This is a genomic window from Thalassospiraceae bacterium LMO-JJ14, from assembly GCA_021555105.2.
Classification (GTDB): Bacteria; Pseudomonadota; Alphaproteobacteria; order Rhodospirillales; family Casp-alpha2; genus UBA4479.
On sequence record CP134604.1, the window covers coordinates 1496039 to 1726724 of the forward strand.

General features: G+C 58.8%; 209 protein-coding genes and 2 riboswitches (2 of these 211 cut by a window edge). Of the genes, 85 read left to right on the forward strand and 124 right to left on the reverse strand.

What is annotated here, in order from left to right; genetic code table 11:
* Nucleotides 1–982, reverse strand: the 5' portion of a protein-coding gene (locus L2D14_07245; GenBank protein WNK01216.1) for a M48 family metalloprotease. It extends 278 nt beyond the left edge of the window; 982 of the gene's 1260 nt are visible here — the first part of the coding sequence; its start codon is at nt 980–982; the stop codon falls past the left edge of the window.
* A gap of 139 nt (nt 983–1121) precedes the next feature.
* On the opposite strand from L2D14_07245, the gene L2D14_07250 reads away from it, so the two are divergent.
* On the forward strand, nt 1122–2768 hold the full coding sequence (locus tag L2D14_07250) for a gamma-glutamyltransferase (GenBank protein ID WNK01217.1): 1647 nt from the start codon (nt 1122–1124) through the stop codon (nt 2766–2768).
* 4 nt (nt 2769–2772) lie between these two features.
* Nucleotides 2773–3924, forward strand: a complete 1152-nt coding sequence (locus L2D14_07255; protein ID WNK01218.1) for a pyridoxal phosphate-dependent aminotransferase — start codon at nt 2773–2775, stop codon at nt 3922–3924.
* Between the two features lie 190 nt (nt 3925–4114).
* Here L2D14_07255 and L2D14_07260 read toward each other — a convergent pair whose 3' ends face one another.
* The gene (locus tag L2D14_07260; protein WNK01219.1) at nt 4115–6679 is read right to left on the reverse strand and encodes an Rne/Rng family ribonuclease; all 2565 of its coding nucleotides are present in this window, start codon (nt 6677–6679) and stop codon (nt 4115–4117) included.
* A 70-nt stretch (nt 6680–6749) separates the two neighbouring features.
* On the opposite strand from L2D14_07260, the gene L2D14_07265 reads away from it, so the two are divergent.
* From L2D14_07265 to L2D14_07275, 3 genes are all read left to right on the forward strand, one after another.
* Entirely contained in the window at nt 6750–6908 is a 159-nt protein-coding gene (locus L2D14_07265) for a hypothetical protein (protein WNK01220.1), read from the forward strand.
* A 234-nt stretch (nt 6909–7142) separates the two neighbouring features.
* The gene (locus L2D14_07270; protein WNK01221.1) at nt 7143–8570 is read left to right on the forward strand and encodes an N-acetylmuramoyl-L-alanine amidase; all 1428 of its coding nucleotides are present in this window, start codon (nt 7143–7145) and stop codon (nt 8568–8570) included.
* A 166-nt stretch (nt 8571–8736) separates the two neighbouring features.
* On the forward strand, nt 8737–11208 hold the full coding sequence (locus tag L2D14_07275) for a penicillin-binding protein 1A (protein WNK01222.1): 2472 nt from the start codon (nt 8737–8739) through the stop codon (nt 11206–11208).
* A 29-nt stretch (nt 11209–11237) separates the two neighbouring features.
* On the opposite strand, the gene L2D14_07280 is transcribed toward L2D14_07275, so the two are convergent.
* Nucleotides 11238–11873: a LysE family translocator gene (locus tag L2D14_07280; protein ID WNK01223.1), complete on the reverse strand. Its 636-nt coding sequence runs from the start codon at nt 11871–11873 to the stop codon at nt 11238–11240.
* Nucleotides 11874–12110: 237 nt separating this feature from the next.
* Here L2D14_07280 and prfB point away from each other — a divergent pair.
* Nucleotides 12111–13230 (forward strand): peptide chain release factor 2 gene (prfB, locus tag L2D14_07285; GenBank protein WNK01224.1). Its coding sequence is split into 2 segments (ribosomal slippage): nt 12111–12179 and nt 12181–13230, totalling 1119 coding nucleotides; the frame shifts between segments, so codons are not numbered across the junction.
* A gap of 122 nt (nt 13231–13352) precedes the next feature.
* On the opposite strand, the gene L2D14_07290 is transcribed toward prfB, so the two are convergent.
* The 5 genes from L2D14_07290 to L2D14_07310 form a co-directional block, all read right to left on the reverse strand.
* Entirely contained in the window at nt 13353–13853 is a 501-nt protein-coding gene (locus L2D14_07290; protein ID WNK01225.1) for a flagellar basal body-associated FliL family protein, read from the reverse strand.
* Between the two features lie 97 nt (nt 13854–13950).
* Nucleotides 13951–14859: a diguanylate cyclase gene (locus L2D14_07295; protein ID WNK01226.1), complete on the reverse strand. Its 909-nt coding sequence runs from the start codon at nt 14857–14859 to the stop codon at nt 13951–13953.
* Nucleotides 14856–18554 carry a PAS-domain containing protein gene (locus tag L2D14_07300; protein WNK01227.1) on the reverse strand — a complete coding sequence of 1233 codons (3699 nt, stop codon included), beginning with the start codon at nt 18552–18554 and terminating at the stop codon, nt 14856–14858. Before L2D14_07300 ends, L2D14_07295 begins: the two co-directional genes overlap by 4 nt.
* A 224-nt stretch (nt 18555–18778) precedes the next feature.
* A complete protein-coding gene (gene bcp / locus L2D14_07305) occupies nt 18779–19240 on the reverse strand; it encodes a thioredoxin-dependent thiol peroxidase (GenBank protein ID WNK01228.1) in 462 nt (153 codons plus the stop codon).
* A gap of 66 nt (nt 19241–19306) precedes the next feature.
* On the reverse strand, nt 19307–22309 hold the full coding sequence (locus L2D14_07310) for a bifunctional [glutamine synthetase] adenylyltransferase/[glutamine synthetase]-adenylyl-L-tyrosine phosphorylase (protein ID WNK01229.1): 3003 nt from the start codon (nt 22307–22309) through the stop codon (nt 19307–19309).
* A gap of 190 nt (nt 22310–22499) precedes the next feature.
* Between L2D14_07310 and L2D14_07315 the strand changes: the two genes are divergently transcribed.
* Entirely contained in the window at nt 22500–25778 is a 3279-nt protein-coding gene (locus L2D14_07315) for an AsmA-like C-terminal domain-containing protein (GenBank protein ID WNK01230.1), read from the forward strand.
* A 98-nt stretch (nt 25779–25876) separates the two neighbouring features.
* Here the strand turns inward: L2D14_07315 and L2D14_07320 are convergent, their stop codons facing one another.
* From L2D14_07320 to tyrS, 4 genes are all read right to left on the reverse strand, one after another.
* Nucleotides 25877–26113 carry a thioredoxin family protein gene (locus tag L2D14_07320; protein ID WNK01231.1) on the reverse strand — a complete coding sequence of 79 codons (237 nt, stop codon included), beginning with the start codon at nt 26111–26113 and terminating at the stop codon, nt 25877–25879.
* Nucleotides 26114–26125: 12 nt separating this feature from the next.
* The gene (locus tag L2D14_07325; GenBank protein WNK01232.1) at nt 26126–27199 is read right to left on the reverse strand and encodes a permease; all 1074 of its coding nucleotides are present in this window, start codon (nt 27197–27199) and stop codon (nt 26126–26128) included.
* Nucleotides 27196–27495, reverse strand: coding sequence for a metalloregulator ArsR/SmtB family transcription factor (locus tag L2D14_07330; protein ID WNK01233.1), 300 nt, complete (start codon nt 27493–27495; stop codon nt 27196–27198). The genes L2D14_07325 and L2D14_07330 overlap by 4 nt, the downstream gene beginning before the upstream one ends.
* A gap of 138 nt (nt 27496–27633) precedes the next feature.
* Entirely contained in the window at nt 27634–28887 is a 1254-nt protein-coding gene (tyrS, locus tag L2D14_07335) for a tyrosine--tRNA ligase (protein WNK01234.1), read from the reverse strand.
* Between the two features lie 80 nt (nt 28888–28967).
* On the opposite strand from tyrS, the gene L2D14_07340 reads away from it, so the two are divergent.
* Together L2D14_07340 and L2D14_07345 are read left to right on the forward strand one after the other, a co-directional pair.
* Nucleotides 28968–30062 carry an anhydro-N-acetylmuramic acid kinase gene (locus L2D14_07340; protein ID WNK01658.1) on the forward strand — a complete coding sequence of 365 codons (1095 nt, stop codon included), beginning with the start codon at nt 28968–28970 and terminating at the stop codon, nt 30060–30062.
* A gap of 230 nt (nt 30063–30292) precedes the next feature.
* Nucleotides 30293–31513, forward strand: a complete 1221-nt coding sequence (locus L2D14_07345; protein WNK01235.1) for a crosslink repair DNA glycosylase YcaQ family protein — start codon at nt 30293–30295, stop codon at nt 31511–31513.
* Nucleotides 31514–31570: 57 nt separating this feature from the next.
* Here the strand turns inward: L2D14_07345 and L2D14_07350 are convergent, their stop codons facing one another.
* Nucleotides 31571–32218: an alpha/beta hydrolase gene (locus tag L2D14_07350; protein WNK01236.1), complete on the reverse strand. Its 648-nt coding sequence runs from the start codon at nt 32216–32218 to the stop codon at nt 31571–31573.
* Between the two features lie 244 nt (nt 32219–32462).
* Here L2D14_07350 and cysE point away from each other — a divergent pair, with 244 nt between their 5' ends.
* The 13 genes from cysE to L2D14_07415 all read left to right on the forward strand — a co-directional run bounded on the left by cysE (nt 32463) and on the right by L2D14_07415 (nt 43659).
* A complete protein-coding gene (gene cysE / locus L2D14_07355) occupies nt 32463–33233 on the forward strand; it encodes a serine O-acetyltransferase (protein ID WNK01237.1) in 771 nt (256 codons plus the stop codon).
* Nucleotides 33234–33286: 53 nt separating this feature from the next.
* Nucleotides 33287–33760, forward strand: coding sequence for an Rrf2 family transcriptional regulator (locus L2D14_07360; GenBank protein ID WNK01238.1), 474 nt, complete (start codon nt 33287–33289; stop codon nt 33758–33760).
* 17 nt (nt 33761–33777) lie between these two features.
* Complete coding sequence (locus L2D14_07365; GenBank protein ID WNK01239.1) at nt 33778–34896, forward strand: cysteine desulfurase family protein; 1119 nt, start codon at nt 33778–33780, stop codon at nt 34894–34896.
* 31 nt (nt 34897–34927) lie between these two features.
* Complete coding sequence (gene sufB, locus L2D14_07370; GenBank protein WNK01240.1) at nt 34928–36394, forward strand: Fe-S cluster assembly protein SufB; 1467 nt, start codon at nt 34928–34930, stop codon at nt 36392–36394.
* A gap of 115 nt (nt 36395–36509) precedes the next feature.
* A complete protein-coding gene (sufC, locus tag L2D14_07375; protein ID WNK01241.1) occupies nt 36510–37259 on the forward strand; it encodes a Fe-S cluster assembly ATPase SufC in 750 nt (249 codons plus the stop codon).
* The gene (sufD, locus tag L2D14_07380) at nt 37259–38590 is read left to right on the forward strand and encodes a Fe-S cluster assembly protein SufD (protein ID WNK01242.1); all 1332 of its coding nucleotides are present in this window, start codon (nt 37259–37261) and stop codon (nt 38588–38590) included. Before sufC ends, sufD begins: the two co-directional genes overlap by 1 nt.
* Complete coding sequence (locus L2D14_07385; protein ID WNK01243.1) at nt 38590–39861, forward strand: cysteine desulfurase; 1272 nt, start codon at nt 38590–38592, stop codon at nt 39859–39861. The genes sufD and L2D14_07385 overlap by 1 nt, the downstream gene beginning before the upstream one ends.
* Complete coding sequence (locus tag L2D14_07390) at nt 39861–40460, forward strand: SUF system Fe-S cluster assembly protein (GenBank protein ID WNK01659.1); 600 nt, start codon at nt 39861–39863, stop codon at nt 40458–40460. The genes L2D14_07385 and L2D14_07390 overlap by 1 nt, the downstream gene beginning before the upstream one ends.
* 175 nt (nt 40461–40635) lie before the next feature.
* Complete coding sequence (locus L2D14_07395) at nt 40636–40983, forward strand: iron-sulfur cluster assembly accessory protein (protein WNK01244.1); 348 nt, start codon at nt 40636–40638, stop codon at nt 40981–40983.
* Between the two features lie 9 nt (nt 40984–40992).
* Nucleotides 40993–41325 carry a ferredoxin family 2Fe-2S iron-sulfur cluster binding protein gene (locus L2D14_07400; GenBank protein WNK01245.1) on the forward strand — a complete coding sequence of 111 codons (333 nt, stop codon included), beginning with the start codon at nt 40993–40995 and terminating at the stop codon, nt 41323–41325.
* 77 nt (nt 41326–41402) lie between these two features.
* Nucleotides 41403–41837, forward strand: a complete 435-nt coding sequence (gene vsr, locus L2D14_07405) for a DNA mismatch endonuclease Vsr (protein ID WNK01246.1) — start codon at nt 41403–41405, stop codon at nt 41835–41837.
* A gap of 5 nt (nt 41838–41842) precedes the next feature.
* A complete protein-coding gene (locus L2D14_07410; protein ID WNK01660.1) occupies nt 41843–43048 on the forward strand; it encodes a DNA cytosine methyltransferase in 1206 nt (401 codons plus the stop codon).
* Nucleotides 43045–43659 carry an Eco29kI family restriction endonuclease gene (locus L2D14_07415; GenBank protein ID WNK01247.1) on the forward strand — a complete coding sequence of 205 codons (615 nt, stop codon included), beginning with the start codon at nt 43045–43047 and terminating at the stop codon, nt 43657–43659. Before L2D14_07410 ends, L2D14_07415 begins: the two co-directional genes overlap by 4 nt.
* 33 nt (nt 43660–43692) lie before the next feature.
* On the opposite strand, the gene L2D14_07420 is transcribed toward L2D14_07415, so the two are convergent.
* Entirely contained in the window at nt 43693–44289 is a 597-nt protein-coding gene (locus L2D14_07420; GenBank protein WNK01248.1) for a LysE family translocator, read from the reverse strand.
* Nucleotides 44290–44293: 4 nt separating this feature from the next.
* Nucleotides 44294–45301 carry an NADP-dependent oxidoreductase gene (locus L2D14_07425; protein ID WNK01249.1) on the reverse strand — a complete coding sequence of 336 codons (1008 nt, stop codon included), beginning with the start codon at nt 45299–45301 and terminating at the stop codon, nt 44294–44296.
* Nucleotides 45302–45397: 96 nt separating this feature from the next.
* Between L2D14_07425 and L2D14_07430 the strand changes: the two genes are divergently transcribed.
* From L2D14_07430 to L2D14_07440, 3 genes are read left to right on the forward strand one after another with little or no spacing between them, the layout of a single operon-like run.
* Nucleotides 45398–46099, forward strand: coding sequence for a ribonuclease activity regulator RraA (locus L2D14_07430; GenBank protein WNK01250.1), 702 nt, complete (start codon nt 45398–45400; stop codon nt 46097–46099).
* Between the two features lie 2 nt (nt 46100–46101).
* Nucleotides 46102–46629: a 2,4'-dihydroxyacetophenone dioxygenase family protein gene (locus tag L2D14_07435; GenBank protein WNK01251.1), complete on the forward strand. Its 528-nt coding sequence runs from the start codon at nt 46102–46104 to the stop codon at nt 46627–46629.
* Between the two features lie 15 nt (nt 46630–46644).
* A complete protein-coding gene (locus L2D14_07440; protein WNK01252.1) occupies nt 46645–47127 on the forward strand; it encodes a cytochrome c in 483 nt (160 codons plus the stop codon).
* Between the two features lie 129 nt (nt 47128–47256).
* Here the strand turns inward: L2D14_07440 and L2D14_07445 are convergent, their stop codons facing one another.
* Entirely contained in the window at nt 47257–48366 is a 1110-nt protein-coding gene (locus L2D14_07445) for a dimethylsulfoniopropionate demethylase (protein ID WNK01253.1), read from the reverse strand.
* A gap of 135 nt (nt 48367–48501) precedes the next feature.
* Between L2D14_07445 and L2D14_07450 the strand changes: the two genes are divergently transcribed.
* Entirely contained in the window at nt 48502–49710 is a 1209-nt protein-coding gene (locus L2D14_07450) for a pyridoxal phosphate-dependent aminotransferase (GenBank protein WNK01254.1), read from the forward strand.
* On the opposite strand, the gene L2D14_07455 is transcribed toward L2D14_07450, so the two are convergent.
* The 3 genes from L2D14_07455 to L2D14_07465 all read right to left on the reverse strand — a co-directional run bounded on the left by L2D14_07455 (nt 49711) and on the right by L2D14_07465 (nt 52459).
* Nucleotides 49711–50292 carry a glutathione S-transferase family protein gene (locus tag L2D14_07455; GenBank protein ID WNK01255.1) on the reverse strand — a complete coding sequence of 194 codons (582 nt, stop codon included), beginning with the start codon at nt 50290–50292 and terminating at the stop codon, nt 49711–49713. It abuts the gene before it with no gap.
* Nucleotides 50289–51500 carry a YbfB/YjiJ family MFS transporter gene (locus L2D14_07460; protein ID WNK01256.1) on the reverse strand — a complete coding sequence of 404 codons (1212 nt, stop codon included), beginning with the start codon at nt 51498–51500 and terminating at the stop codon, nt 50289–50291. Before L2D14_07460 ends, L2D14_07455 begins: the two co-directional genes overlap by 4 nt.
* A 74-nt stretch (nt 51501–51574) precedes the next feature.
* A complete protein-coding gene (locus L2D14_07465) occupies nt 51575–52459 on the reverse strand; it encodes a LysR family transcriptional regulator (protein ID WNK01257.1) in 885 nt (294 codons plus the stop codon).
* A 202-nt stretch (nt 52460–52661) separates the two neighbouring features.
* Here L2D14_07465 and L2D14_07470 point away from each other — a divergent pair, with 202 nt between their 5' ends.
* The 5 genes from L2D14_07470 to hemN all read left to right on the forward strand — a co-directional run bounded on the left by L2D14_07470 (nt 52662) and on the right by hemN (nt 57294).
* Nucleotides 52662–53174, forward strand: a complete 513-nt coding sequence (locus L2D14_07470) for a hypothetical protein (protein ID WNK01258.1) — start codon at nt 52662–52664, stop codon at nt 53172–53174.
* A gap of 3 nt (nt 53175–53177) precedes the next feature.
* Nucleotides 53178–53585: an HIT family protein gene (locus L2D14_07475; protein ID WNK01259.1), complete on the forward strand. Its 408-nt coding sequence runs from the start codon at nt 53178–53180 to the stop codon at nt 53583–53585.
* Between the two features lie 102 nt (nt 53586–53687).
* A complete protein-coding gene (locus L2D14_07480) occupies nt 53688–54383 on the forward strand; it encodes a CDP-alcohol phosphatidyltransferase family protein (GenBank protein WNK01260.1) in 696 nt (231 codons plus the stop codon).
* A 169-nt stretch (nt 54384–54552) separates the two neighbouring features.
* A complete protein-coding gene (locus L2D14_07485; GenBank protein ID WNK01261.1) occupies nt 54553–55797 on the forward strand; it encodes a cyclopropane-fatty-acyl-phospholipid synthase family protein in 1245 nt (414 codons plus the stop codon).
* Between the two features lie 114 nt (nt 55798–55911).
* The gene (hemN, locus tag L2D14_07490; protein ID WNK01262.1) at nt 55912–57294 is read left to right on the forward strand and encodes an oxygen-independent coproporphyrinogen III oxidase; all 1383 of its coding nucleotides are present in this window, start codon (nt 55912–55914) and stop codon (nt 57292–57294) included.
* 19 nt (nt 57295–57313) lie between these two features.
* Here the strand turns inward: hemN and L2D14_07495 are convergent, their stop codons facing one another.
* The 4 genes from L2D14_07495 to L2D14_07510 all read right to left on the reverse strand — a co-directional run bounded on the left by L2D14_07495 (nt 57314) and on the right by L2D14_07510 (nt 62462).
* Complete coding sequence (locus tag L2D14_07495) at nt 57314–59452, reverse strand: adenylate/guanylate cyclase domain-containing protein (protein WNK01263.1); 2139 nt, start codon at nt 59450–59452, stop codon at nt 57314–57316.
* Nucleotides 59453–59627: 175 nt separating this feature from the next.
* Nucleotides 59628–60221, reverse strand: coding sequence for a hypothetical protein (locus L2D14_07500; protein ID WNK01264.1), 594 nt, complete (start codon nt 60219–60221; stop codon nt 59628–59630).
* 64 nt (nt 60222–60285) lie between these two features.
* On the reverse strand, nt 60286–61746 hold the full coding sequence (locus L2D14_07505; GenBank protein ID WNK01265.1) for an ATP-binding protein: 1461 nt from the start codon (nt 61744–61746) through the stop codon (nt 60286–60288).
* A complete protein-coding gene (locus L2D14_07510) occupies nt 61743–62462 on the reverse strand; it encodes a response regulator (protein ID WNK01661.1) in 720 nt (239 codons plus the stop codon). The genes L2D14_07505 and L2D14_07510 overlap by 4 nt, the downstream gene beginning before the upstream one ends.
* A gap of 187 nt (nt 62463–62649) precedes the next feature.
* Between L2D14_07510 and L2D14_07515 the strand changes: the two genes are divergently transcribed.
* Complete coding sequence (locus L2D14_07515) at nt 62650–63165, forward strand: hypothetical protein (GenBank protein WNK01266.1); 516 nt, start codon at nt 62650–62652, stop codon at nt 63163–63165.
* Between the two features lie 72 nt (nt 63166–63237).
* Here the strand turns inward: L2D14_07515 and L2D14_07520 are convergent, their stop codons facing one another.
* Both L2D14_07520 and L2D14_07525 read right to left on the reverse strand, forming a co-directional pair.
* On the reverse strand, nt 63238–64422 hold the full coding sequence (locus tag L2D14_07520; GenBank protein ID WNK01267.1) for a HAMP domain-containing sensor histidine kinase: 1185 nt from the start codon (nt 64420–64422) through the stop codon (nt 63238–63240).
* Between the two features lie 94 nt (nt 64423–64516).
* Nucleotides 64517–64945, reverse strand: a complete 429-nt coding sequence (locus L2D14_07525) for a DUF983 domain-containing protein (protein ID WNK01268.1) — start codon at nt 64943–64945, stop codon at nt 64517–64519.
* A gap of 82 nt (nt 64946–65027) precedes the next feature.
* Between L2D14_07525 and L2D14_07530 the strand changes: the two genes are divergently transcribed.
* Nucleotides 65028–65834 carry a DUF599 domain-containing protein gene (locus tag L2D14_07530; protein WNK01269.1) on the forward strand — a complete coding sequence of 269 codons (807 nt, stop codon included), beginning with the start codon at nt 65028–65030 and terminating at the stop codon, nt 65832–65834.
* A gap of 95 nt (nt 65835–65929) precedes the next feature.
* On the forward strand, nt 65930–67048 hold the full coding sequence (mnmA, locus tag L2D14_07535; protein WNK01270.1) for a tRNA 2-thiouridine(34) synthase MnmA: 1119 nt from the start codon (nt 65930–65932) through the stop codon (nt 67046–67048).
* On the opposite strand, the gene L2D14_07540 is transcribed toward mnmA, so the two are convergent.
* Nucleotides 67045–67377, reverse strand: a complete 333-nt coding sequence (locus tag L2D14_07540; GenBank protein WNK01271.1) for a YnfA family protein — start codon at nt 67375–67377, stop codon at nt 67045–67047. The genes mnmA and L2D14_07540 overlap by 4 nt on opposite strands.
* A 305-nt stretch (nt 67378–67682) precedes the next feature.
* On the opposite strand from L2D14_07540, the gene L2D14_07545 reads away from it, so the two are divergent.
* A complete protein-coding gene (locus L2D14_07545; GenBank protein WNK01272.1) occupies nt 67683–68354 on the forward strand; it encodes a Crp/Fnr family transcriptional regulator in 672 nt (223 codons plus the stop codon).
* 81 nt (nt 68355–68435) lie between these two features.
* Here L2D14_07545 and L2D14_07550 read toward each other — a convergent pair whose 3' ends face one another.
* Nucleotides 68436–69332, reverse strand: a complete 897-nt coding sequence (locus L2D14_07550) for an OmpA family protein (GenBank protein ID WNK01273.1) — start codon at nt 69330–69332, stop codon at nt 68436–68438.
* A 494-nt stretch (nt 69333–69826) separates the two neighbouring features.
* Here L2D14_07550 and L2D14_07555 point away from each other — a divergent pair, with 494 nt between their 5' ends.
* From L2D14_07555 to L2D14_07565, 3 genes are all read left to right on the forward strand, one after another.
* A complete protein-coding gene (locus tag L2D14_07555) occupies nt 69827–70252 on the forward strand; it encodes a PA2779 family protein (protein WNK01274.1) in 426 nt (141 codons plus the stop codon).
* A 94-nt stretch (nt 70253–70346) separates the two neighbouring features.
* Nucleotides 70347–71222: a PA2778 family cysteine peptidase gene (locus tag L2D14_07560; GenBank protein WNK01275.1), complete on the forward strand. Its 876-nt coding sequence runs from the start codon at nt 70347–70349 to the stop codon at nt 71220–71222.
* 94 nt (nt 71223–71316) lie between these two features.
* Entirely contained in the window at nt 71317–71667 is a 351-nt protein-coding gene (locus tag L2D14_07565) for an endonuclease domain-containing protein (protein ID WNK01276.1), read from the forward strand.
* 100 nt (nt 71668–71767) lie between these two features.
* Here L2D14_07565 and L2D14_07570 read toward each other — a convergent pair whose 3' ends face one another.
* Nucleotides 71768–73579 (reverse strand): ABC transporter ATP-binding protein/permease, encoded by a 1812-nt coding sequence (locus tag L2D14_07570; protein ID WNK01277.1) that lies wholly within the window; start codon nt 73577–73579, stop codon nt 71768–71770.
* A gap of 177 nt (nt 73580–73756) precedes the next feature.
* Between L2D14_07570 and L2D14_07575 the strand changes: the two genes are divergently transcribed.
* Together L2D14_07575 and L2D14_07580 are read left to right on the forward strand one after the other, a co-directional pair.
* Nucleotides 73757–74254, forward strand: coding sequence for a response regulator (locus tag L2D14_07575; protein WNK01278.1), 498 nt, complete (start codon nt 73757–73759; stop codon nt 74252–74254).
* 23 nt (nt 74255–74277) lie between these two features.
* On the forward strand, nt 74278–74751 hold the full coding sequence (locus L2D14_07580; GenBank protein WNK01279.1) for a hypothetical protein: 474 nt from the start codon (nt 74278–74280) through the stop codon (nt 74749–74751).
* Between the two features lie 31 nt (nt 74752–74782).
* On the opposite strand, the gene dtd is transcribed toward L2D14_07580, so the two are convergent.
* Genes dtd through guaA form a run of 3 tightly spaced genes read right to left on the reverse strand, consistent with a single transcriptional unit; the run spans nt 74783 to nt 77393 of the window.
* Entirely contained in the window at nt 74783–75226 is a 444-nt protein-coding gene (gene dtd / locus L2D14_07585) for a D-aminoacyl-tRNA deacylase (GenBank protein ID WNK01280.1), read from the reverse strand.
* The gene (locus L2D14_07590; protein WNK01281.1) at nt 75223–75777 is read right to left on the reverse strand and encodes an NnrU family protein; all 555 of its coding nucleotides are present in this window, start codon (nt 75775–75777) and stop codon (nt 75223–75225) included. The genes dtd and L2D14_07590 overlap by 4 nt, the downstream gene beginning before the upstream one ends.
* A gap of 47 nt (nt 75778–75824) precedes the next feature.
* Nucleotides 75825–77393 carry a glutamine-hydrolyzing GMP synthase gene (guaA, locus tag L2D14_07595; GenBank protein ID WNK01282.1) on the reverse strand — a complete coding sequence of 523 codons (1569 nt, stop codon included), beginning with the start codon at nt 77391–77393 and terminating at the stop codon, nt 75825–75827.
* A 180-nt stretch (nt 77394–77573) separates the two neighbouring features.
* On the opposite strand from guaA, the gene L2D14_07600 reads away from it, so the two are divergent.
* Nucleotides 77574–78422: a hypothetical protein gene (locus tag L2D14_07600; protein ID WNK01283.1), complete on the forward strand. Its 849-nt coding sequence runs from the start codon at nt 77574–77576 to the stop codon at nt 78420–78422.
* 8 nt (nt 78423–78430) lie between these two features.
* On the opposite strand, the gene L2D14_07605 is transcribed toward L2D14_07600, so the two are convergent.
* Nucleotides 78431–78730 (reverse strand): hypothetical protein, encoded by a 300-nt coding sequence (locus L2D14_07605; GenBank protein ID WNK01284.1) that lies wholly within the window; start codon nt 78728–78730, stop codon nt 78431–78433.
* Between the two features lie 132 nt (nt 78731–78862).
* On the opposite strand from L2D14_07605, the gene L2D14_07610 reads away from it, so the two are divergent.
* The 3 genes from L2D14_07610 (at nt 78863) to L2D14_07620 (ending at nt 80641) form a co-directional block, all read left to right on the forward strand.
* Nucleotides 78863–79390, forward strand: coding sequence for a phosphonopyruvate decarboxylase (locus L2D14_07610; GenBank protein ID WNK01285.1), 528 nt, complete (start codon nt 78863–78865; stop codon nt 79388–79390).
* 14 nt (nt 79391–79404) lie between these two features.
* Entirely contained in the window at nt 79405–79986 is a 582-nt protein-coding gene (locus L2D14_07615) for a thiamine pyrophosphate-dependent enzyme (protein ID WNK01286.1), read from the forward strand.
* 202 nt (nt 79987–80188) lie between these two features.
* Nucleotides 80189–80641, forward strand: coding sequence for a hypothetical protein (locus L2D14_07620; protein WNK01287.1), 453 nt, complete (start codon nt 80189–80191; stop codon nt 80639–80641).
* Nucleotides 80642–80716: 75 nt separating this feature from the next.
* On the opposite strand, the gene thiC is transcribed toward L2D14_07620, so the two are convergent.
* The 3 genes from thiC to L2D14_07635 form a co-directional block, all read right to left on the reverse strand.
* Nucleotides 80717–82573: a phosphomethylpyrimidine synthase ThiC gene (thiC, locus tag L2D14_07625; protein ID WNK01288.1), complete on the reverse strand. Its 1857-nt coding sequence runs from the start codon at nt 82571–82573 to the stop codon at nt 80717–80719.
* 55 nt (nt 82574–82628) lie between these two features.
* Nucleotides 82629–82761, reverse strand: a riboswitch (TPP riboswitch).
* Nucleotides 82762–83014: 253 nt separating this feature from the next.
* Nucleotides 83015–83500: an acyl-CoA synthetase gene (locus tag L2D14_07630; GenBank protein WNK01289.1), complete on the reverse strand. Its 486-nt coding sequence runs from the start codon at nt 83498–83500 to the stop codon at nt 83015–83017.
* A gap of 17 nt (nt 83501–83517) precedes the next feature.
* Nucleotides 83518–85563 (reverse strand): hypothetical protein, encoded by a 2046-nt coding sequence (locus L2D14_07635; GenBank protein ID WNK01290.1) that lies wholly within the window; start codon nt 85561–85563, stop codon nt 83518–83520.
* A 216-nt stretch (nt 85564–85779) separates the two neighbouring features.
* On the opposite strand from L2D14_07635, the gene L2D14_07640 reads away from it, so the two are divergent.
* Nucleotides 85780–86859, forward strand: a complete 1080-nt coding sequence (locus L2D14_07640) for an enolase C-terminal domain-like protein (GenBank protein ID WNK01291.1) — start codon at nt 85780–85782, stop codon at nt 86857–86859.
* A 3-nt stretch (nt 86860–86862) separates the two neighbouring features.
* Here L2D14_07640 and L2D14_07645 read toward each other — a convergent pair whose 3' ends face one another.
* The 7 genes from L2D14_07645 to phnD form a co-directional block, all read right to left on the reverse strand.
* On the reverse strand, nt 86863–88155 hold the full coding sequence (locus tag L2D14_07645; GenBank protein WNK01292.1) for an adenylosuccinate synthase: 1293 nt from the start codon (nt 88153–88155) through the stop codon (nt 86863–86865).
* A gap of 20 nt (nt 88156–88175) precedes the next feature.
* Nucleotides 88176–89357, reverse strand: a complete 1182-nt coding sequence (locus L2D14_07650) for an ATP phosphoribosyltransferase regulatory subunit (GenBank protein ID WNK01293.1) — start codon at nt 89355–89357, stop codon at nt 88176–88178.
* A gap of 114 nt (nt 89358–89471) precedes the next feature.
* Nucleotides 89472–90065 (reverse strand): hypothetical protein, encoded by a 594-nt coding sequence (locus L2D14_07655; GenBank protein ID WNK01294.1) that lies wholly within the window; start codon nt 90063–90065, stop codon nt 89472–89474.
* 109 nt (nt 90066–90174) lie between these two features.
* On the reverse strand, nt 90175–90990 hold the full coding sequence (gene phnE / locus L2D14_07660) for a phosphonate ABC transporter, permease protein PhnE (protein ID WNK01295.1): 816 nt from the start codon (nt 90988–90990) through the stop codon (nt 90175–90177).
* 1 nt (nt 90991) lies between these two features.
* Nucleotides 90992–91798, reverse strand: a complete 807-nt coding sequence (gene phnE, locus L2D14_07665; GenBank protein ID WNK01296.1) for a phosphonate ABC transporter, permease protein PhnE — start codon at nt 91796–91798, stop codon at nt 90992–90994.
* On the reverse strand, nt 91795–92589 hold the full coding sequence (gene phnC / locus L2D14_07670; protein ID WNK01297.1) for a phosphonate ABC transporter ATP-binding protein: 795 nt from the start codon (nt 92587–92589) through the stop codon (nt 91795–91797). Before phnC ends, phnE (L2D14_07665) begins: the two co-directional genes overlap by 4 nt.
* 93 nt (nt 92590–92682) lie before the next feature.
* The gene (phnD, locus tag L2D14_07675) at nt 92683–93642 is read right to left on the reverse strand and encodes a phosphate/phosphite/phosphonate ABC transporter substrate-binding protein (GenBank protein WNK01298.1); all 960 of its coding nucleotides are present in this window, start codon (nt 93640–93642) and stop codon (nt 92683–92685) included.
* Nucleotides 93643–93842: 200 nt separating this feature from the next.
* Here phnD and L2D14_07680 point away from each other — a divergent pair, with 200 nt between their 5' ends.
* Complete coding sequence (locus L2D14_07680) at nt 93843–94745, forward strand: HAD hydrolase-like protein (GenBank protein WNK01299.1); 903 nt, start codon at nt 93843–93845, stop codon at nt 94743–94745.
* 39 nt (nt 94746–94784) lie between these two features.
* Nucleotides 94785–96293 carry a gamma-glutamyltransferase gene (locus L2D14_07685; protein ID WNK01300.1) on the forward strand — a complete coding sequence of 503 codons (1509 nt, stop codon included), beginning with the start codon at nt 94785–94787 and terminating at the stop codon, nt 96291–96293.
* On the opposite strand, the gene L2D14_07690 is transcribed toward L2D14_07685, so the two are convergent.
* Nucleotides 96290–97291, reverse strand: coding sequence for a glycosyltransferase family 2 protein (locus L2D14_07690; GenBank protein WNK01301.1), 1002 nt, complete (start codon nt 97289–97291; stop codon nt 96290–96292). The two genes, L2D14_07685 and L2D14_07690, sit on opposite strands and share 4 nt — an antisense overlap.
* A gap of 209 nt (nt 97292–97500) precedes the next feature.
* Between L2D14_07690 and L2D14_07695 the strand changes: the two genes are divergently transcribed.
* Both L2D14_07695 and L2D14_07700 read left to right on the forward strand, forming a co-directional pair.
* Complete coding sequence (locus L2D14_07695) at nt 97501–98199, forward strand: Crp/Fnr family transcriptional regulator (GenBank protein ID WNK01302.1); 699 nt, start codon at nt 97501–97503, stop codon at nt 98197–98199.
* A 407-nt stretch (nt 98200–98606) separates the two neighbouring features.
* Entirely contained in the window at nt 98607–98972 is a 366-nt protein-coding gene (locus tag L2D14_07700) for a response regulator (GenBank protein ID WNK01303.1), read from the forward strand.
* 124 nt (nt 98973–99096) lie between these two features.
* On the opposite strand, the gene rpmG is transcribed toward L2D14_07700, so the two are convergent.
* From rpmG to L2D14_07735, 7 genes are all read right to left on the reverse strand, one after another.
* Nucleotides 99097–99264: a 50S ribosomal protein L33 gene (rpmG, locus tag L2D14_07705; protein ID WNK01304.1), complete on the reverse strand. Its 168-nt coding sequence runs from the start codon at nt 99262–99264 to the stop codon at nt 99097–99099.
* A 124-nt stretch (nt 99265–99388) separates the two neighbouring features.
* Nucleotides 99389–100969 (reverse strand): S41 family peptidase, encoded by a 1581-nt coding sequence (locus L2D14_07710; GenBank protein ID WNK01305.1) that lies wholly within the window; start codon nt 100967–100969, stop codon nt 99389–99391.
* Between the two features lie 80 nt (nt 100970–101049).
* On the reverse strand, nt 101050–103380 hold the full coding sequence (gene rnr / locus L2D14_07715; GenBank protein WNK01306.1) for a ribonuclease R: 2331 nt from the start codon (nt 103378–103380) through the stop codon (nt 101050–101052).
* Nucleotides 103381–103433: 53 nt separating this feature from the next.
* Entirely contained in the window at nt 103434–106070 is a 2637-nt protein-coding gene (topA, locus tag L2D14_07720) for a type I DNA topoisomerase (GenBank protein WNK01307.1), read from the reverse strand.
* A gap of 214 nt (nt 106071–106284) precedes the next feature.
* On the reverse strand, nt 106285–107448 hold the full coding sequence (gene dprA, locus L2D14_07725) for a DNA-processing protein DprA (GenBank protein ID WNK01308.1): 1164 nt from the start codon (nt 107446–107448) through the stop codon (nt 106285–106287).
* Nucleotides 107449–107525: 77 nt separating this feature from the next.
* Nucleotides 107526–109088, reverse strand: coding sequence for a DHA2 family efflux MFS transporter permease subunit (locus tag L2D14_07730; protein WNK01309.1), 1563 nt, complete (start codon nt 109086–109088; stop codon nt 107526–107528).
* Nucleotides 109089–109096: 8 nt separating this feature from the next.
* Nucleotides 109097–110260, reverse strand: coding sequence for an HlyD family secretion protein (locus L2D14_07735; GenBank protein ID WNK01310.1), 1164 nt, complete (start codon nt 110258–110260; stop codon nt 109097–109099).
* Nucleotides 110261–110471: 211 nt separating this feature from the next.
* Here L2D14_07735 and L2D14_07740 point away from each other — a divergent pair, with 211 nt between their 5' ends.
* The 3 genes from L2D14_07740 (at nt 110472) to L2D14_07750 (ending at nt 114031) form a co-directional block, all read left to right on the forward strand.
* Nucleotides 110472–112940, forward strand: a complete 2469-nt coding sequence (locus L2D14_07740) for a heavy metal translocating P-type ATPase (GenBank protein WNK01311.1) — start codon at nt 110472–110474, stop codon at nt 112938–112940.
* Nucleotides 112927–113316, forward strand: coding sequence for a Cu(I)-responsive transcriptional regulator (gene cueR, locus L2D14_07745; GenBank protein ID WNK01312.1), 390 nt, complete (start codon nt 112927–112929; stop codon nt 113314–113316). The genes L2D14_07740 and cueR overlap by 14 nt, the downstream gene beginning before the upstream one ends.
* Before the next feature lie 130 nt (nt 113317–113446).
* Nucleotides 113447–114031 (forward strand): hypothetical protein, encoded by a 585-nt coding sequence (locus L2D14_07750; GenBank protein ID WNK01313.1) that lies wholly within the window; start codon nt 113447–113449, stop codon nt 114029–114031.
* Here the strand turns inward: L2D14_07750 and L2D14_07755 are convergent.
* The gene (locus tag L2D14_07755) at nt 114028–114468 is read right to left on the reverse strand and encodes an NUDIX hydrolase (GenBank protein ID WNK01314.1); all 441 of its coding nucleotides are present in this window, start codon (nt 114466–114468) and stop codon (nt 114028–114030) included. The genes L2D14_07750 and L2D14_07755 overlap by 4 nt on opposite strands.
* 208 nt (nt 114469–114676) lie before the next feature.
* Between L2D14_07755 and L2D14_07760 the strand changes: the two genes are divergently transcribed.
* From L2D14_07760 to L2D14_07790, 7 genes are all read left to right on the forward strand, one after another.
* Nucleotides 114677–116200, forward strand: a complete 1524-nt coding sequence (locus tag L2D14_07760; GenBank protein ID WNK01315.1) for an anion permease — start codon at nt 114677–114679, stop codon at nt 116198–116200.
* A gap of 66 nt (nt 116201–116266) precedes the next feature.
* Complete coding sequence (locus L2D14_07765) at nt 116267–117796, forward strand: MBOAT family protein (protein ID WNK01316.1); 1530 nt, start codon at nt 116267–116269, stop codon at nt 117794–117796.
* 3 nt (nt 117797–117799) lie between these two features.
* A complete protein-coding gene (locus L2D14_07770) occupies nt 117800–119029 on the forward strand; it encodes a hypothetical protein (protein WNK01317.1) in 1230 nt (409 codons plus the stop codon).
* 126 nt (nt 119030–119155) lie between these two features.
* Nucleotides 119156–120256, forward strand: coding sequence for a Ppx/GppA phosphatase family protein (locus L2D14_07775; protein WNK01318.1), 1101 nt, complete (start codon nt 119156–119158; stop codon nt 120254–120256).
* The gene (locus L2D14_07780) at nt 120246–120953 is read left to right on the forward strand and encodes an RlmE family RNA methyltransferase (GenBank protein WNK01319.1); all 708 of its coding nucleotides are present in this window, start codon (nt 120246–120248) and stop codon (nt 120951–120953) included. Before L2D14_07775 ends, L2D14_07780 begins: the two co-directional genes overlap by 11 nt.
* Before the next feature lie 141 nt (nt 120954–121094).
* Nucleotides 121095–122579, forward strand: a complete 1485-nt coding sequence (gene guaB, locus L2D14_07785) for an IMP dehydrogenase (GenBank protein WNK01320.1) — start codon at nt 121095–121097, stop codon at nt 122577–122579.
* A 21-nt stretch (nt 122580–122600) separates the two neighbouring features.
* On the forward strand, nt 122601–123923 hold the full coding sequence (locus tag L2D14_07790; GenBank protein WNK01321.1) for an RsmB/NOP family class I SAM-dependent RNA methyltransferase: 1323 nt from the start codon (nt 122601–122603) through the stop codon (nt 123921–123923).
* Nucleotides 123924–124094: 171 nt separating this feature from the next.
* Here L2D14_07790 and L2D14_07795 read toward each other — a convergent pair whose 3' ends face one another.
* Nucleotides 124095–125042, reverse strand: a complete 948-nt coding sequence (locus L2D14_07795) for a hypothetical protein (GenBank protein ID WNK01322.1) — start codon at nt 125040–125042, stop codon at nt 124095–124097.
* A 98-nt stretch (nt 125043–125140) separates the two neighbouring features.
* On the opposite strand from L2D14_07795, the gene L2D14_07800 reads away from it, so the two are divergent.
* Nucleotides 125141–125635 carry a TerB family tellurite resistance protein gene (locus tag L2D14_07800; protein ID WNK01323.1) on the forward strand — a complete coding sequence of 165 codons (495 nt, stop codon included), beginning with the start codon at nt 125141–125143 and terminating at the stop codon, nt 125633–125635.
* 4 nt (nt 125636–125639) lie between these two features.
* On the opposite strand, the gene L2D14_07805 is transcribed toward L2D14_07800, so the two are convergent.
* The gene (locus L2D14_07805) at nt 125640–126527 is read right to left on the reverse strand and encodes a mechanosensitive ion channel family protein (GenBank protein ID WNK01324.1); all 888 of its coding nucleotides are present in this window, start codon (nt 126525–126527) and stop codon (nt 125640–125642) included.
* Nucleotides 126528–126535: 8 nt separating this feature from the next.
* Nucleotides 126536–127009 carry a YbjQ family protein gene (locus tag L2D14_07810; GenBank protein WNK01325.1) on the reverse strand — a complete coding sequence of 158 codons (474 nt, stop codon included), beginning with the start codon at nt 127007–127009 and terminating at the stop codon, nt 126536–126538.
* A 104-nt stretch (nt 127010–127113) separates the two neighbouring features.
* Here L2D14_07810 and L2D14_07815 point away from each other — a divergent pair, with 104 nt between their 5' ends.
* Nucleotides 127114–127977 carry an alpha/beta hydrolase gene (locus L2D14_07815; GenBank protein WNK01326.1) on the forward strand — a complete coding sequence of 288 codons (864 nt, stop codon included), beginning with the start codon at nt 127114–127116 and terminating at the stop codon, nt 127975–127977.
* Here L2D14_07815 and cobD read toward each other — a convergent pair.
* The 11 genes from cobD to L2D14_07870 form a co-directional block, all read right to left on the reverse strand.
* Complete coding sequence (cobD, locus tag L2D14_07820; GenBank protein WNK01327.1) at nt 127957–128925, reverse strand: threonine-phosphate decarboxylase CobD; 969 nt, start codon at nt 128923–128925, stop codon at nt 127957–127959. The two genes, L2D14_07815 and cobD, sit on opposite strands and share 21 nt — an antisense overlap.
* Nucleotides 128926–128960: 35 nt before the next feature.
* A complete protein-coding gene (locus L2D14_07825) occupies nt 128961–129692 on the reverse strand; it encodes a sulfite exporter TauE/SafE family protein (protein WNK01328.1) in 732 nt (243 codons plus the stop codon).
* Between the two features lie 8 nt (nt 129693–129700).
* Complete coding sequence (locus tag L2D14_07830; GenBank protein ID WNK01329.1) at nt 129701–130594, reverse strand: DUF1932 domain-containing protein; 894 nt, start codon at nt 130592–130594, stop codon at nt 129701–129703.
* Between the two features lie 20 nt (nt 130595–130614).
* Complete coding sequence (locus L2D14_07835; GenBank protein ID WNK01330.1) at nt 130615–132297, reverse strand: amidohydrolase family protein; 1683 nt, start codon at nt 132295–132297, stop codon at nt 130615–130617.
* Between the two features lie 99 nt (nt 132298–132396).
* Nucleotides 132397–132699 (reverse strand): cupin domain-containing protein, encoded by a 303-nt coding sequence (locus tag L2D14_07840; protein ID WNK01331.1) that lies wholly within the window; start codon nt 132697–132699, stop codon nt 132397–132399.
* A gap of 11 nt (nt 132700–132710) precedes the next feature.
* Nucleotides 132711–132992, reverse strand: coding sequence for a SelT/SelW/SelH family protein (locus tag L2D14_07845; protein WNK01332.1), 282 nt, complete (start codon nt 132990–132992; stop codon nt 132711–132713).
* A gap of 33 nt (nt 132993–133025) precedes the next feature.
* A complete protein-coding gene (locus L2D14_07850; protein WNK01333.1) occupies nt 133026–133406 on the reverse strand; it encodes a cereblon family protein in 381 nt (126 codons plus the stop codon).
* A 94-nt stretch (nt 133407–133500) separates the two neighbouring features.
* On the reverse strand, nt 133501–134328 hold the full coding sequence (locus tag L2D14_07855; GenBank protein ID WNK01334.1) for a hypothetical protein: 828 nt from the start codon (nt 134326–134328) through the stop codon (nt 133501–133503).
* A 44-nt stretch (nt 134329–134372) separates the two neighbouring features.
* Nucleotides 134373–135011 (reverse strand): glycerol-3-phosphate 1-O-acyltransferase PlsY, encoded by a 639-nt coding sequence (gene plsY, locus L2D14_07860; protein ID WNK01335.1) that lies wholly within the window; start codon nt 135009–135011, stop codon nt 134373–134375.
* A 4-nt stretch (nt 135012–135015) separates the two neighbouring features.
* The gene (gene pyrC / locus L2D14_07865) at nt 135016–136329 is read right to left on the reverse strand and encodes a dihydroorotase (protein ID WNK01336.1); all 1314 of its coding nucleotides are present in this window, start codon (nt 136327–136329) and stop codon (nt 135016–135018) included.
* On the reverse strand, nt 136330–137298 hold the full coding sequence (locus L2D14_07870; protein WNK01337.1) for an aspartate carbamoyltransferase catalytic subunit: 969 nt from the start codon (nt 137296–137298) through the stop codon (nt 136330–136332).
* Between the two features lie 159 nt (nt 137299–137457).
* Between L2D14_07870 and L2D14_07875 the strand changes: the two genes are divergently transcribed.
* The gene (locus L2D14_07875) at nt 137458–138321 is read left to right on the forward strand and encodes a sulfotransferase (protein ID WNK01338.1); all 864 of its coding nucleotides are present in this window, start codon (nt 137458–137460) and stop codon (nt 138319–138321) included.
* A gap of 3 nt (nt 138322–138324) precedes the next feature.
* Here L2D14_07875 and L2D14_07880 read toward each other — a convergent pair whose 3' ends face one another.
* The 3 genes from L2D14_07880 to ruvX form a co-directional block, all read right to left on the reverse strand.
* Nucleotides 138325–139713, reverse strand: coding sequence for a hypothetical protein (locus tag L2D14_07880; protein WNK01339.1), 1389 nt, complete (start codon nt 139711–139713; stop codon nt 138325–138327).
* Nucleotides 139714–139841: 128 nt separating this feature from the next.
* Nucleotides 139842–140765, reverse strand: coding sequence for an AEC family transporter (locus L2D14_07885; GenBank protein ID WNK01340.1), 924 nt, complete (start codon nt 140763–140765; stop codon nt 139842–139844).
* Nucleotides 140765–141250, reverse strand: coding sequence for a Holliday junction resolvase RuvX (ruvX, locus tag L2D14_07890; GenBank protein WNK01341.1), 486 nt, complete (start codon nt 141248–141250; stop codon nt 140765–140767). The genes L2D14_07885 and ruvX overlap by 1 nt, the downstream gene beginning before the upstream one ends.
* Nucleotides 141251–141370: 120 nt before the next feature.
* Between ruvX and L2D14_07895 the strand changes: the two genes are divergently transcribed.
* The 4 genes from L2D14_07895 to gatB all read left to right on the forward strand — a co-directional run bounded on the left by L2D14_07895 (nt 141371) and on the right by gatB (nt 145513).
* Nucleotides 141371–142204: an SH3 domain-containing protein gene (locus L2D14_07895; protein ID WNK01342.1), complete on the forward strand. Its 834-nt coding sequence runs from the start codon at nt 141371–141373 to the stop codon at nt 142202–142204.
* Between the two features lie 95 nt (nt 142205–142299).
* A complete protein-coding gene (gene gatC, locus L2D14_07900) occupies nt 142300–142587 on the forward strand; it encodes an Asp-tRNA(Asn)/Glu-tRNA(Gln) amidotransferase subunit GatC (GenBank protein WNK01343.1) in 288 nt (95 codons plus the stop codon).
* Nucleotides 142584–144059, forward strand: a complete 1476-nt coding sequence (gene gatA / locus L2D14_07905; protein ID WNK01344.1) for an Asp-tRNA(Asn)/Glu-tRNA(Gln) amidotransferase subunit GatA — start codon at nt 142584–142586, stop codon at nt 144057–144059. The genes gatC and gatA overlap by 4 nt, the downstream gene beginning before the upstream one ends.
* Entirely contained in the window at nt 144056–145513 is a 1458-nt protein-coding gene (gatB, locus tag L2D14_07910) for an Asp-tRNA(Asn)/Glu-tRNA(Gln) amidotransferase subunit GatB (protein WNK01345.1), read from the forward strand. Before gatA ends, gatB begins: the two co-directional genes overlap by 4 nt.
* Before the next feature lie 58 nt (nt 145514–145571).
* Here gatB and L2D14_07915 read toward each other — a convergent pair whose 3' ends face one another.
* Complete coding sequence (locus L2D14_07915; protein ID WNK01346.1) at nt 145572–146507, reverse strand: GDP-L-fucose synthase; 936 nt, start codon at nt 146505–146507, stop codon at nt 145572–145574.
* 79 nt (nt 146508–146586) lie between these two features.
* Here L2D14_07915 and mnmC point away from each other — a divergent pair, with 79 nt between their 5' ends.
* The gene (mnmC, locus tag L2D14_07920) at nt 146587–148419 is read left to right on the forward strand and encodes an FAD-dependent 5-carboxymethylaminomethyl-2-thiouridine(34) oxidoreductase MnmC (protein WNK01347.1); all 1833 of its coding nucleotides are present in this window, start codon (nt 146587–146589) and stop codon (nt 148417–148419) included.
* Here mnmC and L2D14_07925 read toward each other — a convergent pair.
* Nucleotides 148412–148852, reverse strand: coding sequence for a SufE family protein (locus L2D14_07925; GenBank protein ID WNK01348.1), 441 nt, complete (start codon nt 148850–148852; stop codon nt 148412–148414). The two genes, mnmC and L2D14_07925, sit on opposite strands and share 8 nt — an antisense overlap.
* Nucleotides 148853–149028: 176 nt before the next feature.
* Between L2D14_07925 and hspQ the strand changes: the two genes are divergently transcribed.
* Nucleotides 149029–149364, forward strand: a complete 336-nt coding sequence (gene hspQ / locus L2D14_07930) for a heat shock protein HspQ (protein ID WNK01349.1) — start codon at nt 149029–149031, stop codon at nt 149362–149364.
* Nucleotides 149365–149388: 24 nt separating this feature from the next.
* Here hspQ and L2D14_07935 read toward each other — a convergent pair whose 3' ends face one another.
* Together L2D14_07935 and argE are read right to left on the reverse strand one after the other, a co-directional pair.
* Nucleotides 149389–149724 (reverse strand): PilZ domain-containing protein, encoded by a 336-nt coding sequence (locus tag L2D14_07935; protein WNK01350.1) that lies wholly within the window; start codon nt 149722–149724, stop codon nt 149389–149391.
* Between the two features lie 12 nt (nt 149725–149736).
* Nucleotides 149737–150900, reverse strand: a complete 1164-nt coding sequence (gene argE, locus L2D14_07940; protein ID WNK01351.1) for an acetylornithine deacetylase — start codon at nt 150898–150900, stop codon at nt 149737–149739.
* Between the two features lie 95 nt (nt 150901–150995).
* Between argE and L2D14_07945 the strand changes: the two genes are divergently transcribed.
* Nucleotides 150996–152231 carry a M20/M25/M40 family metallo-hydrolase gene (locus L2D14_07945; GenBank protein WNK01352.1) on the forward strand — a complete coding sequence of 412 codons (1236 nt, stop codon included), beginning with the start codon at nt 150996–150998 and terminating at the stop codon, nt 152229–152231.
* Nucleotides 152232–152291: 60 nt separating this feature from the next.
* Here the strand turns inward: L2D14_07945 and L2D14_07950 are convergent, their stop codons facing one another.
* The 7 genes from L2D14_07950 to L2D14_07980 all read right to left on the reverse strand — a co-directional run bounded on the left by L2D14_07950 (nt 152292) and on the right by L2D14_07980 (nt 161592).
* Nucleotides 152292–153599, reverse strand: coding sequence for a GDSL-type esterase/lipase family protein (locus tag L2D14_07950; protein WNK01353.1), 1308 nt, complete (start codon nt 153597–153599; stop codon nt 152292–152294).
* A gap of 17 nt (nt 153600–153616) precedes the next feature.
* Nucleotides 153617–155452: a carbamoyltransferase gene (locus L2D14_07955; GenBank protein ID WNK01354.1), complete on the reverse strand. Its 1836-nt coding sequence runs from the start codon at nt 155450–155452 to the stop codon at nt 153617–153619.
* 12 nt (nt 155453–155464) lie between these two features.
* Complete coding sequence (locus L2D14_07960) at nt 155465–155614, reverse strand: DUF5989 family protein (protein WNK01355.1); 150 nt, start codon at nt 155612–155614, stop codon at nt 155465–155467.
* A 9-nt stretch (nt 155615–155623) separates the two neighbouring features.
* Nucleotides 155624–156040 carry an SxtJ family membrane protein gene (locus L2D14_07965; protein ID WNK01356.1) on the reverse strand — a complete coding sequence of 139 codons (417 nt, stop codon included), beginning with the start codon at nt 156038–156040 and terminating at the stop codon, nt 155624–155626.
* Nucleotides 156041–156104: 64 nt separating this feature from the next.
* Nucleotides 156105–158141 (reverse strand): alginate lyase family protein, encoded by a 2037-nt coding sequence (locus L2D14_07970; GenBank protein WNK01357.1) that lies wholly within the window; start codon nt 158139–158141, stop codon nt 156105–156107.
* Between the two features lie 13 nt (nt 158142–158154).
* Entirely contained in the window at nt 158155–160176 is a 2022-nt protein-coding gene (gene asnB, locus L2D14_07975) for an asparagine synthase (glutamine-hydrolyzing) (GenBank protein ID WNK01358.1), read from the reverse strand.
* A gap of 297 nt (nt 160177–160473) precedes the next feature.
* On the reverse strand, nt 160474–161592 hold the full coding sequence (locus tag L2D14_07980; protein ID WNK01359.1) for a glycosyltransferase family 1 protein: 1119 nt from the start codon (nt 161590–161592) through the stop codon (nt 160474–160476).
* A gap of 568 nt (nt 161593–162160) precedes the next feature.
* Here L2D14_07980 and L2D14_07985 point away from each other — a divergent pair.
* On the forward strand, nt 162161–164563 hold the full coding sequence (locus tag L2D14_07985) for a glycosyltransferase (GenBank protein ID WNK01360.1): 2403 nt from the start codon (nt 162161–162163) through the stop codon (nt 164561–164563).
* 34 nt (nt 164564–164597) lie between these two features.
* Here L2D14_07985 and asnB (L2D14_07990) read toward each other — a convergent pair whose 3' ends face one another.
* The 7 genes from asnB (L2D14_07990) to L2D14_08020 all read right to left on the reverse strand — a co-directional run bounded on the left by asnB (L2D14_07990) (nt 164598) and on the right by L2D14_08020 (nt 173245).
* Nucleotides 164598–166547, reverse strand: coding sequence for an asparagine synthase (glutamine-hydrolyzing) (gene asnB, locus L2D14_07990; protein WNK01361.1), 1950 nt, complete (start codon nt 166545–166547; stop codon nt 164598–164600).
* 2 nt (nt 166548–166549) lie between these two features.
* The gene (locus tag L2D14_07995; protein ID WNK01362.1) at nt 166550–167707 is read right to left on the reverse strand and encodes a glycosyltransferase; all 1158 of its coding nucleotides are present in this window, start codon (nt 167705–167707) and stop codon (nt 166550–166552) included.
* 136 nt (nt 167708–167843) lie between these two features.
* On the reverse strand, nt 167844–168728 hold the full coding sequence (locus L2D14_08000; GenBank protein ID WNK01363.1) for a hypothetical protein: 885 nt from the start codon (nt 168726–168728) through the stop codon (nt 167844–167846).
* Nucleotides 168721–169773: an N-acetylneuraminate synthase family protein gene (locus L2D14_08005; GenBank protein ID WNK01364.1), complete on the reverse strand. Its 1053-nt coding sequence runs from the start codon at nt 169771–169773 to the stop codon at nt 168721–168723. Before L2D14_08005 ends, L2D14_08000 begins: the two co-directional genes overlap by 8 nt.
* A 20-nt stretch (nt 169774–169793) precedes the next feature.
* Nucleotides 169794–170453 carry a formyltransferase family protein gene (locus tag L2D14_08010; GenBank protein ID WNK01365.1) on the reverse strand — a complete coding sequence of 220 codons (660 nt, stop codon included), beginning with the start codon at nt 170451–170453 and terminating at the stop codon, nt 169794–169796.
* Complete coding sequence (locus L2D14_08015; GenBank protein ID WNK01366.1) at nt 170450–171790, reverse strand: hypothetical protein; 1341 nt, start codon at nt 171788–171790, stop codon at nt 170450–170452. Before L2D14_08015 ends, L2D14_08010 begins: the two co-directional genes overlap by 4 nt.
* Nucleotides 171791–171793: 3 nt before the next feature.
* Nucleotides 171794–173245 carry a hypothetical protein gene (locus tag L2D14_08020; protein WNK01367.1) on the reverse strand — a complete coding sequence of 484 codons (1452 nt, stop codon included), beginning with the start codon at nt 173243–173245 and terminating at the stop codon, nt 171794–171796.
* Nucleotides 173246–173376: 131 nt separating this feature from the next.
* Between L2D14_08020 and L2D14_08025 the strand changes: the two genes are divergently transcribed.
* Together L2D14_08025 and L2D14_08030 are read left to right on the forward strand one after the other, a co-directional pair.
* Nucleotides 173377–174507, forward strand: coding sequence for a glycosyltransferase family 4 protein (locus L2D14_08025; protein WNK01368.1), 1131 nt, complete (start codon nt 173377–173379; stop codon nt 174505–174507).
* A 278-nt stretch (nt 174508–174785) separates the two neighbouring features.
* Nucleotides 174786–176564, forward strand: a complete 1779-nt coding sequence (locus tag L2D14_08030; GenBank protein WNK01369.1) for a hypothetical protein — start codon at nt 174786–174788, stop codon at nt 176562–176564.
* 74 nt (nt 176565–176638) lie between these two features.
* On the opposite strand, the gene L2D14_08035 is transcribed toward L2D14_08030, so the two are convergent.
* The 21 genes from L2D14_08035 to pseB form a co-directional block, all read right to left on the reverse strand.
* On the reverse strand, nt 176639–177616 hold the full coding sequence (locus tag L2D14_08035) for a sulfotransferase (protein ID WNK01370.1): 978 nt from the start codon (nt 177614–177616) through the stop codon (nt 176639–176641).
* Nucleotides 177613–179484: an ABC transporter ATP-binding protein gene (locus L2D14_08040; protein WNK01371.1), complete on the reverse strand. Its 1872-nt coding sequence runs from the start codon at nt 179482–179484 to the stop codon at nt 177613–177615. The genes L2D14_08035 and L2D14_08040 overlap by 4 nt, the downstream gene beginning before the upstream one ends.
* Entirely contained in the window at nt 179481–180968 is a 1488-nt protein-coding gene (locus tag L2D14_08045; protein WNK01372.1) for a hypothetical protein, read from the reverse strand. The genes L2D14_08040 and L2D14_08045 overlap by 4 nt, the downstream gene beginning before the upstream one ends.
* Nucleotides 180965–182293: a DegT/DnrJ/EryC1/StrS family aminotransferase gene (locus L2D14_08050; protein WNK01373.1), complete on the reverse strand. Its 1329-nt coding sequence runs from the start codon at nt 182291–182293 to the stop codon at nt 180965–180967. The genes L2D14_08045 and L2D14_08050 overlap by 4 nt, the downstream gene beginning before the upstream one ends.
* The gene (locus L2D14_08055) at nt 182290–183609 is read right to left on the reverse strand and encodes a methyltransferase domain-containing protein (protein WNK01374.1); all 1320 of its coding nucleotides are present in this window, start codon (nt 183607–183609) and stop codon (nt 182290–182292) included. Before L2D14_08055 ends, L2D14_08050 begins: the two co-directional genes overlap by 4 nt.
* Before the next feature lie 95 nt (nt 183610–183704).
* A complete protein-coding gene (locus L2D14_08060) occupies nt 183705–184745 on the reverse strand; it encodes a hypothetical protein (protein WNK01375.1) in 1041 nt (346 codons plus the stop codon).
* On the reverse strand, nt 184742–185716 hold the full coding sequence (locus L2D14_08065; protein ID WNK01376.1) for a Gfo/Idh/MocA family oxidoreductase: 975 nt from the start codon (nt 185714–185716) through the stop codon (nt 184742–184744). Before L2D14_08065 ends, L2D14_08060 begins: the two co-directional genes overlap by 4 nt.
* Entirely contained in the window at nt 185713–186444 is a 732-nt protein-coding gene (locus tag L2D14_08070) for a hypothetical protein (protein WNK01377.1), read from the reverse strand. The genes L2D14_08065 and L2D14_08070 overlap by 4 nt, the downstream gene beginning before the upstream one ends.
* Nucleotides 186437–187075, reverse strand: a complete 639-nt coding sequence (locus tag L2D14_08075) for an HAD hydrolase-like protein (protein ID WNK01378.1) — start codon at nt 187073–187075, stop codon at nt 186437–186439. The genes L2D14_08070 and L2D14_08075 overlap by 8 nt, the downstream gene beginning before the upstream one ends.
* Nucleotides 187072–187692, reverse strand: a complete 621-nt coding sequence (locus L2D14_08080) for a formyltransferase family protein (protein WNK01379.1) — start codon at nt 187690–187692, stop codon at nt 187072–187074. The genes L2D14_08075 and L2D14_08080 overlap by 4 nt, the downstream gene beginning before the upstream one ends.
* Entirely contained in the window at nt 187685–188350 is a 666-nt protein-coding gene (locus L2D14_08085; GenBank protein ID WNK01380.1) for a formyltransferase family protein, read from the reverse strand. The genes L2D14_08080 and L2D14_08085 overlap by 8 nt, the downstream gene beginning before the upstream one ends.
* Nucleotides 188351–188353: 3 nt before the next feature.
* A complete protein-coding gene (locus L2D14_08090) occupies nt 188354–189070 on the reverse strand; it encodes a PIG-L deacetylase family protein (protein WNK01381.1) in 717 nt (238 codons plus the stop codon).
* Nucleotides 189071–189076: 6 nt separating this feature from the next.
* The gene (locus L2D14_08095) at nt 189077–189751 is read right to left on the reverse strand and encodes a PIG-L deacetylase family protein (GenBank protein WNK01382.1); all 675 of its coding nucleotides are present in this window, start codon (nt 189749–189751) and stop codon (nt 189077–189079) included.
* Nucleotides 189752–189763: 12 nt separating this feature from the next.
* Entirely contained in the window at nt 189764–190447 is a 684-nt protein-coding gene (locus L2D14_08100) for a WbqC family protein (protein WNK01383.1), read from the reverse strand.
* Between the two features lie 3 nt (nt 190448–190450).
* A complete protein-coding gene (locus tag L2D14_08105; GenBank protein WNK01384.1) occupies nt 190451–191833 on the reverse strand; it encodes a radical SAM protein in 1383 nt (460 codons plus the stop codon).
* Nucleotides 191834–191895: 62 nt separating this feature from the next.
* On the reverse strand, nt 191896–192960 hold the full coding sequence (locus tag L2D14_08110; protein WNK01385.1) for an N-acetylneuraminate synthase family protein: 1065 nt from the start codon (nt 192958–192960) through the stop codon (nt 191896–191898).
* A 16-nt stretch (nt 192961–192976) separates the two neighbouring features.
* Complete coding sequence (locus tag L2D14_08115; GenBank protein WNK01386.1) at nt 192977–193159, reverse strand: hypothetical protein; 183 nt, start codon at nt 193157–193159, stop codon at nt 192977–192979.
* Nucleotides 193152–194255: a UDP-2,4-diacetamido-2,4,6-trideoxy-beta-L-altropyranose hydrolase gene (pseG, locus tag L2D14_08120; GenBank protein ID WNK01387.1), complete on the reverse strand. Its 1104-nt coding sequence runs from the start codon at nt 194253–194255 to the stop codon at nt 193152–193154. Before pseG ends, L2D14_08115 begins: the two co-directional genes overlap by 8 nt.
* Nucleotides 194167–194976: a glycosyltransferase family protein gene (locus L2D14_08125; GenBank protein ID WNK01388.1), complete on the reverse strand. Its 810-nt coding sequence runs from the start codon at nt 194974–194976 to the stop codon at nt 194167–194169. Before L2D14_08125 ends, pseG begins: the two co-directional genes overlap by 89 nt.
* Nucleotides 194973–196175: a UDP-4-amino-4,6-dideoxy-N-acetyl-beta-L-altrosamine transaminase gene (gene pseC, locus L2D14_08130; protein WNK01389.1), complete on the reverse strand. Its 1203-nt coding sequence runs from the start codon at nt 196173–196175 to the stop codon at nt 194973–194975. The genes L2D14_08125 and pseC overlap by 4 nt, the downstream gene beginning before the upstream one ends.
* Nucleotides 196176–196194: 19 nt before the next feature.
* On the reverse strand, nt 196195–197193 hold the full coding sequence (gene pseB / locus L2D14_08135; protein WNK01390.1) for a UDP-N-acetylglucosamine 4,6-dehydratase (inverting): 999 nt from the start codon (nt 197191–197193) through the stop codon (nt 196195–196197).
* Nucleotides 197194–197971: 778 nt separating this feature from the next.
* Between pseB and L2D14_08140 the strand changes: the two genes are divergently transcribed.
* From L2D14_08140 to L2D14_08160, 5 genes are all read left to right on the forward strand, one after another.
* Nucleotides 197972–199066: an ABC transporter ATP-binding protein gene (locus L2D14_08140; protein WNK01391.1), complete on the forward strand. Its 1095-nt coding sequence runs from the start codon at nt 197972–197974 to the stop codon at nt 199064–199066.
* 116 nt (nt 199067–199182) lie between these two features.
* On the forward strand, nt 199183–200280 hold the full coding sequence (locus L2D14_08145; GenBank protein ID WNK01392.1) for an ABC transporter substrate-binding protein: 1098 nt from the start codon (nt 199183–199185) through the stop codon (nt 200278–200280).
* A 136-nt stretch (nt 200281–200416) separates the two neighbouring features.
* Nucleotides 200417–201658: an ABC transporter permease gene (locus L2D14_08150; protein WNK01393.1), complete on the forward strand. Its 1242-nt coding sequence runs from the start codon at nt 200417–200419 to the stop codon at nt 201656–201658.
* A 6-nt stretch (nt 201659–201664) separates the two neighbouring features.
* A complete protein-coding gene (locus L2D14_08155; protein ID WNK01394.1) occupies nt 201665–202537 on the forward strand; it encodes an ABC transporter permease in 873 nt (290 codons plus the stop codon).
* 71 nt (nt 202538–202608) lie between these two features.
* Entirely contained in the window at nt 202609–203196 is a 588-nt protein-coding gene (locus tag L2D14_08160; protein ID WNK01395.1) for a protein-tyrosine-phosphatase, read from the forward strand.
* A 19-nt stretch (nt 203197–203215) separates the two neighbouring features.
* Here L2D14_08160 and L2D14_08165 read toward each other — a convergent pair whose 3' ends face one another.
* Nucleotides 203216–204388, reverse strand: a complete 1173-nt coding sequence (locus L2D14_08165) for a M24 family metallopeptidase (GenBank protein WNK01396.1) — start codon at nt 204386–204388, stop codon at nt 203216–203218.
* A gap of 224 nt (nt 204389–204612) precedes the next feature.
* On the opposite strand from L2D14_08165, the gene L2D14_08170 reads away from it, so the two are divergent.
* Nucleotides 204613–205512, forward strand: coding sequence for a GlxA family transcriptional regulator (locus tag L2D14_08170; protein ID WNK01397.1), 900 nt, complete (start codon nt 204613–204615; stop codon nt 205510–205512).
* 9 nt (nt 205513–205521) lie between these two features.
* Here the strand turns inward: L2D14_08170 and L2D14_08175 are convergent, their stop codons facing one another.
* The 10 genes from L2D14_08175 to L2D14_08220 all read right to left on the reverse strand — a co-directional run bounded on the left by L2D14_08175 (nt 205522) and on the right by L2D14_08220 (nt 217815).
* A complete protein-coding gene (locus L2D14_08175; protein WNK01398.1) occupies nt 205522–206838 on the reverse strand; it encodes an MATE family efflux transporter in 1317 nt (438 codons plus the stop codon).
* Nucleotides 206839–206892: 54 nt separating this feature from the next.
* The gene (locus tag L2D14_08180; GenBank protein WNK01662.1) at nt 206893–208890 is read right to left on the reverse strand and encodes an ASKHA domain-containing protein; all 1998 of its coding nucleotides are present in this window, start codon (nt 208888–208890) and stop codon (nt 206893–206895) included.
* A gap of 58 nt (nt 208891–208948) precedes the next feature.
* Nucleotides 208949–209857: a methyltetrahydrofolate cobalamin methyltransferase gene (locus L2D14_08185; GenBank protein ID WNK01399.1), complete on the reverse strand. Its 909-nt coding sequence runs from the start codon at nt 209855–209857 to the stop codon at nt 208949–208951.
* Nucleotides 209858–209950: 93 nt separating this feature from the next.
* On the reverse strand, nt 209951–210997 hold the full coding sequence (locus L2D14_08190; protein WNK01400.1) for a methylenetetrahydrofolate reductase: 1047 nt from the start codon (nt 210995–210997) through the stop codon (nt 209951–209953).
* Nucleotides 210994–211542, reverse strand: a complete 549-nt coding sequence (locus L2D14_08195) for a methylenetetrahydrofolate reductase C-terminal domain-containing protein (protein WNK01401.1) — start codon at nt 211540–211542, stop codon at nt 210994–210996. The genes L2D14_08190 and L2D14_08195 overlap by 4 nt, the downstream gene beginning before the upstream one ends.
* Complete coding sequence (locus L2D14_08200) at nt 211539–211850, reverse strand: virulence factor (GenBank protein WNK01402.1); 312 nt, start codon at nt 211848–211850, stop codon at nt 211539–211541. The genes L2D14_08195 and L2D14_08200 overlap by 4 nt, the downstream gene beginning before the upstream one ends.
* On the reverse strand, nt 211819–212448 hold the full coding sequence (locus L2D14_08205; protein ID WNK01403.1) for a DUF1638 domain-containing protein: 630 nt from the start codon (nt 212446–212448) through the stop codon (nt 211819–211821). Before L2D14_08205 ends, L2D14_08200 begins: the two co-directional genes overlap by 32 nt.
* Nucleotides 212449–212470: 22 nt before the next feature.
* Complete coding sequence (locus L2D14_08210) at nt 212471–213178, reverse strand: B12-binding domain-containing protein (protein ID WNK01404.1); 708 nt, start codon at nt 213176–213178, stop codon at nt 212471–212473.
* Nucleotides 213179–213430: 252 nt separating this feature from the next.
* Entirely contained in the window at nt 213431–214975 is a 1545-nt protein-coding gene (locus L2D14_08215) for a BCCT family transporter (protein ID WNK01405.1), read from the reverse strand.
* A 272-nt stretch (nt 214976–215247) separates the two neighbouring features.
* Nucleotides 215248–217815 (reverse strand): FAD-dependent oxidoreductase, encoded by a 2568-nt coding sequence (locus tag L2D14_08220; GenBank protein WNK01406.1) that lies wholly within the window; start codon nt 217813–217815, stop codon nt 215248–215250.
* Between the two features lie 204 nt (nt 217816–218019).
* Here L2D14_08220 and L2D14_08225 point away from each other — a divergent pair, with 204 nt between their 5' ends.
* From L2D14_08225 to L2D14_08240, 4 genes are all read left to right on the forward strand, one after another.
* Nucleotides 218020–218412, forward strand: coding sequence for a hypothetical protein (locus tag L2D14_08225; GenBank protein ID WNK01407.1), 393 nt, complete (start codon nt 218020–218022; stop codon nt 218410–218412).
* Between the two features lie 79 nt (nt 218413–218491).
* A complete protein-coding gene (locus L2D14_08230; protein WNK01408.1) occupies nt 218492–218983 on the forward strand; it encodes a copper chaperone PCu(A)C in 492 nt (163 codons plus the stop codon).
* 147 nt (nt 218984–219130) lie between these two features.
* The gene (locus L2D14_08235) at nt 219131–220015 is read left to right on the forward strand and encodes a TauD/TfdA family dioxygenase (GenBank protein ID WNK01409.1); all 885 of its coding nucleotides are present in this window, start codon (nt 219131–219133) and stop codon (nt 220013–220015) included.
* On the forward strand, nt 220015–220965 hold the full coding sequence (locus tag L2D14_08240; protein WNK01410.1) for an agmatinase: 951 nt from the start codon (nt 220015–220017) through the stop codon (nt 220963–220965). Before L2D14_08235 ends, L2D14_08240 begins: the two co-directional genes overlap by 1 nt.
* A 14-nt stretch (nt 220966–220979) precedes the next feature.
* Here L2D14_08240 and L2D14_08245 read toward each other — a convergent pair whose 3' ends face one another.
* The 6 genes from L2D14_08245 to L2D14_08270 form a co-directional block, all read right to left on the reverse strand.
* A complete protein-coding gene (locus L2D14_08245) occupies nt 220980–221705 on the reverse strand; it encodes a hypothetical protein (GenBank protein WNK01411.1) in 726 nt (241 codons plus the stop codon).
* 31 nt (nt 221706–221736) lie between these two features.
* The gene (locus tag L2D14_08250; protein WNK01412.1) at nt 221737–222438 is read right to left on the reverse strand and encodes a CbtA family protein; all 702 of its coding nucleotides are present in this window, start codon (nt 222436–222438) and stop codon (nt 221737–221739) included.
* 21 nt (nt 222439–222459) lie between these two features.
* A complete protein-coding gene (locus L2D14_08255) occupies nt 222460–222642 on the reverse strand; it encodes a CbtB domain-containing protein (protein ID WNK01413.1) in 183 nt (60 codons plus the stop codon).
* 40 nt (nt 222643–222682) lie between these two features.
* A riboswitch (cobalamin riboswitch) is annotated at nt 222683–222904 on the reverse strand.
* A 222-nt stretch (nt 222905–223126) separates the two neighbouring features.
* Nucleotides 223127–224731: a Na/Pi symporter gene (locus L2D14_08260; protein ID WNK01414.1), complete on the reverse strand. Its 1605-nt coding sequence runs from the start codon at nt 224729–224731 to the stop codon at nt 223127–223129.
* A gap of 111 nt (nt 224732–224842) precedes the next feature.
* Complete coding sequence (locus tag L2D14_08265) at nt 224843–225295, reverse strand: YaiI/YqxD family protein (GenBank protein WNK01415.1); 453 nt, start codon at nt 225293–225295, stop codon at nt 224843–224845.
* Nucleotides 225296–225305: 10 nt separating this feature from the next.
* Complete coding sequence (locus L2D14_08270; protein ID WNK01416.1) at nt 225306–227120, reverse strand: HD domain-containing phosphohydrolase; 1815 nt, start codon at nt 227118–227120, stop codon at nt 225306–225308.
* Between the two features lie 182 nt (nt 227121–227302).
* Between L2D14_08270 and L2D14_08275 the strand changes: the two genes are divergently transcribed.
* The 3 genes from L2D14_08275 to L2D14_08285 form a co-directional block, all read left to right on the forward strand.
* Entirely contained in the window at nt 227303–228811 is a 1509-nt protein-coding gene (locus tag L2D14_08275; protein WNK01417.1) for a UbiD family decarboxylase, read from the forward strand.
* Nucleotides 228812–229012: 201 nt separating this feature from the next.
* A complete protein-coding gene (locus L2D14_08280; GenBank protein WNK01418.1) occupies nt 229013–229798 on the forward strand; it encodes a hypothetical protein in 786 nt (261 codons plus the stop codon).
* A 221-nt stretch (nt 229799–230019) separates the two neighbouring features.
* Nucleotides 230020–230686 carry the 5' portion of a trimethylamine methyltransferase family protein gene (locus L2D14_08285; protein ID WNK01419.1) on the forward strand. The gene runs 863 nt beyond the window's last position, so only the first 667 of its 1530 coding nucleotides appear in the window; it begins with the start codon at nt 230020–230022; its stop codon lies beyond the right edge, outside the window.

Below are 230686 nucleotides of genomic sequence, written 5' to 3' on the forward strand. Positions count from 1 at the left end.
GGCTTTCGATCAGGATCTGGGCAAATTCTGTGCGCAGCAAAGGTTCTTCGGGAAGAAGTTCCACAGCGCGGCGAAAGGGCGGCAGGGCTTCTTCGATCTTGCCGTCGCCAAATAGGATTTGCCCTTTGAATTCGAGGAAATACGGATCGTCGGGGATGGTCTGCAGAAGCGAATCCAGTTCGGCAACGGCTTTTGCCGTTTCCGCAGAGCGCGAATAGGCGAAGGCCCGCGCGTAGCGTGCCGGGACGGACGTGTCTTGCACCGGGTAGCGGCGAAGCGTCAGGGCCGGTTGCTCGAAATATCCGACCAGCTTCGCCTGGGTGCGGGCAAAGGCAGCATCCAGTGACGGTTCGGTGGCTTTGTCACTGTTGGACGAGCGGGCGACATGCGCACGCATGGCCTGGATACGGTCTTCGGAAAGCGGGTGGGTGCGCGCATACGGATCCTGGCTGGCGCTGGTCAGGAGTTCCTGACCCTCTAGTATTTCCATGAATTCAAGCAGGCCGCGTGCCGACTGGCCTGTATTGTCGAGGGCCGTCAGGGCCGCCTGGTCGGCGGAGTTTTCCTGCGTTCTCGAGAACGACAGAAAGCCCCGGGTCGCCGCTTGCTGGCCGCCGGCGACGATCGCCCCGCCGATATCGCCCCGGCCTGTGCCGATCCCGGCGGCAACGCCGATGATGGTCGCTATCAGGGCGGTTGCAGAGCCTTGCTGCTGTGCCTTGCCGAGGCGGCTCAGGTGCCCGCCCGCGATGTGGCCGGTTTCGTGTGCGATAACGCCGATCACCTGTGCGGCGTTATCGGCGCGCATCAGCAAGCCCGTATTCATGAACAAACGCTGGCCATCGGCAACAAAAGCGTTAAGTGTCTTGTCGTTAACGAGATGGATCGAAACAGATGCCGGTGTAAGTCCGGCTGCGCGGAAAAGTGGCGTTGCCATCTTGCGAATGGTATCTTCGATTTCGGCATCCCTGATGAGCGGCAAACCTTGAGCCCGCGCGGGCGGAGAAACCGACGCAGAAAGAATGACGACAATGAAAATACTAAAAAAGAAGCCTGATTTCAGCACGCGCTTCACCCTGGGAAACATAATAGAACGTAGTCACGCAACAGTTTGTCGTCAAATGACGGATATGTCATTTGCGCTGAACGCACGCAGGATCATCCCCTTATGCCTGTCAGCGGCGGTTCTCGCCGCGTGCGGGAGTTCGGACGAGGAAGTGGTGACCCGGGGGACACTCGGGTACGTATCCGGGTCCCTGGGCGTGGTCTCCGTCGAAGAACCGCAGGCGGCTTTGGTGGCGCGCGACATACTGTCGGCGGGGGGCACCGCGGCGGATGCGGCGGCGGCCATCGGCTTTACGCTGGCGGTGACCATGCCGTCTTCGGCCAGTCTTGGCGGTGGCGGGGTCTGCATTGCCCGCGATGACCGCGGCGAGAAACCCAAAGTCATCGATTTCCTGCCGCGTGGACCGAAGCTGGCGTCCAGAAATACCGAACGCCCGAGCGCCGTTCCCGGCATGCCGCGCGGACTTTTCCTGCTGCATTCCAGATACGGTGCCTTGAAATGGGGGCAGGTGATCGCGCCGGCGGAAAATCTGGCGCGCTTCGGCTATAATATGCCGCGCGCCTTCGCGGCCGAGTTTTCAAAGGTTTCCGATGTTCTTCTGCGCGACCCGGTAATGGCCCGTGTCTTCAGCAACTCGAAAGGCAAGGCGCTTGGCGAAGGGCAATTCATCAAGCAGTCGGAGCTTGCCGCCACGCTTGGGCGTATGCGCATCCGCGGCATCGGCGAGTTTTATCAGGGTGCCGACGCCAGAAAGTTCACCGAAGCTGTACTTCAGGCAGGCGGTTCACTCAGTTTCGAGGATATGCGCAATTTCCTGCCGGTCATTCGCGACCCGGTTTCATTCCCGGGTGTCAGAAATACGATGTGGCATTTTGCCGGCCCGCCGGCCGCCGGTGGCGCCGTTGCCGCCGAGATGATGGCAATTTTAATGACCGGCCAGCTTTTCAAGGGGGCCGACGATGACGAACGCGAGCATCTGCTGGTCGAGGCCGCGAAACGCGCCTTTGTCGAACGCATGAAAAACATGCAGGCCGACGGCACGTACCGCCAGGGACCCGAGGCACGTGTCGGCGAGGATTATGTCGATTCCGTCGACGATACGATCAGTTTCGATAAGGCGACGCCGCTGAATACCCTGATCCAGACTCCGACCGACTGGCCCGAGACACCGTCAGCGGTCAGTTTCTCGGTCATGGATACGCGCGGCGGGGCGGTCGCCTGTACGCTGACCATGAACAATCTGTTCGGCACCGGCCGCATGGCTGACGGCTTCGGCATTATCCTGGCGGCCGCCCCCGATACGCGCGGGCGGACCTATACACCGCTCGGCCCGGCCCTGTTGACCAGCGAATTGTTCAATGTCAGCTATATGGCCGCTGCCGCTTCCGGCGGCGTGACGGCACCGACGTCGCTCAGCAATGTTCTGGCACGAACCGTTTCGGGGCCGCAAACCCTGGGTGAGGCGGTGGCCGCGCCGCGCACCCATTACGCCGCCGCGCCGGATATCGTGTATGTCGAGCCGGGCATGCCGGCGGAAATCGTCGCGGCGCTTCGTAAGCGCGGCCATGAAGTCGTGGCGACAAAATCCATCGGCAGGGTAGCCGCCGTGCAATGCCCGCAAGGCATGCCGAACGAGGATACGCCGGTGTGTTTCGGCGCCGCCGACCCGCGTGGCTTCGGCTTGGCCATCGGCGGGAACTGAAGCCATGCCTTTGAAAGTCGCCAAGCGCGGACAGGTCGCGCCGTTCATCGTCATGGATGTCATGCGTGCCGCCAACGAGCGCGAGCAGCAAGGCGAAAATATCGTGCACATGGAAGTCGGTCAGCCCGGCACCGGCGCGCCGAAGGGCGTGATCGAGGCGGCGACGCGGGCTTTGCAGACGGAACGGCTCGGCTACACGGATGCATTCGGCATCCCGCAGTTGCGCGAGGCCATCCGGGGCCACTATGCGCGGGTGCACGGTCTCGATGTGCCGGTTGACAGAATTGCCGTCACCACGGGGTCCAGCGGCGCATTCATCCTGAGCTTTCTTTCCGCCTTCGACGAGGGCGACCGCGTCGCGCTGGCGGCGCCCGGATATCCGGCGTACCGCAACATCCTGATTTCACTCGGCATCGAGGTGGTGGAAATTCCGGTCGGCCCGGAAACCAATTTCCAGCCGACACCGGCGCTGCTGGACGCGTGCCAGGGCCGCCTGGATGGTCTGATTATCGCCTCTCCGTCCAATCCGACAGGCACCATGATCGACAAGGCGGGCCTCGACGCGCTGTATGCGTATTGCGCAAACGCGGGCATCCGGTTGATTTCCGACGAGATCTATCACGGCATTACCTATGACGCGCCGGCGGAAACCGTGCTGCGCTTCGGCGACGAGGCCATCGTCGTCAACAGTTTCTCGAAGTACTTCTCGATGACCGGGTGGCGGCTGGGCTGGATGATCGTCCCCCGGGATCTGCTTCGCGCCGTCGAATGCCTGGCGCAGAACCTGTTCATTTCGCCGCCAGCGATATCGCAATATGCGGCGGTCGCGGTCTTTGAGTGCGATGACGAGCTGCAGGAAAATCTCAAACGCTACGCGGAAAACCGGAAGCTGCTGCTCAGCGAACTTCCGAAGGCCGGGTTCGACAAGCTGGCGTCCGCCGACGGCGCTTTTTACATCTATGCCGACGTTTCGGACATGACCAACGACAGTGAAGCGTTCTGTCAGGCGATGCTGGCGGAAACCGGGGTCGCTGCAACGCCGGGCGCCGATTTCGATCCGGAACGCGGGCATCTGTATGTCCGGTTTTCGTTCGCCCGCGATCCGGAAGACATGGCGGAAGCCGCCGCACGCTTAATTCGGTGGCGTAAAAACTAGTCTGAAATCTCAATACTTCGAGACGGGTGCTTCGCACCCTCTTCAGCATGAGAAAACATCGCTACCTTCATTGAGTCATCCTCATCGTGAGGAGCGCAAAGCGCGTCTTGAAGGATGAGGCGGGACCTGTATTCAAAAGAAAGGGCGGCCCGAAGACCGCCCTTAATTTCAGGAATGCGTTGGCGAACGCTCAGTCGCCGCGACGCCACCAGCCGCGCTTGGCCGGTTTTTCTTCCGCATTGAGTTGCGCGACGTCGATGATGGTCGTCTTCGCCATCGGCGACGGCACCGGCTCGGCCTCGGCTACAGGCTCGGCCTCGGCTGCAGGCTCGGCGGCGATTTCGATCACCGGTGCCGCAGCCTCGCCGTCATCATGGCTGGCGCCATTGCCGGGCTTGGCGTCTGCGGCTTTCGCCGGTTTGTCATCGTCAGCGGTTTCCACGACTTCCGGGGCGACTTCGGCCTTGTCTTCGGATGCGGTGTCGTCGGCAGCCTTGGTGTCGGCCTTTTTACTGCGGCGTGCCCGTGGGCGGCGCTTCGGCTTCTCGTCAGCGGCTTTTTCCGCGTCTGCTTTTCCGTCGTCCGTTTGTTCCTGGGCGGCAACATCGTCAGAAGCCGCGGCAGTTTCATCCGCGTCCGGCTGGGCGGCGGCATCCTTGGCCTCGCTGTCCCCGGTTTCGGCGCTCGCCTCAGCTTCGCTGCTGTCGTCACCGGTGCCGGTCTGCCCGTCGTCTGCAGAGGCATCGGCGGCTTCGCCTTCAGGTGTTTCGTTTTCGTTGGCGCCGTCCTCGGCACTGCGATTGCGGCGGCGTCCGGCACGGCGGCCCCGGCGGCGGCGGCGCGGACGTTTCGGCTGTTCTTCGCCATCGTCGTCGCCTTCGGCGCGCTGCTGGTCCTGATCTGCTTCCTGTGCCTCGGTTTCCTCGGCACCGTCTGCATCTTCAGCGGACACGGCGGTCTGCTGTTCGTTCTGGTCCTCGTCCTTGCGGCCTTTGCGGCGGCCCCGGCGGCGGCGGCGTTTGCGTCCGCCTTCCTCGCTGTCGCCATCGTCGTCGCCCGAAGACGGCGACGCAGCCGGCGGTGCGCCCGGGCTTTCAGGGGCCTGCGCTTCGACGGTTTTGCCGTCGGTGCGGACACGGTCCATGCGATAGTCAGGCGGGATCAGGGTGTCGTCGTTTTCCAGGAAGACCCGGAGTTCGTACTCTTCCTCGATCCGGGCCAGCATCTCGCGCTTGTGGTTGAGGATGAAAAGCGCGACCTGGGTCGGGATCCACATGGTGATTTCGGTCGAGCGCTTACGCATCGCTTCTTCTTCGATGATGCGCAGGATCGCCAGCGCCGTGGTATCGGCGGAGCGGCGGATGCCGGTGCCGGCACAGTGCGGGCAGGGCTCGGAATGGATTTCCTGAATGCTCGGACGCAGCCGCTGGCGCGACATTTCCAAAAGGCCGAACGGCGATATGCGGCCGATCTGGATGCGCGCGCGGTCGGTGCGCATGGCATCTTTCAGGACGCGCTCGACCTTGCTCTGGTTGCGGTGGTTCTCCATGTCGATGAAATCGATGACGATCAGACCGGCAAGGTCGCGCAGGCGCAATTGGCGGGCGACTTCCTCGGCCGCTTCGAGGTTGGTCTTGAAGGCCGTTTCCTCGATGTTGCGTTCGCGCGTCGAACGGCCCGAGTTGACGTCGATGGCGACCAGCGCCTCGGTCGAATTGATGACGATGTAGCCGCCCGATTTCAGCTGCACTTCGGGCTGATGCATGCTTTCGATCTGCGCTTCGACACCATAGCGCTGCAGCATCGGCGTGTTGGTTTCCTTGTAGGGCTGCACACGCTTGGCGTGGCTCGGCATCATCAGCTTCATGAAGTCCTTGGCCGTGCGGTAGCCTTCTTCACCGGCGACCACCACGTCCTCGATATCCTTGGTATAGATATCGCGGATCGAACGCTTGATCAGGTTGCCTTCCTCGTGAATCAGCGAGGGCGCGATGGATTCCAGCGTCGTCTGGCGGATCTGCTCCCACAGGCGGATCAGATATTCGTAATCGCGTTTGATTTCCGCCTTGGTGCGCTTGTCGCCGGCGGTCCTGACGATGACGGCCATGCCATCGGGAATGCCGAGATCGGAAAGAATCGATTTCAGCCGCTTGCGGTCCTGCCCGGATGCGATCTTGCGCGAAATGCCGCCACCGCGCGCGGTGTTCGGCATCAGAACGCAATAGCGGCCGGCCAGCGACAGGTACGTGGTCAGCGCCGCGCCCTTGTTGCCGCGTTCTTCCTTGACCACCTGGATCAGCAGAATCTGGCGGCGCTTGATGACTTCCTGAATTTTGTAACGGCGCCGGTCGACAACCGGACGGCGGGCTTTTTCAGCCTCGTCGATTTCGTCCTCGCCGCCGCCGAGTTCTTCGACGCCAGCGTCCTGTTCTTCGTCCTCGAGCGCCTGTTCAGCCGCGCGCTGCGCGTCTTCTTCCTCGGCGATGAGGGCTTCGCGGTCGGCAACCGGAATCTGATAGTAATCGGGATGAATTTCGCTGAAAGCCAGGAACCCGTGACGGTTGCCGCCGTATTCGACGAATGCCGCCTGAAGCGACGGTTCAACCCTGGTTACTTTTGCGAGATAAACATTCCCTTTGAGTTGACGGCGGGATTCGACTTCGACATCAAAGTCTTCGACCCGGTTCCCCGACAGCACAACCACCCGTGTCTCTTCCGGGTGGGAGGCGTCGATTAGCATGCGTTTGGTAGCCATTGAAAAGGTAACTCCGGGGCACGCTGTCGCTTGGCGTCTTGCTAAACCTCTGAACGGTCAAGGGGTGTGCGTGCCGGTAAGTGTGATGAAAACCGGCGGCGCCTCGGGATTCGACAGCGACATGCCACCGGGCGCTTTCGGGCGTCCGGATGTCTCTCGTGTCGATCTTGCGGGCGGCTTGCACCGGCATGTGAAAAAAAACCTCAAATCGGGTGGTGCCGGGATCTAGGCCGACACACAAAAATCTTGGCCCATTGGGAACACGGCACATGGTGCAGTGCACAGGGCGGTCGATCAGAAACTGAATCGCGTATTGCGATACGCTGTTAACATAACCGTAGGATTTCAATTCCACAATGTCATAATGATATGGCCGGACACGCCGAGAATGCTTGAGATCAAGCCTTCCGGGCGTTTATAACGGCTATATATGGTGAATTTTTTGGATCGGCGGACGCAAAATATGGGCAGTAGCGGTCTGCGCCTGTTTTTATTCAGGGGATTCCTCGGCGTATTCCTCTGTGGAATCCTCTGGGGATTCGCGATCGCGCTTGCCCCGTCGGCGGCTTTTGCCGCGGATGCGGAGGTGACCGATATCCGCGTCGGCAAGCATGGGCTCTCGACACGGATCGTCGTAGACCTCGACCGCCCGGTCGAAGCCAAGGTCTTTACGCTGGCGGGTCCGGCCAGGCTGGTCATCGATCTGCCCGAAGTCGGCTGGCGCTTGCCCCCGCGGCCGCTGCCGTCCAACACCGGTTTGTTGTCGAAGCTCAGATACGGTCTGTTCCAGCCCGGCAATTCGCGCATCGTCGTCGACCTTAGCGAGCCGTCGCGCGTCCACGAAGCCATATCCCTGCCGGGGGCGGGCGGGCAGCCTGACCGCCTGGTCATCGATCTGGCCCGGGCAACGGGTAAGGTCTTCCTGCAGAGCGTCGCCGCCCCGCCGATGGTGGTGCGCGGCTCGGAAACCCGGATTGTCACGGCCCAGCCGCAGCTGACACCAAAAGCAAGCCCGATGGCCAAGTCCGTCAAAGTGCCGGTGAAGCCGCAGCCGCCCGCGATCGCACAACCCCAGGCACAACCACAGGCACAACCCCAGGCGCAACCAACGGTGACGGCCAGCGCCAATGTCGGCGTGGGCAATCCAAAACTGGCTTCGCTTCGCGTGCCGAAGAAGCCGCCGGTACCCGGCACATCGCATAAGCGCATTATCGTCATCGATCCCGGTCACGGCGGGGTCGACCCGGGCGCGATCAGCGTCAGCGGTATTTACGAAAAGCACATTACCCTTGCGGCGGCGCGCGCGCTCAAGGAACATCTGGAAGCCACCGGCCGTTTCAAGGTAAAGCTGACCCGCGACCGCGACATCTTCATCCGGCTGCGCGGCCGTATCGAGCGGGCGCGCGAGATGAAAGCGGATCTGTTTATCTCGCTGCATGCCGACACCATCCGCAACAGCGGAGTCCGGGGATTGTCGCTCTATACGTTGTCCGAACGGGCCTCGGATAAGGAAGCGGCGGCGCTGGCGGAACGTGAAAACAAGGCCGATCTGATCGCCGGGATCGACCTGACCCATGAAAGCGCCGAGGTTACCAATATCCTCATCGATCTGGCGCAACGCGAAACCATGAACCAGTCGGCGAAGCTGGCGGCGCTGTTGGTCGATGAATTGGAGAGCCGGGTCAAGATTTTGCAGAATCCGCACCGTTTCGCGGGTTTCGCCGTGCTCAAGGCGCCGGATATCCCGTCGGTGCTGATCGAGCTTGGCTTCCTGTCCAACAAGCACGACGAGCGCGCGCTCAGGTCCAAGTCGCACCGCCGCAAACTGGCACAGTCCATCGCCGGCGCCGTGGATCGCTATTTCACGAAAATCGAGTCCGCCAGCCGCTGATGCGGCGCGTTTTCAAGCGGCCAACAAATCTCTGGAAATATTCGATATTTGCCCTATTTGCCACGGATTGGTCACAATCTTGCGATACGGGATCGTACGGACTCTGCTAATGCCTTCGGTCATGCTAAATAATATCGGCACTGAATAACGGAACCCGCACCGGATTATGAAGTTTCTTCTGCGTTTTACACTGATCACCTTTTCGCTGCTGATTCTTGCCGTGGCCGGCGTCGGCGGCGGGACGCTGTGGGTCCTGCACAAATTCGGCCGCGACCTGCCCGATTACCGTCAGCTTGCGACCTACGATCCACAGGTGATGACCCGCGTGCATGCCGGCGACGGCCGCCTTTTAGCCGAATTCGCCATCGAAAAGCGGGCCTTCGTGCCGATCGAGGCCATGCCCAGGCGCATCATCGACGCGTTTCTGTCGGCCGAGGACAAGTCGTTCTATCTGCATTCCGGGATCGATTTCACCGGCGTGGCGCGCGCCGTCGTCACCAACCTGCAGCACATCGCCACCGGGCGGCGTCTGGTCGGTGCCTCGACCATCACCCAGCAGGTCGCCAAAAACTTCCTGCTGACCAACGAAGTGTCGTTCGACCGGAAGATCAAGGAAGCGATTCTGGCGGTCCGCATCGAGCGCGCCTTTACCAAGGACAAAATCCTCGAGCTGTATCTGAACGAGATTTACCTCGGCTACGGCTCTTACGGTGTCGCGGCGGCGGCGCTGAACTACTTCAACAAATCCCTGAACGAGCTGACGGTCGCCGAGGCGGCGTATCTGGCGGCACTGCCGAAAGCCCCCAACAACTATAACCCGCTCACCAAGCATGCCGCCGCCAAGGGCCGGCGCAACTGGGTCATCGGCCGGATGAAGGAAGACGGCCGCATCTCGGGCGACGAAGCGCGCCTGGCAACGCAGGAACCGCTTTTGGTCGCCAGCCGCGAGGAAACGGAATTCGTCCAGGCCGATTACTTCACCGAGGAAGTGCGCCGTGAACTGGTCGAGCGCTTCGGCGAAGACCAGCTCTATCAGGGCGGGCTTTCGGTGCGCACGACGCTGGACCCGAAACTGCAGACGATTGCCCGCAACGTGCTCAGGCGTGGTGTCGAAGCCTATGACCGGCGGCATGGCTACCGCGGCCCGGTGACAACGGCGCCGGCCGGCCAGCGGCTCGATACGCCGCTCGACTGGCGCACCTATCTCGGTTCCATCGCCAGGCCCAAGGGGACCGGCGAGAAACAGCTCGCGGTCGTCATCGGTGTCGACGATGCCAAGGGCTATGCCAGTATCGGTGTCGAGGACGGCCTGCTCGGCGAAATTCCCCTCGAAGAACTGAAATGGGCGCGCGAGGCGCTTGAGCATCAAAAGCGCGGCGGCGCGGTCAAGAAACCGTCCGACGTTTTGACCGCCGGCGACGTCGTCCTGGTCGAACCGGTGCCGCTCGGCGAAAAGGACAAGAAACCGCAACAGCCCGCCTATAGCCTGCAGCAGATTCCCGCCGTCAACGGCGGCATCATTGCCATCGATCCGCATACCGGCCGTGTGCTGGCGATGGTCGGCGGCTATTCGTTCGAGCGCAGCCAGTTCAACCGCGCCACACAGGCGGCGCGCCAGCCGGGGTCGGCGTTCAAGCCGTTCGTGTATCTGGCCGGGCTGGATATGGGCTTCACGCCGTCGACACGTATTCTCGATGCACCGTTCGTCATCGATCAGGGGCCGGGGCTGCCGAAATGGCGGCCGGCCAACTACGGCAAGAAGTTCTATGGCGCGTCGACGATGCGGCTCGGCATCGAAAAATCCAGAAACCTGATGACGGTCCGCCTCGCGCAGACCATCGGCATGGAACGTATCGCCGAATACGCCAAACGTTTCGGCGTCGTCGATGATCTGCCGCAGACCCTGGCGATGTCGCTGGGTGCGGGGGAGACGACGCTGATCCGCCTGACCACGGCCTATGCGATGCTGGTCAACGGCGGCAAGAAAATCACGCCGACGCTGATCGACCGGATACAGGACCGGCTCGGGCGTTCGGTCTACCGCCACGACGGCCGCGCCTGCCCGGACTGCCGTGCCGATGGCTGGAACAATCAGCGCGTACCGGAAATTCCCGACAACCGGCCGCAGATCACCGACCCGGCGAGCGCCTATCAGATGGTGAGCATGCTGCAGGGCGTTGTCCAGCGCGGCACCGGGCGGCGTATCTCCGAGATCGACAAGCCGCTCGCCGGCAAAACCGGTACCACCAACGAGGAACGCGATACCTGGTTCATCGGCTTTTCACCGGATCTGGCGGTCGGTGTGTTCATCGGCTTCGACGAACCGACGCCGCTCGGCCGCCATGAAACCGGCTCCTCCGTGTCCGCGCCGGTGTTCCGCGATTTCATGCAGGATGCATTGGCCGGACATCCGGCGATCCCGTTCCGCACGCCGCCCGGCATTCGTCTGGTGCGGGTCAACGCGCGCACCGGCCTGCCGATCAGGCCGGGCGAAACGAATGTCATCCTCGAAGCGTTCAAGGAAGGCACGACGCCCAGCGCCGACGCCGGGGTTATCGAGGGGCAGGGATGGTCGGATACCAATTCCGGCACCAGCCTGTCGGGGGCGCCGTCGACCGGAACCGGCGGTCTGTATTAGGGACTACGCGCCCTCGTCCAGGGCGTGACTTATGCGCCCTCGTCCAGGGCGACAAACAACGCCAGCCCCAGCATGGAAGAGCCGGTGATCCATTTCTGAAATTTCAGCGCGCCGGGATGGCGGGCGAACCAGTTGCCGGCCGAGCCGAAGGCGTAAGCGATGAAAAGAATCCAGACCAATCCGCCGGATGCGAACACGGCGCCGTAAAACAGCATCTGCAGGCTGACGTCGCCCAACGCGGCGTCGGTGAACTGCGGCAGGAAGGCGAGAAAGAAGATCGCGATCTTCGGATTCAGAATGTTACAGAAGAACCCCTGACGGTAGAGCCGCCAGTCGTTCCGCGCCGTGCGTGCCGGTTGCAGGTCGATGCTTTCGGCCTTGCTCAACAGGACGCGGAGCCCGAGATAGACCAGATACGCGATCCCCACCCATTTGATGAGAATGAATGCTGCCGGCCACACCTTGAGCAGCGCCGCGAGCCCGAAGGCGGCGGCGAACATGTGCACCAGGATGCCGCTCGAAACACCCAGCGCCGACAGCACGCCGGCGCGCTTTCCCTGGCCCATGGCGCGCGTCGCGACATAGATCATGTCCGGCCCCGGCGCGATATAGAGTGCGAACGAAGCGGCAATGAAGATGCCGAGGGTTGAGAAATCGATTTCCATGCCGGAAGTCTATGCCTGAGGTCGTGCTTATGAAACCCGATTTCTTTTATGACACCCCCCTCACCTAACCTCTCCCCCTTTTCAGGGGGAGAGGGATTAGCGGAACTGTGCCGATATACGTGAGTCCCTCTCCACCACAATTGTGGGGGAGAGGACAGGTGAGGGGGAATGGTAAGGCTTGAGCACAGACGTTCCTACAGGTAAAAACAGCACGAACGAATTAAAGGAACCGCCCGCATGCGCGCAGAATTTCAATCCATGGCCGACGAGATCGAGCAGTCCGCAGGACTGCTAAGGAGGCATCTTTGACTACGATCAGGCCGTCCTCCGTCTTGAAGAACTGAACGCGCTCGCCGAAAGCCCCGATCTCTGGAACGATCCCGACAAGGCCCAGGCCCTGATGCGCGAGCGCACCAAGGTCGAATCCGGGATCAAGGAAGTCGACAGCCTTTACGGCGATCTGCGCGATATCTCCGATCTTCTGGAACTCGCTGAAGCGGAAGCCGACGCCGATGTCATGAGCGAAGCCGAAGCGGCCATGAAGGAGCTGCTCGGGCGCGCCCAGAAAGCACAGCTCAAGACCCTGCTGTCGGGCGAAGCGGACGAGAACGACTGCTTCCTTCAGGTGCAGGCGGGTGCCGGCGGGACGGAAGCGCAGGACTGGGCGGAAATGCTGCTCCGCATGTACACCCGCTGGGCCGACAAACACGGCTACGGTGTCGAGTGGCTTGAAGAAAGCCCCGGCGAGGAAGCCGGCATCAAGTCGGCGACGCTGAAGATTTCCGGCGAAAATGCCTATGGCTGGCTGAAGACGGAAAGCGGCGTGCACCGCCTGGTGCGAATCTCGCCCTATGATTCGTCGGCCCGGCGTCATACCAGTTTCTCGTCGGCGTGGGTGTCGCCGGTTATCGACGACAACATCGATATCGAGGTCGACGACAAGGACCTGCGCATCGATACCTACCGCGCATCCGGCGCCGGCGGACAGCACGTCAACAAGACGGAAAGCGCGATTCGCATCACGCACCAGCCGTCGGGCATCGTCGTGCAGTGCCAGAACGACCGCTCGCAGCACAAGAACCGCGCCCAGGCGATGTCGATGCTGCGCGCGCGCCTGTACGAGATGGAACTGAAAAAACGCGAGGACGCGGCGCAGGCGACCGAGGATACGAAGACGGAAATCGGCTGGGGCCGGCAGATCCGTTCCTACGTCCTGCAGCCCTATCAGATGGTCAAGGACCTGCGCACCGAGGTCGAGACCTCGAACACCGGTGCGGTGCTCGACGGCGACATCGACATGTTTCTGGAAGCCGCGCTGGCGTCGAAGATCAAGGATTCCGAAGAAAACGTGGCCTGAGCGCGGGTCTCATACTTCGAGACGCCCCATAAGTTTCGGGGTTCCTCGGCATGAGGGAACTTTCCAATCCACCTCATCCTGAGGAGGGCCATAGGCCCGTCACGAAGGATAGGTATGTCGACTTACTGAACCACCAGTTCCTTGAACAGCACCGTATGCACCTTTGCCGGGCGGATGATGTTCTGAATGATCTGCACCAGTTCGAAGCGCAAGCGCTCGGACCCTTCCTTGCCGACCACATGCTGGCGTTCCTGGCCGCGGAGGTGCGTCAGGATCGCATCCATCACCTGCATTTCCGCATCCTGCAGACGGGCCACGTCCTCGGGCATCAACTGCACATGGATTACGGCGCGCATGAACGGCGCGCGGCATTCGCCGGTCTTCAGATCGGTTCTGATTTCCGGCAGCGGATGAAACACCGGTTTGCCGAGTTCGAGCTGGGCGTGAAGCTGCGGGCGTTCCCAGCCCATGACGGCATGAACCCAGCCCATGTAAAAGGACAGGCCACCACCGACGACGAGGAAAACGAACACCCCGCCGAGGATCGGAATCAGCAGCTTGGGTTTCGATTTCTTTTTCGAACCCTTGCCTTTTTTGCGTTTCGGATCGTCTTCGTCGGCCATGCCTCGGCCCTCCTGAAATGGCGGAATTTGAATGTGGAAAAGAGAGGTTAGCTCCTCTCCGGTGCTTGGGGAAGGCTGTCGGGATTAATGGCGTAAGTCAGGAAACGATGACCCGGTCACGGCCTTGCGATTTTGCCTTGTAGAGATTCGCATCCGCGTCGCTGATCAGATCGCCGATATCGTTCGATTGATCGGGCTTGATGGCGGCGCCGCCGACGCTGATCGTCACATGACCGCAGACACTGGATGATTTGTGCGGAATTTTCAGGAAGTTGACGGCATCGCGCAAGGTTGCCCCGATCATTTCCGCGCCTTCAATGTTGGTCGACGGCAACACGCAGACGAATTCCTCGCCGCCGTATCGCGCGACCTGGTCGCCCGGGCGATGCACGGACGACGACAGTGCCTTGGCGACCAGCGTCAGACAGGCATCGCCGGCCTGGTGGCCGTAAGTGTCGTTGTATTGCTTGAAATGATCGATATCGACCAGCAGCAGGGAAAGCTCCGAGCCGCTACGGATCGCACGCTGCCATTCGGACCGGATATGCTGGTCGAAGCTGCGCCGGTTGGGAATGCCCGTCAGGCCGTCGACAAAGGCAATGGTCTCGAGATAATCACGGTAGCGTTTGAGCTGCAGGTGGTTTTTGACACGCGCAACGACGACCGGGGCGACGATCGGCTTGGTGACGAAATCGACGGCGCCGATTTCGAATCCCTTGGCTTCATCGGTGTGATCGGAAAGGGCGGTTGCGAAAATGACGGGGATGTTTTCCGCCCCCGGCGTTTCCTTGAGCTTGCGGCAGACCTCGTACCCGTCCATCCCCGGCATCATGATGTCGAGGATGATGATGTCCGGGTTCTCGCGGGCGGCCAGTTCTATGGCTTCTTCTCCGCTGGATGCGAACAGGATATCGCCGAGCTCCTCGAGCGTGCCGCTCATCACCTCGATATTCAGAGGCTCGTCGTCGACAATCAGGATTTTTGCATTGGTAGCAGGTATGTTCACGCCGTACCGCCTTCGTGTCCGCTGAGTTCTTCACTCAGTTTATGCAGGATACTCCGGGCTTTATCAAAGTCGAGCCTTTCAGCGGCTTTTTTCAAATCCCGGAACGTCGGTGCCGAAGACCCGCCAAGCGCACTTTCCAGCTCGTCCAGCCGCTTGCGTGCCGACATCCGCTTCGATGCAAAGGCGGCATCAAGCTCGCCGATCAGCTGGCTGATATCGATGTTTTCGGTTTGCGGTTTTGCGGCGGGCGCAGCGCCTTGCCCGGAACCCGATTCCAGTTGGTCCAGTATTTCCCTGACCCGGATATGCGCCGCGATGACCTTACTGGTGTCGACGTCGGCATCCGGGTTTTCCTTGAAGCTGTCTTCGACAGCGCGGCATTCGCGCTGCAGCTCTTCCGCGCCGATGGTCGCGGCCAGGCCGCCGACCGTGTGGACCAGTCTTGTTGCAAGTTCTGTATCCCCGGCCTCGATGGCGTTGCCAAGCTGGGATTCGAAATCCTCGTACTTCTTGTTGAAGTCACCCAGCAGCCGGTTGAAGAAATCGTTGTCGAGGCCAAGCCGTTTTCGGGCATCCGCAAAGTTGAAGATACCGTCTGTATTGCGGGCGGCCTCGGCATCCGCAACCGGCGGCGCCTTGGGTGGAATTGGCGCTTCGGCTTGCGGCTTCGCTTGCGCTACATCCGATTGTTTGCTTTGCGGCGCCCAGCGGGCAAGGGTCGCGAAAAGGCTCGCCGCATCGATCGGTTTCGACACATGATCGTTCATGCCCGCCGCGAAACAGGCATCGCGTTCCTCGGCCATGGCATGCGCCGTCATGGCGATGATCGGTATTTCGCCCATGCCGGGCAGGGCGCGGATTTGCCGGGTTGCTTCATAGCCGTCCATGACCGGCATCTGCACGTCCATCAGGATAAGGTCGATCCCTTCGGGGTTGTTTTTCATGCGCTCGACGGCGGCCTGACCGTTGTTGACGATGCTGACGTGGACGTCGGCTTCGGCAAGGATTCCGCTAGCCACCTGCTGGTTGATCGCATTGTCCTCGACCAGCAGAATGCGCATGCCCTTGATGGCACGGATCGTTTTCCGGTCGCCCATGCGCTCATGCGTGCTTACGGATCTTGTTGACGCGCCGCCCGCGAAATGGTCGGCAAGGATGTCGATCAGAAGCGAGGTGTTCAGCGGTTTGCTCAGGAACCCTGCAAACCCATGCTGGTCGACCTGATGCATGACATCAATGCGGTTATGCGCCGATATCAAAAATATGGCGGGGATATCGTCCGACGGGCAGGTCGCCATGATTTCCTGTGCCGTATCGATGCCGTTCAGTTCCGGCATCCGCCAGTCGATGATGACGAGGTCATATGCCGCGTCGTTTTCCCTGCTTTCCGCGAACATACGGATGGCCTTGCGGGGGCTTCTTTCGCAATCGATATGGGTGAAATTCAGGCTCCGCAACGTATCGCTGAGGATATCCAGCGCCGTGGCATTGTCGTCGATTATAAGGACGCGCATCTTCGAGGGATCGATGGATGACGGAAGCCTGTCGCTGTCCTCGGTTTCCCGCAGTCCGAACGGCACTTCGACAATGAACGTGCTGCCTTTGCCCGGGGTGCTTTCCACATCGATATGGCCCCCCATGATTTCCGAGAGCTCCTTGCAGATGGTCAGGCCCAGACCCGTGCCGCCGAATTGCCGTGTGGTCGAGGCATCGGCCTGGGTAAAGGGCCGGAAGAGCTTCTCGATCTGTTCCGTCGTCATGCCGATCCCGGTATCGGAAACCGAGAAACGGAACAGGCCGCGGTTGTTGGTTTTCTCGACCAGTTCGGCACGGACAACGACTTCGCCGGATTGGGTGAACTTGACCGCATTGCTGGCCAGATTGGTCAGGATCTGCCCAAGCCGGAGCGGGTCGCCGACGAGCGCGCGGGGCATGTCGGCGTCAATACCGAACAGGAATTCGATGTCCTTGTCCTGGATCGACTCGCTGACAAGCGTCGAGACGTTCTGCATAACGTCGTCGATATGGAAAGGCACGTTTTCAAGTTCGATGCGCCCGGCTTCCAGTTTCGAGAAATCGAGGATGTCGTTGATGATGCCGAGCAGGGCGTGTGCCGAGCTGTGCACTTTTTCCAGATAGTCGCGGGTGCGGGCCGGGATCTCCGTTTTCAGCGCAAGCTGGCTGAGACCGATGATGGCGTTCATCGGCGTGCGGATTTCATGGCTCATGTTGGCCAGGAAGGAGGACTTGGCGACGTTGGCGGCTTCGGCTTTTTCCTGCGCTTCCTTGAGCGCCGTGATATCGACGCGGAATCCAACAATGCCGCCATCAGGCGTTCTGCGTTCGGCTATTTTTAGCCAACGCCCGGATTTAAGTTTTTGTTCTATTGTCATATCGGCCTTGCGGTGGGAAGCAAGCCGGTCAGCGACCCATTCTTCCGGATTCAAGTCCCCAAGATCGTATTCACCGCGCTTGATGCCTTCTCGAATGATATATTCGAAAGTGTTCCCGGGAATTTGTAAGTCGGCGGATTTTGGATAGTACTCGTGGTACTTTTCATTGCACAGGACAAGCTTGTCATCGGCATCGTAATAGACGAATCCTTCGTCCATAACCGAGATGGCATCGAGAAGTCGTGCCTGTGCCTCGTGGGCTTCCTTCTCGGCGCGGACCCGGCGGGTGATATCGGCATAGGTGGTCACGAACCCGCCGCCGGGAATGGGCGTGCCGCGGATTTCAAGGATCTTGCCGTTCGGCCGTTCGCGATTGAATTCGTGCGGCTCGAATTTGCGCGCCAGTTCCAGGCGTTCCTTGATCTGCGCCTCAATGTCGCCCGGCCCGTATTCGCCGCGTTCGGCATTGATGCGGAACGCGACCTCAAGCGGCGTGCCGGGGGGCATTTTTTCCTTGGGAAAATCCAGAAGCTCGTAAAAGCGGTCGTTCATGACGACAAGGTTCAGATTCTCGTCAACCATGGAAATCCCCTGATTGACGGTTTCCAGGGTCAGCGTCAGCAAGTCGCTCTGACGTTTGTTTTCTGTCTGCATCTCATCGATGCGGTACATGTAGCGAATGATGACAATCGCGCCGATGACGATGACCGGCAGCATCGCCAGGCCGGCAATCAGGAATTTCAGGGTGTCCTCGATGGCGCTGTTCGTCGCCCTGAGGGTTTCCTCACTTTGCCTGATGGCAATGTCCTGCAGTCTTTGCATGGCCGCGGATGCCAGCGTGTCGTCGACACGAACGATCTGGTCCACTTCCCTGACCGTCAAGCCGTTTTCGAATGCCAGAACGGCGTCGGCCAGGCGGTCGCGGTATTCCTCGACGACGGCGCGAACCTTGTTTAATTCCTCGATTTCGTTTTGTTCAGGGCCCAGGTCCAGAAGCTGCTGGATCGCGTCCATGGCAAGGGCGACATCGATTTCGGCTTTCGCGCGATAGGTATCGTTCTGGCGCAGCACGTAGTTCTTGAAGTTGTGAATCAGGCCGTCATAGCCCATGCGGTGGTTCAGATCCGTCAATGCCTCGGCTTTGATGGCCTGCTTCACTTGCTGCGTGTGCCAGGCATCGTTGATTTGGCGAACGCGTTCGTAACTGCCGTATATGAAGCCGGAAAACGCTATCGCCAGCATTACGGCGATCCCGATGACCAATCGCGATTCGGTCGACAGGGTTTTGCTGTTATCTCTCATCGATTGAGGGCTCCAGACGCCAAATGCCGGTCATCATAGTGTAACCCGGGGCCTTCCGGGGAAATATGACCGTAGACAAAAGGGCGGCCAAAGTAATTTGGATCGATGATTTACAACAGTCTGCATGCCGCGAGGCATAGCAAAAAGCGGCTATCGGGACTATCGTGGTAAGCCACATGAGGCCGGCCCGGCTAATAGGCGCGCAATCGGCGTCCGCGCGGCGTTTACAGCCCTTTGAGCGTCTCCAGGACGTCTGCGGCGTGGCCCTTGACCTTGACCTTCGGCCAGACATGACGGATCACGCCCTTGGCGTCGAGCACGAAGGTCGAGCGCTGGATGCCCATGTATTTACGCCCGTACATGTTTTTTTCCACCCAGACGCCGAAATCCTCGCACAAGGCGCCGTTTTCGTCGGAAATCAACTTGAACGGCAGAGATTGCTTTTCGACAAAGTTGTCGTGCCGTTTGACGCTGTCTTTGGAAACGCCGACGACAACGGCGCCTGCCTTGTCGAATTCCTTGATGTGATCGCGGAAATCCTGCGCTTCGGTCGTGCACCCCGGCGTCATGTCCTTGGGATAGAAATAGATCACGGCCTTCTTGCCCTTGAGGTCCTTCAGCGATAGAGAACCGCCGCCGTTGACGGGCAGGTTGAAATCTGGGGCCTTGTCGCCGGTATCGAGCATCTGTCGTTCTCCACTTCTGCAGTTATTCAGGTCTTGTCGTTATTACGCCTTAAATTCCGGACTGGTTCAAATATCCGGTGGCGCGGCTTCGCTGTCGGCATTCGGCTCGCCCAGAAGGCCCACGAAGATCGCCCGCACCGCGTCTTCGGTGTTTTTCAGTTTCTCCGACAATGCATCGAATGATGCACTGCCGGTAATTTCGCACAGGTCTTCACGAAGCGGTTCCGAGAAAGCGGCAACCTTGGCATCGGTCATGTCGCCTTCGATGGTCAGCGCCAGAAACGTTTGCAGATCGCGATACAACGATTTGGCCGCACGCAATGCCGTGGCGTCACCGGCATTGATCAGACCCAGATCGCCGGCCACGCGGAAGACTTCGGCCGCATCCGCGCTGATGATCTCGGGATGCGCCGCGGCATGGATCAGGACCAGATACTGGGCCAGAAAATCCACGTCGACCTGACCGCCGGCAACCTGCTTGATGGACCAGATGCACGGCGTTGCATACTGTTTTTCAATGCGCCCGCGCATGTTCGAAACCTCGGCCGCGGTTTTCGCCGCATCGCGGCTGCCGGTGAGGGTGCCTCTGATCATCCCCTGTACCTTGTCGCCGATGACGCCGGTATCGAAGATGATGCGGGCGCGGACCAGGGCCATGTGTTCCCACGTCCAGGCGGTTTCCGCATAGTACCGCTCGAAACCGTCCAGCACGGTCGCCACCGGTCCCTTGTTGCCGCTCGGTCTGAGCCGCATGTCGATCTCGTAAAGCGTGCCTTCCGCGGTCATCGACATGACGGCGTTGATAATGCGCTGGCCCAGGCGGCTGTAATATTGCGAGACGGCGAGCGGGCGCGCACCATCGGAATGGCTGTCCGCCTCATCGGCGCTGTAGATGAAAATCAGGTCGAGGTCGCTCGACGGCGTCAGTTCGCGCGAACCCAGCTTGCCGAGTGCCAGAACGCAGAACATGCCGCCGGCAATCTGGCCGTGCGCTTTTTCGAACTCGCGGATGACCTCGGGGATCAGGGTCTGCAGGACGGCATCGGCAATGTTGCTGAAACTCAGCGCCGCATCGCCCGCGCCGGTGACGCCGCGCAGCATTTGCACGCCGAGCTGAAAGCGCCGGTCGCTGTTCCAGCGCCGGGTGGCGTCGAGAATATCTTCGAAGAACATGGCGTCGGTCAGCGCTTCGGCGCAGTCCGTGCGGAGCTCCCCGAGATCCGGCAGGGGGTCGTAGAAATCGGCGCTCAGCACGCTGTCCAGCAGGTTCGGGCGGCGGCTCAGGTGGGCTGCCAGACGCGGCGCTTCGCCCATGATTTCCGACAGCAGCCGCAACAGATCGGGGTAGGCCTGAAACATGGTGAAAAGCTGCACGCCGGCGGGCAGGCTCGCCAGAAAGGCATCGAAGCGGAGGAACGTGGCGTCCGGATCGGGCTGTTTGCCGATGGCTTCGAGCAGAGCCGGCGTCAGTTCCGTCAGCAATTCGCGCGCCCGCGTCGAGCGGGTGGCGCGGATGCGGCCGTGATGCCAGGCGCGGATTGATTTGTCGACCAGGGCCGGATCGGTAAAGCCGAAACGGGCAAGGGTCTTCAGGGTCTCGGGATCGCTGTCGGCGCCGGTGAAGGCAAGATTGCCGGCATGGCCGTCTTCCGCGGTCAAAGCCGGGGAGTCTTCGAACAGGGCGCCGTATTGGGCTTCAACGGCTTCGAGGTGTCCCAGCAATGCGGCGCGAAACCCGGCGGCGTCGGCATAACCGCAGAAGGCGGCCAACTGTGCGATGCCGGCATCATCGTCGGGCAGCTTCTGGGTCTGCTCGTCCGACTGCATCTGCAGGCGGTGTTCGACGCGGCGCAGGAATTCGTAGGCGTCGTTCAGGATATCCGCGGCGTCGGCGTCGACCATGCCGAGATCGACCAGATGGCGGATCGCCGCGATGGTGCGGCTGATCCGCACCGACGGTTCGCGCCCGCCCCAGATCAACTGCTGGGTCTGGGCGAAAAATTCGATCTCGCGGATGCCGCCGCGCCCGGTCTTGATGTCGTGCCCGTTGATCGCGACCTTGCCGCCGCCCTTGTGCGCATGGATTTGCCGCTTGATCGAGTGGATGTCCTGGATGGCCGCGAAATCGAGGCTCTTGCGCCAGACGAACGGGCGCAGGTGATGCAGGAAGGTCTCGGCGGCGGCGATATCCCCGGCGATCGGTCGCGCTTTGATCATTGCCGCGCGTTCCCAGTTCTGCCCCAGGCTTTCATAATACGTTTCCGCCGCCAGCACCGAGATCGCCAGCGGCGTCGAGCCGGGGTCGGGCCGCAATCTGAGATCGACACGGAAGACGTAGCCGTCGCCCGTGCGTTCATCGAGGATCTTGGCAAGGGTCCGGGTCATGCGGATGACATGCTGCTGAAGCCCGTCGGGGTTGTCGGTGTCGATGACGTCATTGTCGTACAGGCAGATCAGGTCGATATCGCTGGAATAGTTCAGTTCCCGTGCGCCGAGCTTGCCCATGCCGATAACGATGAAGCCGGAATCGCGTTCGGGATCGTCGGGATTTTTCAGGCGGAATGCGCCGCGCTCCGCGGCCCTGCGGATGACGAACCCGCTTGCCGCGCTTGCCGCCGCGTCGGCGAAATCGGAAAGCGCTTCGGTGACCTGATAAAGTGTCCATTGCCCGGCGATGTCGGCCAGCGCCGCCGTCAGGGCGAGACGGCGTTTGGCGATCCTGAGCGCGCGCATGATCCGCGCCTCGTCGGTGAGCGCCGATGTTTGCGTTCTGGTTTCGGATAAAATGCTGCGGGCGAGTGCGTCAGCACCTTCCCGGGCGAGCTGGCCCAGCCATGCGGGTTCGCGCAGCAGCGATTGCGTTAGGTACGGACTGTTGGAAAAAACACCTTCCAGAAGGCGTTTGCCGTCTTCGCGGGCGGCCAGGGCGAGGGCGCTCTCGATATCTTCCGGGGCATCGTCGCGGGCCTCTTCGCAGGCAGCGTAAAAGTCTGCGAGCCCGCGCTGCGCCGCTTCGCTGTCGGCCGCAACCGCCAGCCCGGCCGTATCGATGACAAAATCGTTGCTCATGGTTATTGCAATATGTCATCCATGCGGATCACGCAAAAAGTCTTTGCTGAAGTGTTACCGAAAAACAGGCTTAGCCCTGTACTTATAGACGGTTTACTCTGCGTTAAGTGACGGTTATGCATACTAATGCCACCATTTCGCCCGGATCGCCCGGCGCGTTTGGTGTGCTGACGGAATTTTACATACGTTGTTGATCAAACGGACATTTATCGGTGTAGTGCAGTTGGTCGGCGGTCTCGGCGCCGGGCTGGCGATTATTACGCTTTTGATTGCCTGGCAGTTGCAGAAAGGACCGGTCTCGCTGTCATTTCTGACGCCGTATGTGGAACGCGCGCTGAACAGCGGCCACCGCAGCTTTCGCCTCGCCATTGACGACACCACGCTAACCTGGGCCGGCTGGGACCGGGCGATCGAGCTTCGCGTCAAGAACGTCCGCGCCATCGGCGAAACGGGCGCGGCGCAGGCGCGGATTCCCGAACTTTCCTTGTCGTTGAGCGGACGGGCGCTGGTCCGCGGCAAGCTGGCGCCGAAATTCATCGAATTGCTGGGGCCCGAAATTCGGGTGCGCCGTGATGCGGACGGCGGGCTGGGTATCGAGGTTGCCGCTGAAAGCGGACCTTCCGGCGAACGCTTTGCGACCGGCCTTCTGAGCTGGCTGATCAAGAAACCGGACCCGGGCTCGCCGATGAGCTATCTGGAAACGGTCCGCATCAGCGGCGCGAACATGACTTTCGACGACCGTATGACGGGCAAGGTCTGGCAGGTGCCGGTCGGTTATCTGAAGCTGGTGCGCGCACCGCACGGCCTGCTCGCCGAAGGAAGCCTGCAAATCGATATCGAGAACCGGATCGCCGACATTTCCTTGCACGGCTCGTTTCATGCAGAGGCGGGCCGTCTCGACCTGACGGCGTCGTTCGCCGACATATCGCCGGCGTCGTTCGCCTCGCTGGATCCGAAATTTACCGTGTTCGAAGCCGTCAACATGCCGCTCAGCGGCAAACTCGTCATCGGCACGTCGCTGCACGAGGGTATCAACAGCATCGGTTTTCACGTCACCGGCGATGACGGCACGCTGATGTTGCCGGCGCCGTTTGCACAGGAACTGAGCGTTGAGAACATTACGCTCAACGGAATTTATAACGGCCGCATCGGCTCGGTGACGCTGGACGGCGCCGAAGTAACGCTGATGGAAGGCTCGACCCTCGCCATCCCGTCGCCCATCGATCATGCCATGCCGCTGGTCAGCATGTCCGGTTCGGGGAAATTCGACATGAAATCGGGCATTGCCGATATTCAGCGTCTCAGCCTGAACCTGAACGGCCCGGTCTTCGATCTGAAAGCCCAGGCGAGCGGCATCGGCGGCCCGGAAGTCGTGATCAAGGCCGAAACGACACTGGCCGACGTGCCGGTGGAACAGCTCAAGACTTACTGGCCGGCGACAATGGGGCCGGACCCTTATGCCTGGGTGACATCGCATCTCAGCGGCGGGCGGATGACCCGCGCCGATGCCGTCTTTTCCGTCCGCGTGCAGCAGGACGGCAGTTTTGCCATCGATACCATCGACGGCACCATGAGCGCCGAAGGCGTCGATGTGACCTATCTAGAAGGCATGCCGGCGGTGAAGAACGTGAAGGCGTTGATGTCGTTCGATGCGGACAGCTTCGACGTTGCCGTCGAACAGGGCACCAGCGGGCGGATCAAGCTGGACGGCGCGACGATCCATATTACCGGTCTCAGGGAAATCGATCAGTACATCGATATCGACCTGAAGGCGAAATCGCCGGTGCGCGACGCGCTCGAGCTGATCGACCGCAAACCGTTCGAGTTCGCCAGCGCCATGAAGATCGATCCGAAAAGCACGCTGGGCGATGCGGATGTCGATCTCAATCTGTATTTCATGCTCGCCAAGGATCTGGCCGTCGAAGATGTCGATGTAAAGGCCGCAGCCAGACTGACGAATGTGCAGATGAAGGATGTCGTGCTGGGCCGGGGCATCCGCGACGGCACGCTCAAGCTCGCCGTCGATACGAAAAAAATGGAAGTCGACGGAAACGTGATGATGGGGCCGGTGCCGGTGGCCCTGGTATGGAACCAGAATTTCGGCACCAAGGTGCCTTACCGTTCGCAATATCTGCTGGCGGCCAGGATCGACGACCTGTCGAACGTCCGCGATCTCGGGGTCGATCCGGGTCCGGCGGGGGACTTCGTTTCCGGCGGTGTCGACGCCACGGTGCGCTATACGGTTTTCGATAACCGCAGCGGCCGCGTCGAGGTCAACGCCAACCTGGAACGTGCGGAACTCAGGGTGCCGGTGATGGAATGGCGCAAGGCGGCCGGCGACGCCGGCTGGGTCGATGTCACGATCCTGCTCGAGAACGGCCTCGTCAAAAGCGTACCGAGCTTCAATGTCATCGCCGGCGACCTGTCGGTGAAGGGCGATGTCAAATACGCACCGGCCGGTCTCGGCCTGGAGCGCGTCAATCTGAAGCAGGTCCTGTTCGGGCGCACCGATGTCTCGGGTGCCGTCATATCGCGTCCCGACGGCGGCTGGGAAATCGGCCTGCAGGGATCCGAGCTTGAATTCTCGCCGTTGTGGGAACGTCTGATCGGGGACCGTCCGGGCCAGGACGACCTGACCCTGCCGGACCTGACGATTGCCGTCGAGCTGGACAAGATGTGGGTCGAGCCGCAGAAGTTCCTGTCCGCCGTTTCCGGAACCTTCGTGCACAAGCGCGGCATCTGGCGCACGGCGCTGCTCGACAGCAAGCTCAACGGGGGGCCGCTGCTCAGTGTGAACATGGCGCCGGACTCCGACGGCAACCGGGTGCTGAGCGTCAAGGCCGAGAACGCCGGCGATACGCTGCGCTTTTTCGATCTGTTCGATAACATGCACGGCGGCCAGCTTGAAATGCGCGGCCGCTATGACGACGCGGCGGCGCTGCGGCCGTTGCGCGGCAAACTGCGTGTCGTCAATTACCGGGTTCGCAACGCACCGCTGATGACCCGTGTTCTCTCGATCATGGCGCTGACCGGCATTGTCGATGCGCTGACCGGCGAAGGCCTGAATTTCGCCGAGCTTGATGTGCCGTTTACATATACCGACGGTGAAGTGCAGATCGCCGACGCCAAGGCGACAGGGGCATCGATCGGCTTTACCGCGTCGGGCACCGTCTATACGCACGCCGATGTACTGAACATCGAGGGCACGGTGGTCCCGGCCTATGCCATCAACTCGCTGCTCGGCAAAATTCCGTTGCTCGGCAATATCCTGACGGGGAGCGAAGACGGCGGCGGCGTTTTTGCCGCCAACTTCTCGATCTCCGGTCCGATCGAGGATCCGAACACCACCGTCAATCCGCTGTCGGCGTTGACGCCGGGTATCCTCAGGAACCTGTTCGGCGCCTTCAAGCCCGACGATCAGCAAGTGCCGCTGCTCGGCACATCTTCGCTACCCGTCGAATCCCAATAACCTGGTCCAGTCATCGGCCCTGGACTTAACGCCAGTGCCCTGAGGCGCGCGCGTGCCGACGCGGCGGGCAGCCATGCGTTCGCCTTAACCCCGTCGGATCATGCGGAAAGCCAGTCTTCGAGTTTTGCCGCGCCGGGCAGGCCGCCGGCGTGAACAAGCTTGCCGTCGACCGCGATGCCCGGCGTTGACATCACACCCGCCATGGCGATGGATTTCGGATCCGTGACCTTTTCAACATCGACCTCGATCCCGAGTTTGGCCGCAGCCTCGTTGACCATCGTCTCGGTGGTTTCGCAGCGTTTGCACCCGGACCCGTAAATCTTGACGGTTTTCATGAATGGTTCCCTTCAAAGAATGATGTTGAACAGAAAGCCGGTGGCGAGAATGCCCATCGACACCACGGCGATGAAGATCGCAATCAGACGGAGGGTCAGCACCTGCTTGAGGATGATCATCTCGGGCAGGCTGAGCGCGATCACCGACATCATGAACGCGAGGGTCGTGCCGAGCGCCGCGCCCTTGCCCAGAAGCGCCTCGACGATGGGGACGACGCCGGCCGCGTTGGTGTACATCGGCACCCCCATGATGACGGCTGCCGGCACGGACCACCACGCCTCGCGACCCATGATCCGCAGCATCGTCTCTTCGGGGACATAGCCGTGGATCGCCGCGCCGATGGCAATGCCGATCAGCACCCAAATCCAGACCTTTCCGACGATCTCGCGAACCTGCTCAACACCGATTTTAAGCCGATCGACCAGCGTCAGCCGCTCATCCGCCAATTCGCCCACAGTGCCGGCATTCAATTCGCGAACCCAGTCCTGCAGATACCGTTCCAGCCCCATGCGGCCCATAACGAACCCCGCGATCGTGGCGATGGTGAAGCCGAAGACGAGGTAGATCGAGGCGATCTCCCAGCCGACCAGACCGTAAAGCAGTCCTAGCCCGACCGGTCCCACCATCGGACCGGCGATCAGGAAGGAAAAAGTCACGCCGAGCGGGATGCCCGCTGAAACGAACCCGATGAAAAGCGGCACCGACGAGCATGAACAGAACGGCGTCAGCACGCCCAAGAGCGCCGCCAGGGGATAGCCGAGGATCTCATTCTTGCCGGCAAGGATCGCCCGTGTCTTCTCGGGGCTGAACCAACTGCGCAGGACGCCGGTCACAAAGACAATGCCGCCGAGCAACAGCAACACCTTCGGTACGTCGTAGAAAAAGAAAGCAATGGCGGCGCCGGTGTGGCTGTCGCGCTGTACGGGAAACAGCGACGTCACCCACTCAGCAAACGGGACCAATTGCCCATAAACCAGCCACCACGCCAGCATGGCCAGCGGCAAGCCCACATACCAAGGCCATGTCGTTGTTTCAGGGGGCGCTGATTCAGGGTAAGGGCCGGTGTCATGTGTTTTGGCGGTCATGCGGCATTCCTTTTAGGCGGCCTTCCAGAGGCGCGCTCGGCGACCAGGACCGCATCGATCACAGCGGCCAATTCGGGCGCGAGGGTCATGTCGCGCCGATAACGGACCCATTGCGCATCGCGTCTGTCGAGCACGAGACCGGCGTCGCGCAGCACCTTCATGTGCCGGGACATCCGGCTTTGCGTTGCGTCAAGCCGCTGCATCAGTTCGCAGACACAATACTCTTTCCCGCTCCACAGCAGCGTAAGCGCGGCGCGGCGGGTCGGATCGGCAATGGCGTTCAATATTTCCTGCATGGTTCATGTATATGCGGGTGAGAGCATATGCGCATTGATCTATATCAGATGCTCATAAAGCGCCAACGCGGGGCACGCCTGGCTTGCAGGTGTCGAGGATTCCCGGCCGGACAAGGGGGGTGATTTAAGAAGCCGCGATCAGACAGGCTTGATCAGGGCGTGGCGCTTCTTGCCCGCCGACAGCTTGATCACGCCTTCGGCGTTGAGATCACCGAGCGAGGCGCTCGCGTTGACGTCGCTGATGGCTTCGTCGTTGATCTTGGCGCCGCCGCCCTTGATCAGGCGCCGTGCGTCACCGTTGGATGACGCCAGACCGGCCTGCGTGAACAGCGTCAGGATACCGACGCCGGCCTCGATCTCGGCGCGCGGCACGTCGACGCTGGGCAGCGTCTCGCCCATGCCGCCCTGCTCGAAGGTGGTCTCCGCCGTCTTGCGGGCTTCCGCCGCGGCGTCGGCGCCCCGGCATAGCTTGGTGGCTTCGTCGGCGAGTATTTTCTTGGCGTCGTTGATCTCCGCACCCTCAAGTGCTTCGAGGCGGGCGATCTCGTCCATCGGCAGTTCGGTGAACAGGCGCAGGAACTTGCCGACGTCGGCGTCCTCGGTGTTGCGCCAGTACTGCCAGTAATCGTAGTGGCTGAGCGCGTCTTCGTTGAGCCACACCGCGCCGTCGGCGGTCTTGCCCATCTTCGCGCCCGACGCGGTCGTCAAAAGCGGCGTGGTCAGGCCGAACAGGTGTTTATCGGCAACGCGGCGGCCCAACTCAACGCCGTTGACGATGTTGCCCCACTGATCCGAGCCGCCCATCTGCAACGCGCAACCGTTGCGCTTGGCAAGCTCGACGAAGTCGTAGGCCTGCAGGATCATGTAGTTGAACTCAAGGAACGTCAGCGGCTGCTCGCGCTCGAGGCGCAGCTTGACGCTGTCGAAGCTGAGCATGCGGTTGATGGTGAAGTGCGGGCCGATATCGCGCAGGAATTCGACATAATTGAGGCTGTCCAGCCAGTCGGCATTGTTGACCATGATGGCGTCGGTCGGGCCGTCGCCGAAGCTCAGGTATTTCTGAAACACCGATTTGATGCCGGCCATGTTGGCGGCAATGGCGGCGTCATCCAGCAGCTTGCGGCTTTCGTCCTTGCCGGACGGGTCGCCGACCCGTGTCGTGCCGCCGCCCATGAGGACGATCGGCTTGTGCCCGGTCTGCTGCAACAGCCTGAGCAGCATGATCGACACCAGCGAGCCCACGTGCAGGCTCGGCGCCGTGCAGTCGAAGCCGATATACGCCGTGACCGGGCCCGCGGCGCATTTTTCGTCCAGCGCATCCAGGTCCGTGCATTGATGCATGAACTGGCGTTCGGTCAGGCGAGTGATAAAATCGGACTTGTAGTGGGCCATGTTCGGGTCTTGCTGTTATTATGAAGAGCGCGGATGATTAACACATGCAAGCCGTACCGCACAACGATCTAGAGGAAAGCATGTTGCCCGAAAAAGGACAGGTCCTGACCGCCATTGGCCTGATGAGCGGTACGTCCATGGATGGGATCGACGTCGCCGTGATCGACAGCGACGGCGAGACGGTCAAGCGGCGGGGTGCCTTTGCATCCTATCCATATGAACAGGGGCTCAGAGAACGCGTGCAGGCGGTCGCCGGCCACAAGCCCGAACCCGGCGATGCGCTCGGTGCCGTGGTGCGCGATATCACCGATGCCCACGCCGAGGCGGTCGAGGATTTCATGGGCCGCGCGGGGCTTAGTGCACATGACGTCGACGTCGTCGGCTTTCACGGCCAGACGGTGTTTCACGACCCACAGAACGGCGTGACGGTGCAATTGGGCGACGGCGCCCGGCTGGCGTCGCGATTGAACATTGCCGTCGTCAACGATTTCCGCGCCGCCGACGTGGCCGCCGGGGGCGAGGGGGCGCCGTTCGCGCCGCTCTATCACGCCGCGCTGGCGAAGCCGCTGGCGCCGCCGATTAGTGTGCTCAATCTGGGCGGTGTCGGCAACCTGACGTGGATCAGCCCGGACGGCGGCATCGTCGCCTTCGACACCGGCCCGGCGAACGCACTGGTCGATGACTGGGTGTTGGCCCAGACCGGCAAGCCGATGGACGAGGACGGTCAAATCGCGCGGCAGGGCCGCATCGACGAGGATGTGTTGGCGGAACTGCTGGCCAACGATTATTTCGACCAGCCGTACCCGAAGTCGCTGGACCGCGATCACTTCGATCCGTCGCCGGTGATGGGGCTGTCGCTGGAAGACGGCGCGGCGACGCTGGTCGCGTTCTCGGCCTATGCCGTGGCGCGCGCACAGGACATGCTGCCCGCACTCCCCGAACGCTGGCTGGTGACCGGCGGCGGGCGGCACAATCCGGTGATGATGGCGGACCTCCGCCGCGCACTGGACCGCCCGGTGGAACCGGTCGAGGGCGTCGGCTGGTCCGGCGATGCCATGGAGGCGCAGGCGTTCGCCTACCTCGCCGTCAGATCGATGTACGGCCTGCCGCTCAGCCTGCCGTCGACGACCGGCGTCTCTGAGCCGATGCCGGGCGGTGTGCTGCACAGGCCTTAACATTAATCGTCATCCCGGGCGTTAGGCATCGCCTGAACGCGATCTGCGTTCAGATGCGATCCTTGCGACCCGGGACCCATCGATGGGCTTGGCGCGGTGTCGGGATGGGTCCCGGATCGCTGGCTTTCCCGACCTCGCCTGCGCTCGGGGGAAATCCGTGTCCGGGATGACGGTATTAATAACATCCCGCCGATTGACTCTCCCGCCCGGTGCGGGTTCGATCACGCCCCATGACGACGCCTCTCGACATCTCCGCTTCTGACGCGCGCCGGCTGGTCCTTGATCTGCAGGGGTTGGCGGAAAGCCCGCGCCGGCGCTTGGGCCGCGACGGCTTGCTGGAATTGATCCGCAGGCTCGGCTTCGTTCAGGTCGATTCCATACAGTGGGTCGAGCGCGCGCATCACATGATTCTGGCGAGCCGCTGGGACGGCTACCGGCAAAAGGATTTGCACCGGCTGATCGAAACCGACCGCATGCTGTTCGAGAACTGGACCCATGACGCAGCGATCCTGCCGGTCGAGTTTTTCCCGGTCTGGAAGGGCCGCTTTGAACGCGAACGCTCCCGTCTGGCCAGGCGCTGGGCCGGTCGGCAGGGTGCCGATCATCAAAGCGAACTGGACCATGTGCTGGCGCACGCGGCGGCGGGCGGGCCGATTACGTCGCGCGAAATGGCGGACAGCCGCGATCCTTCGGGTGCGGCGGAAGGCGGCGCATGGTGGAACTGGAAGCCGTCGAAGACGGCGCTGGAATATCATTGGCGCACGGGGAGCCTGTGCATCTGTCACCGGCGCGGGTTTCAGAAAGCCTATGACCTGACCGAACGTGTGATCCCCGACGCCTATCGCGGGCCCGAACCCTCGGCGGACGCCTTTATCGACTGGTCCTGCCGCGAGGCGCTGAGCCGCCTCGGCTTCGGCACGGCGGGCGAGATCGCCGGTTATTGGGGCAATATCACGGCCGCCGAAGCCAAGGCGTGGTGCGACGCGCGGCTTGGCGGGGACATCGTCGAGGTTCGTGTGCACGGTGCCGGTGACGGCGCGCCGCGCAAACTCTATGCATTCGCCGATATTGAAATGCACCTCGCCGACGCAGGGCAACCGGCCGAGCGCCTGCGGATTCTCAACCCGTTCGATCCCGTCATCCGCGACCGCAAACGCCTGAAGCACCTGTTCGATTTCGACTACCGGATCGAGATATTCGTCCCGGCGCCCGAGCGCACATATGGCTATTACGTTTTTCCGCTGCTGGACGGGGAACGGATGATCGGCCGTATGGAGATGAAGGCGGAACGCGCCGAAGATGCGCTTGTGGTCAGTTCCGTCTGGCCCGAGCCGGGCGTCCAATTCGGTAAAGGCCGCATGGCGCGCATGAACGGCGCGCTCGAGCGTATGCGCAAGCTGGTCGGGTTATCTGAAGTCCGGTTTCAAGGCGGCTGGCTGCGGCCGTCTTAACCGGCATCCCCTCACCCGGCACGCAAGCGCGCCACCCTCTCCCCAGGGAGCGGGGGCTTACTCGGCCGGAACCAGATTCGTGTCGAGATACTTTTCGACGTGCTTTTCCAGCGTATCCATGTGCTCGCGGAAGAAATGGTCGCAGCCCTTCACCACATTATAGTCGATGGTGATGTTCTTCTGCTTGCCGAGCTTGTCGGCGAGCTTGGCCACGGAATCTTCGGGAATGATGTCGTCGCTGTCGCCGTGCACCATCAGCCCGGATGCCGGGCAGGGGGCCAGGAACGAGAAATCGTGGATGCTGGCGGGCGGGGCAATGGCGATGAAGCCGTTGATTTCCGGGCGGCGCATCATCAACTGCATGGCGATCCAGGCGCCAAACGAGAATCCGGCGATCCAGCAGCCGGTGGCGTTCGGGTTGTGACCCTGCATCCAGTCGAGCGCGGCGGCGGCGTCGGAAAGCTCACCCAGACCGCTGTCGAATTCGCCCTGGCTGCGTCCGACACCGCGAAAATTGAAGCGCAGCGTCGAGAAACCGCGCCTCGAAAAGGCGTGATAAAGCGAATACACGACCTTGTTGTTCATGGTGCCGCCATGTTGCGGATGGGGGTGCAAAATCAGCGCGACCGGCGCATCATCGCGCTTCGCATGCTGGTAGCGGCCTTCCAGGCGGCCTTCCGGTCCGTTGAATATCACGTCGGGCATGGGTGGGAACCTCACTTAGAACGAATTAAAAAAGTCGACCGCAATTGTCGGTTAATTACAAAAGAAGCCTTGATTTGTGCCTGTTCGGCATCGGTAAAATTACGCGTAAATACTTGACCGCGTTACTCAGCTTTCTTATATAACCCCTAAGAAATTGCGCTTATCCACCATGACATCGTCGTGTCCGGGCGATAGCGCAACCCCATGTAATCGCCAAGGGCGAAGAGAAGATAAAGATCATGCCATGCTTTTCAAGAGATTAAAGGCCGACCTGGACGCCTTTCTTGAGCGCGACCCCGCTGCGCGTTCGAGACTGGAAGTGGTCATTTTGTATCAGGGCTTCCATGCCGTGGTGTTTTATCGCATCGCACATTGGCTGTGGGGCATGAACCTGCGCTTTCTCGGGCGCCTGGTTTCGCAGTTCGGGCGCCTGTTCACGGGCATCGAAATACACCCCGGTGCGACCATCGGCTGCTGCTTTGTGATCGACCATGGCGCCGGTGTCGTGGTCGGTGAAACCGCCGAGATCGGCGATAACGTAACGCTGTATCACGACGTCACGCTGGGCGGTGTAGCGCCGAGCGTCGACAGCCATACGCAGGTCGGCGTCAAACGCCATCCGACGCTTGGCAATAATGTCATCGTCGGTTCGGGCGCACAGATCCTGGGTCCCATCACGGTCGGCGACTGCGCGCGCGTCGGCGCCAACGCGGTGGTGACGTCGGATGTGCCGGCGAACGTCACGGCGGTCGGCATCCCGGCCCGGATCATCATGCCGAAGGACAAGTCGAAGGCCGCTGAGTTCCGCGCCTATGCGACGATGCCGGAAGGTGTCCCCGATCCGGTGCAACAGGTTCTCGACCAGATGCGCCAGAGCCTGAGCGAATTGAAAGGCCGGGTCGACGAACTGGAATCCGAACGCGACGCGCTGCGTAAGGAACTCGATGGCAAGGACGAAGACAAAGACAATGGCCAAGATGACGGTAAGGGCAGCCGTAAATCCTCTGTCGCCTGATCAAGTCTGTATCAGATCTGTATCAGGGGCATGAAACGCAAAGGAGCGAAACCGTGAAACTCTCAACCAAGGGACGTTATGCCGTGATGGCGATGGTCGATCTCGCGACCCATGCCGATGGCAAGCCGATTGCGCTGGCCGATGTGGCGGAGCGTCAGGAAATCTCGCTGTCATATCTCGAGCAACTGTTCGGACGGCTGCGCCGCGGCCACCTCGTCAAAAGCGTTCGTGGACCCGGTGGCGGTTATCTGCTGGCCCGTGCGCCGTCGGAAATCCGTGTCGCCGACGTCATCATGGCCGTCGACGAGCCGATCAAGGCGACGCGTTGTACACCGGGCAGCCCGTCGGGCTGTCAGGGGCGCCAGCAACGCTGTCTGACGCATGACCTGTGGGAAGAACTCGGCAACCAGATCTATCTGTTCCTGAGCACGGTCTCGCTTGAGGATGTTGCAACGCGCCGCGTGCTCGGTTCCAGCGGCGTTTTGTTTGCCGAAGGCCGCGAACAGCACATCGCCGCCGGCGAATAAGTTAAAGAGCTGCACCGATGACCGCCTGTTACCTCGATCATAACGCGACGACGCCGCTGGGCCATGCTGCCCGCGACGCCATGGCGCGTGCCATGGGGGTTGCTGGGGAGCTGACAGGCAATGCATCGTCGGTACACGGCTTCGGCCGCGAAGCCCGCAGGATCATCGAGGATGCGCGCGCCAGTGTCGGCGAACTGGCCGGGGTCGCGCCGCAGAACGTGATCTTCACGTCCGGCGGGTCCGAAGCGAACAACACGATTCTCAGGGGTATTCCGGCAGCATTTGTCGCGACCAGCGCGATCGAGCATGCCTCGGTTCTGGATGCCGCACCGGATGCGCGCCGCGTGCCGGTCGACGCCAGCGGCGTGCTCAGGCTGGATGCCTTGTCGGAGATGCTTGAAGGCGCAGAGGGCCGGGTGCTGGTTTCCGTTATGGCGGCGAACAACGAAACCGGCGTCGTACAGCCGATCGCCGAGATCGCCGCGATTACCAAGGCCCACGATGCCCTGTTGCATGTCGATGCCATTCAATGGGCAGCAAAGCGGCCGTTGTTCGAAATCACCGCCTATTGCGATGCGCTTTCGCTCAGCGCGCATAAGTTCGGCGGTCCGCAGGGCGTGGGCGCAATCGTCGTCAAGGACGGCGTCGCCTTCGAACCGCTGATCCGGGGCGGAGGGCAGGAACGCCGCCGCCGCGCCGGAACGGAAAACCTCATCGGGATTTCAGGGTTCGGCGCCGCCTGTGCCGCCGCCCTCGACAGCGTCGCCGGCTTTTCCAAACTGGCCGGGCTGAGGGACGGTATCGAAAGCGCGCTCGGCGGTGACGCCCGCGTTTACGGGGCCGGTGCCGAGCGGCTTGCCAATACGACCTGCATCGCCATGCCGGGTGTCAGCGCGGAAACCCAGGTCATGGCTTTCGATCTGGCGGGCATCGCCGTCAGCGCCGGATCGGCGTGCTCATCGGGCAAGGTCGAGCCGAGCCACGTCCTTCTGGCCATGGGGGCGACGAAGACGGAAGCCGCCGAGGCGGTGCGTGTCTCGCTGGGTCTGTCGAACACCGCCGACGATGTGCAGAAATTCATCAATGCGTGGCGCTCGCTACGCACCCGCGCTGCCTCGAAAGAGGCCGCGGCATGAGACGACAAAGACTTTAAAGGAAAAGACGAACATGTCAGCAACTGCCGAAACAGTCGACCAGGTCCATTCGATATCGGGCGAGAAGTACAAGTACGGCTTCGTCACCGACATCGCCGCCGACAAGGCGCCGATGGGGCTGAGCGAAGATATCGTGCGCTTCATCTCGGCCAAGAAGAACGAGCCGGCATGGCTGCTCGAATGGCGTCTGAAGGCCTATCGCCGCTGGCTGGAAATGCCCGAGCCGCAGTGGTCGAAGGTGCAGTTCCCGCCGATCGACTATCAGCAGTACCACTATTATTCGGCGCCCAAGAGCGACGACGACCGCCCGAAAAGCCTGGACGAAGTCGATCCGGAGCTGCTGGCGACCTACGAGAAGCTCGGCATCCCGATCAGGGAACAGGAAGTGCTGGCCGGTGTCTCCAACGTCGCCGTCGATTACGTGTTCGACAGCGTGTCCGTCGCCACCACGTTCAAGAAAAAGCTGGAAGAGGTCGGCGTCATTTTCTGCCCGATCTCCGAAGCGCTGGAACGCTGCCCCGATCTGGTGCGCAAGTATCTCGGCACCGTGGTGCCGATGGCCGACAACAAGCACGCGTGCCTGAACTCGGCGGTCTTCACCGATGGCTCGTTCGTCTACATTCCGCCCGGTGTCAAATGCCCGATGGAACTGTCGACGTACTTCCGTATCAACGAAATGAACACCGGCCAGTTCGAGCGCACGCTGATCGTCGCCGACAAGGAATCTTACGTCAGCTACCTCGAAGGCTGCACGGCACCGATGCGCGACGAAAACCAGCTGCATGCCGCGGTCGTCGAACTGGTGGCGCTGGACGATGCCGAAATCAAGTACTCGACGGTGCAGAACTGGTATCCGGGCGACGAGGACGGCAAGGGCGGCATCTACAACTTCGTCACCAAGCGCGGTGCCTGCCGGGGCAAAAACTCGAAGATTTCCTGGACCCAGGTTGAGACCGGTTCGGCGATTACATGGAAGTACCCGAGCTGCATCCTGCAGGGCGACAATTCGGTCGGCGAGTTCTATTCCATCGCCATCACCAACAACGCACAGCAGGCCGACACCGGCACCAAGATGATCCACCTCGGCAAGAACACCACATCCCGGATCATTTCCAAGGGCATTTCGGCGGGGAAATCGGACCAGACCTATCGCGGGCTGGTCAAAATCTCGCCGAAGGCCGAGGGCGCGCGTAACTACACGCAGTGCGACTCTTTGCTGATCGGCGACAAGTGCGGCGCGCACACGGTGCCGTATATCGAAAGCAGGAACAAAGCCGCCATTGTCGAGCACGAGGCGACGACCTCGACGATATCCGAGGATCAGCTTTTCTATCTGCGTCAGCGCGGCATTCCGGCCGAAGCAGCGGTGGCGCTGGTGGTCAACGGTTTCTGCCGCGAAGTGTTGCAGCAGTTGCCGATGGAATTCGCCGTCGAAGCGCAAAAGCTTGTCGGCATCTCGCTTGAAGGAAGTGTCGGCTGACGATGAATTACACCCCGTCGCCCTGAACTCGATTCAGGGCCCATGGGCGCAATGAAATATGGATCCTGAATCAAGTTCAGGATGACGAATAGAGAGCAAACAAGGACGAATACGCATGTTGGAAATCAAAGATCTGCACGCCACCGTCGGCGGCACCGAAATCCTCAAGGGGGTCAACCTGACCGTGATGCCGGGCGAAGTGCACGCCATCATGGGACCGAACGGCTCCGGCAAATCGACGCTGTCGTATGTGCTGGCCGGGCGCGAAGGTTATGAAGTGACCGGCGGGCGGATCATCTACGAAGGTGAGGACCTGACCGATCTCGAGCCCGAAGAGCGCGCCGCCAAGGGCATCTTCCTGGCGTTTCAGTATCCGGTGGAAATTCCCGGCGTGCCGAACTCGACATTCCTCAACGAAGCGATCAATGCGGTGCGCCGTTATCGTGGCGAGGACGAGCTGGACAAAATCCAGTTCATCAAGATGCTGCGCGCCAAGACCAAGGAACTGAACATGTCCGACGAGATGCTGAAACGCGCCGTCAATGTCGGTTTCTCGGGCGGCGAGAAAAAACGCAACGAAGTGCTGCAGATGGCGGTGCTGGAGCCGAAGCTGGCGATCCTCGACGAGACCGACTCGGGCCTCGATATCGACGCACTGAAAATCGTCGCCGACGGCGTCAATGCGCTGCGCTCGCCGGAACGCTCAAGCCTCGTCATCACGCACTATCAGCGGCTTTTGGATTACATCGTGCCCGACAAGGTGCACGTGCTGGCCAACGGGCAAATTCAGAAAACCGGCGGCAAGGAGCTGGCGCTGGAACTGGAAGAAAAAGGCTACGCCGACTTCGTCGGGGAGGCTGCCTGATGACGGCTGTTTCGTTCCTCGATGGCGGGTTGAGCGGCAACCGGGTGCTGCCCGGTGACGACCTCGCCTGGTTGAAGGCCCGGCGGCTGGCCGGGGCCGAGCGGTTCGCCGAACTCGGGTTGCCGACGCCGAAGCTGGAAAGCTGGAAGTATACGCGGCTCAGGCCGCTGGACGACACCTGCTATTCGCCGATTTCCGGCGCCGGCGATGAAACGAAGATCAGCGACCTGCCGAGCATCGGCGATGTTGCCGCGCGCCTCGTTTTCGTCGACGGCAAGCTGCGCGCCGATCTGAGCGACATTGCCGATCTGCCGGCGGGGGTTCGCTTCGGCGCGCTCGAGGATATCCTGTCCGCGGATCCCGATTGGGTGGAAGCGCATCTGGGCCGCGTTGCCGGCGATACCAACCAGGCGATGCTGGCGCTCAACGACGCGATGATGGACAGCGGTTTCGTTCTGCATGTCGCCAAGGGCGTCGTGCTCGGCAAACCGCTCGAAGTGGTTTACGTCGGCGGTCTGACGAGCGCGCCGATTGCCTATTTCCCGCGCAATCTGATCGTTCTCGAATCTGGCGCGCAGGCAACGCTGGTAAAGCATCACGTCGGGCGCGGGGTCGGCGCCTATTTCGCCAATTCGGCGACGGAAATCGATGTCGCCGACGGGGCGATCTTCAAGCATTACCGAGTGCAGGCGGAAAACATTCAAGCGACGCACGTCTCGACCGTGCATGCGCGCGTCGGCCGCGATGCGACCTATGAAAGCTTCGGGCTTGCCATCGGCGGGCTGCTGTCCAGAACCGAGGCATGGATCACGTTGGCCGGTGAAGGCGCGCATTCGGGCTATCACGGGGCGTACATGATGCGCGGCAACGAACACTGCGACAACACGTCGTATATCGACATGGCGGTGCCGCACACCACCTGCAAGCAGGTCTTCAAGGGCGTGCTGGACGACGAGGCGCGGGCCGTCTTCCAGGGCAAGATTCACGTCGCCCGCGATGCGCAGAAAGCCGACGGCCGCATGCTCAACAAGACACTGCTGCTGTCCAACAGTGCCGAAATAGACATGAAGCCGGAACTGGAAATCTACGCCGACGACGTGCAGTGCGCGCACGGTGCGACCAGCGGCCAGCTCGACACCACGGCGCTGTTCTATCTGCGGTCCCGCGGTATCCCCGAAGCGCTGGCGCGTAACATGCTGGTGCAGTCGTTCCTCGGCGATGCGCTTAATGAAATCACCGACGAGACGGTCCGCGAAGCCTTCCTCGACCGGGTCGTGCACTGGCTGCCGGCGCACTGCTATCTCGCCGGTGAGTGGAAGGAGTCGGCCTGATGAACGAACTGGCCGCAAAAGCGGGCGCAGGGGCGGGCGATAACTCCATGCACGCCTATGACGTGGCGCGCATCCGCGAAGATTTTCCGATCCTGGGCGAAACGGTTTACGACAAGCCGCTGGTGTATCTCGACAACGGCGCCAGCGCGCAGAAGCCGCGTCAGGTCATCGAGGCGATGACGGACTGCATGGAGCACTATTACTCCAACGTGCATCGCGGCAATCACCGCATGAGCCAGCTTTCGACCGACGCTTACGAGCAGGCGCGCCACAAGATCGCGAAGTTCCTGAATGCGCCCGACCACCACGAGGTCGTGTTCACCAAGGGCGGTACCGAAGCGATCAACCTGGTTGCCGCCAGCTATGGCCGCAAATACCTGAACGCCGGCGACGAGGTCATCGTCAGCGTCATGGAACACCACGCCAACATCGTGCCGTGGCAGTTGCTGCGCGCCGAAAAGGGCATTGTCATCAAGGTCGTCGACTGCGACGACGACGGTAATTTCCGCATGGATCAGTTCGACGAACTGCTGTCGGCGAAAACCAAGATCGTTTCCGTGGCGCATATCTCGAACGTGCTGGGGACCGTGTTGCCGGTCGCCGAAATCATCGCCAAGGCCCATGCGGTCGGCGCGAAAGTGCTGCTCGACGGTTGTCAGGCGGTGCCGCACACGAAAATCGACGTGCAGACGCTGGGCGCTGATTTCTATGTCTTTTCAAGCCACAAGCTGTACGGGCCGACCGGGTCCGGTATCCTGTGGGCGCCGAAGGATCTTTTGAATTCGATGCCGCCGTATCAGGGCGGCGGCGACATGATCGACCGTGTGACGTTCGCCGAAACCACGTTCCAGGACACCCCGCATCGCTTCGAGGCGGGCACACCCGCGATTGTCGAGGCGATCGGTTTCGGCGCTGCCGTGGACTACGTGGAAGGCGTCGGCCTTGAAAACATTCACGCGCACGAGATGGGTTTGCTGCATTACTGCACCGAACGGCTTTCCGCGATCGAGGGCCTGAAGATCGTCGGCAATGCGGACGAGAAGGCCTCTATCGTGTCGTTCGTCATGGACGATGCGCACATCTCCGATATCGGCACCATCATTGACCGCGCCGGTGTCGCGGTGCGTGTCGGCCATCACTGCGCGCAGCCGCTGATGGACCGCTTCGGCATTCCCGGCACGGCGCGCGCCTCATTCGGGCTCTACAACACCAAGGAAGAAATCGACGCGCTTTACGACTCGCTTTTGGTGGTGAAAGAGATGTTTGCGTGATGTTCGGACTGTTCAAAAAGAAAGACGCTGAAAAGGAAAATACGGTGGATCACAACGAAACAGAAAAGTCCGCGGAAGAGATAACGGCCGCCGAGCAGAAGGTCCGCGATTCCCTGCAGCCGCGCACCGCGCCCGAGCGCGACACCTTTGTGCCGCCGTCGTCGATGTCGCACGGGCCGCATGGCATGACGCCGGGCGGGCCGAGCGGGATTCCGGGGTTTGACTATTCCCCTGTCGATCCGAACGAGGAATTCAAGGCAACCGGCGGCAAGCCGCTCGAAGCGGGGGTCGCACCGGCCAGCGAAGAAGCCATCGTTGCCGCCCTGCAAACCGTCTACGATCCGGAAATTCCGGTGAATATCTATGACCTCGGCCTGATTTACGGGCTCGACATCGACGACAAGGGGTTCATCAAGATCGATATGACCCTGACCGCGCCGGGCTGCCCGGTGGCGGGCGAAATGCCGGGCATGGTGGCGCGCGCCGTCGAGGACGTGGACGGCGCCGGTGAGATCGAAGTAACTTTGGTGTGGGAGCCGCAATGGACGCCCGAACGCATGAGCGAGGACGCCAAGCTGGCGCTCGGTATGGGGTTCTAGGCGCTCGCCTGATGCTTCGAGACGCCCCGGATAGGGTCCGGGGCTCATCAGCATGAGGATGAATTTACAAACCGCATCCTGATGAGCGAACAAAGCGAGTGTCTCGAAGGATGAACGGGTTGAACTCGGAATCAGAACGGATTACCTCTAGGGTAATCAAATTGGAGCGATAAACATGACCGAACAGAGCAAACCGCAGTTGATCAGCCTCACCGACACCGCCGCCGAGCATGTGCGCGCGTTGATGAGCAAGAGCGAGACCCCGGTCGCCGGGCTGCGTGTCAGCGTCTCCACCAAGGGCTGCTCAGGTCTTTCCTATGTCTTCGAATACGCGGATGAAAAGCGCCCGTTCGAGGAAGAAGTCGATGCCGACGGGGCGCGTATCTTCATCGACCCGATGGCCACCATGTTTCTGGTCGGCGCCGAAATGGATTACGAGGAAGGCGCGCTGCGCTCGGGCTTCACCTTCAACAATCCGAATGAAAAAAACCGCTGCGGCTGTGGCGAGAGCTTCTCGGTCTAAGAGTTTTTCATGAGCACTTACAAAATGACTTTCGTCCATCCCGATGGACGCCGTCAGGAATGCGACGCGCCGGAAGGGCTGTCCGTGCTCGAAGTCGCGCACCGCAGCATGATCGATATCGAAGGGGCGTGCGAAGGCTCGATGGCATGTTCGACCTGCCACGTCATCGTCGACGATGCCTGGTTCGACAAGCTCGAACCCGCCGTCGAGGAGGAAGAGGACATGCTCGACCTGACCTTCGGCCTGAAAAAGACCTCGCGCCTCGGCTGCCAGATCAGGATGACGGCGGACCTCGACGGGCTGGTCGTCACGCTGCCGAAAGAACACCGCAATCTGATGTGACGTCTTTTCCTACGGAAAAATCTTCATCCCAAATTCATTACTGGAAACTGAAACTAGAAAAATGTTTCAATTCCTTTATGGCTGATACACTTACACCAAAACAGCGTTCTGAACGTATGGCCCGAATCAGGGCGCAAGATACAAAGCCGGAGATGGTAGTTCGAAGGATTATTCATTCCCATGGGTATAGATTTCGATTACATGCAAAAGAACTGCCAGGAAAGCCAGATATTGTACTTCGCCCCCGAAAAAAGGCTATATTTGTGCATGGATGCTTCTGGCATCGGCATCCCAATTGCTCGTTAGCGCGTCTTCCAAAGTCTCGTCTTGATTTTTGGGAGCCGAAGTTGGAGCAAAATAGAAAGCGAGATTTAAAAAATCAATGTGAGCTTAAGATATTAGGATGGGATTTCTTGGTGGTTTGGGAATGTGAGTTAGGAGATATGAACGCGCTCAAATCGCGTTTATTGGATTTTCTTAAAGCCGATATTGGAGACCTTAAAAGTTGTTAAGCTCGGTGGAATTGTTTGCGGGTGCTGGTGGCTTGGCTATGGGAGCGAGCTTGGCGGGGTTTTCTTCTAAAGCTGTTGTCGAATGGGACCGTTGGGCTGCGGACACTATCCGCGAAAACGCGAATGAAGGTTTCCCAATGGTATCTGATTGGCCGCTTTTTGAGGGCGATGTTAGAGATTACGATTATGACTCGATCGCAGAAAAAATTGATTTGGTTGCAGGAGGCCCGCCTTGTCAGCCGTTCTCTATGGGGGGGAAACATCGTGCTCACTTAGATGAGCGTGATATGTTTCCTGCTGCAGTTGGTGTCGTTCGCGAACTTCGACCTAGGGCGTTTCTGTTCGAGAATGTTAAAGGCTTAACACGATCTACGTTCTCAAACTATTTTCAGTATATCATTCTTCAGCTTACTTTCCCGGAGATCATTCGAAGAGCGAGTGAGAGTGCTCTAGATCATTTTGCTCGGCTTGAAAAAGAAAAGACGTCAGGCAAGCGAAGGGGATTAACTTATGAAGTGGTCTTTCGAGTTGTTAATGCTGCCAATTATGGAGTCCCGCAAAAAAGGGAACGTGTGTTTATTGTCGGTTTTCGCCACGATATAGGAGTTAACTGGTCATTTCCCGACGAAACCCATAGCTATGATGCTTTGTTGGAGGACCAATGGATCTCAGAAGCCTACTGGGATCGGCACGCTGTCTCGAAGCGCATGCGACCAAAACTGGACCAAAAACTAATCAAGCGCGTCGAACAAATAAAGAAATCAAACGATAGACCACTAGCATCTTATAAGCCTTGGAGGACAGTAAGAGACGCGTTAGTTGATATGCCTGATCCCCGCCGTAATGCAGCAGGCTTCCACAATCACAAATTCCAGCCAGGAGCGAGAGCTTATCCGGGGCATACAGGTAGCCCAATTGATTTGCCATCCAAAGCGCTTAAGGCGGGTGTTCACGGGGTTCCTGGTGGAGAAAATATGATGGTTTTACCGGAAGGCGCCGTCAGATATTTCACCGTTCGCGAAGCAGCACGCTTACAAACATTTCCCGATGGATACAAATTTCATGGCTCTTGGAGCGAGACAATGCGGCAGTTGGGGAATGCTGTTCCTGTGCGTTTGGGGCAAATTATGGCCTCTAGCGTAGCGCAAGAATTGGCACTGCATTCTGAAAATGAACTTAAAAGAACAATCATGCAGTTAGCAAAAGCATGAATGAAATTGAACCATATAATCCTCTAGACAAACGTCATCTGGGCGAGAGCGTTGCAGACGCATTGCTTCGAAGCGCACCGGAACGGATAGGCAAGATTCAGAAATTTCGCGGTGCAGGAATTTACGCTATTTATTACGTGGGAAATTTTGAACTCTATTCACCGATTGTTATTAGGAATCGAAAAAACCGATTTGATTGTCCGATATATGTTGGAAAGGCAGTTCCCGCCGGTGCTCGGAAAGGAGATTTCGGGCTAGGCCTTGATCCCGGCACGGCGCTGTTTAACCGCTTGAATGAGCACGGCAAAAGTATTGAACAGGCAGACGATCTCGCGTTGGATGATTTCTTTTGTAGGTATTTAGTAGTTGATGATATTTGGATTCCGTTGGGGGAGAGCCTTCTGATCTCAAAATTTCAGCCGCTATGGAATAATTGGGTAGATGGCTTCGGAAATCACGACCCCGGTAGGGGGCGATATAACCAAGAGCGGTCAAGATGGGATGTCCTGCATCCGGGGCGCCCGTTCGCAGCAAAGTGTGCGGATCGAAAAGAGTCACTTGAACAAATTAGAGCTGATGTTCGTGCTCGGCTTCGGGACGCTCACGATTAATCTGGTTTCCAAGCACGTGTTGCTTCGAGGGGCTTAGCGCACGCTCTCGAAATAAACCGCCAGCGCGACGACCATCAGCATGGCGAGGGCCATGGCGATGTTGACGCGGCGGTGCCCCTTGGCGCCCAGCGGCAGGCGTTTCAGCGATGCGCCCATGTAGTTCCACAGCAGGTGGATCGGAAACGACATCGACGAGAAGATGACGAACTTCATGGCGATCTCTACCGCATAGCTTTCGGGATAGAAATTGAAGCCGCCGACGATGGTGGTAAACACCGCATAGGCCTTGGGATTGATCAGCGACAGGGTGGCGCCGTTCACGAACCCGAGCGGCTTGTCGGTTTCGATGATGGCTATGCCGCCGCCCGACGATGCAATCCGCCACGCGAGATACAACAGATAGCAGAGCGATGCGCCCAGCATTACTTCGCGCACATAGGGGATCTGGAACACCAGCGCGGTCAGGCCGCTGGCGACCATGCCCATGACCACCAGCGATCCGACGACGACGCCCACCAGATACGGCACCCCGGCACGAAAGCCGTAGGCCGCTGCATTCCCGGCAACGGTCAGGACGCCCGGCCCCGGCGTGATGATCAGAAAGAAAACGGCGGTGATGAAGGTCAGCACCCGGTCAGGCCAGCTTTACCAGTTGTTTGCCGACATTCTTGCCTTCGAGCATGCCGATGAAGGCATTGGGGGCATTTTCGATCCCCGCCGCGATGGTTTCGAGCGACACCAGCTTGCCGGCGGCGATCAGATCGGCGATCTCGTTCCGTGCATCGGGCCAGACTTCCTTGTGCGCGTTCAGCACGAAGCCTTCCATCTTCAAGGACTTGTCGAAAAACAGGTGCAGGTTCTTGACGCCGTAATGCGCACCCTGCTCGTTGTACGCCGACAACACGCCGCACACCGGGATGCGGCCGAACTTGTTCATGTTGGCGAGCGACGCTTCGAGCACCTGGCCGCCGACATTGTCGAAATAGATATCGACGCCGTCCGGCGCGGCGGTGCGGATCTGGCCTTCCAGATCGGGCGCCTTGTAATCGACGCAGGCATCGAAGCCGAAGGTGTCCTCGACCAGTTTGCATTTGTCCGGCCCGCCGGCGATGCCGACGGCGGTGCAGCCCCAGGCCTTGGCCAACTGGCCGACGACGCTGCCGACCGACCCGGCGGCAGCGGAAACCAGCACGGTCTCGCCCGGCTTCGGCTGGCCGGTGATCTTGAGGCCGACCCACGCCGTGGTCCCGGTCGAGCCGCAGGCGCCGAGATACGCGCTCAACGGTACGCCGTCCTTGGGTGCGACGACGAAATCGAGGTCCGTGCCGTCGGAGGTCACGAACTGCTGCCAGCCGAGCCTGCCGACGACATGCGTGCCGACCGGGAAGTCCGGGTTCTTGCTTTCGATGATCTCGCCCAGCACACGGCCGATCATCAGGTCGCCCGGCTGCAAAAAGCGCGGCGCATAGGTCCAGCCGCCGCCCATCAGCATGCGTTGATAGGGATCGAGCGAAAGATACAGGTTCTTCAGCAAAAACTGGCCGTCGGCGACTTCCGGCATCGGTGTCTCGACGATGTCGAAGTTGTCCGCCACCGGCATGCCGTTGGGTGTGCTCTTGAACAGAACCTGTGTGTTGGACATTTTCGTCTCCCGCTATCGTAATTTTCCCGCTGGTTCATTATCTTGTGTCTATGCGCCGGTCAAACAACCCGAGCGGCCGAATGGGGAGAATTATTCATGGACGCTGAACTGCGCCAAAAGCTGGAAAACGTTGCCGTGGCGACGCTGACCACCGTGATGTTCAAGAAAGGCATCGCCACGACCTGGATCAAGGGCAGCGCGCCGTATTGCTTTACCGGCAAGCGCGTCGTCGGTCCGGCGTTCACCATGCGCTATGCACCGGCGCGCGAAGATCTGGCGACGCCCGAGGCGTGGAAATCGCCGACGTCGACCCGCGCCGCGATCGAAGACATGCCCGAGGGCTGCGTCTGCGTGATCGATTCCCGGGGCGAGGACGCGGCGGGCGTGATGGGCGACATCCTTGCCGCGCGCATGAAGAAACGCGGCGTCGCCGCCATGGTGACCGACGGTGTGATGCGTGACAGTGCCGGGGTCAAGGCGGTCGGCCTGCCGATCTGGTGCAACGGCACGGCGGCCCCGGCGGCGGTACATAAAATGGCCTTCGTCGGCTGGCAGGAACCCATCGGCTGCGGCGGCACGACGATCTTTCCGGACGATATCATCGTCGCCGACGATGACGGCGCGGTGGTGATTCCGAAAGCGATGGTCGAAGACGTCGCCGACGCCGCCGTGGCGCAAGACCATTTGGAAGCCTGGATCGTCACCCAGGTCGAAGAAGGGTATCCGCTGCCCGGCCTTTATCCGCCCAACGACGAAACCATGGCGCGCTACGAAGACTTCAAGAAGAACGGGGGCTGATTATGGACGACGCGAGAAAACCTGATATTCCGGCACCTTACACCGGCCCCAACGTGACCGACGGGATCGCCGAGATTTTCATTCAGGACGCCTTCGCGAACGACGACGAGCGGCTCTGGGTGCCGTTGGCGCCGGGGCGCTGGTCGCGGCCGCTGTGCCTCAATGTGTCGCAGGGCTATTGGGTGCATCTGACCAAGGTCGTCGGCGGCGGGTTTCTGTCGCGCCACCGCCACCCCGCGCCGGTGCACGGCTTCGTCATCAAGGGCTCGTGGCGCTATCTGGAAAAGGACTGGGTGGCCGGGCCGGGCTCGTACCTGTACGAGCCGCCGGGCGAGATTCATACGCTTGTCGTCGATGCGGACTGCGACGAGATGATCACCCTGTTCCACAACACCGGCGCACTGCTGTACTGCGACGAGGCGGGCAAGATCACCGGCTCGACGGATGTGTTCGACCGCCTGGATGCGTGTCGCAAGCACTTCATCGAGGTGGGCTTAGGCGCCGATTACGTCGAGAATTTCATTCGCTGACAGGACACGACCGCGATGGCATTTTACGGCCGCACACCCATTCCCTTGATCGCCGCGGCGATCCTGCTGGCGACGCTTCTGGTCTACAAGCTGTATGCGCCGAAGATCGATCCCGTCGACATGACGCTTTATCCCGACGACGTGCAGTTCGTTGCCGAGGGCAAGGCGGTCTATGACGCACGCTGCGCCAGTTGCCACGGTGCCAATCTGGAAGGGCAGGGCAACTGGAAGCAGCGCAATGCCGAAGGTCTGCTGCCCGCCCCGCCGCACGATGAAAGCGGCCACACCTGGCATCACGCCGATGCGGCGCTGTTCAAGGTGACCAAGCACGGCCCGCAGTTCGTCGCCGGCCCCGATTACAAGAGCGACATGCCGGCCTTCGAGGGCGTGTTGACGGACCGCGAAATCCTCGCCGCGCTGTCGTACATCAAGTCGACCTGGCCGGCCGAGGTCCGTGCCACCCATGACGAAATCAACAAAAGAGCCGGGCAGCAGTAACCGTTCGTCCGACATGCCCCCCCTCACCTGTCCTCTCCCCCACTGCGTTGGGGGGAGGGACTCACGGACCGATGCACAGCTTTTCTTATCCCTCTCCCCTTTTAGGGGGAGAGGTTAGGTGAGGGGGCTTCAGATAAACGACTGCTCCCTGACCGTCGCCGTGCGCATGCCGTCCGGCGTCTCGACCTCGACGCGGGTTGTGTCCTTCCAGTGTGTCATGCGGATCATGCCGATGGCGACGTTGGTCTGAAAATCCGGCGACCACACGGCTGACGTCACGCGCCCGACCCGCTCGCCGTCGGCAAAGACGGGCCACTTATCCATGCACGGCGGGACTGCGTCGCCGTCGATGGCAAAGCTTCGGATCTGGCGAATGGGGCCTTCCTGTGCAACACGCAGCAGGGCGTCACGGCCGACACAGCCGATGGCGGTGAAGGTGTCGCAAAACCGCCCAAGCCCGCATTCGTGCGGCGTGTTCCTGCGCGTCATGTCGTTGCCGTAAGACAGCAGGCGCGCTTCGATCCGCTCGATCAGGTTCGGGCAGCCGGCGCGCACCTCAAGATCGGCACCCGCCGCCATCAGCTTGTCCCAGACGGCTTCGCCGTGCTCGAAGCCATCGACATAGATTTCGAAGCCACCCTGTTTCGAATAGCCGGACCGGGCAATCGCCATGTCGCGGCCTTCGACGTTGATCATGGCGAAGCGGAAGAATTTGATATCGCGGACCTGATCGCCGAACACGCGGGCCATCAGCTCTTCCGATTTCGGCCCCTGCACGGCGAGCGGCGAGACGTCGGGTTCAATCACGTCGACATCGAGCCTGAAGCCGTAGGCCAGCCCCTTGGCCCAATACAGAAGATCGCTGTCGGCGATGGAGATATAGAATTTCTCTTCTGAGAATTTGAGCGCCACCGGATCGTTCATCATGCCGCCGGTTTCGTCGACGATGGGCACGTAATAACACTGTCCCGGCGTCATGCCGCGCAGGTCGCGGGGCGTCAGCATCTGCATCAGCCGTGCCGCATCGGGGCCGCGAATTTCGATCTGCCGTTCGCAGGCCACGTCCCAGATCTGCACGTGACGCTTCAGGTGATGATAATCGTCCTCGACGCTTGTAAACATCGTCGGCAAAAGCATGTGATTATAGATCGTGTATCCCTTGACCCCTGCCTGCTCGACGCGGGGGGTGAACGGGGTGGAACGCAGGCGGCGCGAGATCGAGAGCATCGGTGCGGTCATGGCGTAATCCCTGAACAGCGCGTTATTGTCCTGGCACTCTGGAACAGTTTTATCGTACTGCATATCAGAAAGTTATTTGCTGCACCCTCGGAACATCGTAAATCATGCGGTGTCTTTGGAAGAGGAAACGCAGCAATGACCACCATCAAGATCGCCGGCCGCATGTCACGCATCAAACAGTCGGCGAGTTCCATTGCGTCGCAAAGAGCCCGCGAGATGAAAGCGCAAGGCCGCGATGTTATTGCGCTGAGCGCGGGCGAACCCGATTTCCCGACCCCGGCGCATGTCGTCGAAGCGGCGTTCGAGGCCGCCAAGCGGGGCGAGACCCGCTACACCAATGCCGCCGGCACGCCGGCACTGAAGCAGGCGGTCGTCGACAAGTTCAAACGCGAAAACGGTCTGGAATACGTAATGGACGAAGTAATGGTCGGCTCGGGCGGCAAGCAGTTGCTGTTCGATGCCCTGATCAGCACCGTTGAAGACGGTGACGAGGTGATCGTTCCGGCACCGTACTGGGTTTCCTATATCGATCATGTCCGGTTTGCGGGCGGCACGCCGGTGATCGTCACCGGGGCGGCGGAAAACGGTTTCAAGCTGACGCCGGCGCAACTCGACGCCGCAATCACGCCGAAGACGCGCTGGCTGATCCTCAATTCGCCGAGCAATCCGTCCGGCGCGGTCTATGAGAAGGATGAACTGAAAGACCTCGCCGATGTGCTGATGCGCCATCCGCATGTCGCGATCTTCGCCGATGAAATCTATGAGCACATCGTTTTCGACGATCTGGAATTCTGTTCCATCGCCGCCGTCGAACCGGGTCTCAAGGACCGCACCGTGACCATGAACGGTGCGTCCAAGGTCTATTCCATGACCGGCTGGCGGATCGGCTATTGCGGCGGCCCGGCACCGCTTCTCAAGGAAATGACCAAGCTGCAGCAGCAGATTACCGGCAGCAATTCATCTGTCAGTCAGGCGGCCGCGTTGGCGGCGTTGACGGGGCCGCAGGATTTCGTCGCCGAGCACACACAAAGCTTTCAGGACCGCCGCGATCTTGTGGTCTCGATGCTGAACCAGACGACGGGCCTGAAGTGCCCGACGCCGAAAGGTGCGTTTTATACGTTTGCGGACTGCAGCGCACTGATCGGCAAGAAGACACCGGACGGCAAGGTTATCGAAAACGATACCGATCTGGTGATGTACTTCCTGGAAAGCCACGGCGTCGCCTGCGTGCAGGGGGCGGCCTACGGCATGTCGCCGTATTTCCGGATTTCCTATGCCGCCGCCGAGGACGAGTTGCGCGACGCCTGCGAACGTATTCAGCGCGCCTGCGCCGAACTGTCGTAATCAGGCGGCATCCGGCGCGGTGAGGCGCACGGAAGGGCGGCTTTGCAGCCCGTCCATCCATTCGCCCAGGTCAGGCCGCCAGCCGCGCCAGTCGATTTCCGGCAGACGGAAGCTTAGATATCCGAGCGCAGAGGCGAGGGTGATGTCGCCGTAATCGAAATCCTCACCGACTTCGGCGGCGTTGACCGTGCGTTCGATGACGCTGTTCTGCCGCGCCACCAGATCGTCCCAGCGTTTGCTTTCGGGGCGGCGTCCTTCGATCACCACTGCATAGGTGGAATCGATGATGCCCTGATGAATGCCGGCGCGTCGCAGGGCATCGGTCGCGTCCCCGCCGCCGAGTTCGGGGCCGTCGCCGATTTCGTTGAAATACTGGGCGATGACCAGGCTTTCGACCATGGTCCGGCCGTCGTCGAGCACCAGTGTCGGCAGCCGCCCGATGGGGCTGTGTGCGTGTAGCTCGGCGGGGTCGTCCCAAGGGTTGATTGGCGTGACGTCGAGCCGGTCCAGCAGGTTCTTTTCGTGGGCGGCGATCAGGGCGCGCCGCACGTAAGGCGACGGCTTGGCGATGAAAATTTTCATGGCTGGCTATCCTTTGGGTGGTTTTCCGGTTCACGGGTGAAAAGATCGATGACAAGGGCCAGCGCCACGGCGCAGGCCCCGGCCTGAAACAACAGGTCGTAGCGCCCGGTCATTTCGAACGCATAGGAAAAGGCATAAGCGGCTCCGGCCTGGCCGACGGAAAATCCGACGGTGGCATAGCTCCAGGCGCTGCGCTGCAGAAGCGTGTCGGCACCACTCAGTTGATGTGCGCGGCCGAGCACCAAAGGCACGATCCCAGGCACCATGGCGCCGACGACGAAACTGGATATGCCGAGGGAGAGGCTTTCGCTGCTCAGGAATGCCAGCGCCACCGCCGAAGCCTGCAGAGCGATGAAAATCCTGAGCGTCATCCGGAAGCCCAGCAGATCGGCAATCCGCCCGGCGGCCATCGGCCCCAAGGCCGCGCCGATCCCGAACATGACCCAGTACCCGGCGCCGACGGCAATGCCCCGTTCGAGGCCGCGGGCCACGTAATCGACGAGGAAGACCATGTGCGCGACGAGGCCGACGGCGACCAGGCCATAGACGACGTAAAGACTGATGAACGGCCATGAAAACGCCGTAGCGGCGGGCCTGACGGCTGCGGGCTGGGTCTCGGCCGTGGCCGCGGGTGGCCAGTAGCGCCACGAAGCCAGGGTCAACACCAGCGACAGCACACCCAGCGCCAGCCACGTTTCCGCCAGTCCGACCCCGATCAGCGCCGGCACCAGGGTGCCGCTGAGCGCGATGCCGACGCCGACGCCGGTAAAGATAATGCCGCCGGCGGTGCCGCGCCGGTCCGCCGGGACGTGCGGCAGGACGACCGAGGCGGCGAGCACCATCAGCGCGCCGCCGGCGAACCCGGCGGCAAAGCGCCAGACGAAATACCACGAGAACGAGACCGGCTGGGCGCAGGCGATGAACGAAACGGCGGCCAGCAGCATCATCGACCTGATTACACGGTGCGCGGGGATGCGCTGGGCGATGCTCTTGCCGCCGAGTGCGCCGGCCAGATAACCGGCGAGGTTCGCAGCGCCGAGATAGATCGCCGTGGTTTCGGCGAACCATTGCTGCTCGATAAGTGCCGGCAGCAGCGGTGTATAGGCAAAGCGCGCCAAGCCGATGCCGACCAGAGCGGCAGCCAGACCGGCAAGCGCAAAGGGTATCCAGCCCGCCTGTGTGGCGGTAGGGGCGAGGGGCGATGTCATGTCCGCACCCTATCTGTTCACGGAATTCACCGAAAATGGTTTATTTTGATATTATATATCTGAAAAGCAGATACCTACTCGGCGGCGACGGCTGATCTGCCGTGTTGAACCATGTCGCGGAAAGCAATGGCGGCGCTCGACGCGCGAGTATCCTTGCGCTGGACATACAACGTTTCAACGGCGGCTTCCTGGCGGGGCAGGGTGTGCATGGCGACGCGGCCATCGTCCCATATGCGGCCGATCAGCGTCTTCGGCAGCATGGTGATGCCAAGGCCCGCGGCAACGGCGCTGATGATAACTTCCAGGGTGCCGAATTCGAGCAGGCGCGGATTGACGACACCGCGCCGGGTCAGCACTTCTTCCATGCGCTGGCGGTACGAACACCCGGCGCGCAGCACGATCATGCGCACGTCCGGCTTGTCGAGGATGTCTTCGAGCTGCACGAGCCCCGGGGCGGAAAGGATGACAAGTTCCTCATTGAAGACGGTCTCGCTGACCAGATCCGGGTGATCGACCGGGCCGCAGGCAAAGGCGCCCTCGACCTCGCGCTCGAGCACCATGGCGACCAATTCGGCCGTGGTGCCGGTCCTGAGCGTGAAGTCGACATTCGGATGATGCGCCACGAAATCTGTGAAATGCTGGTTCAGGCGCAAGGCCGCCGTCGTTTCCAGCGCACCCAGATGCAACGGCCCCTGCGGCGTGCCGTCGTCGATCACGGCGCGGCGGGCGTCTTCGAGCGTATTGCGAATGTCGCGCGCATACGGTATCAACCGTTTGCCGGCGGGGGTCAGGCTGACGCCCCGGCTGTGACGGTCGAACAAAACTGTGCCCAGGTCTTCTTCGAGCAGTTTTATGCGTTGTGTGACATTGGATTGGACGGTATTCAATTCACCAGCGGCACGGTTCATCCCGCCGAGCCGGGCGACAGCTTCGAACACTTTCAGGTCGGATGCATCCATGGTGCCCTCCTGCTATCAGTGTAAGCGATAGCGACCTCTCGAAGCTATAATTTATTTGGTTATGTAAGCATATGGTCAGTAAGCTGGTGTAACACAACGTCACAAATTGGCTCTGTATATACTCCCGCCAATGTGTATCGTCTATGGAACGCAACGTCAGCGTGCTTCATGATGCTCAACCCAATTTAAAAGCGAGATGCCCTTGCTTGGTTTTTCAAAAAAAGAACGTGCGGCCAAAGAGCTTCTTTCTGCCTTCGACGTCATCCTGATCGGTAGAAAAGACGACAAGACCAGCATCCTGAAAAGCCTTCAGGGCAAGATGCCGGCATTGTCAGAAAGCGTCATGAGCGGCATCAATCCCTACGAGCTGGCGGCAAAGTGCGTCCAGGACGATATTCTGGCGACCCTCAAGAAAAGCAGCCAGGAAGAACGCGTCGAGATGCTGAAATACATCTCCGACAACAATTTCAAGGATCAGCCGCATATCTTCGAGCTGATCTCGCACGTCAATTACTGCCTGATCATTCTTGAAGACGAGACGAAGCCGTTGATCCCCATCGGTTCGGCGGAGGGTTTTCTGGTGACGATCTGCAAATGGTTCGGCAGCAATGACAAACTGCTGCACCGCGTGGTGACGTACTTCCAGGACAGCACACAAAATCATCGCTATCATCTGCAGCAGAACCGTAAAAGAAACGAGCGCAAGTTCCGCTGAACGATGTTCCAGCTTCACCCTGTTCTTGAAAACGATTCGCTGGCGATACTGGAAACGGACACCCTGCTGGTCCGCCTGATCGACGATGCACGTTTTCCGTGGGCGCTTATCGTTCCGAAGATCGCCGGTGTCACGGAACTGCACGAATTATCCGATGCGCACTATATTGAAGCCATGGAAATGGCGCGCAAGCTCGGCGCGGTTCTGAAATCGGCCTTTCATGCCGATAAAATCAACACTGCGGCGATCGGCAACATGGTCGCGCAACTGCATATACATGTCGTCGCCCGGACCGTGGGCGATCCGGCATGGCCGGGGCCGGTGTGGGGTGCAGGCACCATGATAGCGTACGACGCCGCCGAAGCCGAACGCCGGATCGCCTTGATCCGCGCGGGCCTGTCCGGAGAGTAGCGGCGAACAGAGCCGTTTCGCCGACATGTTGAAACAACATGATTGTGTTGTTGAATATTGCTAATATCTATCAGACTTGACGATCTTTTAAGCGAAGCCGCCATGCACACAACCTCTGAAAGCACCGACAAAGCCCCGCTGTTTCCGTTGATCCGACATGTCTCGGCGTGGGTTTCCCCGGTTCTGATCCGCTCGCCCTTCAGCGCCAACGCCGTCACCACGCTGTCATTGATCGCCGGGATGTGGGCTTGCTGGTATCTGTCCCAAGGCACGTATGCCGACGGTGTGATCGCCGCGATCCTGTTCTTCGTTTGTTACATCCTGGATAATTGCGACGGCGAGGTCGCCCGTGCCAAGCAGCAGTGCTCGGTTTTCGGCGACAAATACGACACCTTCGTCGACTGGATCGTGCATACGGGTTTTTTTATCGCCCTGGGGTGGGGGACTGCCCGGCAGAGCGGTCAGGATATATGGTTATGGCTTGGCCTGTTGGGCGGCCTCGGCGGGACCATCAACTATGCAATCGGCTTGTACATGGACGCCCGCGACGGTGCCACTAGTGCCGGCGCACCGGTGGAGCCGGCGGAAAGTATTGGCGAAGCGGCCATGGCGCCGCAAACCGCGTTGCAGTGGCTGGCCTTTGTACTGCGCGAACTGTCGCGGGCCGATTTCTGTATTATCGTTCTCGTCCTGGCGCTCTTCGATCTGACGTGGGTTCTGCTGCCGACGGCAGCGCTTGGTGCACATGCCTACTGGATGATGATGTTCGTGCAAGGGGCGAGGAAGCAGCATGTTTGAGCGCGGGGACTGAACGTCCCGGACAGGTTCAATGCCGGTGGTTCCGGGCCATCCCATTGACTCGTTGCATGAAAATGCCCTTAACTTGGAACCGTTCCACTGTGCTGAATATTTTTGAGGGAAATTACCGCGGTCCCGGCCGCGTTCGGCGGCTGCGGGGAAGGCAAACATGCTCTTCGCACGACTGCTACGTTTTGTCGTCAAAAAGGGACGCATCACGGTCATTGATGCGAAAGACCGCAGGCATGTCATATCCGGGACTTCGGGACCGTCGATAACCATCCGCCTGCATGATCCGGCGCTGCACTGGAAACTGTTCGTGAACCCGAACCTGTACCTCGGCGAAGCGTACATGAACGGGACCTTTACGGTCGAAGACGGCGATATCTACGATTTTCTCGAATTCGCCATGCGCAATATGGAAATTTCCGGCGAACATCCGGTCATGCACTGGATCAGTATGGCCGACAGCCTGTTTCGCCGTGCCCAGCAATACAATCCTGCATGGCGGGCGCGGCAAAATGTCGCGCACCATTACGACCTGTCCGGACAGTTGTATGACCTGTTTCTGGACAGGGACCGGCAATATTCCTGCGCCTATTTCATCAATCCGGACGACGACCTGGAAACGGCGCAAGCCAACAAGAAGCGCCACATCGCCGCCAAGCTTTTGCTGGAGCCGGGGATGGAGGTTCTCGACATCGGCTGCGGGTGGGGCGGGCTGGCGCTGTATCTTGCCGAGGAAACCGGTGTCCGGGTGACCGGCCTGACGCTGTCGACGGAACAGCTTGCCGTGGCCCGCGACCGTGCCCGCAGGCGCGGCCTTGAGGACCGTGTGCAGTTTCACCTGCGCGATTACCGCGCGCAAACCGGGAACTTCGACCGCATCGTTTCGGTCGGCATGTTCGAGCATGTCGGGCTGAACCATTTCCCCGAGTACTTCGGCGGGCTCAGCCGCTTGCTGAACGATCGCGGGATTGCCCTGATCCATACCATCGGCCGCACCGAAATCCCCCGCGCGACGAATCCGTGGATCAGAAAATATATCTTCCCCGGCGGCTATATTCCGGCCCTCTCGGAAATGATGCAGAGCATCGAGCAGAGCCGCCTGGTGACCTGCGATGTGGAAATCCTGCGCTTGCACTATGCCGAGACGATCCTGCACTGGCGTAACCGTTTCCGCCGCAACAGGGACAAAGCACAGGAACTTTACGATGAAACGTTCTGCCGCATGTGGGATTTCTATCTGGCCGCCAGCGAGGTCTCGTTTCGGCATATGGACAGCGTCGTGTTCCAGCTTCAACTGGCGAAAAACCGGCTCAGCGTGCCGCTGACCCGCGATTACATCACGGAGTGGGAAGAGCGCCTGGAACCGCGCTCACGGCCGGCTTCCGGCGATGGCGCCGCGGCCTGAACAGCCTCCTGAACCGCCGCGCCGGGGCTATGGCAAACCTGAAACCGCTTGATCTGCATCAAATCCCCCACGCTCCGGCTTCGCTATAGTAGCGGCGAATAAAGGAGGACCGCGATGCAGGCTTGTGCCGGCGCAACGAACGACCCGGTGGAAGGTGCCGCACTGGCGGTGCGCTACGGTGGTGCCGTGCCGCGCTATACGAGCTATCCGACGGCGCCGCACTTCTCTGGCGAAATCGGGGCCGGGCGCTATGGCGAGTGGCTGCAGGCGATCGGCGCGGACGACGCCGTGTCGCTCTATCTGCATGTGCCGTTCTGCCGCGAAATGTGCTGGTACTGCGGCTGTTTCACCAAGATCGTCCGCAAGTACGAACCGATATCGGCGTATGTGAATGCGTTGCTCGGTGAGATCGATCTTGTCTCGGCACGGCTTTCGGGCAAGGCCAATGCGCGTTTCATTCACTGGGGCGGCGGCAGCCCGACGATCCTCAAGATCGAGGACTGGCACCGTATCCTGAACAGGCTGCGCGAAAAATTCGTTGTCGATGCGGATGCCGAGATCGCCGTCGAGATCGATCCGCGCACCATGACCCGCTCGTATGTCGGGGACCTTGCCCAGGCCGGTGTCAATCGCATCAGCATCGGCGTGCAGGAATTCGACGAAACCATCCAGCGCGCCATCAACCGGGTGCAGCCGTTCGAAACCACAAGGCAGGTGGTGGACTGGATTTACGACGCCGGCATCGGCAATCTCAATCTCGATCTGATGTACGGGCTGCCGGGGCAAACCCTTGGGCATGTAGAACGCATGACGGCGCGCGCCCTTGAATTCAAACCGTCGCGCATTGCGCTTTTCGGCTATGCCCATGTGCCATGGATGAAATCCCACCAGCGCCTGATCAATGAAGACGATTTACCCGGCCCCGAGGCACGCTGGCAGCAGGCGGAACGCGCCGCGGCCATGCTGGTCGAGAGCGGTTACGTGCGTGTCGGTTTCGACCACTTCGCCTTGCCGTCGGATCCGATGGCCGAAGCCGCCACGGGAAGCGTCGGGCGGAATTTTCAGGGCTACACCTCGGATACGGCGGAAAACCTGATCGGCTTCGGGGCGTCGGCGATCAGTGCGCTTGCGCAGGGATACGCGCAGAATGTCGCCTCGTTGCCGTCGTACATGGCGGCCGTCGAAAAAGGCGAACTGCCGATTGCCCGCGGCATCGAGCTGACGTCGGACGACAAGCTCAGGCGTTTCGTGATCGAACGGATAATGTGCGACATGACGGTCGATATCGGCGAAGCGTGCCGCAAATACGGCATGGACGCGGACACCCTCGATGCACAGCTCGCATACCTGGAACCGATGATCCGTGACGGCCTTGTCGAGGTGGCGGACCGGGCGATCCGGGTCAGCGAAGCCGGGCGGCCGCTGGTGCGCAATGTCGCCGCGGCTTTCGATGCCTATCTCGAAACCGGAAAGGCCCGGCATTCATCGGCCATTTAGGGGCGGTGAAGTGCCCGGCTTATTTCTCGTCGAGGACGGTGGCGCCGTTCCATGAAGGCGGCGGCGGGGTTTCGGCGAAGGACCGGCATTTGGCCCGGAGTTGGGCGACCACCGCATCGTCGGGATATTGCCCGGCCAGCTGATCGAGAATGAACAGCGCGTCGGCGAAGTCACGGTGCAGATAAAAATCGAAAGCCTGTTCGTATTTGGAAGCAAGCTTGATCATATCCGCGCCGACATAGAAGGCGGCATCCTCGCCGCGTTCGCCCATCAGTTCATAGATCGTCAGCGGGACTGTCGTTCCCTTGGCTTCGACGATGTCGACGCGCCGGAACAGGAAGTCCGAAGACGCATTGCGCCGGACGGTATCGCTGGCAAGTAACTGGGTGCCGTAAAACTTGTTCAGCCCCTCGATCCGGGCCGCGAGATTCACCCCCGAGCCGAGGCAGGTATATTGCATCCGGTCCCGGGCGCCGACGTTGCCGACCAGAACTTCGCAGGTATGCAATCCGAAACGCGTTTTCAGCGGCGCCATCCCCTTGGCGATGAATTCCTCGTTCAGATCCTTTGAGATATAGTATGACGCAAGCATGCCGCGGCATGCGTTGTCGACATGGAAAGGGTCTTCGCTCGGCGCGTTCCAGATCGCCATGATCGCATCGCCGATGAATTTGTCGATGGTGCCGCGGTTGGCCTGAATTCCCAGTGACATGACCTCGAAATATTCCGATGTCTGGGACATGATCTGTTCCGGTGTCATGCGTTCGGCAAGTGTGGTGAAGGACGCAATATCGGTAAACAGCAGCGTCACCTCGCGCCGCGTTCCGCCGACGGTTACGGCCTTTTCGGATTTGATCAGCTCGCGGACGACGTCGCGGGGGACAAACCGCAAGAACATGTCGAGCGCACCCCGCATGCTGTCCATCGACATCTGCAGCCGGTTTATTTCCTCGAAAGGAGAATCGAAGCCCTTGATGTCGCCAAGATTCAAATTGGTGATCTGATCGGCCATACCCCTTAACCCGATGACCGGTGAGGAGATCCAGCCCGCCATGACACTTACGCCGGCCACGGCGATGACCAGCACGATGGCGGCAATCAGCAGCGAGCGGTTCAGCGTTTCCATCAGGGTGCCTGTGAAATCGCCGATCGCGGCGACGCTGACGATATTCCATTTGGCGAGACTGTCTTCTGCGTGCCGGCTGATGTAGCCGAGGTATTGCTGTCCGCCGATCTGGAAATCGATATGTGATGCCGATGCGGATGCGCCGAGTTCGATGGCTTTCCTGATGCGTGGATCATCGATCTCCGATGCCGATACGAGATCGACATTTACGCCGTTGCCGTCATTCGAGACGATTTTTTCGGGTTGCGGGTAGCCGATGACACGGTGTTCCGCATCGAGGATGGCGACAACGCCGTTCTTGCCGGGCTGCACCCTGTATGTGAGACCGGCCAGATCATTGAGCGACAGATCGACCCCGACGGTCGCCTCGCTGAAATTGTACAGGGGCTGCGCCACGGTAACCCCGGGTTTTTTCAAGCTGGCAAATACATACGCCGGCGAGATGACCGGCTGAGCGGCTTTCTGTGCATCGATGAACCATGGTCTGGTGCGGGGATCGTAGCTCGTTGCTTTTGTCGCGACGCTGGCGGGATCGGCAATTTGAACGCGATCACTGTTGAAAAAGCGCCAGGTCTCGGTGCGCTCGTCGGCAACGATGGCCGGGCGAATGACCCGCCACGCCGTCACCGCATCGGCGGGCATGCCCGGTACGGCACGCCGATCCCCGTTCGGTGCGGTCAGGTTGATGGCCTGCACGAAAGCGCCATCGGGAAAGCCGACAAAAACACCGTAGATTTCAGGGCTGGTTTTCAGGCTGACGGTCAGCGTCCCCAGCAAGGCCTCGGGGGTCTGCCAGCTGAACAGATCTTTCGGCAGTCCGGCAATCGTATCGGCGGCATTAAAAGCCCGGCTCAGCAGCAGTTCTATTTCCTGCTCGGCAGTCGTCGCCGATTTCGCGATGTTGGTCTTTGCCGTTTCAAAGATGGCGTCCCGGTTGCCGATGTAATTGACGATTGCAACGGCAGACACAATCAGCACCATGAAAAGTGTGAACGCGGATGTGATCGTGAGCCTGAGGGGGAGTTTGATCATGCTTGAACTGGGAACGCCCGACCTCCTGTTTTTATGTTGTGGTCTCGCCGGGGCGGAGCCGCAAAATCTTACTTAATCCCGTTATCGTATAACGTGCACGATAATATTTATATACGTAATACCTGTCAGCAATGTGACGTAATTATTTTGCTTCGCACCAGCCGTGGATTGACAGTCAGTCACAGTTGTTGTGGCGGCGCCACATCACCGGATCATGGCCTTCGGGGACGCTCAAGCACGGTGAGGCGCCATAGCCGCGCAGCGTATTGTATCTGTCGATTTGCTTGCGGCTCAGGATGGTGGGCGTCATCAGATGCGTCGACAGGTGAATAAAGCGCAGGCGAGCCCGGCTTTCGGCAATTTCTGCCAGTAAGGCGCGAAGATCGGCATCGTTCATCGTCGCGTCCCGGAAACGGCGATCCAGTTCCCGTTCATGAGCGATGAATTTTTCACCTTCCTCGACCGCCTTGGCATGCATGTCCTGATAGAGCGCGGTGATCCGTTCGATCTGCTCGGCACTGAGCGCGATCTCATCTTTCAGTTCCAGCAGGTGCGCCGGTCCCGGCATGCCGTTCAGTTCGGCGGCCCGGGCCAGTCCCCATCCGCCGCCACGTTGCAGCTCGGCGATGTCTTCGGCGGACAGGCTCTTGATTTCGCGTAGCTGCTGCCCGGCATATGGCGAGGGGTGGGCATGCTGTGCCGATAGCTGTGTCTGTGCCGCGAAAATGAAAACCGGGGACAACATGATCAGGGTCAGTTTCTTTAACATTGCGCAGTCCTTTCGCGCCGGGATCTGTCTGGTGGTGTTATGAGTATGGATTGCAACGGGGCCGTCAGGTGCCTGCCCCCTGTTCATTGACCGGCGGCAGGGTCACCGTTACGCGCAGACCGCCTTGCTCCATGTTTTCAAGCGTCACGTCCCCGCCGTGGCGGCGGATGATGTCGCGGGCAATCGACAAGCCCAGCCCGCTGCCACCGGTCTCGGTGCTGCGCGAGGTTTCAAGGCGCACGAACGGCTCGAAAATGCGCTCCATCTGATCTTCGGGTATGCCCGGGCCATTGTCCTCTATGCGGATGGTCGGTGAACGTCTCTGCAGGTCCAGCGTGACATGGACCTTCTGGCCGTACAGCGCGGCATTCTCGATCAGGTTCGAAAGCGCGCGCCTGAGCGCCAGCGGACGGCAGGGATAAACCGGCGAGTTGATGACCGACAGGTCGATTTCATGGCCAAGGGTGTCAAGGTCGCCGATCACGGCTTCCAGTAGCTCCGCCAGCTTGCAGGGCCGGGTCGGCTCGTCTGACAATTCCTGGCGTGCGAACGCCAGCGTTGCCTCGATCATGTCCTGCATGTCGGAAAGGGTGGCGATCATGCGCTCGCTGGCTTCCGTGTCGTCGAGCATCTCGGCGCGCAGCCGCAAGGCGGTGATGGGTGTGCGCAAATCATGGCTGATGGCCGCAAGCATCCTTGTGCGCTCACGGACGAACGTCTTCAGGCGGTCCTGCATTTCGTTGAAGGCGCGGATCGTGTCCTTCACATCGTCGGGCCCGTTTTCCTTCAACGGTTCGACGTCTTCGCCGCGGCCGAGTTTTCGCGCCGCTTCCGAAAGCGCGCCGAGCGGCCGGGTGATACGCCCGAGTGCAATGAATACGATAAAGGTGATGGCACAGGCAGCAATCAGAAACGTGAACCATGCATCGGGACGGATCAGGCGACGGGGCGGCGGTGTGCTGAGCGCCGCATTCATCCACTGATCGCCGACAAGAGCCACCGAGATAATGGTGTCGCTGCGTTTTACCCTATCCGGCAGACGGACGTGATTGAGGGCGTTATTCATGATCATGGACTTCGGGTGCATGCGGTCATGAGCGCTGTCGTGTTCCTGGTGGAAAACGCGGATGCGGTCTTTGTGCATTCCCTTCAACTCTGCCGCCAGGCTCGACGCCAGATCGCGTGCGTGCCAGCGGTACCCTTCGGTATCGTCCGTGGAAGGCACGGCAACGGCAGACACGGCGGCCTCCGGGCTGAGCCAGATGGTGAGGCGGCGGTTCGACAAGACGCTGGCGAGCTGATCGCGCTGTACCGGCGGTGTCTCGTCCATCAGTTTGGCATACGGCGCAATGCGTTCGGTGAGGAAGCGGACTTCCGCGCCGCTGTAAAAAGTGCGCGCTTCGCTGCGGACAATAAGGGCGACGATGATCTGTGCCATGAACAGCGCGATCAGCACCAGCAGGACGGTTTGTCCCAGCAGGCGCTTCGGCCACAGCCGCTTGAAGAAATTCAAGACCCGTGTCATGTCCGCGTGACGTCCGCGGTGAATTTGTAGCCGCCGCCCCAGATGGTCTGGATCAGTTCCGGCTTTTTCGGGTCGGCCTCGATCTTCTTGCGCAGGCGGCTCACCTGATTGTCGATGGCGCGGTCGAACAGCGCGGCTTCGCGGCCTGCCGTCAGGTCGAGCAGCTGATCGCGGCTCAGGACCATGCCCGGCCTTTGCAGGAAGATGTTCAGCAACCGGAATTCCGCCGTCGAAAGCGGCATCGATACGCCGTCGGCGTCGATCAGTTCGCGCCGCTTGGTGTCCAGGGTCCAGTGATCGAAGGAAAGCCTGTCTGCGCTCGGTTCGCGATCCGTGCGGGGCAGGGAATTGGTGCGGCGGATCACCGCCTTGATGCGGGCCAGCAGTTCGCGCGGATTGAAGGGCTTGGTGACGTAATCGTCGGCGCCGACCTCAAGGCCGATGATGCGGTCGGTATCGTCGGCCATCGCGGTCAGCAGGATCACCGGCAGGTCGGTGTTGTCGCGCAGGTAGCGGGTCAGTGTCAGTCCGTCCTCGCCCGGCATCATGACATCGAGGACGACCAGGTCCGGCGCGGCCGCCTTGAGGCATTCGCGCAGTTGCGCGCCGCCGCTGGCGATGCTTGTGCGCATGCCGCTCTTGCCCAGGTAGCGGGCCAGTTGGGTGCGGATTTCCTCGTTGTCGTCAACAATCAGGATGTGCGGCGTCTTGTCCATGCGCCATTGTATAACGTTCACGCAGCCCGCGTCTGTACAGGAAAATTGTATCTGAATGTCACAGACGCCGGCGTTGCGACAACTGACGACAAAACACCCTCTCGCGCGGCATAGTTCTGCGACAAACGGCGCCTATTTTCATCGCATGCCCGATTTCGGGCTGCATTTTTGAAAAAGGGTTTATGACATGAAACACAAAACAAAACTTCTCGCCACGCTTGGTGTCGTCGCCGGTCTCGCGGTTGCGGGTTATGCCGTGACAGCACACGCCAACGGCGGTTCGCACCGCTGCGAAGGCGGGCAGGGCGAACGCCAGCACGGCATGATGGGTGGCGGCAGCCACGGCATGATGGGTGGCGGCATGCGCATGATGCACATGATGGAAACCTACGACACCAACAACGACGGTGCGCTGACGGTGGAAGAAGTGACCGCCGAGCGGGCCAAGAAGTTCAAGGCGTTCGACAAGAATGCCGACGGCATGCTCGATCTGAACGAGTATCAGGCTTTGTGGATGGACGCCATGCGCGAGCGTATGGTCGACCGGTTCCAGAAGCACGACAACGACGGTGACGGGAAGATCAGCGAGCAGGATTTCTCCGAGAGATATTCGCGCATGATGACCTGGATGGACCGTAACGAAGACGGCAAAATCGACCGCGAGGACCACATGGGGTCACGCCGTCATCACGGTAACAACTGACACTGACGGTATCGACCGTTCCGCCGGCTGGTCCGCCGGAACGGACAAACCGGCATTGAACGGCCAGGCCTGTTAAGGTCTGGCCGTTGCGGTTTCGGGCAGGAAGATGCGGGTGACGAAGCGTCTTGGCCCTTCTTCGGTGCACTCGACCGTGCCGCGGTGCGCCTGAACGATGGCGCGGATCAACGGCAAGCCCTGCATAAGCCCGTTTTGACCGGGGGAACCGATCGTTCGTTGCGCTTCTGGACGCGCCGTCAGCACCGGCTTCGATGGCGATATAACCTTGAGGGTTATGCCGGTGTCTTTCTCGAACGCGGTTTCGACATCGATCGTGTGGCCGCGTCCGGTTGACATGATCGTCGCTTCGATCAGCCGCCGGATGCATTGTTTCAACCGGTCCTGATCTCCGGAAACACGTCCCTTCTGGGAACTCCACTTGCGGCGCAGCATGACACCGCGGCGGTCGGCGGCCTGGGCTGCTTCGCGGCAGGTCGTATCGACGATCTCCTCGATGTCGATCTGCATCAACGGGCCAAGCGGAATGTTGACGCCGTATTCGGCAAGTGTGGTGTCGACCAGATTGTTCATGGCGTCGAGAAGATGCGATGCGGCATGGCGGATATCGCGGGCATATTCGGCATACCCGGCCGGTTGCACCGGGCCGAGCGTTTCATCCGCGATCATTTCCGAAAACCCGACAATCGCCGTTAACGGCGTCCGCAACTGATGGCTCAACTGGTTCAGCAGGTCGATCAGCGGTTCCTGGCCCGGCGCGAAATCTTCGCGCGTCTGGAAGCGGTTTTCACTGCTTGTGAGAGAATCGAACGGGGCGTCGTACCCCTGTCCGAGCCGTTCGCCGCATTCGACGATAAAAAGCTCGACCTCATAGATGACGCTGTCGGAAATACCGATCCGCCGGCGCCGCGCGTCGCTTCGGTCCTGGACCTTGTGGATCGCCTTGCGCCGTTCCAGCTCGGCGAGCCCGGTAATCGCCGTGCCCTTGGAAAGACCCGTCGTGATATAGATGTCGGTGACGTTCGGTGTGATGTCCTGCAAATAACACTGTATCAGATAATACAGGATGTCCCAGGTTGAACGATTGAACGCACCGGGTTTCTGGTCGATGTCAAGAAGAGTACGCAAGCGCTCCGTAATGTCGCGATGGCGGAACAACTCGTAACGCAGGATGTGGTCGACCACCCGTTTGCGTTCGGTTACATCCCTGATTGTATTTGGTTTTTCAGGTCCATCTTGCATGCCGGTTCTCTTAATCTCATCTTCCCAGAGAGCTTAAGGGATCTTCAACAAGAAATAAATAAGATTAATTCAATGACCTAAAATAGGTTTAATATTATTGCCGTTCGTCGCCGCGTAAACCTAAGTGCAACATGAGGCCAATAATCATACCTTTAAGGCGCGGCAAGAACCAGAATGCCAATACCGCGGTTGCCGGCAGCCAGACCGACAGATGCAGCGTAATGGACGGCTGGAATTCCCGTTCGGTGAACAGGATCAGCGGCACGATAATATGCCCGACCACGACCATCGTCAGGTACGGCGGGAAGTCGTCAGCGCGGATGTCCCCCAGATGTTGCTGGCACGATGCGCAATTTTCCGTGGCTTTCAGAAACTTCCTGAACAGGCGGCCCTTACCGCAGCGTGGGCAGGATTTGCGAAATCCCCGCCACAACAATGTCGCTAGACCGGGTACGGGAAATGTTCCTGATGGTGTACTGTTCGGGGCGACCGGCGGTACGGCGGGATCCAAGACTGTATTCATGCGCTTTATAAATCATGATTGTTTATTATGAACAAGAAATAATGACAAAAAAATTGGGTTGAATCTTTCGTTGAGTCATGCGGTGGACAGATTTCCCGCGCTGGAACACGGCGCGGGGGCCCTGTATGGTCTGCAGAATAACGCAGCCAAGCATGACAGCCTGCAAAACATAGGCAACGGCACACAAGGCATGGACATCTACATTCCGGTTTACGATCTGAGCGCGCTCGTGTTCTTCCTCGCCGGCTGGATCGGCTATTCCATGTACGCCGACAAGATGGCGCGCGACCGCAGGCCCGTTGCCGTGGTCATGAACGACTACCGGCTCAGGTGGATGGAACGCATGCTGGAACGCGAGAACCGCATGCCCGACGTCAACATCACGGTATCGTTCGTGCGCTCGGCGATGATGTTCGCCTCGACCACGATCCTGCTGATGGCCGGTGCGCTGGCGATGCTCGGCCAGATCGAGCACGTGCGCGAGATCATTGCCGGCTTGCCGTATGCCCGCGCCGCCAGCCGCGGCCTGATGGAAATACAACTGATCATCCTGACGGCGATTTTCGTGTTCGCGTTTTTCAAGTTCGTCTGGGCGATCCGGCTGTTCAATAACATGCTGGTTTTGCTCGGCGCGGCGCCGCAACCGGTTGACTGCGACGAGCTTATCCGCCGCGAATACCCGAGCCACATGGCGCGCTTTCTGGATCGCGCCCAGCATAACCAGAACCTGGGCGTGCGCGCCTATGCCTTCGGCCTCGGGCTGTTGCCGTGGTTTCTGCATCCGCTTTTGCTGGCGGTCTCGACCATCGTCGTCATTACCATGCTGCACCGGCGCGATTTCCGTTCGCTGTCGCTGAAGGTTCTCGAGGAACTGCGCGAACATCACTGAGGGGTATGCGTCCTTCCACACCCCTCTCCCTTGGGAGAGGGTAAAATCTCGTCCTCTCCCTTGTGATCGCAGGACGAAAGCGTATATTCCCGCAAATGAGCACCGAAAACCTGCAATCGCTGATTAACCCGGCCAAGGCGCCCGCGGACACGCGCGTCGTCGTTGCCATGTCGGGCGGGGTCGACAGCTCGGTCACGGCGGCGCTGATGGCCGAGGCCGGCTATGACGTCGTCGGCGTGACGCTTCAGCTTTACGATCACGGCGAAGCGATCCAGAAAAAAGGCGCGTGCTGCGCCGGTCAGGATATCTATGACGCCAAGCGCGTCGCCGACCGGCTCGGCATCGCGCATTACGTGCTGGATTATGAAAGCCGTTTCCGCGAACAGGTGATGGAGGATTTCGCCGATACCTATCTGCGCGGCGAGACGCCGATCCCGTGCGTGCGCTGCAATCAGACCGTGAAGTTTCACGACCTGCTGGGTACGGCCAGGGATCTCGGCGCAGAGGCAATGGTCACCGGCCATTACGTGCGCCAGATGCTGGGGCCGCATGGCGCGGAAATGCACCGCGCCGTCGACCGTTCCAAAGACCAGAGCTACTTCCTGTTCGCGACCACCGGCGCGCAGCTCGATTTCCTGCGCTTCCCGCTGGGCGGCATGGACAAGGCGGAAACCCGCCGCCATGCCGGGCGTTTCAATCTGCCGGTCGCCGATAAGCCGGAAAGCCAGGATATCTGTTTCGTGCCGAACGGTTCGTATGCCCGCGTCGTCGAACGGCTGCGCCCCGGCGCCTGTGATCCGGGCCGGATCGTCGATCTGGACGGCAATGTTCTGGGCACCCATGACGGGATCATCAATTTCACTGTCGGCCAGCGCAAAGGCCTCGGTGTCGCCACCGGTGAGCCGCTGTACGTGGTGAAAATCGATCCGGACACCAAGAACGTCATCGTCGGCCCCAAGGACGCGCTCTTGTGTGCGGAAATAGGCGTCAGCGATCTGAACTGGCTCGATCACGTGCCGCTCGATGAAACGCCCCGTGCCGTGACCGTCAAGGTCCGCTCGACCACCGACCCGGTGGCGGCGGGTATCTATCAGGGCGCGGACAGCGTGCATGTTCGCTTCGATACACCGCAGCCCGGCGTCGCGCCGGGGCAGGCGTGTGTCGTCTATGACGGGGACCGGGTGCTCGGCGGCGGCTGGATCGTCCGCGACTAACCCGCGCGCGGTCCGAACAGGATCACCAGCGCGCCGATCACGCACAGCATGACGCCGAAGCCGTCCCAGCGGTCGGGCTTCGCCCCCTCGACGAGCCACATCCAGCCCATGCTGGCGAGAATGTAAATCCCCCCATACGCCGCATAGGCGCGCCCGGCAAAAGCCGCATCGACGCGGCTCAGCAGCCACGCGAAAACGATCAGCGCGAATATACCAGGGACGATCCACCAGACCGGCTTTGCCAGCCTGAGCCAGGCCCAGAAGGCAAAACACCCGGCGATCTCGCAGATCGCGGCGGCGATATAGATGAGGAGGGCACTCGGCTGCATGGGTTACCTTAGCATGGTTCACCCCCTCACCTAACCTCTCCCCCTGAAAGGGGGAGAGGGATATGTGCGGAACTGGGCGTGAATCCGAGAGTCCCTCTCCCCTGCTGAGCGAGGGAGAGGCGTGCACACACGGGCTGGATCAAAAGGTTTGCTATTGTACCGGAATCATAGAACAACATTTCTATAACGTGTGTTCGTTTTGCATAGAACACTTTCACGTGCCTCCCAGAATACAAGCAACCCCTGCAAACGGTCCGACATTTGCGCCGTCCGGGGATTCTTTTCGAAACTGAAAGAGAGACAACGTGACAGCAAAAAACTCAGCACCGGCAAGTCCGTCGATGAAATTCGATGCCAAGCTCTTCCTTACCTCGGTGGGGACCGGCCGGCGCAGCGTCAAATATCAGGCCAAGGACTTTATCTTCAGACAAGGAGATGCCGCAGAATCCGTCTTCTACATCGAGAAAGGCAAAGTGCAGATTACCGTTGTCTCCGATCAGGGCAAGGAAGGCATCATCGCAACCCTTGGTGCAGGTCAGTTTCTGGGCGAGGGTTGCCTTGCCGGTCAGGAATGCTATTTGGCATCTGCGCATGCGGTCGAACCGACCACGGCGGTTACCGTCGACAAGGCGGCCATGATCCGTGTCATGCACGAACAACCTGAGCTTTCGGAAATGTTCATGTCGTTTCTGCTAACACGCAACATCAGGATCGAAGCCGATCTGGTCGACCAGTTGTTCAATTCCAGTGAAAAGCGTCTGGCGCGGGCGCTGCTGCTGTTGGCGAATTTCGGCAAGGAAGGGAGATTGGAGACAGTCGTCCCGAAGGTCAGTCAAGAAGACCTGGCGGCAACCGTCGGCACGACACGCGCCCGCGTCAACTTCTTCATGAACAAGTTCCGCAAGCTCGGCCTGATCGAGTACAACGGCGAACTCAAGGTTCACTCGGCGTTGTTGAATATCATCGTTCACGATTAGAAGCGGTTTTAGCATTGAAAAACGGCGCCGGGTTTTAATCCGGCGCCGTCAATTCAGGCTTGGTGTGTGTAGCGTGCAGGATTATTTCTGCAAGATAACCACGACACGGCGGTTTGCCCAATTTTGGGTGTCGTCAGCGGTCTTCACGGCGGAGCGGGTTTCACCGAACGACTGGTAACCGACCTTCGGCTTGATGCCGGATGCCACGATGGCGTCGGTGACGGTCGCGGTGCGTCGTTCCGCGAGCTGCCTGTTATAGGCATTGGTCCCGGAACGGTCGGTATAACCGTTGACCGTGACACTGGTTGCTTTTGTGTTCTTGATCGCAGCGATTATTTCATTATTCATCGCAAGGGCCTTGCTGTTCAGCGATGAACTGTTGTGGTCGAAATAAATCGTGTAGGTGGCTATTTCGATAAGTGGCTTCGGGGCCGGTGCCGGGGCTGCTGCGGCTTTCGGCTGCACCATCGGCTTGACGACGGCGGCGAGTATCGCATTGGTCTGGTTGAGGGCCGTCAGGAACCCTTTGCGGCATGCCGCGATATCGTCGGGCTGATAATTTTCTTCCTGTTCCTGCATCCAGCAATCGAACTGGGTCTGCGCGCGTGCACTCGGTAACGGGGCGCGTGTCGCGGCGCCGGCATCCAATGCCCGCATCAGGTTGCCACGTGCTTGTGCCAGTTCGTTGACATATGCACTCGGAATGCTGCGCTCATCCATCCTGGTCGGTAGAACATTGCCGTTGGCTGCGGCCTGGCGTGCTTTGGTGTTGAAGTAGTCTGTATCCCCGCGATCCGCTTCGTCCAATTCGCTCTGCGCGAGGGCCGTGTAATCACGGTGCAGCGCGGCATGGAACTCATTGCCCTTGTCCTGCAGCCCGCGTACCTGCGAGACGTTAAGATCCTGGGGCGTCGGTGCGGCACAGGCGCCGAGTACGGAGGCAAGGGCGATAACGGATAGATATTTAATCGATTTCATTCAATTCATCCTCTCTGAGATGACATAAGATTGCTGGCCGCGCCTCTTTTTGCCGGGCGCGGCTAAAATTTCTTTTCCAGGCAGGGAAGTGCATTATCACTACAACAACGCAAGTGTCGGCGATGTTCAATATTGCACACGTTATAAAAATAAAAGAATAAGTACGAATTACTATTTTAATAATTAAATATTTTGTGAAAAATCTAACAAAATAATTAAACTAATAAACAAGAAAGCTTTCTGTAAAACAGGAATTGTGCTACATTTGCTGACTTGGTCGAAGTATTCATGCGTGGCCCGGCCTTTATTTCTATCGCTCTTGATTTTCTAAAACGAGATATCCCGCTGTCCGCCTTGGTTGTTTGACGGCTCCGGTTCTCGAGCTTGCATTTCTAAAATGACACCCTCACGCGGCAGTACATGGCGTGACGGCACGATCCCGGTGGTAAACCTACCGCCGATAATGCGCATTTATATAAACGGAGATAACAAAAATGGTTTCGAAAAAATTTAGGTTTAAAGCAGTTGCGATCGCCATCATCACGGCATTCAGTGTGACGTTAATGCCGATCGTTCCGGTGAGCGCCGCACTTGTTAATAATAATCAGGTTGTTGAACAGCAAACAGTGCAGGGCGACCGCGATCTCGTGAATGACTTTATGAGCCGTGCCGATGTGCGCGCGCAGTTCGAGCAGCTCGGTGTCAACGCCGACGAAGCCAATCTTCGTGTCGCTGCGCTTAGCGATGTCGAAGTTGCCAAGCTTGCGAACGAAATTAAAAGTTCACCAGCAGGGCAGGGCGCTATTGGCGGCATCATCGGTGCAATCGTTCTGATCTTCATTATTCTGCTGATTACCGATTTGCTCGGCTTTACCAGTGTGTTCGGTTGGACCAACAAAGGTTCGGCGAACCCGACCTGAGTATCTACGGCCAATGCGACGTTACAATTATAAGATACGGTTCATTGCGGTACTGGTGATGCTGGTGACGTTGGGAGGTTGTGCGGCGACGCCCATGACTGAACAACTCACGGCGTCACCGCCGCAAGGTCTGCCCGCATTCGCCGAGTTGACCGATGTGCCGTTTTTTGCACAAACGCAGTACTTCTGCGGACCTGCGGCACTCGCGACCGTATTGAATACATCGGGTCTTGAGATCAATCCCGAAGACCTTGCAAAAAGCATCTATACACCGGGCCGGCAAGGCACCCTGCAAACAGAAATACTTACCGGGACGCGCCGTCAGGGCCGACTTGCATTGCCCGTCCATGACATGGGCGAGGCGTTCATGAACATCGCCCATGGGCGGCCGGTTTTGATTTTACAAAATCTGGCACTGGAACTTGTGCCGCAATGGCATTACGCCGTCCTGGTCGGTTTTGATCTGCCCGCGGAAACCGTAGTGCTGCGCTCCGGCACGACACGCCGGCAGGTAATGCCAATGACGACCTTCGAGCACACCTGGCGCCGCGCCGAGTTCTGGGGGGTCGTCGTCGTTGGACCAGAGGGACCCATCCCCGAAAACACATCCCTTTCTGCATGGTTGCACGAAGCCCTCGGGCTTGAGCGGGCAGGAAAGCCAACGGACGCCCTGACCGCTTTTAGCGTGGCGGCCGGTCATTGGCCCAATGCCTCAGCGCCGCTAATTGCCGCTGCAAATATATTAATAGTGCAAGGCCGTCTGCAGGATGCTGCGAGCAGTCTGCAAGCGGCAGTGCGTCGTCAGCCGGACAATGCCGTGGCGTTGAACAACCTGGCGCATGTTCTAATGCTGCAAGGCGCGCTTGAAGCGGCTGAAAAAGCCGCTCTGAAAGCCGTTGAATATGGCGGCAGTTCCGAAGCCACGGCACGGGAAACCCTTGCCGCCATCCGGGCCAGGCAAACCAACTGATCGCTTGGCACGGCCCCTCTCCCTTGGGAGGGAGAGGAGAACAAAATGAGCGGATGTTGTCAAAAACCGCTCTACACCTCGCATAGCTCAGTTCATGGACACAGCATTCAGCAGAGCGCGCCGTCTGCGCCGTGACATGACACCACCCGAACGGAAAGTCTGGGCCGTGTTGCGCGCACGGGGACTGAAGGGTTTCAAATTCCGCCGACAGGTCCCGATCGGCCCTTATATCGTCGACTTTTTGTGTGCAGAAAAGTGCCTTGTCATCGAAATCGATGGGAAAAGTCACGATCATCAATTGGTGTACGATGCGCGGCGGGACAGCTATCTCCGGAACATGGGGTATCGCGTTCTACGCCTTCGAAACGATCAGGTTCTGCATGAGCTTGAAGGGGCGATGCATCTGGTGCTGCAGGCGCTTCAAGCCAAATACCCCCTCACCTAACCTCTCCCCCTGAAAGGGGGAGAGGGATATGAGCGGAACTGGGCGTGTATGCGTGAGTCCCTCTCCCCTGCGCAGCGGGGGAGAGGACAGGTGAGGGGGGCTAGTCCCCAGTCCCGAGTTCGTCCAGCTTCGCCTCGGCTTCGCGCGCCTGCTGCTGGCGCTGCCACATATCCGTGTAGGTGCCGTCCTGCTTCAGTAGTACCGGGTGCGTGCCGCGCTCGACGATTGCACCATCCTGAAGCACGAGAATCTCGTCGGCGTCGATCACGGTCGACAGCCGGTGCGCGATGGTCAGGGTGGTGCGGTCGGCGGAGACATCCTTGAAGCTGGCGAGAATGTCCTGCTCGGTGCGCGAGTCCAGCGCCGAGGTCGCCTCGTCGAAGACCAGAATACGCGGGTCCTTGAGGATGGTGCGCGCAATGGCGACGCGCTGCTTCTCGCCGCCCGACAGTTTCAGGCCGCGCTCGCCGACCTTGGACTGATAGCCGTCGGGCAGGCTCATGATGAAATCGTGAATGTGCGCCTGACGGGCTGCATTCTCGACGGCGGCGGGGGATGCGCCCGGCGCGCCATAGGCGATGTTGTAAAAGATCGTGTCGTTGAACAGCACCGTGTCCTGCGGCACCACGCCGATGGCGGCGCGCAGGCTTTTCTGTGTGACGTCGCGGATATCCTCGCCGTCTATCTTAACCGCGCCGCCGTCGACCTCGTAAAAGCGGTACAGGATGCGCGAGATCGTCGACTTGCCGGACCCGGTCGGGCCGACGATGGCGAGCTTCTTGCCGGCCGGCACGGTAAACGAGACATCCTTGAGGATCGCCCGGCGCTGGTCATAGGCGAAATCGACATGATCGAAGTCGATCCGTCCCGGCCCGTCTTTAAGCGGGCGAGCGTCGGGGGCGTCGGTGATCTCGCCCGGCTCGCGCAGCAGTTCGAACATCGCTTCCAGGTCGGTCAGCGAGCGCTTGATCTCGCGGTACACGAAGCCGAGGAAGTTGAGCGGCATGAATATCTGGATCAGGTACGAATTGACCAAAACGAAATCGCCGACGCTCATGGATTTGTCGGCGACGCCGTAGCCGGCCATGATCATCGCCGCCGTCACGCCGATGGTGATGATGACCGCCTGGCCGATATTCAAAAACGCCAGCGAGGTGCCGCTTTTGACGGCGGCGCGCTCGTATGCCTGCAAGGCCTGATCGAAGCGGCCGGCCTCGTGATCCTCGTTGCCGAAATACTTGACGGTCTCGAAGTTGAGCAGGCTGTCGATGGCGCGGGTATTGGCCTCGCTGTCGGTCTCGTTCATGGCGCGGCGGAACTTCAGCCGCCATTCCGTGACCAACAGCGTCCAGGCGATGTAGACGCTGAGCACGCCCAGCGTCAGCGCCGCATAGGCAAAGCCGTAAAGTTTCCACAGGATGCCGCAGACCATGACGACTTCGAGGATCGTCGGCAGCACGTTGAACAGCATGAAGCGGAGCAGGAATTCGATGCCGCTGGTGCCGCGCTCGACGGCGCGCGCCACACCGCCGGTCTTGCGTTCGAGATGAAACCGCATCGACAGATGGTGCAGGTGACGGAAGGTCTTGAGCCCGGCCTGACGGATGGCGCGCTGCGCGACGCGGGTGAAAACGGCGTCTCTCAGCTCGCCGAACGCCATCGCGGCGACGCGGCAGATGCCGTATCCGACGATCAACGCGACCGGTACGCTGATGGCGATATCGACTTTCCCGCCGGCTGTCAGGATATCGACAGCTTGTTTGTAAAATATAGGCACCGAGACGTTCGTTGCCTTGGCCGCGATCAACAAAACCATGGCGACGACGACGCGCACGCGTAAACCCGTCTCGCCGCTCGGCCAAAGATAGGGCAGCAGGGTTTTGACGGTCGTCCATTCACCGGTTCTGGTCATTGGGCCCGGACCGGGCTGGCGGCTGCGCATGGCGTTCTCGCGTTGCAGTTGGGGCCCCCTTTATATAGGGTGCGCGCTTCATTTCGCCATACAAAGCATCCACAGGGTGCGGGTATGGCGTGAATAACGGGTGTCTAGGTGATATGCTGACGGCGCCGTGGGGATTCTGAGAGTTTAATGTCAGGCTACGACTTCGAAACATTAAAGGTTCTGGTTGCCGATGACAGCAGGCCCATGCGCTCGCTGATCAAGAGCTTCCTGCTCGGCTTCGGGGTCAAGGAAATGTTCGAGGCCGCGGATGCCAACGAGGCATACGACGAGGTCAAGAATGAAGAGCCGGACATCGTCATTACCGACTGGCGCATGCCGCCGACGGACGGTCTCGACCTGGTGAAGCAGATCCGTATGGATTTGGACAGTCCGAACCCGTATCTTCCTGTTATCATGCTGACCGGCTTCACAGAGCTTCATCGCGTCAAGCAGGCCCGCGATGCGGGCGTGACGGCGTTCCTCGCCAAACCGATTTCGGCAGCAGCTCTGTATCGCAGACTGTGCACGGTGATCGACGATCAGCGTCCGTTTGTCCGCGTCGGGGAGTTTTTCGGACCCGACCGCCGCGCCCGGCGCCGAACCGAGCCGTACATGGGCACTGAACGCCGCCGTGATGCGCAGTAAGGCGGAAAAGGACTGACCCCCACATGGCCAACCGACCGCAGAAATTCCAGCCGCCCGACCGGCTCAGACGCAAGGTCAAGAAAACCGGCGGACCGGAACCCGAGCAGGCGATCCTGCGCGCCCTGAATGCCGCCGAGGACCTGATGGACAATTATCAGGGCTGGGCCGTGGACGATCTTTCGGCGCTGTGGAAGGCGTTTCAGGAGCAGCATAAGGCGGGCAGTGAGTCCGCTCAGATCGCGGAAATGTATGAAATCGCGCACGGCATCCGCGGCGAGGGCGGCAGCTTCGGTTTCCAGCTGATCTCGACGATCGGCGATTCGCTGTGCAAGTTCCTCGAAGGCAGGAAGAAACTCGGGGTCCGGGAATCGGAAATCGTCAAGGTGCACATCCTGGCGATGCGCGCGGTGTTCCGCCAAAACCTCAAGGGGCCGCAGCCGGCGATGGAACGCGACCTCCGTCAGTTGCTGGCGCTGCTCCGCGAGCGGATGGGCTAACGGCGGAAAATTTCCGCGATCCCGCCGCGTGCTAGTCGCGGCTATCCATGACGAGGGTGAACGGGCCGTCGTTGATCAGTGCAACTCTCATCTCGGCGGCGAAGATTCCGGTCTCGACGGCAATACCGTCTTCTCGAAGCGTGTCGCAGTATAATTCGTAAAGCTGTTTGGCGCGCTCGGGGGTCTCGGCGGCGGAAAATCCGGGGCGGTTTCCCTTCCGCCACTGCGCGGCCAGGGTAAACTGGCTGATGGCGAGGATTTTGCCCTTAACTTCGTTAATATCGAGGTTGGTTTTGCCGTTCTCATCGGAAAATATGCGCAATTTTGCAGCTTTATGCGCAAACTGGATGGCGTCGGCGTCGCTGTCACCGCGCTCGGCGCAGAACAGAATGACGATCCCGTTTGCGATTTCGCCGACGGTTTCGCCGTCGACTTTGACCGATGCTTCCAGGACGCGCTGCAGAACGGCTTTCATAACACACTGACTCCGAACAGGTTTTCATGCAGATGCGCAATCGCCGCAGCGACGGCGCCGCCGATCACGAGCGCCAGCGCATCGCGCCACAGCGGCGCGCGCATCGTTACTTTTTGCACGCCCTTCCGTCCCTCCGCGACACCTGCAACCGCTGCATAAATCAGAAAAACACCGAACATCAGCAGCGACGGCAGATCGCCGTTGTTGAGCAGGTGCACCGCTGCCCAGAGACCGATGCCCCACGATAGCGGATGCGCCGTCAGGCGCTGGATGTTGGTGCCGCCATAGGCGCTGATCACCAGCGTCACCGCGAGCGGAACCGCGATATAGGCAAGCGTTCGTCCCCATGCCGGTGCAGCCCAAAGGTGGGCGCGCTCGGTCGTCGCATAACCCAGAACGATCAGGGCGAGACTGCCGAGCGAGAACAGGACAAAGATCGTGATGTAGACAGATACGCCGAGTTTCTCGCGGGCGGCGCTGCGCCATGCCGGAAACCAGGGGAACGCATGCACGACAAAGAAAGTTGCGAGACCTGTGATGAGGTAAATCATGCCAGCCTCCTGATGCCCGCGCCGGCCTTGCCGTCAGGGCCGCCGGATCACTCCCACTCGATGGTGCCGGGCGGCTTCGAGGTGACGTCATAAACGACGCGGTTGATGCCTTTGACCTCGTTGACGATGCGGCTGGAGACGCGGCCCAAGAACTCGTGATCGAAGGGATAGTAGTCCGCCGTCATGCCGTCGGTCGAGGTCACGGCGCGCAACGCACAGACGAAATCATATGTTCGGGCATCGCCCATGACGCCGACGGTCTGCACCGGCAGAAGCACGGCGAAAGCCTGCCAGATGGTGTCGTACAGCCCGGCGCGGCGGATCTCGTCGAGATAGATCACGTCGGCGGCGCGCAGGATATCGAGCCGATCTTTGGTGATGACACCCGGCACGCGGATCGCCAGACCCGGGCCCGGGAACGGATGCCGCCCAACGAAGCTGTCGGGCAGACCCAGTTCACGGCCGAGCGCGCGGACCTCGTCCTTGAAAAGTTCGCGCAGCGGCTCGACCAGTTGCATGTTCATGCGTTCCGGCAGCCCGCCGACATTATGGTGCGACTTGATGGTGACGCTCGGCCCGCCGGTGAACGAGACCGACTCGATCACGTCCGGATACAGCGTGCCCTGCGCCAGGAAATCCGCGCCGCCGACAGCCTTGGCTTCTTCGTCAAAGACGTCGATGAACAGTTTGCCGATGGTCTTGCGTTTGATTTCCGGATCGGAGACCCCGTCCAACTCGCCCAGGAAAAGTTCTTCGGCGTTCCGGTGCACGAGCGGAATGTTGTAATGATCGCGGAACAGCGACACCACTTCGTCGGCCTCGTTGGCGCGCATCAGGCCGTGGTCTACAAAGACGCAGGTCAACTGATCGCCGATGGCTTCATGCAACAGGACCGCGACGACGGAACTGTCGACGCCACCCGATAACCCGCAGATGACACGGCCGCTGCCGACCTGATCGCGGACTTTCTGGATCGCCTCGTCCTTGAAGGACGCCATGGTCCAGTCGCCGGACGCGCCGCAAATCTTGTGCGTGAAGTTATTCAAAAGCTTGGCGCCGTCCGGTGTGTGCATGACTTCCGGGTGGAACTGCACGCCGTAAAGTTTGCGTGCCTCGTCGGCGATGATCGCGAACGGCGAGCCGTCCGACGTTGCGACCACGTCGAAGCCGTCCGGGATCGCATCGATACGGTCGCCGTGGCTCATCCACACCTGATGCCGCTCGCCGGGTTTCCAGATGCCCTCGAACAGGCAGCAGTCCTTCTGGATTTCCACGAAGGCGCGGCCGAACTCGCGGTGCGTCGAGGGCTGAACCTGGCCGCCCATCTGCTGCACCATGGTCTGTTCGCCATAGCAGATACCGAACACCGGCACACCCAGCGCAAACACGGCGTCGTGCGCGCGCGGCGTCGTCGCCTCGTGCACGCTGGCCGGGCCGCCGCTGAGGATGATACCTTTGGGCGCGAATGCCGTCAGGCTTTCGGCAGTGATCTGATTGAACGGATGAATTTCGCAATAGACCCCTGATTCCCGGACCCGGCGCGCGATGAGTTGCGTCACCTGCGAGCCGAAATCGACGATCAGAATATGGTCATGCTGGGCGAGAATGTCGGACATGAGGTCTGATACCGGATCGCTCCCGAAAAGGAAAGAGGAGATGGTTGACGGATTGTTAACCATTTCGATACGGAATCGCCGGACAATGGCGGTTTGCAAGAGGAGAGCGCGATTTTGCCGATAAATCGCAGATATTCGGGATTTTCGGGCGCCGTATCACGGGCAGCACTGCTGGCATGCATGCTTTCAGCCGTTACCGGCGTGCAGGCGCAGACGGCGGACGGTGCGCCGGAAGCCGTAACCAAGGGCGATACGGTGCCGGCCGCGCCGAAGGTGCGAATCACCAAGCGCGACTGTCAGCGCATCGTGCGTCATCAGGCCAGTGCCGATGTCGCCTATAAGCCCGGGGTCGATGTTCGCGGCAATCCGGTCGTGCCGGCGGATGCCAGCGGTGGCTTCACAATCCCGCTGCCCGATGTCTTCGAGTTCAATATTACCAAGGATCTGACGGCTTATCTGGATGGCCCGGAAGAGCAATTGGCGGCAGACAAGGCCGCTGCGATTGCCGCCGAACGATCGGTCGCCGCGACCAATGCGGCTGTCGATTCGGCGGCGCTGTCCCTGGCCGGTGCAGAGACGGTATATGACGCCGCCGTGGCCGCAGCAGCCGCAGCCCCGGACGATGCCGCCCTTGCCGCGGCGGCAGAGACCGCCGAGGCGGGTCTGGCAGCGACGCAAACCGCGTATGACGCAGCACAGACGGCGGCGACATCGGATGACGTTTCAACGGCATTGAGCGCGGCACAGACCGCCAAGGCAGCAGCCGAGGCGATCGGCTATGCCCCCGATGCTACGGCAACCGAGGCCAACGAGACCGCAACGCAGGCAGCGGCGGATTCAGCGGCTGCGGACACGGCAGCGCTGGCGGCGGCGGAAACGGTCGCCAAAAGTTCAGGGATGAGCCTGAATGTCGGCACGGTGCGATTTAACATCAATACCGGTGAGATGACCTTCAACGGCAAGCCGCTGACGGACGCATCCGAAGGTGAACTGGCAGCCCGCTGCCGGGCCATGATGTCGGCGAAGTAGACTTTATTCTAGAAGCACTGGGTTCGTTGCTTGCGGCACTGGTTTTTGCAACTGCTGTTGCCGCCGCACTGCGCGAGGCATTTCTTGTAAATGGAGCCGCAGTCGCGGCCCTGTCCGCCGCTTGTGGCACCCTTGCCGAAGCCGCATTGCAGTGCGCAGGCCTGCTTCTTGCTGGCCCCATAGGTTTCGATGCAGGTCTTGAAGCAGACGTTCGGATCGCTCGTCGATTGGGCGCGTGTATCGGAGTGGGGGGACATGATTGCCACAAGGGTCACGGCAAAAAGTACGGACAGTGCAAACAGGCGCATATCGGCCTCCTTTCATGCGGTGTTTTCAGATTATCACGCAGATCGTGGATTGCGAAATCTTCTGGGCGCGCTAACGTAAGGGCCAGTCTTACGGATCAATCAGCCGACATCAGCCTTGGGAGGGCTATATTTATGGACGGAAGCGTGCACCCGCACGATCAATGGTCGCGGAACTTATTCAAGCAGTTCAAGGACGCGGGCGTCCGTTTGTTCAGCTATATCCCGGACGCGGGCAATGCGCGCATGGTCGAACTCGCCGATGAAGATAACGAAACCCGGACGGTGCTGCTGACGACCGAGGAAGAGGGCGTGTCGCTGGCCGCGGGCGCCGACCTGGTCGGCGAAAAAGCGGTGCTGATGATGCAATCGTCCGGCGTCGGCAACTGCCCCAACTTTCTGTCGTTCGTGAAGGGCGGGAATTTTCCGGTCTTCATGTTCGTTTCCATGCGCGGCGATTACGGCGAGCAAAACCCCTGGCAGTACCCGATGGGCGAGGCGGTGGAACCGATCCTCGAAGCGATGGGCGTGCTGGTATTCAAGGTGGAACGCGCCGACGAGCTCGAAGGTGCCGCAACGGCAGCGTTGGATACCGTTTTCAGGGCAGGGAAGTCGGCCGCACTTGTGCTGAGCCAGAAGTTCCTGGGCGCCAAGGGCTTTTGAGGGGGAATGATAGAATGACCGAAGTAACACTGAACCGTGTCGGCGCACTGCCGCAGATTTTCCCGAACCCGGACGATTACCTGTTCGTGACCGGCCTTGCCGGGCCGGCCCGCGATGCTGCTGCGCTGACGGGCGACGGGGCGAATATGTTCACCATGGCCGGCTGCATGGGCGCGTCCATGACCATGGGGCTCGGTATGGCGCTGGGCGCACCTGAGCGCGACGTGGTCGTCATTGCCGGTGACGGCGAGATGATGATGAACATCGGCTCGCTGGCGACCATCGCCAGCCAGGCGCCGAAGAATCTGACCATCGTCTGTGTCGATAACGGCGGGCACGGGGAGACCGGCGGTCAGGACGGGCACACGTCGGTGCGTACCAACCTGGCAAAGGTCGCCGACGGCTTCGGGATCGAGAATGTCCTGACGGTCTCAACCGACGCCGGGCTCAAGGACGCCGCCGAATTCGTCAAGTCCGGCGACGGTCCGCGCTTTCTGTGGCTTCGCGTCATGGCCGGTGAGCCGACCAAGTTCAAACGTAACATGAACCCGGCCGAATGCCGGGTCAGGTTCAAGGCGGCGTTTCAGGCGGCCTGATTAGATCACCCCCTCACCTAACCTCTCCCCCTAGAAGGGGGAGAGGGAATAGTAAAAACGTGCGTGAATGCGTGAGTCCCTCTCCACCACGAAGTGGGGGAGAGGACAGGTGAGGGGGAATTGATCCGCTCTCAATGCGCTCTTTTGTCGCATGTGTGATAGCCTACAATCAAAGGTCTTACATATGACAAAGGAGGGCGACATGCTTTTCGGCAATCCGTCTTTGTTCACGCGCATCGTCATCGGCAAGGGTGTCGGCTTCGTGCTCGGCATCATCGGCTTTTTTGCGCTGCCGTGGTTCTGGCCCGAAGTCGGCATGCATCTGCGCGTCGGTTTCCTGTTCTGGTACGCGACCGTCGGCGGGATGATCGCCGTGTTCGGCGTCGTCACCTGGCACCCGGTGCTGCATATACCGATGCCGTGGTGGTTCCGCGCACCCCTGGTCGGCGCATGGATGAACCTGCTGATCGTGCTGATCGCGCATACCGACCTGAGCGCCATGATGACGGCGGGTTTCGGACCGGAAAGCGTATGGAGTTCGGTTTACTGGCTGCTGCTTGAAGGCGCCGTGGTCGGTCTGCTGATCGGTGGGCTGTGTACGCGTTTCGGCGGCGAGGGTGTTGCTGCAGCGGAGGCGATGTCGGGGCCAGCATGAAAAAGCCCCCATCCTTCGAGACGCCCTTTAGGGGCTCCTCAGGATGAGGGCTTGATCGATCTAACCGGTTCGTGATCAGTCGTCGTCGCCGGACGCCGCGACCTTGGCGGCTTCGTCCTTGTACTCTTCCTTGTAAAGCTCGGCGCCTTCGTCGACGAACTTCTTCGACATTTCCTCCATGCCGTCCTTGGCGTAGTCGCGCACAAGGTTGGTGATCTCCATGGCGCAGAATTTCGGCCCGCACATGGAACAGAAGTGCGCCGTCTTGTGCGCGTCCTTGGGCAGGGTCTGGTCGTGAAAGTCACGCGCCCGGTCGGGATCGAGACCGAGGTTGAACTGGTCTTCCCAGCGGAACTCGAACCGTGCGCGCGAAAGTGCATCGTCGCGCGCCGCCGCACCCGGATGGCCCTTGGCCAGATCGGCGGCGTGCGCCGCGATCTTGTAGGTGACCACGCCTTCCTTGACGTCGTTGCGATCAGGTAGGCCCAGATGCTCCTTCGGGGTCACGTAACACAGCATCGCCGTGCCGTACCAGCCGATCATGGCGGCACCGATCCCCGAAGTGATGTGGTCGTAACCCGGCGCGATGTCGGTGACGAGCGGGCCCAGCGTGTAGAAAGGGGCTTCGCCGCAGACGTCCAACTGCTTTTCCATGTTCAGCTTGATCTTGTGCATCGGCACGTGGCCGGGGCCTTCGATCATCACCTGCACGTCCTTGGCCCAGGCGATCTTGGTCAGTTCGCCCAGTGTTTCCAGCTCGGCGAACTGTGCCGCGTCGTTGGCATCGGCGCCGGAACCGGGGCGGAACCCGTCACCCAGCGAGAACGCGACGTCATAGGCGGCAAGGATGTCGCAGATCTCGTCGAACTTCTCATACAGGAAGCTTTCCTTGTGATGCGCCAGGCACCACTGCGAAATAATCGAGCCGCCGCGGCTGACGATGCCAGTGACCCGGTCTGCCGTGAGGTGAATGTGCTTGAGGCGGATGCCGGCGTGGATGGTGAAATAGTCGACGCCCTGTTCGCACTGTTCGATCAGCGTGTCGCGATAGATTTCCCAGGTCAGGTCCTCGGCGCGTTCGACTTTTTCAAGCGCCTGATAGATCGGCACGGTGCCGATCGGCACCGGCGAATTGCGGATGATCCAGTCGCGGATGTTGTGGATGTTGCGGCCCGTCGACAGGTCCATGACGGTGTCGGCACCCCAGCGGATCGCCCACACCATCTTGTCGACTTCGTCGGCGACCGACGAGGTGACGGCGGAGTTGCCGATGTTGGCGTTGATCTTGACCAGGAAATTGCGGCCGATGGCCATCGGCTCGGTTTCCGGGTGGTTGACGTTGTTGGGGATGATGGCACGGCCGCGCGCAACTTCGTCGCGGACGAATTCCGGCGTCACCACGTCGGGAATTTCCGCCCCCCAGCGCTCGGCCTCGGCCTTCAGCTTGGCGGCTTCCTCGGGCGACAGGTCGCGTAGCAGGTTTTCACGGATCGCCACGTATTCCATTTCAGGCGTGACGATACCCTGGCGTGCATAAGCCATCTGCGAGATGGATTTGACGCCTTTCTTGGCACGGCGCGGCGCATTCGCGGTCGGGAATTGCGGCACCAGCTTGTCGTCGCCGACATTGCCGTTGTCTTCCGGCTTGATATCGCGGCCCTGATAGCTCTCGGTATCGCCGCGTGCTTCGATCCATGCCTCGCGAATACGCGGCAGACCGGTGTCGATGTCGATATGCGCATTGGGATCGGTATAAATGCCGGACGTGTCGTAAACCGTCAGCGGCTCTTCGTTGGCGCTTTCATGCACATGAATGCGGCGCATCGGCACACCGACGCCGCCCAGGCGTTCGCCCTGGATATATATTTTTTCGGACGCCGGCAGCGGACCGTGTGTCACGTCGGCATTGGCGGGTTTGCGTATAACGTTCATCCTGGGGATCCTCTCCAATAAATCAGGAGACCCGGGACGGTTTCAGGAAGGAAGAACGGGTTTAACGTTCCGATCCCTACGCCGGTGTCACCCGGATCAGGTTCGACGGGTCACCGCCGTTTCGCTGCATAAGGCTGCGATCAGGCGGACTCTCAGCCCTGTCAACCAAGGCTCCCCGCGGAACAAATTACGCCATGATGTTGCGGCTTATCGGCGCCGGGGTCAAGGGGGCGATTGCGAGGTGCCTGGGGAAAAGCCGCAGAATCAATAGTTTTCAAGCTGCAGGTCTAAAACGAGCTGACCCGGAAAGAGCAAGGCATGGGCCTTGGTTAGCCGGTCGCCGCTTCACTGGCGGCTCCGATGCATGCGGAATTCCGGTTGGAAAGCGAAGAAGGCAGGGGAACGGCTGCTTATTTGATATTGCCGGTCGCGCTTTAGAGGCTAGGCGGCCGCCGGTACTTTCTCGTCGGCAGGTTGCTGAGGAGTCAGACCGTCACCGCCTAGGTCTGCATCGGTGATCACTTCATCGCCCCATTCATCGAGGATTTGACGTTGTGTTTTGCGAAGCTGTTCCAGTCGCCGTTCCGACATGACCTGAATAAACGACGCGATGACCGGCGGTAATGACAGATAGAGCATCCAGCCCATACATGCGCCGCCGTACATGACGGCCAATGCGAAGACATCGGTGAGGATCTGGATTGCCTGACCAAGGTCATGATCGCCGAACCAGAGGTCCATCAGATACGGGAACATGCCGCAGAAATTAAGGCCGCCGACGCAGAATGCCGCGGAACGTTCCTCGGTCCGGTCGATGATGACTGCGACAATCGTCGGTAGCATGGCAAAGGCGATCAGCATAACCGTCGGCAGCGCAACGATCAGCAGCAGGGCAAAAATCAGCAGGGACCAGACTATAACGCGCATGATGTTTCCCGGCTCCCTTACAAGATTTCCGAGAAGAACATGATCGTCACCGCAATCATGGTGGTTATGATCGAAATCGTTGCGGCTGTTTTCTGACCGGTTTTTTCTGCCTTTTCCGTCAGTTCGTTTCCGCTGCCTTCGATTTCCATGATTTCCTGCGCGCAGATGGCATATTCATCCACGGCGTCGGCGTAACCGTCCTGATCTTCACGTCGTTTTTCGGCGTTGTCGATCAGATCGAACATGTCCGGCAGACTGCCGCGCCTGACCAGTTTTGGAATTTCTTTCTCCAGATCCCGACGCATGGTGCGGCTATGATAGGCATTGATCGCCGGGCCGAGCAGTCCGCCGATCCAACTCGTGAGTCCGAAAACGGGTTCGGTTTTCAGCTTCCATTGAAGAAAGGCGAGTAAACTCAGCATGCCGATTATGGATGTGCTTTCTTTCGGCGCTGCGAGTGCGCGCAAATGCGGCAGAATATCCTCGTTGAAGCGGGCCGCTATGAACGCGGCAACATGCCGGTCGACGGGCTTGGAGTGGCTATCGGCATGATTGGCCGCCCGGTCGAGGGCGGGTAACAGATCTTCGATGAAGATGATGCCGTCTTCGATGATGTGCTGGCTTTGGCAGGCTAAACCGGTATTGAGTTCATACAGGCAGCGCTCCAGCCCCTGGCCGGCCTCGTTGGTGTTCAACCAGACCTTCATTTGCGCGAACATTTGTGCGATTTCAAGCGAGTCGAGGAACACGGCGCGATCGCCGACCCAGAACTGATAGATATCCTTGTTGATGATTTCCGTCAGCACCTGAACGTTCCCGTCCCGGATAACTTCCATGGCCAGCATCGGCCCAAACCCGTCGAGGTAGACGGAAACGCCCTTGTAGCGGATTGGCCCGTGCGGGTCCATCGCCGCACAGCACCGTGCCACCAGATATTCATCGGTTCCCTGATGGTCATCCTTGTGAAAGTTCGCCGTATCGACATAGCCCTTGAGGGCTTCCGACAAGTCGCCCTCGCCGGCGGAGCGTTTCAGCCATGCATGAAAAGTCTCGTCCTTGAGCGCCTTCACGGCTTCGGGAATCTGCCGGTTAAAGGCGTGTGCGATGGTCCGCACGTTGGTGTGGTCGCGTCCGCCGAAGCGAAGCGGCGTATCTCCTTTGCGGGCTGGCTTCTTCTGCTGCGGCGTCTGTTTGAGTCCGTTTAGCCAATTTGAAATTTCATCCAGACCCCAGCGTTCAGTAGGGTTGTCGGACAACAGGCCGCGGAGCGGTTCAAGCAGCGACATCGGAATCCGCGCATTGCCGCATACGGCGGCATAGCTGCCGAGATTTGTGCGCCGAAACAAAAGGTCTTCGCCCTTCATGCGCTCGATCGGATTGGTGCCCAGTGTCAGCACAACAATTGATGCGCCGAGCGCATACAAATCATCGGTCGTAGAACCGGTGCCGCGCCCGGCCGGGCTGCTGGCGAGCGCGCGTTCAAGCGGCTCGTACATCAGCGGCTGATCGAAACCCTCAGGCGCGGTCACGCAATCGCCGAGGACGATTTCCTGAAGATCTTCGTCGAGAAAGAAGATGTTTTCAGGACGTAGCGCGCGATGAGCGGTGTTCAGCGTTTTGATATGCCGAAGACCCTCGACGATCGGCTGAATGATCTTGCGCGGGATGTCATATTCGGTGATGCGGGCTTGTCCGCTCCGGATCTGATCGATGACCCGCCCACCCATCGGGCGTTCATAGACGATGATCATGGTCCGTTGACCGATGACCGGCCAGAAAACGCTTTCCCAATCGACAAGCTCGAGCATGCCGGCACCCGGCGACGTCTTGAATTTTCTTATCTCGCGGGTACGCAACGGAATGCCGGGGGTGCAGACAAGCGCAAACAGATTGCGCGACAGATCGTGACGATCTTCCGCCATATAGGCCTTGGCATTGGGCGAGTCGAGACCGGGCAACGGTTTGTCACCGTTGATGATAAAGCGCTCACGAAGAACTACCGAACCGCCCCTCGGGGGAGGCGCTTCATCGATCTCGTCCGCGTCAAAAGGCTCTTCTGCCATCGCACGCGTCCTTAAAGAACGTTACGCCGAAATGCACATTTGCATAACCGGCACCTTGGTCAAAATCGTTTCTCTTTGACCAGAGGCCCTATTGAATCGGTAAACGTTGAAAATCGCAAGCTTTTCCTTTGGTTTCCGGGGAGTATGGTTAACATGGAAACGGCTGGGATCGGTTGGCGGAAGCCACTTGCGGGCAGTATAAAGAGGGGGGCGGCGATGTCAGAACAGACCACGATAACACGGATCGGATTGACCCCGGTCCTGGTGCCCTTGTCCCGGCCCATGCGAACGGCGTCGGGGACACTGCCCGGGGCGGCGTTGTGTCTCATCGATGTCGATACGGATGCCGGGATTACGGGAACCTCTTATATTTTCACCTATACGCCGAAAATGCTGAGCGCGATGGCTGCGCTGCATGGCAGCATCGGTGAGATGTTTTCGAACCAGCCGCTCGACCCGGCGGCACAAATGGACAGGTTCCAATCTGCGTTCCGCCTGCTGGGCATTCAGGGGCTGTTGGGGATGTATTTCGCAGGCATCGAACAGGCAATCTGGGATGCACGCGGCAAAATTGAAGGAAAATCGGTGTGCCGTCTGCTGGGCGGCGAGGAAAAGCCGATCCAGGCCTATGACAGTTTCGGCTTTATCGACCCCGGTGAAGATCTGGGACTGGTTGAAGACAGCATCAAAGCGGGCTTCAAGGCGATCAAGATCAAGCTCGGCGTTGGCGAATTCGCCGCCGATCTGGCCAGTGTCGCCGCTGTGCGTGACGTCATCGGCCCGGATGTTCACCTGATGATCGACTATAACCAGTCGCTTGACGTGCAAAGTGCGCTCAGCCATGCGGCGCGCCTGGCACCGTATGATATCTACTGGCTTGAAGAACCGGTGCCGGCGGAGGATCTGGCCGGGCATGCGGCCGTTCGGATGAAAAGCCCAATCAAGGTCCAGACCGGCGAGAACTGGTGGCATCCGGCAGGGGCGACCAATGCGATCAATGCCGGTGCCAGCGATTACGTCATGCCCGATATGATGAAGATCGGCGGTTTCACGGGATGGATGTCGGCGGCCGGTCTTGCCGAAGCTGCCGGGCTGCCGGTCTCTAGCCATGCCTTTGTTGAAGTCAGTGCGCATGCACTGGCGGCTACGTCCGGTGCGCATTGGCTTGAATATCTCGACAAGGCGCGGCCGTTACTCAGGGAAGCCTATGACGCCAAAGACGGCATGGTCACACCGCGCGGTCCCGGCCTCGGTATCGAATGGGATCCGAAGAAGGTCGCCGAATTCGCGGTTTAGTCCCTAGTCCTCGAACGGATCGTGCACGAGGATCGTGTCGTCGCGCTCGGGACTGGTCGACAGCAGTGCCACCGGCGCATCGATCAGTTCCTCGATACGGCGGATGTACTTGATCGCCGTTGCCGGCAAATCCGCCCACGAGCGCGCACCCTGGGTGCTTTCATCCCAGCCGTCGAGAGTCTCGTAAATCGGCGTGACGCGGCTCTGTCGTACGGTCGAAGCGGGCAGGTGATCGAATTTCTGACCGTCGATATCGTAACCGATGCAGACGTTGAGTTCCTTAAGGCCGTCCAGCACATCGAGTTTCGTCAGTGCGATACCGTTGATGCCGTTGACCTTGACGGCCTGGCGGACCAAAACGGCATCGAACCAGCCACAACGGCGCTTGCGGCCGGTAACGACCCCGAATTCACGGCCCCGTTCGCCGAGACGCTCGCCGATATCATCAAGCAGTTCCGTTGGAAACGGTCCGGAACCGACCCGTGTCGTATATGCCTTGGTGATGCCGAGCACGTAATCGATGGCGCCCGGCCCCTGACCCGAACCGATGGCGGCCTGGCCGGCGACGGTATTCGACGATGTAACGAAAGGATACGTGCCGTGGTCGATGTCGAGCATCGTGCCTTGGGCACCCTCGAACAGGATGCGGTTGCCTTTGCGGCGCATCTCATCGAGGTCCTGCCACACCGTCGCCGCATAAGGCAGCAGCAGCGGCGCCATGTCATTGAGTTCCTTGAGCAACTGGGCGCCATCGACTTCCGGCATGTCCATGCCGCGCAGCAGCGCGTTGTGGTGGAACAGCAGGGCCTCGACCTTGTCGGCCAGCACGTCGGTGTCGGCCAGATCGCCAACGCGGATCGCACGGCGGGCGGTTTTGTCTTCGTAGGCCGGTCCGATGCCGCGTCCGGTGGTGCCGATCTTGGCTTTGCCGGCCGCTTGCTCGCGCGCCTGATCCAGGTTTTTGTGAAGCGGCAAGATCAGTACCGCATTTTCGGCGATGCGCAGATTTTCCGGGCTGACCTGGACACCGAGTTCCTTGATTTTCTCGATTTCGCTCATCAGCGCCCACGGATCGACAACGACGCCGTTGCCGATGATCGACAGCTTGCCTTTGCGGACGATACCGGACGGCAAGAGGCTCAGTTTATAGGTGACACCATCGATGACCAGGGTATGGCCGGCATTGTGACCGCCCTGAAAACGCACCACGACATCGGCGCGTTCCGACAGCCAGTCGACAATTTTGCCTTTTCCTTCATCACCCCATTGCGAGCCGATCACGACAACATTGGCCATGCGAACTGTCTCCTTCGGACTTAAAGATTGCCGAGCGGCTTTGGTGAGCCACCCTGCAGTAAATGTGTGCATTTCATACGCCGGGCATCGTCTTCAGCCCCGGCGCCGGATGAAAACCCTTCAATGGTGCGATAACCCTCTTCGCGGAGCGCGGCGCCCGTGCTGCGGGGCGTGCCTTCAGGCAGATAGATCTTCGGTGCCGCCTGCGGCACGCTTATGGCACGCAGGATGCTGTCCAGGAAAAGCGTGAACCCGGTCGCCGGCTCGCCATCGGAAGGGTTGGCGGCATCGTTGGGACCGGCGACATATCGTCCGCCCGAACCCAGTTCGCCGCGCACGCCGGGCGCAAACAAGGTGAAAGTTACACCGGAGTGGTATTCAAAGCCGCGATTTTCGACGGCATCGAGCGTCAGGTCGAGCGCGGGGTCGGCGCGTTCAATCAGCGACACGGTCTCAAGCAAGGTATCGCGCGCCTGGGCCGCAGCGCCGGAAAGCGGGAGTTCCGCGATTTTCGGCGCGACGGCCTCGGAAGGACCGGAGGCCGCCAGCAATTTGACGAAAAGGCTGCGTGCCTCGTCACCGAGCGCGCCGGACAGCGTCTTGACCTCGGCAGCGTCCTTGGCGTCGAGCGCGGCACGAATACGGGCGGCATCTTCGCCGACGATATTCATTGCTGCCATGACATGCGGCACCAGCGTCGGCTGACACAGGTCGACCTTGATGTCCTTGATTCCCAGTGTGGCCAGGGTTTCGGCGGCCATCAGCACCATTTCCGCATCGGCACGCGGATCGGCGGTGCCGATCAGCTCGGCGCCGGCCTGGCTGAACTGGCGTTCCGGGCGCAGTTGCGAACCACGAATACGGAGGACTTCGCCACCGTAACAAAGACGTAGCGGACGGGGTTCATGTGCAAGCCGGGTTGTCGCAATGCGCGCGGCCTGCGGCGTGATATCGGCGCGAAGTCCCATCATGCGCTGTGAAACAGGATCCATAAGGCGGAATGTCTGTTCGGCCATGGCGGCGCCGGTGCCGGCCAGCAGGTTGTCTTCAAACTCGACAAGCGGCGGCGCGACACGGTCGAAACCGCGTCCGACAAACGAGGCGACGAGGCGTTCGCGGACATCGGCCTCGAACGCCGCATTCGGCGGCAGCCCGTCCGTCAGTCCGGCAGGCAAAAGTGCTTTTTCCGTCGATTTCGCCATCAAATGAAACCTAAATGAAAATTCCCCGGCGCAGCCTGCCGAGCATGCCACAAGCGCGCACGTTTCGTAACGGTTTTGCGCGCGAAGGGCAAGGATGGGAGAGGTATGGAAGGCTTATTCGCTACGGACGGTTTTGCCGATGTTATCGACAATCGGTTTCACCAACGAACGGTGCAGCATGGTTTCCTCGCTACCGGCGATCATGTCGGTGACGCTCCAGCCCTGCCACAGACGCTTGCCGGTCTGCCGGTCTTCAACAGTGGCGTCGATACGGAACTGGCTCGGGGCGATCTGGGTGATGCCCTTGTCCCGCTTGGGGTTCAGAATGCCGCCACGCTGCGAATCGAATATATTGAGGCGCACATCGGGGGCGTCCTTGCCGGTGTGATTTTCGCTGTTGCCGATCTGAACCAGTCTGTTGGGGCCGCCGCCGCTCCACTTGCCGGACGTATCCTGGGTCTCGAAGCTGAGGATCAGCCGCGCCCCTTCCGTGACGGTATAGCCCTGAGAACGAAGCTCTTCTTCAAACTGTTTCTTGAGTTTCAAGACGGTTTCGGAATCGTCATAGGTTTCAACGGTGATATTCTCGCCACGCGGAAATGCGGCGAATGAGACGGCATTCACCTCGACACCCTGCGCCAAAAGCGGGGATGCACAGATCAGAAGGCTGAAAAGCCAAGCGCTGAAGGCGAAAACGCCGGTTCGCATATCACGGTCCTCAGAAATCAGATGTAACGTGGGAATCAGGGAATCACCTTCCCATTAGAGAGTCAACACGCGGCAGAACGTGCCTCTTTCCGGACGGGTATTCAAGGCGTCAAATAATTGCGTGGCGGACTTTCGCAGAGACCCACTCGCTGACGATGACAGTGCCCAAAATGACCAGCAAGATCAGGGAAACCTGGGTCCAGGCGACATTGTTGATCGACGCATTCAACTGCAGACCGATGCCGCCGGCACCGACAAGGCCGAGAACGGTGGATTCACGGATGTTGATATCCCAGCGGAATACGGAAATGCCGGCAAACGCGGGCAGGATTTGCGGCACGATTCCGTAATGCAGGATCTGCGGGCCGCTTGCACCGGTGGCGGTGACGGCCTCGACCTGTGTGGTGTCGATTTCCTCGATCGCCTCGTACAGCAGCTTGGCGCAGAAGCCGATGGAACGGAATCCGATCGCCAGCACCCCGGCGAGAACGCCCGGACCGATGATGGTGACCAGCATCAGCGCCCACAACAGCGAGTTGATGGATCTGGACGAGACGATGATGAACAGTGCGATGGGCCGGATGAATACCCTGGACGGTGTCGTGTTGCTGGCCGCGAGGAAGGCGATGGGGAAGGCGAGAACGACGGCCATTAACGTCCCCAGCGTGGCGATGTTGATGGTGTCCCAGACCGCCAGCCACAGCTTGTCCATGTAATCCCATGCCGGCGGCACCATGCGTGAGCCCATATCGGCGGCCTGATGCGGCGCATCGTAGACGAATTCCCAGATTGTCTTGTCCGAGACCAGCGCCCAGCAATACACGAACACCATCAGACAGCCGAGTTGTATCGCCCAGATCGACATCTGCGATTTGCGGTCACGCCGCTGCCAGACCTTGCTGTTCGTCGTTTCACGCACCGGCATGCTACTGGACCCACTTTCTGATGTAGCTGGATGAATATTCGACGGCCATGACAATGCCGATGATGACCAGCAGGATTGCCGCTGCGGAATCGAATTCATAACGGTCGAACGAGGTCAGCAGCGTCGCGCCGATGCCGCCGCCGCCGACGATGCCGACAACGGCAGATTCGCGAAAATTGATATCGAGCCGGTACATGCCGAGCCCGATCATGCGCGGCATGACCTGCGGCTGGATGGCATAGTTGAGCCACTGGAACCAGCCGGCGCCCGTCGCCTTGACCGCTTCGGCCTGCGACGGGTCCATATCCTCGATATCCTCGGCCAGCAGCTTGCCGTAAAAGCCGATGGTGCCGACGGAAAGCGCGATGAACCCGGCGAACGGGCCGAACCCGAACAGCTTGACGGCGAAAAGCGCGACGATGATCTCGGGGAAGGTCCGGGAAAGCGCTAGCACCGCGCGGGAAAACAGATACACCGGGCGGGGGGCCAGATTGCGCGCCGCACCCAGGCCGACGGGGATCGAAATGGCGATCCCGGCAACGGTCGAGATGATGGTGATCCAAAGACTTTCGAGAATGCCGTCGACAATGTCGCCGGATCGGGAGATGAAATCGGGGGGGAAGAACGATGCCAGGAACCGCTGGCCGCGCGGAATGCCGTCGGCAACGCGTCCCCAGTTGACGTCCATGGTGCCGAATACGATCGCCAGATAAGCCGCACCACCGACGATCAGGCCCCAGCGCAGCATGGGGCTGCGGATGAACGGCGGTTTCGTCCATGAACGCGGTGCTGGGGCTGGCGGGTTCATGGAACGACTTCGACCTCTTCCTCGTCCTCGACCTTGGCGATCGTCGCTTCCCAGTCTTCCTCGCCGTAAATCTGCGTCAGTACATCCGGGCTCAGGCCGTCGGGGGGGCCGTCATAGACGATTTCACCCAGTTGCAGGCCGACGATGCGTTCGGCGAACATCTGCGCCAGCATGACATCGTGAATGTTGATGATGGCGGACAGGTTGCGCTCTTCGCACAGTTCACGGATCAGGCGCATGATCTGGCGGGATGTCTTGGGATCGAGGGATGCCGTCGGCTCATCGACGAGAAGCAGTTCCGGATTCTGGATCAATGCCCGGCAGATGCCGACACGCTGGCGTTGCCCGCCGGAAAGCTCATCGGCGCGTTTGTCGACCATGTGATCAAGGCCGACCCGCGCCAGCAGACGAAATGCCTCGTCGATATCGGATTGCGGAAACTTGCGGAAATAACTGCGCCAGAACGGCACATAGCCGAGCCGGCCCGTCAGCACGTTTTCCATCACCGTCAGGCGTTCGACCAGTGCGTATTCCTGAAATATCATGCCCATGCGCCGACGCGCCCGGCGCAATGCCCCCTGGCCCAAAGACGAGAGCTGCATATCGCCGAGGAATATCTGTCCTGACGTCGGCTCGACCAGCCGGTTGACGCAGCGGATCAGCGTCGATTTCCCCGCACCCGAAGGGCCGATCAAGGCCATCACCTGGCCGTCAGGAACTTCCAGGTTGACGCTTTTGAGCGCCTTGTCGCCGGTCTTGTATTGTTTGACGAGATCAACCAGTCGCAACATCGCGCATACATCCTCTCTTTAAGGTCTCGATATAAGCCACAAAGGTGCCGACGATGTCCGCCGGCACCTCCATGGGTCTGATATCAGAAACGCTTACTTACAAGTGTATTTGACGCCGTTTGCGGAGTCGATCTTGCGGATAACGTCCCAATCCTTCTTATGCGTGATGGGGATAAACCTGCCTTCTTTCTTGAACTCCTTCTGGAGCTCCGAGCCTTCCCACGGGAAGGAGAAGAAAGCTTCCTTGATTTTGGCGGCTAGCGCCGGATCCAGGTTGTGCGCCAGGCCATACCCGGTGGTCGGGAAGGTCTGCGATTTATAGATCGAGCGGATTTGCTCTTTCTTGACCACATCGCGCTGGATCATCCGGTTCATCACCGAGTTGGCGACGGCGGCGGCTTCATAATCCTTGTTGGCGACGCCGAGCACGGAGTTGTCGTGCTTGCCAGAGAAGGTGGTCTTGAAGTCCTTGTCGGCGATCAGGCCGAACTCACCCTTGAGCAGCGCGGACGGCGCCTTGAACCCGGAATTCGACGTCGGCGATGTAAAGGCCAAGGTACGACCCTTCAGATCGGCGGGCGACTTGATGGTGCTGTCTGCCGGCACGATCAGTTCCATTTCGTAGCCGTAAGAACCGTCCTTCGCCGCCATCATGGCGAACGGTACGAACCCGGCGCAGGCGACCGCGATCGGATTGGAGCCGGTGTTGAACCCTGCGACGTGCAGGCGGCCGGAGCGCATGGCTTCGATCTGCGCGGCGTTGGACTGAACCGGGAAGAACACAACCTTCTTGCCGGTGGTTTTGGACATGTGCTGAATGAAGCCGTCCCACACCTTGGCGTAAACGGCAGGGTCCTCGACCGGTGTATAGGCAAAGATGATGGTGCCCGGATCGGCGATCTTGCTCTTGTCGGTCGGCAGGTCGGCGGTCAGGTCGCCGTCCCTGTCGCAATATTGCTCGTCAAGAAAGCTTCGCGGACAATCTTCGGCGCTGGCGGCGCCGCTGAACATAAGGTACACCGCAGCCAATGCGGCACCGATAAACTTTTTCATGAAAACCTCCCAATCTTCAATGTGTCGGATATGTTGTTTTTTTATGACATCCGACGATTCGGATCATGCCGGTATTTCTGAATGGAATCCAGTAACGATTGCACTTGTGATTGCAGTGCAGTGTCATTCGCCGTTATCAATGCCCCCGGGTTATGTGCCCCGGTGCGTCTCAACGCTGCCGCAAGCAGAGAGGAGTCTTGATGAGAGCCAGAGTCGATGCCGACTGGGCGTTCCGACGTTATCAGGAAATCCGTGCGCGTTTACCGTCCGCCGTGTTCCCCGAGGATGCGCTGGCGTGTGCGGATTTGGGTGAAATCGCTGCGCAGTTCGATGTCTTTATTTTCGACTCGTTCGGGGTTCTGAATGTCGGTGAAACGGCGATCCCCGGCGCGGCGCCCAGGATCGATTTGCTGCGCGGTGCCGCGAAAAGCGTCATCGTGCTGACCAATGCGGCGAGTTTGCCGCTTGGCGCAAACAAGGCCAAGTACGCCGCTTTCGGTTTTGATTTCTCGGATCGTGAAATCGTTTCGTCCCGGGCGGTGCTTGCGGAAGCGCTGGCGGGGTATGGCCCGGATATACGATGGGCGGTGGCGGCGCCGGCCGCTTCGGCAATCGACGAGTTGCCCTGTCGGACACATCCCCTCGACGAGACGGGACTTGTCGACGCGGACGGCTTCATTCTGCTCAGCAGTTCCGGATGGACCGGTGCGCATCAGGATGCGCTTCTGGCGGCCTTGCGAGAGCGGCCGCGGCCTGTGCTGGTCGGCAATCCCGATCTGGTTGCGCCGCGCGAAGACGGCTTTACCCGCGAACCCGGGTCATATGCGCATGAACTCGATGACGCGTTGGACATTCGTCCGGTTTTTTTCGGCAAGCCGTATGCGAATGCCTTTGAAACCGCGCTTTCACGTATCGCCCCGGGCGTTGACCGCCGGCGTATCCTGATGCTCGGCGATACGCTGCATACCGATATTCTGGGCGGCGCGGCGATGGGAATGAAAACGGCGCTGATCACGGGGCATGGTGTCATGCGCGGGATGGACGTCGATGCCTGTATCGAAGAATCGGGCATTTGCCCTGATTTCATTATGCCGTCAATCTGACGGTCTCGCGTCTCCGCTACAGATATGTAAAATCCCTTGATGGCGATCGCTGAAAATCACAATGCGGGTGTTGCCGCCGGACACGCCGAAACCGCGAATGCAGCCATGTGTGTGCTGCGCGAGGGCGGAAACGCTTTCGATGCGGCGATTGCCGCATTTCTGGCGGCGTGCGTCGCGGAACCGGTGCTTGCGTCGCTGGGTGGCGGCGGGTTCCTTGTCGCCAAGACCGCCGATGATGAAATCAGTGTGTTCGATTTCTTTACCGAAACGCCGCTCAGCCGGCCGTTGCGCCATGCCGTCGACTTCCATCCCGTCAATGCGGATTTCGGCGGGGTGCTGCAGGAGTTTCATATCGGTATGGGGGCGGTGGCGACGCCGGGGGCGGTGGCCGGGATTTTCGCCGTCCATGATGCGCTGGGCCGCATGCCGATGGCGGATCTGGTGGCACCGGCAAGAGCGCTAGCCAAGGAAGGCATGAAGCTCAATCCGTATCAGGCGTACCTGCTCGATGTCGTCGGCCCGATATACAGGGCGTCGGCTTCTGCGCGCGACCTGTTCTGCCGCACCGGCGGGGAGACATTGCTCGAGGCCGGCGATCTGTATCACCCGGAAGCCTTTGCGGATTTTCTCGACGTGCTCGCGCATGAAGGGGCGGCGTTGTTTTACGAAGGTGACGTTGCAAAGCGGATTGCCGCCATGGACGGCTGCACCATCGGTATGGAGGATCTGGCGCGGTATCGGGTTGAGCGCCGCCAGCCTCTGCAAAGCCGTATCGCTGCGCATGACATTTACATGAATTCACCGCCCGCAATCGGTGGTGCACTGATCGACTATACCCTGAGTTTGTTGGCAAAGGCCGGGCTTTCGCCGCAGGACTTCGGGACCCAGGTACATATGCAATCGCTGATCGGCGCCATGGACGTCTGCAACCGGGCGCGCACGGCAAGCGGGATCGACACGGATGCATTCGCCGGGGCGGCGGCGCTTGCGGGCATGGACAAGCACCCCCCCGCATACCGGGGCACGACACATATCAGTGTCGCCGATGCCGACGGCAATCTGGCGGCGTTGACGGTTTCCAACGGTGAAGGTTGCGGTCACATTGTACCGGGAACCGGTATCATGCTGAACAATATGCTCGGCGAAGACGATTTGAACACCGCCGGTTTTTTCGCCTGGCCCGAGGGCGTCAGGCTGTCGTCGATGATGACGCCGGGCGTCATTGCCGCGCCGGACGGGACCTGGACGGCGTTCGGGTCTGGCGGCTCGAACCGTATCAGGTCGGCTTTGACGCAGGTTATCCTCAACCTCTGCGTTTTCGGCCGCCCCCTGAAAGAAGCGGTTGCGCATCCGCGCCTGCATCTGGAAGTCGACAAGCTCTCACTGGAACCGGGGATTGCCCACGACATCGATTGGCATGGCGAGGTGCAAGTCTGGCCGGCGCCGAACATGTTTTTCGGCGGTGTGCATCTGATAACACGTGGGGCGGACGGGACGATTTCCGGGGCCGGTGATCCGCGCCGCGACGGTGTTTATCTCGGGATTTAGCCAGTTTGACCTGTGCCGCCCAGATGTACAGGCCGGGTCGGTTGCCTGCGCGTGTCATGGCCGATGAATGCCAGCAACAACTGCACCCCAACGATGATCGGCATGGCCGAAAGAATGACAGTTCCTGCCGTCGCGGGCACGCCGGTTGTTATGCTTCTCCACCAGTGAAAAGCGCCATATGCGCTGCCCGCAGGCAATAGCAGTGCGCCCAGCATGAGTTCAAGCGATGCCATATTGATTTCGCGAACGAAGTATGTATCGATCAACCGGCGCCAGGTGTTGCGGGTATGCCCTTTGATAAAGGGCCAGAAAATGCGGTGTACGACCAGGTGGCTTGTTTCCTCGCCGTACTGCGCGCGCATGGCAACATCCCTGACGACCGCCTTCAACTCGGACAGGTGATACAACATATCGGATTCAAAAAAGAAATCCTTGGCAATATCGTCGAGGGGCAAATCCTTGGCGACATTGGCGTGTATGGCCGTAAAGCCATTGGTCGGATCCATGATATCCCAGTACCCACTGGATAATTTTGACATCAAGGTGAGTCCCACGTTGCCGAGAAGACGGACAACCGGCATGCCGCGCGCGCTGTCGCGCCGATGCAACCGGTTGCCTTTTGCATAGTCGGCTTCATGGTTTCTGATGGGATCGATGAGTTTCGGGATCAATGCCGGGTCCATCTGGCCGTCGCCATCAAGTTTGACGATGATGTCGGCCCCTTCATCCAGTGCGGCTTTGTAACCCGTCACCGTTGCCCCGCCGACGCCCATGTTGGCCGGGTTGTGCAGAACCTTTATTCGGGGGTCGTTCACATTGTCGGTGACATACTCACCTGTATCGTCAGGGCAGGCATCGTCTACCACATAGATCGACGTGACTTCCGGACCGATGGCTTTAAGGACGGTCAGAATATGATTCGTTTCCCTGTAACACGGGACCACCGCGGCAATTCTCATTGCCTCGTCATTTCTGGTTTTCGGCGTGTTTGTTGTCATGCTGTCTTCCAAGGCTTTGCTCCCCGGTGCCTGGCGCACAATAGAGCACCCGGGATTCCTACCGCAAGCACGAGAAAAAGCCGGTTAAACGCTATTCTCAAGAAACGTTATTTCACGGGTTCGCAATCCTGTGAAATTAGGTCTAAGATAAAACCGATTAACCCGGTGAGAAGTCCGGGAAAGGGTGTTTTTGTGCTTCGGGGGACAAGATGTCGGATAGTGAGGCATCATCGCTAGGCGAAATCCGTATTTTGGAAGGCGTGAGTACTGCGGCGCTGGCAGAGCTTGAAAAAGCCTGCACGTGGCGCCGGTACGCCGACCACGAGCAGATCATCGATCGCCAGAGCGACTCAACGGATGTGTTCTTTGTCGTCGAGGGCCGTGTACGGATCGTCAATTATTCGCTGTCGGGCAAGGAAATCACCCTTGAGGATCTCGACGCCGGCAGCCATTTCGGCGAATTGTCCGCCCTCGACGGGCAACCCCGTTCCGCCAGTGTGATGTCGCTGAATAACTGCCTGATCGCGGCGTTGGCACAGGACAGATTCCTCAATTTGTTGCGCGAGAATGCGGATATTTCATTCCGGGTCTTGCGGGCGCTGGCGGGCATCATCCGCAATTCCACCGACCGGATCATGGATTTGAGCACCCTTGCCGCGAACAACAGGGTGCAGGCAGACCTTCTGCGTCAGGCCCGCAGCGGCCTGCTCGGCGAGAACCAGGCGGAAATCCGCCCGATACCGGTTCACGGCGACATCGCCAGCCGGGTCTCGACGACACGTGAAACCGTGGCCCGGGTGCTCAGCGACCTGGCTCGCCAGAACATCGTCGAACGCAAGAAAAACGTGCTTCTGATCAAGGATCTGGCGCAGTTGCGCGAAATGGTCGAGGAAGTGCGCGGCGAATAAATATCAGGGCAATAAACAATTTACCCTTTGCGTGAGCACGATCACAGACCGTTAACCATATTTTTGCCATCTTCACTGCATAGTTTGATCTCGCCTGATACCCGGGCATTCCGGGTGACTGGCTGGAGGACCGGAGGATAGCAAAATGGCGACGTGGAAAGCATTCAGCCTCGCCCTCACGCTGACGATTTTGACGGCGGTACTGGCTTCTGAACTTAACGTCGGGCTTGTCCCTTATTGAGCCCGAGCGTGCGGGACAGCGGGGTGTGAATACCGAATAGGTAGGCAACCCGACTTAGCATCAATTGACTCATACAATGTAATATTCCATTCTCTGCCAAACTCCCGAGGGGCGACCCTTTTCGGCTATACAGGCTGTACTCATACGGCCTTCAAGGAACCTATTTATGGCGAGTAAAATCCTTATCGTTGAAGACAACGATCTAAACATGAAGTTGTTCAACGATCTTCTTCAGGCGCACGGCTATGAAACGGTCCAGACAGTTGACGGACGCGATGCCTTGAAGCTTGCACGTGAACATTCGCCGGACTTGATTCTCATGGATATTCAGTTGCCTGAGATTTCAGGCCTTGAAGTGACCAAGATGCTGAAAGCCGACGATGACCTGAAAAGCATTCCGGTCATTGCCGTGACGGCTTTTGCCATGAAAGGTGATGAGGAAAAAATTCGCGAAGGTGGTTGCGAAGGCTATATCGCCAAGCCGATATCCGTCCCGCACTTCCTTGAAACGGTCAAAAAGTTCCTGAGTTGATCGTTGTCCGCGGCGCGGCAGGGGCCGTGCCGTGCATCGCGCGTTCTGCAAAATTGCCGTGAACAAACAAAAATGCGCCGCTTTTCAGCGGCGCATGGCGTTTCAGAAAGCCGACACGGCTTGCTTACTTGATCTTCGCTTCCTTGAACAAAACATGCTTGCGCACGACCGGGTCGTACTTGCGCATCTGCATCTTCTCGGTCGAATTGCGCGGGTTCTTCTTGGTGATGTAGAAGAATCCGGTGTCCGCCGTGCTGACGAGACGAATTTGAATGGTCGCCGGTTTCGCCATGACTTTTGTGTCCTGTCCAAATCAAGAACGCCAAGCGTTCGAAGAGGCGGCAAGATAGCGTCAAAGCCGCCCAAGTCAAGAGGGTTTGCGCGGAAATCGGCCAAGTGAATGGCAGTTTCCCGGTTTAGTGCGTCGCCTGGGCCGTCGCGGTGGTTATCCGGAGCGCGCGGGCATGCAGTCTGCCATTCAAAATGAGCCGTTTGGCGATCTCCAGATCCAGTGCGCCAGGGCGGGATTCTGCCGGACAGCCGCTTCGCATCTGCTGACGTTCATCGTCATCCAGGAGCGCGCGGCGGCGCCATGAGACGGTTTTTAGCGCCTGTTCGCCTTCCAGCGATTTTTCGATGATGCCGGCGGCCTGATGTATTTTTTCCTGGCCGCTGGTGCAGACGGTCGGGACGACGCCGAGCCCATGGATGTAATACCCGGACGGGGCGACGAATTTGGACCACGTCAGGGTGATTTCGCCGTCGTTGGGCAGGCGGATCACGGTTTGTACGCTGCCTTTGCCATATGACGATGTGCCGATGATGACGGCGCGGTCGCGGTCCTGCAGCGCCGCCGCGACGATCTCGGCCGCCGATGCGGATTTGCCGTCGATCATGATGACCAGGGGCTTGCCGGCGGCAAGGTCGCGTCCGCTGGCCTTATAGTGGTGCAGGCTGTCCGGATGGCGGCCTGAGGTGCGCAGGATATCGCCTTGGGTCAGCAGCATATCGGCGACTTCGATGGATTGCCGCAAAAGCCCACCGGGATTGCCCCTGAGATCGATGACAAGGCCGGCCAAAGGCTCGGAATCCGGGGCCATGGCTTTGTTCAGGACTTTTTCCAGCGCATTCGCGGTTTCATGATTGAAACTGGATATCTGAATGATGCCGATGTTGTTTTCGACCCGCCAGCGCACGGTTTCCGGCACGATGTGAACGCGCGCCACGGCGATGGTGAAGGGCTGCACCGCTTCGGGGCGCGATATTGTCAGGGTCACCTGGGTATGCACGGGGCCGCGGATTATGCGGGTGATTTCCGTGTTTTCCAGCCCCTTGGTTTCGCGGCCTTCCACCTTGATGATGCGGTCGCCCGGTCGCATGCCGCTGTCGAAAGCCGGTGTCGCCTCAAGCACCTTGGTGACCACGGCGGCGCCGTCCTCGATACGGAAGCGGATGCCGATGCCGCCGAAACCATCGCGCCGGGCGCGGTTTCGGGTGGCTTCCTTCATGCCGGCATATCTGGAAAAGATATCCAGGTCCGACAAAGCGCCGTCGAAAATGGCCTCGTAGATTTTTTCCGGAGAGGCGGCGCGGATATCGGAGGAATTCTCACGCGCTTTTTCCGTCAGCGCGACAACGGCGGCGGCCCAGGCACGCACATCCGTTGCCGGCGGGAACTGCATGCGGCCGATTTCCGTGCCATATTCGAACATGACGATCTCGCCGGATTGTTCGGAAAGACTAAGCCCGGCGTCAATGGCGCCAAGGCCCCGCAAACCCTCGACGCCGATTCGTTTCAATTCCACAGGCTCGATGTACTTGTCCGCGATGTTGTCGAAACCGACGGCAATCACTTCGGCGGCGGCGGGTTCGGCGAATGTGGCGGTAGGCTGTGTCTTGTCCTGCCCCGGGATCATGGCACACGCTGACAACGCCAGAACCGCGAGCGGCCCGGTCAGTCTGCGTAATATCCTGAAATTCCCAGTCATAGCCTGCATTTAAGAACATCTTCGAGGGTGTGTATATGCCCTCCGTCACACCGAGCCTTGTTTTGGCCTTTCGTATCGTCGTCGGCGGATCAGCTCTTCGGACGGGCCTTGCCTTTACTTTTTGTGCGCTTTTTCGGTCCCGTGTCCAGCGCATTTCGTTTTTGCCGTCTGGACGCACGGCTTTTGCCTTTGGCTTTTTTCGGCGTGGCGCCCCGTTTCTGGCCGGGTTTGGGACCGCGTTTCTGTCCGGGTTTGTAGGACCCCGGCTGAGCGGAATCTCCGGCGGCTGTGCTGCCCATGACCTCGAACAGCATGCCGCCGGTCACCGGCGTCACTTCCCTGAGCACCACTTCGACCTTGTCGCCCAGCCGGTAGACCATGCCGTTGTTGCGGCCTCTCAGCTGATGGCGTTCCTCGTCGTGGATGTAATAGTCATTGGGCAGGGTTTTGATCGGCACAAGGCCGTCTGCGCCGATATCGTCGACACGGATGAAAATGCCGAACCGGGTGACACCGGAAATTCTGGCCAGGAAGCTGGCGCCGACCTTGTCGCGCATGAAGTAGGCGCCGTAGCGGTCCATGGCGTCGCGTTCGGCAGCCTGTGCCCGCCGCTCGGTGATCGACAGATGCTCGCCGATTTTGGCGAAATCGCCCGGATCTTCACCCAGTGCGCCGTCGTTCGGCTTCATGCCGCGAATCAAGGCACGGTGCACGAGCAGATCCGCATAGCGGCGGATCGGCGACGTGAAATGGCAATAGCGTTTCAGTGACAGCCCGAAGTGGCCGAGATTGACCGGATCGTACATGGCCTGCGCCTGCGAGCGCAGCACGACATCGTTGATCATCTGCTGATGCGGTGTGCCGTGCGCTTTCTTGAGGATCTGGTTGAAACGGTGCGGGGTCACGGTCTGGCCCCTGTCGAAACGGATGTGCACGCTATCCAGGACTTCCGAAAGCGCTTCGATCTTGGACATCGACGGTTCGTCGTGGACCCGGTACATGCAGGGGCGTTTTTTCTCTTCCAGAAATTCCGCCGCGGCGACGTTGGCGAGGACCATGAATTCCTCGATCAGCTTGTGACTGTCGAGACGCTGGCGCGGCTCAATGCCCGTGATGTCGCCGTTGTCGTCCAGAACCACCTTGCGTTCATCGCCTTCGATTTCGAGCGCGCCACGTGCTTCGCGTGCTTTCAGCAGAATATCGAAAGCGGCGTACAGGGGAGAGATCACATCATCCACCAAAGGCGCCGTCATCTCGTCGGGATGACCGTCACGGGCCATCTGCACCTGTTCATAGGTCAGCCGTGCATGAGATTTCATCATCGCGCGCTTGAAGCTTTTGGTCCGCAGGTTGCCCTCGGCATCGATCTTCAGATGCGCCACCAGGCAAGGCCTGTCCTCGTGCGGTTTCAGCGAGCACCAGCCGTTCGATAGTTGTTCGGGCAGCATCGGCACGACGCGGTCGGGAAAATACACCGAATTGCCGCGCTCGAACGCCGCTTTGTCCAGCGCATCGCCGGTTCGCACATACCAGGCGACATCGGCGATGGCGACGAGCAGCCTGAAGCCGCCCGGGTTTTTCGGGTCGTCGTCGGGTTCGGCAAAGACGGCGTCATCGAAATCGCGGGCATCGGCGCCGTCAATGGTGACCAGCGGGACTTTGCGCAGATCGTCACGCGCACCCAGCGGGGCGGCTTTCGATTTTTCCGCCTGCTTCATCGCCGGGTCGGGGAAGGCGACCGGAATGCCGTGCTGGTGCACGCAGATCAGACTGATGGCGGATGCGCCTTCGGCTTCGGCGATGCGCTCGATGACGCGGCAGCGCTTCAAGCCCAACCGGGGGCCACGCACGCCCTGGGCGCGCACAAGCTCGCCCACCTGCGCGCCTTTGTCCTGTCCTTTTTCGATGACGAACTCATAGCGTTCGCGCTTGTCGACGGGGCGAATACGCAATTCGCCCTCGGCTTCCGTGACAATGCCCAAAATATCGGACGGTGCCGCCGCGATACAGCGGATGATTTTGGCGTTATAGCCGTCGTCCGCCGGGCTCAGGCGGGCCAGAATTTGTTCGCCGATGCCCAGTGCCGGGCCGGCGCGGTCGTCCGGGTTGACGTAGATGTTAGGGGGTGTCGCTTCGCTTTCCCATTTGACGGGACGGGCGAGGACTTCGCCATCGATGTCGGTGCCGCTGATGACCAGCACACACACGTTTGGCAGTGTTTCGGGGTCGCGCAGCTTTTTGCCGCGCCCCGGCTTTAGGCTGCCGTCTTCTTGCATTTCTTTGAGTACTTTCTTGAGAGTGCGTTTTTGATCGGCGTCTAGCCTAAAGGCGCGCGCGATCTCGCGTTTGCCGACGCGGCCATCCTGATCGCGGACGAAATCCGCAATCTGCTGCTTTGTCGGAAAGGGGGTGTCATTCATTTCTCGAAGGTAAGCACGTGCATGCCCGGCCACAAGGGGTATGCGGATTTGGCTTACTCAGCCGCGTCGGATTCGGCGGCGGGCTTTTTCTTCGCAGCGGTTTTCTTTTTGGCGGCGGTTTTCTTCTTTGCCGCCGTCTTTTTCTTGGCTGGGGCTTTCTTGGCGGCTGTCTTCGTCGTGGGCTTGCCGTTTCCGCTTTTGGCATCGATCAGGTCGATGGCGATTTCCAGCGTCACGTCTTCCTTGGTCATATCCTTGGGCAGACGCGCCATGGTGCGACCGTGTTGTACGAAAGGCCCCCAGCGGCCGTCCTTGACCATCAGCGGCTTCTTGCTTTTCGGATGCTTGCCGAGTGCGATCGGCGGATCCTTGCGCGGTTTGTCACCGAGCAACGACACGGCGCGGTTCAGCCCGATGGTCAGCACATCGTCTTCGTCGCCCTTGAGCGACACATAGGTGCCGCCGACCTGCAGGAACGGACCGAAGCGGCCGATGCCGGCGCGGATTTCCATGCCGGATACCGGGTCGATCCCGACAAGGCGGGGCAGGGACATCAGGCCGAGCGCTTTTTCCAGGTCCACGTCGTCCGGGTTTACACCCTGCGGCAACGATGACCGCTTGGGTTTGATCTTTTTCTTGCCTTCCAGCTCTTCTTCGCCGAGCTGGATATAGGGCCCGTATGGGCCCTGACGCAGCGTGATCAGCTTGCCGGTCTGCGGATCGGTCCCCAGTTCCTTCGGCCCGTCGCCGAGCGAGTTCTCGGCCGGGTCGGCGCCCAGCGGCGTCGTGAAATTACACTCCGGATAGCGCGAGCAGCCGAGGAAAGCCCCGTGCCGGCCGAGCTTGATCGACAACTCGCCTTCCTTGCATTTCGGGCAGCTTCGGGGGTCCGAACCATCGGCGCGTTCCGGGAAGAAGTGCGGCTTGAGTTCCTCGTTCAGCACATCGAGAACATCGCGGACGCGCAGTTCCTTGGTTTCATCGACCTTGTGCTTGAAGGCCTGCCAGAAATCGAGAAGAACCTGCTTCCACTGGATGCGGCCGCCGGAAATATCGTCGAGCTTTTCCTCGAGATCGGCGGTGAAGTCATATTCGACATAGCGTTCGAAGAAACTGGCCAGGAACGTCGTCACAAGGCGGCCGCGGTCTTCGGGAATAAAGCGGCGCTTGTCGATGGTGACGTAATTGCGGTCCTGCAGCACGGAAATGATCGACGCATAGGTGGACGGCCGGCCGATGCCGAGTTCTTCCAGCTTTTTCACCAGCGAGGCTTCGCTGTATCTGGGCGGCGGTTGCGTGAAGTGCTGTTCCGGCAGAATGTCGGTGCGCTCCAGCGCCTCGCCTTCGTTCATCTGCGGCAGGATACGATTGCTGTCATCTTCGTCCGAGCCGTCATCGCTGCCTTCACGGTAGACCTTGATGAAACCGTCAAAGGAAATCACCGAGCCGGTGGCACGGAAGGTGATCTTGTCATCGGCGGAGCTGATATCGACACCGACCTGATCGAGCACGGCGGCTTCCATCTGGCTGGCGACGGTGCGCTTCCAGATCAGGGTGTAAAGCTTGAGTTGATCCGGGTTCAGGTACTGCGCCAGGGAATCCGGTGTGCGGCGGATATCGGTGGGGCGGATTGCTTCGTGCGCTTCCTGGGCGTTTTTCGCCTTTGACTTATATATACGCGGGCTTTCCGGCAGGTATTTGGAGCCGAAGGTTTCCTGAATGACGTTGCGGCTGGTGGCAATGGCTTCGCGCGCCATCTGCACGCCGTCGGTACGCATATACGTGATCAGGCCGACGTTCTCGCCGCCGATGCGGACGCCTTCATACAGGCTTTGAGCCGTCTGCATGGTCTTGCGCGCCGGGAAATACATCTTGCGCGCCGCTTCCTGCTGCATCGTCGAGGTGGTGAACGGCGGCGACGGGAAGCGCCGCGTCTGTTTGCGTTCGATTACACCGGTGGTGAAGCCCTGCGTTTCAATCGCGGCCACGGCCTGATTGGCCAATGCTTCGGAGTTGATCGTGAACTTGGAAACTTTCTCGCCGTTGATACGTGACAGCGATGCCTTGAAACCGTCGCCGCGCGGAGTCTGGAACATCGCATCGACGCTCCAGTATTCTTCCGGCTTGAACATTTCGATTTCAAGTTCGCGTTCGCAGATCAGCCTGAGCGCGACCGACTGCACACGTCCCGCCGAGCGCGACCCCGGCAGTTTGCGCCACAACACCGGCGACAGGGTAAAGCCGACCAGATAATCGAGCGCCCGGCGTGCCATATAGGCATCGACCAGTTCGTGATCCAGTTCCCGGGGGTGTGCAAAGGCTTCCTGCACGGCATCCTTGGTGATCTCGTTAAAGACGACGCGCTTGACGGGCATGCCGCCGAGCAGTTTCTTTTCTTCAAGCACTTCCTTGATGTGCCAGGAAATCGCTTCGCCTTCACGGTCCGGGTCAGTCGCCAGATAAAGCGCGTCGGCGTTCTTGACGGCCTTGGCGATTTCGTCGACGTGCTTCTTCGAGCGGCCGTCGATTTCCCATTTCATGGCAAAATCATCGTCCGGTTCGACGGAGCCGTTCTTGGACGGCAGGTCGCGGATATGGCCATAGCTCGCGAGGACGGTGTAATCGTCTCCGAGGTATTTGTTGATCGTTTTGGCCTTGGCCGGCGATTCGACGACGACGACGCTTGTCATTTTTACCCGTGCAAATTTACGTACATTATAAGTCCCGCTACGAATCACTTCGCCGGGGCCGGGGAGAATTGGCGATAAATGAACAGCTCGTCAACAGGGGAAATTTCACACACCCGGGAAAAGCAGCATTTGCGGGTTGTTTTTATTTATTAATTTCAATGAGTTATGTGGTGGTGAAAATTTTTTACGGCATTGATCCGCCTGTTTTGCCGGCTCAGAGGGCAATCAGGGCCACCTTGTTGCCTGCCTGACGCTCCAGCCGGCCCGCGATTTCAAGCTCCAGAAGCACCACAAAAACCGCTGGCGCATCGCATCCGCTATCGCGAATGATGTCGTCGATATCGGTCGGGCCGAAGCCCAGTGCCTGCGCCACCTGTTTGCGGGCTGCATCGAGCCGTGCGGGTTCGAGGGCTGGCGGTGCCGGGGGGCGGATGGCGGGGCGGCGGCCGTCATGCAGAGCGCCGTTCTGCAAGCTTGTACCCATTTCCGCCAAGGCACGGATCACGTCTTCAGCGTTTTCGGTCAACATCGCCCCGTCGCGGATCAGGGTGTTGGAGCCTTTGACACGGGGGTCCTGCGGCGCCCCCGGGACGGCAAAGACCTCGCGGCCCTGCTCGAGCGCCATGCGCGCCGTGATCAGGGATCCCGACTTGGCGCCGGCTTCCATGACGACAATGGCCCTGGCCATGCCGGAAATGATCCGGTTGCGTCGCGGGAAATGGCGGGCCTGCGGGGTCGTGCCGATGGCGACTTCGGTGCAGACGGCGCCGGTCTCGATCAGGGCGTCATACAGGTTCCGGTTTTCACGCGGGTAACAGACATCGACGCCGCCACCCATGACGGCGACGGTGCCGCTGGCAAGAGCGCCCTGATGAGCCGCCGTATCGATCCCGCGCGCCATGCCCGAGACGACAAGGTAGCCGGCCGCGCCAAGGCTCTGCGCCATGTCCTGCGCAAAGCGGCGTCCGTTGATGGACGCATTGCGTGAACCGACGAGCGCAACCGCCTTTTTTGCCATCAAGTTCGCGTGCCCGCGTGTGAACAGTATCGGTGGCGCGTCCTCTATATGCGACAGCAAGGGCGGATAAGCGGGCTCGCCCCGGAAATGCATGGCAGCGCCCAGGCTTTGCAGTTCGGCGATTTCATCTTCGGCTTCACTGAGTGTGCAAATGCGGATCGGCTTGGCGCGTCCGCCCTTGCGGGCAAGGTCCGGCAGCGCGTCCAGCGCACGGCGGGCATCGCCGTAGGTTTGCAATAGCCGCGAAAACGTCACCGGGCCGATGTTCTCGGAACGGATCAGTCTGAGGCGTGCCAGCTTTTCGCCATTGTCCAGCGACACTGTCGCCTCGTCGGTTTCCTTGCAGAGCGGTACACCCATATCTGGCCCTTTCGTGTTCCGGAAAGGTTATGCAAGGGCTGGACGGATAATTGACCGGGTCTGTGAAAAATTATGATTTATTTGCGCGATGAGCGGGCCAGCATCATGGCCGGGATCAGGGCGATGATGAAGGCCGCCGAGATGATCAGGAAGGTGTCCTGGAAACCGAAGGTGCGCGCCTGCGCATAGATGGTGCGGCTCAGGTAGTCGTAAGCGCCCCATTCCAGCGCCAGATTGCTCAGCCCGCCTTCGGCAAGCAGGCGCCGCACCTGTTCCAGCATCTCGCGGGTGAAATCGTTACCCGACGTCTGCGTTGCCGTCAGCCAGTCGGCGTGATGCGCGCTGCGGTATTCGATCAGTGCTGCTGTGATATTGACGCCGAAAGCGCCGCCGGTCTGGCGGATAAAGTTGTACGCGCCGGCGGCGGCATTGAGTTTTTCCGCCGTGATCGAGCGCATGGCCGCGCCGCCCAGGTTGGGCATCACAAGCCCCAGCGCGGCACGGCTCATGACCGTCAGCCCGGCCATGGTCCAGAACGCCGTGTTGACGTCTGATGACGAGATCAGGAACGTCGCCGTGGCGAAGATAATGCAGCCAGCGGTTATTGGAATGTGCGGCGGCACGCTGTCGGCGATCCGGCCTGAAATCGGAATCAGGGTAAACAGGAACAAACCCGCAGGGACCAGAACCAACCCCGACTGGGTCGGCGTAAAGTGCTGGATCGTCTGCACGAAAACCGGGATCGCATAGTTGGTGGCAAAGTTGCCGGCGCCGAAGGCAAAACCGATGGCCATGGCGGCGGCGAACTTGGGATCGAGGAACAGCGTCGGATCGAGAAGCGGCGATTTGGTCTTCAGTTGCGAATAAATAAACAGGGCAAAGGCCGTGACGCCGCCGATCGCGGTCATCATTGTCAGGTCCGATGTCCAGCCCCAGCGTTGCCCGTTACCGATCGCGCGCATCACCAGCACCAGAGAAACACACAACAAGATGAACCCCGGCCAGTTGAACGGCGGCAGGCGCCGTTCGAATTTTTTCGCCGGCATGAAAATCAGACCGCCGACAAAAGCGATCAGGACCAGGGGCAGCGGCATGATAAAGGCATGGCGCCATGTCAGGAAATCGATGGTCAGGCCGCCGACCAGCGGGCCGAAGCTGGGCGCCAGCGTGACGCCGAGCCCGTACATGCCGACGGCAAAGCCGCGCCGGTTCTTGGGAAACACGGCGACCATGGTCGCCAAAACAAGAGGCTGGATAATGCCTGCCGAAAAGCCCTGCATGATGCGGCCGATGATCAACACGTCCATGTTCGGGCTAAAGGCACAGACGAACGCACCGGCGACGAAAATGATCAGCGTCAACGAATAGGCGAGCCGCTGACCCAGCGCCCGCACGACCCAGGAATTGAGCAACTGGCTGGCGACCATTGTCGACAGGAATGCCGTTGCCGCCCACTGCGCGACGTCCTGACCGATACCATAGGCACCCATGATGCTGGGCACGGCGACATTGACGATGGTCGCCGACAGGATCATCGAGATCGCACCCGTCAGGCCGCTCATCGTCACCAGCCAGCGATAGGCGGGGCCGTAGCGGTCGAATTGCCTCTGAATTGCCGGATCGTCGTAAGTCTCGGCCAAGTGCGGGGTTACTCTTGTATGGCGATCTTGACGACGACCATCATGCCCGGCCGCAAGCGCGGATCGGTATTGTTGATGGCGATACGGATCGGCAGGCGTTGCGTGATTTTGGTGAAGTTGCCGCTCGGGTTGGGCGTCGGCAGAAGGGCAAACTGGCTGGTGGCGGCCGAGCCGATGTTCTGAACGGTGCCGTCAAACGCCTCATCGGGATAGGCATCGATGTGAATGTCGACTTTTTGGCCGACCTTCAGCTTGCGGACGACGGTTTCCTTGACGTTGGCTTCGACCCAGATTTTTTCGGGATTATGCGTCAGCAGCAATCGCTGACCGGGGGTTACGTATTCCCCGGCGTCAACAAAGGTCTTGTCGACGATGCCGTTAATCGGCGACTTGATGGTACGGTCGGAAATGTCGAGACGTTGACGCTGGATGCGGGCGCGGATTTCCGCTTCCTTCTGTTCCAGGACAAGAACCTCACCGGCCAGCACGTCAAGGCGGGCGCGATCGGCCTCAACCTCGGCAATGCGCGATTTCGCGGACTGCAGTTCGGCGACGGCAATCCGGTATTCGCGGTCTATCTGTTGGTGTTGTGCTTCGGCCTGATCGAGCTGACGCCGCGATGCGACCTTGTCGTCGAAGAGCTTTTTCGCACGGTTCAGTTCACGTTCGGCCAGTTCGCGTTGCGGGCGAAGCGACGAGACCACGACCTCGGCGGCGGAAACCCGCGCCCGCTCGGATTGCATGCGGCTCTCGATCTGACTTGCAATCAGGATCCGTTCGGCGGCAAGGCGCGTGCGTTCGGCATTGGCGGCGGCGGCCTGGGCTTCCAGTTCGATCAGGAAGATGCGGGACTCGCGATCGTCGACCTGTACCAGCACCGTGCTTTCTTCGACGGTTTCACCTTCGGCGGCGGGCATTTCCGTGATCCAGCCGGCGACCCGTGACGACACGGTGACAAGATCGGTTTGGATGCGGGCATCTTCTTCAAAGATATAGGTCAGACGCTTGTGGACTTCGGTAATGCCGATGTAGACGGCGCCGATCAAAACCAGGAAAGCGATGATGAACACCGGGCGGATTCGGCGCTTCGGCTTGGTGTCGCTCGGCGGTTTGGTTTCGAAGGCCTGACCGTCCGGCGCGACGCGGCCTTCTGCTTTGGTTTCATCCGGCATGTTTCTATTCCCATGTGCCATGAAGCGGGTTTCTGATGGCCCGGCACGTCGACAAGTTTGCAACCATTGAATCCGTTTGGAAAGACCCTGCGCAACAGTACGGGCAGATTTTCTTTAGTTTCAGGGCGTTGCAAGATTGCGGGAAACTTCTTGATCTTCCAGTAACTGGAAGCTTTATGGTATGATCCAATGACCAGACTGGAGGACTGCCGTGCAGGCACCACATAACGAACGCGCCCCCGAAACAGCGGAAACGGTTGCTTTTGGCATCGCCGGCATGAGTTGCGCCGGGTGCGCCAGCCGCGCCGAGAAAGCCCTGCGTGCGCTGCCGGGGCTTGAGGACGCCCGTGTCGACTTCGCAACCGAGCGGGCGATTGTCGTCCCGGGCATGGTCCCCTCGGGCGACATCAAGGCGGCTGTCGTCAATGCCGGCTTCACGGCGGAACAGACGGAGATCGATCTCGACATCGGCGGTATGACCTGTGCCGGATGCGCCGCGAATGTGGAAAAGGCGCTGAAGGCAGTCCCCGGTGTCGTCTCGGCTGAAGTGAACCTGGCAATGGAACGGGCCCATGTTGTCTGGCTCGGTAAGGACGTCTCCGGCGCGGCGCTGGTGGATGCGGTCACGGCGGCGGGCTACCGTGCCGAGCCGCGTGCCACGGATGCGGAATTGCGGCGCCGGCAGGCTGCCGAGCAGGCAGAGGCCGACGCCCGCCGCCTGAAGCACGAAACACTTTTGGTGATGATTTCAGCCGCGTTGAGCACGCCGCTGCTGGCGATGATGGTGCTGCCGCCGCTCGGCGTGGCGTATCATGTCCCGGCCTGGGGCCAGCTTCTGTTATGTTTGCCGGTGCAGTTCTGGATCGGCGGGCGCTTTTATGTCGGCGCCTATCGCTCGCTCAAAGCCGGCAGCGGCAACATGGATGTGCTTGTCGCGCTTGGCACGTCGGCGGCGTTCGCTCTCAGCACATGGATTGTGTTCAAGGAAGGTCTGGCGACGACGTCACATCTGTATTACGAGGCCTCGGCCGTCGTCGTCACGCTGGTGGTCTTCGGCAAACTGATCGAAAGCCGCGCCAAACGCGGCACCACGGAAGCCATCCGTCAGTTGATGGCATTGCGCCCCGAACGTGCACGGGTCGAACGGGACGGTGCGGTAAGCGAGATTTCCGTCGACGCCGTCCGGATCGACGATCTGGTGATTGTCCGTCCGGGCGAACGCATTCCTGTTGACGGTGTTGTCGAGGCCGGCACATCGCAAGCCGATGAGTCCCTGATCACCGGTGAGAGCGTGCCTGTCGCCAAGCAAACAGGCGATCCGGTAACCGGTGGCGCCATTAACGGCAGTGGTGAACTGCGTATCCGGGTGGGCCGTGTCGGCGAGGATACGACGCTCGCAAAAATCGTCCGACTGGTGGAAAACGCACAGTCGGGCAAAGCACCAGTACAGCGGCTGGTGGATCGCGTCAGCGCGATCTTCGTGCCTGTGGTCGTCGGTATTGCCGCCCTGGCGTTCGCGGGCTGGTGGGCCGCCGGTGGAGGTATGGAAGTCGCGATCATCAATGCCGTATCGGTGCTGGTCATTGCCTGCCCATGTGCGTTGGGTCTTGCCACACCGACGGCGATTGTCGCCGGGACCGGGGCAGCGGCGCGCGCCGGTATTCTGATCAAGGATGTCGCCGTGCTTGAGCAGGCTTACCGGGTCGACACGGTGGCGTTCGATAAAACCGGGACGTTGACCCGTGGCCAACCGGTGCTGACGGATATCGAGCCGCTTTCGGGCAGTGCCGACGAACTTCTTGGAATTGCCGCATCGGTGCAGGCGGGATCGGAGCATCCGCTGGCACGTGCCGTTCTGGAGGCCGCCAAAGTCCGCGGCATCGGTATCAAGGCGGCGTCCGATACGCGGGCGCATGTCGGCGCGGGCGTTGCGGCCATGGTGGATGGCGAGCGTGTACTGATCGGCAACCGGGCAATGATGGCGGAATCGTCGGTCGGCATTGAGGACGCGGAAGCGGCGCTTCAGCGCCTTGAAGGCGAGGGCAAGACGGTGGTGATGGTCGCGGCCGCGGGCAAGGTGATCGGTGTGCTGGCGATCCGTGACGAGGTCAGGCCCGAAGCGGCTGCGGCGATCCGGCTTTTGAAAACACGCGGCATCGATACCGTAATGCTGAGTGGCGATGCAGTGCGTGTTGCGGAGGCCATCGGCAACGGCATCGGTATCGGCGCCATACACGCCGGGCTTAAACCCGAAGACAAAGTAAGCGCCTTGCAGAACCTGAGTGCGCAGGGCCGGCATACGGCGATGGTCGGCGACGGCATTAACGATGCGCCGGCCTTGGCTGCGGCGGATGTCGGCATTGCCATGGGGTCGGGCAGCGATGCGGCCATGGAAACGGCAGGCATCACTTTGATGCGCCCGGATCCGCGTCTTGTCGGCGGCGCCATGCAGATCGCACGCGCGACCTGGTACCGCATTCGCTGGAATCTGTTTTGGGCGTTTATCTTCAATATTATAGGGCTGCCGTTGGCGGCGCTCGGGTATCTTTCGCCGGCCATTGCCGGTGCTGCGATGGCCATGAGTTCGATTACTGTCGTCAGCAGTTCGCTGATGCTCAGGGGATGGCGGCCCGAAGGAATGGAACAAAGTTATCCGGAGAATGCCAATGAACGTTCGTGATGCAGCGTTACGAAGCGGGCTGCCAGCGAAAACAATCCGCTATTACGATGATATCGGGCTTGTGGTACCGGATCGCCTGGGAAACGGTTACCGGGATTACGATATCAGCGCCGTGCAGAAACTTGCCTTTCTGAAACGGGCACGCCAGCTCGGGTTTTCGATTGATGATTGCCGGCAGTTATTGTCGCTCTATGAGGACAAGGATCGTGCAAGTGCCGATGTCAAAGCACTGGCTGAAACGCATCTCGCCGAAATAGACAAACGTCTCGAGGAGCTTGAGCATCTGCGTGATACCCTGAAACACCTGATCCACGCTTGCCGGGGCGATGATCGCCCCGATTGTCCGATCCTTGCCGACTTGTCCGGCAGCGAATGATTTTGATGATTATTCTGTGAACTACGGAAAACCCTTATTTTCCGGAACCCGGAGTTTGGGCATCCTTTTCGACTGACGCAGCGGGGGAAGCGCGTGAGCGCCAGATTCTGAAAAGGATGATCTTCTGATCATGGCTACACCTTCGCTGACCAATTCGCCGGATGACAAGTCTGTGGCGCCGGGTTTTATGAAATCCCTCGCTGTCCGTGAGTTCTGGGTACATACATCCCAACTTGCTTTTGAAAACGGCATGGCGAAGGTCATCGATTTCGACCTGATGAATATTCACCGGTTGGCGCCTTACATCATTCTGTGTGATGTCGATTATGAACGTTGCCGCCACAAGCTACGGTTCGTCGGCACGAAGGCCGTCGAGTTATTTGGCGGCGAAACGACCGGCCAATTCCTTGATGAAATCAATCTTGGCCCATATCGCTCGCAACAGTTAGCAGCCTTTAACATGGCCGTTGCATCGGGCTGCCCGCAGTGGACACAAAGCTGCGTTATCGCTGCTGAAAAAAACCGGGGCGAATTGGCAATGAAACGCCCAGGCCGTTCTGAAGATTCTTACGAAAGACTGATTGTGCCGCTTGCAGGTGCGGGTTCGACGATCATTCAACTGGCGGCAATTACGTATGCTTCTGAAATTCCGTGCGACAGCAACACGTTCGAGCACCAAGAAATTTCAACTCAGCAGACCCGTTTCAGCGCTTAAACTTCTTGCGCCACCAGCGTTGACAGCATATCGCCGAAATCGTGCAGTAGGGTTCTCAACTCAGGCTCTTCAACGGCGTTTGCGGCGCTCTTGAAGTCCATCCATAGCCTGTCGCGTTGATCTTTCTCTGGCCAGTCGTCGGAAATCGAAGACACAACCATGGGATAGACCTTGACCCGGTAAGAATTGTCTTCGGGTTGATCGAGCTTGGTGTAGGAGTAAACCCCGATCTTGGTGGAGACCTCGCCCTTGATGCCGGCTTCCTCGTAAGCTTCCAGAAGGGCACATTCTTTCGCCGATTGGCCATCTTCGATTCGGCCTTTCGGCAAGACCCAGCGACGTCGCCCGCGCGACGTGATCATCAGGACCTTGGGGGTCCCGGATTCGAAGCAGTAAGCAATTACCGCAGATTGTGGAATACCGTCCGTACGCGCCATTGGATTTCCCCGTTTCCGTATCATAGCCGGAATTACCCGATACCAGCTACTTTTCCCCAAATAAGTCTGATCAAACTACGGTTACGGTCTTTTTATTTGGTTAACCATATGACAATTTCATGACAATCCGCTTGCTGTGCCAATTGTATTCGAGCGACGTCAGCATCAGGCAACCTCAAACCGGACACGGCAACAGAGCCAGCAGGGCATGAATTTTTTCAGCGATAAACAGAAGCAGCCGCAAGATCTGAAACCGCAACCGCTCGACAAGGATTTGAAGCGGCTCAATCAACTTGAGCATGCGGCAAAGGAAGTCGGCGCCAGTGTCTACAGCATCGGAATGGGATTGCTGTTCCTCGTCGGGGTTTGGGGATTCACATTTATATATTCCGGGGGCGAAGCCAATGGTGTCTTGATCGCCGCCGCCGTCATCGGTGGGTATATGGCGCTGAACATCGGCGCCAACGATGTCGCCAACAATGTCGGCCCGGCAGTTGGCTCCAAGGCGCTGAGCATGGCCGGCGCGCTTGTGATTGCGGCGATCTTCGAGGCCGCCGGGGCGTTGATTGCAGGTGGCGAAGTTGTATCGACGATTTCCAAGGGCATCATCTCAACCAAGTCGATCGACGATGTAGATATCTTTATCTGGGCGATGATGTCGGCGCTGCTGTCTGCTGCGCTGTGGGTTAATCTGGCGACGTTTCTGAGCGCGCCGGTATCGACGACCCATTCCATTGTCGGCGGTGTCATGGGGGCGGGTATTGCCGCGGCGGGTATCGGTGCCGTCAACTGGCCGGTAATGAGTGCGATTGCCGCGAGCTGGGTCATATCGCCTGTCATGGGCGGCGTGATTGCAGCGTTGTTCCTGATGTTCATCAAAAGCTCGATCCTGTTTCGTCAGGACAAGATAGCCGCGGCCCGCCGCTGGGTGCCGGTTCTGGTCGCGATCATGGCGTCGGTGTTTTCCGTGTATCTGATGATCAAGGGGCTGAAACGTATCTGGAAACCGGACGTGACGATGATCATGCTGGTTGCAGCAGGCGTCGCCGCCGTTTCCTTTGTCTGGTCGCGCCGTGTTGTCGCCAGGGCGTCGGAAGGGATGGAAAACAAAAGGAAATCCGTGGCGAAGCTGTTCACGCTGCCGTTGATCTGTTCAGCGGCATTGTTGTCTTTCGCGCACGGTTCGAACGATGTCGCCAATGCGGTCGGACCGTTGGCGGCTATCGTAAGCGCCGTCGAGCTGGGAACGATCTCGGCCAAGGCGCCGTTACCGTTCTGGGTTCTGCTGATCGGTGCGATAGGGATTTCCATAGGGCTTGCACTGTTTGGACCGAAAATCATCAAGCTGGTCGGCGAGAAGATTACCAAGCTCAATCAGGTGCGCGCTTTCTGTGTCGCGCTTTCTGCGGCGATCACGGTGATTATTGCTTCGGGACTGGGCCTGCCGGTCAGTTCCACGCATATTGCCATCGGTGCTGTTTTCGGCGTTGGTTTCGTACGTGAAGCCATTGCCAACCGCGGTGGCGGGGGGGCCGGTGTTGGTGTCATCAGTCCTGATACACTGGCCGGCATAGACGAAGGCAAGCTGTTCAAATCGTGGCGCAAATATCGCAAACGAAAGCTCGTCCGCCGTCAGCATATGCTGTCGATTGCCGCAGCATGGGTGATAACGGTGCCTGCATCTGCGCTGCTGGCTGCCGTGATTTACTGGCTGATCACGCATCTGATTTAACGTCCGTTTTGATTTTAACTTGCCGTCCGGGGATGCATCGGCCAAGAACGGACGACGGATGGGCCGATGCTTTTTAATTCATACACATTCCTGTTTGCGTTTTTACCGCTGACGCTGCTCGGTTTTGCCGTGTTGGCGAACATCGGCAATGCGCGCGCAGTGATGCTTTGGCTGCTTGCCATGTCGCTGGTTTTCTATGCTTGGTGGAACCCGGTCTATCTGATTTTACTGATTGGGTCCGTCGTTGTTAATCACGGGCTCGGGCGGATACTGGCACAAGGCACGCGTGCCGGAGTGGCGAACAAGCCTGTTCTGATCGCCGGGATCGCACTCAATCTGGGTCTGATCGGCTGGTTCAAGTATCTCGGCTTTTTTGCCGGGATCGCGGATGCCGTGTCCGGTGCCGGTTTCGGTCCCGTCGAGGTCGCGTTACCGCTGGCCATATCGTTTTTCACGTTTCAGCAGATCGCCTATCTGGTGGACTGTCACAAGGGCATTGCAGGTGAAGGCGATTTCTTCAAATACGCGTTGTTCGTGACGTTCTTTCCGCAGCTTATCGCAGGCCCGATTGTGCATCATTCGGAAGTCATGGGGCAGTATGAGCGGGCATTCTCGAAAAGCCTTTCAAGCCGCCATGCCGCAATCGGCCTGACGCTGATCGCCGCCGGTCTTTTCAAGAAAGTCGTGATCGCAGATCATCTGGCGCTATATGCATCTCCGGTGTTCGCCGATGCCGATGCAGGTATGAGCCTGGGATTTGCGCGGGCCTGGTCGGGGACGCTCGCTTATACCCTGCAGATCTATTTTGATTTCTCCGGCTACTCGGACATGGCGGTCGGACTGGCAAGGCTGTTCGGCGTGCGATTGCCGGTGAACTTCTTTTCTCCTTACAGAACCACCAGCATCATCGAATTTTGGCGCCGTTGGCACATGACGTTGAGCCGGTTTCTCAGGGATTACCTGTATGTGCCGCTGGGCGGCAGCCGCAAGGGGGCGCCCCGCCGGTATGTCAATCTGATGGTCACCATGTTGCTGGGCGGTCTGTGGCATGGGGCTGGATGGACATTCGTGGTCTGGGGCGGCCTGCACGGGCTGTTTCTGATCATCAATCACGGTTGGCGGCATATAAGGAAGCGGTTCGGCTGGCAGGGGCAAGGCACGGCCTATCGGCTCGTCGCCTGGGCGGTGACGTTCTTTGCCGTGGCCCTGGCCTGGGTGTTTTTCCGTGCTGAAACCTTCGGCGGTGCGATGATAATGCTGCATGGGATGGCCGGGCTGAACGATTTGTTGCCTGCGCTTGGCATCGTCGACGGCGCCGTGATCGCCGATCAGGATGTCAATTTCCAGACCGCGCGGCGGGCCTGGCGGTGGATTGCCGTGGCGCTTGTGATTGCTGTCGCGATGCCGAATATCTATCAGTTGATGCGCCGCTACCGTCCGGCGCTCGGTGTGCCGGATAAGCGCTTCAAGCTGCCGGGCGGGATCCGCCCTGAATGGCGATTGACCATGCCATGGGCATTCGGCAGTGCCGTTCTGGCGCTGGTTGCGTTCCTGATGCTGACGCAAGTCAGTGAATTCCTTTATTTCCGGTTCTGATCCATGAAAACGCCAGCCCGCAAATACACCGGCATTTTTCTTGGCCTCGCCTTCGGACTGTATGTCCTGATAGGGGCGTTTAACTTCGTTGTCGATCCGTTTGGTCTGTTCCCGGGGCCAGAGATCGAAGGCTTCAATGCGATCAAGGCGGATGTCGACAAGCATGTGCGCATGGTCAAGGCGTATCAGGTCCGTGCGCATCCGCCTGCCGGTATTGTCGTCGGTTCCTCGCGCGCCTTACTGGGCGTCCCCCCCGATGACCCCGCCTGGCCCGATGACGCCCGGCCGGTTTACAATCTCAGTCTGTACGGCGGTTATCTTTATGAGGCGATGCGTTATTTTCAGCACGCGCTGGCTCTCGGCACGGTCAAGCATGCACTGTTGTCGCTCGACCTCTGGATGTTCGATCGTGATTGGGTGACCCGGCCCGGTTTCGATGAAGCGCGGTTTCTCGTCAATATCGACGGCACGCCGAATACACCGGATGTTCTTGAGCCGCTGCGCACGCTTTTCGCCTGGGATACGCTTCGCTCGAGCATCAGGACGATTGCCCGTCAGGGGCGGGACGACATTATGGTTCAGCATGCCGATGGTTCCAGTTGGTGGAGGAGTGACGCCGCGTGGCTCAGGACCAAAGGCTCGCATCGCCAGCAATTCGGTTATATGGAGCATATGTTCGGCACCGAGGCCTGGCAGCCGGAGCGTGAACGGCGCTGGAATATTACCGACCCCGGCGATCCGACCTCGCCGGTACAGATGGTCCGGCAGATGGTGCGCGATGCATATGCCCATGGTGTCGACTTGCGAATTGTCATTTCACCCAGCCATGCACGCATTTGGGAAGTCCTGTATGCCGGCGGGATGTGGCAAACATGGGAAGACTGGAAACGTGCCTTGTTGCAGATCACGCTCGAAGAAGCAGAGCGCGAAGGCAAGCCGCCTTACCCTCTCTGGGATTTTTCCGGCTATAATTCGATCACGACAGAAGAAATCCCGTATGATTCTTCGCCGATGCGCTGGTACACGGATGGTTCGCACTTCAAGCCGGCTGTCGGCAGATTGATGCTGAAACGGATTTACGCGAAGCCGTCCCAGGCGTTGCCTGAAGACTTCGGCAGGCTCCTGACGCCGGAAACGATCGCCCCGGCGCTCGCCGGTATACGTGCAAATCGTACCCGTTATGCCGAAACGCACCCCGAAGAGGTCGGGGAAGCGGCCAAATGGGCGCATTAGCGCGGTGTGAATGAGGGGCAGGCCGTACAGGGCCCGACGTCCGATATCCTTTCAAATCCCTTTGCCGGTCAGTAAGCTGGCAGGAATAAAGAATATCAACGGGCGCAACAGCCCGAGGGAGGAATTTTGAAGCCCGGTTTCGCACGAAATTCACGGGCAAAGGGCGCGGGTCGCGGGATTGAATCCGTCGATCAGCGTAAGACCTATGCCGCCATCGATCTCGGCACGAATAGCTGCCGCATGCTGATCGCCGTGCCTGATGATGCCGGATTCAACGTCGTTGATGGATATTCGCGGGTGGTCAGGCTTGGTGAACGGGTTTCTGAAACGGGTAAATTACAGCGCACCGCCGTCAATCGGACGATCTCCGCGCTCAAACACTGTGCCGAGCGCATGGCGAGCCGCAACGTGCAGTTGGCGCGTGCCGTCGCTACTGAGGCCTGCCGTCAGGCTGGCGATGCCGCTCATTTTATCGAACGGGTCAGAAGCGAGACGGGGTTAAATCTGGAAATTATCGGCCCTGGCGAGGAAGCTGCGTTGACCGTTGCCGGGTGTGGAGATTTGCTGCGCACAGGTTACGGGAATGCACTGGTATTCGATATCGGTGGCGGGTCCACGGAAATCATCTGGGTTGAAACACCCCGTGGAGAGCCGGCGAGAATAATCGATATGATATCGTTGCCGTTCGGGGTTGTTTCGCTCAGGGACGAATTCGGCGCCGAAGCATTGCCGACGGATATCTTTAAGGGATTGCTGCGCAGGGTTGATGACGCTATTTCACCGTTCGATGCCCGCAACCATATATCCGAGGCGATTGCCGCGAATAATGTACGCATGGTCGGGACGTCGGGGACGGTGACGACGCTGGGCGCAATGTATCTCGAATTACCGCGATACAAGAGAAACAGGGTGGATGGTCTGGAAATTCGTTTTGACAGTATTCGGCAGATCGGGGCGCGGCTGGCCGGCATGACATGCGACGAGCGCATTGCGCATCCTTGCCTCGGTCATGGCCGCGGCGATCTGATGCTGATGGGGTTGGCGGTACTGCGTGCGGTCTGTGAACGCTGGCCGGTCGGCAAGCTGGGGATCGCGGATCGTGGCATCCGCGAAGGAATTCTCGCGGAACTGATGGCGGCCGACGGCCACGACAAGTTCGGCCTCGATCTGCAGCGGCCAGAGGCAAACTCGCTGCCGCTCGTCCGGGGAAGCGGCGATGGCCGATAAAGGTACCGGCAAGGGTGGCAAGAAAGGCACCGGCAACCGTGGACTGCACACACGGGTCAAAACCGCCAAGGGCCGCCGCCTGTCGTCGACGCGCTGGCTGCAGCGCCAGCTCAACGATCCGTATGTGATTGAGGCCAAGAAACTGGGTTATCGATCGCGCGCCGCATTCAAGCTGATTGAGCTTGACGATAAGTTCCACTTTCTGAGCAAGGGGGCGAAAATCATCGATCTGGGGGCTGCCCCCGGGGGCTGGACGCAGGTGGCGATGCAGCGGATCGGTGACAAGGGGCATGTCGTCGGCATCGACCTGCAGGAGATGGAGGCGATTCCCGGCGCCGACATGATTGAAGGCGATTTCCTTGACGACGATGCGCCGGACCGCCTCAAAGAGTTGCTTGGCGGCGCTGCCGATATTGTGCTGAGCGACATGGCCGCCTCCTCGACCGGCCATCCGCAAACCGATCACCTGCGTATCATGGGTCTGCTTGAAGTCGCCGTCGATTTTGCCGCCGATGTGCTGAAACCGGGCGGCACGTTTGTCGGCAAGGTTTTACAGGGCGGGACGGAAAACGAACTGCTTGCCGCGCTGAAGCGGGACTTCAGGACGGTCAAGCATGCCAAACCGCCGGCGAGCCGCAGCGACTCGGCAGAAGTTTATGTGGTCGCGATGGGCTTTCGCGGGGGAAATGAAGGCTGACGTCCGCTGCTCGGCAGACCGTATATTCAAGCTCAGCCAACGATTTTGAGGGCCCCTAAAAATCGTTGCGCAGTGCGCTTGTTAAAGGTTTCGGCGTGTGTATTATGACGCGCCAACGCCACAGCGGAAACCGGAGGCGTCATGGCACCGCCCAAGATCGAAGAAGCTCTCACATTTGACGACGTTTTGCTGGTGCCCCAGGCATCCAGCGTATTGCCTGCGGGAACCGACACACGGACCCGGTTGACCAAAAGCATTGCCCTTAATATCCCGTTGATTTCGGCGGCCATGGACACGGTCACCGAGCATGCGCTGGCGATCGCCATGGCACAGGCCGGCGGCATCGGCGTGTTGCACAAGAACATGACGATCGAAGAGCAGGCCGCCGAGGTTCGCCGCGTCAAGAAATTCGAAAGCGGCATGGTTTCCGACCCGCTGACCATCCATCCGGAACAGACGCTCGCCGATGCGCTCCGCCTGAAAGCTGAAACCGGATTTTCCGGCATGCCTGTGGTTGAACGCGGCTCGAAGAAACTGGTCGGCATCCTGACCAACCGCGATATCCGCTTTGCCACCAACCCCGATCAGCCGATCAGCGAACTGATGACCCGCAACACAGCGGATATGCCTTTGATCACGGTCAAGGAAGGTGTCGACGGCACCGAGGCGCGCCGGCTTCTGCACCAATACCGGATCGAGCGCCTTTTGGTTGTCGATGACGATTACCGCTGCGTCGGTCTGATTACCGTCAAGGATATGGAAAAGGAAGAGCGGTTCCCGAACGCCTGCAAGGACGAGCATGGCCGGCTGCGTGTCGCTGCTGCGACCGGTGTCGGCGATGCCGGGCGTGAACGGGCCGCGGCGCTTCTCGACGCCGGATGTGACGTGGTCGTCGTGGATACGGCGCACGGGCATTCTGCCGGGGTGTTGAACTCGGTTTCCGCCATCAAGAAACTTTCCAATTATGCCCAGGTCGTGGCCGGCAATATCGCCACGCCGGATGCGGCGAAGGCGCTGATCGATGCCGGCGCCGATTGCGTCAAGATCGGTATAGGCCCCGGCACCATCTGCACGACGCGGATGATCGCCGGCGTCGGTATGCCGCAGTTTTCCGCCGTTCTGGAGACTGCCGAGGTGTGCCACAAGGTCGGCATCCCCTGCATTGCCGATGGTGGCATCAAGTATTCGGGCGATATCGCCAAGGCGATTGCGGCGGGGGCCGATGCGGTCATGATCGGCTCGCTGTTCGCGGGAACCGATGAAAGTCCGGGCGAAGTTCTGCTGTTCCAGGGCCGGTCCTATAAAATGTATCGTGGCATGGGGTCTCTGGGCGCCATGGCGCGCGGCTCCGCCGACCGTTATTTCCAGGAAGAAGTTTCGGACAACCTGAAGCTGGTCCCCGAAGGGGTCGAAGGCCGGGTCCCCTATAAAGGTCCGATCGGCACGGTGATTCACCAGCTGACGGGCGGTTTGCGCTCGGCCATGGGCTATACGGGGGCGGCGACGATTGAAGATCTTCGAAACAATGCGAAGTTCCGCCGCATCACCAATGCCGGGCTGCGTGAGAGCCATGTCCACGACATCACCATCACCCGCGAGGCCCCCAATTACCGCGCGGATGGATAAGCTGACCGGGAGAAACGGGGCATGACCCCCGGCGCCCGGGTGCAGGCAACCATTGATCTGCTGGCGGCCATTGACGCCGATAACCAGCCTCCCGATCAGATCATCGACGGCTATTTCCGAACCCGGCGTTATGCCGGGTCGGGTGACCGCCGTGATATCAACGCCCGCGTTTATGATATTCTGCGCCGTCGCGCCAAACTGGATTGGTGGATAGAGCGGACAGGTCTGGACCTTGAATCCGCACCGAGGTCACGGGCGATTGCGCACCTTATCCTGCAGGAGCGCGCTCAGCCGGACGATCTCGCGCAAATGTTCTCCGGTGTCCGGCATTGCCCGGCCCCTCTCGCGCATGCCGAGACCCAACTCATCGATGCCCTTTATGGGCGGCCGTTGCTGAACAAGGACATGCCCGATTATGTCCGCCTTGAGTATCCGGAGTGGATGGACCGGTCATTTCGCGCGCTCTGGGGGAACGAGCTTGAACGCGAGATGTCGGCGCTCAACCAGCCGGCGCCGTTGGATCTTCGCGTCAACACCATCAAGACAACATCCGAAGAAGCATTGGCGCGCCTGCAGGAAGATTACGTGAGTTGCGCCCCGACGGCGCTGTCGCCTCTCGGCATTCGGGTTGAAGGCAAGGTTCGGCTCGGCGGTACCCGCGCCTTCAAGGAAGGCCTTGTCGATGTCCAGGACGAAGGGTCGCAACTGGTTTCCTTGCTGGCAGGCGCAAAACCGGGTCAACGGGTTGTCGATTTTTGTGCCGGTGCCGGCGGCAAAACACTGGCAATGGCCGCAAACATGTCGGACGGCGGAAAGCTTATCGGCCAGTTGTTCGCGCTGGATATTTCCAAATACCGCATGGACCGGATGATCCCGCGCCTGAAACGCGCCGGCGCGATGGCGGTCAAACGCCGTGTCATTGCGGCCGTCGATGAGCCCTGGATCGCTGAAAATGCGGGGACCGCCGACCGGGTGCTGTGTGATGTGCCGTGTACCGGGATCGGCAGCTGGCGGCGAAATCCGGATGCACGCTGGCGCTTTACGCCTGAGGATCTGGCCGAGATTCGTGAGACCCAGCAGCGCATTTTGCGTGATGCGTCGAAGTTGGTGAAACCGGGCGGACGGCTGATTTATGTGACGTGTTCGCTGTTGCAGGAAGAAAACGAACAGCAGCTGGCATGGTTCGTCGAAAGCGATCCCCGTTTTCAGCCTTTACCGATAGAAGAAGTGTGGGCGGAAACCGTCGGCGGCCCCCCGCCGCCCGCGGGACCGTGTTTGCGGCTGTCACCGGCAACAACCGGGACGGACGGTTTTTTTTGCGCAGTACTTGAGCGGCGGGAATAAGACTGCTGTAATAAAATATAAACAATTGAGCGCGAGCATGAAGTATCGTCACCGTCAGGGGAAATGACATGGACATGATGCAGGCAGTACCGGGCACGGAGGAAGAACATCCTCTTCAGGGACCGCATCCGACGGATATAACTGCTACCTGAACGTCACAGAGTTCGCCGTTTAACGTAGCCGTTCGTGGCGTTCGAACTCCGTTTCCAGTTCTTCGAATTTTTTTCTCGCTTCATGGTCCTGGGCCAGGTCGTCCAGTTCCGTTGCCTCGCAGTGCAGGCAGACCCGGTCGCGGGTCGATTTCGCGTCCCGGCTCCAGTTTCCTTCCTCGCCCGGCACTTTCGGCGCTTCGGGGTATCTTGAGCGCATAAAGTAGTAAAAACCGGCACGTTGCTTGTCGATCGCCTTGCAAAGATCAACGGCGCGGCGGACCGCTCTGATGCCGGGGTCAACATTGTCATCCGCATCGCCAGGCATGGTCGGAAACTGCGGCCCGTTATCCTCCTGATCGTCAAGCCGCTCGGCGACCGCCGCGAGTGCCTCGGCCGCCTGACCCATCTGACTGGCGTAAACATCGAGATCGCCGGCATCAAGGTTGCCGCCCCCGGTGTCTGTGCCGTTCGCGCTTCCGTTGCCGGTTCCGTCGCCGCTCCACGGTGCGGATTGAGGGGCAGGCGCCATGGAGGTGGGTGGGGGTGCTGTTTCGGGCAGGATTTGCGGTTGGGGCAATGGCGGTATTGCGGCCGGGGCTGCGGCGGCAGATGGTGCGGGCGCTTCGCTTGCGGGTTTGATGATGCGGCGTGTCACGTTTTCCATGCGTGCGCGTTTGCGGTGGGCCTCCGGTGCCGAGCCGGACGTTGTCTCGTCTTTGATGACAGGCAATGAGGGCTTGCTGCGCGCACGCGGTTTGCGAATCCGGCCGAGTGTCTCGACGTCGCCTTCGCCATCGTAGATGGCGATTTCCATCTCCAGAAGCTGGCCGTTCTTCGATCCGACATCGAGACCCTTGAACGGGTGGTCCTCCTCGTCATCCGGCAGCTTGAACGTCACCGTTCGACCAGAGGAACTGCTGTCCCCCCAGCGCAAAAGCCTGACACGGTACACATTCTTTTCACTCAAAAGACATCTCCCATACGATAGTGTATCCTGTGAAGACCGCTGCTCGTCAATGCGGAGTGAGCAGCACGGGCAGGGGAATTCGGAATAAGGAGTGTTTCATGGGCGGTGTCATAGCTTCCCTGAGCGGCCTGTTTCAGGAACGTCTGGAGCGCCAGCGCAACCGTCCCTTTCTGGAAGGTGTGATGGCTGCCTGTGCGGTGGTTGCAACCACGGATGGCGAGGTGAGCCTCGCCGAACAGGTGCGCGTCGATCAAATTCTGCAGACACTCGACGAACTCAAGGTATTTGATCCGCACGAAGGTGTTGAAATCTTCCGTGAATATACCGAGGCACTGCTCGACAATCCGAAACAGGGCCATGACAAGGCCATTGAGGCAATCGCCCGGGTTTCCGAAGACCTCGAGGCCGGCGCGCTGCTTCTGCGGATTTGCCTTGCCGTGAGTGAAGCGGATGGGGATGTCAGCCTCGCCGATCAGATTGAAATTGTCTCGATCTGCTCCAGATTCGGTATCGATCCGGCCGAGTGCGGCCTCTATATCGATATGCCGGTCGACGAATTTCTCGCCGGACATATCGACAAGGGTACGGGTTAAGCGTTCAGATAATCCGGTCTTCCTCGGTATCATCATCATCTGCCGACAATGAAAGTGCGGGCGTAGAGGTGGGGGCTGCGGCCATCAGTTCCACCCCGGCGGACGCCAACTCGCGCATGGCCGCTTCGTTGACAAGATAACGAAGCTCGAAATAGCGGCTCGACGGCACCCAGAAACGAATGCCGAGGATAATCCCGCCGTAAGTGAAGTCGTGGATGCCGATTTCCGGTACAGGCCCGTCGGTGATTTCGCTGACGCTTGCGACCGCCTTTCTCAATGCAGCCTTTGCGGCATCGATGTCCTGGCCGGCCTGAATGGCGATCTTTGTTTGTACCACGCGGCGGGTATCGGAGTTGACGATGATCCGTCCGACGATTTCCTTGTTCGGGACGGTGATTTTCTCGCCGTCTTCGCCGATCAGTATGGTGTGGGCGAGGGTGATTTCCTCGACGACGCCGCTGGCCCCCTTGTTGACGGCGATCGTATTGCCGACCACGAACGGCCGCGCCAGGATGATCGAAACACCAGCACCGTAATTTGACAGAGGGCCCTGTATCGCGACCGTGGCGCCAAAGGCCCCGGCACCGGCCAATGCGATCAGCGGCGCGATGGAGACGCCGAAATTACCCAGTGTGATGATCACCAAGAAGACGATGGCGACGATCTTGACCACGTTGCCGATAAATCGCGCCAGGGTGATATCTATCTCGCGCTTTTCCAGCACCAATGCGACGCGCCCGCCGATCCACGATGCGACCTTCAGGCCGATCAGCAGGAATACGAGAGCGCCAAGAAGCTGGAATCCATACTCGATGCCGAATTCGACCAGCAGATCGACGTATTTCGAGACCGTGTCCAGATGTTCGCCGACAGCGGCTTGAGTGTTTTCCATGGGAACGCCTAATTCGGTTCGACCGTGACGGCAGTGCCGCTGGCGACAAGAAATAACATGCTTTTGCCGTCGCCGGATATTTCGTTATAGGCCATGTCAATGCCGACAACGGCGTTGGCGCCAACCATCAGGGCTTCGCGGCGTAATTCGGCCAGGCAGGTCATCCGTGCATCGCGCAGGACTTTCTGTGACGATTTGGAGCGGCCACCGAATATATCGGTGATCGAGGCGAAGAAATCCTTGAACAGGTTCATCCCGAAGACACATTCGGCGGTAATGATCTCGATGCGCTCAATAACACGGTATTCCGCCATGCCATGTTCGGTCGTCAGGATGATGTCGTTGGCAAGGCGCTCGATGACTTCCTGAGGCAGCTCGTCGTACTGCTTATTGTCGATCAGTTCCTGTATCTGCTCTTCGCTTTTGCCGAATAGTCCGAACATATGCCGCTCCTCGTTATGGATTTGCTTCGAGTATGCCATGGAAAGCGGGTCTGAAAACAGCTTCCGGAAACTTCATTGCGGGGCTTGTTCCCGGCGTGCCGATCGGACATCTTTTGCGTCCCTTCACGAGGAGTCCTCCGTCTATGCCTAACGTTAGCGTCGAACCCAGAGAATACGTCGAAAACCTGATCGCCCGTGCCGAGATCGTGAAAACGCCCTCTGGCGATGGCGACATGGAGTGGCATGTATGGGGAACGGATACCGGCAAGACGCCGCTTTTGCTGCTGCATGGCGGTTTCGGTTCATGGACACACTGGATGGCGAATGTCGAGGTCTTGTCGAAGGAGCGCCTGGTCGTTACCTGCGACATGCCGGGGCTGGGGAACAGCGCCTCGGCACTCGGCGATGTGACGCCGGACAGCGAAGCCGAGCCGATCATTGCCGGGCTGGACACTGTTCTCGGCAAGACCGCTGCTTTCGATCTGGCAGGGTTCAGTTTCGGCGGCATGATCGGCGCGCGTGTTGCCAAAGCTGTCGGCGAGCGCGTGCGCACGTATGTTGCCGTTGGCGCCAGCGGTTTTGGGGATTTGCATGTTCGCGTTGTCGGCACGGCAATCCCGAAGCGCAGTATGAGCGACCAGGAAAAGAACGATATTCACCGGCGTAATCTCGGTCTGCTGATGCTTCACGACAAACACAGTATCGACGCGCTGGCTGTCTATACACACCGTCAGAACATCGCCCGCGCACGTGTTCGTTCCCGGCCATTGTCGCTCGGTTCCCATCTGATTGAGGCACTGCCGGACGTCAAGGCCAGGCTTGGCGGTATCTGGGGCGTCCACGATGCCACAGGCGGCGGGCGTGATCAGTTGTTGAAGCGCCGCGATATCTTTGCTGCGTATCAGCCGGACGTGCCGTTCGTCATCATCGAGGATGCGGGGCACTGGGTGATGTATGAAGCACCGGACGAATTCAACGCGGCATTGTTAGGGATTCTGGATCGCTAAAGCCCGTTCCAGCCGCTGCCAGCCGTCCTCCGTTCCCGGCAGACCGAACCGGAGCCATTCTGGATAGGTGTCGAAGATCCGCACCAGTATTCCGGTGCGGCCCAATTTTTCATAGATCGTCCGCGCATCGTCTTTTCGGGCAAGGCGATAAAGGGATGTGCCGCCGACGATATCAAATCCCGAATCGCGCAGGATTTGATCGAGACGTGCGGCGTCTTCGCTAAGCCGCGTGCGGGTTCTTTCCTGCCAGTCCGTGTCCGCAAGCGCCCTGGCGCCGATACTGAGTGCCGGACCGGCGACGCACCAGTGGCCGAGCGCGGCTTCCAGCTGAGCGATGTCGGACGCCTGGCCGACGGCGAAACCCAGCCGCAGCCCGGCCAGTCCGAAGAACTTGCCGAACGAGCGTAAGACCAACAGACCGGGACGGCCACAGGCCGGGATGACGGAAATTTCCGGTACCACATCCGCAAAGGCTTCATCGACGATCAGCAAACCGCCCTTAGCAGCCTGATGTTCGGTGCAGTCTATCAGATCATCGGGGCCAATCGTTCGCCCGTCGGGGTTGTTGGGATTGACGATGATCAGGATATCGGCATGTGACTTCTTGAAATCATCAATAATATCAACGTCGTGGCCGACAGCCCGCCAGCGCGCGGCATGCTCTTCATAGGTCGGGCCGAGGACCTGGACGCAGCACGTCTCGCGCAATACCGGCAGCCACTGGATGATCGACTGCGTGCCCGGCGCAATTGCCAGCGCGGCTTCATCCGGAACGCCGTAATAGCTGCGTGCAGCATCGATCAGGCGTACCGCATCGGCCTTCACCGGCAGGCGTTGCCAGATATCGGCGGGCGCATCGTCTATCGGGTAAGGCAGGGGATTGATCCCGGTCGAGAGGTCGAGCCAACCTTGCTCGGGTGTGCCGAATGCTTCCGCCGCTGCGCTCAAGTCGCCGCCGTGGCGAAGGGGGCGCGTGGACTTCATCACAGGCTGAAGTAAATCATCGTCACACCGGACAACAACAGCACGATGTAAACGACCCGGTCGAACCCTTTTACATCCAGCTTTTCATAGAGCCTGCGGCCTAGCCAGACACCGATTAATGTGCCTGGCAGCGCAAGCAATGTCATCCGCCCCACCTCGGCGGTTATCAAGCCGCCCGCCCACTGGCTGAAAAAAGCCGTCGCCAGGATCGTCAGGTTGAAGGCCTGAAAGATGCTGCGTTTCTCGTCCTTGCCCCAGCCACGAACGCTTGCCCAGATCGTCGTCGGTGCGCCCGACAGGCCGGCAATGCCGCCGAGTACGCCGCCGATCATGCCGATGATGCCATCCGCCGTCCGCCCGCCGAACGAGATCTTGAACGTTTTTCCGCTGGCCAGCATGAAACTGCAAAAGCCTATCAGGAAAACACCGATAAAAATCTTGAAGACCTGAACCGGCACGCTCGGCAGCAGCCATGTGCCGACCGGCACCCCCAGCAGGCCGCCGATAATGAACGGCATGACCCGTTTCCAACTGATCGCATGCCAGATTTTCGGCAATGTCTGTAACTGCCCGACGACGGAACAGATCACCACCATCGGCGAAGCGACGACAGGGGGCACGACATAAAGCCAGAACGTCAGCGCCGTCAGGCCGGTGCCGAATCCAGTCAGGCCGTTCACCAGCCCCCCCGCGAGACCGCCCGCCAGGACGATGACTTCATAGGATTCCATTATGGCGTTTATTCGCCAAGGCGCTTGGCGAGGGCTTCGGCGTAGGCCGTGACGCTTTGCTCCATGGTCCGGGAGGTATCCATGTTCTGACGTGTCTCGGCGGCGAACGGCGTTTCGCTCAGCAGTTCGAAAATCCACGCCGCACCTTCATGGAAACCACTGCTGACACCGGCTTCACTGAATGTCTTGGCGATTTCTTCCATTTCGCCGACCCATCGCGCGCTGTCGGCAGGTAGCGCCGAGACTTTGTTCCGCATCGCCTTCAGATTGGCCTGTTGCGAATGCTCGAATTCCTCGATCAACGGATCCAACAGGCCGTTTCGCTCAGCCGTCAGCAGGACCGCGGTCCACAGGGTCCAGCTTCCCTTGGTCAGGGCTGCATAGACCATCTTCATGGCCGAGGCGCGTCCAATGGCATCGCCCAGCGAGATCACTTCGAAGCCCTTGCCGTTGAGGTCCGCCATTGCCGATACATCAGGACCGGAAACGTAAAACCGCGTATTTTTGCTTTTGTTCGGCGCCAGACCGATGATCCCGGCGTCGATGAAAGCCGCGCCTGCTGCGGTGATTTTCTCGCCGACCGCAATGGCGGTGCCGGGCGAAATCGCGTTGCAATCCACATAAGCAGGTGTCTTGCCGGTACGGCCCATGGCCCCGGCAACGTCTTCGGCCAGCTTCAGGGCCGAGGCCGGGGGCAGGATCGACAGGATCATGTCGGCCTCGCCAACCACTGCATCGAGATCGCCTGCATCACGCAGCTTGCCGGCTTCGGCCAGTTGTTTCGACCGCTCCGAGCGTCCCCAGAGCGATGTAATGGCATCGTATCCATGTTCACGAAGCGCCAGTCCCACGCCGTGTCCCATATCGCCCGGCATCAGGATGGCGATGGTCTTGTTGCTCATGTCAGCGGTCCTTTATAAATTCAGGCGGCGAAATCGGTCAGGACTTCACCTGTTTTGGCATTGATATCCACGGGGCCGTCGGCATCGACGATCCGTGTGCCGTTTATCCATACCCCATGCACACCGAGCGCATCGGTGGTCAGGCGGTGCGCACCGGCGGGCAGGTCGAAAACCCGGTGTTTCTGGCCGCGTGCCACGGTTTCAGGGTCGAACAGCATCAGATCGGCGGCATAACCTTCGCGGATCAGACCGCGTCCGGCGATGCCGTAAATCGCGGCGGGTTTACCGGTCAGCTCATGCACGGCGGCAGCAATGCTCATCTTGCCGAGGTCGCGCGCCCAGTGGCCAAGCAGGCTTAGCCCGAAACCGGCATCGCAGAAAAACGTCAGGTGCGCACCTGCATCCGACAACGCGACGGAGGCAGCAGGATGCACCAGCATCTTGCCGACGGCGTCTTCATCGGAATTGAGAAGAACGGCGGTAAAGATGGTTTCCAAGTCCTCATCAATGGCGATGTCGAGCATCAGATCGAGCGGCTCAACCCCACGTTCATCGGCAATGTCGGCAAGCGTGCGATGCTCAAGCGCCCGGTAGGCATCCGTCGCCGCCTCGGTGATTTCAATCTTGTGCCATTCGCCGTTGAACAGCCGGACCCCGGCAGGCGCGGCCAACTCGTCCTTCACCGCCTGGCGCAGCGCAGGATCCTTGAGTTTTTCGCAGAGCTGTTCCTTGGTGAGCTTCATCAGCGGCTGCCAGCTTTCGAAGCTTTCCAGCGGATAGGCGGATTTAAGGGTGAAATCCATGGTCAGCGGGCAGCACGAGACCTGGCCCCATAGCTCATGGCCGCGTGCGCGGGCCTCGGCAATGCGGGCCAGTTCGTCCAGCGTGCCGGTGGGATTTGTCGAATTGTGCAAAAGCGCCGCGATCATGATCGGCCGACCGGTCTTTTTCGCCAGCTCTTCAAGATACGGCACGTCCGTGCGGTTGCCTTTGGTCAGCATAAAGATGCCGCGCCCGGACCGGGCCATGGCCTGTACAAGGGCCAGCAATTCATCATCGTCGGCCAGTCGTGACGGCATCGGCACACCGCCCCAGCCGTTGTGCTGTGGCGCCGTCGAGGTCGCGAAGCCGATGGCACCGGCGGCCATGCCCTGCTCGACGATGGCGCACATCTGATCGATCTCGTCAGGGGTTGCAGCGCGCTCGGTCGCGGCCGAACCCATCACGTACGTGCGGATCGAACTGTGGCCCAGGAAACAGGCGACGTTCGGCACGACACCCTTGGCACGTAGCATGCCGACGTATTCCGGGAAGGTTTCAAAATCCCAGTCTATACCTTCACGGAGCGCGCCCAGCGACATACCCTCGACCTGCGTCAGGTTCTTCATGACCAGATCGCGGTCATCTTCCTTGCACGGCGCGATGGTGAACCCGCAATTACCCATGACGACTGTCGTCACGCCCAGGGCGGGCGAGGGCCGGACTCCGGAATCCCATGTGATCTGTGCATCGAAGTGCGTATGGCTGTCGATAATGCCGGGCATCAGGGCGAGGCCGGAAGCATCGATTTCCTCGGCCCCGGCGGCATCGAGGTTCTGTCCGATGGCGGCGATTTTTCCGTCCTTTACCCAAACATCGGTTGCCGGGCGGGCATCTGCGCCCGAGCCGTCAAAAAGCGCCGCATTGCGGATGACGAAGTTCATGCCCCCTCCGGAAATGATATTTGTATTCGAACTCGTGCGTGCAAGCTTAAATGCCGCCCGGCGACGGGTCACGTGCTTTGGTTGGTTATGGGCGCGGGATTACTTGAGGAACTCAATCTCAACAAAGGCACACTCGAAATCGTTGCCGTTGATAACGTCATGCTCGACGCCGACCTCGCGGAAGTACGGCACACCGTTCTGCATCGGTGCGATGGTGCGCTCCCCGGTGCCGGTATCGATCTCAAGCTGTCCATTGAACAGCGGCACGACGACGTAATCGTATTCATGACGATGCCAGCCTGTGTTGTCGCCACGTTTCTTGAACCGCCATTCGGTGACGCGGGTGCGTTCGTTGTCGATGAAGACGGTCGGTTGGGCGTTGCCGGTTTTGCCTGAACACATAACGTCTTTCCTTAATTTTTGTCGGAGTGGCCCAGATCCTTGGCCGGCGCGATGATGTCACGGACAAGCTGTTTCAGTTCCTTGCTTTCCGGGAAGCGGCCTTCCGACTTGCGGTCGAAAATCACCTTGCCATCGGGCGTCTGTATACGGAACGTACCGCCCTCGTCGGGCACCAGCGACAGCGCCCCCAGATCATCGCCAAAGGTGAACAACAGTTCCTGTGCCATCCATGTCGCACGCAACACGAAGCGGCAGGTGCGGCAGTAATGAATTTCGATGACGGGTTTGGACATGACGGGCTCCTTGAGCGGGGGAAATCAGTTGTTTCAAGCTTCACCGCTTGCGGGGCTTTGCGTCAATGCCGATTTGATGAGACCGAAGAAAACAGGCGGCATGGCTGTGCCTTCGAAGCGCCAGCCCAGGTGCACGCCGCATCCGAGACAGAGTGCCAGATTCCAGGCATATCCCGGAAACCACGTAAACTCCTCGGTCGGGGTGCCTTCATCCGCGGCACCGGGCGCCTCCTTGAAGCAGGAAACCCGGAATACGCGCCCGGCCGGATTGATAAAAACGCGTTCGTGTCCACCGATATCGACGGCCCAGCGCATCCGGGTCAGCAGATGCCCGCACTTCGCGCAGTAGATAGCATCATCCGTCCCGGCATCGGATTCTGCTTTCTTCTCTTCCTTTGGAGACCTCTGGAGCATGCGGCATTATGGCACAAAAAAGGTTTCATTCGCGCGTACGAGAATCAGGCGGAAACGTCGGTGTATGGCCTTAACTGCCGCAGTGAAGGCCAACTTAGAATTTCTGCCCCTTCGCATGCTTTGACCAGACGCGAAAATGCGCTGCTATCGGAATAGTGAAATAGGGCGCCAGGATGTGAGGCACAAAGAGTCCCCCCTGCCAGTTCAACAATATGCCCCACTCAGGATGGTCGGGCATATTGTCAATTATGATCGAAGAGAGGAAATCAAGAACATAAACATTTAGGATGTAAAAAAAGTGGTAACCGCAGATTGCCAATAAGCAGATACCCGCAAGGGAAGGAAAAGAAGACGTCAGCCATTTCCAGCCTTGGGCAATAGGAATGCGGCCTTGCGTTGACCACGCCATAATAGGAACAATTAGGAAAAGGGTCATCGCTAATCGGACTGAAATGAAGATTCCTGTCGTTACCAGCCATGATCCAAGAGGGCTTAGAGGCCAAACTAAAGTCGCCCATTCGAATCGGTGATTTATTGCATAGTCTTCAATAGTCGCGCCGAAAAACATGAGAATTGAAGCAGCCAAAACGCCGCTTTTAGGGTGAAAGTCATAAAAAAAGCGCGGTCGCGCACAGCGCCGGAACAAGTAGTCGATTTGCCTTGTCGTTAGAATTGCAACTGGGAAAAAGGCTGCGATTGCGAAATAGAATTTTGTTGAAGCGGGATCCGCTAGCATCTGAAGCCAACGAGTGCTCTCTTCTGGATATTCACTGAGACGTATGTAGGCTGAGGTGTAAAAAAAACAGAAAATTAGACCGTTTATACATCCGACTAGCAGTAATGTTCTAAAGACCCGTTTTTCATGCAGGATATGCCATGAACCTTTTACTGTATGCATGATCTCGATTTTGACTGATTCCATATTCGACCCCTATTGAGTAATGTATAGGAGGGATATGTGAGGGCTTAAGGCATATTTTCGGATTCTGTCTTATTCTCCGCCTTCTTCTGCCCAATTTTGCTTTCCTCGCCCTTGATCAGGCGGCGGATGTTGTCCTTGTGGCGGATCAGCGAGAGCACGGCGAGGCCGGCGGCCATGATGGCGACCGGCTGATTGCCGCCGCCGAACCACATGGCGATTACCGGCGAGGCGAGGATCGAGAGGATCGACGCCAGTGACGAATATTTGAATGCCCCCGCGACCAGAAGCCAGACGCAGCACGTCAGGATGCCGATCGGCCATGATACGGCGACCAGTGCGCCGAGCGTCGTGGCCACGCCCTTGCCGCCCTTGAATTTCAGCCACACCGGGAAGTTATGGCCCATGACGGCGGCAAACGCGGCGACGATGCCCGCAAGTTCCCCCACCTGCATGAAAATCAATGCCGCGACCGCCCCCTTGGAAGCATCGAGGATCAGTGTCAGGAAGGCCAGAAACTTGTGCCCGGTCCTGAGTACATTGGTGGCGCCGATGTTGCCTGAACCGACGTCGCGGATATCGATTCCGACCATGCGCGTCAGCACCAGCCCCCACGGCACCGAGCCGAGCAGATAGCCTGAGAGCGCCGCTATTGCCACGACAATATTCGGATCAAGATTTTCCATGCACTTAGTCGGCCACGAAAACCGTGCGGCCGTCAATAACCGTGCGGACAACGGCGCCTTGCATCAACCTGCCGTCAAAGGGCGTGTTTTTGGATTTCGACAGCAATTTGTCGGCATCGACTTTCCAGCCCTGGTCCAGATCGAACAAGATCAGATCGGCAGGGCGGCCCTGCGCGAGCTTGCCGGCGCGCAGTTTCAAAAGATCGGCCGGGGCCGCCGTGACGAAACGCAGAGCATCCAGCAGGGGAATATGTCCGTTATGATAAAGCTCCAGCGTAACGGCGAGCAGCGTTTCCAGGCCCACGCCGCCGGTCGCGGCGGCGGAAAAGGGCAGGCGTTTGGATTCTTCGTCCTGCGGCGTGTGGTCGGAGGCGATGCAGTCGATGGTGCCGTCCTTGAGACCATCGACGACGGCGCGGCGGTCGACCTCATTCCTCAGCGGCGGGGAAAGCTTGGCGAACGTCCGGTAATCGCCGATCGCAACTTCGTTGAGCGCGAAATAGGGCGGCGAGGTGTCGCAGGTGACGGGCAGTCCGTCGTCCTTTGCTTTGCGGATCGCTTCGATGGCTTCAACGGTTGAAACGTGTGCGATATGCAGGCGTCCGCCGGTCAATTCGACAAGCCGGATGTCACGCTCGATGATTATGATTTCGGCTTGGCGCGGGATGCCGGTAAGTCCCAGCCGCGTTGCCGTTTCGCCCGCGTTCATGGCGCCGCCGGCTGCCAGTGTCGGTTCTTCCGGATGCTGGCAGATCAAAAGATCGAAGGTGCGCGCATACATCATGGCGCGGCGCATGACCTGGGCATTGGCGACGGCACTGAAGCCGTCCGTGAAAGCGACGGCACCGGATTCGGCCAGCAAGCCCAACTCGGCGATTTCCTTGCCCTTGAGGCCCTTGGTGACGGCACCGTAGGGATAGACCTTGGACAATCCCTGCAATCGTGCGCGCCGGGCGACGAATTCGACCACCGACATATCGTCGATCACCGGGTCGGTATTGGGCAGGCAGACCATTGAGGTCACGCCCCCCTTGGTCGCGGCGCGTCCGGCGCTGGCGAAGGTTTCCTTGTAATCCTCGCCCGGTTCGCCCAGATGCACGCGCATGTCGACCAGACCCGGGGCAAGGCAAAGCCCTGAGCAATCGATGACGGTGACGCCTTCGAGGGCAAGATCGGCGGTAACCTTGGGGCCGACCTGCTTGATCAGTTCGCCCTCGGTCAGGATGCCGCCGACTTCGTCGAGGCCCGTCGCCGGATCGAGCAGGCGGGCGCCGACATAAGCGACCCGTCCCGGTGTGCGGTCTGCCTTGAGCGCCATCTACAAATTCCTCTGCAAATGTTCTTCAAGGTTGGCGGTGAGGATTTCCAGCGCGGCCATCCGCACGGCGACACCCATTTCGACCTGTTCGTGAATGGCGCTACGGCCGAAATCGTCGGCGACTTCGCTGTCGATCTCGACGCCCCGGTTCATCGGTCCCGGGTGCATGATCAGGGCGTTCGGCTTGGCACCTTCGAGTTTTTCGTAATCGAGGCCGAAGAAGTGGAAGTATTCGCGGACCGACGGCAGATAATTGCCGTCCATGCGTTCTTTCTGGAGCCGGAGCATCATGACGATATCGCAGTCCTGCAGGCCTTCGCGCATGTCGTAGAAGACCTCGACGCCCATGTGCTCGACCCCGGTCGGGATCAGGGTGCGCGGCGCAATCAGGCGGACCCTGGCACCCATGGTGGTCAGCAGGTGAATGTTCGAGCGGGCAACCCGCGAATGCAGGATGTCGCCGCAAATCGCGATCCTGAGACCCTGGATTTTGCCGACGCGGCGGCGGATCGTCAGCGCGTCCAGCAACGCCTGTGTCGGGTGTTCGTGCTGACCGTCGCCGGCATTGATCACGGCGCAGTTCACTTTCTCGCTCAACAGCTTGACCGACCCCGATTCCGGGTGCCGCACGACCAGAACATCCGGGTGCATGGCGTTCAGCGTCATCGCCGTGTCGATCAGGGTTTCACCCTTTTTGACCGAGCTTGTCGCCACCGACATGTTGATGACGTCGCCGCCGAGCCGCTTGCCCGCCAGTTCGAACGAGGTGCGGGTACGCGTCGAGTCTTCGAAAAACAGATTGATGATGGTCCGCCCGCTGAGAACCGCTTTTTTCTTGTCGGCCTGACGGTTCTGCTCGACGTAGCTCTCGGCACGGTCGAGAAGAGCGGAAATTTCAATGGGATTAAGACCCTCGATACCGAGGAGGTGCTTATGAGGAAAGCCGAATGGGCCAGTGCCGTCGTTCATAGGCGCGCACTATATGTCCGCTTGGGTTGAATCTGCAAGTGTCATGATCAACGCCTTATCCACTGCGATGGCATGGCTTGCCGAAGCGGGATCGCGTAGTATGTTTCCGGTTCGGCGATTCGCGGTAATCGGCCGGGACTATGGTCGCGGGAAAGTTTGATGGAAGAGTACTTGAAGGCCCACGACAGGCTGGGCCAACTCATGAAAAAGGATTTCGTGTTCGTCGTCGGCGCGACGCGCTGGGGCACGTCCTGGGTGCAGCAGTGCCTGGACACGCACCCGAAGATCCTCTGCAAGGGCGAAGGTCATTTTACCGACAGCCTTTTCCCCGGCCTCGCCAAGCTCGTCGATCAGTACAATCAGGATGCGGAACGCATCGGCAACCGTATGCAGCTGGCGGGGCTGCCCGGCAACGCCGCCGGTTTTACCTTCGACGATGTCGAATACCTGATGCGTACCGCCGTGATGCTGATGTTTCAGCGCTGGGTGCCCGAGGAAGACGTGGACGAGATCGCCTGCATCGGCGAAAAAACGCCGGAGCATGTTTTGTCGCTGGAACTGCTCGACCGGCTGTTTCCGAACATGCGCATTGTGCATGTGGTGCGTGACGGGCGTGATGAAGCGGCCAGCGCCTGGGATTTCAACATGGGGATATCCAGAGGCGAATTTCCGAGACGATATCCGAGCTTCGCCGATTTTGCCGAGACCTTTGCCCGCAACTGGTCACGTTCGGTCGGCGCGGCCAGACGCTTCGGCCGTCTGAACCGGCGGCGGTACTATCAGATCAAGGCCGAGGAATTGGTCGAGGAACCGGCCCCCATCGTGCGCCGCCTGTTCCGCTTTTGCGATGTCGAAGACAAGGAAGATATCGTTCAGGCCGGTATTCGCCATGCCTATCAGATCGCACCGCTGGATCTGGACCCCGGTGTCTGGAAGCGCCGCTTCGACGATGATGCAACCCGCCGCTTTCATCGTCAGTCCGGCGAGCTTCTGAAGTTGCTGAATTACACGATTGCTGCCTGATCTTCAACGCGCGGCGGCGAGCATGCGTCTGGAGGTGGCGATTCCAACAAGGTTTACGCTGAAACCTATAACAAGCACCGCGCAGCACAGCAGAAACAGTTTTGCATATTTATGCTCCAGCCCGCTCAAGCTGCCGACGATTCCGGTATATCCGCTGGTTTCGAGGAAATACAACGCTGCTGCGCCCACCGCGCTAAAGAACGACACGAGATAGCTCCAGGCAGGCACGTCGGTGCGGCCCATGAAAACCGAGAGGACGATCACCGGCGTCAAATACATGGAAGCGGTGCCGCTGACGGCGACGGCGCCGAAAAGGTCTTTGCTGCCGAGAAACAGAAATCCCAATCCTCCGATCATGAACACAATCATGACGACCCTGCCGTTGGTGACGTTTTCTGCGGCAACGCGCATATCCGAAATTGCGAGCTTCGCAGCAGAGGACAATGTGGAATCGAGCGTCGAGATCGCCGACACGATCAACGCCAAATTGAACAACATCATCGTTTCGTCGCCGAGCAGCCGGGCCAACGCCACGACCATGCTTTCGCCGTCCAGCTTGTTCAGTCCGGCGACGATACCGAGCATCCCGAAGGCGAGAATACAGAGAACGCTAAGCCACGCGGCATGCAGAAAGCTTTTGCGCGTCGTTGCCCTGTCGGCAAGAAATCCACGGTCCATCATGACCGGATCGTGCATAGGGTAGCTCAGGACCTGCAACGCGGCGACGGCGATGAGCACCCAGCCGGGCGACGTCACGTCCGGGCTGCTTCCCAGAATTGCCGGCAGGTCGAACAACGGTCCGGTTATCGTCTGTAACGTCATGACGGCCAGCACGATCAGAAGCGCGACCATCTGCAGGACATCGGTGCGGAGTGACGCCCTGAGACCGCCCATCATCGAATAGGCCAGTCCGAACGACGCCATGGCAACGACTGCGGCAACATAGCTGCTGCCACCGGCGGTGCCGAAAATCAGGCCGATGACGATCAGATTTGCGAAAACTTCGGACAGCAATCGAAGCGCGATCACGGCATTGTAGCAGGCCGTACCGGTGCGCCCGAAGCGGTCATGCAGGAACGACTGAATGCTGCCGAACCCATGACGGAAACGGATTTGGTCGACGATTGCTGCGCCTGTCAAAAAGGACAGGTAATAGGCGGCATACGCAAGCGTTCCGGCGATCCCGTAGTAATACCCAAGGATCGCCGCGTTCATCAGAGAGCGGGCGAATATCCAGGTCGTGACCTGCGACAGGACAAGCGTCAGAAGCTTCGGGGCCTCTCCGTTGTCGCTTTGTCCGCGAAAAAAGCCATCGGTGGTGACGTGTCTGGGCGAAACAAGCAACGTTCCAACGGCGAGCGCGGCAATGACTAAAGCTAATGTGGTCGACATCCGAGGTTCCTTTGGATCGTATGCGGATTGCGGGCATGGACGAACCAATATCCCTTTCCGGCATACCTGCCGTCTGGAATCGCTCCGGAAAAGTCACATCTGGTTGATCCCGGAACGGGACGACCGAATCAGTGGAGCATCAGCGCCAATAATACCGGCAATGTGACGATTGCGCACAGATGCGTGAGGGTCACGATTGCGGCGGCGACCGGGGCGTCGCTGCCCATCTGGCGGGAAACCACGTAGCTGGTCGACGATGTGGGCAGGGCGGCGAAGACAACCGGCACCAACAGCGCAAAGCCTTCGAGTCCAAGCCACACGCCGAGACCGTATGTCAGGGCGGGCTGGACGATCAGCTTGCAGACGCTGGCGAACGCGACCGGCACGCCGGCATCGCGGACGGCGTGGATCGACAGACCGGCGCCGACGGCCATCAGACCCATCGGCAGGGCGGCGCGGCTCAACAATTCCAGCGTCGGCCCGATGATCGGCGGAAATCCCCAGCCGGTGATATTGAACAGGCCACCGACAAGACTCGCCTGAATCAGCGGGTTTTTGAAGCTGTCGATGGCGACCGCTTTCCAGCCTTTGGCGCGTCCGGGCCGGTCGAGCCATTTCAGGTGGCCCCACACGCCGAGAAAATTGATGGTAATGGCGATCATGAAGACGCTGACCACCATCGGCCCGGTGGCTTCGTCGCCGAAGACCCCAAGGGCGATAGCGAAGCCGACATAGGTATTGGACCGAAAGCCGCCTTGGAAAACCGACACGAAGCGTTCCGGCCCCAGCTTCAACAGCCTGCGGAACGGCACTGCTGCGGCAGCGGTCAGGTGAATGCCGATGACGACGGCGCAGGCAATGGGCAGCGCATACCCCCAGTCGATATGTGCGCCGGAAATCTTCACGAACAGCAGTGAAGGAAACAGGCCGTTGAAGGTCAGTTTCTCGACGAAGCGCCAGAACTCGTCGGAAAACCCCGCCTTGGCTTTCATCACGACGCCCAGCGCGATAATCAGGAAGATGGGCGCGACGGCGGCAAAAACGTGTCCCATCAGCTTCGCCCGGAAACGCTGTCGAGGGCCCCTTGCAGGATGTAGCTGGCGGCCATCTTGTCGACTACGTCCTTGCGGCGCTTGCGGGTCATGTCGGCCTCGGATACGAGAATTCGCTCAATTGCCGCCGTCGACAGCCGTTCGTCCCAAAACGCATACGGCAGTTTTAACTGCCAGGACAACTCGCGTGCCAGATCGCGGGTTGCCTGGGCCCTGGGGCCTTCGCTGCCGTCCATGCTGACCGGCAGTCCGGCCAGCAAGCCGCCGATCTCTTCTGTTTGAATGAACCCCTGGATTTCCTGAATGGCCGGCGCCAGTTTTTTGCTGCGCATAAGGGTTTTCAACGGGCTGGCGATCATGAACAGCGGGTCGGAAATGGCCAGGCCGATGGTCTTGTCGCCGATATCGAGGCCAAGCAGTCTTTTCCCGACCGGTATGTTGTCGATCAGTTGCTGAATGGTGTCGTAAACCGGCGGTGCGGGCATTCGATGGTCTTTTCAACGGCTGGTATCATTTGAAAGACTTGGATATCATAGACTTACGCGGATGACATGGGATTTTCGGGGTTTCTCGATTGCCTATTTTGTCGTGGTGAGGGGTAAGCAATGAATGCCATCCGGCTTCAGCGGGGTTTGCGGACGATGCGGCGGCGGGTATTGGCCGTGACCGTCATGGGCATTGCCGTGTTTGCCGCACCGTATGCGAACGCCGCGGAATTGGAATTCATGGGTACGGCCGTGACACCGGCGCCGGGAAAATACCTGGTGGAGAAGGACGTTAACGTCCGCGCCGCGCCGAAAACCGGATCCAAGCGCCTGACAGGGTTGAAAGCCGGAGACGTCGTCAACGTGATCGGGCGGGCCGGCAAGACGGCATGGCTCGCCGTGGTCGAGGACGGCAAAGCGGTCGGTTTCGTCTACGGCACGGTGTTGTCGCCGGTGATCGACGGCGAGATCGAGGAAGATGTTACCGGGGAAATCCGGCTGGGCGCCAGGCACCGTTGCGGGTATCGCGTTCATTTTGTCGGCAAGGCCGGTGACGATTCGATGAATGCCGACACATCGTTCCGTGCCGCCGATTACGAGGTCAGCATCGTTTGCGAACGAGACGGCAAGCGTATCCGGTTTCCCGCGCAGATGTTCATGACCGAGGTGCCGTATGACGGCTCAAATAAACGCCAGGTGTTCCAGATCAATGTTGATCTGCTGGATGACGTGCATGCCCTGCCGGATGTGTTTTCGACGATCATGATGTTCGATCTCGACAAGGGAGAAGTGCGTTTCGACACGATTGCCTTTCAAATCTATGCCCGCGAAAGCGGCGGACTGGCATCGCTGCCGTCGACCAGTGTCATGCGGGCCCTGGCCTCGGCGCTGGAAATCGCCATGACGCACTGGTCCGACAAAGCTTGGGAGGACATCTTCGCACAGGCCCGCTGATCGGCCGGGATAGTTGCGACACACTTGCCGAGGTTGGGTGCGGATGTTAGTTTCCGCGCGCAATTTTACACCACCCAAGTCTTACGGAGACCTTGATGTCGTTAACCAAAGACGATGTCCGCAAGATCGCGTTTCTGGCGCGTATTCGCGTTCCCGACGAGCGTCTGGAACCGCTTGCCGGCGAACTGAACAACATCGTCGGCTGGGTCGAGCAGCTTGGCGAAATCGACACTGCCGGCGTCGCGCCGATGACCAGTGTCGTCGAGATCGAGACACCGATGCGCGATGACTTGGTCACGGACGGCGGTATGCCGGAAAAAGTGCTGGCCAACGCGCCGGACGGGGAAGGGCGGTTCTACGGCGTGCCGAAGGTGGTGGAATGAGCGATCTTCGTGACTGGACCATAGCGTCCGCCGCCGATGCCCTGGGCAAGGGTGACGTGTCTTCCGTGGAACTGACCGACGCCTTCATCGACGCGATGGAGGCCGGGCGCACATTGAACGCCTTTATCACCGAAACGCCGGAACTGGCCCGTGAACGGGCAGGGGCGTCCGACACGCGGCGCAAGAACGGTGACGCGCAAGGCCCGATGGACGGCGTGCCGATCGGCATGAAGGACCTGTTCTGTACCGAAGGGGTTCGCACCACGGCGGCGTCCCGCATTCTCGACAATTTTATACCGACCTATGAAAGCACCGTCAGCGGTAAACTGCGCGATGCCGGCGCGGTGATGCTGGGCAAGACCAACCTGGACGAATTTGCCATGGGCTCGGCCAATATCACGTCGTATTTCGGGTCGGTGAAAAATCCTTGGACACCCGAGGGCGCCAACGCGAATCTGGTGCCGGGCGGCTCGTCGGGTGGTTCCGTCGCGGCTGTATCCGGCGGTCTGGCGATTGCCGCGACCGGGACCGATACCGGCGGCTCGATCCGCCAACCGGCCTCGTTCACGGGTCTAGTCGGCATGAAGCCGACATACGGCCGTTGCTCTCGCTGGGGGACGGTGGCGTTTGCATCCAGCCTCGATCAGGCGGGGCCGTTGACCCGTACCGTCGAGGACGCGGCGATCATGCTGCAGGTGATGAGCGGGCACGATCCGAAGGATTCGACCTCGCTGCCGATGGACCTGCCTGATTTTCGCGCCGCCTGCACGAAGAACGCCAAGGGATTGCGCGTCGGCATTCCCAGGGAATACACGCTGGACGGCATGCCGGCTGATATTCAGAAACTCTGGGAACAGGGCGCGCAGTGGTTCAGGGACATGGGGGCGGAAATCGTCGAGGTCTCGTTGCCGCACACCAAATATGCGCTGCCGACGTATTACATCGTCGCACCGGCGGAAGCGTCGTCGAACCTGGCGCGTTATGACGGTGTGCGCTACGGCCACCGTGTGCCGGGTGACAGCCTTGACGAAATGTACGAGCTGACGCGGGGCGAGGGGTTCGGCGCTGAAGTGCAGCGCCGGGTGCTGATCGGCACCTATGTGCTGTCGGCCGGTTACTATGACGCTTATTACGTCAAGGCGCAGCAGGTCCGCACCCTGATCGCCGAGGATTTCAAAAACGTCTTCGCCGATGTCGATGTGTTGCTGACCCCGACGGCGCCGAGCGCCGCCTTTGCCGAGGGCGAAAAGATGGACGATCCCATCGCCATGTATCTGAACGATGTTTTCACGGTGCCGGCGTCTCTGGCCGGACTGCCGGCGATTTCCGTGCCGGGCGGGTTGGATGCCAACGGCTTGCCGCTCGGGCTTCAACTGATCAGCGGTGTCTGTCAGGAAGAAACCCTGTTCCGTGCCGCAAGTGCGCTGGAACAGGCGGCGAACTTTACGTCGCGCCCGGAGGTGACGTTATGAGCTATCTCATTCAGGGTGAAACGGGCGATTGGGAAGTCGTTGTCGGGCTGGAAGTTCATGCCCAGGCGATCACCAAATCCAAACTGTTTTCAGGCGCACCGGCAACCTTCGGCGCCAAGCCGAACGAGAACGTCTCGCTTGTCGACGCGGCGATGCCGGGGATGCTGCCGGTCATCAATGAAATGGCCATTGAGCAGGCGGTGCGCACAGGTCTTGGCCTGCGCGCACAGATCAACAAATATTCGGTGTTCGAGCGGAAGAACTATTTCTATGCCGATCTGCCGCAGGGCTATCAGATCAGCCAGTTCCAGCACCCGATTGTCGGCGAAGGCATAGTGACGCTGGATATGCCCGACGGCTCCACGCATGAGGTCGGGATCGAACGGTTGCATCTGGAGCAGGACGCCGGCAAGTCAATGCATGATCAGGACCCGAAGCGCTCGATGATCGATCTCAACCGCGCCGGTGTGGTGCTGATGGAAATCGTCTCCAAGCCCGATATCCGATCACCGGAGCAGGCTGGCGCATACGTCAGGAAACTGCGCGCCATTCTGCGCTATCTCGGCACCTGCGACGGCAACATGGAAGAAGGTTCCATGCGCGCCGACGTCAACGTCTCGGTGCGGCCCAAGGGGTCGGACGAACTGCGCACCCGCGCCGAGATCAAGAACGTGAACTCGGTCCGTTTCGTCATGCAGGCCGTCGAGGCCGAGGCCGAACGTCAGGTCGGTGTTTGGGAGGACGGCGGCGAGGTTGTTCAGGAAACCCGTCTGTTCGATGCCAGCCGGGGCGAAACGCGCTCTATGCGCTCCAAGGAATTCGCGCACGATTACCGTTATTTCCCGGACCCGGATTTGCTGCCGGTGCGCTTTGACGATGATTTCATCGCCCGCATCAAATCAACGTTGCCGGAACTGCCGGATGAGAAAAAAGACCGCCTTATCAAGGATATGGGACTTTCGGCCTATGATGCGGGCGTGCTTGTCGCCGATCAGGAAACCGCCGCTTATTTCGAGGAAGCCGCCGCCGGCCATGAAGCCAAGCAGGTCGCCAACTGGCTGACCACGAACCTGTTCGGTGCGCTGAACAAGATGGGGCTGGGCATCGGCCAAAGCCCCGTTTCGGCGAAGCACCTGGGCGAACTTGTCGGCCTGATGGAAGACGGGACGATTTCATCCAAGATCGCCAAGGACGTGTTCGAGATCATGCTCGAAACCTCAAAAGCGCCCGGCGATATCGTCGAGGAAAAAGGTCTGAAGCAGATCACCGACACTGGCGCCATCGAGGCCATCGTCGATCAGGTCATCGCCGATAATCCCGATCAGGTCGCCGAAGTGCGTGGCGGCAACGAAAAGGCCATCGGCTGGTTCGTCGGGCAGGTCATGAAGGCATCGCAGGGTAAGGCCAACCCGGGACAGGTCAACGGGTTGTTGCGCCAGAAGTTGTTGGGCTGATTATCGACTCGTCGTCCTGAACCAAGTTCAGGGTGACGATGGGCGTGATGTGATACCTTCAGCCGAGGGTTTCGTTGTACCACGCATACGTCTTCGCCAAACCCTCATTTAGTCCGACCGTCGGTTCCCAGCCCAGATTCAGTAAATGCGATGAATCCAGCATGCGCTTCGGCATGCCGTCCGGGCGCTCGGCATCCCAAACCAAAGATCCTTCGTAGCCGACGGCGTCTTTGATCATGTCGGCGAGATCGCGGATCATCGTGCCCTCGCCGGTACCGACGTTGATCGGCACGGGGTCTGCGTAATGGTTTAGTAGAAACACCAACGCGTCCGCCAGATCGTCGATATACATGAACTCGCGGACCGGCGTGCCGGTCCCCCAAAGCTCAACCGTCGGCGCGCCGGTTTCCTTTGCCGCATGAAACTTGCTCATCATCGAGGCGACGACGTGGCCTTCTTCCGGGTCAAAGTTGTCGCCGGGGCCGTAAACGCTGGAGGGTTGTGCCGATATGAAATTGCAGCCGTGTTCGGCACGGTAAGCCTGGCAGAGTTTCATGCCCGCGATCTTGGCCAGCGCATACCATTCGTTGGTCGGTTCCAGCGGTCCGGTCATCAGGGCTTCTTCGGCAATCGGTTGATCGGCGAGCTTGGGATAGGTGCAGGCCGCACTCAGGTATAAAAGCTTTTCGACACCGGATTTGCGCGCCGCCTCGATCACGTTCAGGGCAATCGCGGCATTGTCGTACAGGAATTTTGCCGGGTATGTGCTGTTGGCGCGGATACCGCCGACATGGGCGGCTGCGACAATCACCGCATCGGGACGGTTATCGGCGAACCAGGCCTCGACATCGCTTTGCCGGGTCAGGTCGAGATCGGCATGCGCGGCACTCAGTACCTGGCAGTCTTCGCCGGCGAGCCGGCGGGCGAGGGCGCCGCCGACAAGGCCCGTGTGCCCGGCGATATAGATGCGTTTCCCTGCGAGTTCGAAATCCATGTGCTAAATGAACCGATTGCGACGGCGGATGCAAGAGGGGGCGATTGGCAGACGTGAGAGCTGCGGGTAGGCTCCGGCCATGACCAATCCGTATTTGCCTGACCCGATGATCGAGATCGGTCCCGACGGCACGCCTCGCTCAGGTGTGTCCGGGGATGTGTACTTCTCGAAACACGGCGGCATCGCGGAAAGCCGGTACGTGTTTCTGGGCGGTATCGGTGCGCCTGAGGTCTGGAACGCGCGCAGCCATTACCGCATCGGTGAACTTGGATTCGGCACAGGCCTGAATTTTCTCGTCACCTGGCATGAGTGGAAAAAATCGGCGCCTGCCGACGCGCAGCTCGATTATATGGCGGTCGAGGGCTATCCAATTCCCATCGCCACGTTAAGCACTATTCTGAGACGTGTGCCTGAACTGGCGCACGAAGCCGATGCCCTGCTTGGCCAGTGGCCGCCCCGGGTCGGTGGTGTGCACCGCCTGCATTTAGAGGGTGGACGGGTGCGCCTGACCCTGCTGTTCGGGGAAGCGCAGGTAATGCTGACTGACCATGATGGGCAGGTCGACGCCTGGTACCTGGACGGTTTCGCACCCTCACGAAATCCGGATATGTGGACGCCGGGAGTCCTGGCAGAAGTGGCACGCTTGAGCGGTCCCGGCGCGCGGTTGGCAACTTTCAGTGCCGCCGGGGCGGTGCGGCGGGGATTGGCTGATCTTGGTTTCAATGTACACAAACGCGACGGCTTCGCGCACAAACGCGATTGTGTTACGGCGTCCCTGGACGGTGATTTGCCGGCATTGGTTCTGCCAAATGTTGCCGTCATCGGCGCCGGGATCGCCGGCGGGGCCATCGCACGTGCGCTTGGCCAACGCGGCATGAAGATAACGTTGATCGACAAGGCCGATGCGCCCGGTAGCGCGGCATCCGGAAATCCGGCAGCATTGCTGGCACCGCGCCTGCCGCGCGAGCGGACGCCTCTCGGCCGTATCATGGCACAGAGCTATCTGTATGCCGTTCGCTACTATGACCGGCTTGCGGCGGAAGGCGCGGAAGTCTGGCTGGGTGCGCGCGGCGGGCTAGCGCTGGCCCGCAACGCTTCCGAGGCTGAACGGCAGTCCCGCGCCGTGGCCGCTTTCGGCTGGCCGGACGACATCATGCGGCTTGTCGATGCTGACGAATCCACGGCGCTTGCGGGCATCGAGGTTGCCAGCGGCGGGCTTTGGTTCAGCCGCGCAGGCACGTTAAATCCCTCAGCGATCACCGCCCATCTGGCCGCCGGGGCGGCGTATCTTCAAGCCGATGTCGGCGACATGATCAGAGAAACGGGCCAATGGCTGCTTAAAACACCGGATGGCAACGAGATTGGCATGTTCGATATCGTCGTGCTGGCTGCCGGGGTGGGGGTTCTGCGCTTGATGGGGGCGCAGCCATGGCCGCTTCGTGCCAACCGGGGCCAGTTGGCTTATTTGCCGGCACTCAATCCCGGTCCGAAGGTGCCGGTGACCTATGGCGGTTATCTGTCGCCGGTCGTTGATTTGCCGGAGATTGGCAAGGGACATGTGCTGGGAGCGACCTATGCCCGGCGTGACGAGGTCCCCGATCGGGACTGGGAAGCGCTGCGCCCCGAGGACGAGGCACATATGCGTTCGGTCCTCGAAGAACATTTGCCGTCCGTGCAGGCGGAGACGGCGATCGGCGGGCGGACAGCGCTGCGTGCGACAATTCGCGATTACATCCCGCTTGCCGGGGCGGCGGGCGATGATTTTTATGTGCTGGGCGGCTTGGGCTCGCGTGGCTTTCTGACGGCGCCGTTACTGGCCGAACTTATTGCCGATCGGCTAACGGGGGCGCCGCTGCCGTTAGAGGCAAGTCTTGTCCGGGCGCTCGATCCGTCGCGGTTCAGCGTCAGCTAGCCTGTGCCTTGGCATGCCCGAACATGGTCTGCACCATCGAATGCAGGCCGTTGGACCGGCTCGGGCTCAGATGTTCATTCAGGCCGATGCCTTCAATAAAGGTGGGTGGGGTGGCGAGAATTTCTTCCGGCGTGCGGTCGGAATAAATACGCAGCAGGATCGCAATCAGGCCGGACACGATGGCCGCGTCCGATGCGGCATGAAACACGAGCCGGCCATCGACGGTTTCCGGTTTCAGCCAGACCTGTGACTGACAGCCCCGGACTTTATAGACATCGTTCATCCATTGCTCGGGGAATGGCGGCAATTGCTTGCCGAGATCGATGATATGCTTGTAGCGGTCCATCCAGTCGTCCAGGAATTGAAATTCCTCAACCAGTTCTTCCTGGACCTCAGCAATGCTGGGTTTTCCGTTTTTCTGGCCGTCCGCCATATTCTGATCCCATCAATGGTGTTAAATGCGCCTGTCTAAGCTGTTGTCCCTGCTAGATAACCTGTTCATCCCCGAGTTTCCAGCCCGATCAGGGTTGCAAGTGCATGCGTCTGCGCTATTTTAGGCAAAGAAGGCCCCGGATCGGGGCAGTGAACACTGGCAACAGAGATAGTCTCGTGAAACGCCTTAAAAATACCGCGAAGTACACGATCGGCGAACAGGTCCGCCACCGCATTTACGGATTTCGCGGTGTCGTGTTCGATGTCGATCCGGAATTCGCAAATACAGACGAGTGGTATCAGTCGATCCCGGCGGAATCCCGCCCCCGGAAGGATCAGCCGTTCTATCACCTGTTTGCGGAATCGACCGAGCAGTCGCCGTATGTCGCTTATGTATCGGAACAGAATCTGGTCCGTGACGAGGACGACGATCCGATCAGCCACCCGGAAATGGTGGATTATTTCGACACCCTCGAAGACGGCCGCTATGTGCCCCGGATGCTGCTGAACTGATTGCTCAATCGGGCAGCCGGAAGCTTACGAATATTTTTCCAGATAATCGCGGACTTCGAAGACGAGGTCCGGCTGCGGCTTGGTGAATTGTACGGCCAGCTGGTCATCCCATTGGCGGACGACCTTGGCATGGCCGCGAAGTTCGAAATCATCGCCGTTGGGTTTCAGGATCACGTGAAATTCGAAATACTGGTTGGCCTGCAGCATGTCGTCATAGCCGGTGACCCGCATGCCGCCTTCCGATAGATCGCCAAGGTCATAGGTCTCGCCATAGATGCGCACCTGCTCCCCATTCGTGGCGATGCGATCATGCTCACGCTTGTTGCTATCGCCGTCCTTCTTTTTCCCAAATCCGAACATGGCAATATAATCTCACGAGTTGCAGACTCTGTCCATGAGGCGTTCGAGAAACGCTTCGCCTTTGTCAATCTGTTCTAACGATATGAATTCATTGGGTTTATGGGCCTGATCGATGCTGCCGGGACCGCAAACCACACATGGGATTCCGCCTCTGTTCTGGAAAAGCCCGGCTTCGGTGCCGAACGCAACCTTGGCGTGATCATTGCGTCCGGCGAGCTGTTTGACGAAGGTTACCACTTCGTCATCGACATTCATATCAAGTGCGGGCATGTCGTTGTAACAGGTAATGTCGATGCCGGTGGACGGGTCGATGGCCTGCATTTCCGGCTCAAGAACCTCTTTCGCTTCACGCATGATCTCGGCTTCGATAACATCCGGGTCGTCTTCGCCGATATAACGGAATTCGAACTGGATATGGCAGTCCTTCGGCACGATGTTGAGCGCCGTGCCCCCCTGAATGACCCCGGTGTGCACCGTGGTGTGGGCGACGTCGTAAAGCTCGTCGAAGGGGCCGCCATTTTGCAGATCGCGCGCCATCGACTGCAGGTGAGTGATCAGCCGCGATGCGTACTCGATGGCGTTGACGCCCTGTGGCGCCAGGCTTGAATGCGCTTCGAGACCGCGAACGTGAGCCGAATAGCTGCGCTTGCCCTTGTGTCCGGTAATGACCTGCAGACTCGTCGGCTCGCCGATAATCGCCATGCGGGGCTTTATCGGCAGGCCGTTGATCATGTCGATCATCGGCCGCACGCCCACGCAGCCGACTTCCTCGTCATAGGAAAATGCAAGATGCAGCGGCGTATCCAGTCCGCGCTCCATGGCTTTCGGCAGTGCCACCAGCACCAGCGCGATGAAGCTCTTCATGTCCGATGTGCCGCGCCCGAACAGTTTGCCGTCTTTTTCGATAACGTTGAACGGGTCTGAGTCCCAGTTCTGACCGTCGACAGGCACGACATCCGTATGCCCGGACAGCATGATCCCCGCCTTGTCGGCGGGGCCGACGGTCGCATAAAGATTTGCCTTGCTGCGATCCTCGTTCGGAACCAGTGTGCTTTCGATGCCGAGACCGGAGAGGTAGTCCTGAATATACGTGATCAGGCCCATATTCGAATCCCGGCTGGTCGTATCAAACGAGATCAGCTTCGAGATCATTTCCAGGCTTTCCGACGACGGCATGTGCAAAACCTCCCAATTCCAGTATGCGCGTGGATGCTTCCAAATTGACGTTTTGCGCCGGGTTTGCAAGGGTTTCATCGAAAGAAGGCAGATTGATGAACGCAACACTTAACGAAACCATCGCCGAGCTTATGATCAAGCAGCGCGCCCAGCAGTTCACGCTGCTGAAAAAACTCGTGCAGACAGCGACGGAAACCCGCGGTGCCGGCTTGATGAAGGCGGCGGACAAGGTTGCCGGCCTTCTGGAAAGCATGGACTTCGAAGTTGAGCACCTTGTCCCCGAAGCGGAGCGGCTGGAAGCCAGGAGCCGTTTGCCGCTGCAGAATCTTGTCGCCAGAAAACGTTTCGGCGACGGCCCTGTCCTGGCACTCGTCAGTCATATCGACACCGCCGAGGCGCACCCGGGCTGGACTTTTAACCCGTTGGGCGGTGACATCGTCGACGGTCGTCTGTATGGACTGGGCGCTGTATCAGGCAAAGGGGATCTGACGGCACAGATTTATGCCATTCAGGCGCTTTTGCAGACCGGTGCCGGGATTAAAGGCACGATTGAACTCCATATCAGCTTTGATGGAGAAAGCGGCGGGGCATTCGGCGCCAAGTGGATGCTGGCCGAGCAACGGGTGGCACCGGACATGGTGATCGCCGGCGGTCCGGCGCGTGCGGTCGCGACGCATTCCACAGGCACGATGATCATGGACGTCGAAGTGCACGGCAAAACCGCACCTTCACATGCGCCGGAGAAGGGAACGGACGCCCTGGAAGCCGCGACGCACGCGCTTTCACGCCTGTATCAGTTCCGGGGTGGGTTAAAGGGGCACACCTCAAGTATGCCCGGTCTCGGCGCGCCTTCATTGGTGATTGAAAAAATTTCGGGTGGCGGCGATACCGGGGGCGTGCCGGACTTTGTTACTTTCAGATTGGACCGGCGCATCCTGCCCGAAGAGGACCCGGTACAGGTAGAAAAGCAATTGACGAATCTGATCGGCAGCACCATCGCCAAGATGCCGGGAGCGCGTTGCCGTATTCGGCGATCGGTGCTTATCCCGGCGATGGGCAATGACGATGCCGCTGCGCCGCTGGTCGCCGCACTTTCAAACCGGTTGCAAGCCAGGATCGGTGAGGAAGCAGCCGCACACGGCATCGCCTACGATCATGAAGGCCGCCACTATGCCGCAGCCGGTATTCCGACGGTGATGTACGGGGCAGGGCCGCTCGATCCCGTTGCAGCCGGGCTGCATAGTGCCGATGAACACTTGTTGCTCGACGATCTGCGTCTTGCCACCGAAGTGCTGGCGCTGACGGCCATGGATCTGTTGTCCGGCGCTTAACCCCACAAGGCTTGAATGGGTGAAATACCGGCCAAGACCTGCACTTTCCAAATACAGTTCTCAGGGTATGTTTAAATCGGGATATGTGTTTTTGAGATACAGATAAATATTCTCGGCGATGGCTTCGTTGCCCTGCACGTTGACGTGACTATCAAATCTGGCCCGTTTGTGGGGGACAGGACTTGGAATTAGATCCGCATCGATTGCCGCTGCTGTACTTTCCAGGAAGGCGTTGAGTTCAAAATACTGTTCTCTTGCTTTTTGACCGTCGGCGACACGAAGCCATGCGCGGTCCCACTGATACCTGCCCTCTTCATGATCGGAGAGCACGGCAAAATCACCACCGAAACTTTTGCTTAGTTTAGAGATCGCCATTATCAAATGGCGCGTCAGTGTCCAATGATATTTGCTGAAATCCTCTCTTTCCCAATCGCCGTCTATCAGTTCCGCTTTATTGCCCTCGGTCTGCGTAAGGATGACCGACAGTTTTTCTTTCTGCTCAGGGGTTAGATTTGATTTTGCAGCGGCCAGTTCAAAATCACTTTCCATGAATTTCTCAGGCAAGGACTGCAGGTTTTTAAAAAGCGGGTGATCCTGTGCGATTTCGAGAAAATACCTGATGCGGCCATCAACGAGGCTGTCATAGAAATAAGGTTCTTTCCGCTTGTGCTTCATGCTTCGAGTAACAATCCAAAGCCGCTTTAGAATTTCAGATTTCGAGATGATCTTTTTTCGTGTCCACGAAGAAAACTCGTCTTCAAAACGTTTGTTCACTTTTCGAGAAACGCTATTGCCTTCAACGTCATAATAGAACGGCTTGCGGGCGCCGGATTTTCCGGTGTCCAGATGCCAGGTGTTGTCTTGCATGTCATTACTGACGAAATGGTAGATAACCAGGTCCGGCTTGTAGTGCTGGCCTTCCAATCTCAGTGCTTCATAGGCCTGATCCGTACCCCAACCTGAATAGGATATATTTATGACCTCGGCATTTACGCCGGCACTTTTCAGCTTGTTTTCCAGAATGTTTGTGAACGTTTTTTCCTTGGGCACCAGATAGCCGAAGGTCATCGAATCGCCAAGAACCAGGACACGGAACGCATCGTTCTTGTTTTCGATCTGCCGGTCGCGATCGCGCCAGCCGGCATTGTTCACATGGTCGTAATACACGATGGACGTATCTGGATCTTCGACCCGGACAAGTTCATTAGGATAGAAACCCCATCCGTATTTGAGGCCGTTCGGCCGGTCGGCATAACCGACATTTGTGACGGATATGGGGTAGAAATAGTACAAGGCGTATTCAGCAGCGATAACGGTCAGGAAAAGTGAAACTGAAAACAATATAAGATTTTTAAAAATATTCTTCATATCTTCACTTCGCTTATTCAGTCCAGATCGAAGGCATTCTTGTAATCAAGCTTGAGTGCCGGGTCCTGATCTTCCTTCTTGAGGAAGCAGTCACCACAAACAAGAACTTCGATGTCCGAGCCCATGAAACAGCGGAAAGCATCTTCGGGCGTGCAGACAATCGGTTCGCCACGCACGTTGAAACTGGTGTTAACCACCACCGGGCAGCCGGTCTTTTCCTTGAAACGTTTGATGAGTGCGTGATAACGCGGGTTGGTTTCGGCATGTACAGTCTGAATACGCGCCGAATAATCGACATGCGTGACGGCCGGGATGTCCGAGCGCGGCACATTCAGCTTTTCGATGCCGAACAGCGCATTTTCTTTATCCGTCATTTCGCGGCGATGTGATTCAGCGACAGGGGCGACCATCAGCATGTAAGGGCTGTCGGCATCGATATCGAACCAGTCCGCGACATCCTCGCGCAAAATTGAAGGTGCAAACGGGCGAAAGCTTTCGCGGTATTTTACCCGAAGGTTGAGGGTCTTTTGCATTTCCGGAGAGCGTGGATCGGCAATGATCGAGCGTCCGCCGAGCGCGCGCGGGCCGAATTCCATCCGTCCCTGATACCAGCCGACGGCCTTGCCGTCTGCCAATGCCTGCGCGGTGCTGTCTATGGTCTTGTCGCCGTCCAGAACGCTGAACTTTGCGCCTGCGGCCTCGAGCCTGCTTTCAATTACCGCCTGCGGCAATTCAGGGCCGAGGTACGATCCCTTCATTCCGTCCATGGCACCGTTCAGCGTACGCGGTTTTTGCTGATAAAGATGATAGGCATTGAGTGCCGCACCCAGCGCACCACCGGCATCGCCTGCCGCAGGCTGCACCCAGACATTCTTGAACGCGCCGTCGCGCAGTATCTTGCCGTTGGCAACGCAGTTCAGCGCCACGCCGCCGGCCAGGCAAAGGTTATCGATCGAATATTCACGGGCCAGAGAGCGCGTCAGGCGCAGGACCACTTCTTCGGTCACGGCCTGAACGGATGCCGCCAGATCCATGTGCTTCTGGGTCAGAAGCTCCCCTTCCTTGCGAGGCAGACCATCGAAGAGCGCGTCGAACTTCCGGTTCGTCATGGTCAGACCGGTACAGTAATTGAAATACGACTGATCGAGCCGGAACGAACCGTCTTCTTTGACATCCATGATCTTTTCAAGGATCAGGTCCTTGAAGACAGGTTCGCCATACGGAGCGAGCCCCATGACTTTGTATTCGCCGGAGTTAACCTTGAAGCCGGTGTAGTAGGTGAAGGCGGAATACAATAGACCGAGCGAATGCGGAAAGTGAATCTCCCGGATCATCTTGAGGTCGCTGCCGTGCCCGATGGCGACGGACGTTGTCGCCCATTCACCGACACCGTCCATGGTGAGAACAACGGCCTCTTCGAAAGGAGAGGGAAAGAATGCCGATGCCGCATGACTCTGGTGGTGTTCCGAGAACAGGAGCTTGTTCTGCCAGTCGAAACCTTCATCAAACGCCTTGAATTTCTTTCTGAGCAGATCTTTCTGGAACAGTTTTTCCTTGAGCCATACCGGGATTGCCATTTTGAACGAACGAAACCCGAAGGGGGCAAACGCCAGGTAGGTCTCAAGCAGCCGTTCGAATTTTAAAAACGGTTTATCATAGAAAGCGACGAAATCGATCTCACCGAGTTCGATGCCGGCTTCTTCCAGACAGTACGAAATGGCACTTTCCGGAAACCGGTCATCGTGTTTCTTGCGCGTGAAGCGTTCTTCCTGCGCGGCGGCAATAACCTTGCCGTCTTCGATAAGCGCTGCTGCGCTATCGTGGTAAAATGCGGAAACACCCAGGATACGCAACGATTTCGATCCTCAGAAAATCGTATAGATAAAAGGCGCGACGGCAGACCCTTGGGAAAGCACGACGAGACCGCCAAAAACAGCCATCATGATCAGGATCGGCAACAGCCAGAATTTCTTCCGGGCTCTCAGAAATCGCCAAAGTTCTTCAATAAAAGCCATCGTATATTCCTAGAATTGGTTCTTCATGGATTCAGGTTCAGGGCCCGGTGGATCGCGTTCGATCCAATAGGATTTTGCTTGTACATCGAATTTCCGGTTGAGCGGGTCTTTACCGCATGCACGCATAACAAGACCCGTCGGAACCACGGTCAGGTAATACAACAAACCCATCACGACCGGATTGACGACTTTATACAGAAGCAGGCCGAACTTGAACCACAGCAGGTTTAAGGGTTTCAGCAACGGTTGGGCTATAAAAGCAGCAATCAGGAATAAAGCCGCAACGGCAAGCGCCCACCAGCGCGGGGGCAGGCTATGAGCAAGCGGCAAGAGTGCAACGATCGCAAACACGGCGGCGAAAACAATGCCGAAGCTCTTTTCCGAGCCGACCTGTATCTCGTCCTTATGTTCGAGGCTCTCGTGCATCATATGTTCCTGAATGAATGTGAGTTAGAGGGGTAATAGAAAGATCGACAATTGGCCAGAATTTTCAATCCTTGAAGCCGGGTACAGGGAAGCGCCCTTGTAAGACGCTGCCGAGCCAACGGACCGTGTCTGGCGGGCTTTCGGCTTCTGCCATGACGGCCAAGGCCAATGGTTTCAGGGATCCTGTCCGGCTGAAGGTTAAGCTGGGGGCAGGCTGTCGAACTCCATATGACGGGGAGTATTCCGTTATCCCTGTTGCCGCGGTCCATGTGTCCGGTGCGGAGATCGCAAGCAGGAAACACTGGCCCTGGCGCTCAATACGCCAAGTGCCTTCGCTGATTTGTTCAATCCGGGTCTCCGGCGCGAAGGTATAAGGAATTGTCACCGTGTGTTCGCCAGAACCTTCGAACCCGTCTGCAACGAACAGTCTGCGTGTGCTGCGCTCAAGCATGAAGCCGCGAACGGGTGTCACAGGGCTTGCCAATCGTTGATACCCTGAATGTCCGGCGACGAGAATATCCATCTCGGCTGAGGTGCTCCAGTGGCGAATATCGGGTGCTGCATCGTCACTGAGCCGCCAAAGCTGTTTGGGGCTGAAGCGATTGATCTCCGTGTTGTCGATGCAGGGCGTGTTGTGCGCCAATGTCGAACGGAAATGATTCCGGGCTTTCCAGTCCTGGGTATAGGCATAGCAGCCGGGGTCGACGATCAGGGACACGCCGTTCAGGCTGGCGGTAAATGACAGGCAGTCGTTATGCCCGTGTCCGCCACGCCCGGCCATGCCGACCGGTCCGGCATCGACGAAGACGAATGCATCATTGCCGCGCATGATATAGGCGCCTGCATCGCTGAAGGCGCTGCTCTGCGGCGGTGAAACAGTGACGGCTTCGGCACTCCCCTGGCCATGCCACCAGATCGTCTCGTCATGTGCCGGGCTTGCCGGTGTCCGGGAAAGAGCGCGCATCATTTCACCGAGATAACGATGATCGTTCATTGCCTGCGTGCCGAGCGGCAATGCCCGGCCATCGTCTGCATCGCCCCAGAGAGGAACTTCGCCGTCCGGCTGAGTCGCGGTGTCGCTGAACGTCCCCATGCTCATCAGACGCTTTATATAATCGTTATCGACAGGCAGTCCGACATTTTGCCGGGCCAGGGCGGGGAGCAGGAAAAGCTCTGCGACCAGGCGGTGATAGGGGAGGGAGCCTTCCCGGCAGACACCGTCATCCGGGACTTGCCGGGGAAATTCGGCTGACAACAGTTTCCACGATTTCTCGACCCATTTACGGGCAATGCCGCGGCCACCCAGCGCAATGCCGATCACTGCCCATCCCGCCAGATCGGCGATCAGATGGTTGCCGTTTACATCCGCGTACTCAAGATTACCTTCTATGAATTTCCCATGAAGTATCAGTGACTTGATCAGTCGTTCCTGAAAGTCTGCCTGCCGCCATGCCGTGCTGTTCTTGCAAGCCTGCGCAAGCCAGACCATTGAAATTGCCCGCAGCGCGACGTCCATGGCGCAGATCCAGTTGGGGCCTGCGCAAACCGGGTTCGATGCGACCCATTCCTCGATGATTACCCGGGCAAAGTCAGCAAACTTCTCGTCGTCGCTCAAAATATAGGCCTGTCCGACGGGCAGTAACCATTGCAGGCGGGAAAGTTCCCAAACGACCTTGATATCGGAAGGCTTGTCGAGATCATTGACGGGTAGGCGATGCGACGCCCGCATGGCCCAGCGCGTATTGGATTTGAAGTCGCACGTCCAGTCGATGGGGGTCGTGAGCGTGTGTGGCCCTGAGCCCAGGAAGTCGACCGTACGCGACAGGGCCGCGTCGGCCCGTGCCATGATACGCTTTTTGCTTTCCTCGCTGAGCTTTGATTTTATCGCTGCCGGTTCCGACAAGCCCGGAAACGGGTTCGCCGTTCTGAGGGTGGCGATGACATCGTCGAAGCTGCTGTGATCCAGCGCGGCGGCCATTGAAGATGTGCCGAGCCAGCGCTGCCAGCCGGGCATGACTTTGGCGGAGCGGCGCGCTTTCAGCCGGCGGACCAGCCAGCGATAAACGGCAAGCGGCGGTGGCAATGCTCTTGATAGATTCATTGCCGGAATATCCTCAGGCCACCCGGCCGTCGCCGATCCAGTGATCGTGCCAGGCCGTCAGGTTCAAAAGCACCCAAAGATGCAGGGCATTGTTCTGCCGCCCTTCGCGGTGATCTTCGAAGGCGCGGCGAATGGCGTTCGCATTGAGCGGGCCATTGTTTTGTGCAAGCGGCGAGCCCATGACCATGCTTTCGGCTTCGGTGCCGAAATCCTCACGGAGCCATTCAGCGGCCGGCGCGGCAAACCCCATTTTTTTGCGGTCGATAATTTCATCGGGAATGACACCGCGAAGCGCCTGTTTCAGCAGATGTTTGGTCTTGTAGCCATCGACCTTGAGTTCACGCGGTATATCCATCGTCAGGTCGACGAGTTCGTGATCCAGGAACGGGACCCGCGCCTCGATCGACGTCGACATGGTTATCTTGTCGACGCGCATCAGCAAAAGTTCCGGAAGCCGCAAACGAAACTCGGCATGGATCATTTTCGTGAGCGTGTCTGCGTTCGCATTTTCATTTGTAACCGCACGGGCAACGGTATCGATGATATTGCCGCTGTCGGCGGACCCGGCGCCGTCCAGCTCAAGCCCCTCGACACCGGTATCGATGTCGCGGGGATCGGGGGATATGCCTGATGCATTCAGATATTTCTCAACATGCACGGCCCAAAAGGCATTCGATCCACCATAGAACAGCTCGTGCCCGAGATTGATTCTGCGGCTGATCTCATATGCCTGCTCGAAAACCGAGCGGCGCCCGGGCATGGCGCGAGCCAGTGCGCCCAGCAGCGGGGAGGCGGCCCCGACCAGCCCCCTGAGCGCCCCCGTTCCCATGCGGTCGTGCAGTTTCAGATATTTCATGTAGCTGTCATAGCCGGCGAACTGTTCGTCCGAGCCTTCGCCGACCTGAACCACGGTGACACCGCTGTCCTTGGCCAGCTTGGACACGAAATAAAGGGGCACGCATACCCAATCGGAGATCGGCTCGTCCTGGCTGATGATCAGATCGTTCAGATAACCGCGCATGTCCGCGCCGTTGACGCGGATTTCATGGTGATCGGTTTGAAATTCCTTTGCCACCTTGTCCGCATATTCAAGCTCGTTCAGGTGGGTGTGATCGGAAAAGCCGATGGTGAAGGTTTTGACCGGCTGGTTTGAAATGCGGCTCATCAAGGCAACGTTGGCAGATGAGTCGATGCCGCCGGAGAGAAATACACCGAACGGCACATCCGACATCATGCGGCGGTCGATAGCGACTTCGAGACGGCGGAGAATCTCCTTCGAATAAAAATCGGCGGCGGCTTTTCCTGAAAGCCCGCGGACTTCGTCGCCGACGCCGGACTTGCCGGGAAGCGCATCCCAATAGCGCCGCGCCCGGGCCGTGCCGTCAGCTTCGACTTCCATGATGTGGCCGGCAGGAATTTTGAAGATGCCGCGAAACATGGTCAGGGGGGCGGGTGAAACCATGAAGCTCAGATAATGGGCGATTGCCGTGCCGTTGACTTCACGCGGCACGGCGCTGTCGGTCAGGATCGCCTTGATCTCGGATCCGAAAATGAAGCGCCCGCCGGCACGGGTGAAGTAGGTCGGCTTGATGCCGACCCGGTCGCGGACGATGGTCAGGCGCTTCTTGCGTTCATCCCAGATCGCGAACGCGAACATACCGATAAGGCGCTTTACCAGCCCGTCGATGCCCCATTCCTTGTAGCCGTGCACGAGAACTTCCGTGTCCGAGTGATCGGTGCGGAACTTGTACCCGGCGGCCTCCAACTCACGGCGAAGCTCGAGATGATTGTAAATTTCGCCGTTATAGGTGAGCTGGACCGTCCCTTCGGCATCGCTCATCGGTTGGCGCGCATCGTCGCTGAGGTCGACAATGGCCAGTCTTAAGTGGGAAAGTCCGACTTTTCGGTCGTCGGAAAGCCATGTCCCGGACCCGTCCGGGCCGCGATGCGGCATCGCCTGGTTGAGGCGAACGAGTTCCGCTTCATTAATTGATGCGGAGTTACCAAATGCGAGGATTCCAGCGATACCGCACACAGATGCATATTTCCTTAGTATGGTTGCAGGATTATGGCTCGTCAGAGGTGTACTTTATCAAACCGCTTGAGGAAAGAATGAACCTTGTACGCCTTCTGCGGGTCTTGTTATGCAGAAGAGGTTATTCGCCGGTTGCCGGCCTTGCTTCCGCACCGCTTCAAACGATGGGTAGAGAGACCGGGGACGAATTCGTGGCTTTCCTGTCACGTTGCACAATGATCGATGCCGCTGTTCGATATGTGCGCAAGGTGCGCGTTTCGCGTGGGTTTTCTCGAAAGAAGAAGCAAAAACAGATCGTTAACGTGCAGCTTCTTTGAGGACCCGGGCTGTTTTTTCGGCCGTTTGGGTCCAGGAGTATCGAGAGGCGCGGCTGATCGATTTGTTGCTCAACGTTTCGCGCAATGCAGCATCATCGACAACGCGCCCGATCACAGCGGTCATATCCGGGACCGAAAATGGATCGAAGTATTCCGGCGCATCGCCCGCGACTTCAGGCATCGCGGCAGTGCAGGAGCAAACGACCGGTGCCCCGCAGGCCATCGCCTCAAGCAAGGGGTTGCCGAACGTCTCGACGGTGGATGGAAAAACGAAGGCAAGACACGTCCGATAGAGTACGAGAAGATTTTCAGGTTTCTGGTAGCCCAGAAACTCAACGTTTGCCTCCAGACCGTGATCGGCCACGACCTTTTTCACGGCCGCGGAATATTCAGCATCAATTTCACGGCCGGCGACTTTCAGAATGAGCGACGGGCGGGTCTTTTGGACCTCGGCGAAGGCGAGGACCAAGTTCAGCAGGTTCTTTTGGACATAGATGTCGGAAACCGCGAGCAGGAACTCTTCACGCCGGGGGGGCGGCTTGCCTGGTGTGAACATGTCATCCACCCCATGGGGGATAACGGTCATTCGGTGGCGAATGAAATTGCCGACCAGCGGCCCGGCGGCGGCCCGGCTTGCAAACTCCGATACCGATATCGCCCGCTTGCAGCGCAATAGGGACAAAGAGGTGGCGATCGTGACCAGTAGCCAATAGAGAAGTTTGGCTGGGCGGCGCTCGACGGTAGAGACGGAGAGAGCGTTGCGCAGAAGGAGGACACTGTTTCTGGCCAGGAGGGGGCCGTAGTTGGCGGGCGAAAATACGACGTCGGGATCGATTTGCCTTGATAGTGATGAGAACTTCGTCTGCTCCCAGACATGAACACGCCAAAAACTGAGTTTGAAATCGACGATATGGACGCTCACCCCGCTGAGTATCTCACGGCTAAACGTGTCGCGCTGGCTCTGGTGCAGGCAAAGGTACACCTCCAGTCCCGGATCTCGGGCGAGGATCGGCAGGATGTTGCGCAGGTAAGTGACCCCGCCGCCACTCTTGGCATGCAGGCCATTGACCAGAACTCTGACCTTATCTGCTGATGTCATGAATCACCTGCACGTCGCCTACGACAAGGCGGCCAACTGGGGTCGCATTTTCCCCTGCCGACCCGGCGTGGGGGTCGCCGGCGCACTATCGGCTTGATGAACCGGGCAGGGCGTATTTTCACCTGGGATTACTATCACGCAGCTATTGCCACACTTTGCCAATCCAACGAAGCTTCGTCTTGGCCGTTTATCGCAAAACGACCATGGAACCCAGCAGTCGTATGTTGGATGTGCTGAGGCGGATTGCGCCGGTGCTCTGAAGATATTTCAGCCATAATGTGAGGCTACTTGAGAGAGATAAGGCCGTCCAGCGGGTTGAAGTGACAATACCAATCGGTTTCGGATTACCCAATGCACGTATAGCGTGCTAACAAGGATGATTATGAGCACTACGCGACCTGTCAGACATCAACGGCTTGGGGCATATTGAGACATTTTCAAAAGGCAGGCTTTCGAAAACGACGGCTAGCACATCAGCGGCAAGCCACTTAACATCATCAACAGAAGTGCAAGAACGCCCTGCAGCGTAACGCTTATCCGGCCCTGCGACTTTGACGACGGACATTTTATGACAGAAGACCCGAAACGAAATTCAGATGAAAACAAGGATGCTTTTGTGGAAACCAAGAGTCCAGGTTTCCCATGGCAAGAGCTTCTCGGTCTTTTCGTCCTGTTCTTGTTTCCGCTAATTTCTGTCCTGAACTTTAAGGCGCAGGTCGTTGTCATTCTGGCGCCGATAACTTTCTGGCTTCTGTTTTCTTCGGGAAAGCGGACATCTTGGCATGCCGACGGTAAGGCTGTCGTCGTCACACTGTGGGTGCTGATCATTTGGGCCGGGGTGACGCTTGGGTGGTCCCCGTCCGTTAGCGAGGGGACAGAACGCCTGTTCAAGTTGCTTGTCATTTGCGTGTTGGTGACGCTGCTGTGGCAACGTGAATGGGGACGGGATCTAATAAGTCTGATAGCCGGCAAGAAAGCCCTCCTTGCCCTTTGCCTTGGCGTTGTGTGCGGCGGCATTATATTTTTCTATAATCTCCAGCAAGCAGGCTGGAAGACCATCAGCGGCCAAGGGCCGTTCGTCGCTACGCTTGCGCTGTTGGTCGCCCCCAGCCTTTATCTCGCTGTGAATGCCGGCTTCCGGTGGTGGAAAATTGTCATCATCGTTTCGTTTTTTGCGGTTCCGGTGCTGGTATCCTCAAATCTCGCGGCTCAAATCGCATTTGTAACAGCAATTTTCGTGTTCACGCTGGCTTTGTCGGCGCCGCGCGCCGTCTATGTGGCTGTGGCCGTCGTTGGCGTCGCCATCTTAAGCGCCCCTGCGACTATGTGTATATTTGGCATATCTCCGCTCGATATCGATGCAGGGGGCTTCACAAGTCTATTTGGCGATCTCTCGGTCTCGGCATCGCACAGATTGGCAATATATGATTTTTCAATAAAAGCAGTTTGCGAAAAGCCACTGCTTGGTTGGGGACTAGAGGCTTCTGCGCATATCCCGGGAGGGCAAGAATATGTCCCCGGACTCGGTAAACGTAAATTCATTCCGTCCCATCCGCATAGTCTGCCGCTCCACATCGCCGTTGAAGTCGGAATCATCGGTTTAGCGATCGTCATCGCACTTTTCGGGAGCATTCTCGGAACCGTCAGCCGCCATTTTGGAAACCATCGGCGGGTGGCAGCCCTGTTGGCTGTTATAAGCGCGTTTCTGATCATAAGCGACCTGTCCTACAGTGCATGGGCGTCGTGGTTGCTTTGCACGGTAATATTCTGCGCTCTGATTACAGGGATCGGAGAAGGGGAAGCAGATCAGGCCGGTGAAAAAAAAAGGCTTCTCATTCTAGCCGCTGAAGACTGGTATTTCATTTCGCATCGTCTCCCTATGGCAAGGGGCGCGCAGAATATGGGGTTCGAGGTCACCGTTGCGTGCCGCTCTGTAGACCAGGGGAAGAACATCCTGCGAGAAGGCTTTGCGTTGCAGCCACTAAGGTATTTCAGGAGAGGCTCAACAAACTTAGCCATTGAAATTGTCTGCTTTCTGGAACTGCTTGTCGTGTATTTTAGGGTCAAACCCAATGTCGTGCTCCATGTCGGTATGAAAGCGGCCCTGGTGGGTTCCTGCGTTGCGTTCTTTTTTCCAGGCTTACGGATCATCAATTTGTTTCCCGGACTGGGCGCCGTATTTACGCGCAACCGGAAACGCTACTTCTTATTGAGACTATTGATCATCAACATATTACGAATTGTACACCGGCTAAAGAAGAGCAGCGTCATCGTTCAAAACATGGATAACCAGCGGTATATTTTGGAGCATGGCGTTACGGATGCTGAATCCGTTTATCTGCTTCGTGGCTCGGGTGTTGATACGGATCTGTTTAAGCCAAGAGAACACACGGCGGAAAAAAGACGGCCGACTGTAACGCTGGCTGGCCGCATGCTGTGGAGCAAGGGGGTCGGAAACTTTGTCGAGGCTGCAAGAATTTTGCGCAATCGCAAGGTGGATGTCCGCATGGCCTTGGTCGGCATTCCTGATTACGCGAATAATGAATATGTTCCAAGCGAACAGCTGATGCAGTGGAACGAGATGGGCATTGTCGATTGGCAAGGGTATCGCGATGACATGCACAATGTGTGGCAGGAAAGCGATATCGCCGCCTTTCCAACCTATTATGGAGAGGGCATTCCGCTGGCCCTCATTGAAGCCGGCGCTTGTGGTCTGCCTGTCGTCGCTACCGATACGGTTGGGTGCAGGGATATCATCGAGGATGGCGTCAACGGTATTTTGATTCCGAGAAACGATCCCGTTCGCCTGGCCGATGCCATCCAAACGTTGATTAACGATCCGAAGCTGGCGCAACAGTTCGGCAAGCGCATTCGCGCTGAAATAGTCAAAGATTATGCTGCTGGCAATATTTCCAAGGAGACCCAGAACATCTTGGAACGTTTGTATCTTGGCCACGGGTTATCCGGGTAATGCCAAACGGCATGGTTGGTGACAGCGGAAACGTTTATCCGTGTGAGGAATTATTTCCGCCCGCACGCAGCCATTGCTGGAATATCAGGACAGGCCATAGAGAATACTGCCAATTTTGATCGCCGGCGAGATGTTGCTCCCAACGTTTGCGGATCGGCGCCGGGTTCAAGAAACCGTCTTCTTTCATGCGCCGGGGGTCCAGAAGGTCCTCAGCCCAATCGCGCAAGGGACCGCGAAGCCAAGTATGCATTGGCACGCCAAATCCCATCTTAGGGCGATCCGTCAGTTGTTGCGGCACGTGGCGGTGAAGCACTTGCTGCAAAATCCATTTGAGGTTTCCCTTGCGAAAACAAAGCTCCGGTGACAATTGCCACGCGAACTTGATGACGTCCGGGTCCAGGAAGGGAATTCGCGCTTCCAGTCCCGCCGCCATACTTGCCCGGTCGACCTTTACCAGAATATCGTCGGGAAGATAGGTGGCCGAATCGATCGACCGCATATCGGCTAAAGGTTGACCAAGCCGTCGACCGGACCAGTCCCTGTGCAGGGGGCCGAGCGGCTCTCGGCCACCCGGTACCACGGCTTCGACCGGGTCCCAATGAACGAGAGTGCGGCGATAGGCTTCAATAAAGCGGTCTTCCTTCAACAAAGCTGCGGCCTTCAGCAGTCGTTCAGGTGTCAATTTTTGCCCGGCAATCGGCGGGCAGAATCTGGTTAAAGAACGCAGCGAGCTATGCGCGCCTTTCTGCACCATCCAGGCAATGGCGTTTCGCATGAACGTCGGCAGCTGCGATATGGTGCGCTGGTGTTCCAGGGTAATTCGATAGCGGGGGTATCCGCCGAACAACTCGTCCCCTCCGTCCCCTGTCAGGACCACCTTGGCATGCTGTGCTACCAGCGTGCTGATGATGGTGGTGGGGATTTGCGACAGATCGGCAAAGGGTTCGTCATATATTTCCGGAAGTCGGTCGATGACTTGTAATGCGTCATCAGCGCCCACGGTGAGTTCCGTGTGCCGTGTGCCGATATGCGAGGCGATGGCCCGGGCATGATCGGCTTCGTTGAATTCCGGATCGAGGAAGCGAACAGCGAAAGACTGAACGGGTGTGCCCGAAATTCGCTGCATCAATGCCGTGATCAATGATGAATCAATGCCGCCTGAAAGCAGGCTTGCCACGGGAACGTCGGACACCATATGGCGGGCGACAGCCTCCTGGAGAACATTGTCCAGTTCGTCCATTGACGATACGGCATCCATTTTTGGGTGCCGTTGCCCTTCGGTTACAATTTCCTCCTGGCGCCAAAAAGCTTCTTCATGCACGTTCCCGTGGCACGAAATTTCCACAATGTGCCCCTGTCTCATCTTATGAACGTTGCTATAGATGGAATGGGTCCCCGGCACATAATTGTAAGCGATCAGGCCCGCCAGGGCGTCTCGGTCGATCTCTGCCGTAAAGGCCGGATGGCGGTGGAGAGCCTTAAGTTCGGATGCGAAAATCAGCCAGTCGCCGAAGCGCCCCCAATACAGGGGCTTCATGCCTGCATGATCGCGTGCCAGGCTCAAGATGCGGGTTCGGCGGTCCCAGAACGCAAACGCGAACATGCCGGACGCTTTCTCTAGTGCCTTCTTGACCCCCCAACGAGCACACGCTTGAAGTAGAACTTCCGTGTCAGAGTGCCCCCTGAACGTGGCCCCCTGGTTCTCCAGATCCCGACGTAAATCACGGTAGTTGTAAATTTCTGCATTGCAAACAAGGGCATGGCCGCCTTCGGGCGATACCATTGGCTGATGCCCGGCTGACGATAAATCGATAATGGATAAGCGGCGATGTCCGAGGGCCAGTCCGGCTGCGGCGTCGATCCAAATGCCTGTATCGTCCGGGCCGCGGTGTGCAAGTGTCTCTGTCATCGATGCGACAATCCGCCGTAGATCTTCGGCGGAAGTGCTCTGCGACAGATCGATACAACCCGCAATGCCACACATAATCAGCCCAAGCCGTTATTGAGAATACTGTTAAAGAGGCGGACATAGGACTCAACCACCTGTTTTGGCTGATACCTCTCGATAATGGACAAACGGGCCTCCTCTCCCATTCGATTCGACATGTTTTGCGGCATCGTCAATATTTCTTCCAATGCAGCGGAGAGCATCTCGGGCTTTCCCGGCGGCACGACCCTCCCTGTCTCGCCAATTATCCGCGCCGCATCGCCCACGTCGGTTGCAACACAAGGGAGCCCGCAGGCCATGGCTTCGGCGACCACATTGGGGAACCCTTCCCCATAGATGGAAGACAGGCAGAACAGATCGGCGCTGGAATAGACATCGGCCATGTCATTTCTTGATCCAAGAAAGTGAACCCGGCGAGCGACTTCGGGTGGGCACTTAGTAAGATGCTCTGTCGCGGCCGCCTCTACGCCCGCTCCGGCCAACATAACATGAACCGAGTCGTTTTTCGTAAGTACTGGCAGTGCGGCCTTCAAAAAGCCCTGATGGTCCTTCATCGGATGCGCCCGGGCAGCATGGCAGATGACCTTGTCGTCATTTTTGATGCCGAGTTCGGATCGAATGGCATCGCGGGCAGAGGATTTGGGGCTGAAATAATCGGTGTCGATGGAGTTCGGGATGTGTTCCCAGTGTTTGGCGCGATAGCCTGCTTTGCGATGGAAATCTTCACCCGCCCTGGAATTAGAAATGATGGCTGCAGGATAACGCGACAAAAAGCTGTGCGCTTTATTCAAAGGCCACGATGACCAGCGGTGATCATTTGCAAACATGTCTGAGCATCTCAGATTCCAGATTACCCGCCGATAGCCCGCCAGGCGCGAAGACACGGTTCCCAAAAGGTCCGCATGGTGAAGCCAGGTCAGAACGATACCTGGCTGCTTGGTTGCTATAAGCCGGGCCAGACGCGGGATGGCAAAAAGAGATATGGGACCGGGTGACAAATCAAGACATGTCACCTCTATTCCTGCGCGTTTGAATTCTTCATCAAGGTCCCCTCCATTGGTTAAGGAAATAACCGATGAGGTCACGCCTTCTTCTGCTAAACGCGGGATAAGCCTGAGCAAAAAACGTTCAGCCCCCCCACCTTGAAGGCCGGTGATGATGTGCAGCAAGTGAATTTCGCGTCGTTGATTATTCATAGCCCTTCCAGAGTATCAACGGCGAAGCAAAATAAGTACAGGAATAGACGACGAAACCGACGGACCGCGAAAGGTCGGGGCGAGAGCGGCGTGTAGATAAGAAATTCAGCTTGGCGGAAAGGGCATCCTGTGCGGTTTAACCGGCCGCACCAGTACGCTGCAGCAACGTCCACTTGCGCCGGGAGTGGGGAGGATACTTGGGGCCGGGATCGGTAACGCCTTCAATCATCACACTCCAGCCTGGATGTGCATCCTGGAAATCCTGGGCGAAATCCCTGGCCCAGCAGAGATCCATGCGGCCATTATAATCGATGTTGACTGGGGTCTCGGAATAATTTTCGTAGAAAAAGGCGTACTTGCGCGCCGCTTTGTTGATCAATTCATAGGCATCGGGAAGATAGAAGGGGTCGAAGTGGATGAGGACACCTGCCGTGAAAGCAAGATCCCATTGCTTTTCGGGAGTGAAATCGAGGATCGATTTTTGGATGATTTCCGCATACTCGAGCTTTGCGGCCTCCTCGGCGGCATAGGGATTGATTTCCACGCCGGTAAGTTCGATCTCGGGTTTCAGTGTGTGAATGGCGCGGAGCTGACCGCCCCGGTTGCATCCCAATTCAAGCGCACTTGAACAATCGGACGCTGCATCCAATACAGGCTTCCAAATGTCGTGGTAGTATCCTTCTTCCGGGGGTTCGCTTCGTTTGGCGTAGGCTACTCCCTGGACGCCGCTCCAGAAAAATTCCTGGGAATTGCTGTGTCGGCGCTTTTCACTCGGCTGAACTGTACTGTCATTCAATACCACATACCGATCTATGAAGTTGATCAGTTCAGAAAGCTCCTGCCTGAGAGCGAACGTTTCACGGCGTAGGTCTACAATTTCCGCGCGCGCAATTTCCATATGCCGATTCAATTCGGAAACCGCTATCTTGGCGGCATAGCCGGGCAATCGGTTAATCGGTTTGATAAGTCCGGTCCGATTGAGGACATTGAGAATCGCTCCTTTGATCGTCGAATTACTCAATCCAGTCTCCATAATGTATGCCATCACCGGCGGGAATATCCCGTGTGGTCGGCTTGCCTTCGATCCGTGGCAAATGTTTGGGATGTATGCCCAGGCGCTGCTTACCTGGGCGGAGCGTATCGACGTTCACGCCCTCGCGGAGAAGTTCGCCTTGGGCGATGGGCCCGATCGCCTGTATGCCACGCCGGGCATAAGAAGCCAATTCCGCCTCGTCATTCAGGATCACCTTGTCTGCGGTACCAAGCATTTGTTCCGTCAACCGAATCTGGCGGACGAGTTCGTGCAGTTCAGGCACGGTGATGGCAAAGGCATGATCGGGACCGGGCAGCTTGTTGTTAAGGGTAAAGTGCTTCTCGATCACCCGGGCCCCCAAGGCGACTGCTGCGATCGGCGCTGTCGCCGGTTCGCGGCTATGGTCAGACAAGCCGACAGGAAGGTTAAATCTTTGCTGCAGCCAGGGGATAACGCGCAGGTTCAGGCTCGATGCCGGCGCAGGGTACTTGGATGTGCACTGCAGAAGGATGAGGTCGCTCCCCCCCGCGGCAAGGAACGTGTCGACGGCCCAGGCAATGTCGCGTTCGTTGCTGGCGCCGCAGGATAGGAACAAAGGCTTTTTCGAACGGCCTGCCCGTTCCAGCAGGCGTAAATGGGATAGCTCGAACGAGGCGATTTTATGCGCCTCCACATATGGATCGATGGCATCGAAGTCGGCCACCGAAAACGGCGAACTCATGAACTTGATGCCATGGCGTTTGGCGTGCTCCATCAATTCCGGAATCATCTCGTACGGCATGGCGAGATCGGCAAAGATATCGCGGATGTCGTCGTTGATCCCAGCGGCGCTCAGGTAATCGCTGGTGCCGGCATTGGCGACGTAAACAGTCTCCGGGCGATAGGTCTGGAACTTGACTGCGTCGGCACCAGCCTCCGCCGCAGCTTCGATCAGGGTCCGGGCAGCGGCCATGTCGCGTTTTGCTGTGCCCATGCGCCAATTCGAGCCGGCCTCCGCGATGATGAACACTTTTTGCAGGTTGATGGTACCCATGAACTGTTCTCCAATAACCTTCAAATATCAGAGTCGGCAGGCGGAGCCTCGGCGACCACTTCGTAGCGGAGTATAATGTTGCTGCCATCAATGCGAAAGAACGCTGGATAATGGTCATTATCACAAACGCGGATGTGATCCCAAAGCTCTATCAGCGGGCGTCGCGAGTCGAGTTCACTATCTTCCGGCGTACGCCGGCGCCAGTGTGATGCCTCACCTTCCTGGGGGTACAGGACAAGTGTGTTGTCGCGGCACGCAGCAGCAATTTTTGCCAGCAGGCCCGCTGTAACTTCCGTGTCGCGGGTGTAAAGCGTCTTGATGGTGTCCGTCTGGGAAATGGGAAAGCGTTCCTTGAAACACCAGGGGCCGGAATCACAGCCGGGCTCGGCCTTGAACGCTGTAATGGTAATATGATCGAGTCCTTTGAGGACACTCCACTGCAGAGGCGCCCAGCCACGCCCTTGCGGCAGGTCCGTCGAGTGGGTGACAAAAACGCCGTAACGAGGCCTGTTCAGGAATTCTTCGGGGATAAGACGGGCATAAGCGAGGCAGAAGACAAGATCGTCATCTTCCCTAATCTCGCTGTGGTCAAGGATGACGCGCACCTTGTCGCCGGGGAAATTTCCAATCTGCATGTCCGCGCGCTCACCCAATAAGGCGATGTTCAAGGTCCGAGTCATGCGCTTTCTCCTTGCCCTATGAAGTGATGGACGAAGTCCTGAATTGCTTCGCTGGCGGAAGTGCCGGTGGGAACATGAAAATATAATTGGAAAAGTTCCATGCGGCCTTCGCTGATGCCGGGTGGGGTGAAATCCCTCTGGCAGGCCTTCCTGAGCAATTCATCGAATTCCGTGGCCGAACGTGGAAACACGAAATGGGATTGGCAGCGAGGATCGTTCGGATTGATCTGCATTTCCGCTTCAGGCCGATCAGCATCCCCCCATTGCGGACAGACCAGCAGGGCTGGCGACAACAATGCCTCGATTTGGGCCAGCGAGTTGAAACCGGCCACCAGACGCGAACGGGACAGCAGTTCAGGCAAGGGTATGTCGGACTGAAACGTGACATTGGCCGAGATTTTACGCTCGACCATCGCCCGAATTGTATCGCGGTCGTCAGGCGACTTGCATTTTACGACGAACCGCAGCCCGGGGTCGGGGCAGGCCGCGGCGGCATCACAAAAGGCATGCAGAGCTTCAATGAAGTTGCCGGGGGCCAGATAGCTGGGGTCCGCATAACTGAGCAAGGTCAAGGTGTCGCATTCGACCGGTGCCGGTTGCTTGGCGTTGAACCAGGCATCGAATCGCGGGGCACCCGTGACGACGATGCGTTCGTCCGCGCAGACCCCCGCCTTGGCGATGTAATCCTTGGTGGACTGACCGAACACGGCAATGGCGGTATCGGGCACGCTAAAGCCCAGGGACCGGATTTCTTCAATGTTGATGGGGCCATAATAGGGAATGGTTAGGTGCTCCTGGCACACCACCAGGAAAGGGATGCCAAGACGCCGGCAGGCGAGGCGCAGACCTTCCTCTTGCCAGTAGTCAAAGTTCGAACCGATTACAGCGGAAAGTCTGTGGCGGGTCTGGACACGCTCCAGGAAGACTTCGACGAATTCAGCGCTCTTATCCCACGCCGCCAGATGCCGGGGTTGGCGATGCGCAACATAGGAACGCTGGATGCATAGTTCTGGTGGCAGCCACTGCTCCTGTGGCAGTGACAGATAGCCTGAATCGACAACCAGCCAATTGAACTGTGTCGCCAGACGGCGTAGTTGCACGATATCCTTGTCGAACAATAACCGACTGCTGCAGAGAACGTTTGGAACGCCTTGTCTCGTCCCGGTCGCATCCACGGCCAGTGCCGCAATGCGCCCGAGAAAGCGATGCCCGAACAGTGCGTAGGTCAGGCGGGCCAGGGGTTTGAGCAAAATGAGCTGTAGGGCCAGAAGCCGTAACGCAAGCCCAGGTTCCCTGGCGGCTTTCAAGACGTAATAGGGGAGACGTTTAAATTGCATTGATCACTGGCGGTCTTGCCGCTCGGCATCGGCCTGTTCGATGAAATGAGCAGCGAAGCGTTCGATTTCAGCACTGGCACCGCCCTCCGGTAAATGGAAATAACGCGACAGGAACGCCACCCGTTCCTCGGTATTATCCGCTGGCTGCCAATCCGTGGCCGCTAAATCAATCAGCGCCTCCAACTCCTGCGTCGATTTTGGAAAGTCATAAATCTTTCTGCTGACCGGGTCTTGCGCTTTCACCTGCTGATATTCGGCGTCTCCGGCGGTGTCCCCCCAATCTGGAACGACCAGTTGCGCCGGTGAGAGCAACGCTTCAAGCATGGCCAGCGAGTTGAAATTGATGATCAGGCGCGAACGTGCCATCAGATGAAATAATGGGACTTCGTGGTCGAACACACATCCTTCGACGTCGCCAGCCATTGCCTCTACCTGTTGCCGGTCACCGAGGGTTTTGCATTTCACCACGAAGCGCACATTCGCACCACGATGCTTGGCGGCGGCAGCGCAGAAGCAGCGCAGGGTCTCTTCGAAGTTCTTCGGACCGAAATATTCGGGCTCGGTGTACGTGACCAGGGTGATGGTGTCCTGCTCCTCCTGCTTGGCCTCGGGGCGCTGCCAGGCATCCAGGCGGGGAGCGCCGGTTACCCAGACCTGATCGCTTCGACAGGCACCGCTTTCAACCATCATGTCACGCATGAGCGGGCCAAACACCGCGACACCTGCGCCGTCGAAGACAAATCGTGCTGCTTGCAGCTCGTGGATGTTGAACGAATAGTAATAGGGGATCGTCACGTGTTCCTGGGAAAGAGTCAGAAAAGGGACGCCGGATCTTCTGCTATAGCGGCGGTAGAGTTCCTCTTCCCAGTAATCGATGTTGGCTGCGGCAATGGCGGCCAAACCCCAGCGTTTCTCGAACTGTGCCATCAATTCATTGGCCAGCGCGTCGCCTTTTTCCAGTGCTTCGGCGTGCTCGGGGCCGATACGGCTGAGATAGTTGCGTTGTTCGCACAACTCCTTGGGCAGCCACAGCAATTGGCAGCGGGCAATATAGTCGGAATGAAGAATGACCCAGTTGAAACGGCTCGTTAAGCGGCGCAGCTCTACAAGGTCCTTTTCAAAAAGGACACGGCTGGAGCAAAAGATGGTCGGCCGGTCGGACTGCCAGCCGTCGTCGTCTACAAGGCGCATCAGAATGGCGGCAAGAAATTCGGCGCCACCGGAGGAAAGGGCTTTCCGGCATACTTTCGGATCATTGATCACCGCTTCCGGGCGGAATCGCCAGGTCAGTCGCACCGGCAACAGCTGAAACAATGATCGTATGATGCTGCGTGGCACGTATCCGAGGAGGGTCGGGATAAGCCGGTGCGGTCGGGTAACGAGGCGATAGAGAATCCAACCTAAAGTCAGCGAGTGTTCTCGCTGAGCAGCATGGCGGCGGTTGGAGGCATGCATACGCAATTCCCGATAAAAGGATATGGGATTACGGAAATGTTCTATTTTTTGCCTTTGTTTGCAAGCATGTTGACCCAGCAGCACCTGTATTGATACCTTGAAAAAGCACAATTGGAGTCTGATCCCCGACAATGACCGATAGACTTCGCGTCGTTTGTTTAATTCCCGCCATGCGGGCAGGCGGTGCAGAAAGGGTGATGGCCGGATTGTGCAATGCCCTTGCGTCCGCAGGCGACGAAGTAACCTTGATAACCCTTGCGCCAGAAGCGGAAATGCCTTTTTTTCCGCTCGCCCCTGAAGTCCGTCTTATGCCGCTTGACCGGCTGAACAAGGACACGGGTTTGTCACGCCTGTGTTCTTTGGCAGGCCGTCTGTTCGACCTGCGCAAAGCTGTTCGCACCGCTGAGCCTGATGTGGTGTTGTCGTTCCTTGACACCATGAACATAACGGCCGTTCTGGTTACGCGCTTTCTTGGCGTTCCTGTTGTTGTGTCCGAACGCATCGATCCAGGCGCTTACCTTCACCGCATCGGCAGGTTTAAATCCGCCTTGCGCCGGTTAACCTATCCATGGGCCGACAGGCTTGTCGTACAGACGGCGAGGGCCGGGAATTTTTTCACCTGGATGGCGCCATCCAGATTGACGGTTCTGCCAAACCCGGTGCCGCAGCCCGAGTTGACAGCGGCCCCGGATCGTCCCGATACCAACGGCCATTTTCGTATCGTCGCCGTCGGCAGGCTGGACGATCAAAAGGGCTTCGATCTGTTGATTGAGGCTTTTGCCCTAATCGCCGGCGACTATCCGGACTGGGATCTCCGCATTATCGGCGAAGGCGATGAGCGCGCCGCTCTACAGCAACGCATCGGCAGCGCCGGCCTGTCTGATCGGGTGGGACTGCCCGGAGTCACGAAGGACATCGGGGCTGAATATGGCGGGGCCAACCTGATGGTCCTGTCCTCTCGCTACGAGGGGTTTCCCAATGTACTTGCCGAAGCCATGGCTGCCGGCCTGCCGGCGGTTGCCTTCCGGGGCGTCAGCGGGGTCGACGAGTTGATCGTGCACGGCGAATGCGGCTGGCTGGCGGACGAAATGAATGCGCCTGGTCTGGCTGCCGCCATGGCGCGGCTGACGGACTCCCCCGACCTGCGCCGCCGCCTGGGGGCTGCGGCCATGCAGCGTGTGGCAACGCTGTCCCCGGAAGAAATCTTCGGACGCTGGCGCATGCTGCTGTTGCAGGTGGCTTCGCAAGGCCGAAACAATTGATCGCTTGTAGTCCGAAATAAAGTGGGCATGACCACTTTGGCGGAAGCACAGGGAACGGCCGCGCAAACACGCCAATCCCGAGTCCCCTCATTTTTAGTGGACATTGACTTCTGAGCAGGGCTTTTCATACTCGGACAGCCTTTCCAAGGGGAGGGTAAGTCCGGAAATCCAGATGACCAATAGCCTGAGGGATGGCTTAAATCCAGGGATTTTGCTGCCAGCCTGGCATTATATCGACTGGGGATCAGAGGAACGCTTTTTTGGAAAATGATAGTCCGATGAAGACCGATGAGCCCAAGTCATTGGCGGCGAGGCTTCTGGGGATCGTCCGATCTGTCCGGGTGTTTTTGAAACCGAGGACACGTGTACGGGACGCCTTCAAATTCATCCGTCGCTGGATAATTCGTTACGGGGACCCTCTCTTCGTATTGGTCTACGATAAGAAGGCCCGTCGTTTCGAGCCGTATCCATTGCTGTGCGCAATAAATCGAACGGTGTTGATGGCAAAGGCCAGGGTGCTGCTGCGGCTTTTCCCACAGCCCCGTCAGCCGAAGGGCCTTGCGGTATTCTCGTTCTGGGCAAGCCCGTTCGCCTTCGCGCAGATTCTGCCGACACTCCTGATCCTCCGAAGAAACGGCTGGGCAACGGTCTTGCTTGATGAAATGGGGCTTCCGTTGGAGCCGTCAGGGATTGCGGAATTCGATTCCCTGCACGGTTGTTTTGTTCATGGTCGGACGCCAGCGACCGAACGTCTTGAACACGAATGGATTGTCGATTGGGACGCACGGTCGATCCGTGTAGATGGGCTGGAGGTTTATACGCAGATCTGGGAGAGGTTATCCAAACAGTTTATGCGCCATACCTTCCCAGAGAACATCCGCGAAACCGGTGAATTCAGGAATTCATTGCAGGGGAACATTGCTGAAGCCGACGCCGCACTGACGGTCGCGGAAAAACTACTGGATATAAAACATCGTACAGGATTGCCTGTGCGGATTCTCGGAATAGGATTTAATTTCAATACAACCGGGATCATTTTTCAGTTCGTTCTGCAGAAATGTGCCGGAGAAGATTTACATTTTGCCGGATTCAGCGACGCCCAACAAAACTACTTCGATCGTGGACGGGCACGTGAAGTAACGGCGTTCGCACTGGAGAACATGTCTCTCCATCGTAACCTCCGCATGCCTTTTCTGCCGGTCCCGGAAAAATTCGAAGCCTGGCTTGGCCGTCAGGCCGACGGCGCGGGAATCCCCGAGAAAGTGCGGCGCTGGGTCGAGGCCGACCGGACCAGTATCGTCGGCCCATCGAAATCGGAAATCGATACGCGCCCGGCCGGCGCACGCGAGGCAATCGAACGCATCAAGGCCCACAGGGCCGGCGGCGGCAGGGTTTATTGCCTCATCGGCAAGATCGTCTACGACATCGCAATGCCCAGGGATACCGGGCCTGCGCATGCCGACATGGTCGACTGGCTGAACCATACGATCGAAACGGTCGCGGGTACGGATATCCTGCTGTTGATCAAGCCTCATCCCAGCGAGGCGCGCGTCGATTTTGCCGGCGTACCTAACGAATTTTTTCTGGATCTCGTCCGTTCGCCGCTGCCACCCAATGTTCAGACCCTTGGCCATCATTGGCTCAATAATTTCGAGCTGGCCGGGTTGATCGATTTGGGCCTCGTGTGGGCCGGCACCTCGATCCTCGAGTTCGGAGTCCTCGGCGTTCCTGTGATCGCCGGCAGCGATTGGGCGCGCCGGGACTTTCCGGTCGACACTGAAATACCGAGCGACCGGGCAGACTATGAAACCCGATTGCTCGATGTTGGCCCCCGTACGGTTTCGCCTGGCCATCGCCTGCGGTGTGCAAGGGTGTTGGAATACAATGCATCGCCAGAAATCTCGCTGCCGATGAAGCATGCCTGGTACTTGTTCTCGAACGCGCGCAGTACCGGCCCCCGTCTTCGGTTGTTGAGAAGTTTGCTGGCCGTCCTTCGCCGTGACAGCGGTCCCTGGCAGGGGGCAAGAAAAGCTGTTGCGCCGCATCGCCTCGGTTGATGACCGGCCTGTCCAGGCAATCGATATGTTGATCGGGGTTTTCGCCTAGATGCGGAGAGCGAAAGTATCTCGGGCTACGCGCAAAGGTTATCTATATCACCGGAATATCCGAACGCCTGCATGAAACCCTCGAGGCATTCCGTGACCTGAGCGCATTCCTCGGCGCTCAGAAGGATGCGGTTGGGATCCAGCGGGCTGCGGTCGACACCGTGCATGATATTGAAGCCGCTGTCCCCTTTCCACGGCCGGCCGAAGAAGGTCGGTTCGCTCAGGCAATCGTGCCAGTCGATGCCCAGATCGCTTGTGGCCGGTTTCAACGTCTTCGTGGAATCATGCAGCAGATCTTCGAAGCGGATGACGGCAACCTTCACGTCCTTTTCGGTGCGAAGCTGTTTCAGGCATTCATACATGCGATTGATCTGGGCGGTTTCCTCAAGGATCCGCATCGGTGAAAACTGGAATCGGTGGGGTTGCTTGCGGCGCAGGTTGACCAGAGAGCTGATGGAATAGAAAGGATGGCGAACGATGAACAGGATGCGTAAGTCATCGAAAATCCGGCTGGCAGCGCGCGCCGTTGTGCCGTAGTCGGTCGTCTTCCAGACAACCGGCCGTGGGCGGTCTTCTTCTTCAAGGGTAAGCCGCATGGCGTCGAACCATGCCAGAAATAGGGCGCGGAGATCGGCCGGCGCTTTGCAGCGCAGATGATCGAAGTGGTTGATGAAGGCCGGTTCGTCCCATGCGACATCGACCGTTTCACGGTTGACCATCGAGTCATTGAACAGATGCTCGTTGCGTAAAACCGGCAGCAACTGGCGTTCGAACATGGCGTCGACCACCGCAGCGGTCGGTGCTTCGGCCAGAAAACGTTCAAAATGCCGGGCCTCCGCTGGGCCAAGGCTCTCAAGGAATTCAAAGAACCAGACCTCAAGGCCAGGATTAAAAAAATCCGGGTGGCGATCGAACAGACGATAAATTAGATGCGTGCCGCTGCGGCGAGCGCCGCTCAGAAATAGAGGGGGGCGCCGTTGTGGATCGGAATCCCATTCCCTCACTGGATGCGTCCCCGGTTGAGTGATGCAAGCTGCACCATGCGTTTGAAGCCGGGACACATATCCTGCAGTTCGATGAAACCGGCGAACCCGATGATCTTGCCGTTCTCCATATAAAGAACCTTGTCGCAATTCTGTATGGTACTCAGCCGGTGGGCGATGATGATAACCGTTTTATCGCCGCTGACCGCCTCGATCATATTGCTTAACCGGTATTCCATTTCGGCGTCCAGTGCCGAGGTGACTTCGTCGAGTATCAGGACGTCCGGGTCACGATATAAAGCACGCGCCACGGCGACCCGCTGCGCCTGGCCGCCCGAAATATTCTCGCCGCCGTCGCTCAAAACGGTTTGTTCTTTTTCCGGCAGCGAATTGACGAAATCCTCGGCCTGGGCCAGGTGAAGGGCACGTTTGGCGGCTGCGAGGTCAATGCTTTCGCGGGGCAGTCCGAGGGCGATATTGGCTGCAATCGTATCGCGCATCAGAAACGGTCCCTGTGGCACGAACCCTACCTTTGCATGCCATGAAGGCATGATGTCTTCGAGCGGGTGCCCGTTGATCAGTATTTGCCCCTGTTGCGGTTTGAGGAAGCCGAGAATGATGTCGGCCAGGGTGCTTTTCCCCGCGCCCGAGGCACCGACGATCCCGATGGATTCGCCGGCATGTATGTCCAGGGATATGTGATCGAGGATCGTCTGGTTGGTTCGCGGATAGGTGTAGGAGACATCTTCGAGCCGGACCAGGGGCATGTCGGGCGTGGCCGGCTTCGGCAATGGCGGCGGCGGAACGTCTTTACCCTCCGAAGGTTTGAATATGTTGCCCAGCGAATGGGCTGCATCGTCTTCTAGGTATTCCGCCTTGCCGGTGATGTCGCGGTAAACAATCTCAGCTGCCGGGCCGTTCATCCGCAGCGTTTGTAATGAGGTAAGAATGCGCCCCAGGGATGGCAAAAGGCGAATCAGGACCAGCGCCATCAATCCGAAAAACGCCAAGGCCTGGGACGAGGGAACGGACAAGACGACCGTTGTCGCGATCGCCATCGCGGCCAGTGAAAAAATGATTTCCAAATAGGTGCGCGGCAGCTGGTCGAAAAAAGTCCGGCGAACATTAAGCTTGCCGAGCTCACGATTGAAATGTGTGAAGCGATCGGTCAATCCACTCGCACGACCAAGCACACGTACTTCCTTCAGGGCGCCGAAAATTTGATAAATGCTGGCGTTCGTTTCCCTGGAGAGTTCGATGTAACGGCTTCCTAATTTTGTGACCCGGTCGCGCGCCCAATAATAGAAGGCCGCGCTGACACCGGTGAACGAAATCAATCCGATCAGCAGGATGATCGGATTGATCGCCGCGAGGCCGAACAAAATAGCCGATACGGTGAATACTTCCGAGGCGATGGTCATTGACGGGGTGATAAAGCCCCGGAATGCGGCTGAGCTGGTTCCTATTACATTGGTGACGAGTTCGGAGACGGTTCGGATCAAAAAGAACTCGTAAGGTGCATGGATGTATTTTCTCAGCAGCTTTTCACTGACCAGAAGTTCAGCCGTAACGATGAATCGCGTCTGCCACCGGACGATAAGAACCATCGCAACATTGCGTAGGATAATCAGGCCGAAGACCAGGAATATAAGCACAAGGATGAATTGTTCGACCGAACTGACGTTGAGCAGGTTGTACAGAAAAAGAAGATACGGCGTTTCCCGAAAGGATTCCTGCTCCACCATGACGTGAACAAGCGGGAACGCCATGGCCATGCCGGCAATTTCAATCAGGTTGGAAATGATCATCAGAACGAACGCTACGGGGATGCGGCGCCGGGTTTTGGTGTCGAGAATTTCGTATAAATTCCGCAACCTTTTGATAATCATGATGCCTGGCCTGTCGTTCTGTTCTCGGATTTGGCCATGTTTGCCAGCCCTGTTTTGTCAATCAACCATTCCATTTGATTGCGGTAGGATGAGACAATTTCCGGCGTGACGGTTCTTAGTCCGCCGAAGAAATGATGTGGCAAAACATCAAACGAAGATTCCAGAAGATTCCTTAAGTAAGCCAAAACAGCTTCATCGCTCGGACCCGGTTCGCTGGCCGCCTTGGTGATCATGGCGGCGATCTCGCCTATATCGTGGCAATGATGGCATCCGGGAACAACGGTGCCAAGCGGGGTGGGCCCTAGGAACAGGGCCTTGCGGCCCGCCAGGACCGCCTCCATTCCCGCCGTCCCGGTTACGACCACCGTTAACTGCGCGCCGTCGATGAGGGTGTGCAGTGGGACATCCGGCGCCACCAGGCGGACCCCCGGGCAGGCGCGCAATTTTCGGTAAAAGCCGCGGGGGCGCCGGCCCAGCATCGGTATATGCTCTTTAACGACGATCTCCCATCCGGTGGGAACTGCTTTCGCAAGCGTTCGGATAAGGGCTATCTGATCGGTGTAGTTGGGGGCTGCGACGATCGACCCGGCTTCAGGGTCGACTTGAAGCGGAAAAAACACATAAGGCTGCGACGGGGACGGCAGCGCGTCGCACCAGAGCTGGCGCAAGCGGTAAAGTATGTGGGCGAAGGACCACCGCCGCAGTTCCCATGTCAGACGGGCGCCAGGGTAGGGGTAGGAAGGAACATCGGGCGGGCGGCGGATGAGGGTCCACCAGGCCAGGGCTGCGAGGTCGATCAGCGGCGGCAGCGAGAAGGTCACGCGGGTATTGAATGCGGAATAGCCGGGCGGTTGCGGTTTTGCCCTATAGCTTTCAAGTACGCGGTGGGCTTCGTCGTCATTATCGCTTGCGCCGAATAATGGGCAGGCCCCGGCCGCATCGGAAAAGAACATGAAACGGTGGCCAAAACGGGCCGAGGCGAACGTCAGGAAAGGAACGGACATTTCCTCTGCCAACAACGCCGCGGCCAGGCTCGCCGCATCTTCGGGTAAGTACGTGAGCACCAGATCGGGCTTCTCACGCTCGAAAATATCACGAAGCCATTGCAACTGCTTTTGGGCAAAACCCTTTGCTGCGTCTTCCGTGCCGCAGGCCCGGCTGATAGGCGTTTCGGGAATGACACCGCCGGTCGCGTGCCGGCTTCCCACATGGCGGTCGCCGCGTATGACACGTTCGACCATCGCTTCGGAAGGCCATTCTGCTGGGCCTGTCGATTGTGACCCGAGCCAGGCTTGTTCCTGATCCGGCAGGTATTCGATCGCCGAGTAGTGCAGTTCGTTATCGGAGCGGAGCCGGCCCATCACGGTTTGGTCGCGAACGACGATGACGCAGACCTCCAGGTGTTCCGTCCGTTCTCCGAGCGCGGACAGAATCATGCGCGGCCATTCGCAAAACTCTACATAGAAGAGCGCCAGAACCTTCATGCTTTGCCAACCTCATTCCACCGCGAGCGGAGGAAATTCAGGTTATCGAAAACCTTGTGAAAGGCATCCGCCACGTCGCTCAGGTCTTGCTCGGTCATGCCAGGGCGCATCCATTCATGAATGATCATACTGTTGTCCTGGATGTCCTCGGTTATCGGGCAGGTGCCGGGCGCATAGCTCGGGCGTTCCGCCTCGGGGATCGTCGTGAATGGAAATCCCGCGCCGCCGATGGCGATCTGTCGTTGGAACAAAGGCATGTAATACAGGGGCTTTATGTAACCTGCACGGATCAATGGGCCTTCGCCTTCACGCAATTCAGTCACCGGCAATTCCGCGCGCAGGGCCGCAACCACCGCTTCGCGTGGGACGCCCGCCAGCGCTGCGTCGAACAGCAGGGCATGAAGGTAATAGGAATGCTCGGTTTCCGCTGGGCACGGCGCCGGTTTCAGGCCCGGCAGGCCTGTCAGCATGGATTCCAGCCTGGTTACGTTGTCGCGGCGTTCCGAAACCAGCCGTTCTGCCTTCGCCAGTTGCACCCGCCCCAGGGCGGCTTCAATTTCACCAAGGCGGAAATTGAATCCGACCATGTTGGAAAGGTCGGACACGCCCTTGCCTTCGACCACGGCCTCGGCGTGGTTGCGGATCAACTGCAGACGTTCGGCCAGAACGGGATCGTTGGTTACGACCACGCCGCCTTCACCCGTGTGGACGTGTTTGTGGTAATTGAGGCTGAAAACCCCGAGATGCCCCAGCGTACCGACCGGTTTGCCGTTCAGTCGTGCGAAAGGGGCCTGGGCGCAATCTTCGATGACCATCAGATTATGGCGATCGGCGATGTCCATCAGCGCATCCATGTCGGCTGGACACCCGAACAAGTGGACGACGAGGATGGCCTTGGTGCGCGAGGTGATTGCGGCTTCGACGCTGGCAGGACAGAGCGTGAATCGTTCGCGTTCGATGTCGGCGAAACGCGGTACGGCGCCATAGATCAGCGGTGCGGTGGCTGAAGCGCACATCGAATAGGGCGATACGATGATTTCGTCGCCGGGTTCGAGCCCACACGCCCCAACCGCCGCCTGTAGACCCGATGTGGCCGAATTGACAGAAACGGCGAAGCGCGCTTCGTAAGCCGTGGCCCATTCTTCTTCGAACGCCTGGACTTCAGGTCCGCCATAGAAGTCCGGGTGCCAGCTTCCAAGGAAGCGGGAAAGTATACCGCTTGTCAGCACCCGCTCGGCGGCAAGCCGTTCTTCCTCGCCATAGGTTGCATGGCGAGGGAACGGCTGAGAACGCGTTGGTGAGCCGCCGAATAGGGCCAAGGTCATTTCTCAAACATCCACCAGGTCATGTTGCCGATTCCTGTTGCCGGCTTCCAGAAGAAGCCATAGTCGACAAGCCGTAAAGAGGGAAATTGCTCCATCCAACAGCGGCCGTAATCATTGCGAAACAACAGGCCTTCCTCGCCCTGGTAGGGAAGTTCCTCCGCTTCGGGGGCAAAATATTCACAGCAAAGAATGAAGCGTTTGGCCACGCGATGTATTTCCACCATGGCATCGTCCAGATCGGACGGTGGAACGTGAATGAGTACCCCGCAAGTGAACGCCAGATCGACGGCTTCGTCGGCGAGCGGGAGGGTTGTCGCCGAGCCGTCATGGATTTGCCCTGCCGGCAGTACGCCATCCGCGACGAGAATTTTTCTTGCCTCGGCACTGGGCTCAACCGCCGTCAGTGTCGCGGTTGTTAGCGACTTGAGAGCGCGTAAGTTCAGACCGATATTGGAACCGACTTCCAAGATCGAGTTCAGCTCGGGCACGCAAGATAGAATCCTTTGCCACATATGTTGACGGTCCTGGATTTTTTGCGGTGTTGCCGAGTTACGTGCGATGTAATTGTTGCCAAAATTGCCACGCCAAACGTTGAGCAGATCTTGCTGCTTCTCCGCTTGGCCTTGCCGTTGGCTGAAGTAAAATTTCATCAGCTCCATGTCTTCCGGCTCGTCAAGATCGACGGCGCGTTCGGCCGGCATGTAATGACCTTTCAAGGTCGGGCCGTAGAGTGTCTGGTGAATGCGAAAGGACGGCACCCAAAGGGCGTAGCTGGTTCCGTTGCTGAACCAGAGCGGACCGATTTCCTGCGACTGGCGGCTAACTATATCCGGAAACATCGGTTCAAGGCGGCCATCCGGTGTCACTTGTAGCGCTTGATGCGCCTGACGGTCGGCCTGGGAAACGCCCATCGAGAACTCGCAGACGCCGGGCTCGATGAGTCCGACTGTTTCCTTGATATCATCGGCCGTGCGCAGTGCGGCTGTGGCATAGAGGCAGCAGAGGACTTCCCAGTCGTCTCTCCCGGCGGCCTTTTCCTGATCGAGGAAATCCAACAACATCGGCGCCGTCGCCACTTCGTCGGTGGCCATTTCAGGGCGCCGTTGCACCGGCACGGCGCCATATGCGGCGGCAATTTCCAGAATAGCCGGATCATCGGATGAAACGGCCACCCGTTCGAAGAGCCCCGAATCAAGAGCGGCCTGAATGGTGTAGGAGATAATCGGGTGACCGAAAAACTCTATCCGGTTCTTGCCTGGAAACCGCTTGGACCCTCCTCTGGCGGGAATGACCGCGACGCTTTTGAAACGTGACATCTGAGTGACCCTGTACCCTTTCGGGAATTATAGATGCACTTTTCTCTTTAGCAGTCGACCGCTCCGTGAGGCGCAGGGCCGAATAAATTGCAATTTTAGAGAGAAAGCGCGTGGGTTAATAGTACTAACAAACGTTGCTGGCTACCGGCAACCTGCAACTCGACGTTTCGGGTTTTATTTGAACCCGGAAAACCGGCGATGGCTGCGGGGAGAGCGGCTGCATTGGTGAGCGGTTTCAGGATTTCAGCGGCCGGATTAAGAATGTAATTGCGCTCAGGCTGCAGCGCCAGGAGCGGAATGCCGGCGGCAGCGGCTTCCAGCAACAGCCCCGAGGACATACCGATCACACCGTCGGCGACAGCGAGCAAGTCGTTGGTATCGGCTTCGCTGAGCTCGACCTCCACCGGTCCATTGGCGGCGTGTTCCTTAATCCAGGCGGCCCAGGTATCGGAAGGCTCAATAGGATGACGCTTTATCACCAGGCGCTGTGGCCGGTTCAGGGAACGCAGACCGGTCAGCACCGATTCGGCCACCGAAAACTGGTCAAAGCCGATAGGGCGATGTGGGTTGATCACTTCCCGAAATGCTTCCGATGCAAACAAAAGCATAGGCGGCGATCCGGCAGTCCTGCCTGCACGGCGGACGTGGAGCGTTTCGGCAACATTCTCCAAATGCGGCTGTCCGACGACTTCCAAGCGGGCGGAGCACCATGATTCCGTCTGGATATCGGCTCGGCTCTGTTCATCTACCAGAGCGAGGATATCGGGTTGCGCATTCAACTCCTGTCCCCGCTCAAATCGCATTTTCAAATTATACGACGCATCCAGAACCGCGACCGAAGGAATGCCCCTTTTTTTCGCGAGATTCCAAAGATCGTGTTCAAAGGTATCAAAGCGGCTGGTGCCGGTGACCAGCAGATCCGGGGCGATCGTGTCGAAAGCGCTTTCGAGGGAAGCGGTGTCCGGCTGTTGTGTCAGGCTGTCCGCGTCGGGCCAGACTTGGGTCCCGTAACCATGTGCCCATCTGGTAACCTGCCAGCCGGCTTCCATCAACGGTGTGACCATTGCCTGCAGAACGAGGACGCCGCCAACATCATTTCCGGCCAAAAGGATTCTGTTGGCTTGGCGATGCGTCATGTCGCTTCTGCGAGAGCGACGATTTCCTGACATAACCGGGTCGCTACCAGCGCCGTCTGGGCGGTACTCGGTAAAGGGGCCCCTTCGTCTAGGGTGCGGAAAAGGCCGTCCACGACCTGAGCCATGAAATGATCATCCTTCTCGGTGTGCCATTCGGCATTGCGAGGCGTGCGTACCAAAGGAAAGCGGGGATCATTTCCCGCCGGGCGCCAGCAGATGCGGGTGCCAAGATCCTGGATTTCCGCAATGCCGCCTTCGAACGCAAGCGACATTTCGATGGTTACATAGTTGCGGCGATCCAGGCTCGATAAAAAGACCATCGCGTCGCCCGCCTTGAGTACGGCATCTGCGCGCGGATCGGCGGGGTCTCCACCGGAATCGCGGATTTTTGCCCAGACCGGTTGGTAGATGCCGGGTGTCAGAAAACCCAGCAGGTCCAATAGATGGCTGCCGTTATTGAACAGGCCGCCGCCATAGCTCAGGTATGCCGATTGAAGCGCCCCTGCCTGTTCAAGACCCTCACGCAGCCGATTGATTTCTCGACCCCACCGGCGGAAATAGTTTACCGCCAGCGGCACCCCGGCGCGCCTGCAGGCGTCCATTGCTGATTGGCCCGCGCTAAAATCTACATCAAGTGGTTTTTCAGCGAAGATCAGTCGCGGTTGCACGCTCAACAAACGCTGTATCAATTCGGCACGACCGGCAGAAGGGGTGCATACGCTGATGACGTCGCAGCTGGGCGAGGTCGCAAGCCAGTCCTCAACCGAAGCGAACGACGATGGAATGGACCAGCGTTCAGCGAACCGCCGGCGCACTTCTGGTTCCGGATCAATGCAGGCACTATTCCGAAAGGCCGGATGGGCATGAAAAGCACCGGCATGGGAAAGCGGGGGCTGGCAGCTCAGATCGCGATCGTCGTCATAGCCGCCGGCGATCTGTCCGCACCCAACGATTACAGTATCGTAGCTCATGCAGGCCGATCCAGCATGGGTCGCGCCGCGGCCAGCATGCTCAGCGAGACAGGCACGATATTCGGTTCGTTTTCCGCGAGAAAGTGCCCCAGTTCCTCTGTTGTCACCATTTGCAAACGATCATATTCATGGTTGTCGCTGGCTTCGAAGGCACGGCGAACTTCCTCGCCGCTGACGTGCGTCCGCAGAAACAGGCCGATGTCGATGGCATGACTGTTGGTATCGTGGATCAGAATGAATGGGAATGGTTCCGTAACGGCGCTAGCTGGAATGCCGAGTTCTTCACTTGCCTCTGCCAACAACTGGTCTTCGTATGCGATGACGCCTTCGCTGCGTTCGGTTTCAGTGTCGATTCCGCCCGAGGGCACCAATTCCCATAACCCCGGATGCTGGGCGGAGGATCGATTCCGCAATCCGAACACCACACCATTATCGGTCAGGACCAGACCGCTGACGGCCAACGGGCGGATGTTCAGCACCGGGAAAAGTTCCGGTTTCTTGAGCTGGGTGTAAAAGAGCCGGTAATCGACGAATGAACCGAAGATCTCGGAATCCGACCAGCCACGCACGGTGAAAATCTTGTTGTCGAAAATGCGGTCACCCCAGCGCGCCCGTTCTTCACGCCAGATGGCATCCACCTGTGCAAGAATCTCCGCGGAAAGATGTGGAAGAGGCCGGTCTTCGACCGTTACCCGCAAAGATGCCGTGACGCTTGTGACTTCAATCATTTGCGATCCTCTTCAAGACGTCGGAAAGGCTTTCCACCGGCTGCGTTCCGGGAAGGCACTCCCCTCCATAGCATGTCAGCATCAAGGTCGGAATTCCGGCCGCGAGCGCGGACGTTGCGCCTTGTGCCGAATCCTCCACTGCCAAGCTGATATCCGGTTGCGTATCGGTCAAGGCCAATGCCGCCAGATAGGGGGCACCGGACGGTTTGCCGGGGCGCCCCGCGGTATCGCCGACAACGGCATCGCACATTGTTTCGAGACAGTGCCGTGCCAGCCAGCGCCGGGCCAAGGTTTCGTCGTTCGATGTCACCACCGCACATCGCCAGGCGGTTTTATGGGCATGCTCGAGAAGGCGGCCTGCATCCGGTGCCGGCTCCACCTCATCATAGGCTTCGATGACGAAGCCTTTGTATTGCCGCTCAAGCTTAGCCGGATCTTCATCCAACCCGTGCGCCGCGTGCAATCGAAGGATGATCTCATTCAGGGGAGGGCCGTTAAGGGAATCAAATTCGTCGGTAGTGCCAATGCACCCATGCGAGGCAAGGAAGCGATCATATACCCCGCGCATCACGCCCAGGCTCGCGGCCAATGTTCCATCCAGATCCAGGAACAAGCCCCGCTGCGTATTCAACGATCCATTCCCTCAATCACGGCTGAAACGGCGAGGCCGGCAAGCGGTGCATAGAGCGGCAGCAATCGGTCCTTTATCACGTCGACCGATGGCGCATCCCGTGGCTCCAGGTCCAGCCATACCCTCGCCAGTTCGGGGCCGCCGTCCAGGTCCCCGGTCATACCATGCGCTGTGATGGCAATGCGTTTTTCCCCCGCCTCAATAGCGCGACGGACGGGCTCGAGCCCTGCGTAATCCGGCAGGGCACCGCGATGCAGGTTGATTCCACCGAAGCAAAACCGGCTGAGACAGGTATCCGGGATCAGGAATTTCCAGGAAAGAACCATCATCAGATCAAGCGCCCCATCGGGCAAAAAATCTTCGGGAGTTCGTGCCTGGGGTAGATCCAGGATATGCAGCGGGATGCCCGCATGCTCACAAAGCTGGCGATAGTAGGGAACTTCCGGTCGCGGGCCACCGCCCTCTGCGCGGGTCAGGTGACCATGAGTGAAAACTGCGATGGGCTCAATCCTCGGGTCCGCAAGCAGAACATTCTCAAGAACGCTGAGCCCCGTATCGCGACCGAGAAACCCGATTGTCCGCAACCTTCGATGACTTGATTTCGTCCCTTCAGGCATAAGGGTAGACTTTAGTTCTGGAAACCTTGTCTTCCGGCCAGTCTTCCCAGCGGATTTTGCCGTAGAGAGTACGGTGCCTTATGTCCTGGCTGATGCTGGGCGCGGTGCCTGCGCAGATGTGGGGCACCATCATCCTCAGGATATCCTCTTCCAAGTCAATGGCTTCTTCGTAGAGTTCCGTGGCCGTTGCGACCGTCGGGTCCAGCCGTCCCTGTAACTGCGCGATCAGGGGACCAGTATCTATGCCGGAATCCAGCCAGAACAGGGAAATTCCGGTAACCGGCCGGTCATGCAGAATGGCATTGGCAATGGGTACGGCGCCGGCGCCTTCGGGTAACAGTGATTCGTGAATGCCAATGACCGGGCAAAGGGACATCAGTTCCTGTCGGTACATCTGTTGCCAGCCCAACGAAAAGATAAAATCCGGGGCCAGGGCGCGCATCTCCTCGACATGATCGTTGATGTTGCCGTTGACTTCATTAACAGGGACTTGCGCGGCAAACGGATACTTGGACGTATCAACCATATCCACACCTTCCCAACCCGGAGAGCGGGGGCCACGGGTGTAGAACATGATGATATCTTGTCCGAGATCGCTGAGAACCTGTGCATTGAGAAAGGTGCTTTCAATGCCGCCGATGATGATGATGCGTGCCATGGTTCAGTCGTAGATTTTACGAACAAGGGAGAACGCTTCAGCATAGGGCCGTCCCACCTCGCTGCCTCGACGTCGGGCCAGAATCTCTATGCCCTCGACCGACCGGGGATGGGGGGAGGGGCGGATTTCCGATGTATAACACCGCATGGCCTGTATCTTGGCGTCAATCGTTTCACTGACTTCCATATAGATCGTGGGCAAGAAAGCCGTTTCCGCCCGCTGCCACGCCCGCTCGGTGCTGGAGTTCGTTTCGAACGCCCAGATCTCATCCGGGTGGTCATCCGGCGGATTGGCCCGTCCTGCCATCATGACCGCATCGTGTACCCGGCCGTGGTCCCAATTGTAGTCGCCGGCATGATGCGTCAGCAGCAGCGTCGGCCGAAACTCTTTAATGACAGTGGTAATTGCATGCGCCAGATCCATGCGCCCGACGGTGTCGAGCCTGTTGTCCGGGAAAGAAAGGGTGCTCACGTGCTGAAAGCCCAGGATCGCAGCGGCCTGGGCCGTTTCCTTGCTGAGTTGGTCTTGTGCTGCGCGCGTTGCGTCGCTCGTGATATCGTCGCCACTACAACGACCGGAGACACCGCCTGTCATCACCAGCAGGGTAGCCGCCCACCCCTGATCGACAAGTCGGCGAACGGTCGCCCCACAGCCCAGGACTTCGTCGTCCGGATGGGCTGCAACGACCAGCAACTGCTTGCGTTTGGGGTGTTCAGCCATTGCTCTTTACACGATTTCGCGCTCAACGGCGAACGCTTCGGCGGCTCCTACGCCTGCGGTGGCACCGCGTAAACGCACCAACGCTGCCAAAGCTTCATGCGAGCGGATATGTGGGAATGCCTGTATTTCCTGTTTATAGGCGGAAAGCGCCCGGGTCTTGAGTTCGAGGGTGCTGGTGATATCGACAAATCGATTGGGCCTGAATGCCGTACCGCTGGCAGGCGACGCCCATTCCGTGCTGGACAGCGTCTCGAAACCGTAAATCGCCCGCACCGGACTCCCGGGAACGGGGCGGCATGACGTAATCACGGCCTGGTGGGCGATGCGGTGGTCTATGTTTAGATCGCCGCCATGGTGCGTATAGATGATCGATGGGACGAAGCGGGAAATGACCTCTTCGACCAGATTAACGACTTTGAGAAGCGGAAGTGAATCCATTGCATTGTCGGGCAGGCGCAGAAATTCGGGAGGACCGGCCCCCAGGATTTCGCTGGCCAGACGGGCGCAGTTTTCACGCTCCGTGCATTCGGCCTCGAAATTGTCGCCCAATCGTGAACTGACGCCGTCGGCAAGGAACAGGACATTAACTTTGTCGCCTTCCATTGCGTGGCGCGCCATTGCTCCGCCGCACCCCAATACTTCGTCATCGGGATGTGCGGCAACAACTAGAACCCTAGCCATGAACAATGCCCCTCAGGTGGAAGAGAGTAAGCCGAGGCTATCGGGGCCCTGCATGAATAGCAAGTCGATAATCGACATGTAAGGCTCGAACCCCGGGTAGATTTGCCCGTATACGGGATGAGTGTAGTCATGAAATTGTACTTTTATACCAGCGGCTTGGAACGCGTTCTGATCCAGGTAATCGCGGCCGAGCGGGCCGGAGAGATAGACCGTCGCTCCAACGGATTGACACAACTCCAGGACGAGTTCGCTCTTGGTTGCGTTCGGCTTCATCTGTGAGCTATAGCGTAGCGGTGTGGTAATGCCCAAGACCTGCATCAGCTTGGTGTTGATCGCGTCCATCATCGGGGCGAGACGCTCCCACGGGTGTTGATAGATGGGCTCAAGCCATGCCGCATGCTGATCGAAGAAAGGAGCCTTGGCGTAGGCTTGGCAGATCCCGGCCCAGTGCTTGCGCCGCCAGTTGTCGTTGGCGATCTCCAGTGAATCGATGGCCAGGGAGCCAAAGCGTCCACCTGTCCGAACAGGCACCGTCAACCATGTGGAACCTTGGGCCGTTCTGATGCGGTTGCGATTGACGAAGCTGTTTTTCTCAAACTGCACATGGTCGAGCACAACGTGCAATTCGGAGAGACGAATGCGATCAAAATAACCGAGCCATGGCAGGTATGCCGGCTGATTAATGGAAACAATCACATGTTAAACCCGGACGTTCGATAGCTCGGCGGAGCTCCGATTGTGCTTCATGACCTGAGCAGAAATCAGCGCTTCGACATCGTCGGTCGGGAATTCGCTGAAATCACGGCGGCGCCATTTGTCGCGAGCCATGTTGACATACGGCTCGATCAGCGCCCAATCCTCGCCCGGGAAGTTTTTGCGCGTGTTGTCGAGACGGAAGTTCAGCCCGGCAATCCAGTAAATCGGAGATAGCATCAGGCGCAGCTTGCCCCAACCCTCCATCGTGGTCGGCGGATTGAATGCCGGAAAACCGTCGATACCGGCAACGGCTTCATCATACATAGGGCTGCCCGGATACGGGGCGAACTGGTAGACCGAGATGCGGGCCGCCGGATCGGTCTGCTTGATCCAATCGATCAGATCATACGTGTCCTGGCGCATTTCATCGGTTTCACGCGGCATGCCGGTGATGAAGCTGTACATCACCGAAATGCCAGACCCCGCCACGTTGCGGGCCGCCTCGCGGATGGTTTTGACGCCATGTCCCTTGCGGATGACCTTGCGCAGGAAGTAGTCATTGCCGGACTCGCAACCTATCTCAAGCGAGAAGCAGTTCGATTCCACCAAGGCATCTACCATTTCCGGGGACAGATACGGGCTGCGGATATTGCCATCCCATTGTACGTTAAGCTCGCGCATAATCCTGCCGATTTGGCGCACCCGTTCAACGCGATCCAGGCGTTGGCTTTTTCCATTTTCGTCTTTCCAGGCCCCAAAGCCGATGTTGGGGTCGGAGAATGAAATTTCATCAAAGCCGACGTCGTTATGGATGATCTTGAGTTCGCGGTCGAGTTCTCCAAGATCCTTGGGGGACCAAGGTGAGCTGAGCGCGCAGAACGTGCAGGGGAACGGGCAGCCACGCGAGGTAAAGTACTGTACATCGCCACGGGCAAACATATGCTTTGTGCGTTCATTGTATGGGAAAAGGTGCTCGCCATAGACCCTGTCAGGGTAGACGCGGTCGACAAAAGGCTCTGCCAGGACCTGGTCCGGCAAGATACGGGCATGGTGCCCACCGACACCGGTGGTGACCGATGGTTTGATCCGTTTGGCCAGTTTCAGGATTTCCGCAGCGCGTCCGACCTGATAGCCGGTAAAGGCGGATACCGCCACTTCTTCGGCATCTGCGATCATTTCCTCGAGCATTTCCGGCGGGTCGAAGCGGTCATCGAAATAACCAACCTGCAGCCCTTGGCTTTCGTACAAAGCACCAGGATAAAGGATCGAAAGCGGTGTTAGCTTCACCGGAGAATCCTGCGTAGGGCGAGGATAAACTAGCAGTTTATCTAATTTTGCCATGTTTAAGTCACTCTCCTCATCATTACGTACCTTTTCATGGACCATGGTTGTGATGTCAAGTGCAAAAACCCATTAAAACAGTATGTTATTATCCAAAAGAACGGTGTTCATGCGCTAAAATCGGCAAGGCCGATCAAGCTGCCGGCGGCAATCGGGCGAGCGGCGACACAATCGAGTACCTGATCCAGCAGGGCTGGCGGAAGCCCGTCGCCGGGACGGCGCAGGCCGGTGTTGCTGGGCGTCAGGCGTTCTCCCTGCGCGATGTCCCGAAGGGCGACGATGCTGCGGCGGCAGATGCTGCGCATGGCAAGTTCCTTTGCCGATGCCCTAACCACCGGGCTGCCCATGATGGTTCTGGCCCGAAGAATTCCATCCACCCAACCTTTCAATTCCTCCGGATTGTCCGAGAACCAGTGGTCCGGTCCAGGCAGGTCGTGGCTGAGGGTGAAGTGCTTCTCGAACACCGAAGCGCCCATGGAACTGGCGATGGACGACGCCAACGGTCCCTGCGTGTGGTCCGAAAAGCCGATGGGCAGCCCTGGAAAGGCGGCCTTCAAGGTCGACAGACGGGAAAGGTTCACTTCCTCCGGAGGTGTCGGGTACTGCGAAGTGCACAGAAGCAACACTGTCGGCGTTCCCTCGAACGTACCAAGGGCCTCAAGCGCATTGTGAACATCCGACAGATCGGCCATGCCACAGGACACGATCATCGGCAATCCAGCAGAGGCGAAGTCACGCAACTGGGGCAGGTTGGTGAAGTCGTCCGATCCGACCTTGATCGCCTGCAGACCCAACGGCAGCAGCATGTCTAGATCAGATCGGTTTTGCGGCGTCGACAGGAACATGATGTCCGTCTTCAGGCAATGTTCGCGCAGGCTTTGCCATTGCTCATACGTAAACTCATGGCGCTTGAACATTTCCAGTTGGGGCTCGGTGATCTCCTTGCCCTGGCTGGTGTATGTGTAGGTGGCTTCGGGGGAACTGACGAATTCCTCCGCCTTGAACGTCTGGAACTTGATGGCACTGACGTCGGCTTTCTTGGCCACTTCGACCATCTCGAACGCCCGGTCCAGGTCTCCGCAATGGTTGATGCCGGCCTCTGAAATGATGAATGGCGGGGAATCTGCCCCGACGCTATAGGGGCCGATGTCGAAGCGAGAGATGATACTCATGGTCAAAGTCTCCTCATTAAACGCGCGTGAGTACGGGAGGAATGATGATATTACCCTGTGCCTTCAGGGTGCCGCTATGAGTTGCACCGGTCTCGACCAGCGCCTTATCGAAGTCGCGGCTGCAGCCTTTGTTCAGGAAACAGGAATTAACGACAATCGCCGCCCACGGGCAGCAATGCGGAATGATCATCTCAGGCATGATCTTGATCTTTCCACTCTGAAGAAAGCATCACGGCAGCGGTACGGCCGGCGCCGGCACCATCGCAGATTTCCGAGGCGTGCCGGGCCATATCGGCCAAAGACGAAGGCGCGCCGCTCAAATGCACAACGGCGTCGGCAATCCGATGGTGGGTATCGGCGTTCAGAGGCGCCTCGATCCATGCCGCGCCGGCTTGGGCCAGGCCGGTTGCGATATCCACCTGATTGTCTGCTGCTACAATAAGTACCGAAGGTAACGCAAGGGTACACCGCTCCCAAGACATCGAGCCTGCAGCGCCAACGGCGAGGTCGGCCCGCACCATCAGTTCTGACATGTCCGGCGGATCGCGATGAATCACGACCGACGGTAGGATCGAAAGCCGCGCAGCAAGCTCAGTCGCTTCCGGCCAATGCGATCCGATGACCACATCAAGGGCCACATTTGGAAGGCGCTCGGCGATCGCACGTGCGGTGCGTTCGGTCATGCCATCAGGGTCGCTGCCGCCGAAACTCACCAGTATCCGCTGCAGTTCATTATGCTTCTTTACCAATGCCCGGGATCGTTTTCTTGCAAAGGCCGGGCGCAGCAGGGCGTAGGCGGTGCCGGCAAGTACCTTGCTGTCCGATGGCACCCATGGCGCATAGTCGGCGGCCTGCCTGTCGCGTGTTTGATCGAGCAGCAGGTCGCAGGCATGGGATCGGCAGGGTACGTCGTCAATGGCCATGATCCGCTTCGTCCAAGGGCGGCAGGCGTTATGGTAATCGGCCCCCAGGCCATAATGATCAACGACCAGCCAATCGATTGTCTCGCCCACGGCCTCGGCCAGGGTGGCGGGATCCTTGCCGTCGGCCAAAGGCAGAATGTCATGTTCCGATGTTGCCAGGGAAGGAACAGCGTCCAGGGCTTCGCGCGTTACCGCAAAAACGCACCGCCCCCCTCGTTCACGCAGTGCCGTTGCCAAGGCAAGGCACCTGATCACGTGCCCGCTCCCGACACCGAATGAAGCGTCAGGGCGAAAGAAGATGGAAGCGCTGGCCACGTTCGGTATACCCCTCAATCTCTGGCTCGTTGTGTTCAAAGGCGTTGCGGACAACACGGTGCGAGTCCTGATGGGTGTTCAGGCCGCTGATATCAGTCGGCTGGCGCACAGCCTGTTCCACTGCGCGCCAGGGAAAGCCCGCGGCGCCCTCGGGAAGGCGGGTGAACAGGGTCTGAAAAAACCGCAGGTCATCTGCTGTATCCAGGGTCCATCTGTGGTCCGTTGCGTCGCCGCCCGGGCCCAGCAGATTGACCCTGGAAACCCCATCGCGGCTGCGAAGATCCAGGGTGACATGCTCACGGGTGTCTGGGTCGTGGGCGGTGCGCCAGGATTCTTCAAGATCGACCATACGCATGGCTTCCACATCCAGTCCGTGCGGCCAGGAGGGAGGCATGTTGTTGGTCGCATAAGCCGCGCCGGTATCCTGCAACAAGCGCAACACCGCGCCGCACACTTCGGGATCGATTGCCGGGCAATCGGCCGTCACCCGAAGTACGATGTCGGCGGCCTGGGTACGAGCGGCGCCGACCATCCGGTCAAGCACATCGGCCTCGGAACCGCGGAAGGCGAAGGCGCCGCAATTTTCCGCTTCCGCGGCAACAAGCGCCCCGTTTTCATCATCCGTTGTGGCGCATACTACAGCCGCGATACCGGGTATCGCCAGGCAGCGCTCCAGAACCCGGCCAAGCACGCTGCGCCCGTTCAGGTCCATCAGCACCTTGCCGGGCAGACGGGTCGAGCCCAACCGCGCCTGCACAACCGCGACGGCCCGGCTCATGATTTCAACGCGCCGATCAAGATATCGACGACCCGTTCCACGTCGCTGTCCTCGAGGTCCGAATAAAAAGGCAGACTTAGCACGCGTGCATGATAGGCATCGGCCCCCGGCAACGGGATTTCGCCGTATCGACGACGATAGTAGGGCTGACGATGAACCGGCAGATAATGAACCTGAGTGCCGATGCCCGCCTCGGCCAATTGTCGCATCAAGTCGTCACGCGAAAGGCCCAGCCGGTCGAATTCGATCAACACCGGATAGAGGTGCAGTACGGGACGACAATCTGCAACGCGGGTGACCGGACGCACCATATTGGCGTGCGGGGCAAGCAAACGGTCATACAAATCCATCAAGGCACGGCGCCGCGCGGCGAAACGTGGAAGCTTTGAAAGCTGGCTGGTGCCGAGGGCGCATTGCAGATCGCAGGCCCGATAATTGTAGCCAGGCGCTTGCATCTCGTAATACCAGGGGTGGCGTTTGCCTTCGTCGTCAAAGGCCTCGTCGGTCTGCAACAACTTGTCCGGATCGCGTTCCATGCCATGGTTGCGAAGTAAACGCAGACGTTCGCCCAGCGCCGGATCGCGGGTCGTAATTGCCCCGCCTTCACCCATGGCCACGGTCTTGACCGGATGAAACGAAAAACAAGACATACGTGCATGGTGGCACGCCCCAACCGACATGCCGTCAGCATACTCGGTGCCCAGGGAATGGCAGGCGTCTTCAATGATGTCCAGGCCATGGACTGACGCCACGGAAGATATGTCGACGGGATCGGCGCACTGCCCGTTCAGATGCACCGGCAGGGCCACACGAAGCCGCAAATCCTTGTCGGTACGGGCAATCGCCTGTTCCAACTCTTTGGCCCCCATCAGGCCTGTATTCGGGTCGACATCGGCGAACACGACTTCGGCACCGGTAAAACGAATGACATTCGCAGTGGCGAGGAAGGTCACCGCAGGCACGACAGCCGCATCCCCAGGTCCCAGATCGAGGGCCATCGTGGCCAGGTGCAACGCGGCCGTTCCATTCGCGCAGACTATCGCTTCTGGCGCCTTTACTGCCTGCGCCAGCGCTCGTTCGAACGCCTCCACGGCTGGGCCTGTGGTTAGGAAATCCCCTTCCAGGACCTGGCGAACAGCGGCGATATCGTCCTCGTCGATGCTTTGTCGCCCATAGGGTAGGAACGGACGTTCGCCCACGATAAACTGTTTCCCTTAATCAGGAACCGGAGAGGATATTGCGGATATGATCCTCGTCCAACCATTCAGTGTTGCCGTTGCTGGTATAATTGAATCCCTCCGGTACCGGCTGCGATCCTGGCGGGTCCTGCAAGACGTGGTCCCAGAAAGCGAAAGAGGGTTTGATGATATAGTGACTGCCGCAGTCCAGCACGTTCTTGGAGTCATCGGATGAGATCATGATCTCGTGCAGCTTTTCGCCGGGACGGATACCCACGATCTTGTGCGGCATGTCGGGTGCTACGGCATGGGCCAGGTCGACGATGTTCATGCTTGGAATTTTCGGTACGAACACCTCGCCGCCGGTCATCTGTCCCAGCATGTCGATGACGAAATCAACGCCCTGCTGCAGAGATATCCAGAAGCGAGTCATGCGCGGGTCTGTAATTGGCAGCGCCTCAGCGCCCTCGTCAATTAGCTGTTTGAAGTAGGGAATGATGCTGCCGCGTGAGCCAATAACATTGCCATATCGTACCACGGAAAATCGGGTGCCGCGCCCACCCGCCAAATTGTTCGCCGCAGCAAACAGCTTGTCCGAGGCCAGTTTGGTGGCGCCATACAGGTTGATGGGGTTGCAAGCCTTGTCGGTAGAAAGTGCGATGACTTTTTTGACGTCGGCCGACAGGGCTGCCTGGATAACATTTTGCGCCCCTATGATATTCGTCAGGATGCATTCGCTGGGATTGTATTCCGCCGCGGGCACATGTTTAAGAGCCGCCGCGTGAATGACGTAGTCGACCTCACGCATGGCGAAGTTCAGACGGTTGGCGTCTCGTACGTCGCCAATGAAATAACGCATCTCGGGACGGCCCCTGAATTCGATGCGGTTGGACATTTCGTATTGTTTGAGTTCATCGCGTGAAAAGACGATTAAGCGATTGACCGAATACCGCTCGAGAATCGTTTTAACAAACACTTGGCCAAACGACCCTGTCCCGCCAACAACAAGAACAGAAGAACCGTCAAAATTCACAGGCATGTATTCATTATCCTAAGTCGCATGGCTTGAAATGGCGGTCGCCACCTCTGTGGGTTAAATGGCAATTGCTGCCTCCATGTGTTGCGACAAGATATTTAGCGCAAACAGATGCTACCAGACCTGCTAGTCACCAAGCATATGAAATTCGCAGAGCCTTGAGGCATCATATACCTTGCCGGCAACCACACTACCGCTCTTCCGGTTAAAGCTAAACTCCCAAAACAGTCACTTTTTGGCCCCGTGCTGTTTGGCTGTCAATGATGTAGCCCTGATTTTCTGGAAACGTTTTATCTTGATTCAAATTGCGGCTCTAACTTCACAGAAAGCAGTGTAACGTACGCGGGGGAATGCAATGCCGGGTATTGGGCATCAATATTCTATTCAATCATTCGTTGTCTGTAGGCGTTCATTGCAGCGCTTGCCCCCCCAGATGCATTGTTGGAATGCGTGCCAGTTTTTTTTGATGGAATGTCTCATTTATGTATGCGCGACGTGCAGGCAGGAAAGTGAGATTTAATAAATAGCCCTCGCACGTTAGAAGGAGTTTCGGTTCGGGGTTTGAGTTTTTGTCCCTTTCCGTGTAGCCTTTTGAATGCGAGGGGACAGATCATTCGCAGAGCGATTAATTTTATGGACGTAACAAAAGTCCAAAAATAGTCGCAAAACGGATAACATCACGGCGGGACTTGAAAACATAATCTGCCCGTGATGGACTTGAGACAATTATAATGTCCGCGAAAAAGCGGCACTTCGTTTAACAGGGATGGCGCAGGGTGGTATGACGGAAAACAATGATCCGCTCGTTAGATTCGATTCAGTACAAAAAAGTTATGATGGCGAAACACTCGTCGTAAAAGACCTAAATCTTGATGTGGCCCAAGGTGAGTTCCTCACCATGCTCGGCCCGTCCGGATCTGGGAAGACGACGTGCCTCATGATGCTTGCAGGATTCGAACCGGCGACGCATGGCGAAATATATCTGGATAATTCACCAATCAACAATGTACCGCCGCACAAACGTGGCATTGGAATGGTGTTCCAGAATTATGCACTTTTCCCTCACATGTCGGTGGCTGAAAATCTGGCGTTTCCGCTGGAAGTTCGCAAAGCCCCTAAAAGTGAAATCGAGGAGCGCGTTAAAAAGGCGCTCGATATGGTTCAGCTCGGTGCCTTTGGTAACCGGCGTCCTGCTCAGTTGTCGGGGGGGCAGCAGCAGCGTGTCGCGGTTGCGCGTGCACTGGTGTTCGATCCGGTTCTGGTGCTGATGGATGAGCCGCTGGGCGCGCTCGACAAGCAGCTGCGTGAGCAGATGCAGTACGAGATCAAACATATTCACGAAAACCTTGGCGTGACCGTTGTCTATGTGACGCACGATCAGTCCGAAGCCTTGACGATGTCGAACCGGGTTGCTGTCTTCAATGATGGCGTTATTCAGCAACTGGCGCCGCCGGATGAATTGTATGAACGCCCCGACAACGCCTTCGTCGCGCAGTTCATCGGCGAAAACAATACGCTCGTCGGCGATATCAAGGAATTGAACGGTGATACCGTTACGGTTGATGTCAACGGCTCCATGATCAAGGCGCTGAATGTTAATACCGAAGGTGTGGGGGCCAAGACCACACTGTCGATCAGGCCGGAGCGCGTTATCGTCAATCCGTCCAACGAGGGCGATTACCCGAACGTGTTCAAGGCCAAGGTCGAAGAACTCATTTACCTCGGCGACCATATCCGCACCCGGGCTTCTGTGTGCGGTGATGATGAATTCGTCGTCAAGATCGCTAACGCGTCCGCGCTTTCGGCGATCAAGGAAGGCACCGAGGTAACATTTGGCTGGAAATCTGAGGATTGCCGGGCGCTCGATGCACAATAGAGCTCCGCAAGATGGCACGAACCCAAGGGCGTGCCAGACCCACTTTAGGGGCACTCTGGCCGGCTGATGCTGGTCAGTGACGTTAAAATCGTTCTAAAACAGGGAGTTAATAACTCATGATTACTAAACTCAAAATGACGACTTTCGTGGCCGCGGGCGCACTTGCCTTCGGTGCGATGGCGGCAGCGCCGGCAAGCGCCGAAAGCCTGACCGTCGTTTCTTGGGGTGGTGCTTACACCAAGTCCCAGGTCGAAGCTTATCACAAGCCGTTCACCAAAAAGACCGGCATCGAGATTCTTTCCGAGAACTACTCGGGCGGTCTCGCCGAAATCAAAGCGCAGGTTGAAGCCGGCAGCGTGAAATGGGACGTTGTCGACGTTGAACTGTCGGATGCAGTCCGTGGTTGCGATGAAGGCCTGCTTGAGCAGATCGACCCTTCAATCCTGCCGCCGGCACCGGACGGTACCCCGGCTGCTGATGATTTCATCGATGGTTCGATCTTCGATTGCGCCGTCGGTAGCATCGTCTGGTCGACGATCTATGCGTATGACAAGTCAAAGTTCTCCGGTGCCATGCCGACGACGATGGCTGACTTCTTCGACACCAAGAAATTCCCGGGTAAGCGCGGCATGCGTAAATCGCCGAAGGCCAACCTGGAAATGGCTTTGATTGCCGATGGCGTGCCGAACAGCAAAGTTTATGAATTGCTTGCCACCCCGGCAGGTGTTGACCGCGCCTTCAAGAAACTCGACACGATTAAGGATTCCGTCGTTTGGTGGGAAGCCGGTGCCCAGCCGCCGCAGCTTTTGGCCGATGGTGAAGTCGCGATGACGACGGCATATAACGGCCGTATCTTCAATGCGATTGCGTCAGAGAATAAGCCGTTCGATATCGTCTGGGACGGCCAGGTCTTTGATCTTGATCTGTTCGTTGTCGTCAAAGGTGCGCCGAACAAAAAGGCCGCCATGGACTTCATCGCATTCGCAACCGGCACGCAACCTCTTGCTGATCAGGCTTCCTGGATTTCCTATGGCCCGGTCCGCAAGTCCTCGACGCCGCTGATCGGCAAGCATGCCGAAGCCGGTATCGATATGGTTCCGCACATGCCGACGGCGCCTGCCAACTTCAAAACGGCTATCCAGAACGATTTCGAGTTCTGGGCTGACCGTCAGGACGAGTTGAACAACCGCTTCAACTCCTGGCTGGCGAACTAAGAATAAAAAAATAATGGAACCGGAGGCGGCCTGGCGCCGTTTCCGGAACCGTTATGCTCTTTAAAGAATTTTGCCAAAGCGGTCCGCCGGGTAACCGGGTAAAGAGACCGGGGTACAGGGAAATAAGGGTGGCGAGATGAGCGAACTTCTAACGACCGTCGATGGACGACCGCTTAAGGCAGCATTAGCCAGCGCTGAGCGCACAAAGCGAATTCGGGCCGTTCTTCTGGTCATGCCGCTTTTTATATTTATCTTTTTCTCTTTCCTTTATCCGATTGCTCTTATGCTGTACCGCTCGGTGGAAAACCCGCTGATTGCCCAGCACATGCCGAATACCGTCGCCATTCTTGAAAATTGGGATGGCAAAGAAGTTCCCGGTGAAGAAGCCTTTGCCGCACTTGCCAAAGATTTAGTGACAGCTCGTGAAGCCCGGGAAATCGGCAAGGTCGCGACGCGTCTGAATTTCGAGACGCCGGGGTTGCGGAGTGTCATTACCGGTTCGGCCCGCAGTGCGGGAAAGTGGAAACCGCCTTATAAAGAAAAATTTATCGACCGGCGCAAAGAGTGGGGAGATTTGACGACTTGGGTGACGATAAAGCGCCTGTCGCCGACAATCACCTCTGTGAATTATCTTGCTGCAATAGACCGCCAGTACAATGTGGACGGCGAGATCCAGATGATCGGTTCCGATTATCAGATTTATGTCGATCTGTTCATGCGTACGATGTGGATGAGTATCGTTGTTACCGTTTCGTGTCTGGTCCTCGGGTTCCCCATTGCATACATGCTGGCGAGTTTGCCGCTGAGGCATTCCAACTTATTGATGATTCTGGTTCTGCTGCCGTTCTGGACGTCATTGCTGGTGCGAACCACGTCATGGATTGTTTTGCTGCAGACCCAGGGTGTGTTGAACGACCTCATGGTCTGGACAGGCATCATCAACGACGCACAACGTATTCAGCTGATCTTCAACGCCCAGGGGACGGTCATCGCCATGACGCAGATTTTGCTGCCGTTTATGGTCCTGCCGCTCTATAGCGTGATGAAGACGATCCCGCCGAGTTATTTGCGCGCCGCAGAATCGCTGGGAGCTCACCGGTTTTTGGCGTTTTGGCGTGTTTACGTGCCGAACACGTTGCCGGGTGTCGGGGCGGGCTGCTTGCTGGTCTTCATTCTAGCCATCGGGTACTACATCACGCCGGCACTGGTCGGTGGTCAGGATGGCCAGATGATTTCCAACATGATTGCATTCCATATGCAGAAATCCCTCAACTGGGGACTTGCTGCTGCATTGGGCGGTATTCTGCTGGGGGGCGTTGTCATTCTCTACTGGCTGTATAACAAACTGGTCGGTATCGACCGTCTGAAGTTGGGGTAACAGATCATGAGCCAAATCTCACTTCCCGATCATGCAGGACCGGTAGAAACCATCTGGCACTGGTTGTATATCTTCATTTGCGCTTTCGTATTCTTGTTCCTGATTGCGCCAATTCTGGTCATTGTGCCGCTCAGCTTTAATGCCGAGCCTTATTTTACCTTTACCAAAGAAATGATGTCGCTAAAGCCGGAAGCGTTTTCGATGCGCTGGTACGAAGATTTCATGGCAAAGGAAATATGGCAGCGGTCTATCGGCAACTCATTCTTTATCGCCTTCTGTTCGACGATCCTGGCGACGGTGCTTGGGACGTTGGCAGCGCTTGGACTCTCGCGCTCGGAAATGCCCTATAAAGGCCTGTTCATGGGCTTACTGATCTCGCCGATGATTGTGCCTTTGGTCATCACGGCGGCGGGCATCTTTTTCTTCTACGCGACGGTGAATGACTACATTCCGCTAACGGGTACATACCTCGGCATTATTCTGGCGCATACAGTGCTCGGCACGCCGTTTGTTGTGATTACCGTGACGGCGACGCTCAGTGGTTTCGATCATTCGTTGACCCGTGCCGGTGCCATGCTTGGTGCCGACCCGACGACGGTGTTCTTCAAGATCATAATGCCGCTCATTCTACCGGGTGTGATCTCGGGTGCGCTGTTCGCGTTCGTGACCTCGTTCGATGAAGTGGTTGTCGTCCTGTTCGTCGCTTCTGTGGAACAGCAAACGATCCCCAGGCAGATGTGGGCAGGGATACGTGAATCCATCAGTCCAACAATCCTTGCCGTGGCAACAATTTTGATCTGCATTTCGATTGTGCTGCTGGCGACGGTCGAACTTCTGCGCCGACGTTCGGAACGGCTGCGGGGCATGAGCCCAGGCTGATCGAAAAGGCCGTTTCGCCTTAACCGCCAAGGTCTTCTTGTTTTTGCTGTGTCATGCACTAGTTTCGGTGCATGACACAGTTTGCCTTATCCGACCTTACTGTTTGCGGTGTCGAGGAATTACCCAAACATAGCCGCCGTGCCGTGACGCACGTGTTGTCACTGATTGATCCCGATTGGCCTGAAATAACGGCGTTCGAGAGTTTCGATCCGCATCATCGCGCTGTCTTCAGGTTTCATGACATCATCGATCCGCTGCCGGGGCGAACGCCACCCAGCTCCGAGATCGTAGAATCGGTGCTTGAATTTGGCCGTGACGTCGCGTCGCAGGCGGGGGCAGGCAAGCCAGTCAGATTACTCATTCACTGTCATATGGGCGTCTCGCGATCGTCTGCTGCAATGCTTTCGTTTATGGCGCAGACGCACCGGGACGAGCCGGTAAGTACACTTTATGATCGGTTGAGGTCTATCCGGCCGAAATCGTGGCCCAATTCAGTGATGGTTGGGTATATCGACGATTATTTGGGCTTTGGCGGTGAACTGGTGGAGGGGCTTCGCACCCATTACGGTCTCCGCCTGCAAGCGCACCCGGCCACAGGCGAATGGATGATGGCCAATGGCCGCGCCCGCGAAGTGGAGATGGCATTGCTGCTTGAATAGTGCGCAGCAACTTCGTCTGTCAGTTCTTGATGACGAGCCCTTGCGGGAAGTCGCAGAGTTTTTCGGCGCCGGTTTCGGTGATCAGGACGCCTTCGCTGATTTCAATCCCCCAATTGTCGAGCCAGATGCCGGGCATGACGTGAATGGTCATGCCGGCTTGCAGTTCCGTCGTGTCCCCTGGGCGGATCGAGAGTGTATGTTCGCCCCAGTCCGGCGGGTAGTTGAGGCCGATTGAATAGCCCATGCGGGAATCCTTGACGATGCCGTGACGGCTGACGACCCAGTTCCAGGCGGCGTGAACGTCCTCACAGGTGACGCCGGGGCGCATGCTTTCAACGGCGGTGTTCAGCGCTTCGACAGCGACCTCGGCAATCTCCGCCATCCGCTTGGGCGGTGGGCCTAGGTGTACCGTACGTGACATCGGACAGTGATAACGCATGCGGCAACCGGCAAGTTCCAGGATCGTTGCTTCGCCTTTTTTGAAGGGTTCAGAGTTCCATGTCAGATGCGGTGTCGTGGTGCCGACGCCGGTTGGCAGCATTGGTACGATGGATGTGTACTCACCACCGAAATCATCCGTTCCGCGTACCTGTGCGTTGTAGATTTCAGCAACCGCGTCACATTGCCGGACACCGGGTTCGATTGCGTCGATGCCCGCTTGCATGGCCAGTTCGACCAGCCGGGCGGCATCGCGCATATAGGTAATTTCCTTGTCGCTTTTGACGATCCGTACCCAGTTCACGAGATTTCCGGAATCTGAAATGACCGCATTCGGCATGGCCGCCGTCAGGGATGCATGCGCGCGTGCGGAATAATAATAGGCATCCATATCGATGGCGACGCGGCCTTTGCCCAAGCCACGCTCCACTAAAAGATTGCCGATCCAGTCCATGGGGTGCTTGTCGTCGGCCTGCACATAATGGTCGGGATAACCCAGCATATTTTCTTCACTGAGATGCGTGGTAACGAAGCCGCCCGGACGGTCGATCCCTCGGACTATGCATATGGGTTCGTTTTCATTCAGGCCAACGGCGACCATCTGCGGGGTGTAAAATGACCAGCCGTCATAGCCGGTCAGGTAGTTCATGTTGGCTGGATTGCAGGTGATCAGTACATCGATACCTTGCTCTGCCATGCGCATGCGGACGCGATCGACGCGACCGTCATATTCGGCTTTTTCAAAGCTGTGCATGTACTTGAACACCCCCCTGAAACTCTTGATCAGTAATGCCTAACGCGGTTCTTGCCCGATGTCACGTTAATGTCATTTCTGTATTTTCTCTTTTTCAAACATGCACTAGTGTCAAAAATAATAAACGGGTATTTGCTCGTTAAATAGGGAGTTCTGCCATGTTTGGTGGGCTGAATGAGGGCAAGCCGCACAAGATCGGATTTGTTCTTTTACCTGAGTTTACAATGATTGGTTTCAGTGCCGGTGTAGAACCGTTTCGCATTGCCAATCGTCTCGCGGAAACGAATCTATACGCCTGTGACGTCTATTCAGAGGACGGCGGTCCGGTTGTCGCCAGTAACGGATTGTCCGTGAATGTCGATGGTTCGATCAACGATATTACCGGACTGGAGACGATTTTCGTTTGTGCCGGCCTGAATGTGAAATCGCACACGACAAAGGCATTGGTTCAGAAACTGCGTCGTCTGGCATCGCACGGCACAGGTATCGGTGCCATTTGCACTGGAACAGAAATACTGGCCAAGGCAGGTTTGCTCGATGGCTACAGTTGCACCATCCATTGGGAGAACATGCCGTCCTTTATCGAGGACTATCCAGACCTTGATGTCGTCACGGAACTCTATGAAATTGACCGTAATCGATACACATGCGCCGGGGGTACGGCGGCGCTGGATTTATCGCTCAGCCTGATTGCTGTCCATTACGATCCCGCTACGGCGGCCGCTGTCGCCGACCAGTTGATTCACCACCGGATCCGCGAAGGCGGGGAAGGGCAGCGAATGGAACTGCGTACACGGCTGGGTGTATCGCATCCGAAGCTGTTGTCGGTGATACAGCAGATGGAAGAAAGCATCGAGGAGCCGGTAAACTGTGCGCAGCTTGCGCGTGGTGTCGGCTTGTCGACCCGCCAGTTGGAACGCCTGTTCCGGAAGTATCTCGGTACGGCGCCGACCAAGTATTACCTGTCTCTCAGGCTTGGCCGTGCCCGGTTCCTGTTGCGCCAGACGAGCCTGCCGATCCTTTCGATTGCGCTGGCCTGCGGTTTCGTATCGGCATCTCATTTTTCGAAATGCTACCGCGAGCATTTCAATCGCACGCCCAGCCTTGAGCGCCGTGTTATTTAAATAAACGCCTCAGATTTCCTTTTGCAGTTTCGGCAGCTTCAAGCCCAAGGTAATGGCACGTGCTGCCATCAAAACCATGAATGCGCCCCAAAGGCCATGGTTGCCGAATGCGGAGACCAGCACCAATAGGAAACCGATATACACCAGCAGCGACAATGCCATCGCATTGCGCATTTCGCGCGACCATGTGCAGCCGATAAAAATGCCGTCGAGTTGGAAGCTCCAAACAGATACCAGGGGCAGGAAAATGCTCCAGATCAAATATTCCCGGGCAACTGCGCGGACGTTTTCACTGACCGTAAGAAAGTCGATGACGTTCGGTCCGAAGATGGCGGTCAGCCCGCAGAACGTAACGGCGAACAGAAAGGCCCAGGCAACGGTGGTGCGGATCGCGGCCGTGAATCTGGTTCGCGAGCGCGCCCCTTTGGCTTCGCCGGCCAAGGCTTCGGCAGCCGTGGAAAAACCATCCATGGCATAGGCCGTGAAAACCTGAATGTGCAAAAGGATCGCGTTTGCTGCCAGCACGGCGTCGCCCATGCGCGCGCCGATTGCCGTCAGGATGACGAACACGGCCTGCAGGCACATGGAGCGGATAAAGATATCCCTGTTGACGCCAAGCATTCTTTTCAGCGCCGCCGGTTGCAGGACCGACCTGCGATCGAACCGGCCGCCGAGCCGGTTGAGGTGACGTGCTGCCAGGGCGAGCCCCAGCAGGACGGCCGTGCTTTCGCCGATCACCGTTGCCCAGGCGACGCCGGCAACGCCCCAGCCCAGACCGATAACAAACCAGACATCGAGTATGGCATTGATGCCGTTCATATAGACCTGCGTGATCAATGCCGCGCGGGTGTTCTGGACGCCGAAAAACCAGCCGAGCAGAGCCAGGTTGGCGAGTGCCGCCGGTGCCGACCAGATACGGATGCGGAAATATTCTTCCGTCAGCGGACGGACATTTTCACTGGGCCCGACAATGAATGTGGATATTTCGAATATCGGCCATTGCAATATCACCATGGCTGCGCCGATGAAGGCGGCTAGCAACAATGCGCGCATCATCCAGGTGCGCACTTCCCGGCCATCGCGTGCGCCGAAGGACTGTGCCGTCAGACCTGTGGTGCCCATGCGCAGGAAATTGCAGCCGTGAAAAAGCAGATTGAAAATCAGGGCACCGATGGCGACGGCACCGACGAATTCCGGGCCGGGCAGACGCCCGACCACGGCTGTGTCGACAATCCCCAATAACGGCACGGATACATTGGTGACAATAACCGGAAGTGCGATCCGCCAGGTGCGCCGATGCCAGTATTTTCGATCTTCCTCAACCATGCGGTTTGGTAGGGGGAATTGAGGAAAAAGACAAACCCCTAAAAATGCTTTTCCCTAGCGAGCACGCCGCCGCCGACGTTTGCCGTCATGATTGCTTTCAATGGAACCAGCGAGCATCCGCACGGCCGTTAACTGCGGCACTTCGGCTTCCAGTTGGGGGTAGGCGGCATCGGCATGGGGGAGCGCCATGGCCTTGACGAAATGTTCCTGAAAGCGCGGTTCAACGGCTGTTTCGACCTTGGTGATCGACTTGACGATGCGCTGGATATCGTCCCGGCCTTGCTGGTTCAGAAGGGCGATCCGCGCGCCCGTGCCGGCAGCGTTCCCGGCGGCAAATACGCGATCAAGGCCGCAATCCGGGATCATGCCGATGATCATCGCGTACTTCGGATCGATGTGGGTGCCGAAGGCGCCTGCGAGGACGATACGATCCACGTGATCGATATTCATTTGATCCATCAGCAAGGCGGCCCCGGCATAGAGCGCAGCCTTGGCCAGTTGAATGGCGCGAACATCATTCTGGGTCACGCTGATTTTCATATCGCCGTCATGGATCAGATAGGTAAACGTGCGTCCATCCGATTGGATGCGCGATGTGCGCCCGGCCATGCTCCCGTCAATCGTCCCGTCGGATTTCAGAAGGCCTGTAAGAAGCATCTCGCCGAGGACTTCAATAATGCCCGAGCCGCATATTCCCGTAATGCCGGCTCCCGCGGTTTCGGCTTCGAATCCCGGTTCATCCGACCATAAATCGCTGCCGATAACCTTGAAGCGGGGTTCGAGGGTTTCCGGATCGATGCGAAGTCGTTCGATCGCGCCCGGTGCGGCGCGTTGTCCGCAGGAAATCTGTGCGCCTTCGAACGCCGGGCCGGTCGGCGACGAGGCCGCGAGGAGTTTGTGGCGATTGCCGAGCACGATCTCGGCGTTGGTGCCGACATCGACGACAAGCGTCATCTCGTCCCTGAGATGCGGCTCTTCCGACAGGATCACGCCGGCGGTATCGGACCCCACATGACCGGCGATGCACGGCAGCATGTAGACCCGCGCATCTTCGTTGATGGCATCCAGCCCGACCTCGGTTGCCCACAGGGTCATCCCTGAGCTGGTCGCCAGCGCGAACGGGGCGCCGCCCAACTCGATCGGGTTTATGCCTAAAAACAGATGATGCATGATCGGGTTGCCGACGACGGTGACATTCAGCACGGCATCGGGGGTGACGCCGGCTTCGTCGATAACGGATTTCGCCAGTTCGCTGACGGCGGCACGCACGGAGACCGTCAAATCGACTTCGCCGCCAGGATTCATCATGATGTATGAAACACGGCTCATCAGATCCTCGCCAAAGCGGATCTGCGGGTTCATGACACCGCCCGAGGTCAGGACCTCGCCACTCGACAGATCGCACAGGTGTGCCGCAATGGTCGTTGAGCCGATGTCGAATGCAATGCCATAGGCCTTGTCTTTGAATCCCGGCCATACGGCCGTTATGCGAAGCCCTCTGTGCACGGCGACTGTGACTTTCCAGTCCCCCTGACGGAGTGCGCTCTGCAGATTATGCAGGACGCGAATGTCGATTTCTTCAAGGCCTTGCACGCCCCACTGATCCTCGAGCGCTTTCAGCAAGCGCTCGAAGTCCCCAAGGGGGTTGTGCATGTCCGGTTCCTCAACTTCACAAAAATGCAGCCGGATGGCCGGGTCCATCTGAATGTCGCGGACTTCGGCGCGCTTGCGCACGACCTGTTTGTGCACCTGGCTGTCGGCGGGGACATCGATGACGACGTCGCCCCACAGCAGGGCATGGCAGCTCAGGCGGCGTTCCGGAGCCAGGCCCTTGCGTGAATCGAAAAGGTTCTCCGGTTCGCCGCGCGGCGAAACATTGTCGGCTGTGCTTAGTATGCCGTGCTTGGAAAACTCGCCTTCGGCGACGACGACCTGGCAGCGGCCACATATGCCCCGTCCGCCACAGACACTGTCGATATCGACTCCGAGTTGGCGGGCGCAATCAAGGATCGGCGTGCCGATCGGAAAGCGGCCGCGGCGACCGGACGGCATGAATGCCACGAAAGCGTTGTTTTCCTTTAGTGGCACTGTCGTCCTCTTTCGTGTTCTCTTACCCGCGCCGTCTGCGGCGTCCCTCGCGGTCGCGCCGACCGGCACCTTCTGAACCTTCAGCCGCAGGTTCACGGAATTTCCGTATCCAGCGAGCACAATTGGGATCGTTCCCCATGACGACGTTGGCGCCCATGATACCCTGCATTTCCGGATCGTGAAGCGGGTTTGTAATCGCCGATGTCATGCCGGCACCGATGGCCATGGCGAGAAAACTGGCATTCAGGCCGTGCCGGTTCGGCAGCCCGAATGAAAAATTCGATGCCCCGCAGGTGGTGTTGACCTTGAGCTCTTCACGAAGACGGCGGATCAGGTGCAGGACATTGCGCCCGGCATCGTTCAGCGCACCCACCGGCATGACCAGCGGGTCGACGATGACGTCTTCCTTGGGGATGCCGAAGTCGGCGGCGCGTTCGACGATCTTTTTCGCGACCTCGAACCGCACGTCGGGGTCTTCTGATATGCCGGTTTCATCATTGGAAATAGCGACCACGGCGGCGCCGTATTTCTTGATCAGCGGCAGAACGACTTCAAGACGCTCTTCCTCGCCGGTGACGGAATTGACCAGGGCCTTTCCCTGATAAACGGAAAGCCCGGATTCAAGCGCTGCAACGATGGAACTGTCGATGCTGAGCGGCGCGTCGGTCAGACCCTGAACGAGCTGCACGCATTCGGCGAGAATTCTCGGCTCATCGGCGAGCGGGATACCGGCATTGACGTCGAGCATCTGTGCGCCGGCAGCGATCTGCGCCAGGGCGTCCGCTTCGACACGCGAGTAATCCCCTTCGGCCATTTCAGCGGCGAGCAGCTTCCGGCCCGTCGGATTGATGCGCTCACCGATGATGACGAACGGCTGATCGAAGCCGATCACGACTTCTTTGGAGGCGGAGCTGACGATGGTTCTGGTCAAAGCGATAACTCCCGAAATGGCGACACAGGACAGTCCCTGATTAGCCTGTAAATAGCGATATTGTGGCCTGTAAACTGTTCAAAACGCGACTCATCACGTATCAGCGGCGGCGAGCGCCTCGGCGTGCCGCTCCGCCATTTCAATCGCGGCTGCGTCACCCGGGTTCGGCTCGTGTTTCCATGGGCGGCGGTCCTTCAGGACGCCGGATTCATGTACGATGTCGGCTACGAACTCTTCCTGACGATAAGCCATGACATGAATCCCCGAAACGCCTTCGATCTCTTGAATTTGCTGCATGAGATCGATGCATAGCTTCTTGCCTTCAAGCTTCTGGTTTTCTGCCCCTTCCAGACGCCGGATGATATCGTCGGGGATGTGGACCCCCGGTACATTGCTGCGGATCCAGCGGGCGGTCTTTGCGGAAGCGAGCGGACCGACCCCGATCAGGATGAAGCATTTTTCATCCAGGCCCATGTCGGTGACGCGTTTCATGTATTCCTTCAGCATCGGAATGTCATAGCAGTACTGGCTCTGCACGAACTGCGCGCCCGCCTCGATCTTTTTCCTGAGACGCAACGGCCGGAATTCATAGGGCGGGGCAAACGGATTGATTGCCGCGCCCAGAAACACCTTTGGCGGTTCGGAGATTTTGCGCCCGGACAAAAATCGGCCTTCATCGCGCATGGTGCGGATCGTTTCCAGCAACGACATACAGTCGAAGTCGAACACCGGCTTGGCGCCGGGCTGATCGCCGGCCTGCACACCGTCGCCGGTCAGGCACAGGATATTGTTCACACCCATGGCAGCAGCGCCGAGAACATCGCCCTGAATGGCGATGCGATTCCTGTCGCGGCAACTGATCTGCATGATCGGGGCATAGCCGATACGGGTTAGCAGCGCGCAGATGCCGACACTCGACATGTGGCAATTGGCGCCCGACCCGTCGGTGGCGTTGATGCCATCGACCCAGCCGTCGAAGACGCCACCGCGCTCATAAACCTCGTTCGGGTCGGCACTATCGGGGGGATTCAACTCGGCAGTAATGGCGAACTCACCGCGCCGCAGAATACGCTCCAGCCGGCCCCGGGATGAATGGCCTTCGGGGACAACTGTGTAATCTTCGAACATGTCCGTGCTCATTGCCCTGTCTCCGCTGCGGCACGCCGTTCGGCGGCTTTTTGGGCGGTGACTCTGAGCCAGGCGGAACTGTCCCGAAGGCTCTGGTCCACCGGTTTTTGCACCTTGAAGATATTACTGCTGGCGTGCATCCGCTGACTGCCCTGCCAGGCCTGGACCCAGACGCAGGGCATGTCCGGCTCGACCTCGCAATTGCCATTGGCGCGCACCCCGCCGCACGGCCCGTTGCGAAGTTGTTTTGGGCAATTCATCGGGCAGGACATGCCGGTGTCGGACAACGCGCACTGGCCGCACATGCGGCAGTCGAAGAGAAAACTTTTCACGGCCTTTTCGACGAAGATCACGGGGCGTTCGACGCGGCTGTACCCGATCATATTCCACAGTGGATGCAGCTTCAAAAAGACATCCGCCAGCAGGTTGTAGACGACTTCGAAGGCACGGGCGCGGCGTACCGACCACAAGCGGATCGAATAACGCGCGCGCTGACGGCGAACGGTGCTGGTGCCGCTGGGCTGGTAGGCTGTGGATGGTGCCGGTTGTTTGCTCATGCCTGGTTGCCTTCGCTGTAGCCCTTCGCCTGGACGAGCTGTTTCAGACGTACATCGTCGTATTCGGCTTCGAGCTTTTCCTGCCAGGCGTCGGCTTCCGCTTCGAGATCATCGCCACAATCGACGGGGTCGCTGCGCCGCCAGTCGGCCAGATAATCATCCGTGCCGATGGCCTTGGCGCGCATCGCCGCCATGTCGACCGCTTCCTGAAAGCGTTGGGCAAGTTCACGCCTGGCGGTTTTGCGGCCCTGTTTGACGATGACCTGCGCCGGAATGTCACGCCAGTATACGATGGTCAGCTGCGCCATCGGCGGCTCCTTTCCCAGACTGCTCGACAATGAAATCGCCAAGCCCGCCATAACCGGTGAAATGATAGACGTAGTCCAGTCCGAGCGTGTCTGCGGCTTTCTTTGCCTGTTCCTGCAACGCAGGATCCTCGGTCTGCGCCAGGTATGTCAGGCGCTTGTAGTTGCCGAAATAGGCGTCGCGCAGTTCCGGTTGGCGATCCAGGCCAAGCCCCTTGATGATCAGCCTGTCGAAAAAACGGACCAGATAATCGGTCAGGTAAAAGGTGCCGATCTCGTCTTCATGCATTTTCTCGAATGTCTGCTCGCCAGCATAAAACGCATAACAATGCGCGCCGCCGATCCGCTCCACGCCTTTTTCGGCCAGCAAGTCGTCAAGCAGTCCGCCGGTGCCGCAGTCGGCATAGAGCGCGACGATCCGTTCGTACTTGCCCTGATTGGCGTCGATTTTGCGGCGCATTTCATCAGGGATGCGATCCGGGCGGTTATGCAGTTCCGCAGGCAGGCACGTCAGATCGATGCCCTGCAAAGCGTTGGCATCGACAACCCAGCCGATTTCACGGGCCAGCGCGCCGCAGGCGATGATCAGCAGGGGGCGCATTTGTACACGGCCCGCCCGGCTGTCAGCTCTGCGCGAGTGCCGAGCCCTGACGGCGCGACATCCAGTCCTTGGCGGTCTCGACGGCTACCGCCGCATCGCGGCAATAGGCATCGGCGCCGATGTTGTCGGCAAAGGCTTCGTTCAGGGGGGCGCCGCCGACCAGCACCACATAGTCGTTGCGGATGCCTTTTTCGATCATCGTATCGATGACGACCTTCATGTACGGCATGGTCGTCGTCAGAAGGGCAGACATGCCGAGAATGTCCGGCTGATGCTCTTCGAGGGCCTTGAGATATTTGTCGACATCGACATTGATGCCGAGATCGACAACCTCGAAGCCGGCACCTTCCATCATCATGCCGACGAGGTTCTTGCCGATGTCGTGAATGTCGCCCTTGACGGTGCCGATGACCATTTTGCCCATTTTCGGCGCGCCGGTTTCAACCAGCAAAGGCCGTAGAACGCCCATGCCGGACTTCATGGCGTTGGCGGCCATCAGCACTTCGGGGACGAACAGGATGCCGTCGCGGAAATCGATGCCGACGATACGCATGCCTTCGACGAGCGCCTTGGTCAGCGTGTCATAGGGTGACCAGCCACGTCCCAGCAGGATATTGGTGCCTTCGACGACTTCATCGGCAAGGCCATCGTAAAGATCGTCGTGCATCTGCTGCACGAGTTCTTCGTCATTCAGTTCGGAAAGAACAATGTCATCTTCTTGGTCGGCCACAAGTATTCTCCCAGCCAAACTCAGCCCATCAATTGGGCCGCAATTTCTCTCAATATGACCTTAGCATATCCTGTGGCTGTTCATTTGCAGACAACATTTAGAATTGTTGCGACATGCGGGCGTGCCGGAACGTGTTTCTTGCCTTGATTCAAGAGGGTTAGACCTATTTTCGGCTGACGGGGATGTCGCCGGCAGAAAAAAAGGGAGGGCCCCGATAGAGACCCTCCCTGAGATGACTTGAGGATGGTTTGTTTATCTGTCGGCTTTCCTGAGAGCCATGAACAGGCATACGCACATGCCCAGCAGGATGATCGCGAACGGGAAGCCGGTCGCAATCGCCAACGCCTGCAGAGAGCCGAGGCCGCCTCCCAGCAGGAGCGTAATCGCAACAAGACCTTCGAACGTGCACCAGAAGACACGCTGCGCCACCGGTGCATCGATCTTGCCGCCGGCGGTGATGGTGTCGATCACCAGCGAACCGGAATCCGAAGATGTCACGAAGAACACGATTACCAGCACGATACCGATAAACGATGTGATACCGGAAAGCGGCAGCACTTCGAGCATCTTGAACAGCGACAGTTCCGGCGTCCATGCCTTAACCGTTTCGGCAACGCCCTGATATCCACCGACGTATTGTTCAACGGCGGTGCCGCCGAAGACGGCCATCCATGCGACGCAGGCGAGCGTCGGGATGATCAAAACGCAGGTCACGAACTCACGTACGGTGCGGCCCTTGGAGACACGGGCAATGAACATGCCGACGAACGGCGACCATGCGATCCACCAGGCCCAGTAAAAGGTGGTCCAGCCGTGCATGTAGCCGAGATCCTCGCGGCCGACCCAGTTGCTGAGGGCGGGGACATTGGTGACGTAGTTGAGGAGTCCGCTGAAAAAGCCCTGAACGATGGCGATGGTCGGACCCACGGCAATAACGAAGGCCAAAAGGATCAACGCCAACAGCATGTTGATTTCACTCAGCCGTTTGACCCCGGCATCGAGGCCGGCAAGCACCGACATCAGCGCGACGCCGGTAATGGCGATGATCAGCACGACCTTGGTGGCATCCCCGTTGGGGATGTCAAAAAGATAGTTCAGGCCGGCTGTTGCCTGCTCGGCGCCGAAGCCGAGCGAGGTCGCGAGACCGAACAGTGTCGCGAACACGGCGAGGATGTCGATGATGTGCCCCCACCAGCCCCAGACTTTCTCACCAAGCAGTGGATAGAAAGCCGAGCGGATGGTCAGCGGCAGATGCGCGTTGTAGCAGAAAAATGCCAGCGACAGGCCGACCACGGCGTAAATCGCCCACGGGTGCAGACCCCAATGGAAGATCGTCGCCGACATGCCCATGGCGCGCGCGGCTTCGATATTGCTTGGATCGACCCCAAGAGGCGGGTTAAGCGTGTGATAGACAGGCTCGAGCACGCCGAAGAACATCAGACCGATGCCCATGCCGGCGGCGAACAGCATGGCGAACCAGCCGGTATAGGAATATTCAGGCTTGGCGTCCTTGCCACCGATCCTGACCTTGCCGAGCGGCAGGACGATCAGCAACAAACAGAAGAGCACGAAGATGTTGGCGGCCCCCATGAACAGCCAGTCGAAAGTCTTGGTCAGCCAGGGCCTAAGTTCGTTGAATGCGGCGCCTGCCGATTCCTGAAACATCAAGGTGATCAGGACGAATGCGATAATCAGAAGGCCGGAAATGGCAAAAACAGGATTATGGATATCGAGGCCGAAAATCTCGACGTTATCCTGCCCGATTTCATATTCGGTATCGATTCTGTCTGGACTCATGCGTGGCTCTCCCCGTCTACATGTGTGCGCGCACCACAGGCCTAGCGGCAGGTCGATTAACGAATCTAAACCCGCCGTCAAGCCAGGGAACGCGTGTCATCTCCCCATGACTTTGAAAGCGTAGCCGAGTGAATTTGCGCGCCCTTGCGTAAATCAGCCTGATTCTTTTCTTGGAGCGACGTTATTTTGTCGAATATAGGATATTTATTGCCGCATAGATATCATTCACGCCGGTATTCCGGCGTGGGTGGACAGCGCAGATGATTTTCCGTCTACGATTTCGGCCGTGCATTCTCCGGGTCGTAGAGCGCCTTGTAGCCGACAGCAGCGACCTGCATCGGGAACTTCTGGTTGAAGTACTCGATCTCGAGCGCGCGGCCGACCTCGCAATAATCATGCGGCAGGTATCCGAGCGCGATGTTCTTGCCGATAGAGGGGCCGTAGGCGATGGAGGTCGTGTAGGATCGCCGACCAAGACTGTCGATCAGGACGTCGTTGCTTTTCGGGTCGATGATCGGGCAGTTACCGAGCATGAAGCGCGCCACACCGTCCTTGTCGGTGTTGTCGGTGACGACGAGCGTGCACAGCGTTGCCGGCTGGTGCGGTCGGGCGCGCTGTTCCAGGTTGGCTTGCTTGCCCCGGTAATCGGCGGCTTTGACCTTGGGTCGCGCCAGACCTGCTTCGAGCAGATTGTACTCGGTCAGCAGGTCGGCGTTCTGCAGGCGCAGGCTTTTTTCCAGTCTGCGCGTGTTGGCATAGGTTTCGACGCCAACCGGCAGGATGCCGATTTCCCGGAACATATCCCAAAGCGCGAGGCCATAGCTGAGCGGGAAGTGCAGTTCCCAACCCTGTTCGCCGACGTATGAAATGCGGAACGCCTTGACCGGCACGCCGCGGAGCGTGATGTCGCGTGTGGCGGCAAAGGGGAAATTCTCAAGATCGAGACCGGCCGGATCATCCGCCAGCTTTTTCAGGTTCTCGCGCGCGTTCGGCCCCCACACGCCGATGCAGCCGAACTGGTCGGTACGGTCCTCGATATAGGCCGACCACTCCTTATCACGCGTCATGCGCTTAAGGTACGTCATGTCACGGTGACCGGCGTCGGCACCGTCAATAACGCGGAATCGGTCTTCGGCCAGGCGCAGGATGGTCAGGTCTGCCATAACGCCACCGGTATCGTCGAGAAAGTTGGTGTAGACACCCTTGCCGACAGGCGTATCGCCAGCGACCTTGGATGAGGACACATACTCGACCAGTTGTTCCGCATCTTGGCCGCTGACATCGTAAATCGCGAAGTGCGACAGGTTGATCATGCCGACGTTTTCAGAAAGCTCCAGTTGCTCGGCATTGGAGACCCGCCAGAAATGCCGGTTGTCCCATTCGTTCTCGCGGACCGGCACACGGTCGCCGAATTTCTCGAACAATGGCCCTTCGTTGGAGGCATAACCGTGCGCACGTTCCCAACCGGAGAGCTCCATGAAGTAGCCGCCCAGCTCTTTTTCCCTGAGATAGCAGGGGGCCGCGCGTAAATTCCGGCCCTTGGTGTACGGTTCGCGGTTATGAACAGGTGGATTGTAAATCTTGAACGCCGTCTCGTAGCAGCGGTCGTGGATATAGCTCTCGGACTTCTGGATCGGATAATAGCGAGCGTAATCGATGGAGTGATGATCGAGGTCCGTCCGTCCGTCCGTCATCCAGTCGGCGATGACTTTGCCGGTCCCGGGGCCGTCCTTGACCCACACAGAAACGCCATACCACAGCCCGCGGACATCCGGCGATTCACCGATAGACGGGCCGCCGTCGGCAGTGACCTGCAAAAGACCGTTGAAGGAATGCTTCTCGTTGTAGCCCAGTTCGCCCAGGATCGGCGTCAGCTCCATGGCACGTTCCAGCGGCTCAATGATCTGTTCCATTTCCAGATCGCGCTGCGACGGCGACAGTCTCGCCTGTTCCTTTTCGAGGATATCGCGCGGATGGCACAGGCGCGGTTCTTTTTCCTCGTAATACCCCCATTCGATCTGCCCGCCCTCGGCGGTCTTCGGATCGCCGGTGTCGCGCAGATAAGCGGAGTTGCCCTGGTCGCGCAGCAGCGGATAGCCGATTTCCTTGCCGGTCCCTTCGAATTCGTTATAGGGGCCGAAAAACGTCAGCGGATGGTCGACCGGCATGACCGGCAGGTCTTCCCCCGCCATTTCCGAAATCAGGCGGCCCCAAAGACCGGCGCAAACCACGACGTAGTCGGTCTCGATATAACCACGAGACGTGTGTACGCCTTTGATCCGTCCGTTTTCGATGTCGAGACCTGTGCACGGGGTGTTGGCCATGACTTCCAGCTTCCCGGCAGCTTCGGCTTCCTGGATCATTTCGCCGGCCACAACCTGCGAGCGGGGGATGACCAGACCGGCATCCGGATCCCAAAGTGCCCCCTGGATGACATCTTCCTCGATCAGGGGCATCAGTTCCTTGGCCTTTGCCGCGGTGATCATCTCGACGCGGCTGCCGAACGCACGGCCGGAACTGACGCGGCGTTCAAGCTCGCGCATGCGTTCGTCGTCGTCCTTGCGCGCAACTTCAATGCCGCCGATGCGCGAGTACCGCCCCCGTTTTTCAAAAAAATCGATGCTGTACTTGGTCGTGAAGATCGTCATCTGATCGTGCATCGTGTTGAAGCAGAAATCGGACGCATGACCGGTGGAGCCGATATCCGTCGGAACACCCGACTTGTCGATGCCGATGATATTGTCCCAGCCCCGTTCAATCAGGTGGTGCGCAACCGACGCACCGGTAATTCCACCCAGGCCAATGATGACGACACTCGCCTTTTTATGAAAATCGGACATCAAATACACACTCCATCTTGCGCCGGTCGGGTAGCCGGATACAGGTCTGCACACCCACTCGTTAAGACTTTGCGCGAACTGCCGCTTGGTGTTTCACGACAATCCCTGTCTTGATTTCGCCAACCGCAACGCGCCCGCGGCCCCCGGTGATTTTTTCACCTCATATAATTGCCGATATCGAGCCCACAGGATATAGTCCCGCCCGTGAAATCTGAACAACCCCGATCCGGACTGACCGGCCGGCGGCGTATCGCCGCCTGGATGGCGTTTGTCGCCTTGTCGCTGCAGGCGCTGATGCCGCTGGGCCAAGCTATCCCGTATTCGGGCGCCGGCGGGGCCAACGGCTATCTGATTATATGTACGGCGTTTGGGATCAAACAGATCCCGAATCCCGATGCACCGCCGAAGCCCGATGAGCGCCCGACCTGCCCGGTCTGTATGTCGTTTGCGACCGGTCACAGCATGATGAGCGCGGCGAGCACGGTGATTGTGCCGCCGTCGCTTCCGGTAAGAATTGCCGCCATCCGTTCGGTCGATCAACTGCCGTCCGGGCGCGCCCACCTCGCACCCTCCAGCCGCGATCCGCCTATCGTCTGACACGCTTCTTTCAATCTATGGACCCGCGCGGCAATCCCGCCGTCGTGTCCCTGCGTATGTCATTCAATAGGAGTTGATTATGAATTTTCGTGCTTTCGCCGCAGCCATTGCGCTGGCGGCTACCTTCATCACGTCCCAGTCCGCCCTGGCCGGGGATATCCAGATAACACAACCCTGGGCGCGTGCGTCTGCGGGGATGGCCAAAGCCGGTGCCGCGTTCCTTGCCGTTCAGAATACCGGGGCCACCGACGACCGGCTTGTCGCGGCGCGCGCCGACGTTTCCAAGAAAGTCGAGCTGCATACGCACATTAAGGAAGGCGATCTGATGAAGATGCGTCAGGTCATGGCCATCGATGTGCCGGCCGGCAAGACAGTGGCGCTGCAACCCGGCGGTTTGCATGTGATGTTCATGGGGCTGAAGGCGCCGCTGAAAACCGGTGCGCATTTCCCGCTGACGCTGGTCTTCGAAAAGGCCGGTGAGATCACCGTCGACGTCGAGGTGCAGGGTGTGAGCAGCAAGATGCCGATGCAGCACCAGCATAAGAACATGCAGATGAAGAAAACGCAGTAAGCATTTAAGGCAACTGCATTCGCAAGCGCCTGCCCCGGTGAAGGGGTAGGCGCTTTGCGCCGCATTTGATAGCTGTGATTGTCGTCTCCCATTTGTCGTATTAGGATTCCTTATTCGCGAACAAAAACTTCAGGGGACATCTCAGGTATGTTGAGCGATTGGGAACCGCCGAAATCGTTTTCGGCCTTCGAGCACATCCGGGTCAGACGTATTGCCGGCAGTCTTGGCGCGGAAATTTCAGGCGTCGATATTTCAGCGGATTTGCCGGACGAGGTGATCGCAGATATCACCGGCGCGCTGAACGAGCATCACGTTATATTTTTCAGGGACCAGAACCTTGAGCCGAAACGTCAGGCGGCCTTTGCTTCGCGGTTCGGGCCGTTGATCCCGTACCCCATGGTCAAGGGGCTGGACGGCACGGACGAGGTTGTTCCGGTTGTCAAAAATGCCGACGAACGGGTAAATTTCGGCGGCATCTGGCATGCCGACACGACGTATCTCGAAGAGCCGCCGATGGGCGCGCTGTTGTATGCCGTGGAACTGCCGCCTTATGGCGGCGATACCCTGTTCGCGAACATGCATCTGGCTTTCGAGACACTGTCACCGAGCCTGCAGGCTTATCTTGAAACCCTCACCGTGATCCAGAACTCAGCCAAGGCCGAGGTCACGCGTACCCGCGAAGACCGGGTACAGGAAGAAGCGGGCAAGCGGATGCAACTGTCCGCCGAGCACCCGGCAGTCATCACGCACCCGCGCACCGGGCGCAAGTCGCTGTTCGTGAATTCGGGTCATAGCGAACGCTTCAAGGAACTGACGCAGGAAGAAAGCGAACCGCTGTTGAATTTCCTGTTCGCCCATCTGTCGCGGCCGGAATTCACCTGCCGCTTCGTTTGGACACCCGGCGCGCTGGCGTTCTGGGACAATTATGCGACGCAGCACAATCCGATCAACGATTACCATGGCTTCAAGCGGCTGATGCACCGGGTCACCGTCGGTGGCGGCCGTCCGGCTCAACTACGGGCGGCTGAATAGTGGCGCTGACAGTACCGCCCGACCAGCGCGCGCAGAGCTTTCTCGGCTATCCGGTCGTTACCGATCTGGACAGTCTCGATGCCCACGTTGCCGTGCTCGGCATTCCCTTCGGCAAGCCTTACCGACCGGAAGGCATGGCCAACCCGCAGAGCCTGGGGCCGGCGGCTGTGCGTGCGGCATCCAGGCGTATCCAGATCGCCCCCGATCATTATGATTTCGATCTCGGCGGTCCGGCGCTCGATGGGCGCAACGTGAAAATCGTCGATTGCGGTGATGCGGCGGCCGATATGAACGATCACGACGCGCATTACCGCAACGCCGAAGCGGCGATCCGCAAGATTGTCGCCGCCGGGGCGATGCCGATCACCATCGGCGGCGATCACGGCATCCCGATCCCGGTATTTCGCGGGATTGAAAGCCTGGGGCCTGTTACGCTTGTGCATGTGGATGCGCATCTGGATTGGCGTGACGAGGTCAATGGCGAGCCGGAAGGTTATTCAAGTCCGATCCGCCGCGCCTCCGAAATGGACCACATCGGCGAGATATTTCAGATCGGCATGCGTGCAGTCGGCAGTGCCCGGATCGAGGAAGTCGAGGCTGCAAAGGTTTACGGGGCGCATATCTACACATCCTATGACGTGCACGACAACGGCATTGAAAGCGTGCTGGCCGACATTCCGGACGGGCAGAATTACTACCTGACCATCGATGCCGACGGTGTCGATCCTTCGGTCATGCCGGGAACGCTGGCACTGGCGCCGGGCGGGCTCGACTATCATCAGATGCGCAAGCTTATCCACGGACTGGTCGTCAAGGGCCGGGTCGTCGGCATGGATATCGTCGAAATCGCGCCCGTCAATGACGTCAATCAACTGACCTCGATCGCCGCCGGGCGGATGATCGTCAACCTGATCGGTGCCGCGGCCCGCGCCGGATACTTCGACAAGTGAACCGGTTCAAGTCCTCATGATTTTATGACGGTAAGCCCCGGGTGTTCGAAGGGCAGGGATAATTCACGCATCACGCTTTTGCGATGGTTGCGCGCTTCAACGTCGCGGGCGGACGACAGGACGAAGCTGTCAAAGTCCAATTCAGGCGCGGATCGGACCTGGACATGGGTTTGAATATCGGTCTGGTGCAAAGCTTCCCACTGGCGGTTTTCCGCCGGAATTTCGGCAAGGGGGACGGGGGCGCCGATTGGTGTGAAAGCGCCTGCGTTCGAGCAGTAGAAAAAGACCTTGTTTAATTCCAGGCCGAATTCCGTTTCGATTTTGATCCCGTCCAGTTCGGCATAGACATAGTTCTCGTTGCCAAGCTCGGTCGCGTGCATGCGCTCCATGTGCTCATCGTGAAGCCAGTTGATGAACAGCGTGACCTTTGTCCCGGGCGCCGGATGCAGGCACGACGCGATGGAGCCGTATCCGGTTACATGCGCGGAATAGACGCTGTCAAAATCATGCACATGACAACGCTCACAGGGGATCGGCGGCCAGTCCCTGTCGGAAAACTTGCGGATGACTTGTTCGGGCGACTGATTCGAGCCGACGGCCAGAACCGGCGTCCGGTCTTCGCGGTAACGCGGTGCATCCGTGGCCTTCATCGGTGTGACGGTGCGCCGGTGTACGACGTAAGAGCTATCCGGGAGAGGATAAGGATATCCGAGTGCGAGGTTGAGCGTTTCTTTCGACATGTCTCAGTCTGCGCCCGGAATCCTGTTCATACTATCCGTCGCTTTGCAGACTGCGGCCGATGAAGTGGCCCGTTAAGGCCCCCAAAAGCAGCCAGAAGAGCCCGGCCGTTACCAGCGAGGTGGCGACAAACTGCGCGGCCAGTTCCGCCGGAACGCCGCCCCAGAATTCGTCCGGATGCGGTGCGCCGACAATATCCGGAATTGCCAACATTGCGGCACCGAGGAACCGCAACGGCCAGTTCGACCCGAAGGCAATAAGGGCCAGACCGCCGGCCGATGCAGCAGCGGTCATCACCCACCAAATCTGCCGCCCGGTCAGGTCTGCCGCCGCCATACCCGGCAGTTCAGGCGGTAAGCCAAGGGCGGGCAGGAACGAAAAGGCCAGAAAACCCGATGCCCCCCATATCAGGCCACGGCGCCAATCTGTTGTTCGCCCGCGCAAGGTCATGCCCGCTGCAATGAGCAGACCGAAACCGGCCCCCAGCACGAAGTTGGTCAGGACCGTATACATAATCCGCTCGCCGCCGTCTTCGGGCATCCAGCTTTCATGGTCGTGGCTGTGTGCCGTGGTGGCGCTAGCGGCATCGTGCGTATGGTTCTGTGCAGCAGCAGGGGCTTCATATACTTCGGCAGCGTGAATCAAGGGCACAACCTTGACCATCTGTGCGACTGAAACGAAGGCGCCAGCGATCAGCCCAGCCGCAAGCGCGGCCAGAAAAATCCGTCCGATCATAACGTTTCTCCGGTCAGGAAATCAGTGGCAGGGAAAAGCGAATGCGTGCCGTCCGTCATGTGCGGCGTTATGCAGCGTAGCGGAATTTGCCAGCCCGGCGCCATACACAAGGAAACTGCCGATGAGAAGCGCCGCGAGCGTTGCGGCAATGCGTTGCTGAAAGGAAAGCGGAAGTGATACGTCGTTTTGTTTGGTCTGTTCCATCAGAACTCCCTCCGAGTTTGATATGCAAATACCGAGGACGCATGTCCATCGGTGTAAAGGCAGGTCTCCTGGCTCGCGGTTTCTCGCCGGTTAATCGCCTTCCCGACCATCGGTCAGTGGCTTCGGATTACCAGCTCGCCGCTTACAGTTGCGGGGGCAGCCCGGGTTAAGATCCCCTGATGGGTAAATCTCTCCCATGTTCCCTATTAGTCCCCAAGACTCTGTCGTCTCTCAGCGGGGAACCCTTACACGTTGAAGGATGCGTTAGAGCAGGTGGAATTGTCAATGCGTATCGTAGCGGGGGCGGTCTTCTGCTTGAGCGGGAATGATTCGGTGCTGCTCATGAAGATATCTATTGCGCAATCGCAAACAGTATCACTGACGTGCACGATATTTGCAGCGTCCGCGGCAAAGGCACGGCGGTGCGTGTACGCATTCCATCGGAACGGAAAATCGAAGCCAAACATTAGAGGGAGGCGTGCGCTCAGTTTATGACCACGGCTTCCTGTCTTTTTATCGCTTTCTCAAGATGGTTTGTAATACTGCGCATGTCATTCAAGGCATCCAGCGCGATACCAGTGTTGCTGACGGTCAATTCACCAGTGCTTGCGGCCTTCAGAATCGAATCTTTCAGATTTTGATAAGCGGTTTCGATGCTCAACAGGTCCGGGGCCTGTTCTTGCTGTGGACCGGCTTGCAGGTTGGTCGTATTGATTCTGTCGGCAATCAAGGAACCTACCGAGTGGAACTGCTCGAGATACTGCTCAGGAAGGCGATCAAGTTTCTCGCGACGCTCTGCTAGGTCAAAGCCGTTACGCGCGATTTCTATGTAATGCCAGATTTGACGTACAATGCTCGACAGCGACAGTGTGATTTCTTCGGTATTCCGGCCTTCGTTCAGACTCCGTATATAACCGTATACGGCCTCACTCAGTGCGTTGATGATGTTCACCTGATGACGCAACTGCGTGACCGACACCTTCTCGTCGACTAGCGGTGATTTTGCGATACCGAAAGCGATAGCGGCAATGCGCTGCATTTCCAGCAAGATTGAGTTCAGGGCAATGGACGGAACCGCTAGGCTGTTGTGATCCAGATACTTCGGCTTCGCCTCGTTTTCTTCCAGTGTCAACAACCTGGCGGCCAGCCATTTTTCAAGGCGGCTACTGAGCGGCCACATCAAGAGCACGCCGAGTATGTTGAAGGTGGTATGAAAAAGCGCGAGTGTCGTCGCCGGGGCCGTTCTGCCGATAAACTTTTCCTCGATGAAGGCGACGATGAAAAGCATGATCGGAAGCAGTGCGAGGGCCGAGAGGCCGGTAAGGGCATTGAAGGCGACGTGCGACAATGCGACCCGCTTGGCGTTGGAGGTGGCGCCGAAAACGGCAATCAATGCGGTACTGGTCGTGCCGATATTCGCGCCGATGACAAGTGCCGCCCCGGATTCGATATTCAGCAAGCCCCCCAGGGCGGCGGTTATGGCGATGGCGATAACCGCGCTCGACGACTGCATCAGTGTCGTCAGGATGATGCCCGTGACGACGAATGCGGCGGTGTTGGCGATGCCCGACGATTGCAATGCGGTGACGTCGATGGCCGCGCCGATCCCCTCGAATGTGACCTTCAATGTTGCGATGCCCAGAAAAAGCACCCCGAACCCGGCCAGCGCTTCACCCAGGGCGCCGCGGCGGGACGATGAACCGGTGAGGAACAGTACCATGCCGATGCCAAGCAGCGGCAGGGCCAGGGCCTCGATCTTGAAATTGATGCCGATGATGACGACCAGCCAACCGGTCAGGGTTGTGCCGACATTGCTCCCGAATATAACCCACATGGCCTGTGGCAGCGTTAAAAGGCCGGCGTTAACGAAGCCGATCGCGGCAACCGTGACGGCGCTTGAGGATTGCACGAGGCCGGTGATCAGAACGCCGGAAAAAAGTCCGCGAACCCGGGAATCCGTCCAGCGGCCCAGGACGTCCCGCAAGGCTTCGCCGGCGGCGACCTTGAGGCCTGCCGTCATCAGATGGATGCCAAGAAGAAACAGCCCGACACCACCCAGCGCACTGCCGATGAGAGACCAACTGATCATTTGGGCTTCTTATCCTGAACGACATTCAAAAAGGCATGTGGATTATATCGCGCACCCGGCCTGCGGTCGATCATGTGTCGATTGGATGCCGGTGGCGGCGTTGCAGACAATTCAGGCGCTCTTCAGGGCGAGTTGAACCGTGGTTTCAAGCCGGTTCAGAAAATTCGAACGATCCGATTTGGAAAATGCAGACGGACCGCCGGTAATCTCGCCGCTTTCACGCAGCCCCTGCATCAGTTCCCGGTTGGCAAGCGCCATGCCGATCATGTTCTCCGTAAACAACGCGCCGTTGGGCTTGATGGCCAGGGCATTTTTTTCAAGGCAGCGTGCGGCAAGGGGGATGTCGTTGGTGACGCAGATATCGGCCTCGCCGATGTGCTCTGCAATCCAGTCGTCGGCGGCGTCGGCGCCCTGGGATACGATGACAAGCTCGACCATGGGATCCGTGCTTGGACGGATGCCGCCATCGCACACCATGATCGTTTTTAGTTTGTGACGGGCGGCAACGCGGAGTGTCTCGTCCTTGACCGGGCAGGCGTCTGCATCGATGTAAATCTCGACCATGCCGGATACCTTAATCGTCGCCGGCTTCGGCTTCTTCTTTGGGGAGGTACTGATTGATATCGACCTCGTCCAGTTGTTCCGGCATCAGGAACCGCTCGGCGTATTCCTTGTAAACGCCGGACGTCAGGAAAAGCTCGAAAAGTTCGTCGTCGATATGCGCGTCCTTTTTCATGAACGACATGATCTTGACGCTGTCGGACAGTTTTTTCGGTGCTTTGTAAGGCCGGTCGGCGGCTGTCAGTGCCTCGAAGATGTCGGCGATGGCCATGATCCGTGCCGGTATCGACATATGATCCTTGTTAAGTTTCTTGGGATAGCCGGTGCCGTCCATTTTCTCGTGGTGGCCGCCGGCGAATTCCGGTACGCGGGCCAGGTGTTTCGGAAACGGCAGGGCTTCCAGCATGATGATCGTCTGTACGATGTGGTCGTTGATCTTGAAACGCTCTTCTTCGGTCAACGTCCCGCGTGCAATGCAGAGGTTGTAGACCTCCCCCATGTTGTATTTGTGTTCCGGCACATCGAGCTTGAAGCCCCACGGGTTATCTTCGACGGCGGTCTGCTCCATACCTTCGCGATAGATGATATGGTCGTAACGATCGGCGAGGAGGTTTTCCTCGTGCGGCAGTGGCGGTTCCGGCTCGCGCTCGACGCGTTTGAGCTCCTCATACGAAAGACCCAGACGGTCCGACAGGGTACGCGTCCATTTTATGTTGGCGATCTGCTTGACCCGCTCGACCCGTTCCAGCGCCATGAATTCACCGCCGACATTGCTTTCGGCGATGAAGGCAAAGTCGTCATCGAGTTGCGCCAGCGTCTGCTCCAGCTCTTCGCGGAGTTTTTCCGGATCGCCGCCGTCGATGACGGCACTCTGGTATTCGATCACCTTGTCACGCTTGACGATTTCGAAGCGGTTACGGATTTCGTGGATACGGTTGTAGATGGTTTCCAGTTTGGTCGCCTTGTCGACCACGTATTCCGGCGTCGTGACCTTGCCGCAATCGTGCAACCACGCCGCGATGTGCAGTTCGTACCATTCCTCGTCGGTCAGGTCGAAGTCGGCGAACGGCCCTTCCTTCTGCTCGGAAGCGGCGGCGGCCAGCATTTTCGTCAGTTCCGGGACGCGCTGACAGTGGCCGCCCGTATAAGGTGACTTGGCGTCAATCGCAGACGCGATCAGCTCGATAAAGCTGTCCAACAGCTTTTTCTGGGCTTCCAGAAGTTGCTGGTTATCGAGTGCGACAGCGGCCTGCGATGCCAGCGCTTCGATCAGCGGCTGAATGTCGTTGCCGAATTCAATAACCTCGCCGGAGTCTTTATCAATGGCGTTCAGAAGCTGCAGAACGCCGATAATCTCGCCCTGCGAATTGCTGAGCGGCACGCACAGGAACGACTTCGAGCGATAGCCTGTGCCTTCGTCAAATTTCTTGGTGCCGGAAAAGTCGAAGGCATCGTTTTCGTAGGCATCGGGAATATTGATCGAGTTGCCGGTCAGGGCGGCTGCCGAGGCGACGTTTTTGTGGTTTTCCTCGCCGGTCTTCGGGTCGACCAGTGTCAGCGGCGGAAAATTGATGTCCTTGCCGGTGGTGCCGCCCATGGCGATTTCGAGACTGTCGGTGCGCATGATTTCAAAGCGCAAACGGTTGTCATCGGTCCGGATGTAGAGCGTTCCACCGTCGGCATTGGCGAGGCTTTTGGCCTCCAGCAGAATCGTTTCCATCAGAACGTTGGTGTCGCGTTCCGCGGAAAGGGCGATGCCGATATCTATCAGCCTTTGAAGGCTTGAGGTACTCAGCCCTTCATTCGTATCCGTCGTCCCATCGGCCATGTCGTGTTTGCTTCCCGGTAACAAGCGCCATTCAGGCGCAAATTCTTGAACCCTAGTAACAGACTCTAGACGTTTAAGCCATTGATTGACAATGGTCACGCCGTGAACAGGAGATTTTTGCGGCGTGCTTGACCGCAAAGCCAAGAAAGGGTCAACCTTGCGGCCATAATAGGAGGATTTTCATGGCTTACAGCTCGCTCAGGGATTTTATCTCACGGCTTGAAGAAAGCGGCCGGCTGGTGCGTGTGAGCGAGCCCGTGAGCACCGTTCTGGAGATGACGGAGATCCAGACCCGCGTGCTCGCCGAAGGTGGTCCTGCGATCCTGTTCGAAAACGTCATCAAGGCCGACGGCACAGCCTCGGACATGCCGGTTCTCGTCAATCTGTTTGGTACCGTGGAGCGTGTCGCCTGGGGCATGAACCGCGAGCCGGGTGAACTACGCGATGTCGGCGAAACGCTGGCATTCCTGCGCCAACCCGAACCGCCGGGCGGCTGGCGCGAAGCGATGGAAATGCTGCCGCTCATGAAAACCGTCATGGCCATGAAGCCGAAGGACGGCACCACCGCGTATTGCCAGGAAATCAAGCTGACCGGCGACGACATCGACCTGACGAAGCTGCCGATCCAGACCTGCTGGCCCGGCGAGCCGGCACCGCTGATCACCTGGCCTTTGGTGGTCACCAAAGGACCCGGCTCAGACAAGCGGGACGACTATAATCTGGGCATCTACCGCATGCAGGTGACGGGTAAAAACACGACCCTGATGCGCTGGCTCAAGCATCGCGGCGGTGCGCAGCATCACCAGCGCTGGAAAGCCGAAAAGCCGGAACCGCTGCCTGTAGCCGTCGTGCTCGGCGCCGATCCGGGAACGATCCTTGCCGCCGTCACGCCGGTGCCCGATACCCTGTCGGAATACCAGTTCGCCGGGCTCTTGCGGGGCAAGAAAGTGGAGTTGGTGGATTGCATCACGCAGCCCCTGAAAGTCCCCGCCGAGGCGGAAATCGTCCTCGAAGGCACGGTTTCGCTGACGGACTACGGCGACGAGGGGCCGTACGGCGATCACACCGGCTATTACAATTCGGTCGAGCCGTTTCCGGTGTTCACGGTCACCGCGATCACCATGCGCAAGAACCCGATTTACTTGTCGACCTATACCGGGCGGCCGCCGGACGAGCCATCGGTGCTGGGCGAGGCCTTGAACGACGTGTTCGTGCCGCTTTTGCAGCAGCAGTTCCCGGAAATCGTCGATTTCTGGCTGCCGCCCGAAGGGTGCTCGTACCGGGTCGCCGTCGTATCTATGAAGAAGGCCTACGCCGGACATGCCAAGCGCATCATGATGGCCGTCTGGTCGTATCTGCGTCAGTTCATGTATACGAAATTCGTCATCGTCGTCGACGAAGACATCGATGCGCGCGATTGGAACGACGTGATCTGGGCGATCTCGACCAATGTCGACCCCAGCCGGGATCTCACCGTCATCGACAACACGCCGATCGATTACCTCGACTTCGCATCCCCGGAATCGGGGCTCGGCGGCAAGCTCGGCATCGACGCGACGACCAAGCTGCCACCCGAAACGCATCGCGATTGGGGCCAGAAAATCCGCATGACTGACGACGTCGTCAAAAAGGTCGATGCGATGTGGGAAAACCTCGGCATTCCGGGCTCGGGCAAACCGATCTGGAAGTGACGGCTATGCAAGAGCCGTCATCCTGAACTTGATTCAGGATCCATGATAACTGCAGCTGATTGCCCAGATTTCATGGGCCCTGAACCGAGTTCAGGGCGACGACGAGGGATGACGTTATAACTTTCACTGGACGCCATCTCGCATGGGCGCGATCATTTGCGAAATTGGTGTCGTCTGGATGAGAAGAAAGAGAGATTTACGATGAAAAAAGTATTTATAGGCGTCGGTGTTGTGGTCGTGCTTCTGGTTGCCGGCGGCATTTACCTTTATTCCAACCTGGGCGGGATCATTAAATCCGCGGTCGAGACATACGGTTCCGAAGCGACCAAGGCCGAGGTTACGCTGAACAGCGTCGATCTCGATGCGACATCGGGCAAGGCGGCGCTGAACAAGCTGTCGGTCGGCAACCCGAGCGGCTTCAAAACACCGAGCGCGTTCGAGCTGGGCGCCATTGCCGTGCAGATCGACACCTCGACCCTGAATTCCGATCCCATTGTCATTAACTCGGTGCTGATCGACGGGCCGAAAATCACCTATGAACTGGCGAACGGCGGTTCCAATATCGATGCCATCAAGGCCAACGTCGACGCGTATGCGAAAAAAATCGGGGGTGGCGATTCGTCGGCCTCATCCTCGTCGGAAGGCGAAGGCCCCAAGATCATCATCGAGAAACTGACCATCACCGGCGGCGAGGTGAATGTCTCCGCCTCGTTCCTGGACGGTAAATCTCTCGGTTCCAAGCTGCCGACGCTGACGCTGACCGATATCGGCAAGGACGACGGCGGCGCATCCCCGGCGGACGTTATCAAGCAGGTCATCGACAAGATGACGGCAGGTGTCGGCTCGGCTGTGTCGGGCCTCAACCTCGACGACCTCGCCAAGGGGGCTGGCGAAGAGGCGAAAAAGCTGATGGAGGGGGCGAGTGAAGGAGCCTCGGATACCATGGGCGAAGCCGGCAAGAAGCTGAAAGGTCTGCTCGGCAACTGACGCTTCTGCTTACAATTCAAACGACGGAAACCCCGCCACACCGGCGGGGTTTTAGTTTTAGCGCGTTGAACACGCCGTCCGGCGCAACCAAGACGCCTTCAGACCACAAAATGACGCCGTTGGATCAGTCGAAAAAACATCACGGGTTTATCAGAATATCAGGAGTATTCTTGACCTGAACGGTTGGTCTTTAGGCCCCCGTTCCTTTTGGAGTGGACGCCATGTCCGAACGTACCGCCCGCAGGGGCCGCGATGCCCGCCGTGAAGCCCGTGAAAAGTCCGGCGCTGTAACGAAACCCTACATCATCCGCAACATTCCGCTCTTGGAATTGGCATCACCGGAAGCCATCGAGATCATCGAGGCCAACGCCGATCTGATCCTGGAAGAGATCGGCATCGAATTCCGCGATGACGAAGAAGCGCTGGCAATGCTCAAGGATGCCGGGGCCGATGTGCAGGGGACGCGGGTGCATTTCCCGAAGGGGCTTTGCCGGCAACTGCTGTCGACGGCGCCTGCGCAGTACACCCAACATGCCCGCAATCCGGTACGCAGCGTTGAGATCGGCGGCAATCACACGGTGTTCGCGCCGGTCTATGGCCCGCCGTTCGTGCGCGATCTGGATAATGGACGGCGCTACGGCACGATTGAGGATTTCCGCAATTTCGTGAAGCTCGCGTACATGGCCCCGGCCATGCATCATTCCGGCGGCACCGTGTGCGAGCCGGTCGACCTGCCGGTCAACAAGCGCCACTTCGACATGCTGTACGCGCACATGAAATATTCCGACAAGCCGTTCATGGGCTCGGTAACGCATCCGGAGCGCGCGCAGGACTCGGTCGCCATGTGTGAAATCCTGTTCGGCAAGGAATACGTCGATCACAACACGG

Excerpts from the sequence above, each read along its gene's own strand:
- L2D14_08280 (WNK01418.1), top strand. The coding sequence starts at position 229,013 with ATGAAAAAAGTATTTATAGGCGTCGGTGTTGTGGTCGTGCTTCTGGTT.
- L2D14_07685 (WNK01300.1), top strand. The coding sequence starts at position 94,785 with ATGGCGATCGCTGAAAATCACAATGCGGGTGTTGCCGCCGGACACGCC.
- pseB (WNK01390.1), bottom strand. The coding sequence starts at position 197,193 with ATGCCTGTGAATTTTGACGGTTCTTCTGTTCTTGTTGTTGGCGGGACA.
- L2D14_08110 (WNK01385.1), bottom strand. The coding sequence starts at position 192,960 with ATGAGTATCATCTCTCGCTTCGACATCGGCCCCTATAGCGTCGGGGCA.
- L2D14_07640 (WNK01291.1), top strand. The coding sequence starts at position 85,780 with ATGTCAGAACAGACCACGATAACACGGATCGGATTGACCCCGGTCCTG.
- L2D14_07605 (WNK01284.1), bottom strand. The coding sequence starts at position 78,730 with ATGCGCCTGTTTGCACTGTCCGTACTTTTTGCCGTGACCCTTGTGGCA.
- L2D14_08175 (WNK01398.1), bottom strand. The coding sequence starts at position 206,838 with ATGGTTGAGGAAGATCGAAAATACTGGCATCGGCGCACCTGGCGGATC.
- L2D14_08070 (WNK01377.1), bottom strand. The coding sequence starts at position 186,444 with ATGATTGAAGTCACAAGCGTCACGGCATCTTTGCGGGTAACGGTCGAA.
- L2D14_07600 (WNK01283.1), top strand. The coding sequence starts at position 77,574 with ATGCTTTCAGCCGTTACCGGCGTGCAGGCGCAGACGGCGGACGGTGCG.
- rnr (WNK01306.1), bottom strand. The coding sequence starts at position 103,380 with ATGAATGACACCCCCTTTCCGACAAAGCAGCAGATTGCGGATTTCGTC.
- L2D14_08140 (WNK01391.1), top strand. The coding sequence starts at position 197,972 with ATGACGGAAAACAATGATCCGCTCGTTAGATTCGATTCAGTACAAAAA.
- L2D14_08005 (WNK01364.1), bottom strand. The coding sequence starts at position 169,773 with ATGGGTACCATCAACCTGCAAAAAGTGTTCATCATCGCGGAGGCCGGC.
- L2D14_07845 (WNK01332.1), bottom strand. The coding sequence starts at position 132,992 with ATGTCCAAACCCGTCATCGAAATTCATTACTGCCGCACCTGCCGCTTC.
- topA (WNK01307.1), bottom strand. The coding sequence starts at position 106,070 with ATGACAAGCGTCGTCGTCGTCGAATCGCCGGCCAAGGCCAAAACGATC.
- L2D14_07455 (WNK01255.1), bottom strand. The coding sequence starts at position 50,292 with ATGAAAATTTTCATCGCCAAGCCGTCGCCTTACGTGCGGCGCGCCCTG.
- L2D14_07385 (WNK01243.1), top strand. The coding sequence starts at position 38,590 with ATGAACGAACTGGCCGCAAAAGCGGGCGCAGGGGCGGGCGATAACTCC.
- L2D14_08055 (WNK01374.1), bottom strand. The coding sequence starts at position 183,609 with ATGTCACGTTTCAAAAGCGTCGCGGTCATTCCCGCCAGAGGAGGGTCC.
- L2D14_08200 (WNK01402.1), bottom strand. The coding sequence starts at position 211,850 with ATGGCGCAGCTGACCATCGTATACTGGCGTGACATTCCGGCGCAGGTC.
- L2D14_07620 (WNK01287.1), top strand. The coding sequence starts at position 80,189 with ATGCTTTTCGGCAATCCGTCTTTGTTCACGCGCATCGTCATCGGCAAG.
- L2D14_07345 (WNK01235.1), top strand. The coding sequence starts at position 30,293 with ATGACGACGCCTCTCGACATCTCCGCTTCTGACGCGCGCCGGCTGGTC.
- L2D14_07580 (WNK01279.1), top strand. The coding sequence starts at position 74,278 with ATGGCCAACCGACCGCAGAAATTCCAGCCGCCCGACCGGCTCAGACGC.
- argE (WNK01351.1), bottom strand. The coding sequence starts at position 150,900 with ATGCCGTCGTCGGAAAGCCTGGAAATGATCTCGAAGCTGATCTCGTTT.
- L2D14_08095 (WNK01382.1), bottom strand. The coding sequence starts at position 189,751 with ATGGCTAGGGTTCTAGTTGTTGCCGCACATCCCGATGACGAAGTATTG.
- L2D14_08145 (WNK01392.1), top strand. The coding sequence starts at position 199,183 with ATGATTACTAAACTCAAAATGACGACTTTCGTGGCCGCGGGCGCACTT.
- L2D14_08255 (WNK01413.1), bottom strand. The coding sequence starts at position 222,642 with ATGGAACAGACCAAACAAAACGACGTATCACTTCCGCTTTCCTTTCAG.
- L2D14_08250 (WNK01412.1), bottom strand. The coding sequence starts at position 222,438 with ATGATCGGACGGATTTTTCTGGCCGCGCTTGCGGCTGGGCTGATCGCT.
- L2D14_07495 (WNK01263.1), bottom strand. The coding sequence starts at position 59,452 with ATGATCAAACTCCCCCTCAGGCTCACGATCACATCCGCGTTCACACTT.
- phnD (WNK01298.1), bottom strand. The coding sequence starts at position 93,642 with ATGAAAAAGTTTATCGGTGCCGCATTGGCTGCGGTGTACCTTATGTTC.
- mnmC (WNK01347.1), top strand. The coding sequence starts at position 146,587 with ATGACCAATCCGTATTTGCCTGACCCGATGATCGAGATCGGTCCCGAC.
- L2D14_07460 (WNK01256.1), bottom strand. The coding sequence starts at position 51,500 with ATGACATCGCCCCTCGCCCCTACCGCCACACAGGCGGGCTGGATACCC.
- L2D14_07260 (WNK01219.1), bottom strand. The coding sequence starts at position 6,679 with ATGGCTACCAAACGCATGCTAATCGACGCCTCCCACCCGGAAGAGACA.
- phnE (WNK01296.1), bottom strand. The coding sequence starts at position 91,798 with ATGAACCCGCCAGCCCCAGCACCGCGTTCATGGACGAAACCGCCGTTC.
- L2D14_07780 (WNK01319.1), top strand. The coding sequence starts at position 120,246 with ATGGCCGATAAAGGTACCGGCAAGGGTGGCAAGAAAGGCACCGGCAAC.
- L2D14_07560 (WNK01275.1), top strand. The coding sequence starts at position 70,347 with ATGACTGAACAACTCACGGCGTCACCGCCGCAAGGTCTGCCCGCATTC.
- L2D14_07520 (WNK01267.1), bottom strand. The coding sequence starts at position 64,422 with ATGCAAGATGGACCTGAAAAACCAAATACAATCAGGGATGTAACCGAA.
- L2D14_08170 (WNK01397.1), top strand. The coding sequence starts at position 204,613 with ATGATTGGTTTCAGTGCCGGTGTAGAACCGTTTCGCATTGCCAATCGT.
- vsr (WNK01246.1), top strand. The coding sequence starts at position 41,403 with ATGGCTGATACACTTACACCAAAACAGCGTTCTGAACGTATGGCCCGA.
- L2D14_07850 (WNK01333.1), bottom strand. The coding sequence starts at position 133,406 with ATGCTCCAGAGGTCTCCAAAGGAAGAGAAGAAAGCAGAATCCGATGCC.
- L2D14_07485 (WNK01261.1), top strand. The coding sequence starts at position 54,553 with ATGCTCTTCGCACGACTGCTACGTTTTGTCGTCAAAAAGGGACGCATC.
- L2D14_07645 (WNK01292.1), bottom strand. The coding sequence starts at position 88,155 with ATGGCCAATGTTGTCGTGATCGGCTCGCAATGGGGTGATGAAGGAAAA.
- L2D14_07290 (WNK01225.1), bottom strand. The coding sequence starts at position 13,853 with ATGGCCGACGAAGACGATCCGAAACGCAAAAAAGGCAAGGGTTCGAAA.
- cueR (WNK01312.1), top strand. The coding sequence starts at position 112,927 with ATGAACGTTCGTGATGCAGCGTTACGAAGCGGGCTGCCAGCGAAAACA.
- L2D14_07390 (WNK01659.1), top strand. The coding sequence starts at position 39,861 with ATGTTCGGACTGTTCAAAAAGAAAGACGCTGAAAAGGAAAATACGGTG.
- L2D14_07885 (WNK01340.1), bottom strand. The coding sequence starts at position 140,765 with ATGGGACACGTTTTTGCCGCCGTCGCGCCCATCTTCCTGATTATCGCG.
- L2D14_07565 (WNK01276.1), top strand. The coding sequence starts at position 71,317 with ATGGACACAGCATTCAGCAGAGCGCGCCGTCTGCGCCGTGACATGACA.
- L2D14_07875 (WNK01338.1), top strand. The coding sequence starts at position 137,458 with ATGGAAGAGTACTTGAAGGCCCACGACAGGCTGGGCCAACTCATGAAA.
- L2D14_07925 (WNK01348.1), bottom strand. The coding sequence starts at position 148,852 with ATGGCGGACGGCCAGAAAAACGGAAAACCCAGCATTGCTGAGGTCCAG.
- L2D14_07275 (WNK01222.1), top strand. The coding sequence starts at position 8,737 with ATGAAGTTTCTTCTGCGTTTTACACTGATCACCTTTTCGCTGCTGATT.
- thiC (WNK01288.1), bottom strand. The coding sequence starts at position 82,573 with ATGAACGTTATACGCAAACCCGCCAATGCCGACGTGACACACGGTCCG.
- L2D14_08215 (WNK01405.1), bottom strand. The coding sequence starts at position 214,975 with ATGAGTCCAGACAGAATCGATACCGAATATGAAATCGGGCAGGATAAC.
- L2D14_08230 (WNK01408.1), top strand. The coding sequence starts at position 218,492 with ATGAATTTTCGTGCTTTCGCCGCAGCCATTGCGCTGGCGGCTACCTTC.
- L2D14_07610 (WNK01285.1), top strand. The coding sequence starts at position 78,863 with ATGGACGGAAGCGTGCACCCGCACGATCAATGGTCGCGGAACTTATTC.
- L2D14_07870 (WNK01337.1), bottom strand. The coding sequence starts at position 137,298 with ATGAACGACGGCACTGGCCCATTCGGCTTTCCTCATAAGCACCTCCTC.
- L2D14_07575 (WNK01278.1), top strand. The coding sequence starts at position 73,757 with ATGTCAGGCTACGACTTCGAAACATTAAAGGTTCTGGTTGCCGATGAC.
- L2D14_07810 (WNK01325.1), bottom strand. The coding sequence starts at position 127,009 with ATGGCATACTCGAAGCAAATCCATAACGAGGAGCGGCATATGTTCGGA.
- L2D14_07425 (WNK01249.1), bottom strand. The coding sequence starts at position 45,301 with ATGTCCAACACACAGGTTCTGTTCAAGAGCACACCCAACGGCATGCCG.
- L2D14_08180 (WNK01662.1), bottom strand. The coding sequence starts at position 208,890 with ATGCCGTCCGGTCGCCGCGGCCGCTTTCCGATCGGCACGCCGATCCTT.
- L2D14_08125 (WNK01388.1), bottom strand. The coding sequence starts at position 194,976 with ATGAGCCGGGCCGTCGCGGTTGTGCAGGCGCGGTTGGGCTCGACCCGT.
- L2D14_07985 (WNK01360.1), top strand. The coding sequence starts at position 162,161 with ATGACAGAAGACCCGAAACGAAATTCAGATGAAAACAAGGATGCTTTT.
- L2D14_07270 (WNK01221.1), top strand. The coding sequence starts at position 7,143 with ATGGGCAGTAGCGGTCTGCGCCTGTTTTTATTCAGGGGATTCCTCGGC.
- L2D14_07840 (WNK01331.1), bottom strand. The coding sequence starts at position 132,699 with ATGTGTTCAGGCAAAACCGGCAACGCCCAACCGACCGTCTTCATCGAC.
- L2D14_07770 (WNK01317.1), top strand. The coding sequence starts at position 117,800 with ATGAAAACGCCAGCCCGCAAATACACCGGCATTTTTCTTGGCCTCGCC.
- L2D14_08060 (WNK01375.1), bottom strand. The coding sequence starts at position 184,745 with ATGACGCATCGCCAAGCCAACAGAATCCTTTTGGCCGGAAATGATGTT.
- L2D14_08245 (WNK01411.1), bottom strand. The coding sequence starts at position 221,705 with ATGTCGAAAGAAACGCTCAACCTCGCACTCGGATATCCTTATCCTCTC.
- L2D14_08025 (WNK01368.1), top strand. The coding sequence starts at position 173,377 with ATGACCGATAGACTTCGCGTCGTTTGTTTAATTCCCGCCATGCGGGCA.
- L2D14_07980 (WNK01359.1), bottom strand. The coding sequence starts at position 161,592 with ATGACATCAGCAGATAAGGTCAGAGTTCTGGTCAATGGCCTGCATGCC.
- L2D14_07895 (WNK01342.1), top strand. The coding sequence starts at position 141,371 with ATGAATGCCATCCGGCTTCAGCGGGGTTTGCGGACGATGCGGCGGCGG.
- L2D14_08265 (WNK01415.1), bottom strand. The coding sequence starts at position 225,295 with ATGGTCGAGATTTACATCGATGCAGACGCCTGCCCGGTCAAGGACGAG.
- L2D14_07760 (WNK01315.1), top strand. The coding sequence starts at position 114,677 with ATGAATTTTTTCAGCGATAAACAGAAGCAGCCGCAAGATCTGAAACCG.
- tyrS (WNK01234.1), bottom strand. The coding sequence starts at position 28,887 with ATGGCCCACTACAAGTCCGATTTTATCACTCGCCTGACCGAACGCCAG.
- L2D14_08045 (WNK01372.1), bottom strand. The coding sequence starts at position 180,968 with ATGAAGGTTCTGGCGCTCTTCTATGTAGAGTTTTGCGAATGGCCGCGC.
- L2D14_07255 (WNK01218.1), top strand. The coding sequence starts at position 2,773 with ATGCCTTTGAAAGTCGCCAAGCGCGGACAGGTCGCGCCGTTCATCGTC.
- L2D14_07465 (WNK01257.1), bottom strand. The coding sequence starts at position 52,459 with ATGGATGCATCCGACCTGAAAGTGTTCGAAGCTGTCGCCCGGCTCGGC.
- L2D14_07630 (WNK01289.1), bottom strand. The coding sequence starts at position 83,500 with ATGCGCGTTATAGTCTGGTCCCTGCTGATTTTTGCCCTGCTGCTGATC.
- L2D14_07340 (WNK01658.1), top strand. The coding sequence starts at position 28,968 with ATGTTGCCCGAAAAAGGACAGGTCCTGACCGCCATTGGCCTGATGAGC.
- L2D14_07950 (WNK01353.1), bottom strand. The coding sequence starts at position 153,599 with ATGAAGAATATTTTTAAAAATCTTATATTGTTTTCAGTTTCACTTTTC.
- L2D14_08080 (WNK01379.1), bottom strand. The coding sequence starts at position 187,692 with ATGCCTGAAGGGACGAAATCAAGTCATCGAAGGTTGCGGACAATCGGG.
- L2D14_08090 (WNK01381.1), bottom strand. The coding sequence starts at position 189,070 with ATGGCTGAACACCCCAAACGCAAGCAGTTGCTGGTCGTTGCAGCCCAT.
- L2D14_07480 (WNK01260.1), top strand. The coding sequence starts at position 53,688 with ATGCACACAACCTCTGAAAGCACCGACAAAGCCCCGCTGTTTCCGTTG.
- L2D14_07525 (WNK01268.1), bottom strand. The coding sequence starts at position 64,945 with ATGAATACAGTCTTGGATCCCGCCGTACCGCCGGTCGCCCCGAACAGT.
- L2D14_08150 (WNK01393.1), top strand. The coding sequence starts at position 200,417 with ATGAGCGAACTTCTAACGACCGTCGATGGACGACCGCTTAAGGCAGCA.
- L2D14_07505 (WNK01265.1), bottom strand. The coding sequence starts at position 61,746 with ATGACACGGGTCTTGAATTTCTTCAAGCGGCTGTGGCCGAAGCGCCTG.
- L2D14_07700 (WNK01303.1), top strand. The coding sequence starts at position 98,607 with ATGGCGAGTAAAATCCTTATCGTTGAAGACAACGATCTAAACATGAAG.
- L2D14_07995 (WNK01362.1), bottom strand. The coding sequence starts at position 167,707 with ATGAATAATCAACGACGCGAAATTCACTTGCTGCACATCATCACCGGC.
- L2D14_08105 (WNK01384.1), bottom strand. The coding sequence starts at position 191,833 with ATGGTCCATGAAAAGGTACGTAATGATGAGGAGAGTGACTTAAACATG.
- L2D14_08030 (WNK01369.1), top strand. The coding sequence starts at position 174,786 with ATGAAGACCGATGAGCCCAAGTCATTGGCGGCGAGGCTTCTGGGGATC.
- L2D14_07325 (WNK01232.1), bottom strand. The coding sequence starts at position 27,199 with ATGACCGCCAAAACACATGACACCGGCCCTTACCCTGAATCAGCGCCC.
- L2D14_07755 (WNK01314.1), bottom strand. The coding sequence starts at position 114,468 with ATGGCGCGTACGGACGGTATTCCACAATCTGCGGTAATTGCTTACTGC.
- L2D14_07880 (WNK01339.1), bottom strand. The coding sequence starts at position 139,713 with ATGTCGACCACATTAGCTTTAGTCATTGCCGCGCTCGCCGTTGGAACG.
- L2D14_07300 (WNK01227.1), bottom strand. The coding sequence starts at position 18,554 with ATGAGAGATAACAGCAAAACCCTGTCGACCGAATCGCGATTGGTCATC.
- L2D14_08270 (WNK01416.1), bottom strand. The coding sequence starts at position 227,120 with ATGGCCGATGGGACGACGGATACGAATGAAGGGCTGAGTACCTCAAGC.
- bcp (WNK01228.1), bottom strand. The coding sequence starts at position 19,240 with ATGCTCGATACCGGCGACAAGGCCCCAGATTTCAACCTGCCCGTCAAC.
- L2D14_07435 (WNK01251.1), top strand. The coding sequence starts at position 46,102 with ATGGACGACGCGAGAAAACCTGATATTCCGGCACCTTACACCGGCCCC.
- L2D14_07515 (WNK01266.1), top strand. The coding sequence starts at position 62,650 with ATGAAACACAAAACAAAACTTCTCGCCACGCTTGGTGTCGTCGCCGGT.
- L2D14_08015 (WNK01366.1), bottom strand. The coding sequence starts at position 171,790 with ATGCAATTTAAACGTCTCCCCTATTACGTCTTGAAAGCCGCCAGGGAA.
- L2D14_07365 (WNK01239.1), top strand. The coding sequence starts at position 33,778 with ATGACCGCCTGTTACCTCGATCATAACGCGACGACGCCGCTGGGCCAT.
- cysE (WNK01237.1), top strand. The coding sequence starts at position 32,463 with ATGCTTTTCAAGAGATTAAAGGCCGACCTGGACGCCTTTCTTGAGCGC.
- L2D14_08195 (WNK01401.1), bottom strand. The coding sequence starts at position 211,542 with ATGAGCAAACAACCGGCACCATCCACAGCCTACCAGCCCAGCGGCACC.
- L2D14_07590 (WNK01281.1), bottom strand. The coding sequence starts at position 75,777 with ATGATTTACCTCATCACAGGTCTCGCAACTTTCTTTGTCGTGCATGCG.
- L2D14_08260 (WNK01414.1), bottom strand. The coding sequence starts at position 224,731 with ATGATCAGTTGGTCTCTCATCGGCAGTGCGCTGGGTGGTGTCGGGCTG.
- L2D14_07445 (WNK01253.1), bottom strand. The coding sequence starts at position 48,366 with ATGACCGCACCGATGCTCTCGATCTCGCGCCGCCTGCGTTCCACCCCG.
- L2D14_07945 (WNK01352.1), top strand. The coding sequence starts at position 150,996 with ATGAACGCAACACTTAACGAAACCATCGCCGAGCTTATGATCAAGCAG.
- L2D14_07835 (WNK01330.1), bottom strand. The coding sequence starts at position 132,297 with ATGAACTTCGTCATCCGCAATGCGGCGCTTTTTGACGGCTCGGGCGCA.
- L2D14_07655 (WNK01294.1), bottom strand. The coding sequence starts at position 90,065 with ATGCGAACCGGCGTTTTCGCCTTCAGCGCTTGGCTTTTCAGCCTTCTG.
- L2D14_07650 (WNK01293.1), bottom strand. The coding sequence starts at position 89,357 with ATGGCGAAATCGACGGAAAAAGCACTTTTGCCTGCCGGACTGACGGAC.
- L2D14_07330 (WNK01233.1), bottom strand. The coding sequence starts at position 27,495 with ATGCAGGAAATATTGAACGCCATTGCCGATCCGACCCGCCGCGCCGCG.
- L2D14_07790 (WNK01321.1), top strand. The coding sequence starts at position 122,601 with ATGACCCCCGGCGCCCGGGTGCAGGCAACCATTGATCTGCTGGCGGCC.
- L2D14_08050 (WNK01373.1), bottom strand. The coding sequence starts at position 182,293 with ATGACCTTGGCCCTATTCGGCGGCTCACCAACGCGTTCTCAGCCGTTC.
- sufC (WNK01241.1), top strand. The coding sequence starts at position 36,510 with ATGTTGGAAATCAAAGATCTGCACGCCACCGTCGGCGGCACCGAAATC.
- dprA (WNK01308.1), bottom strand. The coding sequence starts at position 107,448 with ATGGGTGTACCGCTCTGCAAGGAAACCGACGAGGCGACAGTGTCGCTG.
- L2D14_07540 (WNK01271.1), bottom strand. The coding sequence starts at position 67,377 with ATGCAGCCGAGTGCCCTCCTCATCTATATCGCCGCCGCGATCTGCGAG.
- pyrC (WNK01336.1), bottom strand. The coding sequence starts at position 136,329 with ATGGCGCTCAAGGCAGACCGCACACCGGGACGGGTCGCTTATGTCGGC.
- L2D14_08275 (WNK01417.1), top strand. The coding sequence starts at position 227,303 with ATGGCTTACAGCTCGCTCAGGGATTTTATCTCACGGCTTGAAGAAAGC.
- L2D14_08190 (WNK01400.1), bottom strand. The coding sequence starts at position 210,997 with ATGAGCACGGACATGTTCGAAGATTACACAGTTGTCCCCGAAGGCCAT.
- mnmA (WNK01270.1), top strand. The coding sequence starts at position 65,930 with ATGAGCACCGAAAACCTGCAATCGCTGATTAACCCGGCCAAGGCGCCC.
- guaA (WNK01282.1), bottom strand. The coding sequence starts at position 77,393 with ATGTCCGACATTCTCGCCCAGCATGACCATATTCTGATCGTCGATTTC.
- L2D14_07310 (WNK01229.1), bottom strand. The coding sequence starts at position 22,309 with ATGAGCAACGATTTTGTCATCGATACGGCCGGGCTGGCGGTTGCGGCC.
- L2D14_07965 (WNK01356.1), bottom strand. The coding sequence starts at position 156,040 with ATGCACGAGAGCCTCGAACATAAGGACGAGATACAGGTCGGCTCGGAA.
- L2D14_08220 (WNK01406.1), bottom strand. The coding sequence starts at position 217,815 with ATGTCCGATTTTCATAAAAAGGCGAGTGTCGTCATCATTGGCCTGGGT.
- L2D14_07855 (WNK01334.1), bottom strand. The coding sequence starts at position 134,328 with ATGGAATCAGTCAAAATCGAGATCATGCATACAGTAAAAGGTTCATGG.
- L2D14_08155 (WNK01394.1), top strand. The coding sequence starts at position 201,665 with ATGAGCCAAATCTCACTTCCCGATCATGCAGGACCGGTAGAAACCATC.
- L2D14_07800 (WNK01323.1), top strand. The coding sequence starts at position 125,141 with ATGGGCGGTGTCATAGCTTCCCTGAGCGGCCTGTTTCAGGAACGTCTG.
- L2D14_07690 (WNK01301.1), bottom strand. The coding sequence starts at position 97,291 with ATGACAACAAACACGCCGAAAACCAGAAATGACGAGGCAATGAGAATT.
- L2D14_07320 (WNK01231.1), bottom strand. The coding sequence starts at position 26,113 with ATGAAAACCGTCAAGATTTACGGGTCCGGGTGCAAACGCTGCGAAACC.
- L2D14_07280 (WNK01223.1), bottom strand. The coding sequence starts at position 11,873 with ATGGAAATCGATTTCTCAACCCTCGGCATCTTCATTGCCGCTTCGTTC.
- L2D14_07805 (WNK01324.1), bottom strand. The coding sequence starts at position 126,527 with ATGGAAAACACTCAAGCCGCTGTCGGCGAACATCTGGACACGGTCTCG.
- L2D14_07765 (WNK01316.1), top strand. The coding sequence starts at position 116,267 with ATGCTTTTTAATTCATACACATTCCTGTTTGCGTTTTTACCGCTGACG.
- L2D14_07440 (WNK01252.1), top strand. The coding sequence starts at position 46,645 with ATGGCATTTTACGGCCGCACACCCATTCCCTTGATCGCCGCGGCGATC.
- L2D14_08065 (WNK01376.1), bottom strand. The coding sequence starts at position 185,716 with ATGAGCTACGATACTGTAATCGTTGGGTGCGGACAGATCGCCGGCGGC.
- rpmG (WNK01304.1), bottom strand. The coding sequence starts at position 99,264 with ATGGCGAAACCGGCGACCATTCAAATTCGTCTCGTCAGCACGGCGGAC.
- L2D14_07250 (WNK01217.1), top strand. The coding sequence starts at position 1,122 with ATGACGGATATGTCATTTGCGCTGAACGCACGCAGGATCATCCCCTTA.
- L2D14_07935 (WNK01350.1), bottom strand. The coding sequence starts at position 149,724 with ATGTTCGGATTTGGGAAAAAGAAGGACGGCGATAGCAACAAGCGTGAG.
- L2D14_08160 (WNK01395.1), top strand. The coding sequence starts at position 202,609 with ATGACACAGTTTGCCTTATCCGACCTTACTGTTTGCGGTGTCGAGGAA.
- L2D14_07510 (WNK01661.1), bottom strand. The coding sequence starts at position 62,462 with ATGGACAAGACGCCGCACATCCTGATTGTTGACGACAACGAGGAAATC.
- L2D14_07735 (WNK01310.1), bottom strand. The coding sequence starts at position 110,260 with ATGCCGGATGAAACCAAAGCAGAAGGCCGCGTCGCGCCGGACGGTCAG.
- L2D14_07695 (WNK01302.1), top strand. The coding sequence starts at position 97,501 with ATGTCGGATAGTGAGGCATCATCGCTAGGCGAAATCCGTATTTTGGAA.
- L2D14_08235 (WNK01409.1), top strand. The coding sequence starts at position 219,131 with ATGTTGAGCGATTGGGAACCGCCGAAATCGTTTTCGGCCTTCGAGCAC.
- L2D14_08165 (WNK01396.1), bottom strand. The coding sequence starts at position 204,388 with ATGCACAGCTTTGAAAAAGCCGAATATGACGGTCGCGTCGATCGCGTC.
- sufB (WNK01240.1), top strand. The coding sequence starts at position 34,928 with ATGTCAGCAACTGCCGAAACAGTCGACCAGGTCCATTCGATATCGGGC.
- L2D14_07915 (WNK01346.1), bottom strand. The coding sequence starts at position 146,507 with ATGGATTTCGAACTCGCAGGGAAACGCATCTATATCGCCGGGCACACG.
- L2D14_08205 (WNK01403.1), bottom strand. The coding sequence starts at position 212,448 with ATGCGCCCCCTGCTGATCATCGCCTGCGGCGCGCTGGCCCGTGAAATC.
- L2D14_07825 (WNK01328.1), bottom strand. The coding sequence starts at position 129,692 with ATGGAATCCTATGAAGTCATCGTCCTGGCGGGCGGTCTCGCGGGGGGG.
- plsY (WNK01335.1), bottom strand. The coding sequence starts at position 135,011 with ATGGAAAATCTTGATCCGAATATTGTCGTGGCAATAGCGGCGCTCTCA.
- gatA (WNK01344.1), top strand. The coding sequence starts at position 142,584 with ATGAGCGATCTTCGTGACTGGACCATAGCGTCCGCCGCCGATGCCCTG.
- L2D14_07570 (WNK01277.1), bottom strand. The coding sequence starts at position 73,579 with ATGACCAGAACCGGTGAATGGACGACCGTCAAAACCCTGCTGCCCTAT.
- L2D14_07475 (WNK01259.1), top strand. The coding sequence starts at position 53,178 with ATGTTCCAGCTTCACCCTGTTCTTGAAAACGATTCGCTGGCGATACTG.
- L2D14_07415 (WNK01247.1), top strand. The coding sequence starts at position 43,045 with ATGAATGAAATTGAACCATATAATCCTCTAGACAAACGTCATCTGGGC.
- L2D14_07815 (WNK01326.1), top strand. The coding sequence starts at position 127,114 with ATGCCTAACGTTAGCGTCGAACCCAGAGAATACGTCGAAAACCTGATC.
- guaB (WNK01320.1), top strand. The coding sequence starts at position 121,095 with ATGGCACCGCCCAAGATCGAAGAAGCTCTCACATTTGACGACGTTTTG.
- L2D14_08020 (WNK01367.1), bottom strand. The coding sequence starts at position 173,245 with ATGCATGCCTCCAACCGCCGCCATGCTGCTCAGCGAGAACACTCGCTG.
- L2D14_07400 (WNK01245.1), top strand. The coding sequence starts at position 40,993 with ATGAGCACTTACAAAATGACTTTCGTCCATCCCGATGGACGCCGTCAG.
- L2D14_08040 (WNK01371.1), bottom strand. The coding sequence starts at position 179,484 with ATGATTATCAAAAGGTTGCGGAATTTATACGAAATTCTCGACACCAAA.
- L2D14_07680 (WNK01299.1), top strand. The coding sequence starts at position 93,843 with ATGAGAGCCAGAGTCGATGCCGACTGGGCGTTCCGACGTTATCAGGAA.
- sufD (WNK01242.1), top strand. The coding sequence starts at position 37,259 with ATGACGGCTGTTTCGTTCCTCGATGGCGGGTTGAGCGGCAACCGGGTG.
- L2D14_07710 (WNK01305.1), bottom strand. The coding sequence starts at position 100,969 with ATGCAGGCTATGACTGGGAATTTCAGGATATTACGCAGACTGACCGGG.
- L2D14_07350 (WNK01236.1), bottom strand. The coding sequence starts at position 32,218 with ATGCCCGACGTGATATTCAACGGACCGGAAGGCCGCCTGGAAGGCCGC.
- hemN (WNK01262.1), top strand. The coding sequence starts at position 55,912 with ATGCAGGCTTGTGCCGGCGCAACGAACGACCCGGTGGAAGGTGCCGCA.
- L2D14_07430 (WNK01250.1), top strand. The coding sequence starts at position 45,398 with ATGGACGCTGAACTGCGCCAAAAGCTGGAAAACGTTGCCGTGGCGACG.
- L2D14_08085 (WNK01380.1), bottom strand. The coding sequence starts at position 188,350 with ATGGCACGCATCATCATCATCGGCGGCATTGAAAGCACCTTTCTCAAT.
- L2D14_07555 (WNK01274.1), top strand. The coding sequence starts at position 69,827 with ATGGTTTCGAAAAAATTTAGGTTTAAAGCAGTTGCGATCGCCATCATC.
- L2D14_08010 (WNK01365.1), bottom strand. The coding sequence starts at position 170,453 with ATGACTCGGACCTTGAACATCGCCTTATTGGGTGAGCGCGCGGACATG.
- L2D14_07635 (WNK01290.1), bottom strand. The coding sequence starts at position 85,563 with ATGGCAGAAGAGCCTTTTGACGCGGACGAGATCGATGAAGCGCCTCCC.
- L2D14_08115 (WNK01386.1), bottom strand. The coding sequence starts at position 193,159 with ATGCCTGAGATGATCATTCCGCATTGCTGCCCGTGGGCGGCGATTGTC.
- L2D14_07550 (WNK01273.1), bottom strand. The coding sequence starts at position 69,332 with ATGAAATCGATTAAATATCTATCCGTTATCGCCCTTGCCTCCGTACTC.
- ruvX (WNK01341.1), bottom strand. The coding sequence starts at position 141,250 with ATGCCCGCACCGCCGGTTTACGACACCATTCAGCAACTGATCGACAAC.
- L2D14_07500 (WNK01264.1), bottom strand. The coding sequence starts at position 60,221 with ATGTTAAAGAAACTGACCCTGATCATGTTGTCCCCGGTTTTCATTTTC.
- phnE (WNK01295.1), bottom strand. The coding sequence starts at position 90,990 with ATGCCGGTGCGTGAAACGACGAACAGCAAGGTCTGGCAGCGGCGTGAC.
- L2D14_07450 (WNK01254.1), top strand. The coding sequence starts at position 48,502 with ATGACCACCATCAAGATCGCCGGCCGCATGTCACGCATCAAACAGTCG.
- dtd (WNK01280.1), bottom strand. The coding sequence starts at position 75,226 with ATGAAAGCCGTTCTGCAGCGCGTCCTGGAAGCATCGGTCAAAGTCGAC.
- asnB (WNK01361.1), bottom strand. The coding sequence starts at position 166,547 with ATGTGTGGCATTGCGGGTTGTATCGATCTGTCGCAGAGCACTTCCGCC.
- L2D14_07960 (WNK01355.1), bottom strand. The coding sequence starts at position 155,614 with ATGGCTTTTATTGAAGAACTTTGGCGATTTCTGAGAGCCCGGAAGAAA.
- L2D14_07615 (WNK01286.1), top strand. The coding sequence starts at position 79,405 with ATGACCGAAGTAACACTGAACCGTGTCGGCGCACTGCCGCAGATTTTC.
- L2D14_07830 (WNK01329.1), bottom strand. The coding sequence starts at position 130,594 with ATGAGCAACAAGACCATCGCCATCCTGATGCCGGGCGATATGGGACAC.
- gatC (WNK01343.1), top strand. The coding sequence starts at position 142,300 with ATGTCGTTAACCAAAGACGATGTCCGCAAGATCGCGTTTCTGGCGCGT.
- L2D14_07970 (WNK01357.1), bottom strand. The coding sequence starts at position 158,141 with ATGAATCTATCAAGAGCATTGCCACCGCCGCTTGCCGTTTATCGCTGG.
- L2D14_07750 (WNK01313.1), top strand. The coding sequence starts at position 113,447 with ATGGCTACACCTTCGCTGACCAATTCGCCGGATGACAAGTCTGTGGCG.
- gatB (WNK01345.1), top strand. The coding sequence starts at position 144,056 with ATGAGCTATCTCATTCAGGGTGAAACGGGCGATTGGGAAGTCGTTGTC.
- L2D14_07395 (WNK01244.1), top strand. The coding sequence starts at position 40,636 with ATGACCGAACAGAGCAAACCGCAGTTGATCAGCCTCACCGACACCGCC.
- phnC (WNK01297.1), bottom strand. The coding sequence starts at position 92,589 with ATGTTGCGACTGGTTGATCTCGTCAAACAATACAAGACCGGCGACAAG.